Consider the following 230686-nt stretch of genomic DNA (forward strand, 5'->3'; position numbering starts at 1 on the left):
AAATTCAGCATCGGGCGGTGGTGGACTATTGTGGTGAAAATCCGAGCAGCTGCAATGGTGATATTGGTTACGCATCATTTGAGCGTTATCTGGATCGGGTTAATCGCGACGGAGAATTATTTCTAAACAGTGCCGGGATGATCTCCTATGGCAGCATGAACGGAGACGTGATTGTTACTGTACTTTCCAATGAGAAAGCCATAGCCCAAATGCGGTTGCCGCCAGTCGGTATGATCCAACACGCCTGGGCGGAACAAGATGTCGTCGGTGCTGGCTTATATAATAAGACTGCTGAGAACATGATAGATATTAACGGACATATTTTTAATATTGATCCCGCCGCGAGTGACAACCAAGACCATAACGCGCCAATGATCGTTTGCATGAAACAAAGTCAAAGCCCGACGGCATGTTGAAATGAGAAATAGCTAATCATGATGTTATTTGATCTGACCACATTGCCACCTGCCTGGCTATTATCCTTTGCCGCGTTATTAGGGGCGATCTTAACCAGCTTTGGTCGTTTGGCGGTGTACCGCTTACCGCACCAAATGGGCTGGCGCGAGCAACCGATCAGCGGACTCACCCTCTGCGCGCCAGCTTCCCACTGTGACAGTTGCGGACAACGTATTCGTTTCGCTTATTTACTGCCCATCATCGGGTGGTTCTTAGCCAAAGGGCGCTGCCCTGATTGTGGCGTTCGAGTGTCGGTTACCCACCCATTGATGGAGGCTATCGGCGCACTGGGCTGGGTGATCGCACTGAGCTGGTTTGGCCCAAATGCCGAAGGGGTAGCCGCTTGCATTCTGTGGCAGGTGCTGCTGTTTTTGGCTGAAATAGACTGGCGTGAAACCTGGCTGCCGGCGGTGGTGACCTTGCCCTTATTCTGGGCTGGCTTGTTGGTGTCCCCCTTTGAACCATCCGTGGCCGAACGGGTTTTAGGTGGCTTTGCCGGTTTCACGCTGATGTGGTTGTGCATGGCAATTGTCGGGCGTTGGCGGCGACTTGATGTGTTAGCGGGCGGTGATATTGCCTTATCGGCTGCCGCCGGAGCTTGGCTGGGGTTTGCTAAAATCCCACAATTTCTCTTTATCGCCGCCGCCATTTTTATCCTGATGGCCCTGCCCGCACGGACACGCGGCCAATTGATGGTGCCGATGGGGCCGGCCCTTGCCGCCAGTTTTCTGCTGTGTTTGGGGCTACCCGCACTGCTGTATTAAGTGATTATAAGATAGGGTTTTTGTTGCTATGTCTACATTAAGTTCCGTGCTGGCTGCCTGCGTTATTCAGGCCGCCAGTGTCCATCAGTTACCGCCCGAATTATTGGTCGCGGTCATTAAGGTTGAAGGCGGTGCCCCCGGTATTGCGGCTAAAAATCGCAACCGCACCGAAGATCTCGGCGTGATGCAGATCAACACCGGTGCTTGGCTGGATCTGGTTGCGCGCGCCCATTTTAACGGCGATCGCGATCAGGCTTACCTCAGATTGCGTGATGACGCCTGCTATAACGTTCAGGTGGGTGCTTGGATCCTCCAGCGGTCGATCAAACAATCAGAAGGCGACCTGTGGCATGGAATTGGCCGTTATCACTCAGCCACCCCAGTCCACAATCAGCGTTATCAGGCGCGGGTGCAGAAAGCCTGGGGCAGCCTGTTTTAAATCTAATTTTCCGTCATTGGCGTATAGAAAATAACTATGAATCAGAAACAAAGAATGGAACGGGGTATTACCCTGATCGAAATGGCGATCGCATTAATGCTGGTTGCCGTCGCGGTGGCGGGGATTGTCACCTGGATGTCCAGCATCAATCAACAATTACAACTGCGTGGCGATGCCAAACACTTTAGCAGCGTAGCCAAAGCCGCACAGCTCTATTTAAAAGGCGAGCGGGGTGAGCTGATTAAGGAGGCTAACACGGGTACAACCTCCAAATGGGTACCCATCGACGATCTAAAATCTAAAGGTTATCTGGCTAAAGAGATCCAAAACCTCTTGGGCAAAAAGCAGCAAGAAATGCATCTGCTGATCAAATTGGATAAGGTTGGTCATAATGTAGATATTCGCGGCTTACTAATTACAGACGGTGGCGCTGATTATACCAATGATGAACTGGGCAGTATGGTATCGATGGCGGGCATATCTGCCGGTTATATACGGGAGGACGGTGAGCCGGTTGAGGGGATCAGTGGTAGCTGGAAAGCAGATCCATCCGAATGGATTATTGCAAATATCAAACCGACACCAGCTCACTTAGTCGCATTGCTAACGGATACGTTAACCAGTGCCTTAAATAGAGTCACACCACCCTATTTACTTAATGATTTCAACTGGAACAAACCGATGGCAAATAGCACCGGAAGATATATCCAGATTAGTATGCTGATTAACTGCCCATGGAGTTTTTGGGCTGACCATTGGGGAAGAGTCACCTTTTGGGTGATTGGAAAAAATGGCGAGAGCGTTAGAGTTGCGATGGCGGGTAAACACCGCGGTAATGGCAATCAGCAGTCAGTATCTTTTATTGTACCCCCCAACTCGATTTGGAGTGGTGACTCCAACAAACATAATGGCGGGGGTTCTATGGGGTGTTATATAGTACATCCCGACGGCAGTTTTGATTCTGAGTCTGGCAATTACGTAGTAACAGAGCTCGGTTGAAAAGTTAGCCTCAAAAAATTATTACTCAATCACTGTGATTAATATTTATATTTTTTGTTCGCCATAATCTTATCATCCAACACGGGCTAACCTTCACTGCGAAGGCTAGCCTGTGCTTTAGAACTAAAAGTAATCACCCTAAAAAGTATCGATAGGGCCTGTGGTCTTAATAGATCACCACAGATATTTAGTTCCCATCCCCATCAAACACCATCTTCCATTGCGGCACTGCGTAGGGGTTATCGAGAGAAATAGAGAAATAGAAATAAGAACGGGGCCATTATTTTATGAAGATATAGCGTGATTTTCCCTTATAAAAATAAGCGGAGGAAATACATAGGTTGGCAGTATCTATCCTGTCTACTGCCAATGAGGAATTATCAGACTGCGCTGGGCGTACGCTTATTGTATCAAGGGTGCCCATCTACCTTTTACCGTCTTCTGTGGATCAACTTTCCTAAGACGATCATACTTGGAAGAATGGCTATTGTTTTTATAATCTGCAAAAAGATCAAGTTCATATTCACAATGAATATTGAACATATAGCTCTCATATACCCTACCTCTATCTAGTTGACGCTCAACCGGATTGTGATAAGGCGTAATGATATGCTTTTCTATTCTATCACGAACGACTTTTTGGCGGACATTTGGTATATTGATTAAATTTAAAGAAATATTTTCTCGCTCAGTAAAACCTATATTAGGGAAATACCAATCCTCAGTCCATCCATCCACGACCACCGCCGTTTTACCAAACGCTTTTAACGATGTGGGTATGAATGGGCCTGGATCCGAAATAATAATGTAGACATGGTCATAGCCATAATTAAACCCAGTTATTCCATCAAAAAAAAAGGACTTACAAAAATTAATTTTATGATCACTTCGCGATAACTTACCAACTTTTTGTAATTCCATTAATGCAACCAGGCAAATCTTCCCCTTTTCGTCACAGTTCCCAATTTTCGTAGCCAGAGTCCGTTGTTCAACAGTATAAAGATCTTGGGGACCACTGAGCCGAGCATCACCGAATGCTTTAGCTTTCCTCTTAGAAACATGAACAAATGGATTATTCGTACTTCTAATTTTTAAAAGACGGAGCTTATTAATAACATGTTTCGCGGCATTTTTACGCTCCAGCAGTATTTCTCTATCATAATTAGATATCATTTTATTTTTACTATCCTCGGTAAAATAAAAAATGGGGAACCAGATAAATTTAGATTGAATAAATTAATACATATAATTAAGATATTAATAAGTTATTTTTAAGCGTTAACGTTTTATTTTATTTGACGTACCACAGCGATGTTAGATTCCGTTATGTTATATAGGCATTAAAATCTTTTGATATATGAAAAGTTATATTAATCAATACACGCTTTATAATTGACATGAAATGACTAAAAAGCGAGTTTTCTTATAGTATACTTAACCTTTGCAATTAAAGTAGTTATACTTAGGTACAGTTCTATACTATGCTTTTGATGATACAGTAATGTAAGCACCCCGTGACCAGCCCTCAGGATTAGTGTCTGCGATTAACTTAAATTATCTAGATGGCAATTTTGGCATAACGGATAAAGTAATTGCATACATTAAGGCCGCATATTTTCATTCCTATATTATTTATATTCCCTCTTTCATGGTTTTTTGCTTTGCTATTTAAGGGGTATAATCCTGCTATAATCATCATCTCGCCAATAATTCCTTTGTTTAAAGTTATTTTAATTCTTGCCGTTGTTTCTATTATCTCACTCTCATATTGGTATGTAGCGACGTTAAGCGAGAAAGGGTATATAAAATGCCAAGGAATACCATCAGGCTAGATGCTCGGCATGGCAACCCAGTACGCAATCAGCGAAGAGTTGTGTTCCAAAAAGTCAGATTGAGGTGAAGCATAAATAAGAGAACAAAAGTTGATACCTCCTCGCCACTGATCTCACAAAGCAAAAACCCCGCCGAGGCGGGGTTTTTATGGAATGAGTGGAGTTGACCGGTAAGCCGGGTTCTGTCGTGGACAGTCATTCCTCTAGGCCAGCAATCGCTCACTGGCTCAAGCAGCCTACCCGGGTTCAGTACGGGCCGTACCATGTGAACCCCTATTTGGCCTTGCTCCGGGTGGAGTTTACCATGCCACGAACTGTTGCCAGTCGCGCGGTGCGCTCTTACCGCACCCTTTCACCCTTACCTGATCCCACTTACGCGGGCCATCGGCGGTTTGCTCTCTGTTGCACTTGTCGTAGGCTTGCGCCTCCCAGGCGTTACCTGGCACCCTGCCCTATGGAGCCCGGACTTTCCTCCCCTTCACCTGTCTCCCCCGAAAGGGACGGCAGCGAAGCGGCGACTGTCTAGTCAACTCCGCGGCGGATTATAATCACATTAGGATTGAATGTCATCTTCCGCTTGGTCTTGCCCCTCATTTTGCTGCTCAAGTGCATACTTATAGAGCGCGTTCTTTTTCACACTGTGAATTTCTGCGGCCAAAGCAGCGGCTTTTTTCAACGGCAGCTCTTTTTGTAGTAGCGCTAAAGTGCGCAACGCGGCAGCAGGTAATGCATCATCGGTCTGCACTTTATGCCCTTCGACAATCAGTACCATCTCACCACGACGGCGAGTCTCTTCTTCCTGAACCCAAGCCAGCAACTCGCCAACGGGTGCACCGTGGATAGACTCCCAGGTTTTGGTCAACTCTCTGGCCAGTACCACATAGCGTTGTGGGCCAAGTACGGTTACCATGTCCTGTAAACTTTCCAACAAGCGGTGTGTTGATTCGTAGAAGATCAGTGTTCGAGGTTCCTCAATCAGCGCTTGCAGAGTATCCTTACGGCCTTTGGTTTTCGCGGGCAGGAAGCCTTCGTAGCAAAAACGATCTGAGGCGAGACCAGCAGCAGAAAGTGCGGTAATCGCCGCACAAGCGCCCGGTAATGGCACCACTCTGATGCCCGCTTCACGGCAACGGCGTACTAAATGGTAGCCCGGATCGTTGATAAGTGGCGTCCCTGCATCTGAAACCAGCGCAATACTCTGGCCCTCTTGCAGTTTTGCCAGCAAATGATCGGCTTTTTGTTGTTCGTTATGGTCATGAAGTGCAAACAGACGGGCGTTGATCGCGAAATGCTGTAACAGCAACCCTGTATGACGTGTATCTTCTGCCGCAATCAAATCAACGCCTTTCAGTACCTCTAACGCCCGGTGGGTGATATCCCCTAAATTACCGATGGGGGTAGGTACCACATAAAGCGTAGATGCAGAAATCACTGCTCGATCGTGTTGATTCATTGTTTCATCCGAATTACCGATTTAATATTGAGCATCTTGAAAAAAACATCACTGGATACAGTATGCTTTCCTCAACATTCGTTCGTTCCAAAGCAGGGCTTTTCCCTGTTGTTCTCGCTGCTCTGATACTGGCAGCCTGTTCAGGCAGGGCACCACAGACACCACCACCCGCAAATATACAGGACGAAGCCAGTGCTAACGCCGATTATTATTTGCAGCAGCTGCAACAGAGCAGTGATGATAACAAGGCTGACTGGCAATTACTCGCCATTCGTGCCCTGCTACGTGAAGGGAAGATTCTTCAGGCGGCAGAACAGCTGAGTACACTACCGGCTAATCTGAGCGATACACAACGCCAAGAACAGCAACTACTGACCGCAGAGCTGCTGGTGGCACAGAAAAATAATCCTGCCGCAGCCGATATTCTTGGCAAGCTTGATACAACCCAGCTCTCTGCAAATCAGCAGGTTCGCTTCTATCAGGCCCAAATTGCCGCCAATCAAGGCAAGGCCACTCTGCCATTGATTCGGGCATTTATCGCTCAGGAACCGCTGCTGAAAGATAAAGCGCATCAGGATAATATCGATGGCACTTGGCAAGCACTGGCACAGCTAACACCACAAGAATTGAATAATATTGTGATTAATGCAGACGAAAACGTGCTGCAAGGCTGGCTGGATTTAACTCATGTCTATCAGGATAACAAACAAGATCCTGAACTGCTGAAAGCCGCGATTAAAGATTGGCAAACCCGCTACCCGCAGAACCCCGCAGCGAAAAATTTGCCAACGGCGTTGACCCAGATTAGCAACTTCAGTCAGGCATCCACGGCGAAAATTGCGCTGTTGCTGCCCTTGAGTGGCCCGGCACAAGTGTTCGCCGATGCTATCCAACAAGGTTTCACTGCCGCGCAGAATGGTTTACCGATAGCCGCCCCAGTTCCCGAAACACCGGATGCCACGGCAAGTGCCTCCACTGATGCAACAGCACCAGTAGATGTGGCAACCGCGCCGACTCCATCACCCGTCGCCGTACCGATTGCCACCAGCAATGCGCAAGTAAAAATCTACGACACCACCACACAACCGATTGCCGCATTACTGGCGCAGGCGCAGCAAGATGGCGCAACACTGGTTGTCGGCCCGCTGCTGAAACCCGAAGTCGAGCAGTTAAGTGCCACCCCAAGCACCCTAAACATTCTGGCTTTGAACCAACCGGAAGTGAACACTAACAACCCGAATATCTGCTACTTCGCCCTGTCGCCAGAAGATGAAGCGCGCGATGCCGCACATCATCTGTGGAGTCAGGAAAAAAGAGCACCGCTGCTGCTGACTCCGCGTGGTGCCTTCGGTGATCGCGTCACTAAAGCCTTCGCCGAAGAGTGGCAGAAGCTAGGTGGGCAGACAGTATTACAGCAAAACTTCGGTTCAACGGCAGAGTTGAAACAAGCTATCAACAGTGGCGCAGGCATCCGCCTGACCGGGCAGCCCGTCGCCATTTCGAGCACACCTGCTGTGGCCCCCGCCTCTGTGACTATCGCGGGTCTGACCATTCCTGCACCGCCAGTGGATGCGCCTGTCGTCTCCACCTCTGCCGGCGGCAACATTGATTCGGTGTATATCATTGCAACACCGGCTGAACTGACGCTGATTAAGCCGATGATTGATATGGCCACCAGCTCACGCAGTAAACCCGCGCTGTTTGCCAGTTCACGCAGCTATCAGGCCGGTGCTGGTCCAGATTACCGCTTAGAGATGGAAGGTATTCAGTTTAGTGATATTCCATTGATGGCAGGGGCTAATCCTGCATTAATGCAACAAGCGGCGGCTAAATATGCCAATGACTATTCACTGGTGCGTCTGTACGCCATGGGGATTGATGCGTGGACATTATCGAACCATTTTGCTGAAATGCGGCAGATTCCGGGCTTCCAGCTCAGTGGTACTACGGGTGAATTAACTGCATCCGCAGATTGTGTTATCACCCGTAAATTGCCTTGGTTACAATATCGTCAGGGCATGGTAGTTCCGGCAGCCTAACAACCCTGCAGCTTCAAGTACGAAGGGAGAGTTATGAGCCAAAGGAATACTGGCACACACTACGAAAATCAAGCCCGTTGCCATCTGGAGCGGGCGGGCTTAATTTTTCAAGCGGCCAATGTCACCTATCAAAGCGGTGAGATTGACCTTATCATGCGCGATGGGCCGACTTGGGTATTTGTTGAAGTTCGCTTTCGGCGCAATGACCTATTCGGTGGTGCCGCTGCCAGCGTCACCTACCGCAAGCAGCAACGGTTACTCCGTGCCGCCGCCGTTTGGCTGGCTCAGCGAGGCGCCAGTTTTGCCACAACACCGTGCCGTTTTGATGTTTTTGCAGTTACTGGCAGTCAGATAGAATGGCTGCCTAACGCCTTCAATGCGGATTGATGAGTTTCGCCGGTTTGTTACCGAAATCTTAAATAATAAGTGAGTTAAATCAACGTGCTGGATAGAATCAAAGGCTGCTTCACAGAAAGTATTCAAACCCAGATTGCCGCAGCTGAGGCTTTGCCTGATGCCATATCCCGTGCAGCAATGACGTTGGTTCAGTCACTGCTCAACGGCAATAAAATTCTCTGCTGCGGTAATGGGACTTCTGCGGCTAACGCACAGCACTTTGCTGCCAGCATGATAAACCGTTTTGAAACAGAACGGCCGAGCCTGCCAGCGATTGCGTTGAATGCTGATAATGTGGTGCTAACGGCAATCACCAATGACCGTTTACACGATGAGGTTTACGCTAAGCAGGTACGAGCGCTCGGCCACGCGGGTGATGTTTTACTCGCCATTTCCACTCGCGGCAATAGCCGTGATATTGTGAAAGCAGTCGAAGCTGCCGTCACCCGTGATATGACCATTGTGGCCCTGACCGGTTACGATGGTGGTGAGCTGGCTGGCCTGTTAGGTCAGCAGGATGTTGAAATCCGCATCCCTTCGCACCGTAGCGCACGCGTTCAAGAATTACACATGCTCACAGTGAATTGCTTGTGTGACTTAATTGATAACACTCTATTTCCTCATCAGGATGATTAAAGGAGCACGAATGAAGGTGGGTTATATTTTTGCCATGCTATTCAGCGCACTGCTACTGCAAGGCTGTGTCGGTGCCGTAGTGGTGGGCAGCGCAGCGGTTGCCACCAAATCCGTAACCGACCCACGCTCTGTCGGGACTCAGGTAGACGATGGCACATTGGAGGCCAGAGTCGTCAACGCGCTGAGCAAAGATCAGCAGATAAAAAGCCAGACACGTTTTGTGGTGACCGCTTATCAAGGGAAAGTATTGCTGACCGGGCAAACACCAACCGCAGAACTGTCTAGCCGCGCAAAACAGATTGCAGCGGGCGTCGATGGCGCAACGGAAGTCTATAACGAGATGCGCTTAGGTAAACCGGTCGATCTGACCACTGCGTCTATGGATACTTGGATCACCACCAAAGTCCGCTCACAATTGCTGACCGCCGACTCGGTTAAATCATCGAATGTGAAAGTAACTACCGAGAATGGCGAAGTCTTCCTCTTGGGGCTGGTCACTCAGCAGGAAGCGCAATCAGCCGCACAGATTGCCAGTCAGGTCAGTGGCGTGAAACACGTCACTACCGCGTTTACTATCGTAAAATAATCTCGCTTATTGGCGTGAAATCAAACGATTACGGGCTTAGAGAGATCTAAGCCCGTTTTTTATCTGCATAAATCCATGCCACAGCTATCGGCACCACATCAATCTAAGGCGTTTTCCTGCAAAAACGTCTTGCCACCTAACTGGCGCATTTGGCGCAAGATCCACTGCTGGCGAGAAATGACGTAGCCCGAGGGTGCATTGGCCTTAAAACGCAGCGGATTGGGCAGCACCGCAGCCAATAAAGCGGCTTCTGATGCGCTCAATTTGCTGGCGGGCTTTTTGAAGAAATGCTGTGCAGCCGCCTCGACGCCAAAAATACCCTCGCCAAATTCCGCGATATTCAGATAAACCGTCAAAATACGGCGCTTCGTCCATACCAGCTCAATACCGGCAGTCAACCCCACTTCCAGCCCTTTACGCACCCAGCTTCGCCCATCCCACAGAAACAGATTTTTTGCCGTTTGCTGCGATAAGGTGGATGCGCCGCGAATACGATTTTGATTGCGCTGATTATGGGATAACGCAGACTCAATGGCTCCGACATCAAACCCCCAATGTTCGGGGAATTTTTGATCTTCAGCGGCCATCACGGCCAGCGCCATATAAGGTGAAATCTCATCCATTGGCACCCAATCAGAGTGCGCTACATACGAAAAATCACCGGTTAACCAAGCACCTACCTGCCTTTCAATCATCACCATGGAAAAAGGAACCGGCAGGAAGGCAAAAATCAAAATACCCGCCAACCAGAGTGCAGCAATGCCGATAACGCCTCTTTTCCCCCAATACCAAAGCCAATTGACTCCACGCCTGGCTGATATCATTCGGTTAGATCCAGCACCTTTGTGACCAATTTATCAATCCCTTTTGCCGCTTCAGAAATTGATCCGGCCAACATATAAGCAGGGGTTGTCACCACTTTATTATCAATATCAATCACCACATCATCAACAGGGCAAACAACATGCTCTCCACCCATCATTTCAATTGCATCAATGGTATCGGGATCGTTACCAATCGTCAGACGGATAGGCTTACCCAGCAGCTTTGGTAGCATCACGGGCGAAATACACATAAACCCAATAGGTTTACCTGACTTATGCATTGATTGAGTTAACTTAACTAAATCGGGGTCTAGGGTGCAGTCAGAACCCTTAATCGCGAAGTCACTGAGGTTCTTGGCAGCCCCAAAACCACCGGGGACAATCAAAGCATCCAACTGCGCTGAATTAGCGAGGGAAAGTGGCGTGATATGCCCACGGGCAATGCGCGCGGACTCCAGCAAGACATTCCGTTGTTCCGCCATTTCTTTGCCGGTAATATGATTAATAACATGCAGTTGCGTCTTGTCGGGTGCGAAGAACAAAACACGCGCTCCCGCACGATCCAGTGCCAGCATTGTTAAGACAGATTCATGTATCTCCGCGCCGTCGAAAACTCCACATCCGCTGAGGACTACCCCGACTGTTTTCATCACACCTCTCCTTTTCTTACGCTGTCAATCGCTTAACCCGTTCTAGTGACAAAGACGAATCTCTATCACAAATTTTAATGAATCTTGTAACAAGAGCGCTTACATTTGCTATGTTGTTGCTTGTATGATGTATGGAAGAATCCTGACAACCTGCGAATCCATTTGAAATCGAATTAATATGCCCTGAATCATGACAGGCATCGCAGGTTAACGATTTCCCTGGTGTTGGCGCAGTATTCGCGCACCCCGGCCTCGGTCGGGGTTATTTTTTTTCAACTTCCGCCACCCACTCACGCAACACCTGCACATCATTGCGCCACTCTAATTTTAATTCATCGACCCAATCTTGCACGTTATCCCACCATGCTGGCAGTGTCGGTGTTTGAATCTGCTGTGCAAGCTGCTGGATGTGGCGCAAGCCAACTGAACCTGCCGCACCTTTAATTTTATGCGCTTCTTCGGTAATGCCCTTTTGGTCCCGCGCCGTCATGTTTGAATCCAACACCGCCAAATACCCCGGCATCATCTGTTCAAACATCTCCAGACTTTGATGAATCAATTGCGGGCCGACCAAATCGATGTATTGTTCCAACATCGCAGTATCAAGTAACGATTCATGGGTTTGCATCACTTTATGTTCCTGTTTTTTGGCTGAAGAGGGCTTATGATCCCAGAATTGCTTAATCATGGCCGTGAGCGCAGGTACCGACAACGGCTTACTCAGCACGTCATCCATCCCAGCGTCTAAATACTCTTTTTTATCTTTGAGGACATTAGCGGTCAATGCCACCAGTGGCGGCAGTGATTGCGAGTCATATTCCGCTCGAATCTGCCGGGCAATATCCAACCCGCTCATATCTGGCAGCTGAATATCCAGCAGCACCAAATCGAAGTCATCCGGTTTGAACATCGCCAAGGCATCATGACCGTTCATCGCGACCTCGACACTATTGCCCAGTTTTTCCAGCACCGAGCGTGCGACAATCACATTCAGCTCGATATCTTCCACCAGCAAGACATGCAGCGCAGGTAGCGGCATATCGTCGCCAGATGGCACACTGGCGACTTGCTGCACCGCCGGTGCTTTAATGGTCAAGGTAAAGCAGGAACCAGAACCTTGGGCACTCTTCACGGTAATATCACCGCCCATACTCTGCGCAAGACGCTTAGAGACCGCCAGACCAATACCCGTCCCCGTTGCCGGACGACCGCCATTGCTGTCTTTCACCTGATAATACATGGCAAAAATCTTATCCTGCTCATCTTCAGGGATACCCATACCTGAGTCTTCCACTTCAAACGTCAGGCGGTCATTCTCCTCACGCCGTACCCGCACCACAATCTCGCCTTGCTGGGTAAATTTCACCGCGTTACCAATAAGATTCCACAGAATCTGCCGCAACCGCGTGCCATCGGTGATGACCTTCTCGGGTAGCGGTAACTCCGGCTCCATAGTGAATTTCAGCCCTTTCGGCTGCACCAGCAAGCCAGTCAGATTCTCCAGATCCGCCATAAATCCTGTAAAATCAATTGGTTGATTATCTAACTGAACTTTGCGACGCTCAAGCTTATCCATCTCAATGATATCATTGAAAATATTCCCGAGGGTGATAGCACTGACATGAATGGTTTTCAGGTATTTCAGTTGTTCGCTGTCTAATTCAGTATCCAGCAGGATGCGGCTCAGGCCCACGATGCCATTAAGCGGTGTGCGCAGCTCGTGGCTGATAGTTGAGATAAATGTGGTCTTATCCCTACTGGCATTCTCCAGCGCGTCCTGATAGCGCTTACGCTCAGTTATATCGCGCCCGAAGCCCATCAAACCGTGGCGTTTGCCCACACGATCATAAAAAGGCACTTTTCGCAGCTCAAAACAGGCTTTTCGGCCATCAGGGTAGACCAACCACTGTTCGTAGGTGAGAGAGACGTTATGGCGGAAGACTTTTTCATCGGTTTCCATCACTTTTTCAGCAATGTCTGGCGCGTACACATCTTTTGGGGTCAGCCCGACCAATTGCTTCTCACTTTTACCCGTCAACAGCTCCATTGCGCGGTTGCAGCCGGAGAACTCATTGTCTTCGTTGCGGTAATAAACCAGATCCGGTGAAGCATCCAGAAAAGAGCGCAGTAGTGCCGACTGCTGCCCCAACTCAATCTGAGCCTGCTCACGGTGTCCCATCTCTTCTTTCAGTTTATCAACCACTTGCAGGTGCGCTTTTTCTGCTTTTTCGCGCTCGACAATTTCCTGATTGAGCTGAGCAATGTTTTCGGTCAATTGCTGATTCAGCTCTAAATCGCGGTAGCGCATCACTTCAAGCTTATCCACCAGCCGCGACAGCCGTTGGCGCGACTCCTCCAGTTGCTCCACCACCACCGACAAGAAGTACACCGCCCACGGAGTTATCAGCAAGCCAAAGAAAATCGACCGTACCAAATCGAGGGTTTCAACCGAGCCACTCAGCACAAAGGTCACCGCCATCTGCACCACCATAGCGAGCAATACCAGCACCGAGGCCAATAGCAGTGAGAAGCGAACCAGCCCCAACTTAACCATTAAATCAACGTAGTACTGGGCTAATACCCTGATTTGCTTCATAGCAACCCCTGTCAGTGTTTCCGGATATACCCCAAATAAATGGTATTACAGCGAACTTCAAGTACAAAAGGTATCCCCACAGTAATTGGAGTTGCAGGTAGGCAGCAAGCAAACGAATCCCGATGAGCTTACTCAAGTAAGTGATTCGGGTGAGTGAGTGCAGCTAACACCCCTGCAACTTCAAGTACAAAGGGGATAAATCATACCGCAAAACTGGGCTGAGATAAGATGGCTTGCTTAGAAGTGTGGAAAAGACTGCAAATCGCGGTGAGACAGGAAGAAACGAGCACTGCACAATCTCAGTATGACGACGCGCAGTCGCCGATCACAACCCAGAAGCTTGACCACCATGGATAAGCATATAGCTATTCAGTTCATTCATCGCCGTCCATCGATTCTCGCACCATAACGGCGCAAGCAGCGTGGGACGACGTGCACTGGCGGAGATCCGGTGATAGACAATCTCGGCGGGGGTATGGCGAATCATTTCACCGGCAGTCAGCACATAATCCTTCAGCGCCAGTTCCGGCAAGCGCCCTGCCCGCCAAGCTTTCGCCATAGTGCTGCCCTCGACGATATGCAGCGGATGCAGCTTCAGCCCATCAACGCCCGTTGCCACTACCTTCTCCAATGTTTCCATCCCTTGCGCTCGATCTTCGCCGGGCAGACCCACAATCAGATGGCAGCACACTTTGAGGCCACGGGCGCGAGCGCGGCGCACCGTCTGCTGATAGCAGGCGAAATCATGGCCGCGATTAATACGTTTGAGGGTTTTATCATTCGCGGTCTGTAGCCCCAGCTCGAGCCAGACCTCATAACCTTGCTGATGATAGCCGCTCAGCAAATCCAGCACGGCATCGGGTACGCAGTCGGGCCGAGTTCCTACACACAACCCCACAATGTCAGTTTCAGCCAATGCCTGCTGATACATCACGGCCAGCGCATTCACTTCTGCATAAGTACTGGTATAAGCCTGAAAGTAAGCTAGGTAACGGTTTGCTCGATTGGTTTTTTTTGCCTGTGCTGCTAACTGCTGCGCAATACTTTGTTGCTGCATTTGCTCATCGGCAAATGAGGCCACCTGACAAAAAGTGCAACCACCACGGCCGAGGGTACCATCGCGATTGGGGCAGCTAAACCCGCCATGTAGCGTGAGTTTATGCACTTTTTCACCGTAGCGACGCTGTAAATCCGCACCAAACATATTGACTAATTGCTGCAACTGCATAATCTTGGCACTGCCTGTCTGAAAAGAACCCAAGATTACCCGCCAACGATGTTGTGTGCGATGACAGAGATCAACTCCCATGCCCTTGGGTGCAACTTCGCATAACCATTCACTATAAATGCAAATAAAATCACTTGTTCGGTGATTAAATTTTCTTATTTCCATCAACCCCATAGCGCATCTATTACAATTCAGTGAAAAATAGTTTTAAGAACCAATAAATATACAGAATGCAGCACATAACTCTAACATCCCCGCCAGCACTAGCATGGTGCAGAGATTTGTCCATTGCACTATAGTGAGACAGCTCACAATTCTACATCTACTGCTCCTTGCACCCAGCGGGCAAAAAATGCCAATAAATTCCTATTTTTCATAGTGATAAAGCCATTATTTACATTAAAGATATATCTTAAGCCTATATTTGACCTGAGTATTCTTTCTCGCTAAGTTGGAGGTCCGCTGGAAGCTTTCTAGACGGGCAAACGTCTAGTCATAATTATGCAGTAATTTAAGACTCCCTCTTAAAACAAGTCTTTTACCACTTGTGAGAACCGTCACAAGAGGCCACTGGCGGAGGGCGGAAAAGTAGATTTGCCGCGAAACACGCGCCTGTCAGCCCACACCGTCTCAGTCACGATGTCCTTCTGGAGTCGGTTTGTGAGAGTCTCGCAGAGCCTGGGGAGGTTCACTGATATGTTGTACGATAAATCCCAAGAAAGGGACAACTGTGGTTTCGGCCTAATCGCCCACATAGAAGGCGAACCTAGCCATAAGGTCGTGCGTACCGCAATACACGCACTGGCCCGCATGCAACACCGTGGCGCGATCCTTGCTGATGGCAAGACCGGCGACGGCTGTGGTCTGCTTTTACAAAAACCGGATCGCTTTTTCCGGATGGTCGCTGAAGAACGCGGATGGCGTTTGGCCAAAAACTATGCCGTTGGCATGATGTTTCTCAGTCAGGACGAAGAACTCGCCAAGGCAAGCCGCCGCATTGTAGAAGAAGAATTGCAAAACGAAACGCTGTCGATTATCGGCTGGCGTGAAGTGCCGACCAACCCAGATGTTCTTGGTGAAATCGCTCTCTCCTCCCTGCCTCGGATTGAACAAATTTTTGTGAACGCCCCTGCGGGTTGGCGTCCACGTGATATGGAACGCCGTCTGTTTGTGGCCCGTCGCCGTATCGAAAAGCGTATTTCAGGTGACAAAGATTTCTACGTTTGTAGTTTCTCGAATCTGGTGACGATCTATAAAGGCTTATGTATGCCTGCGGATCTGCCGCGCTTTTACCTTGATTTGGCTGACCTGCGTATGGAGTCAGCCATCTGCCTGTTCCATCAGCGCTTCTCAACCAACACCGTGCCGCGCTGGCCGTTGGCTCAGCCGTTCCGCTATCTGGCCCATAACGGCGAAATCAACACCATCGCCGGTAACCGCCAGTGGGCGCGTGCGCGTGCTTATAAATTCAAAACGCCATTAATCCCCGATTTGCAGGATGCCGCGCCCTTCGTCAATGAGACCGGCTCGGACTCCAGTTCGCTGGATAACATGCTGGAGCTGTTCCTCAGCGGTGGGATGGACTTGATCCGCGCCATGCGTCTGCTGGTGCCACCGGCCTGGCAGAATAACCCAGATATGGATACTGACCTGCGCGCCTTCTTTGACTTCAACTCCATGCACATGGAGCCGTGGGATGGCCCTGCGGGGATCGTGATGTCAGATGGTCGTTATGCGGCCTGTAACCTCGACCGTAATGGCCTGCGCCCTGCGCGCTACGTCATCACCAAAGACAAACTGATTACCTGTGCCTCTGAAGTGGGTATCTGGGATTACCAGCCCGATGAAGTGATTGAGAAAGGCCGCGTCGGCCCCGGCGAACTGATGGTGATCGACACCCGCAGCGGTAAGATCCTGCACTCCGCCGAAACCGATAACGATCTGAAAAGCCGCCACCCGTATAAAGAGTGGATGGAGAAGAACGTTAAGCGCTTGGTGCCGTTCGAAGACTTGCCGGAAGATCAGGTGGGTAGCCGCCAGTTAGATGATTCGACACTGGAAACCTATCAGAAGCAGTTTGGTTACAGCAGCGAAGAGCTGGATCAAGTGATCCGCGTACTGGGTGAGATTGGTCAGGAAGCGACCGGTTCAATGGGCGATGACACCCCATTTGCCGTGCTTTCCAGCGGCCCGCGTATTATTTACGATTACTTCCGCCAGCAGTTCGCGCAGGTCACCAACCCGCCGATCGATCCGCTGCGTGAGGCGCACGTCATGTCACTGGCCACCAGTATCGGCCGTGAAATGAATGTGTTCTCCGAAGCAGAAGGTCAGGCGCACCGCCTGAGCTTTAAATCACCCATCTTGCTGTTCTCTGATTTCCAGCAACTTACCACGCTGGAAGGGGAGCATTACCGCGCTGATCGACTGGATTTGACCTTTGATCCGGCTGAAACTGATTTAGAGCAAGCCGTGCTCGCCCTGTGCGAAGAAGCGGAGCGCAAAGTGCGTGATGGGGCTGTGATGTTGGTGCTGTCTGATCGTGCTATTGCCCCGAATCGCCTGCCAGTTCCTGCTCCAATGGCGGTTGGCGCTATCCAGACCCGTCTGGTGGAAAAAAACCTGCGCTGCGACGCGAACATTATTGTTGAAACCGCCAGCGCCCGTGACCCGCATCACTTCGCCGTGCTGCTCGGTTTTGGTGCTACTGCGATCTACCCTTATTTAGCTTATGAATCATTGGCTAAGTTGGTTGACTCACAAGCTATAGATAAGAAGTATCGCGATGTGATGCTTAACTATCGCAACGGGATCAACAAGGGCCTGTACAAAATCATGTCCAAAATGGGCATCTCGACCGTCGCCTCCTACCGCTGCGCCAAACTGTTTGAAGCGGTTGGCCTGCATCGTGAACTGACTGATCTCTGCTTCCAAGGGGTAGTGAGCCGCATTGGCGGGGCCAGTTTCAGCGATTTCCAACAGGATTTGCAGAATCTGTCCAAACGCGCTTGGCTGAAACGCAAGCCATTGGATCAGGGCGGTTTACTGAAATTTGTCCACAATGGCGAATACCATGCGTACAACCCAGATGTGGTCAGCACCTTACAAACTGCGGTTCATAGCGGTGAATACAGTGATTATCAGGTTTACGCCAAGCTGGTGAATGAGCGCCCGGTTGCCACTTTCCGTGATCTGCTGGCAATCAAACCACAAGGCACCCCGATCCCAGTCGATCAGGTTGAGCCAGCGGAATCACTGTTTACCCGCTTTGATACCGCCGCGATGTCTATCGGCGCACTTAGCCCTGAAGCCCATGAATCATTGGCTATCGCCATGAACAGTCTCGGCGGGTTCTCTAACTCCGGCGAAGGCGGCGAAGATCCAGCGCGTTACGGCACCAATAAAGTGTCCCGTATCAAGCAGGTAGCCTCGGGTCGTTTCGGCGTCACACCGGCGTATCTGGTGAATGCAGATGTTATCCAGATCAAAGTGGCCCAAGGGGCAAAACCGGGCGAAGGGGGTCAGTTACCGGGTGATAAAGTCACGCCGTACATCGCCAAACTGCGCTACTCCGTTCCGGGCGTGACCTTGATCTCGCCACCACCGCACCATGATATTTACTCAATCGAAGATTTGGCACAGCTGATTTTCGACTTGAAACAGGTCAACCCGAAGGCACTGATTTCGGTGAAACTGGTCTCTGAGCCGGGTGTGGGCACCATTGCCACTGGTGTGGCGAAAGCCTACGCCGACCTGATTACCATTGCCGGTTACGACGGGGGTACCGGTGCCAGCCCACTGTCATCAGTGAAATATGCCGGTTGTCCGTGGGAGCTAGGGCTGGTTGAAACCCAACAAGCACTGGTTGCCAACGGGCTGCGCCATAAAATCCGCCTGCAAGTGGATGGTGGCCTGAAAACGGGTGTCGATATTGTTAAGGCCGCGATTCTGGGGGCAGAAAGCTTCGGTTTCGGCACTGGCCCTATGGTGGCGTTGGGCTGTAAATACCTGCGCATTTGTCACCTGAATAACTGCGCCACCGGTGTTGCCACTCAGGATGAGAAACTGCGTCGTGACCACTATCACGGCTTGCCTGAGCGTGTGGTGAACTACTTCCAGTTTATCGCGCGGGAAACCCGTGAAATCATGGCTGAGCTGGGTGTTCGCCAACTGGTTGATTTAATTGGCCGCACCGACATGTTGCTGGAGCTGGATGGTATCTCAGCCAAACAGAACAAGCTGGATCTGTCGCCAATGCTGAAAACCGCGACGCCACATCCGGGCAAAGCCCTGTATTGCACCGAAAGTAACCCGCCGTTCGATAAAGGCTCACTAAACAAAGAGTTGCTGTCACAGGCCGAGTCACACATTGAAGCCAAACACAGCAAAACGTTTTACTTTGATATCCGCAACACTGACCGCTCAGTGGGCGCATCACTGTCTGGCGCGATTGCCACTAAACATGGCGATCAAGGTATGGCAACGGACCCCATCAAAGCCTACTTCTCGGGGACTGCCGGTCAGAGCTTTGGCGTCTGGAATGCGGGCGGTGTTGAGCTGACCCTGACGGGCGATGCCAATGACTATGTGGGCAAAGGAATGGCCGGAGGCCGTATCGCGGTGCGCCCTCCAGTGGGGTCTAACTTCCGCAGCCACGAAGCCAGTATTGTCGGCAACACCTGTCTGTACGGTGCCACTGGCGGCAAATTATTCGCCGCAGGCCGTGCGGGTGAGCGTTTCGCGGTGCGTAACTCCGGTGCTATCACTGTGGTTGAAGGTATCGGCGATAACGGTTGTGAATATATGACGGGCGGGATTGTTTGCGTACTGGGCCGCACCGGGATTAACTTCGGTGCCGGGATGACCGGGGGGTTCGCTTATGTTCTTGATGAAGATGGTGAATTCCGTAAACGTGTTAACCCTGAGCTGGTAGAAGTCTTGGATGTCGATCAACTGGCGATCCATGAAGAGCATCTGCGTGGGCTGATCACTGAACACGTTCAGTTGACGGGTTCTAGCCGTGGCGAAGAAATTCTGGCTAACTGGCCGGAGTGGGTGACCAAGTTTGCTTTGGTTAAACCGAAATCCAGCGATGTGAAAGCACTGTTGGGCCACCGTAGCCGTTCCGCAGCTGAGCTGCGGGTTCAAGCGCAGTAAGGGGTTGAAATGAGTCAGAATGTTTATCAGTTTATCGACCTACAGCGCGTAGATCCGCCGAAAAAGCCGCTGAAGATCCGTAAAATTGAATTTGTTGAGATTTACGAGCCATTCTCGGAAACACAGGCCAAAGCACAGGCAGACCGCTGTTTGTCTTGCGGTAACCCTTACTGTGAATGGAAATGCCCGGTGCATAACTACATCCCTAACTGGCTGAAACTCGCCAATGAGGGACGGATTATGGAAGCAGCGGATCTGGCTCACCAGACCAACAGCTTGCCGGAAGTTTGTGGCCGTGTCTGTCCGCAGGATCGTCTGTGCGAAGGCTCTTGCACCCTGAACGACGAGTTCGGTGCGGTGACTATCGGCAATATTGAGCGCTATATCAGTGATAAAGCTATCGAGATGGGCTGGAAGCCAGATATGTCCCATGTTCACCCGACCGGCAAACGTGTCGCGGTGATCGGCGCTGGCCCTGCGGGGCTGGCCTGTGCTGACGTCTTAGCCCGTAACGGTGTGCAAGCCGTGGTGTTTGACCGCCACCCAGAGATTGGGGGCTTACTGACCTTTGGTATCCCAGCCTTTAAGCTGGAAAAAGAGGTGATGATTAAGCGCCGTAAAATTTTCTCTGAGATGGGTATCGAGTTCCAGCTGAATATTGAAGTCGGCAGAGATATCACGATGGATGCACTGCTGAAAGAGTATGACGCGGTGTTCCTTGGTGTGGGGACTTACCAATCTATGCGCGGCGGGCTGGAGAACGAAGATGCTTCCGGTGTTTACGATGCACTGCCGTTCCTGATTGCCAATACCAAGCAGTTGATGGGCTACGAAGCCGCTGCTCACGAGCCTTACATCAGCATGGAAGGTAAACGCGTGGTGGTGCTGGGCGGCGGTGATACCGCGATGGACTGTGTGCGTTCTTCTATTCGTCAAGGTGCAACAGATGTGGTCTGTGCTTACCGTCGTGATGAGGCCAACATGCCTGGCTCCAAACGGGAAGTGAAAAATGCCCGTGAAGAGGGGGTTGAATTTAAATTCAACCTGCAACCATTGAGCATTGAAGTGAACAGCAATGGCAAAGTGTGCGGCGTGAAAATGGTTCGCACCCAACTGGGCGCACCTGATGCTCAGGGCCGTAGCATGGCTGAGCAGATCCCAGGCTCAGAACATGTTCTGCCCGCAGACGCCGTGATAATGGCGTTTGGCTTCCGTCCGCACAGCATGGAGTGGTTGGCCGCTCATGACGTGGCGCTGGATAAGCAAGGCCGAGTCGTTGCCCCTGAAAGCACCGATAATGCCTTCCAGACCAGTAACCCAAAAATCTTCGCGGGGGGCGATATTGTCCGTGGCTCTGATTTAGTGGTCACCGCCATCGCCGAGGGTCGCAAGGCCGCAGAAGGCATCATGAATTATCTGGAAGTCTAAGATCCGGCTACTTGTACCCAAAATCTGAGGTTACTGACAAGCCTATTTTATAGCTTGGTGGCTCGCGGGGCGACTGCACAGATGGGCACTCCGACGGCTTACGCCGTTACGACCCATTCTGTACATTTCCCCGCGGGCAACTTTTTCAACGGTCTGAGGGCTGGTTATCCAGCCCTTTTTATTACTGTTTTTCCCGCACATCGCCCCCACTCAAGATTTTGTAACAATCTCAAACTCCCTTATTTGCAGCATTTTAATCATGAAGCGCTATAGTAAGGCCCGAGTTTAGATTTACTTATGCTTCTGGGCCAACTTCACTGGCCCGCATATAGGGTTACACCTTGTTTTAAAGAAAGGATCATCTGTTATGAAATCTCACTTACTTTTTATTGCTGGCGGATTGCTGGCGATGAGTGGCAGCGCGTTGGCAATGTCGCTTAATTATCAAGAAGTTGGCTACAATATCGAGGCTCGTGGTGCCCGTACCGTGGTGGCTGAACTGGCGAAAGCGGGGCAACTTCCGGCGGTAGAGAATAATATCAAGCTGGGTGATGATAACTGGATTGCTATGGCCCCTAAACTGGCCGATGGGGGTAATGCGAGCTTCACCGCAGGGGTGAAATCAGCACTCTCTTCCGCACTGATTTATAACCCCGCTGCTGTGCTAAAAGCGGTAAGCAACAGCAAAACACTCCAATTATCAGAGATTTGTACTGCCCCCATTGACACCAAAGATAGCGCCGCCAAAGCCAATTTCCAGCAGCGCGCCTCTCATACCCTATCCACAATCAGAAATAGTGACATGATGAGCCAGCGTGATAGCTGTCTGGCTGAATTGAAAAAACTGTCTTAATTTTTTGGGTTATACCCAAATAATTGAAATTGTAGGTAGGCAACAAATAATAAGGGCGACCAATGGCCGCCCTTAGAAATGCAGAATGCTTTGCTTGAAAACGAAGGGGCTACTTAACAACCCTTAATGCCGGGCGACCACCACTGCGTGGTGGTTGTGGCGGCTCATCATCAGGCAACGCATTATCGTCTTGCGAAGACGGAGTTTCGCCCGTGACTAACATCAGGTTGTCAGTTGGTGCACTATTACCCTCTTCGATGCCCTCGGAATCACCCTCAACATCAGAGTCGTAAGCTTCTTCAGGTTCAAATAGCGTGCCAGAACCATTTTCTCGCGCATAGATTGCGATTATCGCCGCCATAGGCACACTGACCTGACGCGGCACACCGCCGAAACGGGCATTGAAGCTTACGCCATCGTTGCCCAGCTCCAGATCACCCACTGCACGCGGTGCCACATTCAATACAATCTGCCCATCACGAGCAAACTCCATTGGCACCGAAACGCCCGGCCTTGTGACATCAACAACCAGATGTGGCGTCAGCTGGTTATCAATCAGCCACTCGTAAAATGCGCGTAACAAATAGGGACGGCGCGGAGACATATCCGACATCTCCATAGCAATTAACCTCGGGTTTTCAGATGCATTTCACGTTCAGCTTCCGTCAGGGAAGCTAAGAACGCATCACGCTCAAACACACGTGTCATATAGCCTTTCAGCTCTTTAGAACCCGCACCTGTTAGCTCGATGCCTAATACAGGCAAGCGCCACAACAGCGGGGCTAAATAACAATCAACCAGACTGAATTCTTCGCTCAGGAAGTAAGGCGTTTCATTGAACACCGGGGCGATAGACAGCAGAACTTCGCGTAGCTGCTTACGTGCGGCTTCTGCTTCCTGTGCATTACCCTGCTCGATTTTATGCATCAAGGAGTACCAGTCTTTCTCAATGCGGTGCATCATCAAACGACTGCTACCACGCGCAACTGGGTATACCGGCATCAATGGCGGGTGAGGAAAACGCTCATCCAGATACTCCATGATAATGCGGGATTCATACAGTGTCAGCTCGCGATCAACCAAAGTAGGGACAGTCTGGTAGGGATTGAGGTCAATCAGGTCCTGCGGCAGATTACCAGCTTCAACCTGCTCAATCTCAACACTGACACCTTTCTCCGCCAGTACGATACGTACTTGATGGCTAAAAATGTCGGTCGGGCCGGAAAACAGCGTCATTACCGAACGTTTGTTGGCAGCGACAGCCATGAAAACCTCCAAGATTATCTAGAAAACAGTGCGAATAGCCCACGGTGAGGTTGCTATCCTGAGTCGTTTTACCGCCAGTTCGCAATCTCGACAGCTGCTGCCGTAAATAAGCCTTGGTCGAGATAATAATTCAGCCAGGGAGATACACGGACGCCAACAGTTCGCCGAACAGGCACAAAAGTGAGTGATAGTTTACCAGATTTTGAATCTTTTGTGGGGATGGTGCAGCCATTTCGTAAAAAATCGTCTATCAGACAATAGGTTAGCGGCAAAAATATAATATATGGTGCGATGGGGAGGTGTTTTTCAGATATGTTTTTAAAAACTATTTTTCAAACAAATAAAAAAACCCGGTGAAACACCGGGCTTTTACCATCAATCTGATGCCATAAAGGCAAAAAATTAACGTTTGGAGAACTGTGGACGACGACGTGCTTTACGCAGACCCACTTTCTTACGCTCAACTTCACGCGCATCACGCGTTACGAAGCCAGCTTTACGCAGTTCACCACGTAGAGATTCGTCATATTCCATCAGTGCACGGGTGATACCGTGACGGATAGCGCCAGCCTGACCTGAAATACCACCACCTTTAACAGTGATGTACATGTCAAACTTGGTAACCATGTCTACCAGTTCCAACGGTTGATTAACTACCATGCGGGCAGTTTCACGACCGAAGTAAACTTCAAGGCTACGTTGGTTAATAACGATTTTACCGCTGCCCGGCTTAAGAAAAACGCGAGCTGCAGAACTTTTGCGGCGACCAGTGCCGTAGTATTGATTTTCAGCCATTGCCATAATCCCGATTAAATGTCCAGAACTTGCGGTTGCTGCGCCGCATGATTGTGCTCAGTACCTGCGTAAACTTTAAGCTTACGATACATTGCACGGCCCAGCGGACCCTTCGGCAGCATGCCTTTAACCGCGATTTCAATCACACGCTCAGGACTGCGGGCAATCATCTCTTCAAAGGTCGCTTGTTTGATACCACCGATGTGACCGGTGTGGCGGTAATAAATCTTGTCTGTACGCTTGTTGCCGGTTACAGCAATTTTTTCTGCGTTCAGAACGATGATGTAATCACCAGTATCAACGTGCGGGGTGTATTCCGCTTTATGCTTGCCGCGTAAGCGACTAGCCAGTTCAGTAGCGAGGCGACCCAAGGTCTTACCATTCGCGTCAACAACATACCAGTCGCGTTTTACAGTTTCTGGTTTAGCTGTGAAAGTTTTCATTATAAAAGCTTACCCAATTAATAAGTTACACGTTGGTGAACACCCAAACGTTCAAAAACAGTTGAGGCTCACACGACCATCAGTCCAGCAAACCTACCCCTTCGAATAGCCAATGCCGGCACTATCAAAGTTTTTGGGAAAAAAACTTTGTTGTAACGTGGGGTCGCAAGATTATAGAGAAGTCAGCGTTAAAGATCGAACTGTTTTTGACGAGAAAGGTATAAATTAAACATGTTAAGTCAGGGCGAAGGATAATCGCCCCCAATAGAATAGCATTTCCATACACAAAAAGTGAATCACCGTGATGCAGATTATGCACTTACGGCAGATGTGGCAAAGAGAGATACTCCTCACTCTGCATCTCTTGTAACCGCGACAAACAGCGCTGATATTCGAATTTTAAGCGCTCGCCGCCATAAATCTCATACATCGAGGCTTCAGCCGCAATGATCAGCTTCACTCGCCGCTCGTAAAATTCATCGACTAACGCCAGAAAACGCCGGGCGGTATTTTCATCTCGCGTCTCCATGCGGTGAACATTGTGCAGTAAAACAGTGTGATAGAGCTTCGACAGCGCAATGTAATCCAGTTGGCTGCGGGCCTCTTCGCACAAAGTATGGAAGTCCACCGCCAAAACGCCTTGTGCCGCGCAAATGGCGGGCAATGGCCGGTGATTCACTTCCAGCACAGGCGCATGCTCACCCTCTTTACCCGCTAGTTTGACAAAAATCGCGTCCATCTCCTGCTCGGTTTGCTCATTCAGCGGCGTCAGATAAAGATTCGCCTGAGTGAGTGTGCGCAAACGGTAGTCAATGCCAGCATCGACATTCATCACATCGCAATACTGCTTAATCAATGCAATTGCAGGCAGGAAGCGGGCGCGCTGTAGACCGTTATGGTACAGATTATCCGGCGGAATATTGGATGTCGCGACCAATGTAATGCCTCTGGCGAATAGCGCCTCCAGCAGGGTTGCCAACAGCATGGCGTCTGTAATATCGGTGACAAAAAACTCATCAAAGCACAGCACATCGGTCTGCGCTTTGAAATTGTCGGCGATGATTTCCAGTGGTTCTTCATGACCTTGCAGCTCGGCCAACTCTTCATGTACCCGCAGCATAAAGCGGTGAAAATGCAGTCGAAGCTTACGCTCACCCGGCAAGCTGTGGAAAAACATATCCATCAGCCAGGTTTTACCCCGCCCGACTCCCCCCCACATATATAAGCCCTGAACGGGAGGAATGGCTATTTTGGGAGCCGCGCGTCCAATCAAACGGTTCAGCCGCCCACGTAAACCCGCGCCAGCCGGTGACTCACTTTGGCGCTGTTTCAGCGCATGATAAATCTGGTCTAGTTGTGCTACAGCGCGCTGTTGCACATTGTCAGATTGATAGTCGCCAGCATCAAGTGCCTGCTGGTAAAGTGTTGTAGGTGTACTTGGTTGCATGTTTATCACCAATCCCTGATAAAATAGTTATCTACTTTTCGCGGTACTTTCTCACTGATTTATCGCGCAATCGCAGCATTTATCGACTCTATCCTTGCGGAAAAAGCCTGATAACCAAAAGCAAAGTTGCATCAGGATTCCACTCAGACAAGGTTAACGGTTATAGTGGCTATTATTAAGTGAAAAGTCCTGCTGAACAATGAAGTCACAAAAGGAGTCATCATGACCTGGGAGTATGCGCTTATTGGGTTGGTTGTTGGTATCGTGATTGGCGCGGTAGCTATGCGCTTTGGCAACCGCAAATTGCGTCAGCAGCAAGTGCTGCAAAATGAGCTGGAGAAGAGCAAAACAGATTTGGAAGAGTATCGTCAGGAACTGGTTGGGCACTTCGCCCGCAGTGCTGAGTTGCTGGATAATATGGCTCGCGACTACCGCCAGCTTTATCAGCATATGGCGAAAAGCTCCAATAACTTATTACCGGACTTGCCGTTGCAGGATAATCCATTCCGCTACCGTTTGACCGAATCTGAGGCCGATAATGATCAGGCACCGGTGAAAATGCCACCTCGGGATTACTCTGAAGGGGCATCGGGCTTACTACGCCCGGAGCATCAGACCCGCGATTAAAGACAAATGCATTGTGCTGGCTACGCCACTGTAGTCAGCACATTTACACTTCTATACTCACCTCTCCTTGAATTGCCCCACCACGAACCTTATATCAAGCGGTATCTTAGGCGACTTATTTTAAGACAGCAGTAGCCATTTGAAATAAGTGAATTTTTTAGCTAACTCAGAGTCTGAACTTACAACAGGCCTGTAACAGCCATCTACCCTATTCATTCACCGTTAGGTATTGAGAGAGTTAAAATCAATGAAGAAAAAGTCATTATTTCTTAGTGCGCTGGCAATGAGTGTCGGCTTAAGTCTCGCTTCTGTTCCTATGGCGAACGCTGCAGCACTTCCAGCGGCCGTCGCCGGGCAGGCCGTTCCTAGCCTGGCTCCGATGTTGGAAAAAGTTTTGCCCGCGGTTGTCAGCGTTCATGTCTCTGGGACACAAGCGCAACAGCAACGTTTGCCAGAAGAGTTCAAATTCTTCTTTGGCCCCAATGCCCCGACGGGTAAAGAGAGCAATCGTCCCTTCGAAGGGCTGGGATCTGGCGTCATTATTAACGCTGAAAAAGGTTATGTGCTGACCAATAACCACGTTATCAATAATGCCGATAAAATTCGTGTTCAGCTCAATGATGGCCGTGAATATGATGCCAAATTGCTGGGCCGTGATGAGCAAACTGATATCGCGTTGTTGCAGTTAACCGACGCCAAAAATCTAACATCCATTAAAATTGCCGACTCCGATAACCTGCGGGTGGGTGATTTTGCGGTCGCCGTCGGTAACCCCTTTGGCTTGGGGCAAACCGCGACCTCAGGGATCATCTCAGCCTTGGGTCGTAGTGGCCTGAATCTGGAAGGGCTGGAAAACTTTATCCAGACTGATGCCTCTATCAACCGGGGTAACTCTGGCGGTGCCTTGGTTAACCTCAACGGCGAACTGATTGGGATTAACACGGCGATTCTGGCTCCGGGCGGCGGTAACATCGGTATCGGCTTCGCGATCCCAAGCAACATGGCGCAAAACCTTAGCCAGCAGTTGATTGAGTTTGGCGAAGTGAAGCGCGGGCTATTGGGCATCCGTGGCAGCGAAATGACTGCTGACATGGCGAAAGCCTTTAATATCGATGCTCAGCGTGGCGCATTTGTCAGTGAAGTCTTGCCAAAATCAGCGGCAGCTAAAGCCGGAATCAAAGCGGGTGACGTGCTGGTTTCCGTTGATGGTAAGCCAATCAGCAGCTTTGCGGAGTTGCGCGCCAAAGTGGGCACTACCGGGCCGGGTAAAGCCATCAAAGTGGGCTTGCTGCGCGATGGGAAACCACTTGAAGTCACGGTAACGCTGGAGAACAGCAGCCCAACGTCAACCAGTGCCGATACCTTGTCGCCATCATTGCAGGGCGCATCCCTGAGCAATGGCGAGATCAAAGGTGGCAGCAAGGGCGTCAAGGTTGAGAGCGTCACTAAAGGCTCACCTGCCGCACAATCTGGCTTGCAGAAAGATGATGTGATTATTGCCGTAAACCGTGTGCGGGTTCAGGATATCACCCAATTGCGGAAAGCTATCGAAGCCAAACCGGCTGTTATCGCACTGAATATTGTGCGTGGTGATGAGAATATTTACCTGTTAATACGCTAATTTGCAGAAAAATCGGACACAGCACAATGCTGTGTCCGCCAAACTCATGCTATTCTCCTGATACTCATTCATTCAAGCCTTAAACCTCATGTTTCTTAAGCTATTGCGTTCAATTGTTTTGGGGCTCATTGTCGCCGCTATTTTGCTGGTCGCAATGCCTATGCTCCGTAATCCGGGCCACTTTTTTTCCGGAACGAGCAGTAGCTTAGATGAAGAGACCCCCGTCAGTTATAACCAAGCGGTGCGAAGAGCAGCACCTGCGGTGGTTAATGTGTATAACCGCAGCTTAAGCCCGACCCAAGATGGGCTGGCCATTCGCACACTGGGTTCTGGCGTTATCATGAGTGACAAGGGTTATATCCTGACCAATAAGCATGTGATCAATAATGCTGAACAGATCATTGTGGCATTGCAAAATGGTCGTGTATCAGAGGCGTTACTGGTCGGTTCGGATAACCTGACAGATTTAGCAGTTCTGAAAATTGACGCGGTAAATCTTCCCGTCATTCCCATCAATATCAACCGTATGCCCCATATTGGTGATGTCGTACTGGCTATCGGTAATCCCTATAATTTGGGCCAGACGGTTACGCAAGGGATTATCAGCGCAACCGGACGTATTGGTTTAAGTGATTCCGGGCGGCAAAACTTTCTCCAGACAGATGCCTCAATCAATCAGGGTAATTCCGGCGGTGCGCTGGTGAATACATTGGGTGAATTGATGGGGATTAATACCTTATCCTTCGATAAAAGCAGCAACGGCGAAACACCGGAAGGTATTGGTTTTGCTATCCCTACCGCACTGGCGACCAAGGTAATGGAGAAGCTGATTCGTGACGGGCGGGTGATTCGTGGCTATATCGGCGTGACGGGTGAGGAGTATCCTCCCTTCAATGCCAGCGGTAATGGTTCAGACCGGATACACGGCATAAAAGTGAATAAAATATCGCCAGATGGCCCAGCAGCGAAAACTGATTTGCAAGTGGGCGACATCATTCTCAGCGTGAATAACAAACCGGCGACATCCGTGATTGAAACTATGGATCAGGTCGCAGAAATCCGCCCTGGTACCACCATTCCTGTTTTACTTCTGCGTAACGGTCAGCAAATGACGACGCAAATCACCATCACGGAATTAGATCAAAATGCGGTGCTGAGCCAGCAAGCGACGCAACAGCCCTGATTTTTAGTTAAAAAAATGCCAGCCCGGAACAACAGGCTGGCATTTTTATTGGTCTGATTTAGCGGCAGTTTATTCGCCTTTCACACGCTCAATTTTGGCACCCAGTGCACGCAATTTATCTTCGATACGCTCATAGCCACGGTCGATATGATAAATACGATCAACAATAGTGACCCCATCTGCGATACAGCCCGCCAATACCAAACTGGCAGAAGCACGGAGATCGGTTGCCATCACCTGAGCACCGGAGAGCTGCTCAACGCCATAACAAATCACGGTATTGCTCTCGATTTCAGCATGTGCGCCCATGCGAATCAGCTCAGGCACGTGCATGAAACGGTTCTCGAAAATGGTTTCGGTGATAACACCCGTCCCTTCCGCCACCAAGTTCAATAAGCTGAATTGAGCCTGCATATCCGTTGGGAAACCTGGGTGTGGCGCAGTGCGGATCGTCACCGCTTTAGGCCGCTGTCCATGCATGTCGAGGCTGATCCAATCATCACCGACTTCAATATCAGCACCCGCTTCGCGTAGCTTAGCCAATACCGCATCCAGCGTATCAGGACGGGTCTGACGACAAACCACTTTACCGCCAGAGATTGCCGCAGCAACCAAGAAAGTTCCGGTTTCAATGCGGTCAGGCAGCACACGATAGACACCACCGCCCAAGCGTGCAACGCCTTCGATGGTAATACGGTCACTGCCTGCGCCGCTGATTTTAGCGCCCAGTGTATTCAGGAAATTCGCGGTATCGACAATTTCTGGCTCACGGGCTGCGTTCTCAATCACCGTGGTGCCTTCTGCCAAAGTTGCGGCACTCATAATGGTCACTGTTGCGCCAACGCTAACTTTGTCCATCACAATATGCGCGCCTTTCAGGCGACCATTGACCGAGGCTTTTACGTAGCCCTCTTCCAGCTTAATTTCAGCACCCAGTTGCTCTAAACCGGTGATATGCAAATCAACTGGACGCGCACCAATCGCGCAGCCGCCGGGCAAAGAGACCTGCCCTTTACCAAAGCGAGCCACCAGTGGCCCCAGCGCCCAGATAGAAGCACGCATGGTTTTGACTAAATCATAAGGTGCGCAAAACTCATTCACATCACGCGCGTCAACAAAAACCGAACCCGAGCTGTCGCGTTCAATTTTGGTGCCCAATTGGCCAAGCAGCTTAATCGTGGTATCAATGTCTTTTAGCTTTGGGACATTTTGCAGTTCTACCGGTTCTTCAGCCAACAACGCAGCAAACAATATTGGCAATGCGGCATTTTTCGCTCCGGAAATAGTGACTTCACCGCTTAGGCGAGTCCGCCCCTGCACACGAAATTTATCCATTGTGACCACTCTCTGTTGTCAAATTCGAATTCACTGCCCGCCTTAGCACTGTTTGCGATCGCACTAAACAGCCCACCAGCCAGCAGTATTAAAAGCCGTTTAGCTTGCGATCCCGTTGCCACTCTTGCGGCGTATAAGCCTTAATCGACAAGGCATGAATACGGTTATCAGCAATATATTCCATCAAAGGCGCGTACACAGCCTGCTGTTTTTTCACTCGGCTCATGTCAGCAAATAATTCGCCGACCGCAATCACCTGAAAGTGGCTGCCATCACCGGTAACATGTGCTTCTTGCAGTGCCAATGCTCGCATCAGCACTTCTTTAATTTCGTTAGTATCCATAAGATTCTTTCTATTTTATGAGGAGCATAATTTTAAGAGGAGCATAGCCAGCCAAACATATTAGTGGAATACGGCGAGCTCCGAAACTAAAGAAAAGCCCCTGACTAATAATTATGTTCAGGGGCTTAAAAACGTTAGTTTTTTGTTTTGGAAGTAGGCGACACAAAACTCGCCGACTGAATTCCACTTGCTACATTCTGCTAGCTAGGTGCTGGCCGTTTCTACCGGGATGATATCCCGCAGGTTGTACAGCTCAATCAGGGTCGATAACCGATCACTGACACCGATAATGGTGAGTGAGACCCCCTGCTGGCTTCGCAGTTCACGAAAGTGCACCAGTAATGCCAAACCGGATGAGTCGACGCGCTGCAATTGACTGACATCAATATGGGTTTTATCCGCCAGTAATGCCTCGCGCTGCTGCCAAAGGGGCAACAGCGTTTCACGATCCAACTCACCTTGCAGTACCAGCGTTTCCTGCTGGGATTGCCAGCTCAGTTCATTTGCCATCATTATTGCTTATCTAAAGTAATCGGCTGTTTCGCCGCCATCAGCAGCTGTTGAGTCAAACCATCAACCCCTTTCTGACGCAGGATAGAAGCCCACTCATTTTGCTTGGTGCTGATCATGCTAACCCCTTCGGCTATCATGTCATACGCCTGCCAGTTGCCGGTTTGGCTATTTTTACGCCATTGGAAATCTAAGCGCACGGGAGGGCGACCATTGGGATCAAGGATAGTCACACGGATAGCCACGATATTGGCATCACCCAGCGGTTGGTCTGGTGCAACGTCGTAAGTTTGGCCATGGTACAACGCCAGTGCCTGACCGTAAGCCTGTTCCAGATATTGACCGAATGCATTGAAGTAAGCTTCACGTTGCGCCGGAGTGGCCGCTTTATAGTAGCTACCCAGTACCAGTGCCCCGGCATATTTGATCTGAACAAATGGCAGCAGCTCTTCACGCACGATGGTGCGTAAATAGTCTGGGTTTTGTTTGATCTTAGGTTGTTCAGTTTTCAGACGCGTGAAAGTTCTTTGCGCCGCTTCATCCATCAGACGGTACGGGTTGGTTTGATCGACAGCATTCGCCAGTGGGGCAACCACCAGCAATGCGACCATAAGTAAACGTTTAAACATTCAGATTCCCTTTTATGGATGTTGAGTTGCAGGCGAGCTACCATTCGCTGTCGGTGTGGGTGCGCCAGCCGATGTTGTTGCACCAGCCGATGTTGTTGCACCAGCCGATATAGGTGCTCCAGTCGTTGGCGCTACGGAATCACTCGCTGGCGCACCAGAATTACCATCCCCGCCACTTTTGTACAAGAACTGGCCGATAAGATCTTCCAGAACCAGAGCTGATTTGGTGTCTTGAATAACACCACCATCTTTCAAAATACTGGTGCCCATATCGGGATCTTCGAAACCGACATTCAGCGCCAAGAACTGCTCACCGAGCAAGCCGGAAGTGCGGACGGCCAGTGAACTGGTGTCTGGGATATGGTTATAGCGCTGCTGAATATCTATCGCCACACGCGGGCTGTAATTTTGAGTATCTAACGTAATATAGGCCACCCGCCCCACCACTACGCCGCCAATCTTGACTGGCGAATTGGTTTTCAAGCCGCCAATATTGTCAAAATTTGCGTAAATCCGGTAAGTCGGCTGATTGCCTACGGATTTAATGTCTGCCACTTGCAAGCAGAGGAATATGACCGCCAGTATAGCAATCAGTATAAACGCGCCTACCCAGACTTCACTTCTCTTCGTTTGCATCGACTCAGTTCCCAAACATCAGTGCTGTCAGCACAAAATCTAATCCCAATACCGCCAGCGACGAGTGCACTACGGTACGGGTCGTTGCCCGGCTGATCCCTTCAGATGTTGGGATCGCATCATAACCATTGAACAGCGCAATCCAGGTCACGGTAATGGCAAATACCAGACTCTTAATCAGGCAATTCAGTAAATCTGTCCGCCACTCAACCGCATTCTGCATCGCCGACCAGAAGAAACCGCCGTCGATCCCTTTCCAGTCAACACCGACCACAGAGCCGCCCCAAATACCCACGGCAACAAAAATCGCGGTCAATAATGGCATACTGATCAGACCCGCCCAGAATCGAGGCGCGACCACCCGTCGCAGTGGATCAATCGCCATCATCTCCAGACTGGAAATCTGTTCCGTGGCTTTCATCAGGCCAATCTCAGCGGTCAAGGCAGAACCTGCGCGACCCGCGAACAGTAGCGCGGTTACCACTGGCCCCAGTTCACGGAGCAGTGACAGTGACACCATCATGCCGAGGCTAGCTTCCGCGCTGTAAGTGGTCAGGATCAAAAAGCCCTGCAACCCCAGAACCATGCCGATAAATAGGCCGGAAACCACAATAATCAGTAGCGATTGTACCCCGACGCTATACAGCTGTTTGACCAATAGTGGCCATTGTTTTCGCGGTTCAGGCCGCCCAACAAGGGCATTGAACAGCATTAAACCTGCGCGACCAAAGGAGGCGCAGACATTAATGCCTCGGCGACCTAAAGACGCTAATGCCTGTACTAACATGAATACTCCATCAACCTAATAGCTCGGTTTTATAATCCCCAGCAGGGAAACGGAAAGGCACCGGTCCGTCGGCAATACCATCGAGGAACTGGCGCACCCGCATATCGTCATTGGCTTGCAACTGTTCAGGTGTTCCTTCGGCAATAACATGCTGATCTGCAACGATATAGGCATAATCAGCAATGCTAAGCACTTCGGGCACATCATGGGAGACCACCACACAAGTGACACCCAGTGCATGATTCAGCTCATCAATCAGTTTGACCAGTACCCCCATGGTAATCGGATCCTGACCCACAAACGGCTCATCAAACATAATCAATTCAGGATCGAGAGCAATCGCCCGTGCCAATGCCGCACGGCGTGCCATACCGCCGGAAAGCTCTGCGGGCATCAAATTAGCCGCGCCGCGCAACCCCACCGCCTCTAGCTTCATCATCACCGTGCTGTGCAGCAGCTCTTCCGGCAAACGGCTATGTTCGCGCAGGGGAAAAGCCACATTTTCGAATACGGTTAAATCAGTAAATAGCGCGCCAGATTGAAATAACATGCTCATTTTTTTGCGCACATCATACAAACGCTGGCGTGAAAGCGCCGGAATATTATCACCATCAAACCAAATTTCACCGGCATCCGGTGCCAATTGCCCACCAATCAGGCGCAACAATGTGGTTTTACCAATACCAGAAGGCCCCATAATCGCCGTCACTTTGCCGCGCGGGACCGTCATATTGATATCGGCGAATATCGGACGCTCACCACGGGTAAAACTCATCCCATGGATCTCTATCAAATTCGACGCCTTTTGCTTCATTATCATTCGTCCCTTGAGCCTTTTATTACTCACCCAGCCGCCAATGCTACATCAAATGGCAGTAACGAGCGCAACTGGGAAGTAGTTTGGCAATTTATTACTGCTTTTTCGTCGCCAAAGTTGCCATAAGTTTTACTTTTCTGGCTCTCACAGTCAAAATTAGAGCCTAAGCAAAAATAAGCGTAAAAACGTATTGTCAGCCATTTTTTGCCAACGGGCTATCAGTTACCAACAGGCTATCTGTTACCAGCAGCCAATGGATCGGGATTATACCTAATAAAGGACTCTGCATGTTTCTTGCGATAACACTGTTAATCATTGGTTTGGTTTTATTAGTGTATGGCGCTGATCGATTAGTTTACGGCGCGGCCGTGTTATCCCGTTCTTTCGGTGTTCCGCCGCTCATTATCGGGATGACCATTGTAGGGATCGGCACATCGCTGCCAGAGTTGATTGTATCGGTGACGGCGGCACTTAATAACCAGACCGATATGGCGGTCGGCAATGTGCTTGGCTCCAATATTACCAATCTGTTGCTGATTGTGGGGGGCGCGGCCCTAATACGCCCATTGACCGTGCGCTCAGAGATTCTGCGCCGTGAGTTACCCTTAATGTTGGTGGTCACGGTGCTGTGTGGCTTTCTGCTGGCCGATAACCATCTCAGCCGTGGGGATGGGATTATTTTGCTGCTGGCAGCGGTGGCATTTATTGTCCTGATGCTAAAAATTGCGCGATTGGCCCATGCCGAGGGCAATGACATTCTGACTCGCGAACAGTTGGCTGAATTACCGCAGGACAGCAGCACGACCGTGGCCTTATTGTGGTTGGTACTGGCCTTCATTATTTTACCACTGTCGGCCAAAATGATTATCGATAACGCGACGGTCATTGCCCGCGTCGCTGGCGTCAGTGAACTGGTCATTGGTTTGACCGTGATTGCCATTGGCACCAGTTTGCCTGAATTGGCCACTTTCATCGCCGGCGCGCTGAAAGGGGAAGATGATATGGCGGTCGGCAATATCATCGGATCGAACATTTTTAATATTGTGATTGTCTTAGGTGTACCTGCACTGCTCTCCCCTGGTGATATTAATCCTGACGCTTTCCAGCGCGATTATTGGGTGATGCTCGGTGTCAGCGTGATATTCACGATTCTTTGTCTCGGCCGTAAACATCGAATCGGCCATCTGGCGGGCGCTCTGTTATTATGTGGGTTTATCGCTTACCTTGCGGTGCTGTTCTTCGCCCCTTTTAGTGTGGCGTGACATAAAACAGTGCTGCGCACAGGAACCAAGTATGTCTTCTTTTGATTCGCAACCAAGAATGGATTTTCAGCAGGCGGGTAAACAGGTATTGCACATTGAGCGCGAAGGACTGGCACAACTCGATCAATACATTAATGACGATTTTTCCAGCGCCTGCGAAGCGATATTTAACTGCCATGGCAAAGTGGTAGTGATGGGGATGGGTAAGTCGGGGCATATTGGCTGCAAAATTGCCGCGACCTTTGCCAGTACAGGGACGCCCGCCTTTTCTGTCCACCCTGCGGAAGCCAGTCATGGTGACCTCGGCATGGTCACGCCACAAGATATCGTTCTGGCTATCTCCAACTCAGGTGAATCCAACGAAATTCTGGCGTTGATCCCCGTGCTCAAGCGTCAGAAAATCAAGCTCATCTGCATGAGCAACAACCCTGAAAGCACCATGGGTAAAGCGGCTGATATTCATTTATGCATTAAAGTGCCGCAAGAAGCTTGCCCACTGGGGCTGGCCCCGACCACCAGTACCACTGCCACCTTGGTCATGGGCGACGCCCTCGCCGTGGCCTTGCTGAAAGCGCGTGGATTCACCCAAGAAGATTTTGCCCTCTCCCATCCGGGCGGAGCACTTGGGCGCAAGTTGCTGTTGCGGATCAGCGATATCATGCACACTGGCGCAGAGATCCCGCACGTCAGCCCTGATGCGTCATTGCGTGATGCCTTACTGGAGATTACTCGGAAGAATCTGGGTTTAACTGTAATCTGTGACGATCTCATGATGATTAAGGGTATCTTTACCGACGGTGACTTGCGCCGGGTATTTGATATGGGCATTGATTTGAATCATGCAAAAATCGCAGACGTGATGACCAGCGGCGGTATTCGGGTTCGTCCGACCATGTTGGCGGTGGATGCGCTCAACCTGATGGAGTCACGTCATATTACGGCGGTGTTAGTGGCTGACGGTGAGCAACTGCTCGGCGTGGTGCATATGCACGACATGCTAAGAGCCGGTGTCGTTTAACAAAGGATAAATTATGAACAGCACCGTCTATCTGGATACATGCTATGGCCCTGTCGCCGACAGCGTCATACAACGCGCGGCAAACATTCGTCTGCTCATTTGTGATGTGGATGGCGTGATGTCCGACGGCCTGATTTATATGGGTAATCAGGGGGAAGAGCTGAAGGCATTCAACGTGCGTGATGGCTATGGTATCCGCTGCCTGATAACCTCCGGTATTGAAGTGGCGATTATTACGGGCCGCTGCGCTAAATTACTGGAAGACCGCGCCAACACCTTGGGCATTACCCACCTTTATCAAGGGCAATCTGATAAGCTGGTGGCTTACCACGAATTGTTGCTAGCATTAAACTGCCAGCCGGAACAGGTCGCTTATATTGGTGATGACCTGATTGATTGGCCAGTGATGGCACAAGTGGGACTATCTGTCGCAGTGGCGGATGCTCATCCGATACTGCTTCCCAAAGCGCATTATGTGACGAAAATCAATGGCGGGCGCGGTGCAGTACGCGAGATATGTGATTTGATATTATTGGCCCAAGATAAACTCGACGGTGCCAAAGGATTGTCGATATGAGTAAAACAAGACTGTGGATAACCCTATCTCTGGCATTGATTGCTTTGGCATTGATTGGCTGGAATATGTCCGGTTTTAATCAGCAGGACACGCCAGTTGTGGCTGATAATAATGAGCCCTCTTCCCAAAGCCAACATACGGTGACAGTGGTTTTTAATCCGGTCGGGCAACTGAATTATAAATTGGTCGCGGAAGACGTTCAGAACTTCAGCGCTCAAGAGCTAACTTGGTTTACCAAGCCAGTCATGACCCTGTTTGGCGAGAATGCAGTGGCAACCTGGACAGTTCGGGCAGACCGCGCCAAGCTGACCAATGATAAAATGCTCTATTTGTATGGTCATGTTGAGGTCGATAGCCTGACCCCAGATGCACAGTTACAAAAAATTAAAACGGATAACGCCCAGGTTAATTTGATCACTCAGGATGTATCCTCAGACGATGAAGTTACCCTCTTTGGTGTTGGATTCACATCTAACGGCATGAAAATGCGTGGGAACTTGCGGGACAAAACCGCCGAGCTGATTGAAAAGGTTAAAACCTCTTATGAAATACAAAAATAAAATTCGCCCTCTTTTGCTTGCCAGCTCACTTTTGGCCGCAAGCCTACCTGCATTTGCATTAACGGGTGATACTGAGCAGCCCGTCAAGGTTGACTCCGCCAAACAAGCATTGGATATGGAGGCGAACACCATCACCTTTACTGATAATGTGATTATCAAACAAGGCACTATCGAGATTAAAGCGGATAAAGTGGTGGTGACCCGCCCTGGTGGCGATCAGAGCAAAATGGTTATCGAAGGCTATGGTAATCCGGTCACCTTCTACCAAATGCAAGACAGTGGTAAGCCCGTCAAAGGCCACGGTCAAAAATTGCGTTACGAAGTCGCGAATGATTTTGTGGTATTGACTGGCAATGCTTATCTAGAGCAACTTGATAGCAATATCAAAGGTGATCGCATCACTTATCTGGTGAAAAAACAGCAGATGGAAGCCTTCAGTGATAAAGGCAATCGCGTCACCACCGTATTATTACCGTCCCAATTACAAGACAAAGGGCCAGCAGCTTCAGGCCAAAAGAAGAGTAAGTAATCATTTATGGCAACATTAATCGCAGAAAAGCTGGCTAAGGCGTACAAAGGCCGTAAAGTGGTCGAAGACGTTAGCCTGAGTGTAAAGTCCGGTGAGATTGTGGGCCTGCTTGGGCCAAATGGTGCAGGTAAGACCACCACTTTTTATATGGTCGTCGGCATTGTCCAGCGTGACGCCGGGCGTATTGTGATTGATGACGAAGATATCAGCCTCTTGCCTCTCCATGAACGCGCCCGTCGCGGCATTGGTTATTTACCGCAAGAAGCCTCAATCTTCCGTCGCCTGAGTGTATTTAACAATCTGATGGCGGTACTGGAGATCCGTAAAGATCTCACCAATGAGCAGCGGCAGGAACGGGCTGAGGAGCTAATGGAAGAGTTCCATATCACCCATTTACGTGACAGTCTGGGGCAATCACTCTCTGGTGGCGAGCGCCGCCGTGTTGAGATTGCCCGTGCCTTGGCTGCAAATCCTAAGTTTATTCTGCTGGATGAGCCATTTGCTGGGGTTGACCCCATTTCTGTTATCGATATCAAAAAAATTATTGAACATCTGCGCGACAGTGGTTTGGGTGTATTGATTACCGACCACAACGTGCGTGAAACGTTAGACGTTTGTGAGCGGGCTTATATTGTAAGCCAAGGGCACTTAATCGCTCACGGCACACCACAGGAAATTTTGGCTGACGAACAAGTTAAGCGTGTTTATCTGGGTGAAGAGTTCCGTCTCTAATCTTCCTCCGATGGTGATCGCAAGGCTATTTCGTCAGTCATAAAGGAAAATTGATACCGCATTATGAAGCAAGGTTTGCAACTCAAGTTCAGCCAACAACTGGCAATGACTCCGCAGCTTCAACAGGCTATTCGTCTGTTGCAACTTTCTACACTTGAACTCCAGCAGGAGATTCAGTTAGCGCTGGAGAGCAACCCCCTGCTTGAGCAAACAGATCTTCATGAAGAGATAGACGCCAAAGAGACAGTAGACAGTGAATCGCTTGATACCCGCGAAGCGCTGGAACAAAAAGATATGCCCGAAGAGTTGCCGCTGGATGCCACTTGGGATGAGATCTACACCGCAGGCACCCCCTCAGGTATGGGCAACGATTACAGTGATGATGAGTTGCCTGTCTATCAGGGTGAAACTACCCAGACGCTGCAAGACTACCTGATGTGGCAAGTGGATCTGACCCCCTTCTCTGAGACCGATGCTGCCATTGCGACCTCTATCGTCGATGCAGTCGATGACACTGGCTATCTCACCGTTCCGCTGGAAGATATTCTAGAGAGCATGGGTGACGAGAACATCGCACTGGATGAAGTCGAAGCGGTACTCAAGCGGATACAACACTTTGATCCTATTGGTGTGGCGGCGCGCAACCTGCGTGAATGTCTGTTGGTGCAACTGTCGCAATATGCCAAAGAGACCCCTTATCTTGCCGAAGCGCGCTTAGTGGTTAGCGATTATCTGGATTTGCTAGGCAACCATGATTTCCGCACAATGATCCGTTTAAGTCGACTAAAAGAAGATACACTTAAGGAAGCGATCGCCCTGATTCAATCACTGGACCCGCGACCGGGCCAGTCGATCAATACTGGTGAGTCGGAGTATGTCATTCCCGATGTTTTGGTGCGCAAAGAGAAAGATCAATGGACGGTCGAGCTAAATGCCGATAGCATTCCACGCCTAAAAATTAATCAACACTATGCTGCAATGGGTAGCAATACCCGCAATGATAGCGACGGGCAGTTTATCCGCAGCAATCTACAAGAAGCAAAATGGTTGATAAAAAGCCTTGAAAGCCGCAATGAAACGCTGCTGAAGGTTGCGCGTTGTATTGTCGAGCAGCAGGTCGCATTTTTTGAAAATGGCCCTGAGTTTATGAAACCCATGGTGCTGGCTGATATTGCTCAGGCCGTAGATATGCACGAATCGACCATCTCCCGCGTGACGACGCAGAAGTTCCTGCACAGTCCTCGGGGGATTTTCGAGCTGAAATATTTCTTCTCCAGTCACGTCAATACCGAGAGCGGAGGCGAAGCCTCTTCCACCGCAATTCGTGCACTGGTGAAAAAATTGGTTGCGGCAGAGAACCCTGCCAAACCCCTTAGCGACAGTAAACTGACCACACTATTATGTGAACAGGGCATCATGGTGGCACGGCGAACTGTCGCGAAGTACCGAGAGTCGTTATCCATCCCGCCGTCAAATCAACGTAAACAGTTGGTTTGACCTGAACTGAGAAGGAAGACACTATGCAGCTCAATATTACCGGACATCATGTTGAAATAACCGAAGCATTACGTGAGTTTGTTAACACTAAATTTGCCAAACTTGAGCAATATTTTGATCGCATTAACCAGGTATACGTGGTTTTAAGTGTCGAAAAAGTCAAACAAATTGCAGAAGCAACGGTGCATGTGAATGGAGGCGAGTTGCACGCCAGTTCAGAGCAGGAGGATATGTACGCCGCAATTGATATTTTGGTTGATAAACTGGCCCGCCAGTTGAACAAGCATAAAGATAAATTGAAACAACATTAAGAATCCTTGTCGCTATTATCCCTAACGAAGGTTCTACACGTGCTACATCGCCTGATCCAACGGAAACCGATGGATCAGGCTTAAAACAGCACTTAAGTGAAAGATGAGATGATCAACGATCCAGCACTACAATTAAGCTCGGTACTCAATATCGAGTGCACCAAAAGCGCCGTACATTGCTCAAGTAAAAAACGGGCTTTGGAAATTATCAGCGAGTTGGCTGCCAAACAGCTTAACCTGCCCTCACAGGTCGTTTTCGATGCTGTATTAACCCGCGAACGTATGGGCAGTACTGGCATTGGCAGTGGCATCGCAATACCTCATGGCAAACTGGAGGAAGATACGCTGCGCGCCGTGGGTGTGTTTATCCGCTTGGAACAACCGATCGCTTTCGATGCTATTGATAACCAACCTGTTGATCTATTATTTGCCTTGTTGGTTCCGGCAGATCAATGTAAAACTCACTTACACACTTTGTCTTTAGTAGCTAAGCGATTGGCTGATAAAACAGTGTGTCGCCGTCTACGCGCCGCACACAGTGATGATGAGCTTTATCAGATCATTACGGAGTTACCGCCAGAAATAGCGTAAATGGGCAAAGGGTGCCTTAGCAGCGCGGGTCTAATCGCAAACCCGGCTGTTATCGCCAGCATATCGATTCGTAATAGTGGCGATGAGCGCCAAAGAGATACCAAGGGGAGTCACTCACATGGTGCTGATGATTGTCAGCGGCCGTTCCGGTTCAGGGAAGTCTGTTGCTTTGCGCGCATTGGAAGATATGGGCTTTTACTGCGTCGATAACTTGCCCGTGGTTCTGCTGCCGCAATTGGCGAGCACACTTGCCGATAGGAATATCTCTGCCGCAGTGAGCATAGACGTGCGCAATATGCCTGAATCTCCTGAGGTATTTGAACATGCCATGACCCAACTGCCAGACAGCTTTTCACCGCAGTTGCTGTTTTTGGATGCTGACCGCAATACCCTGATTCGTCGCTACAGTGATACTCGTCGCCTGCACCCGCTGTCGACCAAAAACCTGTCATTAGAAAGTGCTATCGATGAAGAGAGCGATCTGCTGGAGCCTCTGCGCTCACGGGCTGATCTGATTATTGATACCTCAGAAATGTCAGTGCATGAGTTAGCTGAGATGCTACGTACCCGCCTACTGGGTAAACGTGAGCGCGAGCTGACCATGGTGTTTGAATCATTTGGCTTTAAACACGGCATTCCGATTGATGCAGATTATGTCTTCGATGTGCGTTTTCTGCCAAACCCACACTGGGATCCGAAATTACGCCCGATGACCGGTCTGGATAAACCCGTCATCTCCTTCCTTGATCGCCATACCGAAGTGCATAACTTTGTTTACCAGACGCGCAGCTATCTGGAACTGTGGCTGCCCATGCTGGAAACCAATAATCGCAGCTATCTCACGGTTGCCATTGGTTGTACCGGCGGTAAGCACCGCTCGGTCTATGTTGCTGAACAATTGGCAGATTATTTCCGCGCACGTGGCAAAAATGTCCAGTCACGCCACCGCACTTTGGAAAAACGTAAACAATGACCGTCAAACAGACTGTTGAGATCAAGAACAAGTTGGGGATGCACGCCAGACCCGCAATGAAACTGTTCGAGCTGGTTCAAAGTTTTGATGCAGAAGTCATGTTGCGTAATGACAGTGGGACCGAAGCCGAGGCCAGCAGTGTGATTGCACTGCTGATGCTGGACTCCGCGAAAGGTCGCCAGATTGAGGTTGAAGCAACCGGCCCTGATGAGATTCAAGCTCTGGCCGCCGTCATTGAACTGTTCAATTCAGGGTTTGATGAAGATTAAGGTTCAGATCTCCTCTACTGCTTAATATTTAAGATAGCCGCGTTTATTGATTATTCCCGATAAATTCGCGGCAGTTCTATAACGATAAAGAATACATAACACCTCCTGCCATCTGTTATCTAAATGCCACCTCAGCCATTTAAATAAAATATCAATTTCTTTTATCACCTATAACGTATCAAATAGATTTCTCATAAATTAGCCTCCAAAATTAATTAGATTATTACGCTATCATCACCAGAGTCGTAATTTAATTTCGCTGCCGCCCTCTATCATTGATACCAGTAGAGCTGCTGACATCAGCAACATCAAGCGCTATCAGCGTGTCTTTGCTCAATCCGCGCGTAAACGCAATGGAAAACTAATGCGGCAGTTTCGATATTGAACACCTCTTTGCACCGTGATAACTTGGCCTCAGATCACTTTCACCCACTAAATACGCGTCAGGGGCATAAAACCACGACAACCATCATAATAAATAATACTCATTATGATGGACGTGACCTATTTAAATTAAAAAGCAATTAAATTAAAAATCATCTCGACACTTAAGGATCGTTATATATGTAACTCTAAATTGTTTAACGCTAAATTCTTATTACAGGAGTGATTAAGATGGCCGCACTCACATTCCCCGAAAAACACCAGCCAAGGTATTCCGGCTTTAACTTGGATGGGATGCTCGATGAAACATTACGGGAGGGGGCGGAGCGATGCCCCTTTTCCGTGCCAACCAGACATAAGATACCATTGGTATCGAAAATCCTTGATACGGGGATAAGAGATATCGTGTATGGATCTGGCCCCAATGACCCCACCCACTTAATTGATGTCATCTATGAGCTTCATAGCCACGGAAAACTGCCTCCTGAGACTCAATTTTCATTCATCATGCTGCTTAATTGTCATGACCCGATCATGCCTCAACTCAAGAATTACCCTGAAGAGTTGAAAAAATACCTCACCATCAGTTTTGGAATGATTTCATACCAATCAGGAAAAAAGTTGTTCGAGAGAACCGTTGAGATACTGCGTGTTTGGGGATTTGACCGTTTCCGAGTCAGCCTACTGAACAATTTCAGCGCCGGTATCGACGAGGCGTCCTATGAGAAGATCACGGCAGAGATCGCCCGCTCACTTGCTATGGAGATCGAAACCGTCCGCATTAATGACTCGCTAGGCACAATATACCCAGAAGATATGGCAATTCTCGCCGCTAACTTGCGCAATCACTATCCCAATATGAATTTTTCCCTTCATGCTCATAATGATAGGGGGTTGGGCCTGCAAAATGCCCTCTCTTCGCTCTATCACGGATTTAATATTATTGAGGGCGGGTTCGCCGGAACAGGAAATCGCTCTGGACTCCCCGCCATTGAGATCCTTGACCTCATCTTCAGAGAGAGAAATATCACCATTAATGGTGAGTTGCTCGATCAGGTTAACGTGATTGACGCCGTGAAAATGACAGAGAAAACCTTTCTTTCCTTACCCGATCTCTACCGCCCCGTCAGCGGGCACATTGTTCACCAAGAGAATATGGGAGTGGCCAATATCCCCTCTTTTCTGGGTGCCTCGAGCGGTATCCCCTATTTCCTCAACAGTACTGGCATGCATGATGCTACCGTGCAAAAAATCCTGCTAGATGAAGGGCTAGCTGATGCAGCTAATAACCCCATCATGATCCAAAACATCAAAGCAAGACTCGATGAAATACTGGCGACTGCCTACACCAAAAAGCAGGCGGCATTTGAACAAATGAGAAATGATCTGGTTCAATTCTATGGTTCAGATGTCCTTTATGCCGCCAGAGTGGGTCAGTATGTGAGAGAACTCCTGAAGTAATCAGCCAGCCTTGTGACCTTTCCAAGGCCAACAATATCATGATAAACAACATCATGATAATAGGAGCACAGCCATGTTTATGATCGTGATGCCCATCTTTATCGTCATATTATTAGGCTACTGTTTTGGGCGCATTCGGCCAGACAGTGGTCAGTCAGATAAACTGATCAACGATTATGTTTTGTATCTTGCGCTTCCCGCATTACTTTTTCTGGCGATTGCTCGCGCCGACATGAATGAATTGAAGCAGTGGGGATTTATAGGCTCAACACTGGTTGGGATCGTGGTGATTTATGTCACCGCTGGTTTTTTCGCAAAATGTACGGGGATAGGATTACCACAATCATCCCTGCTAAGTATGGGGGCATGTTACGGCACCACCGGCTATATGGGTGTTCCGATTCTAATCTCGGTTTATGGGGAACAAGCCGCACTGCCAGCAGCCATCGCGACAATTTTGCATAATATCCCTGCCATCATGGCCGTCATTATTAGCTGGGATCTATTATCAAATCGATCCGCAGGTGACAGCTTTTCACTGGCTCACTCTCTGGGTAAAGCGGTCAAAGCGACACTAACCAATCCGCTGACCCTCTCCGTTTTGGCAGGGCTACTCTTTGTTTTACTTAAAATAAATGTACCGATAGTGATTGCCTCTTTTGCCAGTTTCTTGGGCAATGCCGCCGGGCCAACCGCCCTATTTGCACTTGGATTGGGCCTTTCGCGGCTCAGTATCAAGGAGCATTTCAACCGCACATCAGCCAAAATAGTGCTGCCGATGATTGCATTGAAACTGGCATTGCAGCCAGCGATAACCTTTCTCGTTGCTCATTATATCTTTGATATGGGGTCTGGAGGGATTTGGCTGGCTACCGCGATGGTGATGTCCGCTCAGCCCATCGGAGCGGGTGTTTATGTGTTTGCTAAAAAGTATGAATTCAAGCATGAGGTCATCTCGCTGGCGATCGTTATTTCATTGCTCATCGCGCTGGTGACAATTCCCCTCATTTTGCGATGGTTCCCCATTTGAAACTAGACCCCATGAGTAATCGTTTGCTAATCATAAAAAATGCGGCTTTTGCCCCTTGCAGAGAAATGGCACGCGAGTATAATTCGCCACAATTTGCCGGGAGATATGATGAAAAGCTGCTTAGATTTCGCTCTACATCGTCATTTTGTTGAAAATGACCAGCCAGCAGGCAGCCAACTGCCGTGGTCTCTCCCGTTGCTAAACCGATCCTGTCAGGCCCCTCGTTGAGGGGCTTTTTTTTGTCTGCTGATCGGGACGAATTTAACATTACTGCATGACAACTGATTATCGCCCGCGACCACGGGCAGTCACAGAGGAGAGCGAAAAATGGCCAACCCGTTGTATCACAAGCACATCATCTCAATTAACGATTTATGTCGCGATGAACTGGAACTGGTGCTGCGTACCGCTGCCAGCTTGAAAAGTCGTCCGCAACCTGAGCTGTTAAAACATAAAGTGATCGCCAGTTGCTTTTTCGAAGCCTCAACCCGTACCCGTTTGTCGTTTGAAACCTCGATTCATCGCCTCGGCGCCTCAGTGGTCGGTTTTTCTGACAGCAGCAATACCTCGCTGGGCAAGAAAGGCGAGACACTGGCCGATACTATTTCGGTGATCAGCACTTATGTGGATGCCATCGTCATACGCCACCCACAGGAGGGCGCGGCCCGACTGGCGGCGCAGTTCTCCGGCAATATCCCCGTGGTCAATGCCGGTGACGGTGCCAACCAGCATCCGACGCAAACCCTGCTCGATCTATTCACCATTCAGGAGACCCAAGGGCGGCTGGATAACATCAATATCGCCATGGTCGGTGATCTGAAATATGGCCGCACTGTGCATTCACTGACGCAGGCGCTGGCAAAATTCGACGGCAACCGCTTCTTCTTTATCGCCCCGGATGCGCTGGCAATGCCCGCTTATATCCTGGAAATGTTGGACGAAAAAGGGATCGAGTACAGCCTGCATGAGAGCATTGAAGAGGTGGTCGCGGATCTAGATATTCTCTACATGACTCGCGTCCAAAAAGAGCGCCTTGATCCGTCAGAATACGCCAATGTCAAAGCACAGTTTGTCCTACGCGCAGCGGATTTGAGTGGTGCGCGGGATAATCTCAAAGTGCTGCACCCCCTGCCACGCATTGATGAGATCACCACAGATGTCGATAAAACGCCTTACGCCTACTATTTCCAACAGGCGGGCAATGGGATTTTTGCACGTCAGGCGCTGCTGGCACTGGTCTTAAACGCTGAATTGGCTCTTTGAGAGGGAATTGAACATGACTCAGGATTACAAACTACAGGTTGAAGCGATCAAATGCGGCACGGTGATTGACCATATTCCGGCGCAAATTGGGTTCAAATTGTTGTCGCTGTTCAAACTGACCGCGACGGATCAGCGCATTACCATCGGCTTGAATTTGCCGTCGAAGCGTTCTGGCCGTAAGGATCTGATTAAGATAGAAAATACTTTCCTGACCGAGCAGCAAGCCAACCAACTGGCGATGTATGCACCGGACGCCACCGTCAACCGCATCGATAACTACGAAGTGGTGAAGAAGCTCACCCTCAGTCTACCAGAGCAGATTGACCGCGTGCTCACCTGCCCGAACAGTAACTGCATCAGCCACAATGAGCCAGTCAACTCCAGCTTCAAAGTGAAGGCCAAACTGGGCGAGATCCACCTGAAATGCAAATATTGCGAGAAAGAGTTCGATCATCAGGTGGTGCTGCAAGCGGACTAGGGTTTGTAAGCAGATTAAGTGCTGAAAGCGAATGACGTGCTGTAAGCAAATTTACAGGGTAACCCATAGCAAACTTAGTTCGCGCGGGTTGCCGTTATTCATCCCAGCTTTATAATGGCGACACGAATCATACCGCATCACGTAACTCAGGAGTCACTATGTCACGCACCATCAGCACCGAACTCGCCCCTGCCGCCATCGGCCCTTATGTTCAGGGTGTCGATCTGGGTAGCATGATCATCACTTCCGGCCAAATTCCGGTTGATCCTAAAACCGGTCTGGTGGCGGATGATGTTTCAGCTCAGGCACGTCAATCACTGGAAAATGTTAAAGCGATCGTCGAAGCGGCGGGCCTGAAAGTTGCCGATATCGTCAAAACTACGGTATTCGTGAAAGATCTCAATGATTTCAGTACCGTTAACGCCACTTACGAAGCCTTCTTCAATGAGCACAATGCGCCATTCCCTGCACGCTCCTGTGTTGAAGTGGCCCGTCTGCCGAAAGATGTCAAAATCGAAATCGAAGCTATCGCGGTACGTCGTTAATTCTGATGTCATTGCCCATACGGCTGGTGAATGCCAGCCGTGTTTTATTGCTCCGCCGCTAAGATATTCCCCCCGATTTTCCCTGTGCGCCATGGCAGATCATCATGCTCAAATGTGGCGATTTTCTGCCCGCAAATAAAGCACCGCGCTCACTGATTGCACCCTAATAGTGCTGAAATCGTGCTAATCCCCCCTATTTTGCCTATTTGACGAGCTGGCACAGTTTATGCGTGATCCCCACTACAGCCTGTTCTGTTAGCGAGGTGATAATGCTGAACATCGACCTTTCCGCATCACGATTTTTCGATGAAATGTTACTGGCGCAGGGGCAACACCGAAGCCATTACGACGCCTACTGGCAATGGTTACAACAGGCCGATCAGTTAACAATTGCGCGTAAGCGTGAAGAGGCGGCACTGCTGTTTCACCGGGTGGGCATTACTTTTAATGTGTATGGTGACGATGATGGCGCAGAGCGCTTAATCCCGTTTGATAGCGTGCCACGGATTATTCCCGCCAGTGAATGGCAGATGTTGGACCGTGGCATTCGCCAACGTGTTCAGGCGCTGAATGCGTTTCTGCATGATATTTACCACGACCAACATATTCTGAAAGCAGGGATTATTCCGGCTGAACAAGTGTTAGCCAATGACCAATATCAGCCCTGTATGCAAGGGGTGAACCTGCATCGCAATACCTATGCACATATCATTGGCGTGGATATGGTTCGTAATAGCGATGGCCTCTATTATGTATTGGAGGATAATCTACGCACCCCATCCGGCGTCTCCTATATGCTGGAAAACCGCAAAATGATGATGCGGCTCTACCCAGAGCTGTTCGCCCAGCAACGTATCGCACCCGTTGAGCGCTACCCCTCCCATCTGCTGCAAACACTGCGCGAAAGCACACCGGTTAACGATCCTACGGTGGTAGTGCTGACCCCCGGCCGCTTTAACAGCGCCTATTTTGAGCACAGTTTTCTGGCCCAGCAGATGGGAGTCGAGCTGGTCGAAAGTGCCGATCTGTTTGTCAAAGAGGGGGCAGTCTTTATGCGCACCACCGCTGGCCCATGCAAGATAGATGTTATCTATCGGCGCGTGGATGATGCCTTCCTCGACCCGCTGGCTTTTCGCCCTGACTCCATGTTAGGTATCCCCGGGCTGCTGTCAGTCTATCGGGCAGGCGGGGTGGTATTGGCAAACGCTATTGGGACTGGCGTTGCAGATGATAAATCTATCTATCCCTATGTGCCTGACATGATTCGTTTTTACCTCGCCGAAGATCCGATTCTGGCGAATGTCCCCACTTGGCAATGCCGCCAACCCACTGATTTATCTTATGTGTTGGCGAATCTGGATCAAATGGTGGTGAAAGAGGTGCATGGTGCTGGAGGCTATGGCATGTTGATCGGCCCTGCCGCCACGCAAGCTGAAATTGCCCAATTCCGCCAGTTACTGCTGGCGCGGCCACAAAACTACATTGCACAAGAAACCCTCGCGCTCTCGACCTGCCCAACCTTTGTCAACAATGGCCTTGCCCCACGTCACATTGATTTGCGCCCCTTTGCCCTGTCCGGCGCGGAAATTCGGTTGGTGCCCGGCGGCCTCACCCGCGTGGCGCTGGCGGATGGCTCACTGGTGGTCAACTCCTCACAAGGCGGCGGCACCAAAGACACTTGGGTACTGGAGGATGATGCATGTTAAGCCGAACAGCCAGCGAGCTTTATTGGATGGCCCGTTATCTTGAGCGGGCAGAAAACATCACCCGGGTACTGGATGTCACCAACCGGCTCTCCATGATGCCCACCAGCAGCCGGGTGAATTTTGATTTACTGGTGCCCCTTAGTCTGAGCAACACGCAAGCGCTGTTTGCCGAACACTATCCGCAGGTGTCGATGACCCACCTGCTAAATTTTTTCGTGCTCGACAGCCATAACCCCAGCAGCATTTTCAGTTGCTTACAGATGGCTTGGAACAATGCCCACGCGGTGCGCGGCAGCTTGTCATCCGAGGTGTGGGAGAGCATCAACGCCACGTGGATTGAGATGAAACAGCTACGCCGACAGGGCATCAGCACTGCCGATATTGATGCCTTTTTCGACTGGGTTAAGGAGCGCTCACACCTCTTTCGGGGCGCGGTTTACGGCACCTTACTGCGCAGCGATGCACTCTATTTTATTCGTCTGGGTACCTTGATTGAACGGGCGGACAGTACCGCTCGCCTGCTGGATGTGAAAAACCAATTGCTGGATAACGACGATGATCCGGTACGCGAATACTACCGCATGGACACTCTGCTTCGGGCCGTTAGTGCACGTGAGGCCTACCACAGCTTGTACAAACAGCAACTCAGCCGCGAGGCGATTGCGGAACTGTTGATTTTACGCAATGAGATCCCGCGATCCCTGCTGGCCTGCATCAATGACATAGAGCAGCAGTTGGAATTGATTGGCGGCAACCGCAGCAATCAGCCCCGCCGACTGGTCAGTATCTTGCTGGCCGAGCTGCGTTTTAGCAGTATTAATGATGTGATGGCCGATGGTCTGCACATCTATCTGATGGATTTTTTAGGTAAGATCAATGCGATCGCTGACAGCATTCGTCAAACCTATCTGGAGGTTCAATGAGACTGAATGTGGATCACAGCACCCATTATACCTATGCACAGCAAGTGCAACACAGCACGCAATATCTGCGCCTGACGCCACAGGATTCGGCCCATCAGCGCATTTTGTCTTGGCAACTGACCTTACCGGAAGAGGCTATCTGCACCACGGATGCTTTTGGCAATGTGCTGCATGTACTGACACTGGATAAACCCCATCAGGCCATCACCATTCAAGCTCAGGGCGTGGTGGAGATTGAAGATAATAGGGAGGATGACAGCAGTGACCACCTCTCACCACTGGTGTTTCTGCGTCATAGTCCACTGACTCAACCAGATAGCGCGATCCGCCAGTTTGCTTCTGGTTATTGTCAGGGCGTGACTCATGCAGATGCGCAATTGGATTGCCTGACATTAATGATGGGCGAACTGCTGGCAAAAATGCCCTACAGCCCCGGCACCACCACGGTCCAAGACAGTGCAGCCCAAGCTTTTGCTGCCGAGCAAGGGGTATGTCAGGACCACACCCACGTCTTTCTTGCCTGCTGCCGCAGTTTAAATATTCCGGCGCGCTATGTCAGCGGCTATCTTTATACAGAATCCTCCAGTCATGTGGCGACCCATGCATGGGCAGAAGTGTGGTTGGGCGGTCATTGGCAAAGTTTTGATGTCACCAATAACACCTGCAAACCGAATCAGCATTTGAAACTGGCGGTGGGCATAGATTATCTGGATGCCTGCCCGGTGCGCGGTATTCGCCGAGGCGGTGGCTATGAGGATATGCAAACCATTGCTGCCGTGCATATGTTATCGACCCCGCGACGCGATATGTCGCAATAAAAGGACTCTTTTTTATGACCTACTGTGTGGCCATGCGGTTGTCGTCCGGGTTAGTGTTTGCTTCCGATTCCCGAACCAACGCCGGAGTGGATCATATTTCCACTTTTCGTAAATTGCATCTGTTTCAGCAAGAGGGCGAACGAACGCTGGTGGTGCAAAGTGCGGGCAATCTGGCCACCACCCAGAGTATTGTCAGCTTGCTGCAACGCCGCTGTCTGGACCCAGAACAGACCAACCTGATGAATGTGGGTTCAATGTACGAAGCCGCCACCCTGTTGGGCGAGACAGTACGCGAGGTAATTAACCGAGACAGCGGCGCACAGCAAAACAGCGGCGGCACTGATTTCAACTGTAACCTGTTATTAGGTGGGCAGATTAAGGGCGAAGGGCTGCGGCTGTTCCATATCTATCCGCAGGGTAATTTTATCGAAGCCACGCAGGACACCCCCTACTTCCAGATTGGTGAGAGTAAGTATGGCAAACCGATTATTGATCGTGTATTGAGCTACGACACCGCGCTGGATCAGGCGATGCAGTGTGCATTGATTTCGATGGACTCCACCTTGCGCAGTAATTTGTCCGTGGGGTTGCCGCTGGATGTGATGATCTATCCGCTAGACAGTTTCAGCACGAATCAGCAGTACCGAATCACCGAGGATCACCCCTATTTTATGATGATCCGTAAGGGCTGGGGTGAGGGGTTGGTGAGTATTTTTGCGCAGTTACCGGGGTTGAAGTTGGCACCATGATTGTTTGGTGATCGGTTCAGGTGATCCCCTGACCTTCAATTTAGTTCGGATCAGGTTTCGGTTGATATTCGGTTCAGGTGATCGGTTCGGTTGTTAAGACTTCAGTGTTCACTTAACTTCAGGTGCCTCAACCGCCAAAGGGTGCGGGCGCGCACCCTTGTGGAATCCCGCGCTTCGCACGTATCGCTTGCCCACTTCGTGGGTACCCTCCCTCATCGCTCCGGCTGACGGACGGCTTTATTCGCATCCCTGCTCATGACGCCTAAAACGGGCGTCCTGCCCGTTTTCCTTGCCTTCTCTCTTCACTCGGCAGCTCAAATGTGCTTTTAACTTCAACACCTAAAACAAAGAAGAGGGTTTTGAATTGGCTTTTGACGTTGAGCGCAATTAGGAAGATTGCCGACAAAGATTGCAGGCCGAATGAGCCGCATGGACGCGGCGAAAGGGGCTGTCGAGCTGGGAGCGAGTCAGCGCCGGTTCGATTAGCCAGCAAGCTGCCGGAGGGAATGGCGCAGCCACAATATTTCGCGCAAGGCGCGGGTGTTGGGCCGCCGCCCTGCGGCCCGACTCGGTTGAGGCTGGGGAGGTCAGGTGAACACTGAGCGATTATCAACCGAAACCTGATCCGATCCATTGCGGAGGCAATGTGAGCGCTGATCTCATATCAACCGAACCGATCACCTGATCCGATCCTGATCCGATCACCTCACCTAATAATAAAATTAAAATCACTGCCACCCATATCTCCTCACAAACCACCCTTTCACTAACTGTGTCGTCACCATATACCCAGTCAGAATCACCATCAGCCACGGGAAGTAAGAGAGTGGCAGCGCCTGTAATTGCAGGAAGCCCGCGAGGGGGGAGAAAGTTAGGCCGATACCGACCACCACCACCGCCAGTGTCATGACGCACAGTGGCCATGAGGCGCGGCTCTGGATAAATGGAATCTTACGGGTACGAATCATATGCACAATCAATGTCTGGGATAGCAGCCCTTCGACGAACCAACCGGATTGGAACAGCGTCTGCATTTCCGGCGTATTGGCCTTAAACACCCACCACATCAGGCTAAAAGTCAGCACGTCAAAAATAGAACTTATCGGGCCAAAGAACACCATAAAACGCCCCAGATCGCCGGCATTCCAGCGTTGTGGCTTCGCCAATTGCTCTTCATCGACATTATCGAACGGAATAGCAATCTGCGAAATATCGTACAGCAGGTTTTGGATCAGCAAATGCAGTGGCAACATCGGCAGGAAAGGTAAAAATGCACTGGCAATCAATACGCTGAAGACGTTGCCAAAGTTGGAACTGGCAGTCATTTTGATGTATTTCAGCATGTTGGCGAAGGTGCGTCGGCCTTCAATGACCCCCTGTTCCAGCACCATCAGGCTCTTTTCCAGCAAAATGATATCCGCCGCTTCTTTGGCGATATCAACCGCCGAATCCACCGAGATACCAATATCCGCCGCGCGTAGTGCGGGCGCATCATTGATGCCATCCCCCATAAAGCCCACCACATGACCCGCTTGCCGCAGGTTTTGCACAATGCGCTCTTTTTGCATCGGCGTCAGTTTGGCAAACACCGTGGTGATGCGGGTGGCTTCAGTCAACTCCGCCTCGGTCATCGACTCAATATCACTGCCGCGCAATACCCGCTCGACAGATAACCCGACGTCTTTGCAGACTTTCCGTGCCACTAACTCATTGTCACCGGTCAGAATTTTAACGTTGATGCCATTGTGTTTCAGGGCTAATAGCGCGGGTGCGGTGCTCTCTTTGGGCGGATCGAGGAAGGCGATATACCCCTCCAAAATCAGGTCATACTCATCGATAACCGCATAATCTCGCTGATACGCGGGCAGAATGCGCGTAGCAACCGCCACCACCCGCAGCCCTTGCTGGTTCTGCTCATCCGTCACCCGGCGGATACGGGTCAACAGCGCATCAGTCAAGGGGATAACCTCATCCCCTTGGCGGACATGGCGGCAAATGGAGAGCATCTCTTCCAACGCGCCCTTGCAGATCAACTCGTGATAATCCGACTTATCGCTGACCACCACCGACATGCGGCGGCGTTCAAAATCAAAGGGGATCTCATCGATTTTACGGTAACCCGCCAGTGTGTCGGCGGCCTGAGACTCAGCGGCGGCGGACTCCTCCATTGAAGAGAGCACAGCCACATCCAGCAGATTTTTCAGCCCCGTTTGGTAGTAGCTGTTGAGCCAAGCGTAGTGCAGCACCCGCTCACAGTTAGCACCAAACACATCCGTATGACTCTCCAACACGATTTTATCTTGGGTCAAGGTACCGGTTTTATCGGTACACAACACATCCATCGCGCCAAAGTTCTGGATAGCATCCAGCCGTTTGACGATCACTTTCTGTTTCGATAGCTTCACCGCCCCTTTTGCTAGTGTCGAGGTGACGATCATCGGCAACATTTCGGGGGTTAAACCGACCGCGACGGAGAGTGCAAATAGCGCGGCCTCCCACCAGTCACCTTTGGTAAAGCCATTGATCAGCAACACAATAGGCGTCATCACCAACATAAAACGGATCAGCAGCCAACTGACTTTGCTGATACCACTCTGGAAGGCATTCGGCTGCTCATCCTGATGGGTTACCCGTTCGGCCAGCAGGCCAAAGTAGGTTTGGTTACCCGTGCCGATGACGATTGCCAGTGCAGAACCACTGACCACATTGGTGCCCATAAAGCACAAAGTGTCGCGCTCCAACGGGTTCTGCTCATCACACTCACGGCACTGGGCCACTTTCTCCACCGGCAGCGATTCCCCCGTCAAGGCGGCTTGGCTGATAAACAGGTCTTTGGCGACTAAAATGCGTAAATCTGCCGGGATCATGTCGCCAGCAGAGAGCTTAATGATATCGCCGGGCACCAACTGGGCGATGGGCAGCTCGCGCTGCTCACTTTTGCCAGTATGGGCATCACTGCGGATCAAAGTCGCGGTGTTGCTGACCATCGCTTTCAAGGCATCCGCCGCGCGGTTAGAGCGCGCTTCCTGAATAAAATGCATCAGGGTGGAGATCAATACCATGGCACCAATCACCAGTGCCGCCGTGAGGTCCTCGGTGGCGTAGGAGATCAGCGCCAGAATGGTCAGCAGCAAGTTAAATGGGTTGCGGTAGCAGTGCCATAGGTGAACCCACCACGGAGTAGCCTGCTGATTTTCAATCAGATTACTGCCGTAGTTGAGGCGAATCGCCCCGGCCTCTTGCTCGGTCAGCCCTTCTGGATGGCTCTGAAAGCGCTGATAGAGTTGCTGTGGCGTTTCATTGGCGCACTGCAAACGCTGTTGAGTCAGCTCTGCGGGCAGATCTTTAGCCGTACTTGCCTGCGGCAAACCCTCTAGCATGGTTTCCCGGCGGATCAGACGACGAGGCAGGCTGCGGCTCAACACATTGAGCAACTGCCGGGTGAAATTTTTAACGTGCATGGTGCTAACCTTACTGTCACGCCATGACGCCGTTTATCGGGCGGTCGTCATGTTGCCTCCACGGCAAAGCTGCCGTGGAGAGGGCAAAAAAGATCTTCAGCAGAGAGCAACGCAGGAACAAGGCGCGATGACTGCCGACCAGATTGTTATCCGGCCAGGCAATCACCTCAAAGAGGGAGTGACCTTACCGGAAGCACCCAATGGGTGCGGTTGAGGGAACAGGGTCCACGGGTTAATTAACCTCCGGTAAAAAGATGAAGTTGCGGCTAACAAGAAGTTTAGTCATCAATCCACTTAGCAGCCAGACCACCAAATAGCTAGACAGACAGTAAACTGCACGATGAATGTTATCACGGCAAAAAATACCTCGACGGCACAGAATCCGCTAAGGTAATAACATGCCGCCAGTCATGGGGGAGATCATGCGCTGAGTCTGATTCTGTGCATGCTATGCTTCCCACGACGCCGCCAAATATAAATAATCTATTTATTATATATTTTTGAACCTAAACATTAGGTAAACCATGCAAAACCGTTTGACCATTAAGGACATTGCCCGCATGAGTGGAGTTGGAAAATCCACGGTTTCACGGGTATTGAATAACGAAGGCAGTGTCAGCCCACAGACACGCGAGCGGGTTGAGGCGGTGATTCGGCAGCAGGGGTTTACCCCATCAAAATCAGCCCGCGCCATGCGAGGGCAGAGCGATAAAGTGGTGGCGATCATAGTCTCCCGTCTGGATTCACCGTCTGAAAATCAGGCAGTACGCACCATGCTGCCCCTGTTCTATCAGCAAGGTTACGACCCGATTCTGATGGAGAGTCAGTTTGATCCCGCCTTGGTCAGCGAGCATCTGCATGTGCTGCAACAGCGCAATGTGGATGGGGTGATTCTGTTTGGCTTCACGGGGTTAAGCGCAGAGATGCTCTCGCCGTGGCAGGAAAAGATGGTGGTATTGGCGCGCGAATACGCGGGTTACTCTTCCGTCTGCTACGACGATGAAGGCGCAGTGCGCCTGTTGATGGATAAGTTGCGCCACGCTGGGCATCGTCATATCAGTTATATCGGCGTGCAGCCATCAGATGCCACTACCGGGATGCGTCGTCATCAATCCTATCTCGATTATAGCCAGCAGCACGGCCTGACCCCGACGGTCGCACTGGGAGAACTGAGCTACCAAAGTGGTTTTCAACTGGCACCGCAGGTGATAAAGCCGGACACCTCGGCGCTGGTGTGCGCCTCTGATACCATCGCCATGGGGGTGAGCAAGTACTTACAGCAGCAGGGCCAGCAACATATTCAGGTGTGTGGCATTGGCAATACGCCGCTATTGCACTTTCTGTTCCCCAATACACTGTCAGTCGAGTTGGGCTACGGCACTGCGGGCATGAAAGCGGCGCAACAACTGCTGGCTCAGCTTAATCATAGCCAGTCCATTCAGCAGATTATTATCCCCGGTCAACTGGCCTGACCCGCCTCTTCTCTCCTGTTGTGAGTGATGAGTTGCGAGCTGAGATCCCATCCTGAGTCGTGGCGTGTTTTGCAGCAACGCGCCTGTCCATTTGCTACAAAAATTGTCAAATTGTGATCTTCGACGCAGGTTGGGAACGTTCCCATTTCATAATAATTAATATCTAGCTAATCTTTAATTAGCCGAATATTTAATCGGCTATGGTTTTAGTCGTGGCGATAATCTTAATACCGACGACTGTTTTGACTCTTTTTTATTCAAGATAGCGCTTACCGATCAAAAAGCACCTTACCACTCAGCAGGCTATCCCACCTTTACGAAAGGTACGTTGAAATGAGCAAAGTAAAACAACAAGATATCGATCAATTGATCGTACTGGTGGGAGGCAGAGAAAATATTGCCACCGTCAGCCACTGCATTACCCGGCTACGTTTTGTGTTAAACGACCCATCGAAAGCCTCGCCCAAAGAGATCGAAAATCTGTCGATGGTCAAAGGCTGCTTTACTAATGCTGGGCAATTTCAAGTGGTTATCGGGCCAGAAGTGGATGACTACTACCAAGCGCTGATTGCTAAAATTGGCCTGAATGAAGTGGATAAAGAGCAAACCAAGCTGGCGGCGCGGCAGAATATGACATGGTTTGAGCGCGGCATATCTCACTTTGCCGAGATCTTCTTCCCCCTGTTACCCGCACTGATCAGCGGCGGCTTGATCCTCGGCTTCCGTAACGTGATCGGTGATATCCCGATGAGCGACGGCAAAACGCTGGCGCAGCTCTATCCGGCGTGGAAAACCATCTATGACTTCCTCTGGCTACTGGGCGAAGCCATCTTCTTCTACCTGCCAGTGGCGATCTGCTGGTCAACAGTGAAGAAAATGGGCGGCACGCCGGTATTGGGGATTGTGCTGGGTATCACGCTGGTTTCGCCGCAACTGATGAACTCCTATCTGCTGGGCCAACAAACTCCTGAGGTGTGGAATTTCGGCTGGTTCACCATTGAAAAAGTGGGTTATCAGGCGCAGGTTATTCCCTCGATTCTGGCTGGTTTAGCGCTCGGCTGGATTGAAACCAACCTGAAAAAAATCATCCCCGCTTACCTCTATCTGGTGGTGGTACCGGTGGTTTCCCTGTTGCTGGCGGTGTTCCTCGCCCATACTTTAATTGGGCCATTTGGCCGCATGATTGGTGATGGTGTGGCATGGGGCGTGAAAGCGGTGATGACCGGTAGCTTCGCGCCGATTGGGGCTGCGCTGTTTGGCTTCCTGTATGCGCCGTTGGTGATCACTGGTGTGCATCAAACCACGTTAGCCATTGATATGCAGATGATTCAGAGCATGGGCGGCACGCCAGTTTGGCCGCTGATTGCGCTGTCTAACATTGCGCAGGCTTCTGCGGTACTGGGTATCATCATTATCAGCCGTAAAATTAATGAGCGCGAAATCTCTGTTCCAGCGGCCATTTCGGCTTACCTAGGTGTCACCGAACCCGCCATGTACGGTATCAACCTGAAATACCGTTTCCCGATGCTCTGCGCCATGATTGGCTCTGCGTTGGCGGGTCTGATTTGCGGATTGACCGGGGTGATGGCGAACGGAATTGGTGTCGGCGGTCTGCCAGGCATTTTATCCATTAAGCCGCAGTTCTGGGGCATCTATGCCTTGGCAATGTTAGTGGCGATTGTGGTGCCACTGGTGCTGACGATTATGGTTTATAAGCGCAAAGAGAGTCGCGGCGAGCTGCCGGTCTGAGTCTCGACACGCCGCGAGTGGTGATTCACTGGCGGCGTCATTTTTCCCATTTTTTCTGTTTTTCTACGAATAAAGAGTCTGCTATGAATAATCCTATCCCTTGGTGGCAAAACGGCGTCATTTATCAGATTTACCCGAAGAGTTTTCAGGACAGCACCGGTAATGGCTACGGTGATCTTGCGGGGGTGACGCAACGTTTGGATTATCTGCAAAAACTGGGGGTTGATGCCATTTGGCTGACGCCAGTGTATGTCTCGCCGCAAGTGGATAATGGCTATGACGTGGCGGATTACTGCGCCATCGACCCGGCTTACGGCACCATGGACGACTTCAAACATCTGGTCGCGCAAGCCCATCAGCGCGGGATTCGCCTCGTGATGGATATGGTGTTCAACCACACCTCCACCGAGCACGCTTGGTTTAAAGCCTCGCAGGACCGCAACAGCCCTTATCGCCAGTTCTATATTTGGCGCGACGGCGAGGGTGATAACTTACCCAATAACTGGCGCTCGAAATTTGGCGGCAATGCATGGCAATGGCACGCCGCCAGTGGTCAATATTACCTGCATCTGTTCGCCACCGAGCAGGCGGACCTGAACTGGGAACATCAGCCGGTTCGTGATGAACTGAAAAAAGTGTGCGAGTTCTGGGCCGATATGGGGGTGGATGGTTTGCGGCTGGATGTGATCAATCTGGTCTCCAAACAGCAGGACTTCCCCGATGATTTTGAGGGCGATGGCCGCCGTTTCTACACCGATGGTCCCCGTATCCACGAATTTTTGCAAGAGATGAGCCGCGATGTGTTTCAACCACGCGGCCTGATGACCGTCGGCGAGATGTCCTCCACTCGCCTTGAACATTGCCAGCGCTATGCCGCATTGGGGGGCGATGAGCTGTCGATGACCTTTAATTTCCACCATCTGAAAGTGGATTATCTCAATGGCGAGAAGTGGTCGCTGATGCCCCCAAACAGGGTCGAGCTGAAGCAGATTTTTAACCAGTGGCAACAGGGTATGTATAACCGCGCATGGAATGCGCTGTTTTGGTGTAACCACGACCAGCCGCGCATTGTGTCTCGCTTTGGCGATGAAGGTGCGCTGCGCCTGCCTGCGGCCAAGATGCTGGCGATGGTGCTGCATGGTATGCAGGGCACCCCCTATATCTATCAGGGCGAAGAGATTGGCATGACCAATCCGAATTTCACCTCGATCAGCCAATATCGTGATGTCGAAAGCCTGAATATGTTTGCTGAGCTAAGTGCCAACGGGCGCGATCCTGGCGAGTTATTGACGATTCTGGCGGCGAAATCCCGTGATAATGGCCGCACGCCGATGCAGTGGGATCGCAGCCACAATGCGGGATTCAGCCAAGGCACGCCTTGGATTGAGCCGTGCAGCAACTATCCCCAGATTAACGCCGAGGCCGCGCTAGCCGATACTGACTCCGTGTTTTATGCCTATCAATATCTGATAGCGCTCCGCAAGCAGCATGATGTTTTCACCTTCGGCGATTATCAGGATCTTTGCCCGCAGCATCCCGATTTATGGTGTTATTTGCGTCGTTGGCAAGGCAAGCAGTTGTTGGTGGTCGCGAATTTGAGTGGTGAACCGCAAGCATGGCAGCCAGAGGGGGTCGCCTTGGATGGTCAGTGGCAACTGTTGATGAGCAGCTACGGTGAAAGTGCACTCCAACCGCAGGAGATGGTATTACGGGGGTATGAGGGGGTTTATTGGATCAGGGATTAGATTCAGATCGGATCTGGTTTCGGTTGATATTCGTTAGGTGATCACCTAACCCTCGTAGCCTCAACCGAGTCGGGCCGCAGGGCGGCGGCCCAACACCCGCGCCTTGCGCGAAATATTGTGGCTTCGCCATCCCCTCCGGCAGCTTGCCGGCTAATCGAACCGGAGCTGACTCGCTCCCAGCTCGACAGCCCCTTTCGCCGCGTCCATGCGGCTCATTCGGCCTGCAATCTTTGTCGGCAATATTCCTAATTGCGCTCAACATCAAAAGCCAAAAAACATGGTTTTGACCTTGAAGTTAAAAGCACATTTGAGCTGCCGAGTGAAGAGAGTAGGCAAGGAAAACGGGCAGGACGCCCGTTTTAGGCGTCACGCGGAGGGACCCGCGTAAAGCCGTCCGTCAGCCGGAACGATGAGCGAGGGAACCCACGAAGTGGGCAAGCGATACGTGCGCTAGCGCAGGGATTCCAAGGGGGTTACGCGCTTGTAACCCCTTTGGCGGTTGAGGCATCGGAGGTTAGGTGAGCACTGAACCTTTGACAACCGAACCGAGCACCTGAACGAATATCAACCGAAACTTGATCCAGTTTCAGCCCGATACCTGATCCGATCCACCATCACTGAAACTGAAATTGAAATTGAAATTGAAATTGAAATTAAAACTCAAATCCGACTCAAGCAATCAATCGCTATCGCCTTAAAACTATCAAAATGCTGGCTACTCAACAGCCGACTCATAGATCGCTCGCGCACAAAGGTGACGAACAGATCATAAATCGCCATCGCCTCTTCATAATCGGTTTTACTGATCGCCAGCAAGAAAATGACATACGCCACTTCGCCATCACCCCAGACAATACCCTTGGGGGCCAGTAATGTGACCACCACTGTTTTCTTTGCTAATAAGCCCAGTGAATGGGGCAGCGCGATCCCTTCGCCCAGCATGGTGGAGACAATGGCTTCCCGCTCCACTACTGACGGATAGAAATCAGCATCAACAATCCCCTCATCCTCCAACTGACCACAGACTTTCTCGAATAACTGCGCCTGCGTCATCGGCTGGTCGATAATCATAAAATGGTGGCGATCAAAAAACTTCTCCAGCATGTAAGGCCGAGTGCGATCCACCAATACCAACTTGCCGAGCTGCTCTAACTGATATTCGGTCGGGAATGGCGACATCACCACCACCGGTTTGTTTTTTTCAACTAACCGCGAGTTGGAGATAATGAAATCTTCGTCGATATGGTTGAGAAGTTCGTAATCACGCAGCGAAATGGTCTGTGTCATCACAATTTGTGGATACTTGCGGGAGATCTGCGCCTGAATCATGCGGGTGGTGGAGTTACCGGTATCACACACCAACATCACCTGCGGATGGCGCTGATAGCCAATATTGTAATGGCGCTCCAGCCCCACCCCGATATGCAGCACCAAATAGCCAATTTCATTCTCACTCAAGCTGTAAGGGGTATATTTTCCCCAACTGGAGACCGCCGCCAGTGTCACATCATAGGCCATGGGGTAGTGCTGTTTGATATTGGATAACAACGGGTTAGGAATGGTTATCTGGTATTTCACCCGCGTGATCATGGTTTTGATATGGGTGAGGAGATCACTGCGGAGCTGCTTATCGCCCTGCAAATTGTAGTTATAATGCGCGTTGATGTAAGAGAGGATGTAATCCACCAGCGTCTCTTCATCATCTGCATTGATCTCACTCGGCCGACTGGTGCTCGGCTGGCTGGCTTGTACCCGACGGGCGGCAATATTGACCCGCAAATAGGCCTCTTCCGCCGCTGAAATATCTTTACCAGAGAGTAATTGAAGCTCATTCGCCAAGCGGCCTGAAGCCAGTTTTACCGCCTCATCCACATCTTCTGCATCAAAATCAGATAATGGATAACCGTCAGTGATACGTTTTATCGCCACCGCGCAGTAGAAAATCAGGTACTGCTCACCTTCATCCGTCAGCCGCACCCCATATTGATCCAACAATGCATGGAGCATTTCGGTCAGATCGGGGATGGCCTGAATGCTCAGAAACTCATTTTTTAATAATGGGTTATCAGCATCTTGCAGTTGTAGCTGGAACAAAAGATCCGTCAGACAGGTGCGGATCGCCAACTCCGTGCCGAACAGTTTCATGCCATAGCGGGGCTTGGTTTCAATCGTCAGATGGTAGCGATTTAGCCTCTCTCTCACCTCAGCCATATCATTTTGCAATGTGCCACGGCTGACAAACCATTCATCGGCTAAATCTTCCAGCTTCAATGAAAAAGCGGAGGTCAGAAAACGGATTAACAGATAGTGCACTCGCTCATTAGCGGTGCGCGGGGTTAAATGTGTTTTGCGATTTTGCTGCTGTAGAGCACGAAAGCGTTCGGCATCATCAATCATTAAGCGATAACCAAAGCCACGGTTATGCACAAAGTGTGCGCCATAATGCTCAAGAATCTCATTCAACGCCGTGATATCTGCCCGCACAGTACGTGTCGAGACCGCAAAGCGTTTCGCCAGCTCATCCTGAGGCAGCGTTTCCGATTGCAGTGCATCGAACATATAGGCCAGACGTTGATAGGGAAATCTCACTGCTCCACTCCGTTATTCAGATAGGCTGTTTTTCAAGGCAGTGAGTGCCCCCCAGCCAGCAGGGGCGCAGGGGGGACGTTATCTCACATTATTTTTTCTATGCTGGCGGCACAATCCAGTATTAGGCCACAATTTTCTTCACGATATCCAATAAGGTTTTCACATCTTCCGGGCGAGTATTGCCCGTTTTGCTGTCGATAATCGAGCTGTAGATGTGCGGGATGATTTTCGTCACGCCAGCATCCAGAGCGATCTGCACGATCTGCTCGAAATTCTCTAGATCGATGCCGCCAGTCGGTTCCAGCCAGAAACCGGTCGCCGCACAAGCTTCAGCCACAAAGCGGTACTCGTCGATAGAGTCTAACCCATTCATTGGGAAGAATTTTATCGAGCTGCCGCCCATATCCCGCAGCATGGCAATGGCGGTCGTGACCGGAACGATCGCATCTTTTTGCTGCGAACTGAGTGGGCCGGTAGAGATCTTCACGTAACCGACTTTACCCGTCGGCGAAATCAGGCCGTTAACCACCGTCTCCTGCTGCCCCAGCAGAGCACGGCTCGGGCCGACGCCAGTAAATACCTGATTCACATGCTGTGGTTGCACCTGCTGCGAGATCTGGCTGACCATCGTCGATTGCTTCGGATCACCCGCGCCCAGCCCGACGGACAAGGCATTGTCGATCAGTGCCGCGTACTCGCGCATCTCTTTCACCGCGCTGTCAACATCGGGGTAATTCTTCGATAACACCCCCACCAGCACATGGCCTTCCGCCGCCTGATATATCTCGCGCGCATTCTCTTTGGAACCGGCCAGCACATTCAGGCATACCCGATCACGGTAATAATTTGGGGTCAATTTCATGGGTTAGGCTCCCTTAACCAAGTTGTTGATACAGCAATAAATTGTCTCGAGCTGCGCAGGTGTCACACTGCGCACATCCACCTCGATCTTGCCTTCGTTGGCTTTGTAGGCGCGGAAGTAGATGGCGATCTCACCATTTTTTAGCGCATCCACCAGATCCGGCGTCGATCGGCCAATTTTGGCTTCATCAAAACTGATTTCAGTGCGGGCAATATCGCGCCCCGCCGCATCCCAGACCACTCTGGCGGATACGCCGTCGATAGTATTCAGTTGAGTGATGAAAGGCGTCATCTTCGCCACCATCTGCTGGCCAGTCTCTTTTTCCAGCGTCATGTAGCTCTCAATGGCGCGAGTCAGGCCGAGGATGCCCTCTTTGCCCACTTTCATCGCCCGACCAATGCCGCTTGATTGCAATTTCACCCAATCAACATAGGTTTTCTTGCCCAAAACCAATCCGCTGGTTGGCCCTTCAATGGCTTTAGCACCGCTGTAAATCACTAAATCCGCACCCATTTGGGAGTAACACAGCAGATCTTCTTCCGCCGCCGCATCAACAATTAACGGCAGTTGATGTTTACGGGCGATCACCACCGCTTGCTCAACCGACAAAATGCTTTTTTGCACACAATGGTGCGATTTTATGTACAAGATCGCCGCCGTATTGGGTGTGATCGCTGCTTCTAGCTGCTCCGGTAAACACTCATTAGCATAGCCCGCTTCCACCACTTTACCGCCGCCCAGTGTCACCATAGTATCAACCGGTGCACCGAAGTTAACATTGTGGCCTTTCGGCAAGACAATCTCATGGGGCACGGTGCGAGGTGCGGCATGGAGATTGACCAGCAAATTGGCATCATCTTTCACGATCACCGCTGCGACGGATTGGGCAATCCCAGCAGAGGCGCAGGAGACCACCACCGCGCTCTCGACATTCAATAAATCGGCAATGTAAGCACCGGTTTTATTGACCAGATCTTTCATTTCAAAGTAGTGATTCAGGCCGAGTTCCACGGCGTCTACCACATCTTGTCGTGGTGTTGATACGCCGAGCATCGTCATGCGGCCAGATGCGTTAATTACATGTTTTAGCTGGTATTTTTCATAGACTGAAGACATCTTTTAACTTCCCTTCGTCAGTTAACACTACGTCACCGGCAACCACTGCCGCCAGTGGCACCAGAAACTGCTCACCCGTGACTGATTTGCCTTCCGAGTCGCTGAACACTTGCGGCTGCTGTTTCAGCTCAAAAATGGTCAGGTCAGCGTCATAGCCTTCAGCCAATACCCCTTTATGGCGCAGGCGTAGGGCTTGAGCGGCATTTTCAGTCACACAGTTAATGACCTGTTCAAGGCTCAGGCCAATAGTGAAAAATTTGGACATCACGGTCGCCAGACTGTGCACGGGGCCGCTAATGCGGTTGCGGCAATAGATGTCGGAGCTGATGGTGTGCGGGTGAATACCTTGCTTAATGGCAAGCTCCGCGACATCGAAGCTGAAGCTGGCACTGCCGTGGCCCACATCCAACAACACGCCGCGTTTGAGCGCACGCTGGATAGAGTCGCGTAAAGCCCCTGCGGGGGTCAGAATTCGGTTGGGCTTGCCGTTATAGCAGTGGGTAATGATGTCGCCTTGGGTCAATAAATCGGCAATTTCATCCAGATCCGGCGGGTTATTGCCAATGTGCACCATCAGCGGTAACTGGTTGTTTTCTTGCTGGATCTCTTTGGCGCGAATTAGTGGCTTAATGCCGTTTTTACCCACCACACTGCTGCTCATTCGGGCTTTAATGCCGATAATAAAACCGGGATTGCGCGCAATCGCCTGAGTGACACTCTGCTTATCAATCTGCGCCATATCGGCTAATTCGTTTTGCGTGACGATGCCGGTTTTTGCAATATTCAAAAAAGCATAAACATGAGTTTTCGCCGCGCGGGTCAGGCGGTAGAAATCATCGATATCATTGGCACCAGTACTGCCCGCGTCCACCACAGTCGTCACGCCACTGGCAACACCGACTAAATCAGCTTCGTCATGATAAATAGGTGATGCGGGGTAGCAGTGAACATGGGAATCAATCCAGCCCGCACTGAGATAATATTTCCCCGCCAGATCCAGCACTTTTTTGGCCGGATAAAGGGGGGATGCCGAGGGATTATTTTCCACTGCCGGAATAGCTGCACTGATTGCCGTTATTTTTCCGTCATTAATCGTAATATCAACCTGACGGCCATCCACCAATACTGCCCGAGTGATAATAAAGTCATGCATTAGCTTTATTCTCCGTTATACCCTGCTGACAGGGTATCGCAGCGGGATAAATATCCGGTCATTTGAATATTTACCCCGAAATTCAAGAAATCGCGACCGGGAAAATAGACCCTAAAATCATGGCACCCAAAATTGCGCCACCGGTAATAGGTTTATTCCACAGATAAAACAGTAATGCGCCGCCTAAAGAACCAATACCAATGGGAATAGATGCCGTAATCGCGGACAGAATGATCAGTGGCCCTAAGAAGCGGCCAGATGAGTTACCTGCGCCCATCATGACATCCGCACCGTAAGTCGAATTACTTTGGTTAATCGTGAATTTACGCGCCAAAATAATCAGGTAGCCGATGGCTAAGCCAATGACCAAGCCTGTCACCAGTGATGCCGCGAAATTAGCCACCGGGAATACAAATCCAGCCCCCAGTAATAATGCTGGCACACCCAAGCCCACACCGGTTTGAATCGCACCGCCGATATCCAAAATACCGACCAGCGAGCCTTCAATGATACGGGCGAATAAGAAGCTGGCACCAAATGCCGCCACTGCGCCATATACGCCGGTGTCCATGCCCGCACGCAGCATTGAAACAAAGGCCACTTCGTTAAATGCGCCGATACCATATAAGTAATACATATGAGTACCCGCAAATACGCCGGAAGATAACAGCCCTACAAAGATGGGAAAGGACCAGTCGGCATACCAGAAGTTATTCTTGGTTTGTTCATCCATCATCAAGCTCCTCTCGCTATGTTATTTTCCGCTCAATGCGTTATGAATGGTATCGAGCCAGACGGGTACACCCAGACTGAATGACTCCAGGAACTTCATGTCGAATCCGCGGAAGAAACCACTGAGCACGAACAACAGCACAATCACTGTCATCATGATCTTCGTGACCTTATTCCAGCCGCTCTCCTCGACACCTTTACCAATTAAAATACCCAGAACTAGACCCGGTACGGCGTTGCCCATAATTAACTGCGCCAAGCCGCCGAAAATAGTGGCCCAGAAACCTGAACGGCGTCCGGCATCAATAGCCGCTAACCAGAAAATAACTGGCATCACGGTATTAACCAGAATATTGGCGGCGGGCACCAAGACTTTAATTGCCGTGACCTGTAGTGCCGCCGGAACAGCAGAAGCCGTGGTATTGAGGAAGCTGACGACAATAACCCCGATAATCCCGCAGGCAATCGCCATCTTTTTCGGGTTATGCATGGTTTCCGCCACATTACGATTTTTAATCATCAATGCTGCGGCACCCCAGTTCGGGATAATGCGGTGATCGACATCCTGAGTAAAAGCCCCGGCGGCGACCGATGAGGCCCAGGCGTTGAAGAAGAAGCCTAGCCCGAAGGAGAAGTGCGATGCCGGATCGCCCTCACACGAGTTCAACTCGCCCAAGGTACGAAACGCGCCCATGCCCTGTATGGTCGGTGCATGGAACATGCGGGCGGCCCCAACACCGACCCCCACGCCGACCAATCCGCCGATAATAATCGACTTAAAAAGAATAATTAAAAGCATCACCATATCCTTTCATCTATAAGTTATACCCGTCATACTTCAAGCTGCATGTGCGTTGGCTGCCTTCGTTCACCCCAGTCACTGACTCATGTAAGCTCCTGGGGAATCGCTCAGTTGCCGCCTTCCTGCAACTCGAATTATTTAAGGTATATATCCCAGCCATTGAAATTGCAGCAAAGGGCAAATCAACGGGCAGAGGGAATACACTTTTTATTTAGAAACGAAGACAACCTTTTCTGTGTCAATAATTGTCACGTTCACAGTAATATCTAATTCAACGCTGTATGTTTTTCTTTCTCGTGGCAGAAAAAAGAGTAAAAACTTCTCTTTTTTCACTGATAATTCAGCACGTAATACTTTTACGTCTTGGGGTTCAATCCGTAATAGAATATTTTGTGTTGACTTCAACACCGTATTTTGGACATTACCTAGGGCATTAGCGAAAGCTTTACCCTTGGTATCCCCCTTACCTTTTACTTGTACCTGAGTGGTATATTGCTCTTTCATTACGGCTGACCATATTTCTTGATATAAGCTTCCACTAATCTTTGCCCTAACTCTTCTTTATCCATAAATCCGAAGCCTAATACTTTGCAGCCTTCATTTATTGCCGTCACACCCTCTTCGACTGAGCGCATGCCATATTTTGCTTTGTAGCCATATTTATTTTGTGCGGTAATTGCACCCGCGCCACCGCTACCACAAAATGAGATACCGAAGTCCGCTTTTTCGCTATTCATCACATCACCCAGTTTCATGTCTGCGGCAACACCGGGAATAACCACCACGCGGCCACCAGCCAATTCAACACCTTGCCCGACTTTCTGGCCTTTACCTAAACGGTCGCCAATCACAACGGTAATTTGACTCATAGTCTCTTCTCCAGAACACTGTTTTATGGGTTATTATCTTTCGCCACTTCAAAATGCACCGACAATAAATAAGCCTCTTCAATCGGTAAATTGGCAAACTTATCGACAACTTGCTGAGCCATTTGCATTGAGTGTGCTGAGATCTCATCAAATAATGATTTATCTACCTCAGGTAATGGCTCGCCCGTGATGGAACGTAACACCATGGCCCGAATATGTGATGTCAACATTTGCTGCTGAACATCGTTGGTAAAAATATTTTCGGCATTTAACATCGCGGTAATTTCAGCTAATACCCGCTCAGTGAGGGTAATTGCGTCTTCCATTTCAGGAGCCTCGGCTGCATTTAATGCGGCTACATCATTCACGCTGGCAATCCTCTATTTCTTGCTGTAACAACTTTCTGACTACAAAGACAAGTTCATTAATCTTCCCTCTGCGCGATGACATCACCCTACCTGCAAGCGGAATAGGTGTGTAGCGGCATTTTTTCCAGTTCAAAGTGGAAATGTCATGTCTCGGGGGGATCACATTCGCAAAATAGGCATTTACATAGCTAACTTAATCATTAACAACAAAATAACTTTTATATAGATGCCCCCTGAATACCCGTGGCGAAAAAAAGTTCGTGATCCGGATCTCTTTCTTTTCTAGTCGGAAGCGCCTAATATCAGATCAATATTAAAGTTATTTTCGAACACCCCCTCTCCTATGGCGTGGGGGTGTTGTTTTTATGTTTTGCTGAAATTGAATTGGAGAGTGGTATGACCAAGCCAACCATCACGATTAACGAGCTGGATGCTGAGCGTTTGGATGCGTTACTGGCGCAACCGGCCTTTGCCGGTACTGTGGTCGCACAAGCGCTCAATGAAGAGCTGGATCGCGCAGAGATTCTGCCACCCAATGCCATTCCGGCAGATGTGGTGACCATGAATAGCCGTGTGCGTTTTCGCGATCTCAACAATCAGGAAGAGCATATCCGCACACTGGTTTATCCCGCCTCGCTGAAAGACAGTAATGAGCAACTGTCGGTGATGGCACCGCTGGGCGCGGCATTGCTGGGGCTGCACGTCAATGACGAAATCAGTTGGAAACTGCCGGGGGGGGATGAAACTCGCATTACCGTGCTGGAGTTGTTGTATCAGCCAGAAGCGGCGGGTGAATTCCACCGCTAATCAGCGGTAATAAGGGTAATGACCCAAGGCCATGACCCTGAGATTATTGAAAAAGTGTCAGCGGCGGCGAGAACAGGCGGATCGTAAAGACGCCGTCTTCCCTTTGTAAAAATAAGCGTCCCTGATGGCTCGAGCCGCGCCATCCCTGGCGCGGACGCTTTACTCTTCCGACTGCCCTCACCGTTTAAGATCGAGTCACTGGGGTTCGCCAGCAGTCTGCTGTCTCCAGAATTAGCGGTATTTCTTATGGTAAGCATCGCGGGTCGGCTTAAAATCTTGTGCGGCTTTTTTCGCTTCATCCAGTTTGCCTTGATCCGCCAATGCCAGCGCACCATCAATCTGCCCGATAAGCAAGTCCAGACCATGGCGGAAATCTTTCACCTCTGGGCTGTCTTCAGCTTTACTCTTCAACTTGGTAGGAATGCCCTTCTGCGCATCAAGTGCCGCCACACGCATCGCCGCTAAGCCTTGCTTGATCACATCAGTAGAGTCCGCCTTCAACACTTTGCCGTAATTCTCGGCAATGGTATCCATGTTATCCGCCACACTGGCCGCCATTGCTAACGTACTGGTGCTGAGTAACACCGCCGCCATCAACGCCATCATTTTCTTACCCATTCGCACATTCCTTATAATTATTGTTCACTCAATACTTATCATTTGTACATTGCTCCTACTTAACATAGGCAATGGGAGGTCAAACTGACAATGATTTTTTATTGCCAGTTGATAAAAGCAGAAAGTGTGCGAAGGAGTCACAGGAGTGAACAGTGATAAGTCAGCAATAAGCGGAAATTTTTTCTCTATTTTCTGCGATTAAAATGACACCCCATTTCGAGGTATCGGGATGCCGGCTCCAGATTTTTTCTTCTGGAATGCTTTTGCCGTTATAAGGAATTCGGTCACCACTGTAGGGGTAAAATTCGCCCACTTCAGAATCTAAGATAAACACCGCTAGCTTATCGGACTCCCGTGCAATCTTCTGCCACAGCGCCTGACCTGCCTCATACTGCTTATTATCACTCATTAAAATCATGCCACACTTAAGCACTAAGACTTCATAGAGCAACGTAGCCAATCCTTTGCCTCGCTCATCTAAATTAATCACCATCCCTTCGACTTGAAAAAGTACCGAATCTTGCCAAAAGCGATGAACTGAAATGACGTTATCCCCTAACTCCTGCTTTGCCACCAGATCAAGAGCCGCGATAACCCTATGACGCGGTATCCCATTAAAACTTTCTGCATTCATACGGATAATGGCCGCTTTAGGAACCTTTATATCGAAAACAACTGCGTATTCCATGCCAGATAACTCAAATTCATGAACTATCTTAAATTCTCGGGCAATAGTCGCGGGACTATAAGTACTTGGCATCACAATCATATTTGAACTTCCCCGCATCAATACCGGCATCATCATTTCCTTTGACTATAAAACATCCACTTGTGCAGGGGAAGATTACCATGTCAGGAAAATGAGCAAACAAAACCGCCCGTATTGCTACAGGCGGAGATGGAACGAGAATATGACAGGAGGGTTATTATTCGCCCGCGATCTTCATCGCCGGTAATAAGACGGAGCCACACTGAATGTTACTGCGGATTTCGATATCACTGCCGACACTCACGATATTGCGCAGCATCTCTTTCAGGTTACCGGCAATGGTAATCTCACTCACCGGATACTGAATCTCACCATTTTCAACCCAGAAGCCCGCAGCACCACGGGAGTAATCCCCGGTCACTGTGCTCACCCCTTGGCCCATCAGTTCGGTCACAACCAAGCCTTTATCTAGCTGTTTTAGCATCCCGGCGAAATCCTGCCCCTGACCGGCAATGCGCCAGTTATGGATACCGCCAGCATGTCCGGTGCTTTGCAGCCCCAATTTACGGGCGGAATAACTGGTCAACAGATAGGTTTGCAGCACCCCATCCTTGACGATTTCCCGTTGTAGCGTGCGAACACCTTCACTGTCGAATGGCGTCGAGGCCAGACCGCGCAATAAGTGCGGATGCTCTTCGATGGTCAGCCACTCAGGTAAAATCTGCTTGCCGAGGTGATCGAGCAAGAAGGTGGATTTGCGATAAATATTGCCGCCGCTGATCGCCGACACCAAGTGGCCGAATAGGCCCGTCGCCACTTCGGCGGCAAATAGCACAGGTGACTGCATGGTCGGCAGTTTACGTGGAGACAAGCGGGACAAGGTGCGGCGAGCACACTCTTCACCCACCCATTCTGGGTTGGCTAAATCTTCCATTCGCCGACCAATGGTGTAGGCGTAATCCCGCTCCATATCGCCATTGTGCTCAGCGATAACACTGCTGGAGAGTGAATGGCGGCTGGAGCAGTAGCTCTGCAACATGCCGTGACTGTTGCCAAAAACCTTAATGCCATAATGGCTGTTAAAGCTGCCCCCTTCGGTATTGGTAATCCGCTTGTCCGCTTGCAATGCCGCCTGTTCTGCTCGCGCAGCCAACAAGATACCTTGCTCAGCATCCAAATCACTCGGATGGAACAGATCCAGATCCGGCGCTTCAAAAGCCAACAGCGATTTTTCTGCTGGCCCTGCGTAAGGGTCAGGCGAGGTATAGCGGGCGATATCCAGCGCAGCTTGTACAGTACGGGCAACTGCATCGGGATTTAAGTCGGTGGTGGATGCGCTGCCTTTGCGTTGCTGGTGATAAACAGTAATTCCCAGCGCACCATCACTGTTGAACTCCACGTTCTCCACTTCACCAAAGCGAGTGCTGACGCTAATTCCGGTGGTTTTGCTGACGGCAACTTCGGCCGCATCAGAACCTGCGCGGGCCAATTCCAAAGCCTGTGCAACAGCTTGTTCCAGCGTTTTACGCTGTTCTGCAACTTGAGTGACTACTTTCATCGATGTGCCATAATTAATGAGATAATCGTTCAGGAAAGTGTCGTAATACGACGACTTACACGGATAAAATAGAGAACGCCATACTTTTGAGTCTATCAGAGATCTTTGTACAATTTCGCAGAAAGCAAACAACCTGCTACGATTAGCCTCTTTTTAAGGAATTTGACCATGAACAAACAGCCCGAAGATTGGCTAGATGAAGTCCCAGAAGATAAAAATGACGATGATGATGAAATTATCTGGGTCAGTAAAAGTGAAATCAAACGAGATGCCGAAGCGCTGAAAGATCTCGGTACTGAGCTGATGGAGCTGGGTAAAAATGCGCTGGAGAAGATCCCGCTGGATGAAGATCTGCTGGCAGCCATTGAACTGGCACAAAAAATCAAGAAAGAGGGTCGCCGCCGCCAGATTCAGCTCATTGGTAAAATGTTGCGCGCCCGCGATGTAGAGCCGATTCAGACCGCTTTGGATAAGCTGAAAAACCGTCATAACCAGCAAATTTCGCTGTTCCACAAACTGGAAACGCTGCGCGATCGCTTGGTTGAAGAGGGTGATGATGCGATTCCCACGGTGTTGGATCTCTACCCAGACGCGGATCGCCAGCAGCTGCGGAGTTTGGTGCGTAATGCCCAAAAAGAGAAAGCCGCGAATAAGCCACCAAAATCATTCCGCCAGATCTTCCAGTATCTACGTGAATTGGCAGAGAAAAAGCAATAATCGGGCGGGGCCGGGTCTAACTCGGCTCCCGACTCAATAAGCTTCTCATTTAGGCGATATTGAAACGTAAACTCCCCGCCAGCTCCTCCTCTGCCTCTTCAAACAGCAAAACTATCGCCCCAAAACGACGTTTCCGGCGGTGATTGAAATGGATAAATTCAATCTCTACCGGCAATGCTATCTCGCCAGTGACCACATCCCATAGCGCATCCAGATTGGCTCCAAAACCTTCGCTCAGCGCAAATTTTTGGGCAAATTCGCGGTAAAATGCAGGAAGATCCGGTATATGGTCAAAATCGAATACCACTTTTACCATCTTTTCACTCCATCCGAATGAAATGCTTATAGTGATCCTGAGTCAGATAAATCAGGCCATCATTAGAGTACAACAGCCGATCGCTACCGCGATGACCGCAACGATAATTCACATCAGCCTCACGCCAGTTGCGGCCTTTAGCTTGCGGCAATTGACCTTCGCGGTTAGAAAAACGATCCCCGCCAATGGCACGCCCCGGCAACACCTGACACAAATTACCCTCTTTTGGGTCCCAGCCCTTCTCGCGGGCCTGCTGCTTGGTCAGGTAAAAGTCCGGCAGCCGATGGTGTGCTTGTAGGTATTTCGCCACCGGTTTAGGTTGCGTTAATTGTTCGATAGAGGCAGGAGCCGATAGCGGTGGGCGCTCCAGATCCGCTGATTGGCCGATATCACGCGCCGTGACACCGCCCATACCTTGCCATGCAGCCACCACCAGCAGCAGTGCTGCTCCCAAAATGGCGATAATTCGCTTATTCATGGTTCTCCTTCACCCTCCGCCTTCCAAATTATAAATTGCCCAGATGCAGGGTTTTGACTTCCATAAACTCATCCAACCCTAGCACGGAACCTTCGCGGCCTAGGCCCGACTCTTTCACGCCACCAAAAGGTGCCAGCTCCGTCGAAACCGAGCTTTCATTGACACCAATCATGCCGCTTTCTAAAGCATCAGAAACTCGGAACACCCGTTGCAGGTCCTGCGTGTAGAAGTAGGCTGCCAGCCCGAATGGGGTATCATTTGCCCGCTTAATCACTTCAGCTTCGGTTTTAAAGCGGAAGCACGCCGCCAGCGGGCCAAAGGTCTCTTCTGACGCTACTTTCATCTGCTCATTGGCATCGGCAATCACGGTTGGCTGAAAGAAATTACCGCCTAATTCATGGCGATGCCCCCCGACCAGTAGCCGACCGCCCTTCTCGAGCGCGTCTTTGACGTGATCTTCGACTTTCTCCAGACCGGCAATATTAATCAGCGGCCCCATATCGACCTCTTTATCCATCCCATTGCCGACTCTCAGTTTTTTAACTTCAGCGGCCAAATGGCTGACAAACGCATTGTAAATGCCATCTTGAATATAGAAGCGATTGACGCAAACACAGACTTGCCCGGCATTGCGGAATTTACAGGCGATAGCCCCCGCCACCGCCGCATCTAAATCGGCATCATCAAACACGATATAGGGTGCATTGCCCCCCAGCTCCATAGAGATCTTTTTCATGGTCTCGGCGGCATTGCGCATCAGGGTTTTACCCACTTCCGTCGAGCCAGTGAAGGAGATTTTACGCACCGCTGAACTGGCCATGATGGCATTGCTAATCGCATGGGTATCACCCGCCACGCCATTCAGCACCCCAGCGGGGACACCCGCTTGCTCTGCCAGTGCCAGCAAGGCAAAGGCGGAGAGTGGCGTGTTATTAGCCGGTTTAATCAACCCAGTGCAACCGGCGGCCAATGCTGGCCCCAATTTGCGGGTGAGCATAGCCAGCGGGAAATTCCACGGTGTGATGGCCGCCACTACGCCGATGGGTTCGCGGGTGGCAAAGATACGCGCCCCCTCTTTCGCCGGAGGAATGATTTCACCATTGGCCCGTTTGGCCTGCTCGCTAAACCATTGAATAAAGCTGGCGGCATAAGCGACCTCGCCTAATGCTTCTTTCAGTGGTTTACCTTGCTCGGAAACCATGATCTCCGCCAATGATTGCTGATGTTCCATAATCAGCAGATACCAGCGCTGGAGAATTTCTGCCCGCTGTTTGGCTGGTTTTTTGCGCCAGGCAGGAAATGCCTCACTGGCCGCGTTGATGGCAGCTTCGGTCTCTTGTTGACCGGCTTTTGCTACTTTGGCGACTAACTCGCCCGTCGCGGGATTATGGACGTCGAAAGTCTCTTGAGCCTGATACCATTTTCCGCCGACAAAATAACCAATGTGGTAAACGCCGTCGCTCTGTTGCTGGTCCTGCAAGGGGTTTTGTTGTGACATCGTGTCAACCTCCTTAGGGAAATGATGCCCCATTAATAGGGGCGAGGAAGGGTCGTTCCCTATGAAGTATATACCCAAAGTCATTGGTACCACAGGTAGGCAGCCAGCAAACGCATCCCGATGAGCCTATATAAGTAAGGCCAACGACAAGTCAGTGATTCGGGTAAGTGCGCGCAGCTAACAACCCTGTGGCGTCAAGGATAAACAGAGATACCCAAAGTCATTGGCGTCACAGGTAGGCAGCCAGCAAACGCATCCCGATGAGCTGACCCAAGTCAGTGATTCGGGTAAGTGCGCGCAGCTAACAACCCTGTGGCGTCAAGGACGAAGGGTAAGCGCACTCTGATACCGATGCAACATATCCGCTAGCCGCTTCACTGGCAGGGTAACAGAGTCAGGCAACTGATAATCCACCAGTTTCTGCTGATATTGATCCAACTCCTGCAAGAGCCGAGCGAAGTAGTAGCGCCGTTTCTGATCGTTTTTCGCATTAATGACGCGATCAGCGGTATAGCGGATCTGCTTATGGAAGGCACTCAGTTCGGCATTCACTGGAATCTCGGTGCTGTTGAGCCGCTGATGGGCAATAATCAGTGTCAATGCCAGACGATACTTATCGATATCACCGGGGAACATCATCAACAACTGATTCAGTTGCTGATACAGCATCGGTAGATGGTTTTCGTTGCGGCGCGCTTTATTGGTGGTCAGGGCGGATACTGCACTGTAAACAAAGCGATTTAGCAAAGTTCTACCGGTGCGGTCTTTGGCATTATCGCGGATCAAGAGCAGGACAATCAGCGAAACGAAGCAGCCGACAATTTGCCCCAAGGCGCTGTCGAGGAACAAGCTGACGTTAAACTCCATCGGGTTACTGAGCACCATAATATTGATGGTGCTGGCTAATGTCCCCAGTGATCCCAGCCGCCGCTTCTGCACTTCGATACCAATAATAAAGGCCAGCAGCCCCAAGCTGATGCACAGCAGCAGCAGACTTTGCTGGGTGGCGGGAATGATAAACATAAAGTAGAGCGCCCCGATGGGCAGCGCCATGATCACCCCCAGTAGGAAGTCGATCGCCACCATGCGCGGATTGGGAGTGCGCATCGCCAGTGACGTGACCACCGCGATCATCACCATGCAGCCCGCCCCAGATGTCCAGCCGGTCCACAGCCAAAATAGCCCCCCAATCGCGGTGGCAATGCCAGTGCGCAGGCCATTGATCATCGCGTGATGCCCTTCGGCTGAGACATGCTTCACCGGGAGGTCACCCGTCAGAATGCCCTCCTCTACTCGGCTGATGCTGCTGTTGGTGTGGATGCCTTTGGAGAGCAATAGATAGCGGGTCGCGGCACCGACCCAACTACTGATGGTATGGGGAATCGCTTCACTGTGGCTGGCACCAATAAACTGGCGCAGTTTCTTCATTCGCTGGCGAATCTCGGCGGGTGTTGATGCCGGTTCGCTCAGCATCGCTTTCAGCTCAGGGGTGAAAGTATCGGGGTGGTTCACCAGTACCAGATAGCTTTCACATGCTTGGGTAATCAGCGCCAGTGACTCGGTGTGCAAGACCCGCAAACGGCGGTTACAGCGCTGCCAGCGGGAGGACTCCATCATCAGATAGCTGCGCATCCCATTGAGCGCAGTGGTATTTTTGACCAAATCATTCCACGCACGATCGATTTCCGTTTTTTCCGCTGGACGAATACAGAGCTGCAACAGCTTATATTGATCCACCAAAACCTTATCCACCAGCCGATCAATATCCTGCTTAATCGATCGCGGGGAGAAGAGCAGATCCGCCATCACGGCACAGACGATCCCCAGCACAATTTCACTACAGCGCTCGACGGCAAACTGCGGCGTCAACAGGGGTGTCTCACCGGTGGTGACAATAATGATCAGCGCGGTATAACCGGCCAGACCAAACGCATAGGAGTTTTCGACCCGCACCAGTGATGAGATCCAAGTGCACACCCCCGCCCACAGGCAGCACAGCATCAGGGTTAAGACTGGCGCTCTGATGGTCAGCACGATAATAACCAAACCACCAATACAGCCGATAAATGTGCCGATAATGCGCAGCCAGCCACGGTGACGAATCGCGCCAGAGAATGGCTCACCACCCGCAGCAAAAGCAGGGCCAGCGGCGACAATCGCGGCGGTCAGCACCGACCAGCGCGGCGTTTCCAACTGCAAATGAAAGCCCAGAAACAGTGCCGCCACAATGGCGAAACTCAGCTTAAAGGCAAAGCGCAGACGGATAAAAGTCGGGCTGGTCATCTTAGCCAAACTCGCGCAGGCGATGCATCAACTTGATCATCGGCGATGCCTGATTGGGGTCACGATCACTCGCTCCCGTGATCACGACTGTCGCGGTGGTGCCTGCGGGGTAGGGATGCTGCTGATCTTCGCTGTCCAGACGAATCTTCACGGGCACGCGTTGCGCCAGACGCACCCATTCCAAATTGTTATCGATGGTCGCCAGCCCTTTGCTATCGACACTGCTACTGCTATTGGTCACCCCAGCGGAGATACTATCAACAGTGCCATGCAGAATGCGGTTGCTGCCCAGCGGGGTAATTTCCGCTCGATAGCCCGGTTTCACCCCTTCTAACTTCGTCTCTTCCAGATAGGCCAAAAGATAGAAAGTGTCTTTTTTCACCAAGGCGACCGCCGTCGCGCCTCGGTTAATAAACTCCCCCGCATGGACATTCAGATTAGTCACCCAGCCCTGTGCAGGCGCTCGCACCGTGGTGCGCTCCAGATCAAGCTTAGCTAAATCACGCACTGCAATGGCTTTTGCCAGTTGATGTTTCACGGTTTGCAGCACATTGCTGGATTGGTCGATCTCCTCTTGTGACAGCGCTTGAACCCCCAGCCGTTGCCGTCTGCCGGATTCGCGCTGCTTCTCAGCAGCCAGCGTTTGATAGTAGGCGACATCCGCTTCCGCTTCGGCCAGTGCCTGCTGATAGCGGGGTTGGTCAATCACAAATAAGATTTGGCCTTTCTGCACCAGTTGGTTGTCTTTCACCGGGACATCCGTGATCAAACCGCTGACATCTGGGGCAATTGCCACCACATCGGCGGTAAATTTAGCATCACGGGTCCACGGTGATTCAGTGTAAAAAGACCACACTTTAAAAACAGCAATAATCGCCAGTAAAACCACCAGTAAGGTGATGCCGACACGGATGATTTTTAATGAAAAAGTACTCACGGCAACCTCAAGATGAGAGACGGGAAATTAAGTAAAAAAGGCAGCAATACAGCGCAGTATTAAAGAGTGCTGGGTGCCAGACAAACTCATAAATACCCGTTGGTTGCAGCACACGACGCACGACAAAAAAAAGTGCCAGCGAGAGAAGCAGCTCAAGAAAGATCGGCGGGAAAGAGAGGCCGAAAATCACCATCACCGGAAGCAAACCCATTCTGTAAATCCTTTCTGTTATTCAATGCCGGTGAAACTAATCAATGTCAGTGAAACTATTCAATGTCGGTAAAACAGGCTGAGTTAATAATAAGACATCGCGGTAAACTCATCCAACCACGGCCAAAAGCCGCAGCCCTAAAATTAACTTATAGGGTAAACTTGGATAATCAGTATGACGGCAACTGGGGCAAGGTGAGGAAACACCGCGACTACGTAGCTTTCAAACTTTTCGTGTTCGAATATCACGTTTTTTCAAACATCAGACTATTCTCCCGACAGCAGTATATTAGCCTGCTTATTATCAACTTATCTACAATGTGTGATCTAAATCACTTTTAAGCTAGAGTTAACAATCAATGCAGAATGAACCCTTCAGACAGCATGAACAAACCAGATAGGGCAAAAAAATGGAAAGATTAAAAAGGATGTCTGTATTTGCCAGAGTCGTTGAGTGTGGATCTTTTACTGCCGCCGCACGGCAGTTGGAGATGAGTGTGTCGTCGATCAGCCAGACCGTATCAAAGCTGGAAACCGAACTGAATGTTAAGCTGCTGAACCGCAGCACCCGCCGCATTGGCCTGACCGAAGCGGGCCGAATCTATTATCAAGGCTGTCGGCGCATGTTGCAGGAGGTGCAAGAGGTGCATGAGCAGCTATACGCCTTTAACAATACGCCCACTGGCACCTTGCGAATCGGCTGCTCATCCACCATGGCACAAAATGTGCTGGCGACCATGACCGCAGATATGTTGAAAGAGTATCCCGGCCTCTCCGTGAATTTAGTCACCGGCATTCCGGCACCGGATCTGATCGCCGATGGTTTGGATGTGGTGATTCGGGTGGGGGCGTTGCAAGATTCGGGGCTATTTTCCCGCCGTCTCGGCTCAATGCCGATGGTGGTCTGTGCCGCTAAAAGCTATTTGCTGCAACATGGCACCCCCGAAAAACCGAGTGATATGATCAACTTCTCTTGGCTGGAATACAGTGTCAGGCCAGACAGTAATTTCGAGCTGATCGCACCAGAGGGCATCACCACACAAATATCGCCGCAAGGCCGCTTTGTCACCAATGACTCACAAACCATGATCCGCTGGCTTAAAGCGGGCGCAGGTATCGCCTATGCACCATTAATGTGGGTGATAGAGGAGATTAAACGCGGCGAAGTGGAAGTGCTGTTCAAGAAATACCACTCTGATCCGCGCCCGGTATACGCGCTCTATACCGAAAAAGACAAAATGCCACTCAAGGTTCAAGTCTGTATCGATTATCTCACCGAATATTTTAAACGCGTCGCTGAGGTATATCAGGGCTATCGCTAACCTATCATTAGGCTTTTATTGATCAAGAAGCCTAATAACAATCCGACGGAAATCGGTTTCCAATCAAGACAAAAACTGTCTTTAAAAAATAAGAACTTTCTCTAATATAAATCACCAATAATAAGAAAACTCCTAATTCCAACCCTACCCTTAGCAATCACCGATTTCCCACAAATTGACCAAACAAGACGCAATCATTCTAATATATGGAATAGACGACGGCGCATAGAGTCCTATATATTTCAGATTGCATATAGCGCATTTGATAACCAAAAAGTGGTGCATATGTTTATATCAAAAAACTTGCTCGTATTTATTACCACGGTTCAAGAAGGCTCGCTAACCAATGCGGCCGTTAAATTATTCTCAACTCCGCCGCCGATGAGCAGGAGTATAAAAATACTTGAGGACGAACTGGGTTTCAAACTATTTACCCGCACAACAACTGGGCTTAAATTAACAGAAAAAGGCAGTAATTTTTATAAGGATATTATCCCCACATACACACGTTTAACCGAACTGAGTACCGCCTACAAAAGAGAAAAAAGTGGCACCATTAATATCGGGACTCATCAGTTAAAATCTGAGTATGCAGGTTTTATATGTGATTACTTTTTAGCTTTGAACAATTGCAATATTGAACTACAAGAAAACATAAATGATATAAATCAACTAGATACAATCCTAAGCACCAAAGAGATAAAAGATTGTGATTTAGACGTGAAATTAGTCACTCATTGCAAAGCCATTTTGTTATATGCCTCACATTTAGATGAATTGCCCGATAAGTATGAATACTTAAAACAGCTCCCTTTTTTACAAAGTAACATGTTTTCCGCATCATGCAGCTTTAAACAATATCTAGAACATATGAAACAGCAAGGGTACAGAGAAAAAATATTACATATAGATGATCAACGTGTTCGCTATAATTTGATTGAAAAAGGGGCGGGAATCTCCATTACTTCGGATGATTTTAATTTAAGAAAAGAGTCACACCACGTATCAAACATCAGCTTCGATAAAGATATTAATCTCGACATAAATTATTACTTATATTTTAAAAGCTCAGTTATTAGTAAGAAATTATTTATTCAGCATATACAGAAAAACTCTCGCCTTTTGTGGCAGGAGGAGAGAGTGATAAGTTAATCACATGTCATGATACCCATATAGCACTCAAGTGAGTTCTATTATCAGCATCTCCATAATCTAATCATATAGAGGTATTATATGCCAAATACAAACAGTCACTCGGTGTTAATTGAGACACAATTCGAAAATGAAATTAAGGCTCTGAATATTCCAGAATTTAATACCGCTTTCGATGTGGTGGCAGAAAGCCCCGCGCTATTTACTGAGCAGGTAGTGAAAGCCAATGGCTCGGCTGAAAAAGCACACATACTTTATCAGTGGGCGAAAGATGAAGTTGACCAAAAAATGCGGAGAAACGCGCGCAGCAATTACGCCATGACCCAGTGTTGCATGGCATCGCTAAACTCAATAGGCCGGAAGAGGCCACTCCCCAGCCAAGAACGGCATCACTGACAGGGGGGGATATTCCCGCGAGAGCAAATAAGTATGTTGCTCCGTCATCAATTCAATCAATGTTTTCTCCAGGCCGCTACTTGTGTGAGTTATACAACGTAGCCCAAGAGTTACATGGTAAAGAGAGTGCACTACATATTGATAAACGCCGCCCAGACCTGCAAAAACTGGTCTTGAGTGATAAGTTGATGCGGCAAGAGGTCTCTACGCTGGATATTTTGCTGGAAACATTGCAAAGCAAAGTGGCCTTGAGTGACCTCACCCAGCACGCCGGTAACCCAGCCGATGATTCATTTATCCTGCCCTATGATGACAATCTCACCATCATTAATGCCGTGCTCGAGAGTAAATCAACTAGCTTGCGCGATATCGCGGCCCAATTAAGCACCGGCGACACTCTGCAACCCCTGAAGTTAATTCCCGCGTTGGTACAAGAACAATTGGGGTTAAATTCGGCCAGCTATGATCTGATTAAAACCGAGTCACCACTGGATGAAAATAGCGGTAAACGGTTAGCTCACGTCACTCAACTCAGTATCAGCCAGCTTAAGGCACTGGTTGATAGTATTCGCGCCAATAGTGATGCCAGCAAAGAGCAGATTCTGGCATCACTCGCGGAATATGTGCGCTTACAGCGGAAATATGCACTCTCCGCCGAGCAATTCACCGCGATTGTCAGTACGCTAAACCAAAAAAACACAGATGATGAACCCAGTTTTCATCAGCAAATTTTCAGTCGCGCAGATGGCAGTGACATGGTGCCGACAGATGCGGTACTCAACTTTACACAGTCACAACCCCTGATTAACGCTGCATTAGGTGTGACTCAGGAGGAGTTACTGCGCATTGCAGAGAATTGCTTCGGTGTAGGTAAAACCGCCAATATTCAGATGGATGAGAAAAAATTCAGCCAGATCTATCGACTGGCTACCATCCCACGCCTGTTCGGCATGAGTTTTTCGCAAGCAGAAATATTATTTAGTTTAAGTCACCAACCTGAGGCGATAAAAAACCTCGCGGGCGGGAAAGTCGCGGTTATTCTGGATACTATCAATATGCTGGAAAATATTGTGCAGTGGATGAGCGAGCAAAAATTGGATCTTGCTGCACTCAATGCCATGATAACCCCTCAATACAGTACAGCCGCCACACCCGAGTTATTTAATTTCCTGTCTAATATTCATCACTCAATGGATAACCAAACCGACCCCGTATTATTGAAGCAGAGTCTGTGCCGCAGTTTGGCTGCCGGTTTTCATTTAAAAACCGAGGTCGTTGCCGGTTTGATCAGCTGGCTAGAAAATAATAATTCGGCTTTTACACTGGAGATATTTAGTAACGCCATCACTCAAGTATTTGCCGACAAACCCACCTTGGAAAAACTGGAGCAGAATCCAAGATTAGTGAAACAGTGCCAAGAACTCAGCCAATATGTTCTGATAGCACAATGGGCCAAATTGACGCAGCAAGATATTGAATTAATTCTGCACCCAAAATTATTCAGTGGTACTGAAACACCCTTGCATCCGAGTTTATCACTTTTAATCTTGCTGGCTGATTTTAAGGCCTGGCAACAGCAAGTGAAAGTTCCGATTGCAGAAGCTTTGCGTTATTTATCTTTGCTCGGTGATAATGATGACAATACCAATATAACTACACTAGCTGAAATTCATGGATGGGATCATCAGCAAACCATACATATAATTAATTACATTGAAATACACAAATACCCAAACAATATAAATCATAAATTTAAATTCCCAAATAGCTTTATTGATGTGAATGAATATTATAAGCACATCAGTCTGATTAATCAGGTTGATATAGATATCCCGCTTAACATTTCTTTAAATTTAATAGCATTAGCGACAGAGGATCGTAATCACCAAAATGGGATTTTAATTAAAGTTGTAGCAGAAAATTTAACTCATAAATTTTAATAAATCATCTCAACCAAAATAAATTCATAGGATATAACTTATGTCTAATGCTACCGTATTGAAAAAAATCAATGAGTCACGCCGTGATGCACTGGTCAATTATGCCATTGCGAATAAATCATTTGGCAAAAGTGATATTAATACCCCCGACGAACTGTACCAATATTTATTGCTGGACACCAAAATCGGCGGTGAGGTAAAAACGGCCAAAGTTGCCGAGGCGATCAGTAGCCTGCAACTCTATATTGAACGTAGTATAGAAGGTGTCGAGCCTGATACCGCAGCCGATAAAGTGGCAAAACACTTTAGCACTGATCAATTCCTGCATAACTGGAGCACCTATAATAAGCGCTATGCCCGCTGGGCGGGTAAAGAGAAGCTGAAATACTATGCTGCAGACTATATTGATCCCACCTTACGCTATAATAAAACCGAACTCTTTACCGCGTTCGAGCAGAGTATTAATCAGGGAAAACTGACTGAGAACGCCATTACCAAGGCGCTGCAAAAATATCTCATTCAGTATGATGAACTCTGCCATCTGGAGACCATCGCCCATGTTGAGGTCAGTGAGAAAAACACCCATTACTTTATTGGCCGCAGTCAACACACCCCTTATCAATATTTTTGGCGCTCGTGCCGCAAAGCCAATCAGGTCAAGGAAGGTTACATTTGGTCAGAGTGGAAAAAGGTCAATATCAACATTGACCCATTAAAACAGAGTTTTATTCGTCTATTCTGGAACGACAATAGACTCTATATTTACTGGCCAAGTACTGAAGAGATCACCAAGTCAGGGGGGGGTAAAGAAACGCACAACTACCACAATTTCTCTTATAAAAATGATGATAACACTTGGGTGGCATTACATAAAAGAGAAGCAGGTAAATATAACAAATTAGATATGCAAAAAACACCACCAGCGCCGATAATTACTTTATCAAAAATAGATAAAATATATAACATTAAAAATCCAGACGGTTTTACTGCATCAGGAGAAATAGAAATATTTAGAAATGGTCCAGACGCTGATGTAGTTCCAATAAGTATTGAAATAATTAAAAAATTCACTATGGTCGATTGTTTTTTTGCGAAAAAAAACATTGATAAAATAGTAATTAATTATGATGATGGGAGTTCGAAAGAAATAGAAAACTCACCTTCACGCATTGAAGTAAGGAATAAAAAATTAACCTCTATTTATTACATAATACATTTTGAAACTGATGAATTCACTAAAACGTCCAATGAAATCATCACTAACATTCCGGTTAATTTAACTTCTCCTAACTCCTTACCTTTACTGGGTAAGCTACAGGAGGAGGCTAATGCGCTCTTAGATTATAAAGTCCAAGAGAGTCAGGTCGGATTGACTGCTTTTAACGAGTCCTACGGTATTTATCTGTGGGAGCTGTTTTTCCATATTCCTCTTCTGGCCTCCGCCCGCTTCCTGACTGAGCAACGTTTTGATGATGCCGAGCGCTGGTTAAAATTCCTGTTTAATAGCGCCGGTTATCGCAATGGGAGTGGTCAATTACAGCAAGATGGGGGCAACACTCGTTACTGGAATATTTTGCCGCTGCAAAAAGATAAAGATTGGGATAGCAGTACCACGCTAGCCACCACTGATCCTGATGTGATCGCCATGAATGATCCCATGCAGTATAAGCTCGCGGTATTTATGCGCACGCTGGATGTGCTCATTACCCGAGGGGATCAAGCCTATCGCCAGTTGGAGCGGGACACACTGGTGGATGCCAAAATGTATTACATTCAGGCCAGCCAATTACTGGGGGCACGGCCCGTCATCCCAATCTCACATGACTGGAAAAACCTGAGTCTAAAAGCCACAGCAGAAGCCGCAGACCGCCACTTCTTGCCGCCCTACAACGAAGTACTGCTCGCCTATTGGGATAAGCTGGATATCCGGCTGTATAACCTGCGCCACAATCTGAGTTTGGAGGGGCAACCTCTGCACTTGCCGCTATTTGCGACGCCAATCGATCCAAAAGAGTTGCAGCGCCAGCACAGTGCTGGGGCGGGTATCAGCACCTCCCTCAACAAGATTGCGGCGAGCACCAGTGTGTACCGCTTCCCTCTGTTGTTGGAACGCGCCAAAAGTGCCGTCGGCTCCGTGATGCAATTTGGCAATACGCTACAAATGGCATTGGAAAAACAAGATAGCGAGGCACTGGGCTTGCTGCTACAGCAACAGCAGCAGCAAGTGCTGAAGCAAACCCGCGATCTCCAAAATACTAATATCGCCATCCTGCAAAGCAGCCGCGCCGCCACTGAAGTGGTGAAAAAAGGGGCTGAAGCACGGCGAGATTACTATAAGCAACAGGTTAACAACGGCATTTCCAGCAATGAGCAAAAAGCGCTAGAGATGCGCATCGCGGCACAAGCTCTTGGGCTGACGGCCATTGTGCCTCTGACGGTAGGTGGGGCGTTAGATACTGCGCCGAATATCTTTGGTCTGGCCGACGGCGGTTCCCATTGGGGGGCGATAACTCAGTCCATCAGTTGGGGCATCCAGATAACGGCGGGTAGCCTTGATCAAGGGGCGGGGATACAAGAGATCAAAGGCAACTATGCCCGCCGTGCTGAAGAGTGGCAGTTGCAGAAAACACTGGCCGAGCAAGAGGTGGCGCAGTTGCAAGCGCAGCTCACCGGTCTGGTGCTGCAAATCTCGATGGCGGAAAAACAGCGCAATCTGGCGGAGATGGAGCAATCCCACGCCTTGGCGATCTACCAAATGCAGACCACCCGCTTTAGCGGCAAAGAGCTGTACAACTGGATGGTTGGCCGCCTGTCTGGCCTCTATTACCAACTGTTTGATGCCGCTCAACCGCTGTGCCTGATGGCAAAAAGTGCACTGGAGCGCGACATTGACACCAGCAAAACCCAGCAGTTGTTCTCCAATGCGGGTTGGAATGACCTGTATCAGGGTCTGCTGGCAGGTGAAGATCTGATGCTGAATCTGCAAAAAATGGAAAATATCTGGCTGACCGAAGACCAGCGCGCGCTGGAAGTGGAGCGGACAATTTCACTGGCGGAGATCTATCAAAAGTCAGCCAATTTTAACTTAAGCGAAAAAGTCGCGGATTACGTCAGCAGCACAGGGGCAGAGGAGGAGGTAGGTGATAGCGGCAATGGCGTCAGCATCAAAGATGACATCTTAAGCGCCTCCATCAAAATCAGTGAGTTGGCGCTAATGGATGACTATCCAGCCAACATGCATTTAGGCGAAAAACGTCGCATCAAACAGATCAGCGTCACCCTCCCCGCCCTGTTAGGCCCATATCAGGATGTGCAAGCGACATTGAGTTATGACGGCAGCTATAGCGGGCTGGCAAATGGCTGTACCGCGATGGCAATTTCGCGCGGCATGAATGATAGCGGCCAGTTCCAGTTGGACTTCAATGACGGCAAATATCTGCCCTTTGAAGGAATTGATATTAGCGACCAAGGCGCACTGGTACTGCGCTTCCCGAATGCAACTGCCAAGCAACAAGGGCTGCTGCAAAGCCTGAGCGACATCATTTTGCATATTCGCTACACCATTCGTTCCTGATAACACCGTCACTTAACCAAACAGGCCGCCATCAAGGTGGCCTGACAGGAGTCCATTATGGAAAACAACAAACAGCACGTGGGTGTCGCGCCATTATCGCTGCCTAAAGGGGGCGGGGCGATTGCAGGGATGGGAGAGTCGTTGGGGGCTATCGGCCCAAGTGGGCTAGCCAGTTTAACGGTACCTTTACCGATTTCGGCGGGTCGCGGCTATGCGCCGGGGCTGGCACTGAGTTACAACAGCGGCAGCGGTAACAGCGCCTTTGGCTTGGGCTGGCAACTGGGCATCCTGTCGATACGCCGCCGTACCAGCCATGGCACCCCCCATTATGATGAACGCGATGAATTTATCGGCCCAAATGGCGAGGTGCTGATCGCGGTTTCAGCCACAGATGAAACCTCAAAAGATACCCGCTACACGTCTGCCGATTTTACTGTCACCCGCTATCAGCCGCGCATTGAGGGGGGATTTGACCGCATAGAGCTATGGCACCCGCAAGACTCAACCTCCGGCCTGACCCCATTCTGGCTCATTTACACCGCCGAGGGTCAGCAGCATTGTCTGGGCAAATCCGCACAGGCGCAGATCGCCGCCCCTGAAAACCCAAGCCATATTGCCGAGTGGTTGCTGGAAGAGTCAGTCTCATCGACGGGCGAACATATCTGCTATGACTACCAGAGCGAAGATAGTCGCGGTATTGATGCGGCAGAGGAGGCAGTCCACCCACACGCCACTGTTCAGCGCTATTTGCAGCAGGTGCGCTACGGCAATCTACACGCCAGCGACACCCTGTACGCCTTCAAAAAACCCGCAGCGGCGGAGGATAAGTGGCTGTTTACACTGGTATTGGATTATGGTCAACGGCCAAATAGTTTGTCGGTGGTGCCACAGTACCCTGCCACAGCCCAATGGCCATGCCGCCAAGATCCCTTCTCTCGCTACGAATATGGCTTTGAGCTGCGCACCCGTCGCCTCTGCCAACAAGTGCTGATGTTCCATAACCTAAAACTGCTTTCTGGTGATACCAACCAAAGCGAGGCGGCGCTGGTCGCCCGTCTGCGGCTGAACTATCTGGTCAGCCCCTATGCCACCCAGCTCATCAGTTGCCAGCAAGTCGCCCATGAGGAAGACGGCACGGCGCTCACTTTGCCGCCACTGGAGTTCGACTATCAGCCCTTCCAGCCAGAGACAGGAGAGAGCTGGCAAGCCATGCCCGAATGGGACAAATTTAATGCCTATTATCAGTTGGTTGACCTTAACGGTGAAGGGTTGCCGGGCATGTTATACCAAGATAACGGCAGTTGGCGCTATCACCCGCCAGTGCGGCAAGCCGACAGCGAAAATGGCGTCAGCTATGGCCAAGGGCAAGTGCTGCCCAAAATCCCGGCCCTGCAAAAGAACGCCAGTTTGATGGATATCAATGGCGATGGGCGGCTGGATTGGGTGGTCAGTCAGCCGGGGGTGGCGGGTTACTTTAGCCGCACCCCCGATGAGAGCTGGACACAATTTACCCCGCTATCCGCCTTGCCCGCCGAATATTTCCACCCGCAGGCGCAACTGGCGGATTTGATTGGGGATGGCATCTCTGATCTGGCCTTAATCGGGCCGAAAAGTGTGCGTCTGTATACTAACCAGCGTGATGGTTTTGCTGCCGCGCAACAGGTCTACCAAGATCCCGCGATTGCTCTACCAATCCCCGGAGCCAGTGACGCCGAGTTAGTCGCGTTCAGTGATCCTCTGGGCAGCGGGCAACAACATTTACTGCGAGTGCGCCACAATAGTGTCACCTGCTGGCCGAATCTCGGTCATGGGCACTTTGGCAAACCCATTACCCTGAGCGGTTTCAGCCAGCCCGCAGAGAGTTTCAATCCACAGCAAGTGTGGCTGGCGGATATCGACGGCTCCGGCACAGTGGATTTGATCTACGCCAACCGCGATCACCTGCTGATTTATCGCAATCAGTGCGGTAATGCCTTTGCCGAACCGCTGACCTTGCCCCTGCCGCACGCGGTGCGCTATGACCATAGCTGCCAACTGACACTGGCTGATGTGCAAGGTCTGGGGGTCACCAGCTTATTGCTGAGTGTGCCGCATATGGCGACCCGCCATTGGCGCTATGATTTCGTCGCTGCCAAGCCCTATCTGTTATGCACCGTCAATAACAACATGGGGGCTGAGAGCCGATTAGCCTACCGCAGCTCCGCCCAGTTCTGGTTGGATGAAAAAGCCGCGGCGGCGAGTCAACATCAAAAAATCGCCTGCGGCCTGCCCTTCCCGCTGCATCTATTGGCCTCAACCACGCAATTTGATGAAATCACTGGCAACAGCCTGTGCCAGCAAGCCACTTACTCTCACGGTTTTTATGATGGCGTGGAGCGCGAATTCCGAGGTTTTGGCCGGGTAGACACACGGGATACCCACGCTGATGCGCAAGGTTCGGCCATTGAGCGCACACCGCCCTCCCTCAGTCGTAGCTGGTTCCATACTGGTCGCGCAGGTGATGAGAGCCGCTATCAGGCCGAATATTGGCAAGGTGATGAGCACACTTATGCATTGGGTGACACCCGTTTTACCACTTTCAATCCCTCCACTGAAAGTGATGACTTACTGCCCGCCGCCCCGCCAGTGCCGCACTATTGGTTGGCTCGAGCACTGAAAGGGAGCCTGTTGCACAGCGAGCTATATGGTTTAGATGACAGCGGACAAGATGATGTGCCTTACACCACCAACAGCAGCCGCTATCAGGTGCGGTTGGTGGTGGTCAGCGGTAACGAGCAAGCGTCACCCATCGTGATGCCATTGCCGCTAGAGCAACTCAGCTACCACTACGAACGTATCGCCCAAGATCCACAATGCAGCCAGCAGATTGTGATACGCAGCAATATCTATGGTCATCCGCTGCACACCGTGGCGATTAATTATCCACGCCGCCCACAGGAAAGTGTCACCCCCTACTCTTGGTTAGCGGCCGACCACTGGGCCAGTAGTTATGACGAGCAGCAACAGTGGCTGCGCCTCAGTGAAAGCCAGCAGGCTTACCAGAATATTGTCGAGGAGCGCGGCTTATTGCTCGGCCTGCCATGGCGGCAGCGCAGTGATGTACTGACCTATGCGGCTGAGGTAGTTCCGGTTAATGGCCTGAGCTACGAAATCGTCGCCGATAAAAAAACGGCCCTCGGCACCCCACTTGAGCAGTGCTATACGGGTCAAAACGAGCTGTTTTATCACCCAGAATATCAACTGCAAGGGCTGGTCATCGGCAGTGAAAGCGCCGAATTTGATGCTATCTCGCTCACGACGTTGGATACCTTGTTCCCCAACGATAAAGAGCGAGATGAGCAGCTCATCGCCGCCGGTTATCAGCTAGCTCCGCGCCTGTTCGCCCAAGCAGGTGAGTCGGATGTCTGGGTGGCGCGTCGTGGGTTAGCGGACTATTTTGATGCCAGCCAGTTCTATCGTCCTGAAAAACAACGCAGTTCTGCGTTGGTCGGTTATAGCCAACTGCATTGGGATGAGACCCAATGTGCGGTGATCACCCTCACCTTGGCTGATGGCAGCACCACCCACGCCGACTATGACTACCGCTTTATCACGCCGTATCTGCTGACGGATATCAATGATAACCAGCATTTCATTGCACTGGATGCTTTGGGCCGAGTGACCTCTTCGCGCTTCTGGGGAAGCGAACTCCATGGCGATGAAGTGGTGGAGAGCGGCTTCAGCCACCCCTCAGCGAAATCCTTCACCCCTCCCACGAGCATTGACGAGGCTATCGATGCGGAATCCGACACTCTGCCAGTGGCGCAATTCTCAGTTTATCAGCCCTTTAGCTGGATGAGAAAACCGCACCACGCGGTGGTAGATGAGTGGCTCGACGAGTTGAACAACAAGCAGCAAGGACAGAATAAGCTGGCCTTAACGCGGGAAATATTAATCAACAGCCAGTTCATCACCGAAGAGGGCTATCTCTGCGCACTTGGCTCGCGCCGTTGGTTGCAGCAGAGCCAATACCGATTAAGTGAATTCATGACCATGGAGATAAATTCGCCATGGCGCTCCCCGCCTCATGCCATGACGGTGGTCACTGATAGCTATGATCGCAATACCCAAACACAGCAGCATCAGCAAGTGATTGTTTACAGTGATGGTTTTGGCCGCACACTGCAAGCGGCGCAGCGAGTGGAAGCGGGCGAGGCGTATCTCCGTAATGAAGATGGCAGCTTATCTCACGATGGCAATGGGTTAATCGTCGCCGCTGCCCAGCAGCGCTGGGCCGTCTCTGGCCGCGTCGAATATGACAACAAAGGGCTGGCAGTGCGGGCTTATCAGCCCTACTTCCTCAATGACTGGCGATATATCAGTGATGATAGCGCCCGCAAAGAGGCCTATGCCGATACCCACCGCTATGACCCACTCGGGCGCGAGTCTCAGGTCATCACCGCCAAAGGCTACCTGCGCCGAACGCAATACTTCCCGTGGTTTGTGATCAGCGAGGATGAGAACGATACCGCTGCCGAACTCATTGAAAATAAGCATTAACAGGCTAAGTCACTTCCCTGCCTGCCATGGACGGCGGTCAGAGTCACTGATGCTGACAGAGAGAGGTAGACAACATGTCCTTTCTGAGTGATGGCGATAGCTTTGTCCTGACTTGGGCCATTATCGGCCTGCTTTCTGCCTGGGGCGGTCTGGTGCGGTACATCTTGGATAAAGATAACGAAGAGGACGAATGGAGTTGGGTCGCCGTCATCAGTCAAGTGATTGTTTCCGGCTTTACTGGATTGATTGGTGGCCTGTTCTCCTTCGAAAGTGGCGGCAGCCGCTATATGACATTCGCCATTGCTGGCTTGTTTGGTGCCATGGGCAGCACCGCATTGCAATATATCTGGAACCGATTTTTTGGCCATCAGGCCCCCCCTAAATAACTAAGAGAGGAAGCTATGTCCGACGACAAACCCCAATTTCGCTTTGGACAGATCAGTGAGCATAACTTGCGCAACGTACACCCAGATTTAGTGCTGATCGTCCGCCGCGCCCTGACCTTGAGCACGGTCGATTTTCGTGTCATCGAAGGTATACAAACCGCTGAGCGCCAGCGCCAACTGGTGCGCAACGGCAGCAGCAAGACCCTGAATAGCCGCCATCTGACTGGCCATGCGGTGGATTTGGCCCCGCTGATCAACAACAAAATCCCGTGGGAGGATTGGGGGGCGTTTCATCAGGTCGCCAAGGCCATGAAGCAGGCCGCACTAGAGATGGAGCTGCCGCTGCAATGGGGCGGCGACTGGAAGAGCTTTAAAGATGGCCCACATTTTGAGCTGCCGAGAGAGGTCTACCCATGAGCTATTTACGCATCTTTTCGATACTGGGCAAAACCATTCTGTCACTGGTGGTGGTCGCCATCATGATGTGGCTAGTTCAGACCGGACGAACACTGGAAAAACTCAATCAGGAGAATGTGGCGCTAAACAAGCAAATTGTGCAGTTTGGAGAGATTAATCAAAAACTTAACAATCAAATCTTACTGACAACCGCCTATCTCCAAAAAGCGCAGGAGCTGGACCGTGTCGAAGGGGAAAAAAGCAGTGAACTACAAAAGCGCCTGCGTGCGGCACAAAAAGGTCACCCCTGTGCTGATGAGCCTGTGCCTGCTGATGTTATCCGCATGCAGCAACAAGCCATCGGTAACGGTAAATGAGTGCTTACCCTTCCCGGTGGCCCTATTACCGCCCTGCCAAATGCCAGCATTTAATGTGAAGGTTTGGGGGGATTATCCGCAATATGTAGAGCAGACCCGCTTGGCGCTGACCCGCTGCAATACCAGTCGTGAGTCTGCACTGCTTTTTTTACAACAGCAAAAACAATGAATTAAGGAGTTACACCATGACTAAAATGTTACCGACCGACTTATGCGAACAGACCCCCGCTATCGCCATCAGTGATAATCGTGGGCTAGCCATTCGCGCACTGGCCTATAACCGCATTCACTCCCGTGATGTGCCTGACCAATTGATCACCCGAAACCGCTATAACGCCCTCGGGCAGTTGGTCGCCAGCCGTGATCCGCGCCTTGAGATCGATAACTTCCGCTACCACCACACGCTCAGTGGGGCAGCACTGCATACCGACGGCGTTGATAATGGCACGTCGGTGCAACTGGCTGATATTGAAGGCCGACCCTTGCTCAGTATGGATGCCAAACAGACCCGCCATTGGGTCGCCTATGAGCCAGCACTGGGCCGCCCGCTTGAGCACCAGCAGCAAACCCAAGGGGGGCTGAAAACAATTACCGACCGCTTTTTCTATGGTGAAAACAGCAAGTTAGATAAAGCCAGTAATCTCAACGGCCAGTGCATTCGCCATTACGACACGGCTGGCCTGCATCAGGTAATTAGCCTGTCAATCACCGCCACCCCGCTGCAACAGCAGTTCCGCTTACTGACGGATACCCTCGGGCCAGTGGATTGGTTTGGTGAAGAGCAGAGTTGGGCTTCCCGGCTCAGTGGTGAATCTTTTGTCACCCGCAGCACCACTGATGCCCTCGGCCAGTTAATCACCCAGACGGATGCCAAAGGCCATACTCAGCGCATGGCCTATAACCGCGCCGGGCAACTGTTCAGCAGTTGGCTAACACTGAATGGGGGCCGCGAGCAGGAGATTGTGCGCTCACTCACCTACTCCGCTGCCGGACAAAAACTGCGCGAAGAGGGTGGCAATGGGGTGGTCACTGAATATCGCTATGAAGCTGAAACCCAACGCCTGATTGGCATCAAAACCACCCGTCCGGCGCAGAGTGAGCGGCCCACCCTGTTGCAAGACTTGCGCTACGATTATGACCCGGTCGGTAACATTCTTGCCATCCATAATGATGCCGAAGCCACCCGCTTCTACCGCAATCAGAAAATCGTGCCGGAAACCACTTACCGTTATGATGCGTTGTACCAACTGATTGAGGCCACAGGGCGCGAATCGGACAGCAACAGCGCGCAAAGTGCCAATCTCCCCGCCTTAAGTTTGCTGACCGACAGCAATCAGTATGTCAATTACACCCGCCGTTACACCTATGACCGTGCCGGTAATTTACTGAAAATTCAGCACGTCGGGGCCAGCCAATACAGCACCCACATTACCCTTTCTGATAGCAGCAATCATGGTATTCAACAGCAAGATGGATTGACCGCCGCCGATATCCGCAGTCAATTCGATGCCGCTGGCAATCAGCAGCAATTACAGCCGGGCCAGCCGCTGCAATGGGATGCACGCCATCAGTTGCAGCAGGTCACTACAGTGAAACGCGGGGCGGAAAACAGCGCCAGTGATGACTATGAGAGCTATCTGTACGGCAGCGATGGCATGAGGGTGGTCAAACAAAGCATTCAGCACACCAATAACACCGTCCAAACGGCGAAAGTCACCTACCTGCCGGGGCTGGAGCTGCGCACCCGCCATCAGGGTGCCGAGCTAACCGAAGATTTTCAGGTCATTACCCTTGGCGCGGCGGGTCGGGCGCAGGTGCGAGTCTTACTGTGGCAGCAGGGGAAACCGGAGGGGATTGATAACAACCAGTTGCGCTACAGTTTTGATAATCAAATCGGCTCCAGTTTATTAGAGCTGGATACTCACGGCGATATTATCAGTCAGGAGGAGTATTACCCGTTCGGCGGCACCGCCGTCTTCGCCGCCCGTCATACCCTCGAGGCGAAATACAAAACCATCCGTTATTCCGGCAAAGAGCGCGACGCCACCGGGCTATATTATTATGGCTTCCGTTATTATATGCCGTGGCTGGGCAGATGGTTAAGTGCCGATCCGGCAGGGACAGTGGATGGGCTGAATTTATATCGGATGGTGAGGAATAATCCGGTGGGGTTGATGGATGAGGATGGGTTGTCACCTGGTGTAAAATACAATTTTATCTCTAAGGGATATGATACATTGGCAGACATTGGTAAGCGCCAGAATATAAAGCACTTCACTCAAGCGAAGAGAATTGTAACTAACTCCTATCTTGACGCTAATAGTATTATTAAATCAGCCATCGAGAAATTAAATGATAACTCGCTCGAAACAACTCAAGTTTTAGAGAGTTTCTTTGGTGTGCTTTCTCCATCAGAAAATTCCAGATTACTTATATCTTTAAATGAAATATTTAATAACATAAGTGAATCAATATTAGAACTTAAATATGTTGGTGGGAAAGCCGTACGATTCTTTGAAAATACTGGAGATAGAAAATCAGTGGCAGCCGTCACTCGTGCTGCAGGACAAAAGACTGCCCAAGCTAATATATTCATTTCTGCAGATATATTTCTCACACTTAATGCAATAAAAAGATCACATACCATTATACATGAAACATCACATTTAAATGGTTCAGAAGACTACTTTTACACACACAAGATAAGCAATAATGAATCTTATTCAATAACATCTACAGACTTACTCAATTTAGAACATCACAGTAAAAAATTATATGCTACAAATATTAAGCAGAACTATAAGGAAAACCTAAAAGAAACTTTGAGTAAGAACAGAATTGAGAATAAAGATGGATTTATTTCAATTACAGGCACATCCGATCTTGATTCGGCGATGGTGAAGTTCAAAACAAGTGATAGGAAAAGAGTTGATGTAATCTCTCACAATGCTGATTCATTAGCCGACTTATCCTTTATCCTTGGTAAAAAATACCTTTTAAGTAAAAAGAAATAACCCCTGACATTAGCAATAACCGGGTGGGAATAGGAGAATAAAGAAACTATACAGGAGCCTAAATTAAATTTACCCAAATGGCCTCTAATCATAGAGGCCATCGAAACTTATATTGAAAGTAGTAATGACCACCGAAAACTTACGCCGTGCCACCCACCGTCAGATTATCCAACTTCAATGTCGGTTGGCCGACACCCACTGGCAGGCTTTGGCCCTCTTTGCCACAGACGCCGACGCCTTTATCCAGCGCCAGATCGTTGCCGACCATCGAGATCTGCTGCATCGCTTCAATACCGGAGCCAATCAGGGTCGCGCCTTTCACCGCGCGGGTGATTTGGCCTTTCTCGATTAAATAGGCTTCCGAGGTGGAGAACACAAACTTGCCGGAAGTGATATCCACCTGACCGCCGCCAAAGTTCGGTGCGTAAAGGCCATATTCCACACTGGCGATGATCTCTTCGGGGGTCGATTTGCCCGCTAACATATAGGTGTTGGTCATACGCGGCATAGGCAAGTGCGCGTAAGATTCACGGCGGCCATTCCCCGTTGGGGCAACGCCCATGAGTCGTGCGTTCAACTTATCCTGCATATAGCCTTTCAGAATACCGTTTTCGATCAATACGTTGTATTGACCCGGCACCCCTTCATCGTCGATAGCCAATGAGCCACGGCGGCCTTGTAGGGTGCCATCATCCACCACGGTACACAGCTCGGAGGCGACCAATTTGCCCAGTTGTCCGCTGAAAACAGAGCTGCCACGGCGGTTGAAATCACCCTCTAAACCATGGCCGACCGCTTCATGTAACAGAACGCCCGGCCAACCTGCACCTAATACGACCGGCATGGCACCGGCTGGCGCGGCAATGGCAGACAGGTTAACCAGCGCCATTCTGACCGCTTCGTTGGCAAAGTTATCCGCCCGCACTTCGCCGTCAACCATCTCCAGAAAGTAGTCATAGCCGAAACGGCCACCGCCACCGCTGGCACCGCGTTCGCGCTTGCCATCATCTTCCACCAAAACGCTGACTGACAGACGTACCAGCGGGCGCACATCAGCGGCCAGTGTACCGTCAGTGGCAGCCACCAGAACCTGCTCATAGATGCCCGTTAAGCTAGCGCTCACTTCCTGCACCCGCTTATCGGCGGCGCGTGCGACTTTATCGACACGGTGCAACAGCGCGATTTTGTCCTCCCGCGACAAGCTTTGCAGTGGGTCCAGCAATGGGTAGAGCGCTTGGTAAGGAACCTCACCCAATGTATGGACTTTGCCATTGCCAGATTCACGCACAATACTGCGTGCCGCATGGGCGCTTTGCTGCAAGGCGTTCAGGGTAATTTGGTCTGCATAGGCAAAGCCGGTTTTTTCACCGCTGACTGCACGTACACCCACGCCCTGATCAATATTGTAAGAGCCATCTTTGATGATGCTGTCTTCCAACACCCATGCCTCGTGGTAGCTGGACTGGAAATACAGGTCAGCATAATCGAGGCGACGTTCGGCCAACTGCCCCAATACTGAGAACAAATCCTGATGGTTCAGCTTGTTAGCAGCGAGTAACTGCTCACTGACAAACGAGAGGCTCATAGTTTTCACTCTTTAATTAGATGATGGTTTATGCGATGACGGCACCAGCGGCGCTAAGAAGCGATTATGCTGCAATACCGGCATTTGATTACGGATGGTTTTCAAACCTGTGGTTTCAATTTTGACTTTTAAGGCAGCAACCGCATCGGGGTTCTGTCCCAATATTTTGCCCCAAGCATCGACCGCCATGGTGTGGCCCCACGTGCGGCGAGTGGCACCGTGCCGCCCAACTTGGGCTGCGGCCAAAATCACGCACTGGTTTTCAATTGCCCGCGCACGCAATAATATTTCCCAGTGCGCTTCGCCAGTCATTTTGGTAAAGGCGGCTGGGACGGTAATAATCTCAGCGCCCTGCGCCCGTAAAGCTTGGAACAAGCCGGGGAAACGCAAGTCATAGCACACCGTCATACCTAAGCGGCCCACTGGCGTGTCCACGACCGTGATCTCTTGCCCTGCCTGATAGGTATCTGATTCACGATAACGACCATGAATGTCGTTGATATCCACATCAAACATATGAATTTTATCATAACGCGCTTTGAGTTCACCTTGGTCATCAAACAGTAAGCTACTGGTGGTGATCAGATCCGGTGACTCGCGGCTTATCATCGGCATCGAGCCGATTTGAATCCAGACACCATAGCGGCGAGCCATTTCCCGCACTTCTTGTTGCAATGGCCCGTCATTGTGCTGTTCTGCATGGTGGCGATAAGAGGCAGCATTGGCAAACAACAATGCATTTTCCGGCGTCAGAACCAGCTTAATACCCGAGTTTAACTGTTTGATCTGTTGCTCAATTTGAGCCAAATTGTCACGGGTATTTTCACCACTGCATAACTGCAATAATGCAACATTGGCATTTTTCATGGCGCCTTACTCTCCTTTAACTGACGTAATACTTCATGGATGGTCGGTTGGTCCAAACTACCGGTAATTTGGTAGCGAATCAGCGAGACCTTGCTCCATAATGGCCCTAAAATCTTCGATGCGGCGAATACCGCAGCCCCCACCACCGGATTGATTGCAAAGGCGGTGGCGACACCGACGGTAGCCGAAATCTCTGGCGTGATAACTGCTTCCATGTCAATTTGGCGTTTCACCAAGTCCACATTACCGCTCATGCCAATATCGGCGGCTAAGCCATCTACCACTAAATCATTGGTGTGCATAACACCATTTTTGATATTGGCCGTGCCGCGAATAGAATCAAACGCGAAGTCACGACTAAACGTATCACTAAAGTCGAGCTGTAGCTTACGTAATAGTGCGTCGAAGCTGACCAGCCGCAGTAGCTGTCCAGCACGCCCACCGCCGAGATCCGTCAGTAGCCCTCTCCCCAATCTACTCTTTAACGTCCCGTTTAGGGTATTAATCTGTGGCTGCCACAGCACACCACGCCAATTAACCTCGGCGCTGATATCAAATGAGGCGTCTTTTATGGGGGTCGACAGGCCAAAGAATGAGATGGTCTCATCGATTTTTGGCCCTGTCAGCGCCACGTTGAGCGTGGTTTTATCACCCGCACTCCCTTGCTGCCACTGCCCGCTAATTTTCGCCCGCCCGTTACCCGCTTCAATCAGGCCATTGGTCAGCGTCAAAATATCGCCTTTGGGGGTCAGATCCGCATTAATCCGCCCGATATTCTGCCCCAAAATCCAGCAAGCTTTACAACGCAATTGCAGGGCTGGCCAATCGCGGAACGAGATTTTACTGGGGCTTTCAGGTGGCTGCAACGCCGCTTGCGCCAGCGGCTCTTTCGCCTCACTCGCTGCCCACTGCGGGTTGTAATAGAGATAATCGATATCCGCGTGCCATATCCCATGATCCTCCATCAGCAGGCTACCCGTGACCTCCTTGCCTTTTGCTGTCACTTTGGTGCCCGTGAGCAGTGGCTCGACCCACAGTGTCAGTTGATGCCAAGCCTGCCCACCGACCAACAATTGCGGCGTCTCCAATATCAGCCGCTTAGGGAGAGTGACACTGGCACTGCTGCCCTTAATTTTAGGTTGCGCAGATGAGGCTAAAGGCGCACTCACCGTTGCCAATTCCGGTGCCAGCAAGGTCAGCCAGCGCTCACCGTCCAATGGCGGCAACTTGAGTACCAGCGCTTTATCCTCCGGCAACGTGGGGACTTTTTGGGTGTCGTTTTGCCAGATAGCCCGCGCCAGCTCGACATGATCTTTTTGCAGCAACCATTGGCTATTGAAATGGTTGTTACTCCCCGCACTGCCCGACAGCATAAATGAATCCAATCCGCCGATAACCTGTACATGAAGCGGTAATGCCTGACCACCTATTGTATCTAGCGGCGGGGGTAAGTGACTGCTCACTTTCTTTAGGTCCGCCGTGACGTCAATTTTATAATCTGGCTTGCCATTCTTAGGCAATTGCACCGCAACTTTGCCTTGCCAATGGGCGCTACCAGTGAGCAGTTTCGCCACCTCATCCGGCACGCCCGGTAATTTGGCCGGTAGCCAATCCCCCTGTAGCCCGACATTCACCAAAAAGTTCTTTGGCTGCTCTTGGGTGGTGAAATCAACCGTCAGCGGCTGCCCAAACCAGTTGGCTGATAGGGTATCGCTATCGAGATTGCCATCATTGAAGCGAAACTTGCCGCTGATATTTTCCAGTTGGCTCTGCAACGGCTTTACCAGCAGGCTGTTATTATTCAGTGTTACTTCACCGCTGGCATGGGTGATGCGCCCCTCTTCCAACGGAATATCTAGGTGTAAGCGCCCACTAACCTTACCACCCACCTGTAGCTCTTCCAGCGTTTCAGCGACCGAATCATGGAGCGGCGTCGTGGTAAAGTAGTCATGGACATCGCGCCCTTCACCAATCACCTCAGCATCGACATAGAGTTTCTCTTTCAGGTAATCGGGAATGATGGCGCTGATATTACTGCCAGTGACATTACCCAACATCGCATGGGGCGCGTCCATCCATAGACCTTCATTGAGGAAATTCAGGTCGATAGCTAAATTCTCTAATGCAGGCCAATCCGGTTGGAATTGGAAGGTAGCGTGACGCAGCGGCACATAAACCTGAAACTGGCCCTCTTTATGTTTATAAGGAAAATCATGAGGATTGCCGTTATAGACCAGTGTGGCGTTGTCTACCTGCCCACCCTGTAACGCCTCGGTCAGATAATCCGCCAGCTTTTTGCCCATCAGGGGTTCTGGGAAGTAGCGCCACGCCTCGGTGGCATCATACAGGCGGATACCGGTCAGGATTTTCAGCCAAGGCTGCCCTTTATCTGGCTGCTGATAGCGGAAACTGCCGTTGCCCCACAGCGATTTTGCCCTCACATCCAACTGGTCACTCCACAACTCCCAGCCCTTATCATCCACCCGCCAGTTCACGGCTCCGCTGGCCTGACTCACTTCCAATGGTGCACGGAACATATCGCCATAAGGTAAGGTGCTGTTTTTAAGGTTAATATCTAGCTGCCCCTGCTCGGCAGAGCCGCTTAAGCTCCCGGCGAAGTTATTCACGCCCGGCAGCAGCGCCCAGTGTTGCCAGCTAATATCGTGCCATTTGGCCTGAAAACGGCTCTTTTCCGGCTGACTGATAGGAATATCTAATGCCAGCGCATCAACAATTCCTTGTGGGCGTAAGTCAGCCCAGCGATTCATTAATTCAGGGGTAAAAAGTGACAAGGTGGGGAGTAGCGGCCCCACACGTTCTAGCTGAATATTGGTGGCGCGAATGCGTAATTCTTGGGATTGGTCTGGGCCAATAAATTGGGTGTTCTCAGGTAACCACAGTGCAGAGAGCTGCCCTTGGGGCCAAGCTTGCCCATCGGTTTTAAGGCTCAACTGCGGTGCATCAATTTGCCAACCATTGCCCTGACGACGGCCTTCCAGCACAAAATTGTCAACAGCTAGCTGATGACTTTTGTCAGCAACCGTCCAATTGGCTTGTCCCTGACTCAGCAGAACATTGCCACTGTAGACTTCGCCACTTTTAATACTCAGCCAAGCCGCCAGACTGAATTCAGCACTGTCCAGCCCAGTATTGTTGTGCAACCAGCGGCTAATCCATGGTTTTAGATCGATATTATCGGCCTGCATGTAGACCGTGCCATTATTTAAAATGCCCTGATTATCATGCAGGTCCATTCTTACCATCACCACACCGTGCTGACCATTAATGGTCGAAAGGCTGATTTGCCCCTCAGCGCGATGCCGATTACGGGAATTAAGCCAAGTCAGTTGCGGGATCTCGACTTCGGCACGAGGGCCAGAGGGGGTGAGGAATGAAATACGGCTATTGCGCAGGTCGAAATGGTCCAACTGGCGCAGGAAAATATCCGTGATATTGCCGGTTTCAAGGTTACGGCTGCTGTTTTGCTGCTCATCCAGCGTGGTGTTCAGATCCATCTGCAACTGATAAAAGGTCATGTCGCGGAACTGCCAGCGCCAGTGCAGTAATGACTGCCATACATCGAGCGCCAGTGTCACCCGCTGCACCTGCCAATAGGCAGCCGGCAATTTAGCGCTGATATCACGCAATTCTAGTGTCGGGCCGAAGGTTTCCCACGTCCCCTGCATGAACCCCACCTCCAGTGGAATCCCGCTGATGGACTGAACCTTGGCCACGATTTGTGGACGATAGTCGTTGATGAGTGGCAGCATCATGCGTAGCCCACTGACCAACAGCGCTACCACAACAATGATTGTGGCACCTGTCGCAAACACTATCTTGGGCAGTCGCCTCACGCATCTCTCCTTGCCATCCGCTGCAAAGCGAGCAGCGGATCTTAATCGCACCATACCTTGTAAGGCTGGGAGGCTCTTACATCATCACCACATCAAACTGTTCTTGGTTATACAGTGGCTCAATCTGAACTTTGACCTGTTTGCCGACAAAGATCTCCACCTCGGCCAGTGCATGGGACTCTTCGCCTTTCAGCGCTTCTCCCACTGCTGGAGAAGCATAGACCAAGAAGCGATCAGAGTCATAAGCGTGGTGAACACGGACAATTTCGCGCAAGATTTCGTAGCATACCGTTTCTACTGATTTAACCGTGCCACGGCCACGGCAGGTCGGGCATTCATTGCATAATACGTGCTCAATGCTCTCCCGCGTGCGCTTGCGCGTCATTTCGACTAAGCCTAGCTGAGAGAAGCCGTTAATACTGGTTTTTACCCGATCTTTACTCAGGGCCTGTTCCAGTGAGTGCAATACGCGTCTGCGGTGCTCTTCGTTGCTCATATCAATGAAATCAATAATGATAATTCCCCCCAGATTGCGCATCCGCAGTTGGCGGGCAATAGCCTGAGTGGCCTCAATATTGGTATTGAAAATGGTTTCGTCAAGATTGCGGTGACCGACAAATGCACCGGTGTTGATATCCACGGTGGTCATGGCTTCGGTCTGGTCAATAATCAGGTAACCGCCTGATTTTAATTCAACTTTACGTTCAAGTGAGCGCTGAATTTCGTTTTCGACATCGTAGAGATCGAAAATCGGTTGTTTACCGGCGTACAGCTCCAGTTTTTCGGTCATTTCCGGAATATATTCGCTGGTAAACTCCACCAGCAAATCATAAGTCAGTTTGGAGTCGACACGGATTTTATCCAGCGCCGCCCCAGCAAAATCGCGAAGCACGCGCTGCGCCAAGGCCATCTCGCCATACAGCTTATATTTGGTGATATTGCGTTTTTTGCGCTCTTGGACCTTCGTCCACAAGCGTTTAAGAAACGCTGCATCAGCGGATAACTCCTCTTCGCCAATACCTTCAGCAGCGGTGCGGATAATAAAACCGCCTTGCTCGTCGCAATAGGCTGCTACCGTCTTTTTCAGCCGTTCACGCTCAACTTCACTTTCAATCCGCTGGGAAACGCCGACATGCGCGGCCCCGGGCATCAACACCAAATAACGCGAAGGCAAGGTGATATCGGTGGTTAAACGTGCGCCTTTAGTGCCGAGGGGGTCTTTCACCACCTGTACCATTAAATCCTGACCCTGACGAACCAGTTCAGCGATATCGCGCACATTGAAATTTTTCTGCTCATCCCCGGCCACGCATTCGGTGTGGGGCATGATATCGGAAGCATGGAGGAAGGCGGCCTTCTCCAGACCGATATCTACAAAAGCCGCTTGCATCCCCGGTAACACCCGGCTGACACGGCCTTTGTAGATATTGCCAACAATCCCTCGTTTAGCTTCGCGCTCAATATGTATTTCTTGCAGGATGCCACCATCAATGTAGGCAACCCGCGTTTCAGACGGTGTAATATTGACCAGTAATTCAGCTGTCATGTATTCCTCTCACATTACGTAGCGCAATGAAATTACTTAGTAATTCATGGGTTTCTACCAACGGCAGACCAACGACGGCATGATAACTGCCCGTGATGGATCTGACGAAACAACCACCTTTCCCCTGAATACCGTAAGCGCCCGCTTTGTCCATGGGTTCACCGGTAGCAATATAATTACTGATTTCCAACGGGGATAACACGCGAAATGTCACATCTGTCACCACCATGGCAGATAAGATATCTTGCTGATCAGCCAGTGATACCGCCGTGATCACCTGATGTTGCTGCCCAGACAATGCACTCAGTATTTGCTGGGCATCTGCTGTATCCCGTGGTTTTTCTAAAACTTGCCCATTGAGCACCACAATAGTATCTGCCCCTAATACCGGCAGATCCTGTGGCGCGACCTTCACCCCTGCACGTGCTTTATCTTGCGCGAGACGTTGAACGTACTCTTGCGCGCTCTCATCGGGCTGGCGTTGCTCTTCAACCTCTGTTTTCAGCACCTCAAACGGGACATCAAGCAGGGCTAATAATTCACGGCGACGCGGAGAACCAGAAGCAAGATACAGGGCGGTCATGAGTCTTAAGTCCTTATTGCACCGCAAATTGGCGGCGAATCTTACGCATTAACAAAAATAGCCAAGGCCAAAGAATGCCGTTGACTACACTACTCCAGAATACTTCGGGGCGGAATGAGACATTAATGACTAAAAACTCAGACCAAAACACCACAACATCCATGGTTAGCGAAAGCAGCATCACGATAAGCGCTTGCTGCCACAACGCCATATTGCGAAATAGCTGAAATTTGAACGCCACCAGATAAGCGATGATACTCAGTGCTAGCGCCCGCACCCCGAGTGTTGAACCCAAAATAAGATCCATAATCAGCCCGAGAACAAAACCGGTGCCCACATTCACTCGGTGCGGCAGTGCCATCACCCAATAAATTAAAACCAATGCCAACCAAGAGGGGCGGAACATGTAAATTTGTTCAGGCCACGGCATAATTTGCAGCACCATGGCAATCAGGAAAGAGAGCCAGATAACCCAGCGGCCATTGCTACTGTAACGGTTCATGGCGAGACTCCCGGTGCAGTGATTGCAGCTGGTGCCGCAGCAGCAGGAGGTGCGGGTGGCCCCATCGCATCAGCGGCAGGTAACACTTGCGACATCATAGGGGCAAGGCGTTCATTCGCCACGCGGCGAACTTCATCAGGCGGCAGTGGAATATCGCCATTACGATCAGCACCCCACAATAGCAACAGGTAACGTAAGCGTTGTAGATCAGCCGTCGGACGCGCCTGAATCACAGTATAAGCTCGCTGGTTGTCAACTTTGACAGAAGAGACCACCGCGACCGGATAGCCTTCAGGGAAGCGACCGCCCAAACCGGACGTCACTAACACATCGCCAACGCGAATATCTGTGTTGCTGGGGAGGTGTTCCAGTAATAAGTCATCGGTGCAACCACTCCCTGCGGCAATAACCCGAATATCATTTCGTAACACCTGAATAGGTAACGCGTGGGAAGCATCGCAAATCAATAATACGCGGCTAGTTAATTTACTCACCGCAACAACCTGCCCGACGACACCCCGGTCACTGATCACCGGCTGGCCTTCGTACACGCCATTGTTAGAACCTTTATCGATAACCACTTGGTCACTATAGGGATCTGTCCCGCTGGACATCACCTGAGTCACCATTTTTTGTTCGTCTTGACGCAGCGGAGAACCCAGCAATTCACGTAAGCGGTTATTTTCCTGCTTAAATTGCCCGAGTAGCTGTAGGTCAGTATTTTTCAGTAATAACTCTTGGCGTAATGCACGATTTTCTAGCTCAAGCTGTTCGCGAGTCGCCAGAGTTTCAGACACATTATCGAGAACTTTGCGTGGCCCATTGGCCAGAAAATAGAAAGGGCTAACTGCGGTGTCCATATAGGTGCGCACTTTAACAAACGTACCCAATCGGCTATCAGCGATAACCAAAATAATGGCGGCAAGTACGGCAAAGAACAACCGCAGTTGCAGGGATGGACCCCGGCTAAAAATCGGCTTCATAAATTATGCGTATTCCTCGACGACATGAGGAAGAAGCGCCAAATCTAAACCTATCCCCGACGGACTCTGGGCATGGGTTTATCGATCTGGCGTTTCTCCTTTTGGCTGACTATTCTTCGCTGAACAAATCGCCGCCATGCATATCGATCATTTCCAACGCTTTACCACCGCCGCGCGCGACGCAGGTCAATGGATCTTCGGCTACCACCACTGGGATACCGGTCTCTTCCATCAGTAGGCGATCCAGATTACGCAGCAATGCGCCACCACCGGTCAACACCATACCGCGCTCAGAGATGTCAGATGCCAGTTCTGGCGGACACTGTTCCAGAGCAACCATGACCGCGCTAACGATACCAGTCAGCGGCTCTTGCAGCGCTTCGAGGATCTCATTGGAGTTCAGGGTAAAGCCACGAGGTACACCTTCAGCAAGGTTACGGCCACGAACTTCAATTTCCAGAACTTCATCGCCCGGATAAGCAGAACCGATGCTGTGTTTGATGCGTTCGGCAGTCGCTTCACCAATCAGTGAACCATAGTTACGGCGCACATAATTAATGATGGCTTCATCAAAGCGGTCACCACCGATACGAACAGAAGAGGAGTAAACCACGCCGTTCAGAGAGATAACGGCTACTTCGGTGGTCCCGCCACCAATATCCACAACCATCGAACCTGTTGCTTCAGAGACCGGTAGGCCAGCACCAATTGCCGCCGCCATCGGTTCTTCAATCAGGAACACTTCACGAGCGCCTGCGCCCTGAGCAGATTCACGGATCGCACGGCGCTCAACCTGAGTGGCCCCGACCGGTACGCACACCAGTACACGCGGACTTGGGCGCATAAAGCTGTTGCTATGAACTTGCTTGATAAAGTGTTGCAGCATCTTTTCGGTCACAAAGAAATCGGCAATAACGCCATCTTTCATTGGGCGAATAGCTGCGATATTACCGGGAGTGCGCCCTAGCATCTGTTTGGCTTCATGGCCCACAGCCGCAACGCTCTTTGGTGAACCGGCACGATCCTGGCGAATAGCAACCACTGAAGGTTCATTCAGTACAATGCCTTGTCCTTTAACATAAATAAGGGTATTGGCGGTACCCAAGTCGATGGACAAGTCGTTGGAAAACATGCCACGAAATTTCTTAAACATAACGAAAGGATAATCCTGCAAGCTGGGGGCGAAAAATAAAATCCGCCTACTTTACCAACCACACGAACCAGCGACAAGGCGCAAAAACGTCCCGATTCGGTGAAAAAGTAGCTGCGTTGTTGACATGTCGTTCCATTCAGAGTCCATATCGCTTGAAAAGGTTGAATAAAACCTTGGCACAACACGGATTCTGCGCAACGACCGGCGTAACACAGCACATAAAATCTAACATTTAACCTGATTTTCGCTGGAAGTAAGCGCCCACCAACGATTTACGGAAATGACCGACACATTCTACGTTAATTTTTGCTCAACGATCAGGCTAAACATGGCCTAATACGAATATTTTTTCTTTCCGGGATTCAAAGGCGTCGGTGGAGCAAAAAAATTGCCCTGTCCACCATAAATCCCTTTCTCTTTCAGAGTTTGCCACTCTTCACGGGTAAGCACTTCCGCAGCAAAAACTTTTGCCTGTGCGCCTGCACAAGCACCGGTAAGACTTTCTACAAACAACTGATTCTCATACCGTAAATTAATATTTCTGACTAATCCCGGATGAAGCTTGATCATTTCAATCCGCAGAGACTTGATATAAGAGGTGCTGACAACCGTCAATCCGGCCTGCGACACCATCACCTTGCAGCCTATGCCGAGCAATAAACGTATCATCGGGCGGATTCGGTCGATATGTTGACACACATCTGCCTCTGCAAGTTCAAAGATAATTCGCGTTCTATCCGATTTTTTGCATTGCAGTAGCGTATCCCGCAGCCAACGCTGGAAAGGACGCTGCAATAATGAATCAACGCAGATAGAAAATGCCAGAGTTTCGTCCGGCCATAAAGATAATAAAGGAATTATCCGATCAATCTTTTGGCGGTCATAGCGTTCAGCTAAGCCAAACAATTGCACCAAGGGGGTAAACTCAGCCGCCAGCAACTCCTGTTTACCATCAAATATACGACTGATGACCTCACGGTGATGAATCTTACCGTCAACAGTAATCACCGGGCGTTGATAGAGCCGTGGGCCTCCGCTCTCCAGTGTTTGTTCCAATAAAGTACGCCATTTGACACTGCCACGCCCTCTTTCCGTCACTTGAGTATCGAAGACATACCAACCATTCCCGCCATACATCGCCGCATTTCTGGTCGCTTGTCGCGCATTATCCATTATCTGTTCGGCTGATTCGCCACCGCGGTACGCCACAATCCCAATATGCAGCAACGATTCACGGTCAATAACATGAGGTTCGGGTAACGTCCCGATCGCGTGGACCAGTTGTGCGGCCATAACATCAGCATATTTTAGAGTTTTATGTGGCAGTAAGATGGCAATCTCATGTTGATGGTAACGCGCCAGTAATGCGGAGGGATGGCGGGCAACAAAGGTAGAAAGCATGTTAATCAGCGAATGCATCAGCTCTTGTACCAGTTGATGATCGTCTGTTTCATTTAAGCGGTCAAAGTCCGGCAACTGTACCATCATGACCACGCCGTGAGCGCCGGACTCTTCCAGTTGCGTGGTCAGTTGATTATCAAAAAACTGGCGATTACTGAAGCCGGTCTTGGCATCCTGTGCCGCAAACGTGCGAATCAGTGTATCGACACGGTTACGCTCCGCCCTCACTTCTATCAGCTCAGCCAATAAATGATCAATGGCACGGCTGGCACAGGGGGGCCATTCGTGGCCTTCGCTGCGAACTGCGTGTTCACGTTCACCATTCAAAATACGTTTTGCTCGCCACTCCAGTTTCTCCTGACCCGCAGTCTGCTCTCGCAGCCAACGAAAACTCAGCCATAGTGTTAGCACGATCACCAGCGCGGCCAGCGACATAATCGCCACCGCATAAAGAGAACGAGCATAATAGAAGAAACTTGCCGTGCTACCCAGTAGCACCAAACACATGGCCAATACGACCAGCAGTGTCATAAACGCAGAAAATTTGGTTGTAAATCGCATCCCTTAGCCTTGCGAAGCGCATTAGAAGTAGAAAACTCATTCCCTTGAGGAAAACACTATATGACAAAAACAGCTCATAACACTGTTTTTTACCTCATAATGCGACAATTACCTATTAACTCTGCCCTTTTCCCTGAAGTTTTGGGGCTCCTCTTTCAAGGATAGTCATAGTCAAAATCAATGGCCCGATTTTTGTCCTTGATCAGGCTGAAAGGTTGATGTTGCCGTTATATTGGCTCACTCTTAAGTTATCCTTTTTCTGTTTTTCTGGAGTGCGATATGCGAGCGCTTGTTCTTGAGCAAACTGAAGGCCGTACCACCGCAGAAGTACGTGAAATCTCCCCCTCACAATTGCCTGCCGGTAACGTCACGGTTGATGTCAACTGGTCCAGCCTGAATTATAAAGATGCGCTAGCCATCACGGGCAAGGGGAAGATCATTCGTGAATTCCCTATGGTGCCCGGTATTGATTTCGCGGGGACGGTTCACAGCAGCGAAGATCCGCGTTTTCACGTAGGTCAATCCGTATTGCTGACCGGCTGGGGCGTGGGTGAAAACCATTGGGGCGGTTTGGCTGAGCAAGCGCGGGTGAATGGCGACTGGCTAGTGCCCATGCCTGAAGGGCTGGAACCGCGAAAAGCGATGATTATCGGCACTGCGGGCTTTACCGCCATGTTGTGCGTCATGGCGCTGGAAGAGGGGGGCGTCACACCTGAAAGCGGTGAGGTGGTGGTCACCGGTGCCAGTGGTGGCGTGGGGAGCACCGCGATCGCCTTGCTTTCTGCTCTGGGCTACCAGATTGCCGCGATTTCTGGTCGTGACAGCAACAGTGAATATCTGAAAAGTTTGGGTGCTCATCGGGTGTTATCCCGCAATGATTATCTGGATGCATCACGCCCGCTGGAAAAGCAGCTATGGGCAGGTGCCATTGATACCGTTGGCGACAAATTACTGGCTAAAGTGCTGGCGCAGATGAACTACAACAGTACCGTGGCAGCATGCGGGCTAGCGGGCGGTTACACTCTGCCAACCACTGTAATGCCCTTTATTCTGCGTAATGTGCGCTTGCAAGGGGTGGATTCAGTGATGACACCCCAACCGCGCCGCCAGCAAGCTTGGCAGCGGCTGCTGAAAATCTTACCCGAGAGCTTCTATCAGCAAGCGTCACACTCCATCACGCTAGCCGATGCGCCGACCATCGCCGCCCGTTTGTTGGCAAATGAGATCACTGGCCGAACCTTGGTTAAAGTTCGCTGAAATACTATTTTTAAATAAATACAGCCAGTTGAAAGTAAATACGACCGAGTGGAGGTCACCTCCCTCGGTCTTGCCCTCCCCCCATTGTAAGTATTTTCAAATTTGTCTCTCCCCCCTCGCACTTATCGCCATAAGCCGCCATGATGTAATATTACTACAGTCAATATGACGCCCCTGTTCGATGGAGTAATCCTATGCGCAACGTTTTATCTCACGCCAAACATAACGCTTCTCGTGCTAATGCTTCTCATGAAAACACGACACCGCGTAAACTGACGGAAGCGGACGTCACCCCTGAAAGCATCTTTTACCAGCGCCGTAAGGTATTGCAGGCGCTGGGCATTACCGCCGCCACGCTGGCATTACCCACATCAGCGCAGGCCGATTTGCTGGCATGGTTTAAAGGCAATGATCGCCCCAAAGCCCCTTCAGGCAAGCCGCTGGAATTTACCCCATCAGCCGTGTATCACCCCAATCTGGCGATGACACCGGAAGATAAAGTGACCGGCTACAATAACTTCTATGAATTTGGTCTGGATAAAGCCGATCCCGCTGCCAATGCGGGTACCCTGAAAACCGAAGGCTGGCAAGTCAAAATCGACGGGGAAGTGGCTAAGCCGATGACGCTGGATATTGATGACTTAATGAAGCGTTTCCCGCTGGAGGAGCGCATCTATCGTATGCGCTGCGTTGAAGCTTGGTCAATGGTGGTGCCGTGGATTGGTTTTGAACTGGGGAAACTGCTAAAGCTGGTTGAACCGACCAGTAATGCGCGCTACGTCGCATTCCAGACACTCTATGCACCCGACCAGATGCCGGGGCAGCAAGACCGTTTTATTGGCGGTGGACTGAAGTATCCGTATGTCGAGGGGCTGCGGCTGGATGAAGCGATGCACCCGCTGGCCTTCATGACCGTGGGTGTGTATGGCAAGGCGCTGCCGCCACAAAATGGCGCACCACTGCGACTCATCACACCGTGGAAATATGGTTTTAAAGGAATAAAATCTATCGTCCATATTCGGCTGACCAATGAAATTCCGCCCACCACGTGGAATCTCAGCGCCCCTGGTGAGTATGGATTTTATGCCAATGTAAACCCACATGTGGATCATCCTCGCTGGTCACAAGCCACTGAGCGCTTTATCGGCTCTGGTGGCATCCTTGATGTCCAGCGCCAACCGACACTGCTGTTTAATGGCTATGCCGATCAAGTCGCCTCGCTCTATCGTGGGTTGGATCTGAGGAAAAACTTCTGATGCGTCTCAGTCTGCAACACATAAAATGGCTCAAGGTGGCGATCTGGCTGGCGGCAGCGCTGCCTTTTTTCTGGCTAGTTTTATCTGTTGACCAAGGCTGGTTCAGTGCCGATCCCGCCAAAGATATTCAGCATTTTACTGGCCGTATGACCCTTAAACTGTTGTTGGCGACACTGCTGGTCACGCCATTGGCACGCTATGGCAAACAACCTCTGCTGATCCGCTGTCGTCGCCTATTGGGCTTATGGTGCTTTGCTTGGGGCACACTGCATTTAGTCAGTTATTCCGTGCTGGAACTGGGGCTGAGTAACATTAGCTTGCTGGGTCGTGAACTGGTCACCCGCCCCTACCTGACATTGGGCATCATCAGTTGGCTATTGTTGCTGTCACTGGCGGTCACATCCACCCTATGGGCACAACGAAAAATGGGAGCCAACTGGCAAAAGCTGCATAATTTGGTGTATGTTGTCGCCATTCTTGCACCGATTCATTATCTTTGGTCGGTTAAAACCGTGTCGCCAATTCCCATTATTTACGCGATAACGGCAGCCCTATTACTGGCTCTGCGTTACAAAAAATTTCGCCAATGGTTCCGTTAAAAATCGACACTTATTGGTGATGAATGCACAGTTCAGATTCTTTTTTATTGAATATCTTCGCTGATAAGACCAGTATTTAGCTGCTAATTGCTACGATATCATTATAATGCCCGACCTTAGTACCGATCGCAGTGTCAAATTCATCGTAAAAAGGTGACAAATCGGTGACAGCAGGTTATTTTTTACGATGATGTACTTATTGCCGGAGATACCAGCACAATGTCGGATAAGTTTCACATTTTGCTTCTGAATGGCCCTAACTTGAATCTGCTTGGAACGCGTGAACCGGAAAAGTACGGTTTTACCACGCTGGCTGAGATTGTCAGCCAGTTAGAGACTCAAGCTCAGGAAATGGATGTCGCACTTTCCCATTTGCAGTCAAATGCAGAACATGTGCTGATCGAGAGAATTCATCAGGCGCGGGGTAATACCGACTTTATCCTGATCAACCCAGCAGCGTTCACGCACACTAGCGTGGCACTGCGCGATGCATTACTAGGCGTGCAGATCCCGTTTATCGAGATCCACCTGTCGAATGTGCATGCCAGAGAGCCTTTCCGTCATCACTCATATCTCTCTGATATCGCGGTTGGCGTCATCTGCGGACTTGGCGCAGATGGCTACAACTTTGCTTTACAGGCAGCGGTCAATCGCTTGTCAAAATCCAACTAATGCAACACAAAAAGAGTACGGAATCACACTCATGGATATTCGTAAGATTAAGAAACTGATCGAACTGGTTGAAGAGTCCGGCATTTCAGAGCTGGAAATCTCAGAAGGCGAAGAGTCAGTACGTATCAGTCGTGCTCCCGCCGCACCAAACTACCCAATGATGCAACAGCCGTATGCTTTTGCTGCACCACAGCAGCCCGCTCTGGCCACTGCCGTCGCACCAGCACCTGCGGCTGAAGCCGCTGCACCGGCAGCTATCAGCGGCCATATCGTGCGCTCTCCAATGGTCGGGACTTTCTACCGTACCCCGAGCCCAGATGCTAAAGCCTTCATTGAAGTAGGTCAGAAAGTTTCTGCTGGTGACACTCTTTGCATCGTTGAAGCGATGAAAATGATGAACCAAATCGAAGCAGATAAATCCGGTACTGTAAAAGCCATTCTGGTTGAAAACGGTCAACCGGTTGAATTCGACGAGCCTCTTGTCGTCATCGAGTAACGAGGCGTTCCATGCTTGATAAAATCGTAATCGCTAACCGTGGTGAGATTGCGCTGCGTATCCTGCGAGCTTGTAAAGAGCTGGGGATCAAAACTGTCGCCGTTCACTCCACGGCAGATCGTGATCTGAAACACGTATTATTGGCTGACGAGACTGTCTGTATCGGTCCCGCGCCTTCTGTTAAAAGCTATCTGAACATCCCAGCAATCATCTCTGCAGCTGAGATCACCGGCGCGGTGGCTATTCACCCCGGCTATGGTTTCCTGTCTGAAAATGCTGATTTTGCCGAACAGGTAGAACGTTCAGGTTTCATCTTTATCGGGCCACGTGCCGAAACCATTCGCCTGATGGGCGATAAAGTTTCCGCTATCAGCGCGATGAAGAAAGCGGGTGTCCCTTGTGTACCCGGCTCTGACGGCCCACTGACTGACGACGTCACCAAGAACAAAGCCTTTGCCAAACGTATCGGTTATCCGGTCATCATCAAGGCATCTGGCGGCGGCGGCGGTCGTGGTATGCGTGTGGTTCGCCACGATAAAGATCTTGAGCAATCCATTAACATGACCCGTGCGGAAGCCAAAGCGGCTTTCAATAACGACATGGTTTACATGGAGAAATACCTTGAAAACCCACGCCATATCGAAATTCAGATTTTGGCTGACGGTCAGGGTAATGCTATCTATCTGGCTGAGCGTGACTGCTCTATGCAGCGCCGCCACCAGAAAGTGGTTGAAGAGGCACCCGCACCCGGTATCACGAGCGAAATGCGCCGTCATATCGGTGAACGCTGTGCAAAAGCGTGCGTAGAGATCGGCTATCGTGGTGCAGGGACCTTCGAGTTCCTGTATGAAAACGGCGAGTTCTATTTCATCGAAATGAACACCCGTATTCAGGTTGAGCACCCAGTTACCGAAATGATCACCGGTGTCGATTTGATCAAAGAACAGCTGCGTATCGCTGCTGGACAGCCTCTCTCCATCAAACAAGATGAAGTGAAAGTCCATGGTCATGCCGTTGAATGCCGTATCAACGCCGAAGATCCAAACACCTTCCTGCCAAGTCCGGGTAAAATTACCCGTTTCCATGCGCCGGGTGGTTTTGGGGTGCGTTGGGAGTCTCATATTTACGCCGGTTATACTGTGCCGCCATATTATGACTCCATGATCGGCAAGCTGATCACTTACGGTGAAAACCGTGATGTGGCGATTGCCCGCATGAAAAATGCGCTGGCAGAACTCATTATTGATGGCATAAAAACCAACGTTGAGTTGCAGCAACGCATTATGAACGACGAAAACTTCCAGCACGGTGGCACCAATATCCACTATCTGGAGAAGAAACTCGGGTTACAAGAGACCTGATTTTTCGCCATTCAACATTTCGTCTTTATATCAAGGCCGGTTAATCATCGGCCTTTTTTCTTTTTAAACTTTCTTTCGGCTTAGATACCCTAAACAATTGGCGCAGCTACCATGCAGCAAACGAACACATCCCAATGAGCTGACTCAGGTCAGTGATTCGGGTGGGTGAGAGCAGCTAACAGCGCTGAAACATCAATGACGAGGCGCATACCCAAAGTCATTAGGGTTACAGCTAGGCAGCAAACGAACACATCCCAATGAGCTGACTCAGGTCAGTAATTCGGGTGGGTGAGAGCAGCTAACAACGCTGTAGCGCCAAGAACGAAGGGTATGGGGGAAATATGGAAACAAGATTCCTACAGGCAAACAAAGAAGCACGCTGGGCCTTTGGCTTAACGCTAGCGTATCTGGTTGGCTGGATAATCACAGCTTATTTACCGGGCAACATCCCCGGAATGACGGGCTTACCCGCTTGGTTTGAAGCTGCCTGTATTGCACTTCCGCTGCTGTTTATTGGGCTGTGTTGGCTGATGGTGCGCGTGATATTCCGCGATATTTCGCTGGAGGACGACAATGCAAACTGATGTCATCCTGCCACTCGTGGGCTATTTGGCGATGGTATTTGGCTTATCCGTTTATGCTTATACCCGCCGCCAAACCGGGAATTTTCTCAATGAATACTTCATCGGCAATCGCTCGATGGGGGGATTCGTTCTGGCGATGACCCTGACCGCCACCTATATCAGCGCCAGCTCCTTTATTGGCGGGCCGGGTGCGGCCTATAAATATGGCCTCGGTTGGGTTTTGTTGGCGATGATCCAACTGCCAGCGGTCTGGTTGTCGTTAGGCGTCTTGGGTAAGAAATTTGCCATTTTGGCCCGCCGCTATAATGCCGTCACCCTCAACGACATGCTGTATGCCCGCTATCAGAGTCGTTTGCTGGTGTGGCTGGCGAGTCTCAGTCTGCTGGTGGCGTTTGTCGGGGCCATGACGGTACAATTTATCGGCGGCGCCCGCTTACTGGAAACCGCCGCCGGCATCCCCTATGACACTGGCTTATTGATCTTCGGTATCAGTATCGCGCTCTATACCTCTTTTGGCGGTTTCCGTGCCAGTGTGCTGAACGATGCCATGCAGGGGCTGGTGATGTTGATCGGCACCATCTTGCTGTTAGTGGCAGTGATCCATGCCGCTGGCGGGCTGCATAAAGCGGTCGAGACCCTGCAACATATCGATCCCGCGCTGGTCACTCCGCAAGGGGGCGATAAGATCCTCGATCTGCCGTTTATGGCCTCATTCTGGATCTTGGTGTGTTTCGGAGTCATTGGTCTACCGCATACTGCCGTGCGGTGTATTTCGTATCGTGATAGCAAAGCCGTGCATCGTGGCATTATCCTCGGCACCATTGTGGTCGCGATCCTGATGTTTGGTATGCATCTGGCGGGCGCACTTGGCCGGGCGATCCTGCCGGATCTGAAGATCCCGGATCAAGTGATCCCAACACTGATGATCACGGTTCTCCCGCCTTTTGCCGCAGGGATCTTTTTGGCAGCGCCGATGGCGGCGATTATGTCCACCATCAATGCCCAGTTGCTGCAATCCTCTGCCACCATCGTGAAAGATTTGTATCTCAATTTGTGGCCGGAAGAGTTAAAAAATGAGCGCAAATTGACGCGAATTTCCAGCTTATCGACTCTGGTTCTCGGGCTATTGCTGCTGCTGGCCGCTTGGCGTCCGCCGGAGATGATTATCTGGCTGAACCTGCTGGCCTTTGGTGGCCTAGAGGCGGTATTCCTCTGGCCATTGGTGTTAGGGCTGTACTGGGAGCGCGCCAATGCCCACGGTGCCCTTAGCTCAATGATTGTCGGTGCGGTATGCTATACGGTACTGGCCAGTTTCGACATTAAAATAGCCGGTCTGCACCCGATAGTACCATCGCTGGTGCTTAACCTGCTGGCGTTTTATATCGGTAATCAGTTTGGCGATCGGGCACGGGCACGACAGCCCGCTATCGCCAGCACGGATTAAGATCACTATTCACTATATCAACCCATTGATCTCAGGATGAATGGGTTATTGAGAGAGTTGCTATGCCTTGGATTCAATTGAAGTTAAACACCACCGGTAATCAGGCCGAATCCCTTGGAGATGCGCTGATTGAAAGTGGCGCGGTATCGGTCACCTTTCAGGATACCCACGATAATCCGGTGTTTGAACCCCTGCCGGGAGAGACCCGCCTGTGGGGCGATACCGATGTCATTGGCCTGTTTGATGCTGAAACTGATATGGCCGAAGTGGTTGCCATGTTGGAATACAATCCGCAGCTCGGTAAAGGTTTCATCCATAAAATTGAGCAGTTGGAAGATAAAGATTGGGAACGTGAATGGATGGATAACTTCCATCCGATGCGTTTTGGCGAGCGCCTGTGGATCTGCCCAAGCTGGCGTGATGTGCCCGACCCTACCGCCGTTAATGTGATGCTCGACCCCGGTCTGGCGTTTGGGACAGGGACCCACCCGACCACCGCATTGTGTCTGCAATGGCTTGATGGCCTCGATCTGGTGGGCAAAACCGTTATCGACTTCGGTTGTGGCTCTGGCATCCTGGCGATTGCGGCACTGAAGCTCGGTGCTGCGCACGCTATCGGCATTGATATCGATCCGCAGGCCATTCAGGCCAGCCGTGATAACGCGCAGCGCAACGGCGTTTCAGAGCGTTTGGCGCTCTACCTAGCAAAAGACCAACCGGCTGATTTGTCCGCTGACGTGGTAGTAGCCAATATTCTGGCTGGCCCGTTACGGGAGCTGGCCCCGCTGATTAGCGTCTTGCCGGTTGCAGGCGGCCACCTTGGCCTGTCAGGGGTGCTGGCAACGCAAGCGGCGGGTGTCGCTGAGGCTTACGAGGATAAATTCATTCTCGACCCCGTGGCCGAGAAAGAGGAGTGGTGTCGTATCACGGGTGTGCGAATGACTGGCGCATAGCTTTAATACCCATCGCACCGACCAATAGCCCCTGCTTTATTATGGAATAACAGCAAGGGCTATCTTCTTCCCTTCGCACGAGCACTTCTTGATGACTCATCACACCCGATTTTTAGCCAAAATGAGATGTCCGCCACATTTACATCTCTGCTTTATCGTTGATTTGATGAATAATTCAGCACTTTCGACCACAGTTATGTGGCCTTTTCAGTCAATAATGATGTTGTTTAGTAGAAAACACTAAAGCGCACAAATTAACCAATTCAACTTAACGCCATGTTATATATGAATAAATAATTAATTAGCCAAGATTACACCGTGATTTACTGCTCTTTTTTCATCAATTGGTCAAAGTTTGGCCTTTCATCTGGGCGCAAAAATGCGTAATATACGCGCCCTTACGGACACAGTGTGGTCATTCTTTGTCTATGCGTATTGGACACTTCCAGCTTACAAATTGCCTGATTGCCGCCCCGATGGCCGGTATAACAGACCGCCCCTTCAGAGCGCTATGTCATGGCATGGGGGCTGGGATGGCTGTATCTGAAATGCTCTCCTCAAATCCTGAGGTCTGGCGGACGGATAAGTCGCGTTTGCGCATGGTTCATAGTGATGAGCCTGGAATTCGTACCGTGCAAATTGCCGGTAGCGACCCAGATGATATGGCGGCGGCTGCCCGAATCAATGTGGCAAATGGTGCCCAAATCATCGATATCAATATGGGATGTCCGGCCAAGAAAGTGAACCGCAAGCTGGCAGGATCTGCATTGTTGCAGCATCCCGATCTGGTCAAACAGATCCTCTCCGCCGTTGTTAATGCGGTAGATGTGCCAGTGACGCTGAAGATCCGGACGGGTTGGTCGCCAGAACACCGTAACTGTATAGAAATTGCCCAATTGGCCGAAAACTGTGGTATACAGGCCCTGACGATTCATGGCCGAACCCGTTCTTGCCTGTTTAATGGTGAGGCGGAATACGACAGCATTCGGGCAGTTAAGCAGACTGTTTCCATTCCGATTATCGCGAATGGTGACATCACTGACCCGCATAAAGCCAGAGCGGTGCTCGACTACACTGGAGCTGATGCTCTGATGATAGGACGTGCCGCTCAGGGAAGACCTTGGATCTTCCGGGAAATCCAGCACTACCTGGACACTGGGGAGCTGCTGCCACCGATGCCACTTGGCGAAGTGCAGCGCTTGTTAAACGGGCATATACGGGAATTGCACGACTTTTATGGTCCAGGCAAGGGATTTCGTATTGCACGTAAGCACGTCTCTTGGTATCTGCAAGAGCACGCCCCTAACGACCAGTTTCGGCGCACATTCAACGCCATTGAGGATGCCAGCGAACAGCTGGAGGCGTTGGAGGCATATTTCGAAAATCTTGCGTAAACAGAAAAAAGAGCTGACAGAACTATGTTCGAACAACGCGTAAATTCTGACGTACTGACCGTTGCAACCGTAAATTCACAAGATCAGGTGACTCAAAAGCCTTTGCGTGACTCGGTAAAACAAGCACTGAAGAACTATTTTGCTCAACTGAATGGTCAGGATGTGAGTGACCTGTATGAGTTGGTACTGGCTGAAGTTGAACAGCCATTGTTGGACATGGTGATGCAATACACCCGTGGCAACCAAACCCGCGCTGCCCTGATGATGGGCATCAACCGTGGCACGCTACGTAAGAAATTGAAAAAATACGGCATGAACTGATACTAGTCAGTTAAGGTGTTGTTTAAAAAGGCGAACTCCACACGGAGCGCGCCTTTTTTATTGTTTGCGATAAGTGCTGTGGGTAAAGCGCGGTAAAAACCAGTCACCCTATACGTTAGCCGACCTCCACCCGATTACGTCCCCGCTGTTTGGCGCGGTATAGCGCTTCATCAGCCAGTTTCAGCGCATTTTCTGGCATACCTTCACCACTCCAATAGGCCACGCCCAGTGAAATCGTGATGGGGCGAATGTCCGCTATCTCCATCATTTCCACATTATGACGCAGTCGATTGGCGACCTGTGTCGCCACATCCAGTGTCGTGCCCGGTAATAACATCAGGAACTCTTCGCCGCCGCTACGACACAGAATATCGGTATCGCGGGAGCTATCACGGATTTGAGTCGCCAATCGTTTGATCACTTCATCGCCGACATCATGACCGTAGGTGTCATTTATCAGCTTAAAATGGTCAATATCCAACGCAATGACCGAAAATGGCTGCCCGAGTTGAGCAATAGGCTCGAGGGTGGTCGCCAATCCTCGCCGGTTATACAGACTCGTCATGGGATCGGTTTGGGCCTCAAATTTCAGTTTACCAATCTTCTTTTGCAGCAGGCTGATACCGATCAACAGCGCCCGTTTGAGTTGCATAGACTCGAAATACCATGAGGGTATCTCTTTGATACTGACAGCAATATCGGGCTTATCCATGTCGTTGGCACTGCCCGCCAGTAACCATAATGGGCGGGCAATCAGGCGCGATAACAACCAAACCCCCAGCAAAGTAAGCAACGCCAGCGGTGCGATATGCCCCAACCCTTTGATCATTAGCCCTTCCAGCGGCTTCAAGGTTGACGCCTCGGGCCGCAAGGTAATGATTTCCCAACCTGATGGCTCCACCACGGCGTAGCCCGCCAGCATCGACTCACCATCAGAACTGATCACCATCAAACTGCCATTAGTGGCACTTTTCACCGCCTCAGTGATCGGCTTGGGTGGAAGTATTTCCCCGACACGACTCGCATCTCGGTGATAAAGGATGCGCCGATCACTGTCCAGCACCACAATATAGGAGCCATCGCGATAGTAGTGCTCACCCAATAATTCATTTAATGCACTCTGCTTGCGCAGATAAATGGTCCCGCCGATATAGCCACGATAGCGCCCATCCGACGTGATAATTGGGGTTGATATATTGACGACCAGATTGTTAGCTGCCGAGATATAGGGCTTGCTGATTATCGGACGGCGCTGTTTTAATGCTTCCGTTGATCCCGGTGAGGTCAAGACATGGCCTAATAACTGGAGGCTATCGGGCGAGGTGGCGCGGATAACACCATGCGCATCCGTGATGACCACCGAGTTGAAGCTGTCGGTCTGGTATTTTAGCCGTGCGGTTTCGGCTTTCAGAATGGCAGGATCATCAAAATACTGGGCGGCAATCACGCTGCTGTAGTAGAGCTGCTTCTGTGCACTTTTCAGAAAAATCTCGGTGCTGGATGCCAGCTTGGTGGCATAAACACGGTTGGCTTCCAACGTGTTATCGATCAATAGCTGCCGCTGTACCTTGTAACTGGCATAGAAGCTGTTTGCCAGTGTCACAAAAGCACTCATCACAGCCAGAATAAGGATTAAGCGACCTAAGTCGAGGCGGAAAATCTTGGTTGAAATCATCGAGCGAGACAAGAAAGCATTCCTGAAGCGGTAAAAAGAGTCTATTTAGCAGTGACGGTAGCACGAAAAGAGAGCAAGAACTCGCCTATATCTCTGCATAGGCTCAATATTTATCTCCTCAGATCAATCGTTATCACGCTATAGTCATTATCAACAGCTATCTATACTTAAAATAGCTGGCGTTTCAGCACAGCAGCACACAAATGAACTCCGATGAACTGGTTTGAATCAGTGAGTTGCGAGGACGAGCTGCAACGTCAAATAAGCAGGGTATGGCTGACTCATACCGACAATTAGGGGTTAATTATGAAAAAGCTGGTTATTGCTGTAGCGCTCGCAACAACGGTATTAAGTGGATGTGCCAACAACAGCACGTCATCTGGCGATACTTTCACGGCCTCTCAAGCGCGACAAGTCCACACCGTCACCTACGGGACGGTCATTTCTGCACGTCCAGTCACCATTCAGGGTGGCGATAAGAACAATGTTGCTGGTGCTATTGGCGGGGCTGTCGTCGGTGGATTCTTGGGGAATACTATCGGCGGCGGTCGTGGTAATAGTCTGGCAACCGCGGGTGGTGTGGTCGCTGGGGGGATGGCAGGCCAAGGCGTCCAGAGTGCCATGAACCGCAGTGAAGGTGTGCAACTGGAAATACGCCGAGATGATGGCAGCAACATTGTCGTGGTGCAGGCGCAAGGCCCTACCCGTTTCGGTGCGGGTCAACGCGTCATGATTGCCAGCGATCGTAGCGGCACAGTGACCGTTTCTCCTCGCTAAAATCGAATGCCGGAGGCTATCCTCCGGCGTTTAACCGCCTAATGACAGAAAATTCGCTAAAATTTAGCGCTATTTTTAATCTGCGTAACAACCTGTTTAGTCACATAAAATTGATACTATCCCGCGCGATTACAGATGATAAAACCATTCATATTAGATATGGAAGTCAAATATAGTGTTGCCACAGGAAATGCATTGTGGTTAAATAGCGTCATCGGTTTGGAACACAGACCTTATGAAAGCAGTTTTAGTAAAGCAGTCCTCAGTTCAAGCGCTATCCATAGATATCCCTTCTCCGTGAGTCTCCTCCTAAGTGCCCATAAGTATCCTCTGAAAGACAGACCACGTTCGCTACAATTTGTAGCAAAAAATAATTGAAGGAAGTAACTCTATGTCTAATAAAATGACTGGTTTAGTAAAATGGTTTGACGCTGGTAAAGGTTTTGGTTTCATCACTCCTGCTGACGGCAGCAAAGATGTGTTCGTTCACTTCTCTGCTATCCAGAGCAACGATTTCAAAACCTTAGATGAAGGCCAAAAAGTTGAGTTCTCTATCGAGAATGGCGCTAAAGGCCCATCAGCAGTAAACGTAGTCGCTCTGTAATACAGTGTGATTCTGGGTGTTGGCAACCGACAGCGATGACGGTTTAACCTGAGCAGTGTTGCCAGCACTCAAGTAAGAAAGCAGTACCCGGTTGACAGTAACATTTATGCAAGCAGTTTTAGTAAAGCAGTTCCCCGTATTAGCGTTATCAGACAGATACCTCTTCTCCGCGAAATTCCTTCTAAGTGCCCCATAAGTTGTGCCCAAGCCTATTCGCTCGCCTATGGCGGCAATCAAAAATAATTGAAGGAAGTATCTCTATGTCTAATAAAATGACTGGTTTAGTAAAATGGTTTAACGCTGACAAAGGTTTTGGTTTCATCTCTCCTGCTGACGGCAGCAAAGACGTGTTCGTTCACTTCTCTGCCATCCAGAGCAATGATTTCAAAACTTTAGAAGAAGGCCAGAATGTTGAGTTCTCTATCGAGAATGGCGCTAAAGGCCCGGCAGCGGCGAATGTTGTTGCTCTGTAAGAGTGAATAACTGAACCTAATACCCAACTCATTGGAGTTACAGCTGTAACTTCAAGGACGCAGGGTATTTCAGAATGATTTACGATAGCGATGAAGGTGATAGCCCTGAGCAGTTAACTCATTCTGAATTAAAAAACCCGCCTTTGTGCGGGTTTTTTGTTGCTAATAATATGACGCTGCGCATAATAATATTAAATAACCTCCAGCTAAAAAAGATAATATTCGGCAAGCCCGTTTTATGTACTCGATATTATGTTTTACTCTTGTTCTTAACCTATACGATTTACCCGCTCCACACCCTCTCCCTTGCCTTATCCCCTCGGCTATTAATGTGAATTTACGTTGTTTTAACAGATAAAATTCTGTTGTTTATAATTAAAAAAGTAAAGTAATCGATAAACTTTGTCTGAATTACCCTCATCAGAGCAATATATTTCCCCTGAGTCTCACGGCACTCCGTACAATATAAAAATGACTTCGATCAAAATGATTAAGTTATTTTGTCTATACAGTTAATTCATATCATCAGAACCTTAATAAGGTAATGCCCACTGGCTTTGACCGGTGATCATTAGCACCGCATATATAATTGCATCAGGGTAAATAATCATGTCGATATTCAGAACACGTATAGGAAGAATGCTGCTTATTCTATTTATTGGGATAGGCATCTGGTTTAGTCCGGTACCGGAGGCCGTTGATCCACGCGCTTGGCACCTCATGGCGGTCTTTGCGGCGACGGTTATCGGCCTGATCCTCTCGCCATTCCCACTAGGGGCGATGGCTATCTTCAGCCTGACCGTGGTCGCGGCGACTGGGTTACTGAGCATCAAAGAGGTGCTCGCTGGCTTTGCCGATCCCACCATCTGGATGATCGCCTGCGCTTTCTTTATCTCACGCGGCTTTATTAAAACCGGTTTTGGTCGTCGGGTCGGCTACTTGTTTATCAGCAAATTGGGCCACAGCTCACTGGGTTTGGCTTACGGTTTAGTGCTGACTGACTTAATGTTTGCGCCCGCGATGCCCTCAACCTCTGCCCGCTGTGGGGGCATTATCACCCCACTGTTCCGCTCCATTTCTGAAGCCTATGAGTCCACCCCAGAACGCGGCACCGAGCGCAAAATAGGGGCATTTCTGGTGCAGTGTATCTTCCAGTGTAATGCCATTACCTGCGCGATGTTCCTCACATCCATGGCCGGTAACCCGATGATTAGCAAGCTCGCAGGTGAGATGGGCATTACCATCACGTGGACCAGTTGGGCGCTGGCCGCCATCGTGCCCGGCTTAATCTCACTGGCTGTCATCCCCTTGCTGCTCTACCGCTTCTACCCGCCAGAACTGAAAAAAACGCCGGAAATGCGGGCGCTGGCACGGGTAAAACTGAAAGAGATGGGGCCGATGAGCCGCAATGAGTGGACGGTTTTATCCGTCTTTGTCGGGCTGGTGACCTTATGGGTGAGTGGGGCAACACTCAATATTGATGCCACCCTGACCGCCTTTATTGGCTTAGCCATTCTGTTACTGAGCGGCGCGTTGACGTGGGATGATGTGATTGCCGAGAAAGAAGCATGGCACACGGTGATTTGGTTTGCGGTGCTGCTGACACTCGCCAGTCAACTGAATAAACTGGGCTTTATTGCTTGGTTTGGGTCATCGATTGCCGGTTCGGTGCAAGGGATGAATTGGATACCGATGATGGGTATTCTGCTGCTGGCGTACTATTACAGCCACTATATGATGGCGAGCGCCATCGCCCATATCAGTGCCATGTATGCCATTTTTGTTTCTATTGCTATCGCGGCAGGTGCACCCCCGATGCTGACGGTGTTGGTGTTTGGTATGTTCAGTAACTTGTATATGGCGACCACTCACTACTCCGGCGGCCCCGCACCTATCTTGTTCGGCTGTAATTTTATCCCGCTGGCGACCTGGTGGAAAATTGGCTTCCTGATCAGTTTGGTGGTGATCCCTATCTGGCTGATTATCGGTAGCGCATGGTGGAAGGTGCTCGGCTTCTGGTAAGAAGAATCACTTTCGCGAGATAAAAAATACTGCACTGGCACGGTATCAGACGACTGACAAGCTCCAGTGACTCGATCTTAAACGGTGAGGACAGTCGGAAGAGTAAAGCGTCCGCGCCACGGATGGCACGGCTCGAGCCATCAGGGATGATTTTACGGCGTCTTTACGATCCGCCTGTTCTCTCCGCCGCTGGCTCTGGTCAACAACCTCACCCGCGTTAGCGTGGTATTGTTGTCTAGGGCTGGCTTACCGCTTATTGCTGTTTACGCAACTCAATGCCGACATCCCCGCCGGGGTGCACCGCCAGTAGTGTCTCTTTGGTAAACCCACTGCGGGCCATCAAGCAGGCACAAATAGCATCAAACAGCGCCAGCACCAAAACGATCGAGGTGGTGGCTAACATATTGAGCGGGTCAATCTCTTGCTGCACATGGGTTTTTAGTACCAAGGTGGAAACCTGCGCGATAGCGGACTGTTCGTTCTCTGTCACACTGATGATCTTCACCTGCTTGCGTTGTAGTGTGGGCAGCAAACGGGTTAGCTCGTCAGAGTTGCCACCACGGGAGATCAAAATAATAATGTCCTGCGCGCCGAGAAAACCCAGATCACCGTGGGCGGCATCCGTCGCGTTCAGGTAGATGGCGGGTTGCTCCACGCAGGCCAGCATGTGCGCCACTTTTCGTGCCGCGATACCGGATGTTCCCACCCCGGTCACCGCGATTTTGCCACGGCACCCCGCCAACATGTCCAATACCTGCAACCACACCTGCTGATCGACATTCTCCCTCAATGCCGCCAGCTCGCGGCTGTAGATCATCCATGCCTCACTGGCGGTTTGCCATTCATCACTCTGGCTCATGCCTCCTCCCGCATCAATTCCTGATAGCGCAGATGATCGTGATACATCTGGTGGAACACGCGGTATTTACGATCATAATAGGCTTTGATTTTATTGGTTTGCGGTGTGACGGTTTTACCGATGCGGCTCATGGCGGCCATCGCCTCCGGCAGTGACTCAAACACCCCAGCGGCGACCGTGCCCATCATGGCGCTGCCCAGCAACATCGCTTCACTCTCTTCCGGCAATAACATGGCGCAACCGGTGGCATTGGCGTGCTCCTGCACAAAAATCGGGTTTTTCGTGCCGCCGCCGCTAGCCATCATGGTGTCAATCTTGTAGCCATTCTGATTCATGGTTTCGATGATATGCCGCGTCCCCAAGGCCAGCGCCTGAATGGTGGCGAGATAGCGCAGCGCCATATCCTCCGGCGTGGTGGAGAGTTTTAAGCCAGTAATGATGCCGGTCAGATTCGGGTTGGCACGCGGTGAGCGGTTACCGTGGAAATAGGGCAGCATATGAATATCATTGGTCAGGAAGGCGATATTCTCCGGCTCCCCCGCCAGTTGGCGCAGAATATGATTCAGCGCCTCATAGATGGTCTCCCCTTTACTTTTGGCTTGTGCCAGCAGTTCTGGGTAACACGGATGTGACTGAATAATATGATCAATCAACGCGCCAGTGGCTGACTGCCCGCCCTCATTGAGCCAGTATTCCGGCAGAATGGCCGAGTAGTATGGCCCCCAGATGCCACCAATAAAATGCGCAGAACGTGACATCGCCATATGGGCTGTCGAGGTGCCGCCAATCAGTGCAATGCGCCGATCAAAGTTCGCATTCTCGCCCGTCACCCCACTGGCTCCGAGGATCCCAATGGTGCCCGCGTGGGCATCAATAATCGAAACGCTGACCGCCGTGCCGGGGATCAGGCCCATTTCTGATGCGGCTCGCTGACTTAATCCCCGCCCTAGCGGTTCACCCATCGGCTTCACCGTCGCGCCAATTTTCGCCGCATTGTTATCCAGCAGATCGCCTAGCCCCACCAATTTGAAATAGGAGGGGTCCCAGCGATCTTCGTGGCCCAGATAGGTCCATTTGCAGACGGTAGAACAGAGCGAGCGGGTTTCATCTTTGGTCGCACGCCACGTTAAGAAGTCCGGCAGATCAAACAGATGGCCGACATTGCTCCAGGTGGTGGGCATATGCTGCTTCAACCACAACAGTTTTGGCGTCTGCATCTCCGGTGAAATCACCCCGCCGACAAACTCCAGCACCGGGTGCTTGGTGGCATTAATTCGCTCCGCCTGAATAATGGCGCGGTGATCCATCCAGACAATCACGTTTTGCTCACTGCGCCCTGATGGGCTGACGGTGAGCGGGTTGCCCTCTTTATCTAGCACTACCAGTGAACAGGTGGCATCAAACCCCAGCCCTTTGACCTGAATCGGGTTGATATCGGCCTGACTCACTGCATCGCGCACCGCATTACACACCGCCTGCCAGATGTTATCGGAAGACTGCTCAACAAAATCGGCCTTGGGCTTAAACATGGTGATTTCACGGCTGGCCTGCCCGACCATACGGCCCTGCAAATCGAATACTCCGGCTCTTGCGCTGCCGGTCCCTACGTCTACGCCGATAAAGTAACTTGCCATTGTTTTATCCCTCAATTCTTAAGCTTTACGATTCTGTAATGCGATAAAGAGGATCAGTACCCCACCCCATAACGCCATGGTCAGGTAGCTACTCACCCCCAGCAAATTCAGGCCACTTTCCAGTAATTGCAGTACTACCAGCGCCAAAATCAGGCCGATGATGCGACCAAAGCCGCCATCAGGGTTAATCCCCCCCAGCACCGAGGCCAGAATGGTCACCAACAGATAGGACTCGCCATATCCGGCCTTGGCTGAGTTAAATTTCGCCATCATCAAAATGGCCGCCCCCCAACCCAATAGGGCTGACAGGATATAGACTGCGATCTGCACCCGATGGGTGTTCACGCCACTGAAGCGGGTCGCCTGCTCATTGGAGCCGACCAGATAGATACTGCGCCCCAGTGTGGTGTGTTCCAGCAACACCCACAGCCCCGCCGACACCAGTAAAAACAGGATCATCGCCACCGGAATTCCGGCAATATCGCCACTGCCAATATATTGAATCACCGACGGGAAACCTGAGATCACATCGCCGTTGGATAATAAAATATTCAGGCCCGTGATCAGGGTCATGGTGCCCAAGGTTGCCAGAATCGGTGACACACCGACGACAGAGATTAGCAGCCCATTCAGGGTGCCAATTGCCACCGCCACCAGCAATCCCGCCCCTAACGCCAGCAGCAAAAACAGCGGCTGATCAGGGTGGCTGACAATAATGGCGGCCATCACCAGCGAACAAGCATTGGCTCCGGCAATAATGGATAAGTTAATGCCGCCCGTCAGCATGGTCAGCCCCATTCCCAGCGCCAGCATGCCTAAAATCGGCAGTTGTGACGAAATCGACTGGAAGTTGCCCAAGCTGAAAAAGCGCTGCCCCAAGGTCAATGAGAAGGCCAGCATCACCGCCACCAGAATCAGCAGTTGCAGCCGGATAATGCGGTCATCGGGGATAATTCGGTTTAACCACGTCATATCAGTGCTCCCTCAACAACTTGCGTTTTTCATTCCATGCGGTGGTACTGATACTCACCAAAATGATCACGCCGCTGAAAACCGTGTGCCAGTAAGAAGAGACGCTCAGCAGCGTCAGGCCGTTTTGCAAAAATGCCAGCAACATCACGCCCAGCACGGTGCCAGTCAAGGTTCCCCGACCCCCGCTCATACTGGTGCCGCCCAGTACCACTGCCGCCAGCACGGTTAATTCAAATCCCATCAATGAGTTAGGTGCGACCGATTGGGATATCTGCGCCTGAACCACGGCGGCGACGCCTGCCAACATGCCCATGTAGCCATAGACATAGAGATGCAGCCGCAGAATGTTAATCCCCAAACGCGAGGCGGCATCTTTGTTGCTGCCCATGGCGAAAATCTGCCGCCCGAGGCGGGTGTAGTTCATCAACACGCCAGTGACAATAATGGTGGCGGCCAGACAGAACAGCGGGAGGGTCAGGCCATAGTCGTAGCCGTCACTGCCGGTAAATGAGAACCAGTTAATCCCGGTCATAAACCAGTCAGGGAAGCCATACAGCCAAGTGCCGTTGGTGACATAAACCAGCAGACCGTAGAACAGATTCAGTGTGGCAATGGTGATAATAATGGCCGGGACTTTCAGCCAATAGACCAGTAATCCATTTATCAGCCCCAGCACTAAACCGACGGCCATAGCCAAGATGAATGCCAGCGCGAAGCTGCCACCATGAGTAATCACCCATGAAGCCATCACATACTGCGCAATCGCCGTCACTGCTGGGAAAGAGATATCGATGCCACCGGCAATCAGCACCACAAATAAGCCGCAGGCGAGAATACCCAAAATGGCATAACTGGTGGCGACATCGGTTAAGTTCCCCAACGTCAGGAACTCGGCGCTTCTTACACTCAATCCGATCGCCAACAGCAACACCAGCAGACCCAGATAGAACTCATGGCGACCCGTGAGCTGTCGCAGTTTTAGCTTATCCATTGACCACCTCGGCGATCTGTTGTTCGGTGCACTGATGGGGATAGAACTCAGCCACCAGCTCACCCTTTCGCATCACCAACACCCGATGGCTGTTGTAGTACGCCTCCGGGATCTCGTCACAAATCATTAATACCGCCATCCCCTGCGCCGCCAGTGCCTTGGCGATGTGGTAGATCCCCTCTTTGTTGGCGATATCCACTCCTACCGTCGGCGAGTCCAGAATCAGAATACGCGGTTGAGTCGCCACCCATTTGGCAATGGCGATGCGCTGCGCATTACCACCGGATAGGGTTTTTACCGGCAGCGCGGTATCGGAAACTTTAATATTCAGATCCTGCACCAGTTGCTTCACCAGCGCGGCGGCTTTGGGGTGATCCAGCAAACCGCTGCGGGTATGCAATTTGTCGAAAACCGACACAATGGTGTTGTCATAGATCGACTGCTCCATGATCAAACCTTGAGTCAGGCGATCTTCGGAGACATAGCCGATCCCTTGGCGGATCGCGTCGCGGTTATGGCGAAAATGGACCGGCTCGCCAGCAACACGAATTTCGCCACTCTCCGGCTGAGTCATGCCAAACAGACTCAGACACAACTCAGTACGACCCGCTCCCAGCAGACCGGTAATCGAGACAATTTCGCCCTCATGCAGGGTCAGATCGATATTGCGGAACTGCTCGCCACGGCTCAGTTTTTTGACCTCTAGCAGTGGCGCGGCTTGGGCGGCCAAAGGCGGCAGTTGGCTGTAAGTGAAGCGCTGTCCGGTCATGCGGAACGCCAACTCATGGCTATCTAACTCACTGGCAGGCCAAGTGCCAATCAGTTGCCCGTCGCGCATCACGCTGATTCTGTCAGCGACTTCCATCACTTCATCCAGACGGTGGCTAACAAACACCACACAGATGCCTTGCGATTTCAGGTCGCGCACCACATTCAGCAAACCTTTCACTTCCTGACTGGTCAGCGAAGCGGTCGGCTCATCCATAATCACCAAGCGGGCATCGGCGGCGATCGCCCGGCAGATCGCCACTAACTGGCGGTCCGCAATGGAGAGCTGCTCCACTTTTTTATCGGGATCGAGAGTAACGCCGACCCGCTGCATGGCAGCCAGCGCCCGATCGCGCATACTTTTACGTTTCACCCAGAAGTCGCCGCCGGGCAGATAGCGGTGGACGGCAATGTTTTCTGAGACCGTTAAATTAGGGAACAGCGACAGGTCTTGGTAGATAACCTGTATGCCATAGAAGAAGGAGAGTTGCGGCGTCAACTGATGGAACAGCTTGCCGTCAATCAGGATGCTTGCGCCTTTCTCTGGCTGATAAACCCCTGAAATCACTTTAATAATGGTGCTCTTGCCGCAACCGTTCTGGCCTGCCAGACAGTGCACTTCGCCTTTGTTCAGGGTGAGATTCACCTGATCCAGCGCCAGTACGCCGGGGAATCGCTTACTGATATTTTCAAGCGTGATGAATGCGTTGGCCTGAGTCATGACAATACCTTCCCTAACGCCATCAGCATGGCGCTATTTTTGCTGCTATTTGGTGAGGGTGGTGAGGGCAGTGAGGCTGCTTTCCCACTGCCTGTTTTACTGCTGAACCCCGCCCGGAAGCGGGTTATTCCCTAGTGTGGCGTCTGAAGATCAGAAACCTAATTTTTAGATTAGAAACCTAATGTTTTCGCATTATCTTTGGTGACTTCAAGAATCTTGTTAAAGCGGATCACGCCTTTTTCGCTGTCAACATCCGCTTTACCCAAGCCGTCGATGGTCAAGTCTGGCGTCACTTTCTGCCCTTTCAGCAGTTGATTGGCAATCTCTACCACCGCAAAACCGGCATCTTTCGGGTCCCACAACAGCGCTTTTTTGATATCACCGCGCATCAAGTAAGGGGCCGCTTGAGCTGGCATCGCAATACCGACTACCGCGATTTGATCTTTAGCGCGTTTCTTGGCAACGGCTTGACCCGCACCAATCGGCCCCAGTGAACCAAAACCAATGATCCCTTTCATTTGCGGATAGGTTTTCATCAGATCCAGTGTGGTGGAGTAAGACTTATCAATGTTCTCAGCCACTGGCAGGCGCGGGGTGACTTCGAACATGTCAGGGTATTTTTCTTTCTGATATTTGATGGCGTAATCTGCCCAAGCATTATGCAGTGGCACTGTCAGAGAGCCGACATAGATGGCATAGCCCCCTTTGCCGCCCATGGCTTTTGCCAGCTCATCCATATTGGCCTGCGCATATTTTTCGCTGTCGATGGTTTCCACATCCCACTGCCCAATACGCTGATCCGGTGATTCATGGGTCAGCACCACAATGCCCTTCTCTTGGGCCTTTTTCAGTACTGGTTCCAGCACTTTGGCGTCATTTGGCACCACAATGATGGCATCCACGTTTTTGGCAATCAGATCTTCAATCACTTTAACTTGTTGCGCTGGATCGGGTGTCGCTGGCCCCACTTGGTAAGCATTCACATCCAATTTTTTCGCGGCTTCATTGACGCCCACTTCCATGCGGGTAAACCAAGGAATGCCAGTCACTTTCGCCACGACGGCAATTTCAGGTTTTTTCTCTGCCATCGTTTGCGTGGTGAACAGCATGCATGCCGAAACAACACATGCATTCAGTAATGCGAGATTAAATTTCATAGCAATACCTTCTTGTTTTCTTTCAGATAACGGGTGGGTTGCAGGGTGAAGAGTCAGTGGTGTTGCAAAAAAATGAGTTGTATTGCAAAGTGCGCGTTTTATTTTCATGTGACTGCTTTTCACACACAGAAGATTAACAAAGGAACACAAGAGGCTGCGCGACGAGGCAGAGCAAACTGTGATGCAAGCCCAGAAAAGTAAAATCTAATGAGTTATTAAGTTAAAATAGGGTTAATAGAATAATGAAAAGAATAAATCTGATCAAAACAAGAGTGAATAACAACACATAAACATCAATAAATTAACATTATTATTACAATGCACTTTTTACGGCTCACATGTAGCACGCCAATAACCCCATTTTATTCGCCGCCAGAACCCTCATTGTTCGAAACTGAGAGTGTGATCCCATTTCGCGATCACCGGATAAACACGGCACCCTTTTCTGAGTCCCATTTTCTGCTTATTGCGGGGCAGTGGCGCGGTTTGTGTCGCGATCACTCACGCTATAGCTCTCGCGTTGATCTTTTTCTTTCATTTACTGCGGATATGATACAATTCACTGAAAGCTACACTCGCTTATCGATAGCCTGCCTTTATGACCATTCACTACGCGATCCCTGCTTTTAATGTAAAAATTGCGTCAATTGTCGTCTTCCCAAAAACAATAATTGATCACCAGTGTCTGACAAGATGTATCGCTATCGAGTTATGTCCTTATGCGCTACACACTCGCACTTAATGCATAACGATAGAGCTGACATGATAAAACCGCAGAAATTCCATATTTCCCTGCTCCACCCGCGCTATTGGCTCACTTGGTTTGGCCTGGGTTTGCTGTTTCTGTTAGTCCAACTGCCCTACCCAGTGCTTAACAAACTGGGGATTTGGCTGGGGCGCACCTCCATGCGCTTCCTCAAGCGGCGGGTCTCCATCGCTCGACGCAATCTGGAACTCTGTTTCCCTGATATGGACAAGCAGACCCTCGAACGCACGATTGTCGGCAATTTTGAATCCTTGGGCATGGGGTTGATGGAGACGGGTATGGCGTGGTTCTGGCCCGACTCTCGTATTAAACGTTGGTTTACTGTCTCCGGCCTGAATAACCTGAAAAAAGCGCAGGAGGGCAACCGTGGCGTCTTGGTGATTGGCGTGCACTTTATGTCACTGGAACTGGGTGGCCGCGTGATGGGGCAGTGTCAGCCGATGATGGCGATGTACCGCCCACACAACAATAAGGTGATGGAGCTGGTACAGACTTGGGGCCGGATGCGCTCCAATAAGGCGATGCTCGACCGCAAAGATCTCCGTGGCATGGTGCAAGCACTGAAAAAAGGTGAAGCGGTCTGGTTTGCGCCGGATCAAGACTACGGCCCACGTGGCAGCGTGTTTGCGCCGCTGTTTGCCGTCGATAAAGCGGCGACCACTAGCGGCACCTTTATGCTGGCCCGTCTGGCAAAACCAGCACTGCTGCCGTTAGTTTTACTGCGCAAAGCCGATGGCAGTGGCTATGAGCTGCTGATACAACCGGCGCTGGAAGATTATCCCATCGACGATGAAGTGGCCGCCGCCAGTTATATGAATAAGGTGATTGAGCAAGAGATCTTGCGCGCGCCAGAGCAATATCTCTGGTTGCACCGCCGCTTTAAAACCCGCCCCGCCGGTGAGCCATCACTCTACTAAATGCCACATGACGTAAAATCCACTAACAGAATAAACCCGCGCTAAAATGCGGGTTTTTTTATTGCCTCAACCAGCCCTCCCTTTTGCATAACTGTACCCCTATCCCCCACCACCTCTGCACTAAAAAGCATCAACCTGCCGATAAATGCGTCATTTAAGTGCGCCCAGCCCAGTCTCGACCCACCTATTAAGGGTTAACCCCTAGTAATTACTCAGATGATCAATGAAATGCAACTCTGGCATCCCATTTGCTAATACCAAACTGGCTACACGCCAACAGACAGCGACGGTGCATCACGGGTGCGCCACAAAATTAAAATAGGTTCGACTTTGCCTCACAGGACGCTTTCATGAAAAAAATGATGTTTTCAACGCTGGTTGCTGCCGCCTCATTAGTGGCATTAGCGGGTCAGGCCCACGCGGGTACTACTTTGGATGCGGTGAAGAAAAAAGGTTTTGTGCAGTGCGGTATCAGTGATGGATTACCCGGCTTCTCTTACGCCGATGCCAGCGGCAAATTCTCCGGCCTTGATGTCGATGTCTGCCGTGGTGTGGCTGCCGCCATCTTTGGTGATGCAGAAAAAGTGAAATATACCCCGCTGACGGCAAAAGAGCGCTTTACCGCCCTGCAATCTGGCGAAGTGGATATTTTGTCCCGTAACACCACTTGGACCTCATCCCGCGATGCGGGTATGGGGATGCTGTTTACGGGCGTGAACTATTACGACGGCATCGGCTTCCTGACCCACAATAAAGCCGGGCTGAAGAGCGCCAAAGAGCTGGATGGTGCCACGGTCTGTATTCAGGCGGGCACAGATACTGAGTTGAATGTCGCTGACTACTTTAAAGCCAACAAAATGCAATACACCCCGGTCACTTTCGATCGCTCTGATGAGAGTGCCAAGGCACTGGACTCTGGTCGTTGCGACACACTGGCCTCTGACCAATCCCAGCTCTATGCACTGCGTATCAAGTTAGGGAAGCCAGATGAATTTATCGTTTTGCCAGAAGTGATCTCAAAAGAGCCGCTGGGGCCAGTAGTGCGCCGGGGTGACGAAGATTGGTTCGCCGTCGTACGCTGGACACTGTTTGCCATGCTGAATGCGGAAGAGATGGGTGTGACCTCGAAAAACGTCGAAGCACTGGCGGCGAAACCCACCACTCCAGATATGGCCCACCTGTTAGGTCAGGAAGGCAACTACGGCAAAGATTTGAAAGTGCCGAATGATTGGGTGGTAAAAATCGTCAAGCAAGTGGGTAACTATGGCGAAAGTTTTGACCGTAATGTCGGTATGGGCAGTGAGCTGAAAATCAAACGCGGCCAAAATGCGCTGTGGAACAATGGTGGCCTCCAATACGCACCACCGGTTCGCTGATAACAGATGTGCTCTCCGGCAGGTTCGCCTGCCGGATGTATGACCCAGACCGAGGCCCACACTATGTCACAACGCCCAACCGTCAAAGGTGCCTTTTCGCTGACCAACCCAGCGGTGCGCGCCTGGTTGTATCAAATCATTGCACTATTGATACTGATCGGATGCGGTGCGTACCTGATTCATAACACCATTACCAATCTATCCACCCGGGGCATCACCTCCGGCTTTGCTTTTCTGAACAACAGCGCTGGTTTTGGCATCGTTCAGCACCTTATCGACTATAAGCAGGGCGATACCTACGGGCGCGTGTTCTTCGTCGGGCTATTCAACACCCTGCTGGTTTCAGTACTGTGCATCTTCTTTGCGTCGATACTGGGCTTCTTTATCGGGCTAGCGCGTCTGTCTGACAACTGGCTATTACGCAAACTATCGACTATCTACATCGAAATCTTCCGTAATATCCCGCCGCTGTTGCAAATCTTCTTCTGGTATTTCGCGGTGTTGCGCAATTTGCCGGGGCCACGGCAAAGTATGGATGCTTTTGGCGTCGCCTTTCTGAGTAACCGTGGCCTCTATTTACCGTCACCGGAATGGGCTGCCGGTTTTATGCCTGCGTTGATTGCCGTGCTACTGGCGGTGGCCGCCATGTTCGCCCTCTATCGCTATAATCATTTTCGCCAGTTACATACCGGCCAGTTCCACCGCACTTGGCCAATAGGTTTATTGCTATTGATTGCCCTGCCCGCCTTGTCCCATTTTATGTTTGGCCCGGCGCTGCACTGGGATATCCCCGAACTGCGCGGTTTTAATTTTAAAGGCGGGTTGGTGCTCATCCCTGAATTGGCCGCCTTAACACTCGCGCTGTCGGTTTACACCTCCACCTTTATTGCGGAAGTGATTCGCTCCGGCATTCAGTCCGTGCCCTACGGCCAGCATGAAGCGGCCCGATCGCTGGCGCTGCCGAATACCGTCACCTTACGTCAGGTGATTTTGCCGCAGGCACTGCGGGTCATCATTCCGCCACTGACCAGCCAATATCTGAATATCGTCAAAAACTCCTCACTGGCAGCCGCCATCGGTTACCCCGATATGGTGTCGTTGTTCGCCGGTACCGTGCTGAACCAAACCGGTCAGGCGATAGAAACCATCGCCATCACCATGTCGGTCTATCTGGTTATCAGCCTATCCATTTCATTTTTAATGAATATCTACAATCGGCGCATTGCGCTGGTCGAGCGCTAAGGGGAGCGAATGACGATGACATTAACCCGCGAACCACCCCGTACTGTGCGGCCGGGTAACCCGCTGAGTCGGATGGTCTTTTGGGCCAGAAAGAATCTCTTCTCCAGTTGGAGCAATAGCCTGCTAACCCTGTTCTGTTTGTGGCTGATGTGGCAGTTGATCCCACCGCTGCTGAATTGGACAATTTTTAACGCCAACTGGCTAGGCACATCACGTACCGACTGTACCCGCGAAGGGGCCTGTTGGGTCTTTATTCATGCACGCTTTGGCCAATTTATGTATGGCCTCTACCCCATTGAGCAGCGCTGGCGCATCAATACCACACTCATCATTGGATTACTCACACTGATCCCGCTGTTTTGGCGTGGGATGCCTCGTCGTGGCCGCTATCTGGCGGTCTGGATGGTGGCCTACCCGCTGCTGGTTTGGGTGATGCTCTATGGCGGTTTTCTAGGGCTGAGCCGCGTGGAAACTCACCAATGGGGTGGACTGACACTGACACTCATCATCGCCGCCGTTGGCATTGCTGGTGCACTGCCACTAGGTATCTTGCTGGCGCTGGCTCGCCGCTCCAGTATGCCGGTGGTACGCATTCTGTCGGTGGCCTTTATCGAGTTCTGGCGCGGGGTGCCGTTAATCACCGTGCTATTTATGTCTTCGGTGATGCTGCCACTGTTTATGACCGAAGGCACCAGCATCGATAAGCTGATCCGCGCCTTAGTGGGAGTGGTGCTGTTCCAGTCTGCCTATGTGGCGGAAGTGGTGCGCGGCGGGTTGCAAGCCCTGCCCAAAGGCCAGACTGAAGCCGCAGAGTCACTGGGGCTGGGCTACTGGAAAACCCAAGGGCTGGTTATCTTGCCGCAAGCTCTGAAAATGGTGATTCCGGGGCTGGTGAACACCATTATTGCCCTGTTTAAAGATACCAGTTTGGTGATCATCATTGGCCTGTTTGATCTGTTCAGCAGTGTGCAACAAGCCACCGTTGACCCCGCTTGGTTGGGGATGTCAACCGAGGGCTATGTCTTCGCCGCTGCGGTTTACTGGATTTTCTGTTTCAGCATGTCGCGCTACAGCCAGCATCTGGAGAAGCGCTTTCACACCGGACGTTCCCCCCATTGAGGCATAATATGAGCGACAATCAGCCAAACTTCGGCGATAAGATGATGATTACGCTGGAAAACGTCAATAAGTGGTACGGGCAGTTCCACGTATTGAAAGATATCAATCTACATGTGCGCCCCGGCGAACGCATTGTGCTGTGCGGCCCTTCCGGCTCCGGCAAATCGACGACTATCCGCTGCATCAACCATCTGGAAGAGCATCAGCAGGGGAAGATCATGGTGGATGGCATTGAGCTGAATGATGATTTGCGAAATATCGAGCGGGTGCGTACCGAGGTCGGCATGGTGTTTCAACACTTCAATCTGTTCCCACACTTAACCGTGATGCAGAACTGTACACTGGCCCCGAGCTGGGTGCGCAAAATGCCGAAGAAGGAGGCCGATGAACTGGCGATGCACTATCTGGAGCGGGTGCGGATTGCCGAGCACGCCCATAAGTTCCCCGGTCAGCTCTCCGGCGGGCAGCAGCAGCGCGTGGCGATTGCCCGCTCACTCTGCATGAAACCGAAAATCATGCTGTTCGACGAACCCACTTCGGCGCTCGACCCGGAGATGGTCAAGGAGGTGCTGGATACCATGATCAGTCTGGCGCACGAAGGCATGACCATGCTGTGTGTGACCCACGAAATGGGGTTCGCCCGCACTGTCGCCGACCGGGTTATTTTTATGGATCGCGGCGAAATCGTCGAGCAAGCACCGCCTGCCGAGTTCTTCTCGAACCCGAAATCCGAGCGCACGCAGGCATTTTTGGCACAAGTTATTCACTAGTAATGATGTATCCCCAAAGTCATTGATTTTGCAGGGAGGCAGCCAGTTAACGAATCCCGATGAGCTTACTCAAGTAAGTGATTCGGGTGAGTAAACGCAGCTAACACTCCTGCAACTTCAAGGACGACGGGGATTTTTTTATTCCCCTACTCCACCAGATCGTCAAACAAAATGCGGTCATGGGTGATATGTGACTCCGGGCACAAGAAGATGAATTCAACTTCTGTTTTGGTAATAAGTTGATGGGCGGTATTCGGGTAAATACAGAATACCGAACCCCTGGCAAAGCTATCTACGCGCTTATTTTTTAGCTCGCCCGCAATAACATCTGCCGTCCAAATAGTGCCCTCACCCGAGATGATGATGTACCACTCGTCATCTTCAGTATGGCTGTGGCACCCCACACATCTCCCCCGCGCCAACTGGGTTCCATAGGCCCGTAAGCCCTCCTTTTTAATCATGTTGGTAATGGAAATACCCACCGTATTATCGGCTATTGCATTATTACAGTTAAAATCTGAGAAACTAATCATAAAAACCTCCTTGTTGAAAATTGAGAAATAATAGACTTGCAGGTAAAAGATAATCGCTATTTAATAACTTCACAATCGCAAAAATAAAAAATACCACCAACCATTTGCCTATTAATTAATTCAACAAATTAACAGGAGATAAATAAGATGGATAAACATATATTACAAGCACTGAGTGTTTCAATACGATTTTGGGAGCACAGCTCCGAGCCTTGGGGTGTTAAAGATAATGAATCGCGGTTTGTTTATGCAAATAATAAATATAATAAATTACTGGCTTTACCTGATAACTTTTGTGTCGAGGGGCGATTAGACGGCGAACTCCCCGCACCAACCTCAGATTTTCAGGCCGAATTTCAAGCACATGACCGAAAAGTGGAGTTAGAGAAAGATCGCGTAACTTCACTTGAAATACATGAGTTTGGGGGGGAGTCCTATGTTCAACCTTGGTTTTTTGATAAGTACCCCTTAATCGATGGCAATGGTGTCTCTGTTGGAACTGTATTTCATGGTCGACCAGTGGAAAATACAACATTAATACGTTTAACAAAAATAAAAACGCCCACATCGCTTATCTTTACGCCACCCTCTACTCTATTTTCAAAAAGAGAGTGGGAAGTCCTATTTTATCTTCTACACGAATACGCTAGTGCGGAGATCGCTAATAAACTTTTCCTGTCAAATAGAACAGTCTGCAATATTATCCAAAATATTTATCGCAAGGCGGGGGTCTCCAGCAAACGGCAAATTATTGAGTATTGTGATGCAAAAAATATTAATAATTATATTCCTCAAAGTTTCTTTGACCGCACAGGCTCTTTCCTCTTTATGCCGAAAGAAGCCAATGGCGATTAGCAGAGCTACTGTTTTACCGAGGATCTCTTTTGCCGGAGAGCTTTTTTACCACAATAAATGCCCCATCAGCGGGGCAGCAATCACCGTAATGATACCAGCCAGCATCATCACCAAACTGGAGACAACGCCCTCCTGCTGCCCCATCTCATAAGCTTTCGCCGTGCCCGCGCCGTGGGAGGAGGCGCCCAAGCCCGCGCCTTTTGCCAACCCACTGCGCACAGATAAGCGCAGAAACAGCAAGTCCCCAACCGCCATCCCAAATACCCCTGTTATCACCACAAACAGTGCCACCAAATCAGGTTGCCCGCCCAGTTGTTTAGCCGCTTCCAGCGCAAAAGGCGTGGTGATGGAGCGCACCGCCAAACTGCGTTGCACCTCTTCCGACAGAGTGAGTAGCCTCGCCAACCACACCGAGCTGACCACTGCCACAGTGACGGCAGTTATCACCCCTGCAGTGAGTGATAACCAGTGGCGGCGAATAATCGACAAATTCTCATACACCGGTACAGCAAAAGCGATGGTTGCTGGCCCCAGTAACCACAGCAACCAATGCGTCTCACCAATATAATCCTGATAAGAGATATGGGTGACCACCAGCAGCAGCACTAACACCATGGGCGTCAGCACCAAGGGCATTAGCAGCAAGGAGCGGCGGCGGCGATAGAGTTTTTTGTTGGCAAAATAGAGTGCCAGTGTCGCCAGAAAACAGGCGATGCTGATAATAAAATCATTCATGGCGATTAGACTTGCGGCGTTGTAGCCACACCTCAAAGCGGTAAACGCGATCAACCACTAATCCGGTAGCCGCGAGAGTCAGTGTAGTGCTGACGGCAATCACGGCGAAAATTTTCCAGCCATCGACCATGATCATCTGGGCATAATTCACCACCGCCACCACCGCAGGAACAAAGAACAGCAGCATTTCGGCCAGCAGCCAGCGCGACCCGGCCTGTACCCAGCGCACGGGCAGAATCCGCAGCATAATCATGGCGAGCAGTAATAACATGCCGACAATATTGGCGGGCAAGGGCAGATGAAAGAGGCTAACCAACTGATCAGCAATGATAAATAAGCCCGCATACAGCGCCACTTGAACCGGTACCTGTAAGCGCGTGAGAAGCGACGGCGCAAAACTGCGTAACGCCAACAACATGATGAGAAACCCCAGTGGGAAATTGTGTCAGTGCTCAGTATAGGCCGCAGACAACCTTGCAAAAAATGAATTAAAATCATCGCAATCATGCCTAAATGGCATACTTTATATTTAGGCAATGGTTCCGCTGACTGACAGGAAAAACCGATGGATATCCGAACGCTACGCTATTTCGTCGAAGTGGTACGCCAGCAGAGTTTCACCCGTGCGGCGGAGAAGCTTTTTGTCACCCAACCCACCATCAGCAAAATGCTGCGCAATCTGGAAAATGAGTTGGAGTGCAGCTTGTTGATTCGTGAGGGTCGCCGCCTGCATCTGACCGACAGCGGGCAAGCGGTGTATCAGCGCGGGCTGGCGATCCTCGACCAATTCCAACAGTTGGAAGCGGAGCTGGAAGATATTGCCTCATTGAAGAAGGGCAAATTGCGTCTAGGGATTCCGCCGATGGTCGGCACCCAAATGGCGGTGCTGATCAGTGAATTTCGCCAAAGTTACCCCGGTGTAGAGCTGCAAATTGCCGAGTTTGGCGGCTTAACCGTACAACAGGCGGTGCTCTCCGGCGAACTAGATTTGGCCCTCACCGCCCTTCCCGCTGATGCTGGTCTACCACTGACTGCACTGCCGCTATTCAGCCATCCACTCTGTGTGGTAGTGCCACGTACCGCGTTCTGGCTGAACCGCACCACCATCACTATTCCCGAGTTGGCCGACCAATCAATCCTGATTTATAACGAGGACTTCGCCCTCTACCGCCAGTTAATGGAGGCTTTCACTGCTGCGGGTTTTATTCCCAAAATCGCCGTTCGCAGTGGTCAATGGGACTTTTTAGCCGCCATGGTGCAAGCCCATGTCGGGATCGCCATTTTGCCGGAACCGATTTGCCAGCGGTTGGATAAAAAAGCGCTGTTATGGCTGCAGTTAGCACCAGAAATGCCGTGGCAGTTGGGGTTGATTTGGCGACAGGGAAGTTATCTTTCTCACAGTGCGCAGGCGTGGATTAGCCGCTGCCGTGAATTTTGGCCCAATGGTTCATTGGTTGAGATCAATCCGGCCGCCAAACAGCAGCCGGATTAGGGAGAAACTACCCCTCTTTTTCGATCAGCAGTGCTTCCAGTAGATCCAGATCATGCAACAGTTTTTGCAGGGTTTCGTTACTGATTTTCTGGGTGGCGCGCAGGTGATACAGCTCGCCACGTTCGGCCCGCAGCGCGGTTAAACGGAAACGCCGCTCTAGATTTTCGATCAATAAGGTGTTCTCGACTTCATCCTTACTGCCGGTGCGCCGTCGCAAAGTGCCGATGACCCGTGAGCTGACCTCTTTAAGCAGCTCAGGATCGATATTCTCCTCACTGCTGGCCGCCAGCCGCTCTTCCATCTTGTTCAGACTGACAATCGCCACTTCCGCCGCTGCCGCCCGGGCTAAGCGAATCTCTTCACGGCTGGCACTCTTGTCTGCCATGACCACACCGCGCAGTAACGGCGGCAGGGCAATGACCCCGACGATGACCGACAGCAGGATGACTCCCGTGGCGATAAACACCAATTGATAACGAGAGGGGAAAGCTGAGCCATCGCTCAGGAATAACGGAATCGACAGCACACCTGCCAGCGTAATCGCCCCACGCACCCCCGCGAACGACGCCACCCATAGCTCGCGCGTGGTGTAGTTGCTAAACTCCAGTGGCCGCTTCTTCAGTAAACGCTTACTGAATCTTTTCATCATCCACAGCCAGCTAAAGCGCAGCACCAGCAATGCGCCATAAATGATGGCAACATCCGCAAACAGATTCCAAGTTTGGATGGTCGGGTCCAGCTCCGCCTGCACGATCGAGGTTTCCAGTATCCCCGGCAGTTGCAGGCCCAACAGGATAAACACCATGCCGTTAAACACGAACTCCAGCATCGACCAGACACTGTCAGCACGTAACCGCATTGTCAGTGGGGCATTACGAATCACGCCAGATTGGCTGATGGTCATACCCGCCGCCACGGCGGCCAAGATACCGGAGACGCCAATATGTTCGGCAATCAGGTAAGAGGCAAAAGGTAACAGCAGCAGCAAGACGATTTGTGTCGCCGGGTCATCGCCACTCCAGCGGCTCATCAAGCGCAGCGATTTACTGTAGAGCCAAGTGACCGCAACCCCGGCCAGCAGGCCGCCGATGGCGACTTTCAGGAACTCCAATGTGGCACCGGACACAGTGAATATCATGGTGCCCATTGCCACCGCAATGGCAAACTTCAGCGCCACCAGACCGGAAGCATCGTTCATCAACGCCTCCCCTTCCAGCACGCCCATAATTGATTTCGGTATGCGCCCTTTCCCCACGATACCGGATAGCGCCACGGCATCCGTTGGCGATAATACCGCCGCCAGTGCAAAGGCCGCCACCAGCGGAATACCCGGCACCATCCAGTAGATCAGATAGCCGATACCCACCACGGTGACCAGCACCAAGGCCAGTGCCAGACCCAATATCTCCCGCCCGTGATGAATAAACTCCCGCGTCGGTGTTTTCCAACCATCAGCAAAGAGCAGCGGCGGGATAAACAGCACCAAGAAGAGTTCCGGGTCAAAATCGACATGCAAACCAAAGTGGGGCCAAGCTAACAAGGCACCACAGACAATCTGCATCAATGGGAGGGGGATTTGAAACGGCAACATTCGGGTGACCACGCCGGAGAGCGACACCACCAGAATCAAAATGAGGATTGTAAAAAAGATTTCCATGCTTTCCTTAGACTCAACTCAACACTACCTAACAATCAAACTCGCCCGTCGTCAGGGCCAACGCGTAGCTTTTGATAGTAGATCACTTTTTTATTAAACGGGGAAAAAAACGGTAACAGAGTGCAGGAAAAAACAGAGAAGTGCGGTTATCGCCGCATTGGCACTATTGGGGACAGGGCGTCCCCAATAGTCGTGAGCTTAAATCGCCCAACCGCCTGCATAGAATGCCACCAGCGCAACCGCAATAACCACGGTGCCGATGTTCAGTCTACGCCATTCGCCGGAACAGATACGGCCAATCACCAGTGAGCTGAAGCCCAGCATGATACCGGTCACGATATTACAGGTCAGCACGATAAACACGGCGCAAAGCAGGCCGGACATCGCATCAACAAAATCGTCGAAATCCAGTTTGGACACATTGCTCAACATCAGCAAGCCCACGTACATCAGGGCCGGAGCCGTGGCGTAAGCAGGAACCAAATAGGAGAGCGGCGAGAGGAACAGCATGAACAGGAACAGCACACCGACCACGGTTGCGGTCATACCGGTTTTACCGCCTGCCGCCGTACCCGCCGCAGATTCGATATACACCGCAGCAGGGGCCGCGCCCACTAAACCGGCAAAGATGCTGCTGACGGAGTCAGAGGTCAGCGCTTTGCCGCCGCTGATAATCTGGCCATCTTTATCCAGCAAGTTGGCCTGACCCGCCACCGCGCGGATGGTGCCTGTGGCATCAAACACCGCAGTCATCACCAACGCCAGCACACTTGGCAGCACCACAGGTTTCAGTGCACCCATGATATCGAGGCTGAAAATCAACGAGTCGCCGTTAGCATCCGCCAGACTTGGCATAGCAAACAGCCCTTGATAGGTCACACTAGGGTCAAAAATCAGACCAATCACTGAGATGCCGATAATCACGAGCAGAATGCCACCCGGCACCCGCAGTTTTTCCAAACCGAAAATCACCGCCAGACCCAATAACGTCATAATCACCGGGAAAGAGGTAAATGCGCCCAGCGCCACTGGCAAACCTTCAATCGGGTTTTTGATTACCAAGCCGACACCGTTTGCCGCAATCAGCAGCAGGAACAGGCCGATACCAATGCCGGTGCCGTGCGCCACGCCCATCGGCAAGTTACGCAATATCCATGAGCGGATACCGGTGACGGAGATAATGGTAAACAGTACCCCCATCAGGAATACGGCACCCAGCGCCACAGGAATACTGATGTGTTGGCCCAATACCAAACTGAATGCAGTAAACGCGGTCAATGAGATAGCGCAACCAATCGCCATCGGCAAATTCGCCCACAAGCCCATCAACAGAGAACCTAAGCCCGCCACCAGACAGGTCGCGACAAACACCGCTGTTGGCGGGAAGCCCGCTTTGCCCAACATGCTTGGCACCACGATGACCGAGTAGACCATCGCCAAAAAGGTCGTCAGACCGGCCAGCACTTCTTGGCGTACATTACTGCCACGTTCACTGATCTTGAAAAATGCATCAAGCGAACTTTTTGGCTTTGCTGCCGAGTTCGTTTGAGGATTGGTGCTAGACATGGTTATGTCCCCTGTGTGTGTCATTATAAAGTCGTCAGCAAGCCAAGCGCCCTTTCCCTACGTAATCGTTTCCGTCCCTGCCGATTAACTCATCAATCCCCCCAACGCCAAGATGACGGAGGAAATAGCAATCGATTAGCTGGAAGTGCGCATGACTGAAAAAAAATCGAGATTTAGGGCAGATGTAATTTAAGGCAAACGATTATCTAGCCAACAGCAGTGACTAATCAACACCAGAACGCGACATTTAATGCATTTTTTAACATTAATTTGTCCGTGAGCATCAAATCAATGCCAAACGAAAGTGTGAGCTGACTCACACCCGTTGGCCCTGAGTGAACTTGGATACTAAATAGCCGATAGTCAGCTCTCCAATTTGTAGGCACCGCCCTTCTCAATCGCCTGTTGATAGGCGGGGCGCTGATGAATCCGCACTAAGAAATCTTGCAGTTTCGGGAAGCCCTCAAGGCCGCCACGGCTATTGATCGCTTCGATAGGGAAGCTCATTTGGATATCTGCCGCACTGAAATCACTGCCAGCAAACCACCGATGCTGAGTGAGATGCTGCTCCAGATAGTCGCGGTGCGTGGTAATTTGCTTATTCAGATAATTTTTCTGCACCCCTTCGCCCAATGCCTTGGCAACCGGACGGATTATCCACGGCACTGGCGGCCCACCCAATCGGCTGAAGATCAGCTTCATCACCAGCAGTGGCATCAGTGAACCCTCCGCATAGTGCATCCAGTAGCGAAACTGCTGGCGATCATAATGGCCGGTTGGCTTAAACAGCCCTTGAGCATCATAGGCTTCCTGCAAATATTCGATGATCGCACCGGACTCCGCCAGAGTCAGATCGCCGTCAGTAATGACCGGAGATTTACCCAGCGGATGAATTTTTTTCAGTTCAGGGGGAGCCAACAAGCTACCCGAGTCGCGCTGATAGCGCTTCAACTCATAGGGGACTTGCAACTCTTCGAGCATCCACAAAATACGCTGTGAACGTGAATTATTTAGATGGTGAACAATGACCATAACCAAGCTCCATATGATAGGTAACAGAAAGAGTTACAACGGCAGAGAGATGATTATAGTCGAGTAGGCGTTAACACTTTATTATTCTGCATTATCGTCAAATTACAGTCGTTAGGTTGTATTGGTGAATTACAGCCTATGAGTTGTATTTTGCATTTACAGCTTATTGATAACCCCATACAAAAAACCCAGCTATTACACTGGGTTTTATTGATTTCTCTGTTTTTAAAAACAGGGATCAGAAAGGAATATCGTCGTCGAAATCCATTGGTGGCTCATTGCCGCCTTGCGGCTGTGCTGCTGGCGCAGATTGCGCTGGGCGTGAAGTCTGGCCGCCGCTGAACTGGTTGCCACCTTGTGGCTGCTGAGGTTGACCCCAACCGCCTTGCGCGCCGCCCTCTTGTGAGGCGCCACCCCCTGCCGGAGCACCGCCGCCTTGACGACCACCTAGCATTTGCATGGTGCCGCCAACGTTAACCACAACTTCAGTGGTGTATTTCTCAACACCCGCCTGATCTGTCCACTTACGGGTTTGTAGAGCGCCTTCGATATAGACTTGAGAGCCTTTACGCAGATATTCACCCGCAACTTCAGCCAGTTTGCCGAACAACACCACACGGTGCCATTCCGTCTTCTCTTTCTGCTCGCCGGTTGCTTTATCACGCCAGCTTTCGGAAGTCGCCAGGGTGATATTGGCAACAGCGCCGCCGTTAGGCATGTAGCGGACTTCCGGGTCTTGGCCCAAATTCCCGACCAAAATCACTTTGTTTACGCCTCTGCTGGCCATGTGAACTCTCCTGATGAAGTAAATTTTGTACAGTATAAACGAGTAAGTTTAACACGCTAACCACCAAACGGCACAACAGATCATAACTGCGTAATGCGTTACAGATTTATCGCGTAATCTGTCTTAATTGCACTCAGATACTGGATATCCATTCAGGTTTTTTTGTGTCATAATTATCCGTTTCGTACTGGCTGCGTCCTGTTTTTGGCGTTGTATAGCACACTTTTTTGCTTTTTCTGAAGTGTGCTTTCATAGCAAACGGACGCAGTGAGAGGCTCAGCAAATCCGGGAAATGTTTGAATGGATAATATCGAAGTTCGGGGCGCTCGCACCCATAATCTTAAGAATATCAACCTGATTATCCCACGCGACAAACTGATTGTTGTCACCGGTCTATCGGGTTCAGGCAAGTCCTCACTGGCTTTTGATACCCTGTATGCCGAGGGGCAGCGCCGTTATGTTGAGTCTCTCTCCGCCTATGCGCGCCAATTTCTATCGCTGATGGAAAAACCGGATGTTGACCATATTGAAGGTCTCTCGCCGGCCATCTCCATTGAGCAAAAATCGACCTCCCATAACCCGCGTTCCACTGTGGGGACAATCACTGAAATCCATGATTATCTGCGTTTGCTGTTCGCCCGCGTCGGTGAACCGCGCTGCCCTGATCATGATGTCCCGCTAGCAGCCCAAACCGTCAGCCAGATGGTCGATAACGTCATCAGCCTGCCGGAAGGACGCCGCCTAATGTTACTCGCGCCGGTGGTAAAAGATCGCAAAGGCGAACATACCAAAACGCTGGAAAATCTGGCGATGCAGGGCTACATCCGGGCGCGGATCGACGGTGAGGTTTGTGATCTCTCTGATCCACCGAAATTAGAGCTGCAAAAGAAACACACCATTGAAGTGGTGGTTGATCGCTTCAAAGTGCGTGAAGATCTGGCGCAACGTCTGGCCGAGTCATTTGAAACCGCATTGGAGTTATCCGGCGGGACTGCCGTCGTGGCGGATATGGACGATCCTCACGCCGAAGAGTTGTTATTCTCCGCCAACTTTGCCTGCCCGATTTGTGGCTATAGTATGAGTGAGCTGGAGCCGCGCCTGTTCTCCTTTAACAATCCGGCGGGTGCCTGCCCGACCTGTGATGGCCTTGGCGTGCAGCAATTTTTTGATCCCGACCGTGTGCTGCAAAATCCAGAATTATCTCTGGCGGGTGGCGCTATCCGTGGCTGGGATCGTCGCAACTTCTATTACTTCCAGATGCTACGTTCACTGGCGGATCACTATAAGTTTGATATTGAAGCGCCCTTTAACTCGCTGGATGCCGCAACACAAAAAGCGGTGTTGTACGGTTCCGGCAAAGAGACCATTGAGTTCAAATACATTAACGATCGCGGTGATACCACCGTGCGTCGTCACCCCTTCGAAGGGGTGCTGCACAATATGGAACGCCGCTATAAAGAGACGGAATCCAGTGCGGTGCGCGAAGAGCTGGCGAAATTTATCAGCAATCGCTCCTGTGCCTCGTGTAGCGGCACACGTCTGCGCCGAGAAGCCCGTTATGTCTTTGTCCAAAACACCACATTGCCAGAGATTTCCGAACTGAGCATTGGCCATGCACTGACCTTCTTCCAGAATATGAAATTGAGTGGTCAGCGGGCGCAAATTGCCGAGAAGATACTGAAAGAGATTGGTGATCGGCTGAAGTTTCTGGTGAATGTCGGGCTGAATTATCTGTCATTGTCACGCTCAGCCGAAACCCTCTCCGGTGGCGAGGCACAGCGTATCCGACTCGCCAGCCAGATTGGGGCGGGGTTGGTTGGTGTGATGTATGTGCTGGATGAACCTTCTATTGGCTTACATCAGCGTGATAATGAGCGTTTGCTGGAAACATTGATTCACCTGCGCAATCTGGGTAACACCGTGATTGTGGTGGAGCACGATGAAGATGCGATCCGCGCCGCAGACCATGTGATTGATATCGGCCCCGGTGCCGGTGTGCATGGGGGTGAAGTGGTGGCAGAGGGCACGGTAGATGACATTATGGCCGCGCCAAATTCATTGACCGGCCAGTTCCTCAGCGGCAAGCGAGAAATTGCGATTCCAGCGCAACGGGTCGCGGGTGACCCGAGCAAAGTGTTAAAACTGATTGGTGCCAGCGGCAATAACCTGAAAGATGTCACACTAACACTGCCTGTCGGGCTATTTAGCTGCATTACTGGGGTTTCTGGCTCCGGTAAATCGACGCTGATCAACGATACCTTATACTCCCTTGCCCAAAGCCAGTTGAATGGCGCAACCACCAATGAACCTGCGCCCTACCGCGATATTCAGGGGTTGGAGCATTTCGATAAAGTGATCGATATCGACCAAAGCCCGATTGGCCGGACACCGCGTTCAAACCCAGCGACCTATACCGGCATCTTTACGCCAATTCGTGAACTCTTCGCGGGTGTCCCTGAGTCACGCGCCCGTGGTTATACGCCGGGCCGCTTCAGCTTTAACGTGAAGGGGGGGCGCTGCGAAGCCTGTCAGGGCGATGGGGTGATTAAAGTTGAGATGCACTTCCTGCCGGATATCTATGTGCCCTGTGACCAGTGTAAAGGTAAGCGTTATAACCGTGAAACACTGGAAGTGAAGTACAAAGGTAAGAGTATCCACGAAGTGTTGGCGATGACCATCGAAGAAGCGCGTGAGTTCTTTGATGCTGTGCCCGCGTTGGCTCGCAAGCTACAAACATTGATGGATGTCGGCCTCTCCTATATTTGTCTGGGGCAATCGGCGACCACCTTATCAGGTGGCGAAGCGCAGCGGGTTAAACTGTCGCGTGAACTGTCGAAGCGCGGCACCGGACAGACGCTCTATATTCTGGACGAACCGACCACCGGCCTGCATTTTGCTGATATTCAGCAGTTGCTGGCGGTGTTGCATCAATTGCGGGATCAGGGCAATACCATCGTGGTGATTGAGCATAATCTGGATGTCATTAAAACAGCGGATTGGATTGTCGATCTGGGGCCAGAAGGCGGCAGTGGCGGTGGCGAGATATTAGTCTCCGGCACACCAGAAACCGTCGCAGAGTGCGCTGCATCACATACGGCCCGCTTCCTGAAACCGCTGCTGCAACGTAAATAGCGCATCAAGCTGCACTCGCCTCTGGGGTAACCATCGGGTTGCTCCAGAGGCTATTTCTTGTCATTACATCACTAATTCCTGCCGCCGCTGCTCCGGCAACCCCTGCAAAACCAACTGATAAGAGCGATCAATTAACGAATAAAACTGTGAATTCGGTAATTCGCCATCCAGAAACACCGTGTTCCAGTGCGCTTTATTCAAGTGTTCACTCGGCACGATCTCCGGATGTTGCTCCCGTAAGCGCTCCGCCAATTCAGGGCTGGTTTTCAATGAAATAGAGGGGCGGCCCTTGGTCTCACCCACCATGGCAAACATCACGTCTGCGACTTTAATCTGATTAACCTGCCACGCCTCATGATCACTCTGCTCAGCTCCTGGCTTGGACATGCAGTATTCCAATAATGCGGAATTATTCATTGGGTCATCTCCTGTCATGGGCCGATACCGTCTCGCGAAAGGGCCTCATAAGTTATGTATTCCATAAAAGCATTCAATCCATCGAAACAGCGATAGGCTGAAAAGCCAGCTTGCACCTATAACTCAAGATTTACTGTGAGCGATGAATGATCATTTGGCCTATACCAGCCACATTATTAGTATATTCTTTAATCGATTTACAGCCATTCGCTGGCGGATAAATAGAGAGGAGATGAGGATAAGTCGCGGAAAGTGGGCAGAAAAAATAAAAGAAAAAGGCGCAATGAATGCGCCTTCAGACTGATGCCAAAATCAAATGAAGGGGAATCGTGCCGTTGGGGTCGTAGTGGCGTGAGCCACCGGAGCGCCCCTAGGTGCGGTAAACCCTTCACTCACTGAGCTATCAGCAATACCTCAAGGCGCAATTACTGTACGGCAGCAAAAGCCGCAGCTACGCGCTGGACATTACTGTGATTGACGCCCGCCATGCACATCCTACCGCTGGCAATCAGATACACACCAAACTCTTCACGTAGGCGATCCACTTGCTCTGCGCTAAAACCGGTATAGCTGAACATACCGCGCTGTTGCAGCAAATAGTCAAAATTACGATTAGGTAGCGATGCTTTTAAGGCTTGTACCAATGTGCTGCGCATTTCAATAATTCGCAGGCGCATCTGCTCCACTTCGGCCTGCCATTTCGCTCGCAATTCACTGTCATGCAGCACTTTCGAAACCACCTGCGCACCAAAGTTTGGCGGACTAGAGTAGTTACGGCGCACCGTGGCTTTCAGTTGCCCCAATACGCGACCCGCCGCTTCTTCACTTTCGCACACCACGGACAGACCACCGACCCGCTCGTTATACAGAGAGAAAATTTTGGAGAAGGAGTTACTCACCAGACACGGCAACTCTGCTGCCGCCATGGCACGAATGGCGTAAGCATCTTCATTCAGCCCAGCACCAAAACCTTGATACGCGATATCCAGAAACGGGATCAGATCCCGCGCTTTAGCCACTTCAATCACCTGATCCCACTGTGCATTGGTCAGATCTGAACCCGTCGGGTTATGGCAGCATGGATGCAACAATACGATGCTTCTGGCGGGTAACTGCTGCAATGTTGCCAGCATTTGATCGAATTTTACGCCCAGTTTTTCATCATCAAAATAGGGGTAAGTATTCACCGTAAACCCTGCACCACCGAAAATAGCGACATGGTTTTCCCACGTGGGATCACTGACCCAAACCTGTGAATCAGGGAAATAGTGATGAAGGAAATCAGCGCCCACTTTCAGTGCGCCAGAGCCTCCCACGGTTTGGATCGTCGCGACGCGTTGTTGAGCCAGCATCGGATGATCATGACCAAAGAGTAACTGCTGAATCGCCGTGCGGTAGGATTGCAAACCTTCCATCGGCAAATAAACCGGAGTTCCGTGCGGCTGAGCGTTCAATTGTGCTTCAGCGATGTCCACCGCCTGCATCTGCGGGATTTCACCTTGCTCGTTGTAATAAAGCCCGATACTCAAATTGACTTTATGTACTCGGTCGTCGGCTTTAAAACTTTCCATCAGTGAAAGGATGGGGTCACCTGCATAGGCGTCAACATTCTGGAACACGGCGCTGCTCTCCTTTATCAATCATCATTTTTATCAATAATAATTTTATCTATACCCTTATACCTTATTCACCCAGATATTCCATCGCGACGCGGGAGGTCAGCTTAGTGATCAATTCATAGGCGCTGATACCGGTACAAGCCGCGACTCTCTCGACGGGTAATTCAGCCCCCCAGAGCAGCACTTCATCACCCACTTTGTCGCTGGCATCCGGCCCAAGATCGACTGAAATCATATCCATCGAAACCCGGCCGACGATACCCACCTCACGGCCATTGAGCCACATCGGCGTACCTGATGGAGCGCTGCGCGGATAACCGTCGCCATAGCCAATCGCCACCACACCCAAGCGCGTATCTCGCTCACTGACCCAAGTGCCACCATAGCCTACAGGCTCGCCAGCTTTATGTTCACGTACTGCAATCAGGCTAGATTTCAATGCCATAGCAGGCAATAGATCAAAATGGCTGGCGTAAGGTTCATCCAGCGGCGAAACGCCGTACAGTATGATCCCGGGGCGAACCCAATCACGGTGCGCTTCTGGCCACAGCAAAATACCGCCGGATGCTGCAATAGATTGCTTACCGGGTTTACCGGTGGCAAAGGCATCAAAACAGGCCAGTTGCTGACGCGTGGTCTCCACTTGCGGCTCATCCGCGCGACTAAAGTGGCTCATGATATTGACTGGCTGAATAACATTAGGGCATGTGCTTAAACGCTGATAAAAAGCTTCCGCATGTTCTGGGCGGATACCTAAGCGGTGCATCCCAGTATCCAGTTTCATCCAGACATTAATCGGTGCGGGGAGATCGGCAGCTTCCAGCGCTTCCAGTTGCTCAATACTGTGAATCGCTGTCTCAATGCGGTTCGCGGCCAAAATCGGCAGATCTTCTGCAGAAAAGAAGCCTTCCAGCAGCAAAATCGGTTTGACAATCCCGCCGGAACGCAGCATCAGCGCTTCACCGATCCGCGCGACGCCGTAGCAATCGGCATCCTGCAAAGTATGTGCTATTTCTAATAACCCATGGCCATAAGCGTTTGCTTTCACAACAGCAATCAGGCGGCTTTGTGGCGCCATGCGCCGCACCTGTTGCAAGTTATGTCGCAGAGCGCGGCGGTCAATGACTGCGGTTGCCGCTTTCATTTCTTATCCTTAGTTATTGATATTTTACCCAAAGAAATTGGCGTTGCTGGTCAACAGCAAGTGGACGCATCTCAATGAATTGACTCAAGTCAGTGATTCAGATGAGTAAACGACGCTAGCCCCCTGATGCTGCAAAACTCAGGGGATATTCACTATTCGTCGTCGTATTGCGGGCCAGCATAGTTATCGAAACGCGACCATTGACCATTAAATTTCAGTCGAACAGAGCCGATCGGGCCGTTACGCTGTTTACCCAAAATAATTTGTGCGATCCCTTTCTCATCACTGTTCTCGTGATAAACCTCATCACGGTAGATAAACATGATTAAGTCCGCATCCTGCTCAATCGAGCCGGACTCACGTAAGTCGGAGTTAACGGGCCGTTTATCGGCGCGCTGCTCCAAGCTACGGTTAAGCTGCGACAGCGCCACTACTGGCACTTGCAGCTCTTTAGCTAAGGCTTTCAGGGAGCGCGAAATTTCGGCGATTTCCAAGGTGCGGTTATCCGACAGCGACGGCACCCGCATCAATTGCAGGTAGTCGATCATGATCAGGCTTAAACCGCCATGTTCGCGGAAAATTCGTCGGGCGCGGGAGCGCACTTCAGTGGGGGTCAGGCCAGAGGAGTCATCAATGTACATATTGCGCTTTTCCATCAATATCCCCATGGTGCTGGAGATACGCGCCCAATCCTCATCATCAAGCTGTCCGGTACGAATGCGGGTCTGATCGACATGTGACAGTGACGCCAACATACGCATCATGATCTGGTCGCCGGGCATCTCCAAACTGAAGATCAATACCGGTTTTTCCTGCATCATCGCGGCATTTTCGCATAAGTTCATCGCAAAGGTGGTTTTCCCCATGGATGGACGCGCCGCGACAATAATCAAATCTGACTTCTGCAACCCCGCCGTTTTTTTATCTAAATCAGTAAAACCAGTTGAAACACCGGTGACGCCATCATGGGGACGCTGATAGAGCTGTTCAATTCGCGCGACAGTGGCTTCGAGGATTTGATCGACACTTTTCGGCCCTTCATCTTTGCTGGCGCGACTTTCGGCTATCTGGAAAACTTTGGATTCAGCTAGATCCAGCAGGTCTTCACTGCTACGCCCTTGAGGGTCATAACCCGCATCGGCGATCTCATTCGCCACCGAGATCATCTCACGGACGACAGCACGTTCGCGCACGATATCCGCATAGGCACCGATATTCGCCGCACTTGGCGTGTTTTTTGACAGTTCTGCCAGATAGGCAAACCCGCCCACTGAATCTAAGTCGCCCTTTTGCTCCAGTGACTCAGACAAGGTAATCAAGTCGATCGGCTTGCTGTTTTCTAGCAAGCGCTGCATTTCAGTAAAGATTCGGCGATGCGGACGGCTGAAAAAGTCATTACTGGCGACGCGCTCTGACACGTTATCCCAGCGCTCGTTATCCAGCATCAAACCGCCCAACACGGACTGCTCCGCCTCCAGCGAATGAGGCGGGAGCTTCAGCCCTTCCATCTGGCGGTCTCGTGGCTCTGTCATCTTGTTGGTTGGTTTTTTTGCGACCATGAAGAGTGTTCTTTACCTTTATTGCGAATAGAAAATATAACGGCCTAGTATACGCGATGATATCCGAAGGGGTAATTATGAATTGCCTATCACTTATCGATCTTAGCCAGATCTTGGCTACCCACGCAGAACCCTGTAGGGTGAAAACACACCCACATCGAGGAGCTAACATGGCAAAGCATATTCAATTTACCACCACTGGCGGGCCTGAAGTGCTGCAATACCTTGATTTTACACCGACAGATCCCGCAGCAGATGAAGTTCAGGTCGAAAACAAAGCAATCGGCATTAACTATATTGATACTTATGTCCGTAGCGGGCTATATCCGCCAGCCCATTTCCCAAGCGGCTTGGGGACAGAGGCTGCTGGCGTTGTCGTGAAAGTGGGTTCCTCGGTGAGTAGCTTAAAAGTGGGGGATCGGGTGGTCTACGCTCAGTCAGCCCTTGGCGCTTACAGCGAAGTGCATAATGTCGCGGCTGAGAAAATAGCCTTGCTCCCTGAGCAGATCTCTTTCGAGCAAGCGGCGGCATCATTCCTTAAGGGGCTGACAGTCCAATATTTATTGCGTCAGACCCATGAAATCAAACCCGGCGAAATATTCTTATTCCATGCGGCGGCAGGTGGTGTCGGATTAATTGCCTGCCAATGGGCAAAAGCACTAGGTGCAAAATTGATTGGCAGTGTCGGCTCGGATGAAAAAGCGGCGTTGGCAAAAGCCGCCGGAGCTTGGGCGACGATTAACTATCGCACAGAAAATATTGCCGAGCGGGTTGCTGAACTGACTCATGGCGAAAAAGTGGGTGTCGTCTATGACTCGGTGGGGAAAAGCACTTGGCTGGACTCACTCGACAGCCTCAAGCGCCGAGGTCTGATGGTCAGCTTCGGTAATGCCTCCGGCCCGGTGACCGGTATTGACCTTGCCACGCTGAACCAAAAAGGCGCGCTGTATGTGACCCGCCCGTCGCTCAATGCGTATGTCACTAATCGGCAAGAGCTGGAAACTGCCAGCCATGAGCTATTTACACTGATAGCCAGCGGCGCGATTAATGTTGATGTGGCTAAAAACCAGCAATTCCCGCTACGAGATGCACGTCGTGCCCATGAAATATTAGAGAACCGCCAGACGACAGGATCCAGCTTGTTGATTCCTTAAATTTGCTGTTTCTTTGAATGAGTTCGCCAATATTGGATAGCAAATATCGCTATCCAATATTTAAATTAGAACTTATTAAAAAAATTATTTCTTATTATTTTCAAGCCCTAGTTAAATAAACCCTGATTGCCTCCACACCATTAACTATATATTCTCAAACGGTAACACCCAAACAATATAAATTAACTTTACTTTATGAGGATTAACCATGAGTCATTCTGAACATAATAGAGATATAAATGTATTACTAAATAACATTTACCGTGATAATAAAATAAACAATATAGAATTCCAAATGTTACGCGATTTTGCTGATGAGAAGTTTGACCTTCTATTAGAAGCTTACGGCGAAAATAATAACTTATCCGCATTTCAAAAGTCGATGGATGTTTCTGTTCAATTAATGCAACAGAGCTATTTTGATATCAAAAATAGATGTAAAGATGAAACAGAGAAGCAAATGGCCAAAGAGGCTTTTGATGCGCAAATAGCGTATATCATAGCTAACTATGAGAGATTCTTTTCTAATCTTTGATATGGGTATTAAGTCCTAGCGAGCACAGTACTTTGCTCGCTAAGTATGACATTAAAAGTAATAACCAGAGCCTCTACGACAGAGGCTCTGGTTACACTATTTTCTTTGATGCACATGTAGGGGTACAGCAGAGTATTCCACCAGAACTAACTGCCGTTTATACGGCTATTTTTACCTCTGGCAGGGATGAAAATGTGATACCAAATCGTATTGCGTAGCATCCTAACAAGCACGTTGGAGAAAAAATACGTTTTCCCTCAGATTCATCCTACTAAACTTTCAGGCTGTGATCGCTGCCGCAAGAAAGTAAAATTTTAGTAACGTCTGACGGCTGGTTTCTGCATCGAACGCCAGAGCCAGACGGCGACGATCGCCAGAATCAGCCATGGCAACAGCTTAATCATCATGACAAATAACCCGCCGACCATCATAAAAGCCGCCGCAGCCAGTAAAGCCGCAAATATCCCTAATAAGGAAATACCGGTCACCATCAACATGATGAAAAAACCGATAACAAAAAGAATTTCGAACATGGCTAGCTCCTCACTCACTGTTTATTTCCCTCGTACCGCACCATCAAATATCACGGCACAAATAGGGATTTTATCAAGGCTATTACAAGAAACGTGCCAAATTAGAGATCCAATCTAATCGATTGATTTTATTAGTGATTTAATCAACATAGCCTACCCAAAAAACAGGTAGGCATTGGTCAATTTGACTAACTTATAGTGAACTTTGCTGTGGACGAGTGACCAGCGCCAACGCCTGCTCGACGACGGAGACATCTGCACCGGGCTTATGTGCATTTTCACTGAGGTGACGACGCCACTGACGTGCACCGGGGATGCCTTGGAAAATACCCAAAATATGGCGGGTGATGTGGCCGAGATAGGCACCCCGTGACAGCTCTTGCTCGATATAGGGATAAAGCGCTTCAATGGCCTTAACGCTATCAACCACTGGGGCATTCGAGTCAAACAGCTCGCGATCCACTTGCGTCAAAATACTTGGATTTTGATAGGCCTCGCGTCCCATCATCACCCCATCAAGGTGCTTGAGATGCTCTTTGGCTTCAGCCAGCGTTTTCACCCCGCCGTTAATGGCGATGGTCAGTGCTGGGAAATCACGTTTGAGCTGATAAACCCGCTCATAATCCAGCGGCGGCACTTCGCGGTTCTCTTTCGGGCTAAGCCCAGAGAGCCAAGCTTTTCGGGCGTGGATGGTGAAAATATCACATTCCCCCTGCTCAGCGACAGTTTGCACGAATTCGCATAAAAACTCATAGCTATCCAACTGGTCAATCCCAATACGGGTTTTTACCGTGACCGGAATAGAAACCACGTCACGCATGGCTTTAATGCAATCAGCAACCAGATTGGCCTCAGCCATTAAACAGGCACCAAAACGACCATTTTGCACCCGATCAGAGGGGCAACCCACATTCAGATTTATTTCATTGTAGCCGCGAAACTCAGCCTGCTTGGCACACTGCGCTAATGCCTGCGGGTCGCTACCACCAAGTTGTAGCGCCACAGGATGATCCTGTTCGCTATAAGCCAGATAGTCGCCTTTACCATGAATAATGGCACCGGTGGTGACCATCTCGGTATAGAGCAATGTTTGTTTGGTCAACAACCGATGAAAATAGCGGCAATGGCGATCTGTCCAATCGAGCATCGGCGCGACGGAGAAACGCTGTAGGGGGTATGGCGGCTTAGTGGCCTGAGTGCTGGAAAATGTCTGAGCTTCGTGCATTTACTGTGATTTCATCTGTGATTACTGCATCTATTATCCATTGATTTGCTCACTAAGTGAACAAGGCAAAGGGATGGAACTGGCGATTATACCATAGAACCTTGTTATGGCTGCCCGTGTGATAGTGGAGCCATAAATTGATATTGAGGCTGGCGGTGACTTACTAGAATTGTGATACCCGCCTTCCTCCCACTTTTTCATCTATCGGCGATTAACAGTAAATATGGTAAAATCAGTTCAATTCGAATGCTGCGGGATGTAAATGATGAACCCTATCAATCAGGAAAAACTGCTGGCTCAGGCTGAAAGCTTGTGCCAACAACGGAACGTCCGGCTGACACCGCAACGTCTTGAAGTATTACGTTTAATGGCTCAACAGCCGGGTGCAATCAGCGCATATGATTTGTTGGATCTGCTGCGCATTTCGGAACCTCAGGCGAAGCCACCCACCGTTTATCGCGCATTGGATTTCTTACTAGAACAAGGTTTTATTCACCGTGTAGAATCAGCGAACAGCTATGTGCTGTGCCATCATTTTGAAGAGCCAACCCATACTTCAGCACTGTTTATCTGTGATCGCTGCAAGATAGTGACAGAACGTACTACTGTGGGTATCGAAGAAGCGCTAGCGCAATTAGCAAAACAGTCTGGTTTTACACTGCGCCATAGTGTGGTTGAAGCTCACGGTTTATGTGCTGAATGCGGGGTTGTTGAAGCCTGTGAAAGTCATGATCACTGCGATCACGACCACTCGATTGTGAGCAAAAAGAGGTAACTCAGTGGTGATAGCGAATAGACTGTCGCCCACAAGGCGTCAGTATTGAATGGCGTTGAGTAATAAATACCTGAATACCTAAGCCTAATATAATAAACATAGGCGCGGATATATAATTAGATTATGAAGCCTGAGTCTTCTAATATTACACATCCTTGTGCTTATGGTGGTATACATCGAATATCAATAGAGTGGCTTAATTAAAACAGAGTCACTGACTTCACTGCCATTTACATAAATAACGTGCTAACAGGAAGTTGTCAGTTTAAATTAAAGCATTCATTGGGTGAAATCAGATCCGATCAATTGATACCAACATCAGTTTACATCCCTTTAACGCTGTTACCAGCGATGCTTGCTGTGGTCTTCCCAAGCTTTGACTTCTTTTTCGGCCTGCTCTTTTTGATAGCCGTATTTCTCCTGAATTTTACCCACCAGTTGGTCACGCTTGCCTTCAATCACCTTCAGGTCATCGTCAGTCAGCTTGCCCCATTTCTCTTTCACTTTACCTTTAATCTGCTTCCAGTTACCGTCGGCTTGATCTTTATTCATAATATCTCCGTTACCTTGGGATTAGTCAGTTTAGTGAGTTCAATACGATAAATATTCGCTACGAATAAATAACAATCTAATTTATATTATTACTCAGCTTCATAATTTAAATTAGGCTTCATTGTTTTGCTTACCGTAGAAATAACTATAGCAGAGGAAGCTAATATTAGAAGTTTTGAATATATTAAACGCTGAGATCACAGCCAATATATAGAAATAAGCGCTAATAAAGCGCAGTAAAAACAGCAGGTAATAGCTTATTTGTCGGAATCATCTCAATCTAAATATATCGTCGTGTTTGAAGCGTGTTTGAAGTAGAAAAGTCATTAGTTAGGCTCACTGAGCATAAACAATAAAAAGCCGCTCCTGAGCAGGAACGGCTTATTAACTAAACATAAAACACTAAAGTCAGATCCAGTCGCCATTACGGATGACACCAACGGCCAATCCTTCAATGGTGAAGTTTTGCTCGCGCAGATCGACAACAATCGGCTGAAATTCGCTGTTTTCTGGCAGAAGCTGTACGATATTACCTTGTTTTTTCAAGCGTTTTACCGTGACTTCATCATCAATGCGTGCAACCACGACTTGCCCGTTCCGCACATCCTGCGTTTTGTGTACCGCCAGCAGGTCACCATCCAGAATACCGATATCTCTCATCGACATCCCATTGACCCGCAACAGAAAATCTGCGCTTGGTTTAAACATTGAGGGATCGACTTTATAGTGCCCTTCGATATGTTGCTGTGCCAGCAGAGGCTCACCTGCGGCAACCCGCCCAATCAGTGGCAGGCCATCTTCTTCTTCCATCAGCAAACGAATGCCACGGGAAGCGCCAGAGACAATCTCGATCACGCCTTTACGGGCCAGTGCTTTTAAATGCTCTTCAGCGGCGTTAGGAGAGCGAAACCCCAGACGCTGCGCAATTTCGGCACGGGTCGGTGGCATGCCGGTTTGCGCTAAGTGATCGCGAACCAGGTCATAAACCTCTTGCTGTCTGGTAGTAAGTGCTTTCATTCCGCCCCCTGTTTGTTTATACAGTCTTGCTGTGAGTATATACAGGTAAGCGGGTGTTGGAAACCAAAGAGTGAACAAAAACAGGGATTAATCACAGCTTATTTGTTTCCTGTTATTAACTCACCCCCCTGTGAGTCGCGATAACATTAACCCAAATGGTGCCAAAGTGCGGTTATCCAGACAAAAATGGCTAACAAAATAGCTAAAAATACAGCGGCGGACCCCATATCTTTCGCTCGTCCGGAAAGCTCATGGAACTCGCTGCCGATCCGGTCTACCACGGCTTCAATGGCACTGTTGATCACTTCAACAATGATCACTAATACGACACTGCCAATTAATAAAATACGCGTTATCGCCCCTATATCCAGCCAAAACGCCAGTATGATCGCCATAATGGCCACGGCCGCTTCTTGACGAAAAGCCGCTTCATTCTTCCATGCAGCACTTAAGCCTTTCGCAGAATAACCCGCTGCTTTATAGATTCGAGTTAGCCCTGTTGATTGGTTCGCCATGTTTTATTGCCTTTATCTTAAGTAGATGATGATTTTTACCGCTTTCTGTTGTCTCATCACCACAGATCTAAAAACCAGTTTCTGGTATCCTTGCGATGAATTGCTAACAAGAGGCTTCATGTAGTTATGTCAGGTTGGCGTAAAATATATTATAAGTTATTGAATTTACCACTTAAATTGTTGGTAAAAAGCAAGGTTATTCCGGCAGATCCTGTGACTGAGTTAGGGTTAGACCCGTCTCGTCCTATTCTGTACGTTTTGCCTTACAATTCTAAGGCTGATTTGCTGACTTTGCGAGCGCAGTGTCAGGCGCTGGATCTGCCCGACCCATTGATTCCATTGGAGATCGATGGCGTGCTACTTCCCAGCCACGTGTTTATCGATAATGGCCCAAGGGTCTTTCGCTACTACGCGCCGAAACAGGAGTCGGTAAAACTCTTCCACGATTATCTGGACCTGCACCGCAATAACCCAGCACTGGATATCCAGATGCTGCCGGTTTCTGTGATGTTTGGCCGCTCGCCAGGCCGTGAAGGTCATGGTACGCCGCATCTGCGCGTACTCAACGGCATACAAAAATTCTTTGCCGTCTTGTGGCTGGGGCGCGATAGTTTTGTGCGTTTCTCAACCACGGTTTCACTGCGCCGCATGGCCAGCGAACACGGCACGGATAAAACCATTGCCCACAAACTGGCACGGGTGGCACGGATGCACTTCTCCCGCCAACGCTTGGCGGCAGTAGGCCCAAGCCTGCCAGCCCGTCAGGATCTGTTCCAGAAACTGCTCGCCTCTAAGGCGATTGAAAAAGCCGTGGCTGATGAAGCACGGACCAAGAAAATCTCCCATGAGAAAGCACAGCAGAATGCCATTACGCTGATGGAAGAGATTGCAGCAAACTTCTCTTATGAAGCCGTGCGCCTGTCTGACCGGGTGTTGAGCTGGACGTGGAACCGCTTGTATCAGGGCATTAATGTCCATAATGCTGAGCGCGTACGGCAGTTGGCGCAAGATGGTCATGAAATCGTCTATGTGCCTTGCCATCGCAGCCATATGGATTATCTGCTGCTCTCCTACGTGCTCTATCATCAAGGGCTGGTACCGCCACATATTGCGGCTGGTATTAACCTTAACTTCTGGCCTGCTGGTCCGATTTTCCGCCGTCTAGGGGCTTTCTTTATTCGCCGCACCTTTAAGGGCAATAAACTCTACTCGACGGTGTTCCGTGAATATCTGGGCGAGCTGTTTACCCGTGGTTATTCCGTGGAATACTTTGTGGAAGGGGGCCGTTCGCGGACGGGTCGCCTGCTGGAACCAAAAACCGGCACGCTGTCGATGACCATTCAGGCCATGTTACGTGGCGGTTCGCGTCCTATCACCTTGGTGCCGATTTATATCGGCTACGAGCATGTGATGGAAGTGGGCACTTACGCCAAAGAGCTACGCGGTGCGACCAAAGAGAAAGAGAGTCTGTTGCAGATGCTGCGTGGTTTGCGCAAGCTGCGGAATCTCGGTCAGGGCTACGTTAACTTTGGTGAGCCGATCCCGTTAACCACCTATCTGAATACCAATGTGCCGCAATGGCGGGAAGCAATTGATCCGATTGAAGCACAGCGCCCAAGCTGGCTGACGCCAGCGGTGAATGATTTAGCTGGTCAGATTATGGTCAGAATCAACAATGCGGCCGCCGCCAATGCCATGAATCTCTGCTCTACAGCATTGTTAGCTTCGCGTCAGCGTTCACTGACCCGCGAGCAACTGCTTGAGCAACTCGATTGCTATCTGCAACTGATGCGCAATGTGCCTTACGCGAAAGATGTCACCGTGCCGGATAAAACACCGGAAGAGTTACTCAATCACGCCTTGAATATGAATAAGTTTGAGGTGGAGAAAGACAATATCGGTGACATTATCATTCTGCCACGGGAACAAGCCGTGCTGATGACCTACTATCGCAATAATATCCAGCACTTGCTGATGTTGCCATCGCTGATTGCCAGCATGGTGATGTACCACCGTCGCATTACCCGCGCCGAGTTGTTGCGCCAAATCAGCATAATTTATCCGATGTTGAAAGCGGAACTGTTCCTGCACTACAGCAAAGAGCAGTTACCGCAGACACTGGATACCCTGATTGATGAGCTGGCTCGCCAGCAGCTAATTTGCGATAAAGGTAACGAATTGGTGCTGAATCCAGCCCGTATTCGTCCGCTGCAATTATTGGCCGCTGGGGTGCGGGAGACACTGCAACGCTATGCGATTACACTGTCGCTGCTCAGTGCCAACCCTAGCATCAACCGTGGGGCGCTGGAGAAAGAGAGCCGCATCATGGCACAGCGTTTGTCTGTTCTGCATGGGATTAATGCACCGGAATTCTTTGATAAAGCGGTATTTTCAACGCTGGTCGGGACTCTACGTGAAGAGGGTTATATCAGTGATAGCGGTGATGCTGTTCAGGCACATACGCTGGAAGTGTATAACATGCTGAGCGCCTTGATGACACCAGAAGTGAAGCTGACGATTGAGAGTGTCAGTATGCCAGCCGAAACCAGCAATCAATTGCCGGAACCTGAAGCAGAGGATAAATCGGCAGATTGATCCTTCAGCGAAAGAATGAGAGTGGCCAGACTGATCATCTGGCCATTTTTTTACAGGTAACTCGCCAGAATGCCTAAAAACAGCACCAGCCCGACATAATTATTGTTCAGAAATGCACGGAAACAGGCATCACGCTCGCGCTTGGCAATCATCTTCTGTTGATGAACAAACAGCGCCCCCGCCAGTAAGATTGACCAGTAGAATGCCACGCCTAGATTCATCATCCAGCCGATAGCCACCATCAGCAACAGTGTCGCCAGTTGCAGCAAGCCGATGATCAGTTTGTCATGCTGACCAAATAAAATGGCGGTGGATTTAACGCCGATTTTTAGGTCGTCATCACGATCAACCATGGCATATTGCGTGTCGTAAGCCACCGTCCAGCAGATATTCGCCAGTAATAGCAGCCAGCACACCAGAGGTAAACTTTCACTGACCGCCGCAAAGCCCATCGGGATTGACCAGCCAAAGGCCGCGCCTAAGACCACCTGCGGCAGATGGGTGACCCGCTTCATAAACGGGTAGACCCAAGCCAGTGCCAATGCCGCCAGCGATAGCCCTATGGTCATGCGATTGAGGGTTAAAACCAAGCCAAACGAGAGTAACACCAAAACCACAAACAGGATTTTGCTCTCTTTTTCACTGATGATTCCGCTGGGCAGTGGACGGGAGGCGGTGCGTTTCACAAAGCCATCAATATGGCGGTCAGCATAATCATTGACGACACAACCGGCGGCACGCATGAAAAAGACCCCCAAGACAAAAACGATCAGTATTCGAGTTTCAGGGATACCTTGCCCCGCCAACCATAATGCCCACAAAGTCGGCCACAGCAGCAGTAAAGAGCCAATCGGTTTATCAATGCGCATCAAACGGCAATAGGCCAGCCATTTGCTCTGAACAATACTTCCCTTCAATTTATCCATCTCCTAAATCTCACCGCCACATCAACCGGCTGGAACCGAATAAAGCGGCGAGGCCGGTAAAAAAACTTCAGTCAGTAACAAGGGCTTGCCAGAGAGGCGCAGCAATGAGCGGCGCGCCCAAAGAGCCTCCTGACGCCCTACTTGAATATAATCTCGGGTTAAATTATCGCCGCCGAATAAGTAGCGCCCAAGGGGTAAGGTGCCGAGATCCACCAGTGCGCGGTCAGGGCCAGAGAGCGTCTCCTCGGGGATCAGGGTGCGGCCCAGTAGCCAAGGTTCATTATCACCACATAAAATGATTTCCCGCAGCCAATAGCGCTCACTTACCGGTAAATACTCAGCATCTTCACCTAACTCACTGCGTGTAATAAAGCACTCCCGTTGAGGTTCGACGTGTACCCGCTGGCAATGTTGCTCAAAACGCCGAGTCATCGACCCCAACTCCATCAGCCAGTCAGCGATGTCAGTGGGAATATTTGGCTGCTCAATGGCACACCATTGGATAGGTTTCAAAATTGATGCATCGCCGGTAAACATGCGACTCGCTCCCTGCTGGGGACAAAACAGTGACCAAATAGAGCCCCATTGTAGCGCAGAATGTGGCAGTGGCGGCATCTGATTATCATTACCACAACAAGCAATTAACTCAGATATATTCAGTGGAAAGAGAAAGACAGAATAGAAGATTGGTGCACGTCACAGAGAGAACAGGCAGATCGTAAAGACGCCGTTAATCCCTCCTTGGAGGCTCGAGCCGCGCCATCCCTGGCGCGGACGCTTTACTCTTCTGCCTATCCTCTCCGCTCGATATTGAGTGAAGCATTTAGCGGAACAAAGCGCAGTAGCCGCCTATTGGGAAATACCACAGCAAAATAAGGCGTAGCGAGCTAAGTCAGACTGAGTGCGTACAGCGCGCAGAACCCGGAGCGTACACGTAGTACGTGAGGAGTTTATTCGCTACGCTCCCCCTACGGGCCGCCCTAAAGGGCGTTCAAAATGCAGGTATTTTGTGAGCACTGCACAAGCTCAGTATGACGACGCGCAGTAGCCGCTTATAAACCCCAATAAAAAAGGTGCGCCAAAGCGCACCAACCATCCAGCCATATTCGGCAGTGCCGGGAATTAACCCTTGCCTTTTACACTACCAATAAAGGTTTTTCGGGCTGAAGTTGAGCCCAAATGTTCCGCTTCGTTCAACAATTTCAGCGCCTTATCGACATCACCGGCTTTCACCGCGTCTTTAATCGCTTGGTTGAAGTAGTTTTCAGTCTCGCCCAGCATCGGTTCCGCTGGTTTTGCTGGCGTTGGGGCCGCTACCGCTGCGGGTTGAGCTGTGCTGCCCACCACCACAGGGGCCGAAGCCGGTGCTGACTGAATCAAGCCAATCATGACATTACCCATGCCTTGCTCGGCAGTGGCTTTGATTTTCAGGTTGCCTGTGGGGGTATGTTTGGCAATAGGATCGGGAATATCGGGCACTGCGTTACCGACACCCATGGCGTAAGCCTTGGCTGGATCAAGCAGTTTGGTGGTTTTTGCCAAATCTTCACGCGTGGTGTACACCAGCAGATAAATTTGTTTCTGGCCCAGCGCTGGCGTCAGTTTCATCACCCCTTGTAGGCGATCATTGGTCATGATGCCCGCTTTTTCATAAGTGAAATAGCTGGAGGGATAGTAAGCCGCTGGGCGCATTTGCTCGTCCAGCACCAATACGCTGGGGGAGAACAGTTGGTTATCGGTCACTAAGCTGCTGAGCGTGATCTCCATCGATCCACGGTCGGCGGGCAGTGCAAAGGCCGCAACCGCCCCGTCAATGTTCCCTTGCGAGATTTGCGGGCTGGCGGTTGTCAGTTTGATATCTTGCGTCGCGGGCGGCACTAATGGCTGCCACGGCAACTGCTGTAAGGTGGCGGTACTGATCGTCGGCGCGATTGATACATTCGCCGGAGAAATAGTTGAGTCTGCGGCTGCCAGAGGTGCAGTCACCCCAAGAGCCAATGCCAGACAGAGTGTCAGCAGATTCTTTTTCATTGTTATACCCTCATACATTGAGCGTCGGCGCTAACTGTGCACAGGCAAGGTTGGCAGAGTTAACCAATTTACCCGTCATACTTCGAGCTACATGTGCGTTGGCTGCAACTCGAGGTATGACGGGTACATCGCTTTATCTTGTTAAAAACGGGAATCAAAATAGAACAGCCGCCCCAAAGGACGGCTGCGCCACGTCTGTTACCACCAAGCTTCGAATTGTGCACCGAAGGTGACTTCGTTGCTCTTACCACGGCTGTTGGTATCAATGGTGCCATCTTGCGCCACACCAGTGGTGTCGTTGTAGCCCCACTTCTCATCCCAGTTGGCATAAGTGGCGAAGACGCGGATAGCCGGACGTGACCAGATGCTGTCGCCTGCTTGCCATTGTTGCGCCAAAGTCAGTTTGTACTGGCCGTTACGCTCGCCGGTATGTTGTGACTTCACATTGTCGTAGCCCGCTTCCAGCAAGGTACTCATGATTGGGGTCCATTTGTACATTGGACGCACACCCACGCTGTACCAAGTGTTGCCGTTGTTGTTGTCCAAATCAGTATCTTGGTACAACGCGACATACATCATGTCCCACTTCTCGGCCAGATTGATGGCACCGTGGTCGATGACACGCAGCATATGACCGTTGTTATTCACCGATGTCCCTTGTGAATGGCCGCTGTTGTAGGAGGTCATAGAGTCAGTGGCATACTGAATAACAAATTTGTTAAAGCCACCCATCATGCTTTGGGTATGTTCCGTGGTCAGCATCACGCCATCTTTCGAGGCATCTTGTGCTAACGAGTAACCTTCTTGGGTATTGGCGCGACCGTAATCCACACCAAACTCCAGTGTGCCGCCGGGGTTCGTTTCTAAACCGGCTAAACGCACGTCGTACACATCGTTAATCGTGTGTTCGGCAAATTTTTGTTGATTGTTGATCCAAGCACTTGAACCCCCCGCTTCGGAGTTACGGGTTGCTGCCACAGATAATTTACCGAAGCCCAGATCAATTGACTCTAAACCTGCACCAGGACCAGAAATATCCCAGTAGTAGAAGTCAATCATATGGACATCATGACGTTGGTAGAAACGTTTACCAGCCCACATGTTGGCACCCGGCAACGATTCGATCAGATTCTTGCCCTGCACGTTGGCTTCGCGGAATGCGGGGGTAGTCGATTCCCAGTCATCGCGTTGTGAAACGGAATATGCCACGTTGGAATCGAAGTAGAAGCTCTTATCGCCCTCTTTCCACAACTCCTGACCTAATTTAAGTTCCGCATAAGTTTCACACTCGTTACCCAGACGATATTTACTTTGGGCACCTGTCGTTTTGAAACATTGTTGTTCGCCACCGCTTCCGGTCCAACCGATACCAGAACGAGCATACCCGTGGAAATCAACCGCCATGGCTTGAGTGGAAAGGACACCAGCGGCAACAGCCAGTGCTATCGGTAACTTGCGCAGAGTCGTCATCAGAAATCTCCTGTTATATTTGCCTGTCGGCATGCGTGCTTAACATTTGCCGTCATCGGGCGCTGCTATCATCAGACGCCCAGTTCTTGGTACAGCCGTTTACATGCGGTGCCATCTTCACGGAAAAGGTGGCAACGATGTGGCGGCAGACCGATGGAGAATGTTGCACCTTCTTCTACCAGCACCACGTCGTTCTGGCGGTAGACCAGGTTTTGACGTATTGCCGGGATTTGGATATGAATCTGAGTCTCGTTACCCAACTGCTCGACCACCTGAATCTCGCCTTCTAGCGTGACTTCAGAAGCATTACTTGGCAGCAGATGTTCCGGGCGGATACCCAAAGACATATTCGCGCCGACTTGAACCCGAGTGCCTTCTACCGGTAGCCACACTAACTGGCCATTAGGATTTGGCAGTTCGATCTGCACCTGATGAGGTTCAACGGCGGTCACTTTAACCGGTAAAAAATTCATTTTTGGCGAGCCGATAAAGCCCGCGACAAAGCGATTGGCTGGGTAGTGGTAGAGTTCAAGTGGCTTACCCACCTGCGCTACATTGCCCGCATCCAGCACCACAATTTTGTCGGCCAGCGTCATGGCTTCGACCTGATCATGGGTGACGTAAATCATGGTGCGTTGCAGGCGCTTGTGGAGCCGCGAGATCTCAATGCGCATCTGCACCCGCAGGGCGGCATCCAGATTGGATAGCGGTTCATCGAGCAAGAAAACATCCGGCTCAGCCACCAAGGTGCGACCAATCGCCACCCGCTGACGCTGGCCGCCTGATAGCGCCTTTGGCCGCCGGTCCAACAGGTGAGCCAGTTGCAGCACTTCTGCTACCTGATTCACCCGCTGGTTAATTTCCGCTTTCTTTGCACCCGCCAGTTTCAAACCGAACGACATGTTCTCTGCCACAGAGAGGTGGGGATAAAGCGCATAGGACTGAAACACCATGCCGATGCCGCGTTCTGAAGGCGGCACTTCGTTCATCCGTTTACCACCAATCAACAACTCACCCGAGGTAATGTCCTCAAGACCGGCAATCATCCGCAGCAGCGTTGACTTTCCACACCCGGATGGGCCAACAAACACCACAAACTCACCGTCATCGATCTCCAGATTGATATCTCGGGAAATCACAGCCTCACCAAAGGCTTTATAAACGCCGCTCAGCGTGACATTAGCCATCTGTTACTCCTTTGCTTGCGCAAACAACTTTTCATAAAAACCTGAATGAAGAAAAATGGCGGAAGCAAATCCCGGCATAACCCATCGATAACTCCCAGCCCTGATGACTCTCTTGCTACGCGTCGTTCCGCCAAGCTTTGAGCCGGTTGCCCCGGACGACGTCGCGGCCTGAGTATAGGGCTACGCGTTTATTAACGCTTCAACGTCTTGATCTGGCTGGGTAATAATTAACCGAACCACCGCATTCTGTTGGTAACGATGTTTCTATGCTGCTGGCGCAGTTTCAGTGGCGGTGCCGTTTTTCAATGTTGGCGATAATGCGGGAGTGACACCATTAGGTAATCATCCGTAACAAAGTTTTTCATGGGGGAGGAGATAGGAGGATGAGAGAACGACTGGGGTAGGCAGAAGTTCCACTGTAAATACAAATACGTGATCTGCCTTGCAAATTTCGACCTGCATTATTGTGCCTGACACCACAGAATAGGCAGCAATGTTAAGTGGGTCACAATAACTCATCGGGGGGCGTAGAGGGGGGGAGGATGATGCTGTGTCCGGTTGTGACTCAATATGTCAGCGTAATGTTTTGGTCAGTGCAATAACTGGCTTGCAGCTCAACATTTTTTGCAGCGCTGCCACACCTCCTCACTGAGTCATTCACGGCGATATGGCCTGAAGGTAGGCTAAAGCAATAACAGCTAATGATTCTCAAGAAAGTGAGTACCCACAAAATTGGATAAAAGGATTGGATTATGACTCGCAGCTTCACAAAATCCGGCATTGGTAAGACCGCACGCGTTTTGGCTCTTTCAGCGTTAACCACGCTGGTGCTCTCCTCCTCTGCTTTTGCCAAGATTGAAGAAGGTAAACTGGTTATCTGGATCAATGGCGATAAAGGCTACAACGGGTTGGCAGAAGTCGGTAAGAAATTCGAGAAAGATACCGGCATCAAAGTGACCATCGAGCACCCAGATAAACTGGAAGAGAAATTCCCACAAGTGGCAGCAACCGGCGATGGCCCGGACATTATCTTCTGGGCGCATGACCGTTTTGGCGGCTACGCACAATCTGGCCTGCTGGCAGAGCTGCACCCATCAAAAGCCTTCCAAGACAAACTGTTCCCATTCACTTGGGACGCGGTTCGCTTTAATGGCAAGCTGATTGGCTACCCAGTGGCGGTTGAAGCACTGTCGCTGATTTACAACAAAGACTTGGTAAAAGAAGCACCGAAAACATGGGAAGAGATCCCAGCGCTGGATAAAACACTGCGGGCCAATGGCAAGAGCGCCATCATGTGGAACCTGCAAGAACCCTACTTCACGTGGCCACTTATCGCCGCTGACGGCGGTTATGCCTTCAAATCTGAAAACGGGGTTTACGACGTGAAAAACGTCGGCGTGAACAATGCCGGTGCTAAAGCGGGCTTGCAATTTATCGTCGATCTAGTGAAAAACAAGCACATCAATGCAGACACAGATTACTCCATCGCCGAAGCCGCCTTTAACAAAGGTGAGACCGCGATGACCATCAATGGCCCTTGGGCTTGGTCTAACATTGATAAGAGCAAAATCAACTACGGCGTGACCTTGCTACCCACCTTCCATGGTCAACCGTCTAAACCGTTCGTCGGTGTGCTGACTGCCGGTATCAACGCCGCCAGCCCGAACAAAGAGCTGGCGACTGAATTCTTGGAAAACTACCTGATAACCGACCAAGGTCTGGCTGAAGTTAACAAAGACAAACCTCTGGGCGCGGTGGCACTGAAATCATTCCAAGAACAACTGGCAAAAGATCCGCGTATTGCCGCCACCATGGATAACGCCACCAAAGGCGAAATCATGCCGAACATTCCACAAATGGCCGCCTTCTGGTATGCCACCCGCAGTGCGGTGTTAAACGCCATCACTGGGCGTCAGACTGTGGAAGCCGCACTGAACGACGCGGCAGCCCGTATCGTTAAATAACGTTTTCACCTGCCAAGGGGCACGGTTCGCCGTGCCCTAATACAGATTTAACCATACTTAACGTCATTGACGTTGCAGGTAAAGAGCCAACACCGCTGCAACGTCAAGTCCGAAGAGTGCGAAAGGGAACATTATGCAGTTATCCCAAAGCCGTAAAAAGAAAGCCGCCTGGTGGCAGAGTGATGCACTTAAATGGCTGGTTATCAGCGTATTAAGTCTGTTCACCTGCTATTTGATCCTGTTGATGTATGCTCAAGGTGAATATCTTTTTGCCATAGTGACGCTGATTCTGGTGAGTCTGGGGTTGTATGTTTTCGCTAATCGCCGCGCTTATGCCTGGCGCTATGTTTATCCCGGCGTGGCAGGAATGGGGCTGTTTGTGCTGTTCCCCTTGATCTGCACCATCGCCATCGCTTTTACCAACTACAGTAGCACCAACCAATTAACCTTCGAGCGCGCCCAATCCGTCTTGATGGACCGGCAGTTCCAAACCGGTAAAACCTATACCTTTGGTCTCTATCCCAGTGATAACCAGTGGCGCTTGCAACTGACCAATCCCGATAACAATACCGTGCTGATCTCCGAGCCGTTTAGCTTTAATGCCGCCGGCGAGCAGCAAGTGAAAGTCACCCCCGCCAGCGCGGAACAAACCAGTGAACCCGCCTCGCTGCGGATCATTACCCAGAATCGTCAGGCACTCGGTGGGCTAGTAGCTATCCTGCCCAATGGCGGTGAGCTGCGCATGAGTTCGCTGCGCCAATTCGCCGAAACCAGCCCGCTCTACACCTTAGCCGCTGACGGCAAAGAGCTGAAAAATCAGCAGACAGGCGTGACATACCGGCCCAATCTGGAGACCGGCTTCTATCAAGCCATCAATGCGGATGGAAAATGGGAAAATGAAAAGCTCAGCCCCGGATTTACCATCACCATCGGCTGGAAAAACTTCCTGCGGGTACTGCAAGATGAGGGTATCCAAAAGCCCTTTATCTCGATCTTTATCTGGACCATCCTCTTCTCGGTCCTGAGTGTCATCCTGACCGTTGCCGTCGGCATGGTGCTGGCCTGTGTGGTGCAATGGGATGCTCTGAAAGGGAAAGCCATCTATCGGGTGATGCTGATACTGCCCTACGCGGTTCCCTCATTTATCTCTATTTTGATCTTCAAAGGGTTATTTAACCAAAGCTTCGGGGAGATTAACCTGATGCTGAATCAGCTATTTGGCATCAAACCCGAATGGTTCAGTGACCCTCTCACCGCCAAGAGCATGATTTTGATTGTGAATACTTGGCTCGGTTACCCCTACATGATGATCCTCTGCATGGGGCTGTTAAAAGCGATTCCTGATGACTTGTATGAAGCCTCGGCGATGGATGGGGCTGGGCCTTTCCAGAACTTTTTCAAGATCACCTTCCCGCTACTGATTAAGCCGCTGACACCGCTGATGATTGCCAGCTTCGCCTTTAACTTTAATAACTTCGTGCTGATTCAGTTATTAACCCGAGGCGGCCCGGATATGATTGGCACCAGTACCCCGGCGGGGTATACCGACCTGCTGGTCAACTACACCTATCGTGTCGCTTTTGAAGGGGGCGGCGGGCAGGACTTCGGGCTGGCGGCCGCGATTGCAACGCTGATTTTCATTCTGGTCGCCGCACTCGCGATACTGAATTTGAAAGCCAGCAAAATGAATTTTGACTAAGGAGGAGAGGCAGATGGCTATGGTTCAACCTAAATCCCAGCGTTTGCGTCTATTGGGCGCGCACTCTCTGATGCTGTGCTTTATCGCGCTAATTATGTTCCCGCTGCTGATGGTCATTGCCATTTCGCTGCGGCCCGGTAACTTTGCCACTGGCAGCTTGATCCCTGATCAAATTTCGTGGGAACACTGGCAATTGGCCCTCGGCATGAGTGTAACCCATGCTGATGGCAGCATCACCCCACCGCCCTTCCCGGTGATGCTGTGGTTATGGAACTCCATCAAGATTGCGGTGATCACCGCGATAGGTATTGTGACACTCTCCACCACCTGTGCTTACGCCTTTGCCCGTATGCGTTTTCGCGGTAAAAGCACCTTACTGAAAGGCATGTTGATCTTCCAGATGTTCCCTGCGGTGCTGTCACTGGTGGCACTGTATGCCCTGTTTGACCGCCTCGGGCAATATATGCCATTTATTGGGTTGAATACCCATGGCGGGGTGATCTTTGCTTATATGGGCGGTATCGCACTGCATGTTTGGACCATCAAAGGCTACTTCGAAACCATTGATAACTCACTGGAAGAAGCCGCCGCCTTGGACGGTGCGACCCCATGGCAAGCCTTCCGACTGGTGCTGTTACCGCTGTCGGTGCCGATTTTAGCCGTGGTATTTATTCTGTCGTTTATTGCCGCCATCACCGAGGTTCCGGTCGCCTCCTTGCTACTGCGGGATGTCGATAGCTACACCCTGGCGGTGGGAATGCAGCAATATCTGAATCCACAAAACTACCTGTGGGGCGACTTTGCCGCTGCCGCCGTGCTCTCCGCCATTCCAATCACCACCGTCTTCCTGCTGGCACAGCGCTGGCTGGTGGGAGGCTTAACCGCCGGTGGTGTGAAAGGTTAAAGATTCAAAATTTCATCACCCAATACCCAAAGTAATTGGAATTGTAGCTAGGCAACAAACGAGTGAATCCCGATGAGCTGACTCAAGTCAGTGATTCGGGTGAGAGAGTGCAGTAAACAACGCTACAATTTCAAGTAAGAAGGGTATTTTTTTCCCTCTGGTACTGTGTCTTTGGCGGCCTCAATGGCCGCCATTTTTATGATTAAAAAACTACTCTCTTTTCAATCTTTCGGTATTGGCTAAATATAACGTCACCACCAGCAACAGTATTGAAGCGGAATAAATCAGTGTATCAATCGGGTTTTCATGATCGACAATAATCAGCCGGATAATCGCGGTGATGCCGATATAGATAAAATAGCGCAGCGGGAAGTGATAACCCGACTCAAAATACTTCACAATCAAGGCAATAAACTCGAAATAGAGGAAATAGATCACAATCCCCTCAATCAGCATATAAGAGGACGTATCCTGATTATTCACGAATAACACTTTGCCCAGATGGAAGGTTTCTTTGATCAGGAAAACCACCAAAATCGCGGCCAAAACAATCAACCCCACATTCAACAACCGTTGTAGATTTTTAGCTATCCACTGCGAACGCGAATTTTTGGCCATAAATACCCCTACTTTAAGTCAGTAAAATAACCCGGGCCGAAAAAAAGCCCCTTACTGAGTAAGAGGCTAATAAGCACGGATCAAAGAGCTTAAGCCTGTAGCTTAACGCCAGTTCTTGAAACGGTTAATCAACGCATTAGTGGAACTGTCATGGCTGGTCACCGCTTTATCATCCGCCAACTCAGGCAAAATGCGGTTAGCCAGTTGTTTACCCAGCTCAACACCCCATTGGTCGAAGGTGTAAATGTTCAGGATAATCCCTTGGGTGAAGATCTTGTGCTCATACAGCGCAATCAACGCCCCCAAGCTGAACGGCGTGATTTCGCGCAGCAGGATGGAGTTAGTTGGGCGGTTACCTTCAAACACTTTGAACGGCGCAACATGGGCCACTTGTTCCGGCGTTTTACCGGCAGCGGCGAATTCAGCTTCAACCTCAGCCAGTGATTTACCAAACGCCAGTGCTTCCGTTTGCGCGAAGAAGTTGGACAACAGTTTGGCGTGATGGTCACTCAGCGGGTTATGACTGATAGCCGGAGCGATAAAGTCACAAGGAACCAATTTAGTGCCCTGATGGATCAACTGATAAAACGCATGTTGACCGTTGGTGCCCGGCTCACCCCAGATAATAGGGCCAGTCTGGTAATCAACCGGATTGCCGTTACGATCCACATACTTACCGTTGGACTCCATATTGCCCTGCTGGAAGTAAGCCGGGAAACGGTGCATATATTGGTCATAAGGCAGGATAGCTTCGGTCTCTGCGCCGAAGAAGTTGTTGTACCAGATACCGATCAGTGCCAGCAGGATAGGCAGGTTCTGCTCGGCTGGGGTTTCCGCAAAGTGTTTATCCATGGCATGTGCGCCACTGAGCAGCGCTTCGAAGTGCTCAAAGCCCACTGACAGCGCGATAGACAAGCCGATCGCGGACCACAGGGAGTAGCGGCCACCGACCCAATCCCAGAACTCAAACATATTGTTGGTATCAATACCAAACTCGCCGACCGCTTTAGCATTGGTAGACAGTGCCGCAAAGTGTTTAGCCACATGCTGCACATCACTGGCGGTAGAGAGGAACCAGTCGCGCGCACTGTGGGCGTTGGTCATGGTCTCTTGGGTGGTAAAGGTTTTCGAGGCGACCAAGAACAGGGTGGTTTCTGGGTTCAGCGGTTTCAACGTTTCGGCAATATGGGTGCCATCCACGTTAGAAACGAAATGCATATTCAGATGATTTTTGTAAGGGCGCAGCGCTTCGGTCACCATGTAAGGGCCGAGGTCTGAGCCGCCGATGCCGATATTCACCACATCGGTAATCGCTTTGCCGGTATAGCCTTTCCAGTCGCCGCTGATCACACGATCACAGAACTGCTTCATCTTAGCCAGCACCGCATTCACTTCTGGCATCACATCCTTGCCATCCACGACAATCGGCGTGTTACTGCGGTTACGCAGCGCCACATGCAACACGGCACGGTCTTCCGTGCGGTTGATTTTCTCACCGGAGAACATGGACTTAATCGCGCCAGCTAAATCAGTTTCTTTCGCCAGAGCTTGCAGCTTTTCCATGGTTTCACGGGTAATGCGGTTCTTAGAGAAATCCACCAGCATTTGATCGTCAAAAGTAGCTGAAAACTGGCTGAAACGCTGGTCGTCCTTGGCAAACAGATCACGGATGGTGACGTCCTTCATCTGTTCAAAGTGTTGCTGTAACGCTTTCCAGGCAGCGGTTTGACTAGGATTAATATTTTTCATAGCGGCGCTCTTCTAGGCTTAAGGATAATGAAACGAATGGACTAATTGTATCCTGTTCGGGTGTGATTGAGATCTCTTTTCTTGCGATAGGTGTTATCTCTCGAAACAACACTTGATCTCATCCCTGTTTTCTTGCCACGCCAATTCGGCTTAAGCGTTTCAATCTTAGCAGTCGCCCACATCTCAACCAGTCTTCAGTTAATTTAGTGATATGGCGGCGCTAATTATTAAAGATGAAAATACCTCATAGCCATATCATTGACAGAAAGTGGATAACCCGTTATTTCCTTGTACAGAGAAAAATATAGATGACCACCCAAGATGGCATCCCTGACACGAGGCTTTAGATGATTTCCGCTATGCAACAACAGACTAACCGCACGCCCTCTGCGACCGTGGTGGCCAAATTTGGTGGTACCAGTGTGGCTGATTTTGATGCCATGAGCCGCAGCGCTGATGTGGTTTTGTCGAACCCGGATGTTCGCTTGGTGATCTTGTCGGCCTCTGCCGGGATCACCAATCTGTTGGTCGCCCTTGCTGATGGCTGCGAGCCAGAACAGCGCGAGCAGCATGTGGATGAAATCCGCCGGATTCAGGATACCATTCTCGCTAAACTGGCTGATCCAGTGGTGATTCGCGAAGAGATTGGTCGCCTATTGGAAAATATCGCCATGCTGTCTGAAGCGGCCAGTCTGGCGACCTCGGCGGCGCTGACGGATGAGTTGGTCAGCCACGGCGAGTTGATGTCAACACTGCTGTTTGTCGAACTGCTGCGCCAGCGTCAAGTGGCGGTAGAGTGGTTTGATGTGCGTAAAATCATGCGCACCAATGACCGTTTTGGCCGCGCAGAGCCGGATACCACGGTGTTGGCTGAGTTGGCTCAGGCCCAATTGGCCCCGCGTATCCAACACGCCATTGTCGTCACTCAAGGGTTTATCGGCAGCGAAAGCAAAGGCCGTACCACCACTCTGGGCCGTGGTGGCAGTGATTATACCGCCGCACTGCTGGGCGAAGCGCTTAATGTCAGCCGCATTGATATCTGGACAGATGTGCCGGGGATCTACACCACTGACCCACGAGTCGTGCCATCAGCAAAACGCATCGATAAAATCGCCTTTGAAGAGGCGGCCGAAATGGCGACCTTTGGGGCCAAAGTGCTGCATCCGGCCACCTTGTTACCGGCCGTGCGCAGCGACATCCCGGTGTTTGTCGGCTCAAGCAAAGATCCCGCCGCGGGTGGCACCTTGGTGTGCAACGAAACCGAAAACCCACCGCTATTCCGTGCCTTGGCGCTGCGTCGCAATCAGACGCTGGTGACCCTGCATAGCCTGAACATGCTCCATGCGCGCGGTTTTCTGGCCGAAGTGTTTAACATTCTGGCGCGCCACAATATCTCGGTGGATTTGATCACCACCTCAGAAGTGAGTGTGGCGCTGACACTGGATACGACTGGCTCGACATCAACGGCAGGTAGCCTGCTGACCACCTCGCTGCTGACTGAGCTATCTTCTCTGTGCCGGGTGGAAGTAGAGGAGGGTCTGGCGCTGGTGGCGATTATCGGCAATAACCTGTCACAATCTTGCGGTGTGGGCAAAGAGGTATTTGGCGTACTCGACCCATTCAATATTCGCATGATTTGCTACGGGGCCAGCAGCCATAACCTCTGTTTCCTGATTCCGGGCAGTGATGCCGAAAAAGTGGTGCAAACACTGCATCACAACTTGTTTGAGTGATGGGCTGTTTGAGATTGAAAAAAACCGACACTGCCCGTGGGAAGTGTCGGTTTTTTACTGCCATAAATCGGAGACAATGCGCGTTGGTCGTGCCGAATTGTCAATCCGCGTCATAACCCAGATTTGGGGCTAACCAGCGCTCCACTTCTGCCACTGGCATCCCTTTGCGGGCGGCGTAATCCTCCACCTGATCCCGTTGAATCTGCGCCACGGCAAAGTATTTACTCTCTGGATGGCTGAAATACCAACCCGACACTGACGCCCCCGGCCACATGGCGAAAGACTCCGTCAGCTTCATGCCGGTGTGGGTTTCCACCTCCAGCAACTGCCAGATTTGGCCTTTTTCCGTGTGCTCTGGGCAGGCCGGATAGCCCGGTGCTGGGCGGATGCCCTGATAGTTTTCGCGCACCAGCTCCTCATTGCTCAGATTTTCATTCGGCGAGAAGCCCCAATAGACTTTGCGCACCCGCTCATGCAGATACTCGGCAAAGGCTTCCGCCAGACGATCCGACAGCGCCTTAATCATGATTTTGTTGTAGTCATCATGTTGGGCATCATAGGCGTCAGCCAGCGCGTCTTCCTCCAACCCGCCGGTGACCGCAAAAGCGCCGAAGTAATCGGCTTTGCCACTGGATTTAGGGGCGACATAATCGGCCAGACAATAGTTCGGGAAATCCGTTTTTTCAGTTTGCTGGCGCAGATGATGGCTCACCACCAGCACCTCGTCGCGCCGCTCATCACGGTAAATCTCAATATCATCGCCAACACTGTTCGCTGGGAACAAGCCCACCACCCCTTTCGGGTGCAGCAAATCTTCCGCTGACAGCTTATCCAGCAACTCATTGGCATCGGCGAAGACCCGCTTGGCCTCTTCACCCACCACTTCATCTTCCAGAATCCGTGGATACTTACCCGCCAGCGACCAGGTCATAAAGAAAGGCGTCCAGTCGATATAATTACGCAAGGTTTCAATGCTGGCTTCCACCGCCTGTACACCCAATTTGTGTGCCACCGGCGGCGTGTAGTTTTCCCAATCAATCACCGTGTGGTTAGCCCGCGCGGTTGGCAAGCTGACAGGCGGAGTACGCGGTTTTTTACGCGCATGTTGGATGCGGACGGTTTCATACTCTTTGCGCGTTTTCGCGACAAAATCATCACGTTGGGTATCAGACAGCAATGCGGACACCACACCCACACTGCGCGAGGCATTAGAGACATAAGTGGTCGAGCCGCTGTAGTTCTGCTCGATTTTGACGGCGGTATGGGCTTTGGAGGTGGTCGCACCGCCAATCAGCAGCGGCAGGGTAAAACCTTGGCGCTCCATCTCTTTCGCCACATTAACCATCTCATCCAGCGACGGCGTGATCAGGCCGGATAAACCGATGATATCCACCTTCTCCTCCCGCGCCGTGCGCAGAATTTTTTCGGTCGGCACCATCACGCCCAAATCGATAATTTGGTAGTTATTACACTGCAACACCACGCCAACAATGTTTTTACCGATGTCATGCACATCGCCTTTCACTGTCGCCAGCAGGATCTTGCCCGCCGTGGTCCCTTTCTGCTTGCTGGCCTCGATATAAGGCTCGAGATAGGCCACCGCCTGTTTCATCACCCTAGCGGATTTCACCACCTGCGGCAGGAACATTTTCCCCTCGCCAAACAGGTCACCGACCACATTCATCCCCGCCATCAGTGGCCCTTCGATCACCTCAATGGGCCGATCTGCCTGCTGACGGGCCTCTTCGGTATCCAGCTCAATAAACTCAGTAATCCCTTTCACCAGCGAGTACTCGAGGCGCTTCACCACTGGCCAGCCGCGCCATTCCGCTTGCTGAATCGCCACTTCACCACTTTTACTGCTGCGGTATTTTTCCGCCAGATCCAGCAGGCGCTCGGTGCTGTCACTGCGGCGGTTGAGGATCACATCCTCGACGGCATCCCGCAGCTCATCAGACAGATCATCATAAATCGCCAACTGCCCGGCATTCACGATCCCCATGTCCATCCCGTTACGAATGGCGTAGTAGAGGAACACGGCGTGAATCGCTTCACGTACCGGATCATTGCCACGGAAGGAGAAGGAGACGTTGGAGACGCCACCGGAGATCATGGCGTGGGGCAGTTCGGCTTTGATATCGGCGCAGGCTTCAATAAAATCAACGGCATAGTTGTTATGCTCTTCAATCCCGGTCGCCACAGCGAAGATATTCGGGTCGAAGATAATATCTTCCGGCGGGAAGCCCACGGTTTCGGTCAAAATTTGATAGGCGCGGCGGCAAATTTCGATTTTACGGGCGCGGGTATCCGCCTGCCCGGTTTCATCAAACGCCATCACCACCATAGCGGCACCATAACGGCGAACCAGTTTGGCATGATGAATAAAGGCGGCTTCGCCCTCTTTCATCGAGATGGAGTTGACGATGCCTTTGCCCTGAATGCATTTCAGCCCTTTCTCGATCACCTCCCACTTCGAGGAGTCGATCATGATCGGCACTCGCGCGATATCTGGCTCACCGGCGATCAAATTGAGGAAGCGCACCATAGCTGCTTCGGCGTCCAACATGCCCTCATCCATATTGATATCGATGATTTGTGCGCCGCTTTCCACTTGCTGGAGGGCCACTTCCAGCGCTTCATCATATTTCTCTTCTTTTATCAGCCGCTTGAAACGAGCAGAACCGGTGACGTTGGTGCGCTCGCCGACGTTAACAAACAGCGTATTGGCATCGATGGTCAGCGGCTCTAGCCCCGCCAAACGGCAGGCGACAGGGATATCGGGCAACTGGCGCGGCGGTACACCCGCCACCGCTTTGACCATCGCCGCAATGTGCCGTGGTGTGGTCCCACAGCAACCGCCGACAATATTCAGGAATCCGGCACGCGCCCACTCGCCAATCTGCTCCGCCATCTCTTTGGCTTCGAGGTCATATTCACCAAAGGCATTCGGCAAACCAGCGTTCGGGTGCGCACTGACATAATATTCAGAGATGCGCGATAATTCCGCGACATATTGGCGCAACTCATCAGGCCCCAAAGCACAGTTCAGACCAAAGGAGAGCGGCTTCACGTGGCGCAGCGAGTTATAAAAGGCTTCGGTGGTTTGACCCGAGAGTGTGCGGCCCGAGGCGTCGGTTATGGTGCCCGAAATCATCACGGGCAACAGCACACCCATGGCTTCAAATTCGGTTTCGACGGCAAAGGTGGCGGCTTTGGCATTCAGGGTGTCGAAGACGGTTTCAATCATAATCAGATCAGCACCGCCCTCAATCAGGGCGCGGGTTGACTCCCGATAGGCTTCCACCAATTGATCGAAACTGACATTACGAAACGCCGGATCATTCACTTTCGGGGAGATAGACGCGGTGCGGTTGGTCGGGCCAAGCACTCCAGCAACATAGCGTGGTTTATCAGGCGTGCGGGCAGTCCATTCATCCGCGCAGAGGCGGGCCAGACGGGCGGCTTCATAGTTAATTTCCGCCGACAGTGACTCCATCTGATAATCCGCCATCGCGATGGTGGTGGAGTTAAAGGTATTGGTTTCGAGAATATCAGCGCCCGCTTCCAAGTAGGCGTTATGAATGGCGGTAATCACTTCCGGCTTAGAGAGCACCAGTAAGTCATTGTTACCTTTCAGATCACTGGGCCAATCGGCAAAGCGCGCACCACGGTAATCCGCCTCTTCCAGCTTGTAGCTCTGGATCATGGTGCCCATGCCGCCGTCCAGCACCAAAATCCGTTGTGCTAGCTGCTGATGTAACTCCTTAACCTTATTTTTTGTCACTGTATCCACCACTGCCGCCTCTTTACCCTGTTGCAAAAATAATCCATTCGACATACCCGGCTGACATCCTAGCACAAGTTACTCGGGTAATGAGTCCACTCGCAGTTGAGACTTTTTCAGGTAGAAAACCCGACTCATCGGATGAGCATTTTTGAGGGTTTGCATGCATAATTGAAAAACGAAAATGAATTCCATAAGAAGAGAGAAGAGGCTGATTTATGGCGTTACCGATTCCAATCAAACGGGGGAAAAAACCCAAGGCAGCCGCACAAACTACGCCTGCGGTAACTGGTCAGGTTCAATCACTGACACGCGGACTTAAATTACTGGAATATATTTCCGAAGCGCAGGGAAGTGTGGCGCTAACAGATTTGGCACAACAGGCGGGTTTACCAAACTCTACCACTCATCGGCTGCTGACCACCATGCAGCAGCAAGGTTTTGTCCGTCAGGTGGGGGATTTAGGGCTGTGGACGATGGGGGCTCATGCTTTTATTGTCGGCAGTAGTTTTTTGCAGAGCCGTAATTTGCTGGCGATGGTTCACCCGATGTTGCGCCGTTTGATGGATGAATCTGGCGAGACGGTGAATCTGGCGGTGCTGGATCACAGCGATTATCAGGCGATTATTATCGATCAGGTGCAGTGTACCGCGCTGATGCGGATGTCTGCGCCCATCGGCGGTAAGCTGCCGATGCATGCCTCTGGGGCAGGTAAGGCTTTTCTCTCCACCTTGAGCGACGATCAGTTGGTGCAGTTGTTACATAAGAAAGGGTTGCACGCCTACACTCAGCATACCCGCACCAGCCCCGCCAGTTTGAAGGAGAATTTGGCGCTGATTCGCAAGCAAGGCTATTCGTTTGATGACGAAGAGCACGCCCTCGGCCTGCGGTGTATCGCCGCCTGTTTGTTCGATGAGCATCACGAAGCCTTCGCTGCGATCTCCATCTCCGGCCCGGTATCGCGTATCACCGACGATCGCGTCACCGAACTTGGCGCACTGGTCATCCACGCGGCGAAAGAGATTACCCAATCTTACGGCGGGGGGAGTCGGGGTTAGGTCATGGAATGAAAAATAGAGGATAAACTTGTCGTTCGGCGAGAACAGGCCGATCGTAAAGACGCCGTAAATACATCCTTGTAGGCTCGAGCCGCGCCGTCCTGGCGCGGACGCTTTACTCTTCTGCCTATCCTCACCTCTCTGGATCAGATGATTCATAACAGCACTTATTTTCACCATCAATCAAGGCGTAGCGAGCGAAAGGAGTTTGGGTGCGCCCTGCGCGCAGAACCCGGAGCGTACACGTAGTACGTGAGGAGTTCGAGCACAGCGCAAGCCCTAAATCCGCACGCGCAGTAGCCGTCAAGAGATCACCCGCTGGGAGAAGCGCTGCTTCCGCCGATAGGCAAAAACATCCTCCACATGCCCATCCCGGATTCGCGCCTGCAACCCACGCCAATAACTGGCATGGAACAGGTCGCTGTGCACTTCCTCAAAAAAGTGTCTAATTTTCAAGTCAGTGCATAGGAAGTGGCGGAACTCTTCTGGGAACACATCATTGGGTGACACGCTGTACCAAGGTTCACTCGCCATCTCATCTTCTGGATAGCGCGGCGGAGGAATGTCGCGAAAATTCACCTCGGTCATATAGCAAATTTCATCATAATCGTAGAACACCACACGCCCATGGCGGGTCACGCCGAAGTTCTTAAATAGCATGTCGCCGGGGAAGATATTGGCGGCAGCCAACTGCTTGATAGCATTACCATACTCTTCGATAGCATCTTTCAGTTGCTGATCATTCGCCTGCTCCATATAGAGATTCAGCGGTGTCATTCGCCGCTCCATGTACAGGTGCTTTATGAGGATTTGATCACCTAAATCTTCCAATTTTTCAGGCACTTCACGCTGTAACTCAGCCAACAATTCTGGGCTGATACGCTGCTTATCAATCACAAAATTTTCATACTCTTGGGTGTCTGCCATGCGCCCGACACGATCGTGCTCTTTAACCAACTGGTAGCACTCTAAAACCCGTGCTTGAGTGACCTCTTTTTGCGGCGCAAACTGATCTTTAATCACCTTAAACACCCGATCAAATGAGGGTAAGGTAAAGACCAGCATCACCATGCCCTTGACCCCCGGCGCAATAATAAATTGTTCGCTGGATTGATGGACGAAAGTGAGATATTCACGATAGCTTTCGGTTTTGCCGTGCTTTTGGCAGCCAATCGCCATATACAGCTCAGCCGTCGATTTACCCGGTAAGATTTCCCGTAGCCATTCGACCATGGCGGCGGGCAGTGGCGCATACACCATAAAATAAGAGCGGGCAAAGCCGAACACGATGCTGGCCTCAGCCTTGCTGGTCAGACAGGTATCGATAAATAACGCGCCTGATTCATTGTGATGAATAGGCAGCAGGAATGGGAAGACCCCCTCCGGTAGTCGCAGTTTGCCCACCAACCATGCCGCTTTATTGCGATAAAATAGCTCATTGGCAATGTGAAAACGGGCATCGCTAAGTTGCTCATCCGTAAAGGTCTGTCGCAGGGCGGCCACAATATAATCGATATCCCGTGGCAGGTTTTCCCAAGGTAACCGCAGCGGTAAGTCATTGAGTACCATCTGCAACATACCGCTCAGATCCCCTTTGGGGGCAAAGTCGCGGGCTAAAGGACGTGGGATCTCACGAAAGCGGCGCTCCGGTTGTGAGCTGAAAACAAACAACTTATCCGGCGTTAAATCGCGGTGTTTGAACAAGCGGCAGTAAACTGAATTAAAAAAGCTTTCCGCGATTTCGAAGCGCGGATAATCCGGTAACAGCTCGGTATAAATCTCTTTGACCCGCGCCAAAAACGCGGCATCAAAATGGCGTTGGTCGGTGATGTGTTTGAGCTGTTCAACCACTAAGCCCACGTGATGGTCATAGAGGTGAATACGCTTTTTCATCGCCTGCTGCACCGCATGCCAATCTGCCTGCTCAAAACGATGCTGGGCGCTGGCGGTGACCTCCAAAAAACGGCCATATTGTGCATCGAATCCCTGCAAAATTGTCTGAGCGATTAATTGTTCTAATTTTACCGCCATGCTCACCCCCCGCCATACGGAACAGAGCCTGCATCAGCAGGCTCCAGATAAAACATAAACTCATTAATCAGTGGCTTAGAACTGCTGCTCTTCCGTCGAGCCAGTCAGTGCAGTGACTGATGACTCGCCGCCCTGAATGATATTGGTGACTTTATCAAAATAGCCCGTGCCCACTTCTTGTTGATGGGAAGCAAAGGTGTAGCCGCGTTCAACGGAGGCAAATTCTGGCTGCTGCACTTTCTCAACATAGTGCTTCATGCCCTCGCCTTGCGCGTAAGCATGGGCCAAGTCGAACATGTTGAACCACATACTGTGGATGCCCGCCAAGGTAATAAATTGATATTTGTAGCCCATCGCGGAGAGGTCATCTTGGAAGCTGGCGATCTGCTGGTCAGTCAGGTTCTTTTTCCAGTTAAATGATGGCGAACAGTTATAAGCCAATAATTTACCGGGGAATTTAGCGTGAACCGCATCTGCAAAGCGTTTAGCCAGCGCCAGATCTGGCGTCGAGGTTTCACACCACACCAAGTCGGCGTAAGGGGCATAGGCCAGACCACGGCTGATGGCTTGCTCAATGCCCGCGTGAGTGCGGAAGAAGCCCTCAGCAGTACGATCACCAGCAATAAATTCGCTGTCATAAGGGTCGCAATCAGAGGTCAGCAAATCCGCAGCATCAGCATCAGTGCGCGCAATCAGCAGTGTTGGCACGCCAAGAACGTCAGCGGCTAAGCGGGCAGCAACCAGCTTCTGAATCGCTTCTTGTGTTGGCACCAAAACTTTGCCGCCCATATGGCCGCATTTCTTCACCGCCGCCAATTGATCTTCAAAGTGAACGCCCGCAGCACCGGCTTCAATCATGGCTTTCATCAATTCAAACGCATTCAATACGCCGCCAAAACCCGCTTCGGCATCCGCCACAATCGGCAGGAAATAGTCGGTATAGCCTTTGCTGCCCGGCTCAATATTATTCGACCACTGAATCTGATCTGCACGGCGGAAGCTGTTATTAATACGCTTAACCACGGCCGGAACAGAGTCGACCGGGTAAAGAGATTGATCGGGATACATGCTGGAGGCGGTATTGGCATCGGCGGCGACCTGCCAACCCGACAGATAAATCGCTTCAACACCGGCCTTTGCCTGTTGCAATGCCTGACCGCCTGTTAGCGCCCCCAGACAGTTGATGTAGCCTTTACGCGATTCGCCGTGCAGCAACTCCCACAATCTTTTCGCGCCGTGCTGTGCCAGCGTACATTCTGGGTTAACGGAACCGCGCAGTTTGATCACTTCTTCGGCGCTATAGGGGCGGGTGATGCCCTTCCAGCGCGGTGATTTCCATTCCTGTTCCAACTGCTGAATTTGTTGAGTACGAGAGGTTGTCATGGCGATATTCCTTATTACTTATTTTTGTAGGGTTAAATAACTGGCCTAGGCGAGTAATGCGTAGCCCGGCAACGTCAGAAAGTCGATAAGCTCGTCTTGTGTTGTAATCCGCTCCATCAGACGTGCGGCTTCTTCAAACCGCCCGCCATCAAAACGCTCTGCGCCAAGTTCAAGTTTCACGACCTGCATTTCTTCACTCAACATGTTACGGAACAGCTCTTTGGTCACCGTCTGACCATTGCTCAGGCTTTTCTGGTGATGTATCCATTGCCAGATAGAAGTACGGGAAATCTCAGCCGTCGCGGCATCTTCCATCAGGCCATAAATCGGTACACAGCCATTGCCCGATATCCATGCTTCGATGTATTGCACTGCGACCCGGATATTGGCCCGCATCCCCTCTTCGGTGCGCTCACCCGTGCAAGGCTCTAGCAACTCAGCGGCAGTGATTGGTTTATCTTGCGCGCGACTCACCTCTAATTGGTTTGGACGATCGCCCAGTACTTTGTTGAAAACGTCCATCACGGTATCGGCCAGACCGGGGTGTGCGACCCATGTACCATCGTGGCCGTTGCTGGCTTCCAGCTCTTTGTCAGCGCGAACTTTATCTAAGACCAGCGCATTTTTTTCTGGATCTTTGTTCGGGATAAAGGCCGCCATGCCGCCCATCGCCAAGGCACCGCGCTTATGGCAGGTTTTGATCAGTAAACGAGAGTAGGCACTCAGGAAGGGTTTCGTCATCGTGACCGACTGGCGATCGGGCAGCACGCGATCGCTGTGATTTTTCAGCGTTTTGATATAGCTGAAAATGTAGTCCCAACGGCCACAATTCAGGGCAACAATGTGATGGCGCAGATGGTAGAGGATCTCATCCATCTGGAATACCGCAGGCAATGTCTCGATTAATACTGTGGCCTTAATGGTGCCTTGCGGCAGATCGAAACGCTGCTCGGTAAAGCTGAAAACATCACTCCACCAAGCCGCTTCCTGATAAGACTGCATCTTGGGTAGATAGAAATAGGGGCCGCTGCCATTGGCAAGCAGTAACTTATAGTTATGGTAGAAATACAACGCGAAATCGAATAAGCCACCGGGGATATCCTCCCCCTGCCACTTCACGTGTTTTTCTGGCAAGTGCAGACCACGCACCCGAGCAATCAACACCGCTGGATTGGGTTTTAGCTGATAAATCTTACCGGATTCATTCGCGTAAGAGATTGTGCCTTTGACCGCATCGTGCAAATTAATCTGACCTTCGATAACCTTATCCCAACTGGGTGCCAGCGAATCCTCAAAGTCAGCCATAAAGACTTTCACATTCGCATTGAGGGCATTAATCACCATTTTGCGCTCAACCGGCCCGGTGATCTCGACGCGACGATCACGTAAATCCGCAGGAATACTTTGAATTTTCCAGTCACCATTACGAATGGAATTGGTTTCCGAAATGAAATCAGGCAATGCGCCTTGGTCAATGGCCTGTTGCCAAGCGGCCCGTGCAGCAAGGAGTTTGCTACGCGGCTCTGCAAATTTCGCCACCAATTCTGCCAAAAATTCGATGGCCTCATCGGGCAAAACCTGCCGCTCAGCAGCATTAAAATGCTGGGTGAAAACTAACTCCGTGCCGACTATCTGTTGTGTCATTCCCCTTCCCCTTCCCCATCTCTCGACGATCACATCAACGCTAACGCAGCGTCACTCTTGGACTCTTATCGGGTAATGCGCTTCGGCTATAAATTGAAGGCGGAATTTCATGGTCATTTTTCATCCCGACAGGACTAAGAATAATCAATTAATTATGAAAATCAAAAACGATTTCCATTTTTATTTAAAATAATTTTTTAATCTTTATTTATCATATTGTTAACATAACAGCGTGATGTGAATGGATAGGAATCAGATTCCATTACATCAATTTAGGCGAGATAACGTATTGTTTATCAAAGAGATCAGACCAGTTATCCGTGAGATGAATGGCATTTATTAGGGGAAAAACAGATAGGCGGCTTCGATTCAGCCGCCATTATTCACATTTGAGAGGGGAGAAAACTAGTCGAGGGTAGGATTCATGCGACGTAAATCAAACGGGGTGATTTGGTAAACGTAGTAGTTGAGCCAATTAGCAAACAGCAGATGTCCGTGACTCCGCCATGAGGCTTTGGGTGGCAAAGTCGCATCGTCGTGAGGGAAATAATTCAGTGGCACTTGCGGGTTAAGACCTGCGGCCACGTCACGCTGATACTCTCCTGCCAGTGTATCGACATCATACTCAGGATGGCCTGTCACGAAAGCCACCCGCTTATCTTTGCTGGCAAACAGGTAAGCCCCCGCCTCTTCAGATGAGACGAGTATATCCAAATCGGTATATTGCTGAAGCACCTCAAGCGGGAAATCAGCATAGCGAGAATGGGGAGCCAAGAAGGTCTCATCAAAGCCGCGCGTCAGTAGCGCCAGAGGTTCCCGTGTTTGGTGCTGATAAATACCGGAGAGTTTAACCTCGCGGGTCATCTTGGGAATACCGTACAAAATATTGAGCGCAGCCTGTACCGCCCAGCAGACAAATAGGGTTGAGGTGACATGATCCTTTGCCCAGGCAATAATACGTTCGATCTGGGGCCAGTATGCGACATCGCAAAAATCGACCAAGCCCAACGGCGCACCAGTGACGATCAGTCCATCAAAGTTTTGATCCTGAATATCCTCAAAGTCACAATAGAAGTTGTTCAGGTGTTCTGCCGGCGTATTTTTTGACTCGCGGCTATCAACCCGCAGCAATTGAATATCGATCTGTAAAGGCGAGTTAGAGAGTAAACGCAGGAATTGATTTTCCGTCTCAATTTTTTTAGGCATCAGATTCAAAACCAACACCTTCAGGGGACGAATTTCCTGAGTTTTCGCACGCGATGAGGTCATGACAAAGACATTCTCATTGCGTAAGAAACTCACCGCAGGTAATTCATCAGGAACCCGAATTGGCATGCCTATATCCTCAATATATCCGTTTATACGTTTAGACTTCCAGATGCCCGAAGATAGCGAATTTTAGATGAGAAGTCGAGCGTTCTGCTACAACCTGAAAATGTTTCACTGCTGAAGTGATAATATCTGCTGTTTATAAAACAGTTAGCTTCATTTTATCAGTGGCTAAAATGCAAAAAAAACGATGAATTTACAGCGAGTTGATACTTTTGGCAGAGTTACAGTGGAGGGAGGATACTGACAGAATAGATCAAGTTATCAGTGTTTGTCAGCAATCTGAGTTATGTTGCTGCCTTTATACCTTCTGTTGATATCTATTTTCTAGATAGCAGAAAAGCAAAAACCCCACGCTTTTGGCATGGGGTCTTTACTTGATTTGATACCTGGCAGTGTCCTACTCTCGCATGGGGAGACCCCACACTACCATCGGCGCTACGGCGTTTCACTTCTGAGTTCGGCATGGGGTCAGGTGGGACCACCGCGCTATTGCCGCCAGGTAAATTCTTTTCTACAACTACCGAACTTTAACCCATGTAACTGGTGCTGATACCCAGAGTCGAACTGGGGACCTCACCCTTACCAAGGGTGCGCTCTACCAACTGAGCCATATCAGCACGCTAAATTTGATGCCTGGCAGTGTCCTACTCTCGCATGGGGAGACCCCACACTACCATCGGCGCTACGGCGTTTCACTTCTGAGTTCGGCATGGGATCAGGTGGGACCACCGCGCTATGGCCGCCAGGCAAATTCTGTTTCAATCAACTCGCTCACGATAAACTCTCGTCAGCCAGCCAATCCAATCTCGGAACATTCGCTGAAAATCTACTCTCAAATCACCAAAACACCTTTGGTGTTGTAAGGTTAAGCCTCACGGATCATTAGTACTGGTTAGCTCAATGCATCGCTGCACTTACACACCCAGCCTATCAACGTCATAGTCTTTAACGTTCCTTCAGGGGGCTTAAAGCCCCAGGGAAGACTCATCTCGAGGCAAGTTTCCCGCTTAGATGCTTTCAGCGGTTATCTCTTCCGAATTTAGCTACCGGGCAATGCCATTGGCATGACAACCCGAACACCAGTGATTCGTCCACTCCGGTCCTCTCGTACTAGGAGCAGCCCCTCTCAATCTTCCAACGCCCACGGCAGATAGGGACCGAACTGTCTCACGACGTTCTAAACCCAGCTCGCGTACCACTTTAAATGGCGAACAGCCATACCCTTGGGACCTACTTCAGCCCCAGGATGTGATGAGCCGACATCGAGGTGCCAAACACCGCCGTCGATATGAACTCTTGGGCGGTATCAGCCTGTTATCCCCGGAGTACCTTTTATCCGTTGAGCGATGGCCCTTCCATTCAGAACCACCGGATCACTAAGACCTACTTTCGTACCTGCTCGAGCCGTCACTCTCGCAGTCAAGCTAGCTTATGCCTTTGCACTAACCTCACGATGTCCGACCGTGATTAGCTAACCTTCGTGCTCCTCCGTTACTCTTTGGGAGGAGACCGCCCCAGTCAAACTACCCACCAGACACTGTCCTCACCCCGGATTACGGGGCCGAGTTAGAACATCAAACATTAAAGGGTGGTATTTCAAGGTTGGCTCCATGCAGACTGGCGTCCACACTTCAATGCCTCCCACCTATCCTACACATCAAGGCTCAATGTTCAGTGTCAAGCTATAGTAAAGGTTCACGGGGTCTTTCCGTCTTGCCGCGGGTACACTGCATCTTCACAGCGAGTTCAATTTCACTGAGTCTCGGGTGGAGACAGCCTGGCCATCATTACGCCATTCGTGCAGGTCGGAACTTACCCGACAAGGAATTTCGCTACCTTAGGACCGTTATAGTTACGGCCGCCGTTTACTGGGGCTTCGATCAAGAGCTTCGCCTTGCGGCTGACCCCATCAATTAACCTTCCAGCACCGGGCAGGCGTCACACCGTATACGTCCACTTTCGTGTTTGCACAGTGCTGTGTTTTTATTAAACAGTTGCAGCCAGCTGGTATCTGCGACTGGCTTCGGCGCCGAGAGCAAGTCTCTTTACCTAATGCCAGCGTGCCTTCTCCCGAAGTTACGGCACCATTTTGCCTAGTTCCTTCACCCGAGTTCTCTCAAGCGCCTGAGTATTCTCTACCTGACCACCTGTGTCGGTTTGGGGTACGATTCAATGTTACCTGATGCTTAGAGGCTTTTCCTGGAAGCTTGGCATCAACTACTTCTGCACCGTAGTGCATCGTCATCACACCTCAGCGTTGATAAGCAACCGGATTTACCAAGTCACTCCGCCTACATGCTTAAACCGGGACAACCGTCGCCCGGCTAGCCTAGCCTTCTCCGTCCCCCCTTCGCAGTAACACCAAGTACAGGAATATTAACCTGTTTCCCATCGACTACGCTTTTCAGCCTCGCCTTAGGGGTCGACTCACCCTGCCCCGATTAACGTTGGACAGGAACCCTTGGTCTTCCGGCGTGCGGGTTTTTCACCCGCATTATCGTTACTTATGTCAGCATTCGCACTTCTGATACCTCCAGCAGCCCTCACAGGCCACCTTCAACGGCTTACAGAACGCTCCCCTACCCAACAACGCCTAAGCGTCGCTGCCGCAGCTTCGGTGCATGGTTTAGCCCCGTTACATCTTCCGCGCAGGCCGACTCGACCAGTGAGCTATTACGCTTTCTTTAAATGATGGCTGCTTCTAAGCCAACATCCTGGCTGTCTATGCCTTCCCACATCGTTTCCCACTTAACCATGACTTTGGGACCTTAGCTGGCGGTCTGGGTTGTTTCCCTCTTCACGACGGACGTTAGCACCCGCCGTGTGTCTCCCGTGATAACATTCTTCGGTATTCGGAGTTTGCATCGGTTTGGTAAGTCGGGATGACCCCCTAGCCGAAACAGTGCTCTACCCCCGAAGATGAGTTCACGAGGCGCTACCTAAATAGCTTTCGGGGAGAACCAGCTATCTCCCGGTTTGATTGGCCTTTCACCCCCAGCCACAAGTCATCCGCTAATTTTTCAACATTAGTCGGTTCGGTCCTCCAGTTAGTGTTACCCAACCTTCAACCTGCCCATGGCTAGATCACCGGGTTTCGGGTCTATACCTTGCAACTAGACGCCCAGTTAAGACTCGGTTTCCCTACGGCTCCCCTATTCGGTTAACCTTGCTACAAAATATAAGTCGCTGACCCATTATACAAAAGGTACGCAGTCACACCACGAAGGTGCTCCCACTGCTTGTACGTACACGGTTTCAGGTTCTATTTCACTCCCCTCGCCGGGGTTCTTTTCGCCTTTCCCTCACGGTACTGGTTCACTATCGGTCAGTCAGGAGTATTTAGCCTTGGAGGATGGTCCCCCCATATTCAGACAGGATGTCACGTGTCCCGCCCTACTCATCGAGTTCACAGAAGGTGTGTTTTTGTGTACGGGACTATCACCCTGTACCGTGCGACTTTCCAGACGCTTCCACTAACACACAAACTGATTCAGACTCTGGGCTCTTCCCCGTTCGCTCGCCGCTACTGGGGGAATCTCGGTTGATTTCTTTTCCTCGGGGTACTTAGATGTTTCAGTTCCCCCGGTTCGCCTTGCATGGCTATGTATTCACCATGCAATAGTGCAACGAATTGCACTGGGTTTCCCCATTCGGGTATCGTCGGTTGTAACGGTTCATATCACCTTACCGACGCTTATCGCAGATTAGCACGCCCTTCATCGCCTCTGACTGCCTAGGCATCCACCGTGTACGCTTAGTCGCTTAACCTCACAACCCGAAGGTGTCTTTATGAATAAACACATTCGCATTGCGATTATTTGAGAGACTCTAATACCGATTACTCCTTATCTCAGTACTGCTACGGAGAGATAAGTTTCAGCTGTATTGTTTCAATTTTCAGCTTGTTCCAGATTGTTAAAGAGCAATATTTCACAACCCACTGTGTCTTGCGACCGCAGTACGTTTTGAAATAGTTTTTTATATGGTGGAGCTAAGCGGGATCGAACCGCTGACCTCCTGCGTGCAAGGCAGGCGCTCTCCCAGCTGAGCTATAGCCCCATATAAAAAGCAAATCACCTTATTGCTGCAACTCAACAGGGAATGGTGAGTTGGTGGGTCTGAGTGGACTTGAACCACCGACCTCACCCTTATCAGGGGTGCGCTCTAACCACCTGAGCTACAGACCCAACAAGGTACTAAAGCCCGACTAATTTCTCAGTCCGGCCTTATTTGCTCGTTACTTTCTATCAGACAATCTGTGTGGACACTACGCAATGCGTATCGTTAGGTAAGGAGGTGATCCAACCGCAGGTTCCCCTACGGTTACCTTGTTACGACTTCACCCCAGTCATGAATCACAAAGTGGTAAGCGCCCTCCCGAAGGTTAAGCTACCTACTTCTTTTGCAACCCACTCCCATGGTGTGACGGGCGGTGTGTACAAGGCCCGGGAACGTATTCACCGTAGCATTCTGATCTACGATTACTAGCGATTCCGACTTCATGGAGTCGAGTTGCAGACTCCAATCCGGACTACGACAGACTTTATGTGGTCCGCTGGCTCTCGCGAGTTCGCTTCACTTTGTATCTGCCATTGTAGCACGTGTGTAGCCCTACTCGTAAGGGCCATGATGACTTGACGTCATCCCCACCTTCCTCCGGTTTGTCACCGGCAGTCTCCCTTGAGTTCCCACCATTACGTGCTGGCAACAAAGGATAAGGGTTGCGCTCGTTGCGGGACTTAACCCAACATTTCACAACACGAGCTGACGACAGCCATGCAGCACCTGTCTCACAGTTCCCGAAGGCACCGAAGCATCTCTGCTAAGTTCTGTGGATGTCAAGAGTAGGTAAGGTTCTTCGCGTTGCATCGAATTAAACCACATGCTCCACCGCTTGTGCGGGCCCCCGTCAATTCATTTGAGTTTTAACCTTGCGGCCGTACTCCCCAGGCGGTCGACTTAACGCGTTAGCTCCGGAAGCCACGCCTCAAGGGCACAACCTCCAAGTCGACATCGTTTACAGCGTGGACTACCAGGGTATCTAATCCTGTTTGCTCCCCACGCTTTCGCACCTGAGCGTCAGTCTTTGTCCAGGGGGCCGCCTTCGCCACCGGTATTCCTCCAGATCTCTACGCATTTCACCGCTACACCTGGAATTCTACCCCCCTCTACAAGACTCTAGCTTGCCAGTTTCAAATGCAGTTCCCACGTTAAGCGCGGGGATTTCACATCTGACTTAACAAACCGCCTGCGTGCGCTTTACGCCCAGTAATTCCGATTAACGCTTGCACCCTCCGTATTACCGCGGCTGCTGGCACGGAGTTAGCCGGTGCTTCTTCTGCGAGTAACGTCAATCAATCGTGCTATTAACACGACTGCCTTCCTCCTCGCTGAAAGTGCTTTACAACCCGAAGGCCTTCTTCACACACGCGGCATGGCTGCATCAGGCTTGCGCCCATTGTGCAATATTCCCCACTGCTGCCTCCCGTAGGAGTCTGGACCGTGTCTCAGTTCCAGTGTGGCTGGTCATCCTCTCAGACCAGCTAGGGATCGTCGCCTAGGTGAGCCATTACCTCACCTACTAGCTAATCCCATCTGGGCACATCCGATGGCGTGAGGCCCGAAGGTCCCCCACTTTGCTCTTGCGAGGTCATGCGGTATTAGCTACCGTTTCCAGTAGTTATCCCCCTCCATCAGGCAGTTTCCCAGACATTACTCACCCGTCCGCCGCTCGCCGGCAAAGTAGCAAGCTACTTTCCGCTGCCGCTCGACTTGCATGTGTTAGGCCTGCCGCCAGCGTTCAATCTGAGCCATGATCAAACTCTTCAATTTAAGATTTGTTTGATTTGCTACTAATGAAAGTAGCGATGCTCAAAGATTACTTTCTGCAAATATGCATTCGAACCGAAGTTCAAATGTGTACTGCTTTGGTCACTCTTCAAGACTTTGATATTGCTTCTGCCTGCCGAAACAGGCTTCGATATCGTCTTGCGAGTGCCCACACAGATTGTCTGATAAATTGTTAAAGAGCAGTGAGTTAGCAACCTTCCGGTCAGTAACTCGAGGTGCGCATATTACGCTTTCCTCACTCAGAGTCAACTACTTATTTCGTTGAATTTCTCTGTTCTCTTTGCCGGTCACTTAACTACTTGATTCGTTGTGTGCCGTCTCGATGGATGCGCATTATAGGGAGTTCCGCGCAGGCCGCAACTGCTAATTTCAATAAAAAGGATCGTTTGCTGCATTCCACAGCAAAACCCCGCTTTATACCCTGTTGTGCACAAACTTATCCACAGATGTAATCTGAACTGAAAATTGACGAGCATCACGCAATCGTTTTCGCTACAATTCCCCGCGTCGAAAATGCATGGCGGTATTGAGCAAATACAGCCTCCGCAGATCGATTTTTATCAAAATAGGGGTAGTCAGGCCAAAACTAAGTGCGTTTTTCCGTTTATCCTAACCATCAGCGCACTGACGGCAGGCTAGCAGTCCCCTTTTCGGGACGTTATCTGAATCTGTTCCTCTACACTCTCTTCCTCATATATATAGAGAGAGAAGTTAGGTAGAGATTCACGTAACGCTCTATTTATAGCGAATGAAAAACTGCGATTCCAAAGCCAAGGGATAAAACCATGCAACAACGCCGTCCAATCCGCCGTGCTCTGCTTAGTGTGTCTGATAAAGCAGGTATCATTGAATTCGCCGAAGCGCTTTCTCAGCGTGGCATCGAGTTACTCTCCACTGGTGGCACTGCCCGCCTGTTGGCCGATGCCGGTCTGCCGGTCACCGAAGTTTCTGATTACACCGGTTTCCCGGAAATGATGGATGGCCGCGTAAAGACTCTGCATCCAAAAATTCATGGCGGTATTTTGGGTCGCCGTGGTCAAGACGATGCCATCATGACTGAACATAATATTCAGCCGATCGATATGGTGGTCGTTAATCTCTATCCGTTTGCCGAAACCGTGGCGCGTCCAGATTGTTCGCTGGAAGATGCCGTTGAGAATATTGATATCGGTGGCCCGACGATGGTGCGCTCTGCGGCGAAGAATCATAAAGACGTCGCTATCGTGGTGAAGAGCAGTGACTATGCCGCCATCATTACCGAGCTGGATAATAATGACGGTTCCCTGACTTACCCAACCCGCTTCAATCTGGCGATTAAGGCATTCGAGCATACCGCCGCCTACGACAGCATGATTGCTAACTACTTCGGCACTATGGTTCCGGCTTACCACGGCGAGACCGAGCAGCCCGCAGGTCACTTCCCGCGTACCCTGAATCTTAACTACATTAAGAAGCAGGATATGCGTTACGGTGAAAACAGCCACCAGCAAGCCGCCTTCTATATAGAAGAAAATCTGAAAGAAGCCTCCGTTGCCACTGCGGAACAACTGCAAGGTAAGGCGCTCTCTTACAACAACATCGCGGATACCGATGCCGCACTGGAGTGCGTGAAGGAGTTCAGCGAACCCGCTTGTGTGATCGTTAAGCACGCCAACCCTTGCGGCGTGGCGATCGGTGACTCCATTCTTGCCGCTTACGAAAGCGCATACAAAACGGACCCTACCTCTGCTTTCGGCGGCATTATTGCTTTTAACCGTGAGTTAGATGCCACAACTGCTCAGGCGATTATCAGCCGCCAGTTTGTGGAAGTGATTATCGCGCCAAGTGTCAGCGCGGATGCCCTAAGTGTACTGGCAGCCAAACAAAATGTGCGCGTGCTAACCTGCGGTCAGTGGCAAGCTCGTGCTGCCGGTCTGGATTTCAAACGCGTCAATGGCGGTTTGCTGGTACAAGATCGCGATTTAGGCATGGTGACAGAAGCGGATCTGCGTGTGGTGTCCCAACGCCAGCCCACTGCGCAAGAGCTGCGTGATGCACTGTTCTGCTGGAAAGTGGCTAAGTTCGTTAAATCCAACGCCATTGTTTATGCCCGCGATAATATGACCATTGGGATAGGTGCAGGCCAGATGAGCCGCGTTTACTCTGCCAAAATTGCGGGGATCAAAGCCGCCGACGAAGGTTTGCAGGTCGCCGGTTCCGCGATGGCATCTGATGCTTTCTTCCCGTTCCGCGACGGTATTGATGCCGCCGCTGCCGTTGGCATCACTTGCGTGATCCAGCCGGGCGGGTCTATCCGTGATGACGAAGTGATTGCTGCCGCTGATGAGCACAATATCGCGATGATCTTTACCGACATGCGTCATTTCCGTCATTAATTAAACCGCTTAACGGAGTCACCCGATGAATATTTTGATTATTGGTAACGGTGGACGCGAGCACGCACTAGGCTGGAAAGCCGCGCAATCGCCTTTAGCGGATAAAATTTATGTCGCGCCGGGCAATGCCGGTACAGCGCTGGAACCTCGATTAGAAAATGTGGCTATTGCCGCCACGGATATTGCAGGTTTACTGGCCTTTGCTCAGAGCCACGATATTGGCCTGACCATTGTTGGCCCAGAAGCACCGTTAGTGATTGGGGTGGTGGATGCATTCCGTGACGCTGGCCTGACGATTTTTGGCCCGACGCAAGCGGCGGCTCAGTTGGAAGGCTCCAAGGCGTTCACCAAAGATTTTCTGGCTCGCCACCATATTCCTACTGCGTTCTACCAGAATTTCACGGAGGTAGAGCCAGCTCTGGCCTATGTTCGCAAAATTGGTGCGCCGATCGTGATTAAGGCTGACGGGCTGGCGGCGGGTAAAGGCGTGATTGTCGCTATGACGTTGGAAGAGGCGGAAACCGCAGTGACCGATATGCTGGCGGGCAATGCCTTTGGTGATGCCGGCCACCGGATCGTGGTGGAAGAGTTCCTCGACGGCGAAGAAGCCAGCTTTATCGTGATGGTGGATGGCGAAAATGTGTTACCCATGGCCACCAGCCAAGATCATAAGCGGGTTGGCGATGGCGATACCGGCCCAAATACTGGCGGGATGGGGGCTTACTCGCCAGCCCCCGTGGTGACGGATGAGATCCACCAGCGCGTGATGGATCAGATTATCTGGCCCACGGTGCGCGGCATGGCAGCAGAAGGGAATGTGTATACCGGTTTCTTATACGCTGGCTTGATGATTTCAGCGGATGGGCAACCGAAAGTTATCGAATTCAACTGTCGCTTTGGTGACCCTGAAACCCAGCCCATCATGTTGCGGATGCGATCGGATCTGGTCGAGCTGTGTTTGGCTGGTGCGCAAGGTAAGCTAAACGAAAAAACCTCTGACTGGGATGAGCGCCCTTCATTGGGTGTGGTGTTGGCGGCGGGCGGTTATCCAGCAGATTATCGCCAAGGCGATGTGATTCATGGATTACCGCAGCAAGAAGTGGTCGACGGGAAAGTATTCCATGCGGGTACGCAGTTGAATGCCAGCAATCAGGTGGTCACCAGCGGCGGGCGCGTATTGTGCGTAACCGCACTGGGGGCGACCGTCGCCGAGGCGCAGCAGCGCGCTTATCAATTAGCGGCGGATATTCACTGGGAAGGTTGTTTCTGTCGTCACGATATTGGCTACCGAGCCATTGCCCGCGATAAGTAAATCAGTACGTACTCTCTTGCTATGGGCACGGTTCGCTGTGCCCTTTTCTTTTATTTTCTTTTATTTTCTTTTATTTTCTTCTATCTTATCGCGAAACTATAAACTGCCTGAGGTCGGTTCCCAGTGGCAGAAATCCTGATTAGCAACCAACAGTAACTGTTGGCCTTCCGGTGAGTCCAGCCACGCGACACCTAAGGGTTGCGCACTCTTCCCGCCCCGCCGACTCAGCCATGTCTGCGAGCTATCATCGAGACTCAGCCGTAATGTTTTTCCCGCACAGGTAGTGACGATGCCCTCCTGCCAACGCCCCTGAATTAATCTGACGTTTCCGGCACGCAGTGCACTGCTCAGGTCCAGAATGCGCTTGGCTTCCAACTGATAAACCGCAATCTCATCGTTTGAGAGCTGTTCACGCCGCTCGGCCAGTTGGCGCTGCATAAAGCTCACCTGCCCCTGCTCGTCGAAACGCAAATCGACGCTTTGTGGCTGATGGCCTAAATCGTTGCGACGAATCTCCCGCAAAATACCATTTTGGTACTCATAGAAAGTGACACGGGTATTGTCCCCGGAGTAGGGGCTATAGACGCTCATCAACACCAGTGGTTGTTGCTGCGCATTATCCTGACGCCATAAGCGCACCACGCCGCTATCGGCGATGTATCCGCTGGCACTGAATTGGGGGGAACCTGACTGACTGCTACAAGCGCTGAGACCAAAGGCTAGGCCGAGGGTCATCAGCACCCGCTGCATAAACAAAAGGGGCTTTGCCACCCCCCTGCTTATTATTTTCACTGACACACTATTAAGATTTAACAGAATCTTTCAGTGCTTTACCAGAAACAAACGCTGGCACATTAGCTGCAGCAATTTTGATTTCTTTACCAGTTTGTGGGTTGCGGCCAGTGCGCTCATTGCGATGGTTTACTTTAAAAGTACCGAAACCAACCAATTGTACTGGATCACCGTCTTTCAGAGATTCGGTAATTGCAGCCAGTGTGGACTCCAAAGCAGCTTTAGCTTGAGCTTTAGAAAGGTCCGCTTTGTCCGCGATTACGTCAATCAGTTGAGTCTTATTCATAAGTTATCCTTACAGTGTGTTTATCGTTTGCAAAGCATCAAGTGCGACGGATATGCCGATGAACAGCACTCTCCTGCATACACGCACCGATAGCCACTTTTTTTCGCCCCCCAAATGTAGAACAGACAGGGGGCAGATGTGAAGCCTTAAGACGTGACAAATCAGGCGTTAAATCACGTTTTCTTGCCTTATTGCGTTAAATTTATGCCAATGTTGCTCACAGCCGCTTCCCGCAGGTCAGATCGTAACCCTTTTATCAAATCTAGGTCACGCTCTTCACAGTCAGCCAAAAGGCGGAAAATCTCCCATTGGATGTCCCACTCTTCTTCCACTGCGGGCAAAACTTTTAGCTCTTCATCGGTCATTTCTTTGCCAGCCAGTGTCATTTCCAACATGGCAACGGTGCGAATTGATGCTTCGCTGATCGCGATAGCATGTTCTAGTGTTTCGCCACTCAAACGCGAATGGATAGCCTCACTCAATGCAATACATGCATCGATAGCGGGATAAACACCGTAGATAGCATAGTCATCAGCTGAAGGAATTGCCTCTTCCAACTTCTCCAACTGACTATCAAAATTAACTTTAGCGTCTTTTACGACCAACGTTTCCCAGATAAGGTCCAGAATGCGCCGGTAAACTGCCGGATCGCCAAATTCAGTTTCCAAACAAAACTGCTGATAGTTGGGATACATCCGTTCGCACAAACAAGCCATGAAAGTCAGGTGTTGCCAGCTCTCCAGCTTTTCGAGACGTAGATGAATCGGATTACGTATCATGATGAGTTCTCATTATTCATTATCTGCGCGGCAGTGTACCCGAAATTAAATCATATCCCTATTGTTGCCAAGCAAATCAGGAGTTTTCCGCACCCAACGTTGAAATTGCGGGCGGTTTGAGGCAATCGCATCGGCCCAACGGGTCGGTTCCGGCAGGCGGTAACCCGCCATACAGCGCTGAACCCACGTCAATGCGCTGGCCACACTCACGCGATGTCCCGGCGAAATAAACAACGGATTACAGCGGGCTTTACTGCGCCATACCCAGCCAAGCTGCTCATCGCCATCGATCAGGGGTTGTACTGCCAGAGATTGCACTGCGCCGTTATTGTTCTCTAGCGGCTGAAAATGCCCACATAGGCGACTCTTGGCGACACCAATCGTCGGCACATCCACTAACAGACCAAAATGGCTAGCAACCCCTAAACGGCGTGGATGCGCGATGCCCTGCCCATCCACAAAAACCAGATCAGGCCGTTGCTGGAGCTGCGCCCAAGCGGCTAATAATGCAGGATATTCACGAAAAGAGAGTAAACCGGGGATATACGGCAGTGAAGTTTCTACCCGCGCAATCTGATATTCCACCAGCTCGAGCGAGGGATAGCGCAAAATCGCGATAGCAGCACGGGTCACCTCCCCCTGCTGCTCGAAGCCGACATCAGCGCCAGCAATAAAGCGCACTTGCTCATCAATACAGCCATCTTCGAGGATAACCTCAGATGCCCGCTGTTGCTGCTCTGCCCGTAGCGCTTTGGTATCCATCCTCTGGCGACCTATTCAGATAATTTATTGGTGATAAGGCTGCGATAACGTATGCACCGCCTTAACAAACGCGCCGGCATGTTCTGGCGGGACATCCTGATGAATGCCGTGGCCCAGATTAAAGACATGCCCTTCGCCTTGCCCAAAACTGGCTAAAATGGTGCTGACTTCTTGTTCAATACGCGCAGGGGGAGCATACAGGATGGAAGGGTCCATATTGCCTTGCAGCGCAACTTTGTCACCCACGCGGCGGCGCGCGTCGGCAAGATCGGTGGTCCAATCCAGCCCCAGCGCATCACAACCGGTAGCGGCCATCGCTTCCAACCACTGCCCGCCGCCTTTGGTGAACAAGGTGACTGGGACGCGGCGACCGTCGTTTTCACGGATCAGGCCGTTGACGATTTTATGCATGTAATTCAATGAGAAATCGAGATAATCGCGGCCAGTCAGCACACCGCCCCACGTATCAAAGACCATGACGGACTGCGCGCCCGCCTTGATTTGCGCATTGAGATACAAAATGACGCTATCGGCCAGTTTATCCAGCAACAGATGCAGCGTTTGTGGTTCGGCGTACATCATTTTTTTCAGTTTGGTGAAAGCCTTGCTACTACCGCCCTCGACCATATAGGTTGCCAGCGTCCATGGGCTGCCGGAGAAGCCAATCAGTGGCACTTGCCCTGCCAGCTCACGGCGAATCGTCCGCACCGCATTCATGACGTAACCCAACTCCTGTTCAGGATCGGGGATCGGCAACTTTTCAACATCGGCACGGCAGGTAATCGGCGACTGGAAACGGGGGCCTTCGCCGGTTTCAAAGTAAAGCCCCAGCCCCATTGCATCCGGGATAGTCAGAATGTCTGAAAATAGAATCGCCGCATCCAACGGGTAACGACGCAATGGCTGCATCGTCACTTCACAGGCTAACTCGGCATTTTTGCACAGTGACATAAAATCCCCGGCAATGGCGCGGGTGGCTTTATATTCTGGCAAATAGCGGCCCGCCTGACGCATCATCCATACTGGCGTGACATCGACCGGTTGACGCAATAAAGCCCGCAGATAGCGATCGTTTTTCAATTCATTCATGGTGAAGCTCCCTTAATTACCTAGCGACCATCTTTTATTGGGCTGCATTGTAGCATGTCAGATTCAGCTTTCCTGCTCATGGCGACACAAGACCACCGTATCTTCAATCAGCCTGCGTGCCACGGTGCCCGGCGGCGGCAGTAAGGGTAATTGGTCGTAGCGATACCAACCGGCATTCAGCAGCTCTTTCGGATCGTGCCGCAGTTCACCGCTGTCATACTCCGCCATATACGCCACCATGAGCGAGTGCGGAAAGGGCCAAGGCTGCGAGGTGACATAGCGCAGATTTTTGATGTGGATATTGCTCTCTTCCAACACTTCGCGGGAGACCGCCTGCTCTAAGGTTTCGCCCACTTCGACAAAACCGGCCAACACGGTATTGATGCCGCCGCGATGCCGCACATGTTGTGCCAATAAAATTTCATCACCACGGCGAATAGCGACAATCACGCAAGGGGCGATTTGCGGATAATAGCGCTCGCGGCAGTGGTTACACAGGCAAGCCCATTCGGTGCGGCTGGCATGCATTTGATGACCACAGTATCCACAGAAACGATGGGAGCGATAAAACTCTGCTAGCTGCACACCGCGCCCGGCCAGTTGGAACAAACCACGATCAACATCCAGTAATTGACGCACAGAGCCCATGTCGGTCGGCATTAGCTGACGAATCAACCAAACCGCCTGCCCCTGCCACTCCCCTATCTGTCTGGCGGTTGCGCCCTGTAGCGACCAATTGGCGGCATTGCCTTGCGGCAGCTCCCCTTTCGGTAGCCATAACTTGTTTTCATGGCTGACGATCCACCAGCCACTCTCTTTACCTGTAAGCTGTAGTTCCATATCGTTGTTGCACAACCTCGACTTCACTGGCAATCTAGAAACTGGCTTGTTACTTTTTTGTAACTCATTATTACTTCACGGAGTCGTTCATGCTCAATCGACTGGAAAGCTTGACTCAACGCGTTGGCGGCAGTAATGAATTAATTGATCAATGGCTTCATGCACGTAAAGAACTTTTAGTTTCGTATTGCACCGTGATCGGTATTAAGCCGCGAAAAGAAAAGCATACCCCGCTTAATGAAAAAGCGCTGGAGAACTTTTGTCATAATCTGGTGGATTATCTCTCTTCTGGTCATTTTCACATCTACGACCGAATTATCAAGCAGGTAGAAGGCGAGTCCAGCCCAAGAATGGCGCTGACCACCAAAGTTTACCCCGCGTTGAAAAATAACACCCAAACTATCATGTCATTCCATGATCGCTATACCAACATCGAAATCGATGATGATAGCTGCGCCGAGTTCCAGCAGGCGCTCTCCGATATTGGCGAAGCTCTCGACGCCCGTTTCCAGTTAGAAGACCAGTTAATTAAGTGGGCAGCAGAGTCTTGGCAAGCCGCTCAGCCAGAAAATAAAAAGAGTCAGGCCAATTAACCGAATACCGTAATAGTCAGCGCCATTGTCGCAGGCCATTTGGATTTGGAGCACCGCCCAAATTCAAAGTGGCAGGTAAAACAGCTTACGGCCCGCTATTGCAGTTTTAATACAACCTCATATACTGAGGATTCTTGTCGGAGTGCCTAGCGTCGGCTTTTAACAGCAAACGCAGGCTGAGACCGTTAATTCGGGATCCGCGGAACCTGATCGGGTTAGTACCCGCGAAGGGAACAAGAGTAATTTATCGCTACAGGCCCGGTCTCCCCTTCACAGGTGGCTTCCGGTCACTGGCCAACATCGTTACTCCCGCCAAGCTCCAGACAAGCAATTTTCCCTATACACCACACACTGGTAGGAATTTGCTATGTCTAATAATACAACGTCAGTCACCGCTAAAAGCTCATCACACTCGCGTAAAGCCACTCCTCGCAAACTCATTCCTCGCAAACAACAGCGCGAAGAGGCTCAACAGTTTATTGATACTTTGCAGGGCGTCACTTTCCCCAACTCCCAACGTATTTATCTGCAAGGCTCGCGGTCTGATATTCAAGTGCCGATGCGCGAGATTCAGCTTAGCCCGACCCTGATCAGCGGCAGTAAGGACTCACCTCGCTACGAAGATAATGAAGCCATTCCGGTTTACGACACCTCCGGCCCTTATGGCGACCCCCTCGCTAAACTGGATGTGCATGTGGGGTTGCCCAAACTGCGCGCCAGTTGGATAGCCGATCGTCAGGATACCGAAGCCCTCACCTCCGTCAGTTCAGGCTTTACCCAGCAGCGTTTAGCGGACGAAGGTTTAGATCATCTGCGCTTTGAGCACTTACCCAAGCCGAAAAAAGCCATTGAAGGCAAGTGCGTCACCCAACTGCACTACGCTCGCGCGGGGATTGCCACGCCAGAGATGGAATTTATCGCCATTCGTGAAAACATGGGGCGAGAAAGAATTCGCGGTGAAGTCTTACGCCACCAGCACCCTGGGCAGAATTTCGGCGCTAATTTGCCGGAGAACATCACGGCAGAATTCGTGCGCCAAGAGGTCGCTGCGGGCCGCGCCATCATCCCCGCCAATATTAACCACCCTGAAGCTGAGCCGATGATTATTGGTCGCAATTTCTTGGTCAAAGTGAACGCGAACATCGGTAATTCGGCGGTGACCTCCTCCATCGAAGAGGAGGTGGAAAAACTGGTGTGGTCAACGCGCTGGGGGGCCGACACCGTAATGGACTTATCGACTGGGCGCTATATTCATGAAACCCGTGAATGGATTTTGCGTAACAGTCCAGTGCCAATCGGGACAGTCCCTATTTATCAGGCGCTGGAAAAAGTGAATGGTGTGGCCGAAAACCTGACATGGGAGATGTTCCGCGATACCTTGCTGGAGCAGGCGGAGCAAGGGGTGGATTACTTTACTATCCACGCTGGCGTGTTGCTGCGCTATGTACCAATGACCGCCAAACGTCTGACTGGCATTGTCTCTCGCGGCGGTTCCATCATGGCTAAGTGGTGTCTATCTCATCATCAGGAAAATTTCCTGTATCAGCATTTCCGCGAAATCTGCCAAATTTGCGCTGCTTACGACGTTTCACTCTCACTGGGTGATGGCTTACGCCCCGGTTCTATTCAGGATGCCAATGACGAGGCCCAATTTGCTGAATTACATACACTGGGTGAATTAACCAAAATCGCGTGGGAGTATGACGTTCAGGTGATGATCGAAGGCCCCGGCCACGTGCCGATGCAGATGATCCGCCGCAATATGACCGAAGAGCTGGAGCACTGCCATGAAGCGCCGTTTTACACCTTGGGGCCGCTAACAACCGATATCGCGCCGGGTTACGATCACTTCACCTCAGGCATTGGCGCGGCGATGATCGGCTGGTTTGGTTGCGCCATGCTCTGTTACGTGACACCGAAAGAGCATCTGGGCTTGCCGAATAAAGACGATGTGAAGCAGGGGCTGATCACTTATAAGATTGCTGCTCACGCCGCCGATCTCGCCAAAGGCCACCCCGGCGCGCAGATCCGCGATAACGCCATGTCCAAAGCCCGCTTTGAATTTCGCTGGGAAGATCAGTTCAATCTGGCCCTCGATCCTGAAACCGCGCGCGCCTATCACGATGAAACTCTGCCGCAAGAGTCCGGCAAAGTGGCCCACTTCTGCTCGATGTGTGGGCCGAAATTCTGCTCAATGAAAATCTCGCAAGAAGTGCGCGACTATGCCGCTACGCAAGAACTGGCCGCGGCACAAGAGTTGGCAGCCGCGCAAGAGCTGGGCGCCACACAAAACGAGGCCATCACGGCACAACCCATCCAGATTCAACAAGCGGGCATGGCGCAGATGTCGGCTGAATTCCGCTCTCGTGGCAGCGAGTTGTACCACAGCGCCACTCTCCGGCAGATCGAGGTTAACGATGAACAAGCCTAATGCCCCCTTTGCCGCCACGGAACACCGATTGGGTTTGTACCCGGTGGTGGATTCACTGCTCTGGATCACTCGGCTATTGGCCAGCGGTGTGACCACTATCCAATTGCGGATCAAAACATTAGATGAAATTCAGGGGGAGCAGGATATTGCTGCTGCCATTGCATTGGGAAAACGCTATAACGCCCGCTTATTTATCAATGACTACTGGCGGCTGGCGATAAAACACGGCGCTTACGGCGTTCATCTGGGGCAAGAGGATCTGGAAGTGGCGGATTTGGTGGCGATTCAGCAGGCCGGATTACGGCTGGGCGTGTCGACCCACGATGAGCAGGAGTTGGCGCGCGCGCGTGAGTTGCGCCCTTCCTATATCGCCCTCGGCCATATTTTTCCGACGCAAACCAAACAGATGCCTTCATCGCCACAGGGGCTAGCGGCCTTAACCCGCCAAGTGATTAATACACCTGATTACCCCACCGTGGCCATTGGCGGCATCAATCTGGAGCGTGTTCCTCAGGTGGTCGCCAGCGGTGTAGGCAGCGTTGCGGTGGTGAGCGCCATTACGCAAGCTGCCGACTGGCAGCACGCAACCGCGCAGTTACTGCGACTGGTGGAAGGTAAGGAGTCAACTTATGCACGATAACGCGTTGAGTGATCAGGACTTTCTGCGCTATAGCCGCCAGTTGCTATTGGAAGATCTCGGCCCTGAGGGGCAGCAAAAACTCAAACAGGCTAGCGTACTGATTGTCGGTCTGGGCGGCCTTGGCTCACCCGCCGCACTCTATCTCGCCGCCGCGGGCGTCGGTAAATTGTGGCTGGCCGATGATGACGCCTTGGAGATAAGTAACTTACAGCGGCAGGTGCTCTATCGCACGGCGGATATGGGTCAAAACAAGGCCAAATTAGCGCAGCGCCACTTACAAAGTCTGAACCCGCAGATAGAGGCGATCACCCTCGATCAACGGCTGGCGGGCAGCCCCTTGACCGAGGCGGTGGCGGCGGTGGATTTAGTACTCGATTGCTGCGACAACATGGAAACTCGCCATCAAGTGAATGCCGCCTGTGTGCACGCGGGCAAGCCCCTGATCAGCGGCAGTGCCGTCGGGTTCAGCGGCCAATTGCTGATTATCGACCCCCCTTATGCCCACGGCTGCTACGCCTGCCTGTATCCCAGCAAAGAGACGCAGCAGCGTAACTGCCGCACCGCCGGAGTCTTGGGGCCAGTGGTCGGGGTGATTGGCACTTTGCAGGCATTGGAGGCGATCAAAATGCTGGCAGGGTTGCCCTCGGCGCTCAGTGGAAAATTACGTCTTTTCGATGGAAAACAGCAAAGCTGGAGCACGCTACAACTCAGCAAAGCCAGTCACTGTCCGGTCTGCGGAGGCAAAGCGTGAGAATTTCACTCAATGATGAAGGGATCGAGCTGGAAAATGCGCTGACGGTGAAGGCGCTATTAGCGCAACGGGGTTATCTCCAGCCGGGCTGCGCACTGGCGATCAATCAAACCATTATTCCCCGTGATAGTTGGGACAACCACCTATTGCAGGACGGGGATGACATTTTGCTGTTTCAAGCGATTGCTGGAGGCTGATATGTTGAAAATTGCCGATACCACTTTTACCTCAAGACTCTTTACCGGAACCGGAAAATTTTCGACGCCAGCGCTGATGTTGTCGGCGCTACAGGCATCCGGTTCGCAGTTAATCACCATGGCGATGAAGCGGGTTGACCTGAAATCAGGCAACGATGCCATTCTCGCGCCATTGCGCCAGTTAGGTGTGCGCTTGCTGCCCAATACCTCGGGGGCGAAAACCGCCGAAGAAGCGGTGTTTGCGGCACGTCTGGCCCGTGAGGCGCTTGGCACTCATTGGGTAAAATTGGAGATTCACCCCGATGTGAAGTATCTGCTGCCCGACCCGATAGAGACTCTGAAAGCCGCTGAAATATTGGTGAAGGAGGGTTTCGTGGTGCTGCCTTACTGCGGCGCTGACCCAGTATTGTGTAAGCGCTTGGAGGAAGCTGGCTGTGCCGCCGTGATGCCACTGGGTGCGCCTATCGGCTCAAACTTGGGATTACGCACCCGCGATTTTCTGCAAATTATTATCGAACAAGCCCAAGTTCCGGTGGTGGTCGATGCCGGTATTGGCGCACCCAGTCATGCGCTTGAGGCGATAGAGCTGGGTGCTGATGCTGTATTGGTGAATACCGCAATTGCTGTCGCCCGTTCGCCCGTGCAAATGGCCCACGCTTTTCGGCTGGCAGTGGAGTCCGGCGAGTTAGCGCGTCAGGCGGGGCTGGGACATTCACAACGTCAGGCGGCGGCCACCAGCCCACTGACTGGATTTCTCAGCCAACTGGAGGAGAATCATCATGTCTGAAGGGTTTAGCCATCACTGGCAGCAATTGGATTGGGATGATATTTCGCTGCGCATCAATGCCAAAACGGCCCGTGATGTCGAACGGGCCATCAATAGCAGCAAACCCGATCGCGAAGATCTGATGGCGCTGATTTCACCCGCAGCACTGGCCTATCTGGAGCCAATGGCGCAAAAAGCGCAGCAGCTCACTCGCCAACGTTTCGGCAATACCGTGGGTTTTTATGTGCCGCTCTATCTCTCCAACCTCTGTGCCAATGATTGCACTTATTGCGGCTTCTCAATGAGTAATCGCATCAAACGTAAGACATTGAATGAAGAGGAGATCATCCGCGAATGTGAGGCCATCAAAGCACTGGGCTTTGAACACTTGCTACTGGTCACCGGAGAGCATCAAGCTAAGGTGGGCATGGATTATTTTCGTCGCCACCTGCCCGCGATTCGCCAACGTTTTAGTTCGCTGATGATGGAGGTGCAACCGCTGGCAGAAGCGGAGTATGCGGAATTAAAAAACTTGGGATTGGATGGCGTGATGGTTTATCAGGAGACCTATCACCCAGCGACCTATCAGCAGCATCACTTGCGCGGCCATAAGCAGGATTTTCATTGGCGATTGGCGACCCCTGATCGACTAGGGCGGGCCGGGATCGATAAGATCGGATTGGGTGCCTTGATCGGGCTATCCCATAGCTGGCGAACAGACTGCTATATGTTGGCGGAACACCTATTCTACCTGCAACGAACCTATTGGCAGAGCCGCTATTCAATCTCCTTCCCGCGTCTACGGCCCTGTGCAGGCGGCATTGAACCCGCATCACTGATGAGCGAGCCGCAACTGCTGCAACTGATTTGCGCTTTTCGCCTGTTCGCGCCGGATGTGGAGTTGTCATTATCCACCCGCGAATCGCCGTTCTTTCGCGACAACGTGATTCCGGTGGCGATCAATAATGTCAGTGCGGGCTCTAAAACTCAGCCGGGTGGTTATGCTGACGATCACCCTGAGCTGGAGCAATTCGCTCCCCACGATAATCGTTCGCCGCAACAAGTGGCCCACGCCTTAACGCAAGCAGGACTGCAACCGGTTTGGAAAGACTGGGATCGCCATTTAGGGCGATCTCTCTAATCCGTCAGCGCTACGCCCGCAGGTTAAGTGTAGCAAGCGTGTTGAATTAGATTTTTGGAGGGTAAAGCAGTTTCAGTGATGGCGGCACTGAGACTGACTTTAGCTTCAGTTAGAAAAGTCGCTGCCACTTAGAAGTTTGCATTAATAACGGTATCTATAATTTCACCTTCTTGCACGTCAACACAGTCAGAAACTATAATTCCCAAATAACTTTTGGTTCTATGTTTATATTCATTGGAAAACCACTTATTAATACCGTCATATTCTGTAAATCCGTTAGCACCGATAAAAGGAGTCACCAGATATCCGCCTATATTGGTGTAATTAATATAAATTTCATCATCTCTTTTATTTTTAGCCAACGCGATTAAGTCACTAATGGGTTTTCTTTTATTTGTTATTGATAACACAGTATAATCAGAATGCTCGTCCTGCACATGTACTTTATAATGACCATTGTCTATAACAAAAGTCTTATTATCTTCCCACGGCATGACATTAATGCCCACATTCCTACCTGGATAGCGGCATAACAGAATTATCTTGCCTCGCATTTCTTCAATGGATGGTATTTTATTGGTGATAAAAAAATAATCAATATATACAGTTAGATAACTCTTTAACAAAACATCATGAAATTCCTCATCATCCCCCACCTGTTTTATCGAAAGTATAATAAACTCGGTCGGGTTGTTTTTTATAAACACTAAACAACTCGTTAACACATCACTGAGATTCTGATTCAGATATACGTCACTATGATAGAGTGCCAATACATCTTTAATTAGGCGACATGTTATATCTAGGAATCGAATGCCGTTATTCAATTGAACATCTATATCCCATAATTGTGTCTGAATCTGCCCAGTGGGTATCATGAAAGGGAAGATAGCTGCCGAGTTATGTGTACCAGGAATAGATATATTACTCAGTAGCATTGAATCATTTAATTTCCCCATCCAATTTTTTCTATTCATAAATTATCTTCCTTACATGAAGATTTAAATATTATTTAGATAATCTAGTCAATGTCGTGCTTTTAATAAAAATCAGTATTTGACTTCAAAATAACATTTATCATGGCTGCATTATTGGTATCGACAAAATCAGAAACTACTATCCCTAATTGGCATGTTGTGCATGTCTTGTATTCATCAGTGAACCATTCATTAAGGCCATCCCTAAAAATATTACCCACCGCACCTAATAGAGGAGTAACAGTAATGTCACTTACGTTGATAAAGTTAATATACAATTCATTTTTTTTCCCATTCCTGACACGTTTTATTAATTTAGCTACATGCTCTCTTTTTTTATCAAAGTCTAAAAGATTATAGCCAGAATATTTATCTTGAATATGTATGTTGTAATTTCTATTTTTAATCGTAAAGGTATTATTGTCTCGCCATTGTGCCGCATTAATGCCTAAATCACCTCCGTGGTAGCGACGGAAAAGGACAATTTTCCCAATTATCTCCTTAATGGTCGGTATTTTATTTTCTGTGAAAAATAAATTATTGTGATTTTTTATATACCGTTCAGACATTACCTTGTGAAATGGCATGGTACTATCTTTTTCGGTATGCTCTTTTTTAACGGAAAGTATAATAAACTCTGTTGGATTATCTAATAAAAACTTAATGCAACTCGCTAATACATCGCCGAAATTTAAGCCTAAATAAACGCTACCATGGTGTAGAGTGAATACATTCTCAATAAGGCGACACCTTATATCAAGAAACCTTATACCACTATCTAATTGCTCTCTTATATTCCAGCGTTGCGTCTGAACATACCCAAATGAAATAGGATGGTGAGTGTATGCAGCAGAATCGTGAGTTCCAGGAATAGAGAGTTCACTCAGAAACTTTGATTCATCTACTAACCCTACCCAATTATTAGTTGTACGTATCATAAATTCATATCCTTATAAAACAATACTCCTGCGATACAAAAAAACTCCATTAACTTTTGCATAAACCATGGAGGAATTCTATCGAGAATAAATGCAAATAAGTTATGTTTATTATTATAGAAATAATAAAATTTAAAGTAGAAGATATTGAATATTTAAGGAGTATTCAGTCGGGATACTGAGAAGTCAGGAAGATGACGAGTCGCATTGTAGCGAGAGATGGGGTCAAGGACGTGAGAGGTTTGCATAAAAAAAAATCCGAGAATGAAAACATTCTCGGATTTTCACACAGTATAAGGATCGCTCAACTGATCCTTACCTGATAGCTACCGCTCCCGAAGGAGTGGTTTTTAGCTTGGTGACAAACAAAGATCTTAGTCTTTGCTGTTACCAAAACCGGCGTTGAGCAATTCAGCCAGGTTAGCCGTTGCTTCATCCGCGCTAACTTGCGGAACAACAGGGGCTTCACCTTGTGCTTTACGGCGCGCACGATCCTGATGATAAGCGTAACCGGTACCGGCTGGAATCAGACGGCCCACGATAACGTTCTCTTTCAGGCCACGCAGTTCATCACGTTTACCGGCAACTGCCGCTTCAGTAAGAACGCGCGTGGTTTCTTGGAACGAAGCCGCAGAGATGAAGGACTCGGTCGCCAAGGATGCCTTGGTGATACCCAGCAGGTCACGTGTAAACGTAGCCTCGATTTTGCCTTCAGCTGCCAGCTTACGGTTAGCGATTTTAACGCGAGACATTTCTGCCTGCTCGCCTTCCAAGAAGTCGGTGCTACCTGCATCAACGATGGTGCCTTTACGCAGCATCTGACGAACGATAACTTCAATGTGTTTATCGTTAATCTTAACGCCTTGCAGACGGTAAACTTCCTGCACTTCGTTGGTGATGTAACGGGTAACCGCATGAACGCCACGCAGACGCAGAATGTCGTGTGGAGATTCTGGGCCGTCAGAGACCACGTCGCCGCGTTCTACAATTTCACCTTCGAACACGTTGAGCTGACGCCATTTCGGAATCATCTCTTCGTATGCATCGCTACCATCCAACGGTGAGATCACCAGACGACGCTTGCCTTTGGTCTCTTTACCGAACGAGATGATCCCGCTGATTTCAGCCAGGATTGCAGGCTCTTTCGGACGACGTGCTTCGAACAAGTCAGCAACACGTGGCAGACCACCGGTAATATCCTTGGTACCGCTTGATTCTTGCGGAATACGCGCCAAGGTGTCACCCGCGCCGATCTGAATGCCGTCTTCCAACTGTACAATCGCTTTACCCGGCAGGAAGTATTGAGCAGGCATATCTGTACCTGGGATCAATACGTCGTTGCCTTTAGCATCAACGATTTTCAGTGCTGGACGCAGGTCTTTACCGCTACCGGTACGCTCTGCTGAATCCAGAACCACCAGAGAAGACAAGCCCGTCAGTTCGTCGGTCTGGCGAGTAATGGTCTGGCCGTCAACCATGTCCGCGAAGCGAATGAAACCGCTCACTTCGGTCACAACTGGCATGATGTGCGGATCCCAGTTAGCAACGGTTTCGCCGCCAACCACTTCTGCGCCATCGCCTTTGCCCATTACGGCACCGTAAGGCACTTTGTAGCTCTCTTTAGTACGACCGAATTCGTCGATCAGCTTCAGCTCGGTATTACGCGAAGTAATAACCAGCTTGCCCGCTGCATTGGTGACGAACTTGACGTTGCTCAGTTTCAGCGTGCCTTTGTTCTTAACCTGAATGCTCGATTCTGCTGCCGCACGAGATGCCGCACCACCGATGTGGAACGTACGCATCGTAAGCTGAGTACCCGGCTCACCGATGGACTGTGCTGCAATAACACCTACCGCTTCACCTTTGTTGATGATGTGACCACGTGCTAGGTCGCGACCGTAGCAGTTAGCACACACACCGAAATCGGTTTCACAGCTTACAACTGAACGAACTTTAACGCTGTCGACGGAGTTATCTTCTAACAGATCACACCATTTTTCGTCCAACAGGGTGTTACGCGGAACCAGAATATCAGCCGTACCCGGCTTGATAACTTCTTCAGCGGTCACACGACCCAGAACGCGATCGCGCAGTGGCTCTTTAACATCACCACCTTCGATAACCGGCGTCATCACGATACCGTTATGGGTACCGCAGTCATCTTCGGTGACAACCAGATCCTGTGCCACGTCAACCAAACGACGAGTCAGGTAACCGGAGTTCGCCGTTTTCAATGCGGTATCTGCCAAACCTTTACGCGCACCATGCGTTGAGATGAAGTACTGAAGTACGTTCAAACCTTCGCGGAAGTTCGCGGTGATTGGCGTTTCAATGATCGAGCCATCTGGCTTAGCCATCAGGCCACGCATCCCTGCTAGCTGACGAATCTGTGCAGCAGAACCACGCGCACCGGAGTCGGCCATCATAAAGATGCTGTTGAAGGAGACCTGCTGTTCGATTTCGCCTTTGCTGTTAACGACGTCTTCTACAGATAAGTTATCCATCATCGCCTTAGCAACACGTTCGTTGGCTGCGGCCCAGATATCGATCACTTTGTTATAACGTTCGCCTGCGGTTACCAGACCAGATTGGAACTGTTCCTGGATCTCGGCAACTTCAGTTTCAGCTTCTTCGATGATCCCGGCTTTCGCTTCTGGGATAACCATGTCATCGATACCTACAGAAGCGCCTGAACGGGCTGCGTAAGCAAAACCGGTGTACATGATCTGGTCAGCAAAGATAACTGTTGGTTTCAAGCCTAAGATGCGGTAACAGGTGTTCAGCATCTTGGAGATAGCTTTTTTGCCCAACGGCTGATTAACGATAGAGTAAGGCAGGCCTTTCGGGACAATCATCCACAAAATGGCACGGCCGACAGTCGTATCGATAATGCTGGTACGCGTAATGCTTTCGCCTTCGATATTACGAATTTCTTCAGTAATACGGACTTTTACCCGTGCATGCAGAGATGCCAAGCCAGCGCGGTAAATACGCTCGGCTTCTTTCGGGCCAGTCAGAACCATGCCTTCGCCTTTGGCGTTAACACAGTCACGAGTCATGTAGTACAGACCCAATACAACGTCCTGAGAAGGAACGATGATTGGCTCGCCGTTCGCAGGTGACAGGATGTTGTTGGTAGACATCATCAACGCACGCGCTTCTAACTGAGCTTCCAGTGTCAGCGGTACGTGAACAGCCATTTGGTCACCATCGAAGTCGGCGTTGTATGCCGCACAAACCAGTGGGTGCAACTGGATTGCCTTACCTTCGATCAGAACCGGTTCAAACGCTTGGATACCCAAACGGTGAAGTGTTGGTGCACGGTTCAGCAGCACTGGGTGTTCGCGGATAACTTCATCCAAGATATCCCAAACAACCGCTTCTTCACGCTCAACCATCTTCTTGGCTGCTTTGATGGTGGTCGCAAGACCACGCAGTTCCAGCTTGCCGTAGATGAACGGTTTGAACAGCTCAAGTGCCATTTTCTTCGGCAGACCGCACTGATGCAGACGCAGGTATGGACCCACGGTGATAACCGAACGGCCTGAGTAGTCAACACGTTTACCCAGCAAGTTCTGACGGAAACGACCTTGCTTACCTTTGATCATGTCAGCCAGTGACTTCAACGGACGCTTGTTAGAGCCGGTAATTGCACGACCGCGACGGCCGTTATCCAGCAATGCATCTACTGCTTCTTGCAGCATACGCTTTTCGTTACGTACGATGATGTCAGGAGCAGCCAAGTCCAGCAGGCGCTTCAGACGGTTGTTACGGTTGATCACGCGACGATACAAATCGTTCAGATCAGAAGTCGCAAAGCGACCGCCATCCAATGGAACCAATGGACGCAGATCTGGCGGCAATACAGGCAGCACGGTCAGGATCATCCACTCTGGCTTGTTGCCAGACTGTACGAACGCTTCCAGCAGCTTGATACGCTTGGTCAGCTTCTTACGCTTGGTTTCAGAATTTGTTTCGTTCAATTCTTCACGCAGGATCTCGCACTCAGCTTCCAGATCCATGTTTTTCAACAGGGCTTGGATCGCCTCAGCGCCCATTTTCGCGTCGAACTCATCACCAAACTCTTCCAACGCGTCCAGATACTGCTCTTCAGTCAGGATCTGACGACGTTCTAAGTTGGTCATGCCGCCTTCGATAACCACATAGGATTCGAAGTACAGTACACGTTCGATGTCACGTAATGGCATGTCCAGCAACAAACCGATGCGCGAAGGCAAAGATTTCAGGAACCAGATGTGCGCAGTCGGAGAAGCCAGCTCGATGTGACCCATACGCTCACGGCGTACTTTAGTTTGAGTCACTTCAACGCCGCATTTCTCACAAATAACACCACGGTGTTTCAAACGCTTGTACTTACCGCACAGGCATTCGTAATCTTTTACTGGGCCAAAGATACGGGCGCAGAAAAGGCCGTCACGTTCTGGTTTGAACGTACGGTAGTTAATGGTTTCCGGCTTTTTCACTTCGCCGAACGACCATGAACGGATCATGTCTGGCGATGCCAGAGCAATTTTGATCGCATCAAACTCTTCGGTCTTAGTTTGCGCTTTCAGAAACTTTAATAAGTCTTTCACGGATTGGCTCCTGTCGGAGTTAGACCTGATAGGCGCCCAAACTTAAGAATATAAAAACCTAAGTTTGAGCGCCCCTGTGACCAGTGCGAACCACCAGCAAGCTCCCGGCTATGAGAGCTTGCCGTCTGGGGAAGAGTTACTCTTCTTCCAGCTCGATATTGATGCCCAGCGAGCGGATTTCTTTCAACAATACGTTGAAGGACTCCGGCATACCTGGTTCCATACGGTGATCGCCATCCACGATGTTTTTGTACATCTTGGTACGGCCGTTTACATCGTCGGACTTGACGGTAAGCATTTCCTGCAATGTGTACGCGGCGCCATAAGCCTCCAACGCCCACACTTCCATCTCACCGAAGCGCTGACCACCGAACTGAGCCTTACCACCCAGCGGCTGCTGAGTAACCAGACTGTAAGAACCGGTAGAACGCGCATGCATTTTGTCATCAACCAAGTGGTTCAGTTTCAGCATATACATGTAGCCGACAGTAACCTGGCGCTCGAACTGCTCACCGGTACGGCCGTCAAACAGAGTAATCTGACCAGAAGTTGGCAGGCCACCCAGCTGTAACAGTTCCTTGATCTCTTTCTCTGTCGCACCATCGAAGACTGGCGTTGCGATTGGCATACCTTTTTTCAGGTTCTCAGCCAGACGCAGTACTTCGTCATCGGTAAAGGTGCTCAGATCCACTTTCTGACAAACGTTGTCGCCCAGATCGTAGGCTTTCTGGATGAACTCACGCAGTTTGGCAACTTCTTCCTGCTTCTTCAGCATGGCGTTGATTTTCTCGCCGATGCCTTTCGCTGCCATCCCTAAGTGGGTTTCCAAAATCTGACCGATGTTCATACGCGATGGTACGCCCAGCGGGTTCAGAACGATGTCTACCGGCGTACCGTTTTCATCGTAAGGCATATCTTCGATCGGGTTAATCTTGGAGATAACACCTTTGTTACCGTGACGACCCGCCATCTTGTCACCCGGTTGAATCTGACGTTTAACGGCCAGATACACCTTGACGATCTTCAGCACGCCCGGTGCCAAATCATCACCTTGGGTGATCTTACGACGCTTGGCATCCATCTTCTTCTCGAATTCGGATTTCATTTCGTCGTACTGCTCTGCCAACTGTTCCAGCTGGTTTTGCTTGTCTTCGTCGGTCAGGCCCAGTTCCAGCCAGCGATCACGTGGTAACTTGCTCAGCTTGTCAGCTTCGATGCCACCAGAAACCAGTACTGCGTGGATACGTGCAAACAGGCCCGCTTCCAGAATCTGCAACTCTTCAGTCAGGTCTTTCTTAGCCTGCTTCAGTTGCATCTCTTCGATTTCCAACGCACGTTTGTCTTTTTCTACGCCATCGCGAGTAAAGACCTGCACGTCGATAACCGTACCGGAAACACCGTTTGGTACACGCAGAGAAGAGTCTTTAACGTCAGACGCTTTCTCACCGAAGATCGCACGTAACAGCTTCTCTTCTGGCGTCAGTTGAGTTTCACCTTTAGGTGTCACCTTACCGACCAGAATGTCGCCGCCAGTCACTTCAGCACCGATATAGACGATACCGGACTCATCCAGTTTGGAGAGCGCAGCTTCACCCACGTTAGGGATGTCGGCAGTGATCTCTTCAGGCCCTAACTTGGTGTCGCGAGACACACATGCCAATTCCTGAATGTGGATGGTCGTGAAGCGATCTTCTTGCACCACGCGCTCGGAGACCAAGATGGAGTCTTCGAAGTTGTAACCGTTCCAAGGCATGAAGGCTACGCGCATGTTCTGACCCAATGCCAGTTCGCCCAAGTCTGTTGATGGGCCATCTGCCAGCACGTCGCCGCGCTCGATTGGCTCACCCAGATTCACACACGGCATCTGGTTGATACAGGTGTTCTGGTTAGAACGGGTGTATTTGGTCAGGTTATAAATATCAATGCCTGCTTCGCCCGGATACATTTCGTCTTCGTTAACTTTAATAACGATACGGGATGCATCTACGTACTGAACAGTACCGCCACGTTTGGCTACAGAGGTTACCCCTGAGTCAACCGCTACCGCACGTTCCATACCCGTACCTACCAGCGGCTTATCAGCACGCAGAGTAGGAACGGCCTGACGTTGCATGTTCGCACCCATCAAGGCACGGTTGGCGTCATCGTGTTCCAAGAATGGAATCAGAGAAGCACCAACGGACACCACCTGTTGAGTGGAAACGTCCATGTAGTCAACTTGATCGCGGCTGAACAGGCTTGATTCGCCTTTGCTACGACAAGTGACTAAGTCTTCAATGAAGCGGCCGTCTTCGTCCAAGTTGGAGTTCGCCTGAGCGATAACGAAGTTGCCCTCTTCAATAGCAGACAGGTAGTTGATTTCATCAGTCACCACACCGTCACGCACGCGACGATACGGAGTTTCCAGGAAACCATACTCATTGGTCTGTGCGTACACGGACAAGGAGTTGATCAGACCGATGTTTGGACCTTCTGGCGTTTCGATTGGACATACACGACCGTAGTGAGTCGGATGAACGTCTCGAACTTCAAAGCCAGCACGTTCACGGGTCAAACCGCCCGGGCCCAATGCAGAAATACGACGCTTATGCGTGATTTCAGACAGCGGGTTGTTCTGGTCCATAAATTGTGACAACTGGCTGGAACCAAAGAACTCTTTCACCGCAGCCGAAATTGGCTTGGCGTTGATCATGTCCTGAGGCATCAGAGTGTCGAGGTCGCCCAGAGACAAACGCTCTTTAACTGCACGCTCAACACGAACCAGACCAACACGGAACTGGTTTTCAGCCATTTCACCAACGGAACGAATACGACGGTTGCCTAAGTGGTCGATATCATCCACTTCGCCTTTACCGTTACGGATATCGATGAGCTTTTTCATCACTTCTGTGATGTCTTCTTTGCTCAGGATACCGGAACCTTCGATCTCGTCACGCAGCAGTGAACGGTTGAACTTCATCCGGCCAACCGCAGACAAATCGTAGCGGTCTTCAGAGAAGAACAAGTTCTCAAACAGATTTTCAGCTGCTTCACGTGTTGGTGGCTCACCAGGACGCATCATGCGGTAGATCTCAACCAGAGCGCTCAGACGATCGCTGGTTGGGTCAACACGCAGGGTCTCGGAGATATAAGCACCGTGATCCAGGTCGTTGGTGAACAGTGTTTCGATATGCTTGTGGCCAGACTGGCTCAGCTTAGCCAGTAGATCCAGTGACAGCTCCATGTTGGCTGCACAGATCAGTTCGCCCGTGTTCTCATCGATATAGTCTTTTGCGACCACTTTGCCGGCAATGTATTCAACCGGAACTTCGATGCGATCAATGCCGTCTTTTTCAAGCTGGCGAATATGGCGAGCAGTAATACGACGCGCTTTCTCGACGTAAACTTTGCCATTCGCTTCAATATCAAAGGATGCCGTTTCACCGCGCAGACGCTCTGGAACCAATTCCATCTGCAGCTTGTTGTCACGAATCTCAAAGACCACTTTGTCAAAGAACAGATCCAAGATCTGTGTAGTGGTGAAATTCAATGCACGCAGAATGATGGTTGCAGGCAATTTACGACGACGGTCAATACGGACAAACAGGTTGTCTTTCGGGTCAAACTCGAAATCTAACCATGAACCGCGATAAGGGATGATACGTGCGTTATATAGCACTTTACCCGATGAATGGGTTTTACCCTTATCACTGTCAAAGAAGACGCCTGGGCTACGATGCAGCTGAGATACGATAACCCTCTCAGTACCGTTAATGACAAAGGTACCGTTCTCGGTCATGAGTGGAATTTCACCCATGTAGACTTCTTGTTCTTTGATGTCTTTAACCGTACCTTCCGGAGCTTCACGCTCATAGATAACCAGACGCAGCTTAACGCGCAGCGGTGCGGAATAAGTCACACCACGGATCTGGCACTCTTTGACGTCAAATACTGGCTCACCAAGACGGTAGCTAACGTATTGCAGCTCCGAATTGCCGCTGTAGCTCTGGATTGGAAAAACAGAACGGAATGCTGCTTCTAGGCCGTGCTGCCCTTCGGGATCTTGCTCGATAAATTTCTGGAACGAGTCAAGTTGGATAGAAAGGAGATAAGGTATGTCCAAGACTTGTGGACGTTTACCAAAATCCTTACGAATACGTTTTTTCTCGGTATAGGAGTAAACCATAGGGTTCCTCAGCTCGCTGATCAGTGACCCACTCTGTCCGCCCTAACACTAGGACAGGTCATGCAACACTATTATTTTGATTGAGAAGTCGAAACACCTCTCGGAATACTCTTTCCTATCACTCTTAAACCATTTCATCGCGTTACTTTGACTACCGAGCTACCCGAGTGGGTCGTAGCTGAGAACGCAGTATATTAAGTCGTCAATAGAAAGGAATATTAGGGGTGAGTCAGTCGCTAAACAGTGTGAAATGCAACTGACGCCCTACAGCGCAAAAAGGCTGATGACTAAAAAGTCACCAGCCATCAGCCTATAAGTTAGGCTGCGAACTCAAAGCTTAACTTACTTGATCTCAACAGAAGCACCAGCTTCTTCCAGAGATTTTTTCAGAGACTCAGCTTCGTCTTTGTTCACGCCTTCTTTCAGAACTGCTGGTGCAGATTCAACCAGATCTTTAGCTTCTTTCAAGCCCAGACCAGTTGCGCCGCGAACAGCTTTGATTACTGCAACTTTGTTGTCGCCGAATGAAGCCAGAACAACGTTGAATTCAGTTTGTTCTTCAACAGCTTCAGCAGCAGCAGCAGGACCTGCAGCAACAGCAGCAGCAGAAACGCCGAATTTCTCTTCCATAGCAGAGATCAGTTCAACGATTTCCATTACAGACAGAGCTGCAACGCCTTCCAGAATTTGGTCTTTAGTGATAGTTGACATAACAAGTGTTCCTAAAATACAGAAATAGTTAATACGTTAAAAAGCAATGACTAAAAAAGTGAGGGCGATTAAGCCGCTTCAGCTTCTTTCTGGTCACGCAGCGCAGCCAAAGTACGAACCAATTTGCCAGCAGCGGCTTCTTTCATGGTTCCCATCAGACGTGCGATTGCTTCTTCGTAGGTCGGCAGAGTTGCCAGGCGGTCGATCTGAGCCGCAGGGATTAACTCGCCTTCAAAGGCTGCTGCTTTAACCTCAAATTTTGCATTATCTTTAGCAAATGCTTTGAACAGACGAGCAGCTGCGCCCGGGTGCTCAGTAGAGAATGCAATCAAGGTTGGACCAACAAACGTGTCTTTCAGGCATTCGAATGGAGTGCCTTCAACGATGCGACGCAGCAAGGTGTTACGAACAACTTGCATATGAACGCCAGCTTCACGACCTGCTTTACGCAGTTCAGTCATTTTATCAACGGTAACGCCACGAGAATCCGCAACAACCGCAGACAGCGCACCTTTGGCTACTTCTTTAACTTCAGCAACAATCGCTTGTTTGCCTTGAAGATTTAGTGCCATTAGTTCTTGCTCCTGGATTAACCGGGGAGTAATTCCCCGGAACTCACGTCACCCAACACACTACAAAATGCAGTGAACGGGCGTTGAAACACGGTGAGCAGAATCCAGCAAAGACTATTCTTTTCAATTCTTTATAAAAAAGAGAAAAAATTTCTTTAGGTTCTGTCACCGTCTACGCAGGAGATTAAGTTCTTTGCAGAACACCTGCGGTCTTGGACGGAGGCTTGGATAAGGCCAAGCTCCAACCGAAAAATTCTGTTTTCTGTTGAGAGAAAAAACACCTTCAACAGAAGCATGGGCGTAAGATTCTAGACAAACCTTACGCCCACGTAAAGCGATAAAAGCAAATAGTGATTAGTTCACTACTGCAGTCAGGCCGCTTTGATCAATAGCAACGCCGGCGCCCATGGTGGTGGACAGGCTGATTTTCTTGATATAAACGCCTTTCGCTGTAGCTGGTTTAGCACGCTTCAGCGCAACAATCAGTGATTCTAAGTTTTCTCTCAACTTCTCTGAGTCGAAATCAACTTTACCAATTGTTGTGTGGATAATACCGTTTTTGTCGTTGCGATAACGAACCTGACCTGCTTTAGCATTCTTAACTGCTTCAGCAACGTTAGGAGTCACAGTACCCACTTTAGGGTTAGGCATCAGGCCACGTGGACCCAAGATTTGGCCCAATTGACCCACAACGCGCATTGCATCCGGAGAAGCAATAACAACGTCGAAGTTCATTTCGCCTTTCTTGATTTGGTCAGCCAGATCTTCCATACCTACCAATTCAGCGCCTGCTTCTTTCGCAGCTTCAGCGTTTGCACCCTGAGCGAAAACAGCAACGCGTACTGAACGGCCAGTACCATGTGGCAACACAGTTGCACCACGAACGTTCTGGTCAGATTTACGTGCGTCGATACCGAGGTTAACGGCAACGTCCACGCTTTCTACGAATTTAGCAGTAGCCAGCTCTTTCAGCAGGGCAACAGCTTCGTTGATATCATATTGCTTAGTAACATCAACTTTGTCACGGATCACGCGCATGCGCTTGGTCAGCTTAGCCATTTATTAACCCTCCACTACCAGGCCCATGGAACGAGCAGTACCTTCAATTGAACGCATCATGTCGTCAATTGAAGCACCAGTCATATCCGCAGCTTTGGTTTCTGCGATTTCACGAACCTGAGCACTGGTCACGGTCCCTACTTTGTCTTTGTTCGGCTTACCGGAACCAGACTTAATACCAGCCGCTTTTTTCAGCAGAACTGCTGCTGGCGGGGTTTTAGTAACGAAAGTGAAAGAGCGATCAGAATAAACAGTAATAACAACAGGGATCGGCAGGCCTTTTTCAATGCTTTCAGTCTTAGCATTGAACGCTTTACAGAATTCCATGATGTTAACACCCTGCTGACCCAAAGCTGGACCAACTGGTGGACTTGGGTTCGCCATACCAGCTGCAACTTGCAGCTTGACATAGGCTTGTACTTTCTTAGCCATTTACGATTTCCTCGATTTGGGTAATATCGCCTCGTTTGAGGCTCCCCGTGTTTTGTCTCGCTTAGGGTTGCCACGGATGACAAAAGCAAAACATCTAAAAACAAAAGGCGCGAAATTATATTGTAATTTCGCGCCTAAGACAAGACTCAAATTCCAACCATTGTCGAAAAATGAATCAGCCTTTTTCTACCTGGCTGAAGTCCAACTCGACCGGTGTTGCACGGCCAAAGATGGAAACAGACACTTTCAAGCGGCTCTTTTCGTAATCCACTTCTTCAACGGTACCGTTAAAGTCTGCAAATGGACCATCGCTAACACGTACCAGCTCACCGGGTTCAAACAGTGTTTTAGGACGTGGCTTGTCACCCACTTGTTGAAGGCGATTCATAATCGCATCAACTTCCTTATCACTGATAGGTGCCGGGCGATCGGATGTACCACCGATAAAGCCCATGACACGTGGCACGCTACGCACTAAGTGCCAGCTAGCATCGTTCATCACCATCTGGACCAGTACATAACCTGGGAAGAATTTGCGTTCACTTTTACGGCGTTGACCACCGCGAATCTCGACGACTTCTTCCGTTGGAACCATGACTTCGCCAAACAGCTCTTCCATGTCATGTAACTTGATGTGCTCGCGCAGCGATTGAGCTACACGGCCTTCAAAACCGGAAAACGCCTGAACGACGTACCAACGCTTTTTTGGTGCTTCAGACATCTTAGAACCTCAGGCCAGTAATAAATGATACCAAGCGGACTAGGATACCATCTAGCCCCCATAGAATCAGTGACATTACAGCAGTTACCGCAGCAACGATTAACGTTGTGTGCAGCGTTTCCTGACGGGTAGGCCAAATCACTTTACGCACTTCCGTGCGAGCTTCACGAGCAAACGCTACAGTGGCTTTACCTTTTGCCGTCATCAGCGCAACAGCACCGGCAACAGCGATAATTACTACAACTGCCAACGCGCGCAGCGGCAAGCTGAAATCACGGTAATAATAATTGCCAACGATAGCTGCAACTAATAATACAGCAACGATTAGCCATTTAGCCGTTTCCAGGCCGCGTCCGCTCCCTGGAGCCTCGGTATTCGCACTCATAAACCAACCTGTCACTATGATTCAGAACAAACAACTTTGCTTCGCATCGCAAAGCAAACCAAGCCGAAGGATGCTCTAGAGACTCTCTAATCGGCACCATTCAGCACTATTCGCCGTACTTCCAGAGCCCATCTCACCGGTAATTATGATAAAAAAACTACTGATGAGATAGGTTCTAGTATGACAACGTAGAAAAAGGGCATCAAATGATGCCCTTTTATCGCATGTCGCGTCAAATCTTATTCAATGACTTTTGCAACAACGCCCGCACCAACTGTGCGACCGCCTTCACGAATAGCGAAACGCAGGCCATCATCCATTGCGATAGGGGCTATCAGGTTAACAACCATTTGAATGTTATCACCTGGCATCACCATCTCAACACCGTCTGGTAGCTCTATAGTACCGGTTACGTCAGTTGTACGGAAGTAGAACTGAGGACGGTACCCTTTGAAGAATGGCGTATGACGGCCACCTTCATCTTTACTCAGAATATAAACTTCTGATTCAAATTTGGTGTGCGGTTTGATCGAACCCGGTTTGGCCAATACCTGACCACGCTGTACATCATCGCGCTTAGTACCACGCAGTAGCACACCGACGTTCTCACCAGCACGACCTTCGTCCAGCAGTTTGCGGAACATTTCAACGCCAGTACAAGTGGTTCTAATGGTATCGATGATACCCACAATCTCGACTTCTTCACCGACTTTGACAATACCGCGCTCTACACGCCCCGTGACGACAGTACCACGGCCGGAGATAGAGAATACGTCTTCGATCGGTAGCAGGAACGGCTTATCGATAGCACGTTGGGGTTCTGGGATATAAGAGTCCAGATAGCCAGCCAGTTCGATAATTTTTGCTTCCCACTCAGGTTCGCCTTCCAATGCTTTCAGTGCTGAACCACGGACAATCGGTGTATCGTCGCCAGGGAAATCATAGGTAGACAGAAGATCACGCACTTCCATTTCTACAAGTTCCAGTAACTCTTCATCGTCAACCATGTCGCATTTGTTCATGAATACGATGATGTAAGGCACACCAACTTGGCGACCCAGCAGGATATGCTCACGCGTCTGTGGCATCGGGCCATCGGTTGCAGCAACAACCAAAATAGCGCCGTCCATCTGCGCAGCACCGGTGATCATGTTTTTAACGTAGTCAGCATGGCCTGGGCAGTCGACATGCGCATAGTGGCGCGCCGGCGTGTCATATTCAACATGCGAAGTGTTGATGGTGATACCACGGGCCTTCTCTTCCGGAGCGTTGTCGATCTGGTCGAATGCACGAGCACTACCGCCGTAGGTTTTAGCCAATACGGTAGTAATTGCAGCAGTTAGGGTAGTTTTACCATGGTCAACGTGGCCAATAGTACCCACATTAACGTGCGGTTTTGTACGTTCAAACTTTTCTTTAGACATCGATTGTCCCTCTAAGACACGGAATCGGTGGTTTCACCACATCAACCAAGCGCATGCTTGATGAATCCATAACACAGAAAGAAAAATCAGGGGGACGAGAGAATGAGAAATGGTGCTGATAGGCAGATTCGAACTGCCGACCTCACCCTTACCAAGGGTGCGCTCTACCAACTGAGCCATATCAGCGCATCTTGGAGCGGGCAGTGGGAATCGAACCCACATCATCAGCTTGGAAGGCTGAGGTAATAGCCATTATACGATGCCCGCGTCTTAGAACTCGGCTACCTGACTTAATCTGTAGAAACTTGAAAGGAAGGGCTCGGCCGCTTCACTCTTCATCGAGAGCGTTGCTCTCGCCTTGAGTGTGCATTGGGGTTCGATCTTCTGAATCACCCTGAGACTCAAGGTTAAATAGGGTGGTGGGGGAAGGATTATTCGTCACTTCGTTCCTCACCCTTCGGGCCGACGCTTTGCGTCGTTGTCTCGCTACGCTCGGCTCGAACCTTATCGAAGGTTTTCACCTTCCCCTTAAGTGCTCATTTGAATTCCTGATGTGGAATCAGCTTGAGACTCAAGGTTAAATATGGTGGTGGGGGAAGGATTCGAACCTTCGAAGTCGATGACGGCAGATTTACAGTCTGCTCCCTTTGGCCGCTCGGGAACCCCACCTAATTGTTAGTACTTGAATGGTGCCGGCACCAAGAGTCGAACTCGGGACCTACTGATTACAAGTCAGTTGCTCTACCAACTGAGCTATGCCGGCATCAAGTGCTGCGCATTCTAGGTAGAGCTGGCCTATGATGCAACAAAAAAATTGCATAAGTCACCCTTTTGCTCACAAAATGGCCATTTTTTTAAATCACAGCCGCATTATTGATCTAAATTAGCTTAATTAGCATCCAGTTCATTAACGATAGTAATCAACCCCCTCCGCAGGTGATATCACCCCAAAATAGGGCAATTCGCCCCAATACAGTGCTTACCTACCTAAAATTTTTGCGCCACCGAGGGTAATTGTACTGTCACTAACTTGGCTTGTTTATTGCTTAAACATCTTATTGCTTAAACATAAGTCGATGTACAGCTTAGGGGTTTCCGAGGAGTTTTATCATGAAGATAGTGTTACTTAACGCGGCGACATTGCCGGTCTACCAAAGCGAGCTGGCAAAATTACTGATGGATGCTGTCTCTCATGGAGCTTCTATTGGCTATAACACGCGTTCCCTTTCACAGGCAGAAGCTGAGAACTATTTTAGTGGCCTGCGGCCCGCTATCGCGAAAGGATCGCTCCTATTGTGGATAGCGCGCGATGAAACGGGAATCACAGGAACTATCCAATTAGATCTTTGCCAAAAGTCGAATGGCTTAAATCGGGCTGAAGTACAGAAATTATTAGTGCACAGTGGTAGCCGCCGTACGGGTGTTGGGCATAAATTGATTATAGAAATGGAGAAAGTTGCCGTTCAATTACGCCGGGGATTGCTCTATCTCGATACTCAAGCGGGTTCTCCGGCCGAATCATTTTACCGTGCACAAGGCTATTTCTGCATGGGGGAGATTCCTGATTATGCCTGTACGCCAGATGGCGATTATCATCCGACAGCGATTTACTTTAAGCGTTTATTCACGATAAATCAGTCGCATACCCTGATAGCCATGTAGTCGCGATCTTTACTATCAGTAAAAAATTTAGGGCTTACAATGTGCCTTCCAGATTGACTGGAATCACAACACACTTCAAAGAAATCACTCGCTAAGCACAAAAATGTCTACGCCAAAGAGCAAGCTGCCTATAATATGCAGCTTGTTTCTTATCTGGAGTTGGCGTCCAGCGCCTTGTCCACCTGCGTTAACAGGCAGAATTTGGCTTATGACAAAAAGAGATCAATCTTTAGCGACGCCTTATCTACAGTTCGATCGTACTCAGTGGGCAGCTCTACGCGACTCAGTACCATTGACACTAACAGAAGAAGAGATCGTTAAACTCAAAGGGATTAACGAAGATCTTTCATTAGATGAAGTGGCACAGATTTATCTACCACTCTCGCGCCTGCTTAATTTTTATATCAGTTCTAACTTGCGCCGCCAGGCTGTTCTGGAACAATTCCTTGGAACCGATGGCCAACGCATTCCTTATGTGATTGGTATTGCGGGCAGTGTCGCTGTCGGTAAAAGTACAACAGCTCGCTTATTGCAAGCGCTGCTGAGCCGCTGGCCGGAGCATCGCAGTGTAGAGTTAATTACTACTGATGGTTTTCTTTATCCAAATAAGGTGCTTAATGAGCGCGGTTTGATGAAGAAAAAAGGATTCCCGCAATCCTATGATATGCATAATTTGGTAAAATTCGTCTCTGAGGTAAAATCAGGTGCTGACTATGTTACCGCCCCTGTCTATTCTCATTTAATATATGATATCGTGCCTGATGGTAATAAGATCATTAAGCAACCAGATATTCTGATATTAGAGGGATTGAATGTACTTCAGAGTGGCATGGATTACCCTCATGACCCCCATCATGTATTTGTTTCTGATTTCGTAGATTTCTCTATATATGTGGATGCACCTGAGGATTTACTTCAGAGCTGGTATATTAATCGCTTCCTTAAGTTTCGACAGGGTGCATTTTCTAATCCTGACTCGTATTTTCATAGCTATGCGAAACTGCCTGAAACCGAGGCCGTTAAGATCGCAACTCAGTTATGGAAAGAGATTAATGGATTGAATTTAAAACAGAATATATTACCAACGCGTGAGCGGGCAAGTCTGATAATGACTAAGAGTGCTGATCATGCCGTTGAGAGTGTACGCTTAAGAAAATAATGAATTGCGGGCAATCATCGCTGCCCGCATAATTTATCTATTAAACACCGCGAAGAGATATCTCGCCACCAATATAAGGTTTTATAACACCATCCTGCTCCAGTAATAATGCACCTTGCTGATCAATGCCTCGAGCTACCCCATATATTTCTTGATTTCCAATAATCAGTCTTACAGGCCGATCAAGATAGTTATCCATTTCTCGCCAGCGAGAAATAAAGGCTGATAAACCTTCATTTTCAAATTTGACCACGGCCAGACGTAATTCGGATAACAGCTCAGCCGTCAGCTTATTACGATCGATAATAACGCCCGCTTCCTGTAAATTAATCCAGTCTTGATTAATGACATTGGTTGTCGATTCTCGCATAGTCAAGTTGATACCGGCACCAATGACCAACTGAGCAGCATCACCGGTTTTACCCGTAAGCTCGACTAATATACCTGCTAATTTTTTATCATTTAAATACAAGTCATTCGGCCACTTGACCCGAACCTTTTCAGCGCCTAACTTGTGCAGCACCTCAGCCATAACTATCCCAACAACAAGACTTAGCCCCATTGCTGCCGCTGGACCTTGCTCCAAACGCCAGAACATTGAGAGGTAAAGGTTGGCGCCAAAAGGCGATACCCACTGACGCCCACGCCTCCCGCGTCCTGCCTGTTGATATTCAGCCACACAGGCATCGCCAGATTTAAGTTCGCCTATGCGGTCTAATAAGTATTGGTTAGTCGAGTCAACAACGGGTAATACAGCCACCTGCCCAGCAGGCAAATAACTTAATATCTTTTGTTCATCAAGCAACTGGATCGGTGCGGGTAGACTATAGCCCTTGCCGGGAACAGTGAAGACATCTAATCCCCACTCTCTGACAGTTTGTATATGTTTGTTAATCGCAGCACGGCTCATGCCAAACATTTCACCCAACTGCTCGCCAGAGTGAAAAGCACCATCTGCTAATATACCGATTAACCGTAAAGGGATTTTAAAATCTTTCACGACAAACGCTCCACAGCATTAACCTCACCATTACTGGCGATAAAGCGTACCTCTGGTTCTAGCCAGATTGAAAATTTCTTTGCGACTTGCTGACGGATATAACTGGCAAGGCCAAGTACATCCTGACCCGTTGCCTCTGCAAGGTTAATCAGAACCAGAGCTTGCTGTTGATGTACCGCTGCCCCACCAATCTGGAACCCTTTAAGTGCACATTGATCAATAAGCCAACCAGCTGCCAGTTTTACTGAACCATCAGGTTGTAGATAATGAGGGGCATTAGGGTAACGTCTTACAATATCTTCGGCGACAGCAGCATCCACTACTGGATTTTTAAAAAAACTACCTGCATTGCCGGTAACGGTTGGATCTGGCAGCTTACTACGGCGCATTGCGCAGACAGAGTTGAAGATATCTTGCGCTGTAACATTTGATGGGTCCATGCGCGTTAAATCACCATAGCCCAATGTCGGCGTCCATGATTTCATTAATTTGATACCCACAGCGACGATGGCAAATCCATCTCCATACT

At 50.4% G+C, this 230686-nt stretch carries 195 protein-coding genes, 7 tRNA genes, 4 rRNA genes, 2 other RNA genes, 1 pseudogene and 1 riboswitch (2 of these 210 cut by a window edge); of the genes and pseudogenes, 94 read left to right on the forward strand and 115 right to left on the reverse strand.

Annotation, left to right across the window (positions count from 1 at the left end):
* The 4 genes in view from HRD69_RS02760 to HRD69_RS02775 are tightly spaced (at most 36 nt apart) and all read left to right on the forward strand, a layout consistent with a single transcriptional unit that may run on beyond the window.
* On the forward strand, nucleotides 1–416 hold the 3' portion of the coding sequence (locus tag HRD69_RS02760) for a hypothetical protein (protein ID WP_152412078.1). Its footprint begins 100 nt before the window's first position; only the last 416 of its 516 coding nucleotides appear in the window; its start codon lies off the left edge, out of view; it ends in the stop codon at nucleotides 414–416.
* Between the two features lie 18 nt (nucleotides 417–434).
* Complete coding sequence (locus HRD69_RS02765; protein WP_050413176.1) at nucleotides 435–1220, forward strand: prepilin peptidase; 786 nt, start codon at nucleotides 435–437, stop codon at nucleotides 1218–1220.
* A 28-nt stretch (nucleotides 1221–1248) separates the two neighbouring features.
* Entirely contained in the window at nucleotides 1249–1659 is a 411-nt protein-coding gene (locus tag HRD69_RS02770; protein WP_032813405.1) for a lytic transglycosylase domain-containing protein, read from the forward strand.
* A gap of 36 nt (nucleotides 1660–1695) precedes the next feature.
* Nucleotides 1696–2658: a hypothetical protein gene (locus HRD69_RS02775; protein ID WP_032813404.1), complete on the forward strand. Its 963-nt coding sequence runs from the start codon at nucleotides 1696–1698 to the stop codon at nucleotides 2656–2658.
* 402 nt (nucleotides 2659–3060) lie between these two features.
* On the opposite strand, the gene HRD69_RS02780 is transcribed toward HRD69_RS02775, so the two are convergent.
* From HRD69_RS02780 to rsmI, 3 genes are all read right to left on the reverse strand, one after another.
* The gene (locus HRD69_RS02780; protein WP_004874104.1) at nucleotides 3061–3831 is read right to left on the reverse strand and encodes a hypothetical protein; all 771 of its coding nucleotides are present in this window, start codon (nucleotides 3829–3831) and stop codon (nucleotides 3061–3063) included.
* A gap of 814 nt (nucleotides 3832–4645) precedes the next feature.
* Nucleotides 4646–5024, reverse strand: an RNA gene (rnpB, locus tag HRD69_RS02785) — RNase P RNA component class A.
* Nucleotides 5025–5043: 19 nt separating this feature from the next.
* On the reverse strand, nucleotides 5044–5943 hold the full coding sequence (rsmI, locus tag HRD69_RS02790) for a 16S rRNA (cytidine(1402)-2'-O)-methyltransferase (RefSeq protein ID WP_032813403.1): 900 nt from the start codon (nucleotides 5941–5943) through the stop codon (nucleotides 5044–5046).
* 62 nt (nucleotides 5944–6005) lie between these two features.
* Between rsmI and HRD69_RS02795 the strand changes: the two genes are divergently transcribed.
* The 4 genes from HRD69_RS02795 to dolP are packed head-to-tail and all read left to right on the forward strand — an operon-like array spanning nucleotide 6006 to nucleotide 9600.
* Entirely contained in the window at nucleotides 6006–7982 is a 1977-nt protein-coding gene (locus HRD69_RS02795) for a penicillin-binding protein activator (RefSeq protein ID WP_032813402.1), read from the forward strand.
* Between the two features lie 33 nt (nucleotides 7983–8015).
* Nucleotides 8016–8369 (forward strand): YraN family protein, encoded by a 354-nt coding sequence (locus HRD69_RS02800; protein ID WP_004874099.1) that lies wholly within the window; start codon nucleotides 8016–8018, stop codon nucleotides 8367–8369.
* 54 nt (nucleotides 8370–8423) lie between these two features.
* Nucleotides 8424–9014, forward strand: a complete 591-nt coding sequence (gene diaA, locus HRD69_RS02805; RefSeq protein WP_004391999.1) for a DnaA initiator-associating protein DiaA — start codon at nucleotides 8424–8426, stop codon at nucleotides 9012–9014.
* Nucleotides 9015–9024: 10 nt separating this feature from the next.
* Nucleotides 9025–9600 carry a division/outer membrane stress-associated lipid-binding lipoprotein gene (gene dolP, locus HRD69_RS02810; RefSeq protein ID WP_004874098.1) on the forward strand — a complete coding sequence of 192 codons (576 nt, stop codon included), beginning with the start codon at nucleotides 9025–9027 and terminating at the stop codon, nucleotides 9598–9600.
* Nucleotides 9601–9698: 98 nt separating this feature from the next.
* Here the strand turns inward: dolP and mtgA are convergent, their stop codons facing one another.
* From mtgA to mnmL, 4 genes are all read right to left on the reverse strand, one after another.
* Nucleotides 9699–10424: a monofunctional biosynthetic peptidoglycan transglycosylase gene (gene mtgA / locus HRD69_RS02815; protein ID WP_032813399.1), complete on the reverse strand. Its 726-nt coding sequence runs from the start codon at nucleotides 10422–10424 to the stop codon at nucleotides 9699–9701.
* Complete coding sequence (elbB, locus tag HRD69_RS02820; RefSeq protein ID WP_032813396.1) at nucleotides 10421–11074, reverse strand: isoprenoid biosynthesis glyoxalase ElbB; 654 nt, start codon at nucleotides 11072–11074, stop codon at nucleotides 10421–10423. The genes mtgA and elbB overlap by 4 nt, the downstream gene beginning before the upstream one ends.
* Nucleotides 11075–11336: 262 nt before the next feature.
* On the reverse strand, nucleotides 11337–13670 hold the full coding sequence (gene arcB / locus HRD69_RS02825; RefSeq protein WP_004874095.1) for an aerobic respiration two-component sensor histidine kinase ArcB: 2334 nt from the start codon (nucleotides 13668–13670) through the stop codon (nucleotides 11337–11339).
* A 325-nt stretch (nucleotides 13671–13995) separates the two neighbouring features.
* Entirely contained in the window at nucleotides 13996–14898 is a 903-nt protein-coding gene (mnmL, locus tag HRD69_RS02830) for a tRNA modification radical SAM protein MnmL/YtqA (RefSeq protein ID WP_004874094.1), read from the reverse strand.
* 696 nt (nucleotides 14899–15594) lie between these two features.
* Here mnmL and gltB point away from each other — a divergent pair.
* The 3 genes from gltB to HRD69_RS02845 all read left to right on the forward strand — a co-directional run bounded on the left by gltB (nucleotide 15595) and on the right by HRD69_RS02845 (nucleotide 22336).
* Nucleotides 15595–20055 carry a glutamate synthase large subunit gene (gene gltB / locus HRD69_RS02835; protein ID WP_032813394.1) on the forward strand — a complete coding sequence of 1487 codons (4461 nt, stop codon included), beginning with the start codon at nucleotides 15595–15597 and terminating at the stop codon, nucleotides 20053–20055.
* A gap of 9 nt (nucleotides 20056–20064) precedes the next feature.
* The gene (locus HRD69_RS02840; protein WP_004874092.1) at nucleotides 20065–21483 is read left to right on the forward strand and encodes a glutamate synthase small subunit; all 1419 of its coding nucleotides are present in this window, start codon (nucleotides 20065–20067) and stop codon (nucleotides 21481–21483) included.
* Nucleotides 21484–21850: 367 nt separating this feature from the next.
* The gene (locus tag HRD69_RS02845; protein ID WP_004874091.1) at nucleotides 21851–22336 is read left to right on the forward strand and encodes a hypothetical protein; all 486 of its coding nucleotides are present in this window, start codon (nucleotides 21851–21853) and stop codon (nucleotides 22334–22336) included.
* Between the two features lie 109 nt (nucleotides 22337–22445).
* Here the strand turns inward: HRD69_RS02845 and sspB are convergent, their stop codons facing one another.
* From sspB to zapE, 5 genes are all read right to left on the reverse strand, one after another.
* On the reverse strand, nucleotides 22446–22955 hold the full coding sequence (gene sspB, locus HRD69_RS02850) for a ClpXP protease specificity-enhancing factor (protein WP_004874090.1): 510 nt from the start codon (nucleotides 22953–22955) through the stop codon (nucleotides 22446–22448).
* Between the two features lie 5 nt (nucleotides 22956–22960).
* Nucleotides 22961–23602, reverse strand: coding sequence for a stringent starvation protein SspA (gene sspA / locus HRD69_RS02855; RefSeq protein WP_004874089.1), 642 nt, complete (start codon nucleotides 23600–23602; stop codon nucleotides 22961–22963).
* Between the two features lie 402 nt (nucleotides 23603–24004).
* Nucleotides 24005–24397, reverse strand: a complete 393-nt coding sequence (gene rpsI / locus HRD69_RS02860) for a 30S ribosomal protein S9 (protein WP_005162424.1) — start codon at nucleotides 24395–24397, stop codon at nucleotides 24005–24007.
* A gap of 14 nt (nucleotides 24398–24411) precedes the next feature.
* The gene (gene rplM / locus HRD69_RS02865) at nucleotides 24412–24840 is read right to left on the reverse strand and encodes a 50S ribosomal protein L13 (RefSeq protein ID WP_004874088.1); all 429 of its coding nucleotides are present in this window, start codon (nucleotides 24838–24840) and stop codon (nucleotides 24412–24414) included.
* A 319-nt stretch (nucleotides 24841–25159) separates the two neighbouring features.
* On the reverse strand, nucleotides 25160–26287 hold the full coding sequence (gene zapE / locus HRD69_RS02870) for a cell division protein ZapE (RefSeq protein WP_172984593.1): 1128 nt from the start codon (nucleotides 26285–26287) through the stop codon (nucleotides 25160–25162).
* Between the two features lie 222 nt (nucleotides 26288–26509).
* On the opposite strand from zapE, the gene zapG reads away from it, so the two are divergent.
* The 3 genes from zapG to degS all read left to right on the forward strand — a co-directional run bounded on the left by zapG (nucleotide 26510) and on the right by degS (nucleotide 29718).
* The gene (gene zapG, locus HRD69_RS02875; RefSeq protein ID WP_004714934.1) at nucleotides 26510–26914 is read left to right on the forward strand and encodes a Z-ring associated protein ZapG; all 405 of its coding nucleotides are present in this window, start codon (nucleotides 26510–26512) and stop codon (nucleotides 26912–26914) included.
* A gap of 247 nt (nucleotides 26915–27161) precedes the next feature.
* Entirely contained in the window at nucleotides 27162–28535 is a 1374-nt protein-coding gene (gene degQ, locus HRD69_RS02880; protein ID WP_032813391.1) for a serine endoprotease DegQ, read from the forward strand.
* Nucleotides 28536–28623: 88 nt separating this feature from the next.
* Nucleotides 28624–29718 (forward strand): outer membrane-stress sensor serine endopeptidase DegS, encoded by a 1095-nt coding sequence (gene degS, locus HRD69_RS02885; protein ID WP_004874085.1) that lies wholly within the window; start codon nucleotides 28624–28626, stop codon nucleotides 29716–29718.
* Between the two features lie 69 nt (nucleotides 29719–29787).
* Here degS and murA read toward each other — a convergent pair whose 3' ends face one another.
* The 7 genes from murA to mlaF form a co-directional block, all read right to left on the reverse strand.
* Nucleotides 29788–31053 carry a UDP-N-acetylglucosamine 1-carboxyvinyltransferase gene (murA, locus tag HRD69_RS02890; protein WP_004874084.1) on the reverse strand — a complete coding sequence of 422 codons (1266 nt, stop codon included), beginning with the start codon at nucleotides 31051–31053 and terminating at the stop codon, nucleotides 29788–29790.
* 88 nt (nucleotides 31054–31141) lie between these two features.
* Nucleotides 31142–31396, reverse strand: coding sequence for a BolA family iron metabolism protein IbaG (gene ibaG / locus HRD69_RS02895; protein ID WP_004874083.1), 255 nt, complete (start codon nucleotides 31394–31396; stop codon nucleotides 31142–31144).
* Nucleotides 31397–31600: 204 nt separating this feature from the next.
* On the reverse strand, nucleotides 31601–31906 hold the full coding sequence (gene mlaB, locus HRD69_RS02900) for a lipid asymmetry maintenance protein MlaB (protein WP_032813447.1): 306 nt from the start codon (nucleotides 31904–31906) through the stop codon (nucleotides 31601–31603).
* 2 nt (nucleotides 31907–31908) lie between these two features.
* Nucleotides 31909–32535 carry a phospholipid-binding protein MlaC gene (mlaC, locus tag HRD69_RS02905; RefSeq protein ID WP_004874082.1) on the reverse strand — a complete coding sequence of 209 codons (627 nt, stop codon included), beginning with the start codon at nucleotides 32533–32535 and terminating at the stop codon, nucleotides 31909–31911.
* A gap of 12 nt (nucleotides 32536–32547) precedes the next feature.
* Nucleotides 32548–33171, reverse strand: a complete 624-nt coding sequence (mlaD, locus tag HRD69_RS02910; RefSeq protein WP_004874081.1) for an outer membrane lipid asymmetry maintenance protein MlaD — start codon at nucleotides 33169–33171, stop codon at nucleotides 32548–32550.
* A 4-nt stretch (nucleotides 33172–33175) separates the two neighbouring features.
* A complete protein-coding gene (gene mlaE / locus HRD69_RS02915) occupies nucleotides 33176–33958 on the reverse strand; it encodes a lipid asymmetry maintenance ABC transporter permease subunit MlaE (protein ID WP_004874080.1) in 783 nt (260 codons plus the stop codon).
* A 10-nt stretch (nucleotides 33959–33968) separates the two neighbouring features.
* Entirely contained in the window at nucleotides 33969–34772 is an 804-nt protein-coding gene (gene mlaF, locus HRD69_RS02920) for a phospholipid ABC transporter ATP-binding protein MlaF (protein WP_032813389.1), read from the reverse strand.
* Nucleotides 34773–35062: 290 nt separating this feature from the next.
* Between mlaF and HRD69_RS02925 the strand changes: the two genes are divergently transcribed.
* From HRD69_RS02925 to HRD69_RS03020, 20 genes are all read left to right on the forward strand, one after another.
* Entirely contained in the window at nucleotides 35063–36037 is a 975-nt protein-coding gene (locus tag HRD69_RS02925) for a calcium/sodium antiporter (RefSeq protein WP_004874078.1), read from the forward strand.
* 31 nt (nucleotides 36038–36068) lie between these two features.
* The gene (kdsD, locus tag HRD69_RS02930) at nucleotides 36069–37055 is read left to right on the forward strand and encodes an arabinose-5-phosphate isomerase KdsD (protein ID WP_032813388.1); all 987 of its coding nucleotides are present in this window, start codon (nucleotides 36069–36071) and stop codon (nucleotides 37053–37055) included.
* 13 nt (nucleotides 37056–37068) lie between these two features.
* Entirely contained in the window at nucleotides 37069–37632 is a 564-nt protein-coding gene (gene kdsC, locus HRD69_RS02935) for a 3-deoxy-manno-octulosonate-8-phosphatase KdsC (protein WP_004874076.1), read from the forward strand.
* A complete protein-coding gene (lptC, locus tag HRD69_RS02940) occupies nucleotides 37629–38192 on the forward strand; it encodes an LPS export ABC transporter periplasmic protein LptC (RefSeq protein ID WP_032813387.1) in 564 nt (187 codons plus the stop codon). The genes kdsC and lptC overlap by 4 nt, the downstream gene beginning before the upstream one ends.
* Nucleotides 38176–38721: a lipopolysaccharide ABC transporter substrate-binding protein LptA gene (gene lptA / locus HRD69_RS02945; protein ID WP_032813386.1), complete on the forward strand. Its 546-nt coding sequence runs from the start codon at nucleotides 38176–38178 to the stop codon at nucleotides 38719–38721. Before lptC ends, lptA begins: the two co-directional genes overlap by 17 nt.
* A gap of 6 nt (nucleotides 38722–38727) precedes the next feature.
* Nucleotides 38728–39453: an LPS export ABC transporter ATP-binding protein gene (gene lptB, locus HRD69_RS02950; RefSeq protein ID WP_004874073.1), complete on the forward strand. Its 726-nt coding sequence runs from the start codon at nucleotides 38728–38730 to the stop codon at nucleotides 39451–39453.
* 63 nt (nucleotides 39454–39516) lie between these two features.
* Nucleotides 39517–40950, forward strand: coding sequence for an RNA polymerase factor sigma-54 (gene rpoN / locus HRD69_RS02955; RefSeq protein WP_004874072.1), 1434 nt, complete (start codon nucleotides 39517–39519; stop codon nucleotides 40948–40950).
* Between the two features lie 23 nt (nucleotides 40951–40973).
* The gene (hpf, locus tag HRD69_RS02960) at nucleotides 40974–41261 is read left to right on the forward strand and encodes a ribosome hibernation promoting factor (protein ID WP_004874071.1); all 288 of its coding nucleotides are present in this window, start codon (nucleotides 40974–40976) and stop codon (nucleotides 41259–41261) included.
* 108 nt (nucleotides 41262–41369) lie between these two features.
* A complete protein-coding gene (gene ptsN, locus HRD69_RS02965) occupies nucleotides 41370–41852 on the forward strand; it encodes a PTS IIA-like nitrogen regulatory protein PtsN (protein WP_032813445.1) in 483 nt (160 codons plus the stop codon).
* Between the two features lie 118 nt (nucleotides 41853–41970).
* Entirely contained in the window at nucleotides 41971–42825 is an 855-nt protein-coding gene (rapZ, locus tag HRD69_RS02970) for an RNase adapter RapZ (RefSeq protein ID WP_032813384.1), read from the forward strand.
* Nucleotides 42822–43094, forward strand: coding sequence for a PTS phosphocarrier protein NPr (gene npr / locus HRD69_RS02975; RefSeq protein ID WP_005162489.1), 273 nt, complete (start codon nucleotides 42822–42824; stop codon nucleotides 43092–43094). Before rapZ ends, npr begins: the two co-directional genes overlap by 4 nt.
* Before the next feature lie 615 nt (nucleotides 43095–43709).
* Nucleotides 43710–44939: a beta/alpha barrel domain-containing protein gene (locus HRD69_RS02980; protein ID WP_004874066.1), complete on the forward strand. Its 1230-nt coding sequence runs from the start codon at nucleotides 43710–43712 to the stop codon at nucleotides 44937–44939.
* 73 nt (nucleotides 44940–45012) lie between these two features.
* Nucleotides 45013–45969 (forward strand): AEC family transporter, encoded by a 957-nt coding sequence (locus tag HRD69_RS02985; protein ID WP_004874065.1) that lies wholly within the window; start codon nucleotides 45013–45015, stop codon nucleotides 45967–45969.
* A gap of 327 nt (nucleotides 45970–46296) precedes the next feature.
* Entirely contained in the window at nucleotides 46297–47232 is a 936-nt protein-coding gene (gene pyrB / locus HRD69_RS02990) for an aspartate carbamoyltransferase (protein WP_004874064.1), read from the forward strand.
* A gap of 13 nt (nucleotides 47233–47245) precedes the next feature.
* Nucleotides 47246–47710 (forward strand): aspartate carbamoyltransferase regulatory subunit, encoded by a 465-nt coding sequence (pyrI, locus tag HRD69_RS02995; RefSeq protein ID WP_004874063.1) that lies wholly within the window; start codon nucleotides 47246–47248, stop codon nucleotides 47708–47710.
* Between the two features lie 158 nt (nucleotides 47711–47868).
* Nucleotides 47869–48255, forward strand: a complete 387-nt coding sequence (ridA, locus tag HRD69_RS03000; protein WP_004874062.1) for a 2-iminobutanoate/2-iminopropanoate deaminase — start codon at nucleotides 47869–47871, stop codon at nucleotides 48253–48255.
* Nucleotides 48256–48524: 269 nt separating this feature from the next.
* On the forward strand, nucleotides 48525–49961 hold the full coding sequence (locus HRD69_RS03005; RefSeq protein ID WP_004874061.1) for a circularly permuted type 2 ATP-grasp protein: 1437 nt from the start codon (nucleotides 48525–48527) through the stop codon (nucleotides 49959–49961).
* On the forward strand, nucleotides 49955–50884 hold the full coding sequence (locus tag HRD69_RS03010) for an alpha-E domain-containing protein (protein ID WP_032813382.1): 930 nt from the start codon (nucleotides 49955–49957) through the stop codon (nucleotides 50882–50884). Before HRD69_RS03005 ends, HRD69_RS03010 begins: the two co-directional genes overlap by 7 nt.
* Nucleotides 50881–51702, forward strand: a complete 822-nt coding sequence (locus tag HRD69_RS03015; protein ID WP_032813380.1) for a transglutaminase family protein — start codon at nucleotides 50881–50883, stop codon at nucleotides 51700–51702. Before HRD69_RS03010 ends, HRD69_RS03015 begins: the two co-directional genes overlap by 4 nt.
* Before the next feature lie 14 nt (nucleotides 51703–51716).
* Nucleotides 51717–52451, forward strand: coding sequence for a proteasome-type protease (locus HRD69_RS03020; protein WP_032813378.1), 735 nt, complete (start codon nucleotides 51717–51719; stop codon nucleotides 52449–52451).
* A gap of 262 nt (nucleotides 52452–52713) precedes the next feature.
* On the opposite strand, the gene HRD69_RS03025 is transcribed toward HRD69_RS03020, so the two are convergent.
* On the reverse strand, nucleotides 52714–53064 hold the full coding sequence (locus HRD69_RS03025) for a hypothetical protein (protein ID WP_172984594.1): 351 nt from the start codon (nucleotides 53062–53064) through the stop codon (nucleotides 52714–52716).
* 115 nt (nucleotides 53065–53179) lie between these two features.
* Nucleotides 53180–55912 carry a magnesium-translocating P-type ATPase gene (mgtA, locus tag HRD69_RS03030; RefSeq protein ID WP_172984595.1) on the reverse strand — a complete coding sequence of 911 codons (2733 nt, stop codon included), beginning with the start codon at nucleotides 55910–55912 and terminating at the stop codon, nucleotides 53180–53182.
* Here mgtA and HRD69_RS03035 point away from each other — a divergent pair.
* The 4 genes from HRD69_RS03035 to treC all read left to right on the forward strand — a co-directional run bounded on the left by HRD69_RS03035 (nucleotide 55893) and on the right by treC (nucleotide 60878).
* The gene (locus tag HRD69_RS03035; RefSeq protein WP_153802293.1) at nucleotides 55893–56126 is read left to right on the forward strand and encodes a hypothetical protein; all 234 of its coding nucleotides are present in this window, start codon (nucleotides 55893–55895) and stop codon (nucleotides 56124–56126) included. The two genes, mgtA and HRD69_RS03035, sit on opposite strands and share 20 nt — an antisense overlap.
* Nucleotides 56127–56436: 310 nt before the next feature.
* Complete coding sequence (gene treR / locus HRD69_RS03040; RefSeq protein ID WP_004878117.1) at nucleotides 56437–57384, forward strand: trehalose operon repressor TreR; 948 nt, start codon at nucleotides 56437–56439, stop codon at nucleotides 57382–57384.
* A 333-nt stretch (nucleotides 57385–57717) separates the two neighbouring features.
* Nucleotides 57718–59133: a PTS trehalose transporter subunit IIBC gene (gene treB / locus HRD69_RS03045; protein WP_004878119.1), complete on the forward strand. Its 1416-nt coding sequence runs from the start codon at nucleotides 57718–57720 to the stop codon at nucleotides 59131–59133.
* An 83-nt stretch (nucleotides 59134–59216) separates the two neighbouring features.
* Nucleotides 59217–60878 (forward strand): alpha,alpha-phosphotrehalase, encoded by a 1662-nt coding sequence (treC, locus tag HRD69_RS03050; RefSeq protein WP_032815621.1) that lies wholly within the window; start codon nucleotides 59217–59219, stop codon nucleotides 60876–60878.
* Between the two features lie 660 nt (nucleotides 60879–61538).
* Here the strand turns inward: treC and HRD69_RS03055 are convergent.
* The 9 genes from HRD69_RS03055 to HRD69_RS03095 form a co-directional block, all read right to left on the reverse strand.
* Complete coding sequence (locus tag HRD69_RS03055; protein WP_004878051.1) at nucleotides 61539–63467, reverse strand: BglG family transcription antiterminator; 1929 nt, start codon at nucleotides 63465–63467, stop codon at nucleotides 61539–61541.
* A 121-nt stretch (nucleotides 63468–63588) separates the two neighbouring features.
* Nucleotides 63589–64329 carry a 2-dehydro-3-deoxy-phosphogluconate aldolase gene (gene dagF / locus HRD69_RS03060; protein ID WP_004878053.1) on the reverse strand — a complete coding sequence of 247 codons (741 nt, stop codon included), beginning with the start codon at nucleotides 64327–64329 and terminating at the stop codon, nucleotides 63589–63591.
* 3 nt (nucleotides 64330–64332) lie between these two features.
* Nucleotides 64333–65445, reverse strand: a complete 1113-nt coding sequence (locus HRD69_RS03065) for a DgaE family pyridoxal phosphate-dependent ammonia lyase (protein ID WP_032815599.1) — start codon at nucleotides 65443–65445, stop codon at nucleotides 64333–64335.
* Nucleotides 65429–66598, reverse strand: coding sequence for an amidohydrolase/deacetylase family metallohydrolase (locus HRD69_RS03070; protein ID WP_004878057.1), 1170 nt, complete (start codon nucleotides 66596–66598; stop codon nucleotides 65429–65431). The genes HRD69_RS03065 and HRD69_RS03070 overlap by 17 nt, the downstream gene beginning before the upstream one ends.
* An 82-nt stretch (nucleotides 66599–66680) precedes the next feature.
* Nucleotides 66681–67331 (reverse strand): DUF4310 family protein, encoded by a 651-nt coding sequence (locus tag HRD69_RS03075; RefSeq protein WP_032815601.1) that lies wholly within the window; start codon nucleotides 67329–67331, stop codon nucleotides 66681–66683.
* 21 nt (nucleotides 67332–67352) lie between these two features.
* Entirely contained in the window at nucleotides 67353–68129 is a 777-nt protein-coding gene (locus tag HRD69_RS03080) for a DUF4311 domain-containing protein (protein ID WP_032815602.1), read from the reverse strand.
* A gap of 210 nt (nucleotides 68130–68339) precedes the next feature.
* Nucleotides 68340–68636 carry a DUF4312 family protein gene (locus tag HRD69_RS03085; RefSeq protein WP_032815603.1) on the reverse strand — a complete coding sequence of 99 codons (297 nt, stop codon included), beginning with the start codon at nucleotides 68634–68636 and terminating at the stop codon, nucleotides 68340–68342.
* The gene (locus HRD69_RS03090) at nucleotides 68636–69001 is read right to left on the reverse strand and encodes a glycine-rich SFCGS family protein (protein WP_004878063.1); all 366 of its coding nucleotides are present in this window, start codon (nucleotides 68999–69001) and stop codon (nucleotides 68636–68638) included. Before HRD69_RS03090 ends, HRD69_RS03085 begins: the two co-directional genes overlap by 1 nt.
* A 23-nt stretch (nucleotides 69002–69024) precedes the next feature.
* Nucleotides 69025–69369, reverse strand: coding sequence for a PRD domain-containing protein (locus HRD69_RS03095; RefSeq protein WP_004878064.1), 345 nt, complete (start codon nucleotides 69367–69369; stop codon nucleotides 69025–69027).
* A 396-nt stretch (nucleotides 69370–69765) separates the two neighbouring features.
* On the opposite strand from HRD69_RS03095, the gene rnk reads away from it, so the two are divergent.
* Nucleotides 69766–70176: a nucleoside diphosphate kinase regulator gene (gene rnk / locus HRD69_RS03100; protein WP_032815605.1), complete on the forward strand. Its 411-nt coding sequence runs from the start codon at nucleotides 69766–69768 to the stop codon at nucleotides 70174–70176.
* A gap of 231 nt (nucleotides 70177–70407) precedes the next feature.
* Here rnk and cybC read toward each other — a convergent pair whose 3' ends face one another.
* From cybC to pmbA, 3 genes are all read right to left on the reverse strand, one after another.
* Entirely contained in the window at nucleotides 70408–70794 is a 387-nt protein-coding gene (gene cybC / locus HRD69_RS03105) for a cytochrome b562 (RefSeq protein WP_004875790.1), read from the reverse strand.
* Nucleotides 70795–70954: 160 nt separating this feature from the next.
* The gene (locus HRD69_RS03110; RefSeq protein ID WP_004875789.1) at nucleotides 70955–71599 is read right to left on the reverse strand and encodes a hypothetical protein; all 645 of its coding nucleotides are present in this window, start codon (nucleotides 71597–71599) and stop codon (nucleotides 70955–70957) included.
* A 121-nt stretch (nucleotides 71600–71720) separates the two neighbouring features.
* Nucleotides 71721–73061, reverse strand: coding sequence for a metalloprotease PmbA (pmbA, locus tag HRD69_RS03115; protein ID WP_004875788.1), 1341 nt, complete (start codon nucleotides 73059–73061; stop codon nucleotides 71721–71723).
* 168 nt (nucleotides 73062–73229) lie between these two features.
* On the opposite strand from pmbA, the gene yjgA reads away from it, so the two are divergent.
* Entirely contained in the window at nucleotides 73230–73778 is a 549-nt protein-coding gene (yjgA, locus tag HRD69_RS03120; RefSeq protein WP_004875787.1) for a ribosome biogenesis factor YjgA, read from the forward strand.
* 49 nt (nucleotides 73779–73827) lie between these two features.
* Here yjgA and HRD69_RS03125 read toward each other — a convergent pair whose 3' ends face one another.
* The 6 genes from HRD69_RS03125 to aaeX form a co-directional block, all read right to left on the reverse strand.
* A complete protein-coding gene (locus HRD69_RS03125; protein WP_004875786.1) occupies nucleotides 73828–74094 on the reverse strand; it encodes a barstar family protein in 267 nt (88 codons plus the stop codon).
* Between the two features lie 4 nt (nucleotides 74095–74098).
* Entirely contained in the window at nucleotides 74099–74572 is a 474-nt protein-coding gene (locus HRD69_RS03130) for a ribonuclease (protein WP_004875785.1), read from the reverse strand.
* A gap of 28 nt (nucleotides 74573–74600) precedes the next feature.
* Complete coding sequence (locus HRD69_RS03135) at nucleotides 74601–76070, reverse strand: NAD-dependent succinate-semialdehyde dehydrogenase (protein ID WP_004875784.1); 1470 nt, start codon at nucleotides 76068–76070, stop codon at nucleotides 74601–74603.
* 318 nt (nucleotides 76071–76388) lie between these two features.
* The gene (gene aaeB / locus HRD69_RS03140) at nucleotides 76389–78353 is read right to left on the reverse strand and encodes a p-hydroxybenzoic acid efflux pump subunit AaeB (RefSeq protein WP_004875783.1); all 1965 of its coding nucleotides are present in this window, start codon (nucleotides 78351–78353) and stop codon (nucleotides 76389–76391) included.
* A 1-nt stretch (nucleotide 78354) separates the two neighbouring features.
* Nucleotides 78355–79290, reverse strand: a complete 936-nt coding sequence (gene aaeA, locus HRD69_RS03145; RefSeq protein ID WP_004875782.1) for a p-hydroxybenzoic acid efflux pump subunit AaeA — start codon at nucleotides 79288–79290, stop codon at nucleotides 78355–78357.
* A 7-nt stretch (nucleotides 79291–79297) separates the two neighbouring features.
* Nucleotides 79298–79501, reverse strand: coding sequence for a p-hydroxybenzoic acid efflux pump operon protein AaeX (aaeX, locus tag HRD69_RS03150; RefSeq protein ID WP_004875781.1), 204 nt, complete (start codon nucleotides 79499–79501; stop codon nucleotides 79298–79300).
* Between the two features lie 409 nt (nucleotides 79502–79910).
* Between aaeX and aaeR the strand changes: the two genes are divergently transcribed.
* From aaeR to HRD69_RS03195, 11 genes are all read left to right on the forward strand, one after another.
* A complete protein-coding gene (aaeR, locus tag HRD69_RS03155) occupies nucleotides 79911–80822 on the forward strand; it encodes an HTH-type transcriptional activator AaeR (RefSeq protein WP_004875780.1) in 912 nt (303 codons plus the stop codon).
* A 285-nt stretch (nucleotides 80823–81107) separates the two neighbouring features.
* Nucleotides 81108–81974 (forward strand): LysR family transcriptional regulator, encoded by an 867-nt coding sequence (locus HRD69_RS03160; protein ID WP_004875779.1) that lies wholly within the window; start codon nucleotides 81108–81110, stop codon nucleotides 81972–81974.
* 81 nt (nucleotides 81975–82055) lie between these two features.
* Nucleotides 82056–82370: a hypothetical protein gene (locus HRD69_RS20550; protein ID WP_050413208.1), complete on the forward strand. Its 315-nt coding sequence runs from the start codon at nucleotides 82056–82058 to the stop codon at nucleotides 82368–82370.
* 59 nt (nucleotides 82371–82429) lie between these two features.
* On the forward strand, nucleotides 82430–84310 hold the full coding sequence (locus HRD69_RS03165) for a Tc toxin subunit A (RefSeq protein WP_004875777.1): 1881 nt from the start codon (nucleotides 82430–82432) through the stop codon (nucleotides 84308–84310).
* 40 nt (nucleotides 84311–84350) lie between these two features.
* Nucleotides 84351–87884: a Tc toxin subunit A-related protein gene (locus HRD69_RS03170; RefSeq protein WP_004875776.1), complete on the forward strand. Its 3534-nt coding sequence runs from the start codon at nucleotides 84351–84353 to the stop codon at nucleotides 87882–87884.
* Nucleotides 87885–87941: 57 nt separating this feature from the next.
* Nucleotides 87942–92423 carry a SpvB/TcaC N-terminal domain-containing protein gene (locus HRD69_RS03175; RefSeq protein ID WP_004875775.1) on the forward strand — a complete coding sequence of 1494 codons (4482 nt, stop codon included), beginning with the start codon at nucleotides 87942–87944 and terminating at the stop codon, nucleotides 92421–92423.
* A gap of 74 nt (nucleotides 92424–92497) precedes the next feature.
* Nucleotides 92498–92809 carry a phage holin family protein gene (locus HRD69_RS03180; RefSeq protein WP_004875774.1) on the forward strand — a complete coding sequence of 104 codons (312 nt, stop codon included), beginning with the start codon at nucleotides 92498–92500 and terminating at the stop codon, nucleotides 92807–92809.
* A 15-nt stretch (nucleotides 92810–92824) separates the two neighbouring features.
* Nucleotides 92825–93226: a M15 family metallopeptidase gene (locus HRD69_RS03185; RefSeq protein ID WP_032814845.1), complete on the forward strand. Its 402-nt coding sequence runs from the start codon at nucleotides 92825–92827 to the stop codon at nucleotides 93224–93226.
* Complete coding sequence (locus HRD69_RS03190; RefSeq protein WP_032814844.1) at nucleotides 93223–93582, forward strand: DUF2570 domain-containing protein; 360 nt, start codon at nucleotides 93223–93225, stop codon at nucleotides 93580–93582. Before HRD69_RS03185 ends, HRD69_RS03190 begins: the two co-directional genes overlap by 4 nt.
* A complete protein-coding gene (gene lysC, locus HRD69_RS20495) occupies nucleotides 93539–93751 on the forward strand; it encodes an Rz1-like lysis system protein LysC (RefSeq protein ID WP_152412098.1) in 213 nt (70 codons plus the stop codon). Before HRD69_RS03190 ends, lysC (HRD69_RS20495) begins: the two co-directional genes overlap by 44 nt.
* Before the next feature lie 16 nt (nucleotides 93752–93767).
* Nucleotides 93768–96596 (forward strand): RHS repeat domain-containing protein, encoded by a 2829-nt coding sequence (locus HRD69_RS03195; RefSeq protein ID WP_080545045.1) that lies wholly within the window; start codon nucleotides 93768–93770, stop codon nucleotides 96594–96596.
* A 139-nt stretch (nucleotides 96597–96735) separates the two neighbouring features.
* Here the strand turns inward: HRD69_RS03195 and tldD are convergent, their stop codons facing one another.
* From tldD to csrD, 9 genes are all read right to left on the reverse strand, one after another.
* Nucleotides 96736–98181, reverse strand: coding sequence for a metalloprotease TldD (gene tldD, locus HRD69_RS03200; protein ID WP_004875769.1), 1446 nt, complete (start codon nucleotides 98179–98181; stop codon nucleotides 96736–96738).
* 12 nt (nucleotides 98182–98193) lie between these two features.
* Complete coding sequence (gene nit1 / locus HRD69_RS03205) at nucleotides 98194–99048, reverse strand: deaminated glutathione amidase (protein ID WP_032814843.1); 855 nt, start codon at nucleotides 99046–99048, stop codon at nucleotides 98194–98196.
* Complete coding sequence (gene yhdP, locus HRD69_RS03210) at nucleotides 99045–102902, reverse strand: AsmA2 domain-containing protein YhdP (RefSeq protein ID WP_032814842.1); 3858 nt, start codon at nucleotides 102900–102902, stop codon at nucleotides 99045–99047. The genes nit1 and yhdP overlap by 4 nt, the downstream gene beginning before the upstream one ends.
* A 76-nt stretch (nucleotides 102903–102978) precedes the next feature.
* Nucleotides 102979–104448 carry a ribonuclease G gene (gene rng, locus HRD69_RS03215; RefSeq protein ID WP_032814841.1) on the reverse strand — a complete coding sequence of 490 codons (1470 nt, stop codon included), beginning with the start codon at nucleotides 104446–104448 and terminating at the stop codon, nucleotides 102979–102981.
* Entirely contained in the window at nucleotides 104438–105031 is a 594-nt protein-coding gene (locus tag HRD69_RS03220) for a Maf family protein (RefSeq protein WP_004875765.1), read from the reverse strand. The genes rng and HRD69_RS03220 overlap by 11 nt, the downstream gene beginning before the upstream one ends.
* A gap of 13 nt (nucleotides 105032–105044) precedes the next feature.
* Nucleotides 105045–105533 carry a rod shape-determining protein MreD gene (gene mreD / locus HRD69_RS03225; RefSeq protein ID WP_032814839.1) on the reverse strand — a complete coding sequence of 163 codons (489 nt, stop codon included), beginning with the start codon at nucleotides 105531–105533 and terminating at the stop codon, nucleotides 105045–105047.
* Entirely contained in the window at nucleotides 105530–106516 is a 987-nt protein-coding gene (gene mreC, locus HRD69_RS03230; protein ID WP_004875763.1) for a rod shape-determining protein MreC, read from the reverse strand. Before mreC ends, mreD begins: the two co-directional genes overlap by 4 nt.
* Nucleotides 106517–106625: 109 nt before the next feature.
* The gene (gene mreB / locus HRD69_RS03235) at nucleotides 106626–107669 is read right to left on the reverse strand and encodes a rod shape-determining protein MreB (protein WP_004875762.1); all 1044 of its coding nucleotides are present in this window, start codon (nucleotides 107667–107669) and stop codon (nucleotides 106626–106628) included.
* A 333-nt stretch (nucleotides 107670–108002) separates the two neighbouring features.
* On the reverse strand, nucleotides 108003–109631 hold the full coding sequence (gene csrD, locus HRD69_RS03240) for an RNase E specificity factor CsrD (protein WP_032814836.1): 1629 nt from the start codon (nucleotides 109629–109631) through the stop codon (nucleotides 108003–108005).
* A 279-nt stretch (nucleotides 109632–109910) separates the two neighbouring features.
* On the opposite strand from csrD, the gene acuI reads away from it, so the two are divergent.
* The 11 genes from acuI to fis all read left to right on the forward strand — a co-directional run bounded on the left by acuI (nucleotide 109911) and on the right by fis (nucleotide 119968).
* The gene (gene acuI, locus HRD69_RS03245; protein WP_004875760.1) at nucleotides 109911–110888 is read left to right on the forward strand and encodes an acrylyl-CoA reductase (NADPH); all 978 of its coding nucleotides are present in this window, start codon (nucleotides 109911–109913) and stop codon (nucleotides 110886–110888) included.
* 194 nt (nucleotides 110889–111082) lie between these two features.
* The gene (gene msrP / locus HRD69_RS03250; RefSeq protein ID WP_004875759.1) at nucleotides 111083–112144 is read left to right on the forward strand and encodes a protein-methionine-sulfoxide reductase catalytic subunit MsrP; all 1062 of its coding nucleotides are present in this window, start codon (nucleotides 111083–111085) and stop codon (nucleotides 112142–112144) included.
* Nucleotides 112144–112743, forward strand: coding sequence for a protein-methionine-sulfoxide reductase heme-binding subunit MsrQ (gene msrQ, locus HRD69_RS03255; protein ID WP_032814834.1), 600 nt, complete (start codon nucleotides 112144–112146; stop codon nucleotides 112741–112743). The genes msrP and msrQ overlap by 1 nt, the downstream gene beginning before the upstream one ends.
* 219 nt (nucleotides 112744–112962) lie before the next feature.
* Nucleotides 112963–113415, forward strand: a complete 453-nt coding sequence (gene aroQ, locus HRD69_RS03260) for a type II 3-dehydroquinate dehydratase (RefSeq protein ID WP_032814832.1) — start codon at nucleotides 112963–112965, stop codon at nucleotides 113413–113415.
* A gap of 31 nt (nucleotides 113416–113446) precedes the next feature.
* Entirely contained in the window at nucleotides 113447–113911 is a 465-nt protein-coding gene (gene accB / locus HRD69_RS03265; RefSeq protein WP_004875757.1) for an acetyl-CoA carboxylase biotin carboxyl carrier protein, read from the forward strand.
* A gap of 11 nt (nucleotides 113912–113922) precedes the next feature.
* Nucleotides 113923–115272 (forward strand): acetyl-CoA carboxylase biotin carboxylase subunit, encoded by a 1350-nt coding sequence (gene accC / locus HRD69_RS03270; protein WP_004875756.1) that lies wholly within the window; start codon nucleotides 113923–113925, stop codon nucleotides 115270–115272.
* Between the two features lie 341 nt (nucleotides 115273–115613).
* Nucleotides 115614–115856 carry a YhdT family protein gene (locus HRD69_RS03275; protein WP_004875755.1) on the forward strand — a complete coding sequence of 81 codons (243 nt, stop codon included), beginning with the start codon at nucleotides 115614–115616 and terminating at the stop codon, nucleotides 115854–115856.
* Nucleotides 115846–117300, forward strand: coding sequence for a sodium/pantothenate symporter (panF, locus tag HRD69_RS03280; protein WP_032814831.1), 1455 nt, complete (start codon nucleotides 115846–115848; stop codon nucleotides 117298–117300). The genes HRD69_RS03275 and panF overlap by 11 nt, the downstream gene beginning before the upstream one ends.
* A gap of 62 nt (nucleotides 117301–117362) precedes the next feature.
* The gene (gene prmA / locus HRD69_RS03285; protein WP_004875753.1) at nucleotides 117363–118253 is read left to right on the forward strand and encodes a 50S ribosomal protein L11 methyltransferase; all 891 of its coding nucleotides are present in this window, start codon (nucleotides 117363–117365) and stop codon (nucleotides 118251–118253) included.
* A gap of 428 nt (nucleotides 118254–118681) precedes the next feature.
* Nucleotides 118682–119647, forward strand: a complete 966-nt coding sequence (dusB, locus tag HRD69_RS03290; RefSeq protein ID WP_004875752.1) for a tRNA dihydrouridine synthase DusB — start codon at nucleotides 118682–118684, stop codon at nucleotides 119645–119647.
* A 24-nt stretch (nucleotides 119648–119671) separates the two neighbouring features.
* The gene (fis, locus tag HRD69_RS03295) at nucleotides 119672–119968 is read left to right on the forward strand and encodes a DNA-binding transcriptional regulator Fis (RefSeq protein WP_002210061.1); all 297 of its coding nucleotides are present in this window, start codon (nucleotides 119672–119674) and stop codon (nucleotides 119966–119968) included.
* A gap of 115 nt (nucleotides 119969–120083) precedes the next feature.
* Here the strand turns inward: fis and HRD69_RS03300 are convergent, their stop codons facing one another.
* Nucleotides 120084–121643 (reverse strand): sensor domain-containing diguanylate cyclase, encoded by a 1560-nt coding sequence (locus HRD69_RS03300; RefSeq protein WP_004875751.1) that lies wholly within the window; start codon nucleotides 121641–121643, stop codon nucleotides 120084–120086.
* 306 nt (nucleotides 121644–121949) lie between these two features.
* Between HRD69_RS03300 and HRD69_RS03305 the strand changes: the two genes are divergently transcribed.
* The 4 genes from HRD69_RS03305 (at nucleotide 121950) to HRD69_RS03320 (ending at nucleotide 125519) form a co-directional block, all read left to right on the forward strand.
* Nucleotides 121950–122420 carry an outer membrane lipoprotein gene (locus HRD69_RS03305; RefSeq protein WP_004875750.1) on the forward strand — a complete coding sequence of 157 codons (471 nt, stop codon included), beginning with the start codon at nucleotides 121950–121952 and terminating at the stop codon, nucleotides 122418–122420.
* A gap of 391 nt (nucleotides 122421–122811) precedes the next feature.
* On the forward strand, nucleotides 122812–123024 hold the full coding sequence (gene cspE / locus HRD69_RS03310) for a transcription antiterminator/RNA stability regulator CspE (protein WP_005163090.1): 213 nt from the start codon (nucleotides 122812–122814) through the stop codon (nucleotides 123022–123024).
* 260 nt (nucleotides 123025–123284) lie between these two features.
* Nucleotides 123285–123497, forward strand: coding sequence for a cold shock protein CspG (gene cspG, locus HRD69_RS03315; protein ID WP_005271336.1), 213 nt, complete (start codon nucleotides 123285–123287; stop codon nucleotides 123495–123497).
* A 609-nt stretch (nucleotides 123498–124106) separates the two neighbouring features.
* Nucleotides 124107–125519, forward strand: coding sequence for an anion permease (locus tag HRD69_RS03320; RefSeq protein ID WP_032814826.1), 1413 nt, complete (start codon nucleotides 124107–124109; stop codon nucleotides 125517–125519).
* A gap of 253 nt (nucleotides 125520–125772) precedes the next feature.
* Here HRD69_RS03320 and HRD69_RS03325 read toward each other — a convergent pair whose 3' ends face one another.
* From HRD69_RS03325 to HRD69_RS03350, 6 genes are all read right to left on the reverse strand, one after another.
* Nucleotides 125773–126378 carry a KpsF/GutQ family sugar-phosphate isomerase gene (locus tag HRD69_RS03325; protein ID WP_032814824.1) on the reverse strand — a complete coding sequence of 202 codons (606 nt, stop codon included), beginning with the start codon at nucleotides 126376–126378 and terminating at the stop codon, nucleotides 125773–125775.
* Nucleotides 126375–128012, reverse strand: a complete 1638-nt coding sequence (locus HRD69_RS03330; protein WP_032814823.1) for an FGGY-family carbohydrate kinase — start codon at nucleotides 128010–128012, stop codon at nucleotides 126375–126377. Before HRD69_RS03330 ends, HRD69_RS03325 begins: the two co-directional genes overlap by 4 nt.
* Nucleotides 128013–128030: 18 nt before the next feature.
* The gene (locus tag HRD69_RS03335) at nucleotides 128031–128984 is read right to left on the reverse strand and encodes an ABC transporter permease (RefSeq protein ID WP_004875743.1); all 954 of its coding nucleotides are present in this window, start codon (nucleotides 128982–128984) and stop codon (nucleotides 128031–128033) included.
* A 1-nt stretch (nucleotide 128985) separates the two neighbouring features.
* Nucleotides 128986–129975, reverse strand: coding sequence for an ABC transporter permease (locus HRD69_RS03340; protein WP_032814822.1), 990 nt, complete (start codon nucleotides 129973–129975; stop codon nucleotides 128986–128988).
* Nucleotides 129968–131464: a sugar ABC transporter ATP-binding protein gene (locus tag HRD69_RS03345; RefSeq protein ID WP_004875741.1), complete on the reverse strand. Its 1497-nt coding sequence runs from the start codon at nucleotides 131462–131464 to the stop codon at nucleotides 129968–129970. Before HRD69_RS03345 ends, HRD69_RS03340 begins: the two co-directional genes overlap by 8 nt.
* Before the next feature lie 170 nt (nucleotides 131465–131634).
* The gene (locus HRD69_RS03350) at nucleotides 131635–132621 is read right to left on the reverse strand and encodes an autoinducer 2 ABC transporter substrate-binding protein (RefSeq protein ID WP_032814821.1); all 987 of its coding nucleotides are present in this window, start codon (nucleotides 132619–132621) and stop codon (nucleotides 131635–131637) included.
* Nucleotides 132622–133383: 762 nt separating this feature from the next.
* Between HRD69_RS03350 and lpxP the strand changes: the two genes are divergently transcribed.
* From lpxP to HRD69_RS03375, 5 genes are all read left to right on the forward strand, one after another.
* On the forward strand, nucleotides 133384–134304 hold the full coding sequence (lpxP, locus tag HRD69_RS03355) for a kdo(2)-lipid IV(A) palmitoleoyltransferase (RefSeq protein ID WP_049611806.1): 921 nt from the start codon (nucleotides 133384–133386) through the stop codon (nucleotides 134302–134304).
* Nucleotides 134305–134654: 350 nt separating this feature from the next.
* Complete coding sequence (locus tag HRD69_RS03360) at nucleotides 134655–135680, forward strand: amino acid ABC transporter substrate-binding protein (protein ID WP_004876439.1); 1026 nt, start codon at nucleotides 134655–134657, stop codon at nucleotides 135678–135680.
* Nucleotides 135681–135743: 63 nt separating this feature from the next.
* Nucleotides 135744–136922, forward strand: coding sequence for an amino acid ABC transporter permease (locus HRD69_RS03365; protein ID WP_032815133.1), 1179 nt, complete (start codon nucleotides 135744–135746; stop codon nucleotides 136920–136922).
* Nucleotides 136923–136937: 15 nt separating this feature from the next.
* Entirely contained in the window at nucleotides 136938–138041 is a 1104-nt protein-coding gene (locus HRD69_RS03370) for an amino acid ABC transporter permease (protein WP_004876435.1), read from the forward strand.
* A gap of 8 nt (nucleotides 138042–138049) precedes the next feature.
* Nucleotides 138050–138811 carry an amino acid ABC transporter ATP-binding protein gene (locus HRD69_RS03375; protein ID WP_004876433.1) on the forward strand — a complete coding sequence of 254 codons (762 nt, stop codon included), beginning with the start codon at nucleotides 138050–138052 and terminating at the stop codon, nucleotides 138809–138811.
* Nucleotides 138812–138957: 146 nt separating this feature from the next.
* On the opposite strand, the gene HRD69_RS03380 is transcribed toward HRD69_RS03375, so the two are convergent.
* Complete coding sequence (locus HRD69_RS03380; protein ID WP_004876431.1) at nucleotides 138958–139344, reverse strand: hypothetical protein; 387 nt, start codon at nucleotides 139342–139344, stop codon at nucleotides 138958–138960.
* Between the two features lie 147 nt (nucleotides 139345–139491).
* Between HRD69_RS03380 and HRD69_RS03385 the strand changes: the two genes are divergently transcribed.
* Nucleotides 139492–140199: a helix-turn-helix transcriptional regulator gene (locus tag HRD69_RS03385; RefSeq protein ID WP_004876428.1), complete on the forward strand. Its 708-nt coding sequence runs from the start codon at nucleotides 139492–139494 to the stop codon at nucleotides 140197–140199.
* Between the two features lie 45 nt (nucleotides 140200–140244).
* On the opposite strand, the gene HRD69_RS03390 is transcribed toward HRD69_RS03385, so the two are convergent.
* Together HRD69_RS03390 and HRD69_RS03395 are read right to left on the reverse strand one after the other, a co-directional pair.
* Nucleotides 140245–140934 carry an LrgB family protein gene (locus tag HRD69_RS03390; protein ID WP_032815130.1) on the reverse strand — a complete coding sequence of 230 codons (690 nt, stop codon included), beginning with the start codon at nucleotides 140932–140934 and terminating at the stop codon, nucleotides 140245–140247.
* Nucleotides 140927–141352: a CidA/LrgA family protein gene (locus HRD69_RS03395; protein ID WP_032815129.1), complete on the reverse strand. Its 426-nt coding sequence runs from the start codon at nucleotides 141350–141352 to the stop codon at nucleotides 140927–140929. The genes HRD69_RS03390 and HRD69_RS03395 overlap by 8 nt, the downstream gene beginning before the upstream one ends.
* Nucleotides 141353–141499: 147 nt before the next feature.
* Between HRD69_RS03395 and HRD69_RS03400 the strand changes: the two genes are divergently transcribed.
* Nucleotides 141500–142426, forward strand: a complete 927-nt coding sequence (locus HRD69_RS03400; RefSeq protein ID WP_004876419.1) for a LysR family transcriptional regulator — start codon at nucleotides 141500–141502, stop codon at nucleotides 142424–142426.
* A 7-nt stretch (nucleotides 142427–142433) separates the two neighbouring features.
* Here the strand turns inward: HRD69_RS03400 and HRD69_RS03405 are convergent, their stop codons facing one another.
* From HRD69_RS03405 to ssb1, 4 genes are all read right to left on the reverse strand, one after another.
* Entirely contained in the window at nucleotides 142434–144083 is a 1650-nt protein-coding gene (locus HRD69_RS03405; protein ID WP_032815128.1) for a Na+/H+ antiporter, read from the reverse strand.
* 198 nt (nucleotides 144084–144281) lie between these two features.
* Nucleotides 144282–145649: an NCS2 family permease gene (locus tag HRD69_RS03410; protein ID WP_004876414.1), complete on the reverse strand. Its 1368-nt coding sequence runs from the start codon at nucleotides 145647–145649 to the stop codon at nucleotides 144282–144284.
* A gap of 363 nt (nucleotides 145650–146012) precedes the next feature.
* Entirely contained in the window at nucleotides 146013–146681 is a 669-nt protein-coding gene (locus HRD69_RS03415; RefSeq protein ID WP_004876412.1) for a glutathione S-transferase family protein, read from the reverse strand.
* Nucleotides 146682–146919: 238 nt separating this feature from the next.
* On the reverse strand, nucleotides 146920–147468 hold the full coding sequence (ssb1, locus tag HRD69_RS03420; RefSeq protein ID WP_004876410.1) for a single-stranded DNA-binding protein SSB1: 549 nt from the start codon (nucleotides 147466–147468) through the stop codon (nucleotides 146920–146922).
* Nucleotides 147469–147768: 300 nt separating this feature from the next.
* Between ssb1 and uvrA the strand changes: the two genes are divergently transcribed.
* Nucleotides 147769–150600: an excinuclease ABC subunit UvrA gene (gene uvrA, locus HRD69_RS03425; protein WP_004876409.1), complete on the forward strand. Its 2832-nt coding sequence runs from the start codon at nucleotides 147769–147771 to the stop codon at nucleotides 150598–150600.
* 63 nt (nucleotides 150601–150663) lie between these two features.
* On the opposite strand, the gene HRD69_RS03430 is transcribed toward uvrA, so the two are convergent.
* The 4 genes from HRD69_RS03430 to dnaB all read right to left on the reverse strand — a co-directional run bounded on the left by HRD69_RS03430 (nucleotide 150664) and on the right by dnaB (nucleotide 155339).
* On the reverse strand, nucleotides 150664–151017 hold the full coding sequence (locus tag HRD69_RS03430) for an MmcQ/YjbR family DNA-binding protein (RefSeq protein WP_004876407.1): 354 nt from the start codon (nucleotides 151015–151017) through the stop codon (nucleotides 150664–150666).
* Nucleotides 151018–151442: 425 nt separating this feature from the next.
* Nucleotides 151443–152636, reverse strand: coding sequence for an amino acid aminotransferase (locus tag HRD69_RS03435; protein ID WP_004876403.1), 1194 nt, complete (start codon nucleotides 152634–152636; stop codon nucleotides 151443–151445).
* Between the two features lie 64 nt (nucleotides 152637–152700).
* Nucleotides 152701–153780 (reverse strand): alanine racemase, encoded by a 1080-nt coding sequence (alr, locus tag HRD69_RS03440; RefSeq protein ID WP_004876399.1) that lies wholly within the window; start codon nucleotides 153778–153780, stop codon nucleotides 152701–152703.
* A gap of 152 nt (nucleotides 153781–153932) precedes the next feature.
* A complete protein-coding gene (gene dnaB / locus HRD69_RS03445) occupies nucleotides 153933–155339 on the reverse strand; it encodes a replicative DNA helicase (protein ID WP_004876397.1) in 1407 nt (468 codons plus the stop codon).
* Between the two features lie 170 nt (nucleotides 155340–155509).
* On the opposite strand from dnaB, the gene HRD69_RS03450 reads away from it, so the two are divergent.
* Together HRD69_RS03450 and HRD69_RS03455 are read left to right on the forward strand one after the other, a co-directional pair.
* Nucleotides 155510–156493: a quinone oxidoreductase gene (locus tag HRD69_RS03450; protein ID WP_004876394.1), complete on the forward strand. Its 984-nt coding sequence runs from the start codon at nucleotides 155510–155512 to the stop codon at nucleotides 156491–156493.
* A gap of 208 nt (nucleotides 156494–156701) precedes the next feature.
* A complete protein-coding gene (locus HRD69_RS03455) occupies nucleotides 156702–157028 on the forward strand; it encodes a hypothetical protein (RefSeq protein WP_032815127.1) in 327 nt (108 codons plus the stop codon).
* 314 nt (nucleotides 157029–157342) lie between these two features.
* Here the strand turns inward: HRD69_RS03455 and pspG are convergent, their stop codons facing one another.
* Both pspG and dusA read right to left on the reverse strand, forming a co-directional pair.
* Nucleotides 157343–157561 carry an envelope stress response protein PspG gene (gene pspG / locus HRD69_RS03460; RefSeq protein ID WP_032815126.1) on the reverse strand — a complete coding sequence of 73 codons (219 nt, stop codon included), beginning with the start codon at nucleotides 157559–157561 and terminating at the stop codon, nucleotides 157343–157345.
* Between the two features lie 193 nt (nucleotides 157562–157754).
* Nucleotides 157755–158786: a tRNA dihydrouridine(20/20a) synthase DusA gene (gene dusA / locus HRD69_RS03465; protein ID WP_004876387.1), complete on the reverse strand. Its 1032-nt coding sequence runs from the start codon at nucleotides 158784–158786 to the stop codon at nucleotides 157755–157757.
* Nucleotides 158787–159051: 265 nt separating this feature from the next.
* Between dusA and zur the strand changes: the two genes are divergently transcribed.
* Complete coding sequence (gene zur / locus HRD69_RS03470) at nucleotides 159052–159561, forward strand: zinc uptake transcriptional repressor Zur (RefSeq protein WP_032815125.1); 510 nt, start codon at nucleotides 159052–159054, stop codon at nucleotides 159559–159561.
* Between the two features lie 342 nt (nucleotides 159562–159903).
* On the opposite strand, the gene HRD69_RS03475 is transcribed toward zur, so the two are convergent.
* From HRD69_RS03475 to HRD69_RS03485, 3 genes are all read right to left on the reverse strand, one after another.
* Complete coding sequence (locus HRD69_RS03475) at nucleotides 159904–160113, reverse strand: CsbD family protein (RefSeq protein ID WP_004876383.1); 210 nt, start codon at nucleotides 160111–160113, stop codon at nucleotides 159904–159906.
* A 408-nt stretch (nucleotides 160114–160521) separates the two neighbouring features.
* Complete coding sequence (lexA, locus tag HRD69_RS03480; RefSeq protein ID WP_004391854.1) at nucleotides 160522–161130, reverse strand: transcriptional repressor LexA; 609 nt, start codon at nucleotides 161128–161130, stop codon at nucleotides 160522–160524.
* A 146-nt stretch (nucleotides 161131–161276) separates the two neighbouring features.
* Nucleotides 161277–161645: a diacylglycerol kinase gene (locus tag HRD69_RS03485; protein ID WP_004876378.1), complete on the reverse strand. Its 369-nt coding sequence runs from the start codon at nucleotides 161643–161645 to the stop codon at nucleotides 161277–161279.
* A gap of 126 nt (nucleotides 161646–161771) precedes the next feature.
* On the opposite strand from HRD69_RS03485, the gene plsB reads away from it, so the two are divergent.
* Entirely contained in the window at nucleotides 161772–164240 is a 2469-nt protein-coding gene (gene plsB / locus HRD69_RS03490) for a glycerol-3-phosphate 1-O-acyltransferase PlsB (protein WP_004876376.1), read from the forward strand.
* A 50-nt stretch (nucleotides 164241–164290) separates the two neighbouring features.
* On the opposite strand, the gene ubiA is transcribed toward plsB, so the two are convergent.
* The 6 genes and pseudogenes from ubiA to HRD69_RS20555 all read right to left on the reverse strand — a co-directional run bounded on the left by ubiA (nucleotide 164291) and on the right by HRD69_RS20555 (nucleotide 170094).
* Nucleotides 164291–165157: a 4-hydroxybenzoate octaprenyltransferase gene (ubiA, locus tag HRD69_RS03495; RefSeq protein ID WP_032815132.1), complete on the reverse strand. Its 867-nt coding sequence runs from the start codon at nucleotides 165155–165157 to the stop codon at nucleotides 164291–164293.
* 30 nt (nucleotides 165158–165187) lie between these two features.
* A complete protein-coding gene (ubiC, locus tag HRD69_RS03500) occupies nucleotides 165188–165703 on the reverse strand; it encodes a chorismate lyase (RefSeq protein ID WP_004876373.1) in 516 nt (171 codons plus the stop codon).
* A gap of 585 nt (nucleotides 165704–166288) precedes the next feature.
* Nucleotides 166289–167197 carry a maltose operon protein MalM gene (gene malM, locus HRD69_RS03505; RefSeq protein ID WP_004876372.1) on the reverse strand — a complete coding sequence of 303 codons (909 nt, stop codon included), beginning with the start codon at nucleotides 167195–167197 and terminating at the stop codon, nucleotides 166289–166291.
* A 198-nt stretch (nucleotides 167198–167395) separates the two neighbouring features.
* Nucleotides 167396–168667: a maltoporin gene (locus HRD69_RS03510; protein ID WP_004876371.1), complete on the reverse strand. Its 1272-nt coding sequence runs from the start codon at nucleotides 168665–168667 to the stop codon at nucleotides 167396–167398.
* Between the two features lie 71 nt (nucleotides 168668–168738).
* Nucleotides 168739–169854 carry a maltose/maltodextrin ABC transporter ATP-binding protein MalK gene (malK, locus tag HRD69_RS03515; RefSeq protein WP_004876368.1) on the reverse strand — a complete coding sequence of 372 codons (1116 nt, stop codon included), beginning with the start codon at nucleotides 169852–169854 and terminating at the stop codon, nucleotides 168739–168741.
* Between the two features lie 3 nt (nucleotides 169855–169857).
* Nucleotides 169858–170094 (reverse strand): annotated as a pseudogene (locus tag HRD69_RS20555) (hypothetical protein).
* A 512-nt stretch (nucleotides 170095–170606) separates the two neighbouring features.
* Here HRD69_RS20555 and malE point away from each other — a divergent pair.
* From malE to malG, 3 genes are all read left to right on the forward strand, one after another.
* Nucleotides 170607–171818: a maltose/maltodextrin ABC transporter substrate-binding protein MalE gene (malE, locus tag HRD69_RS03520; RefSeq protein WP_004876367.1), complete on the forward strand. Its 1212-nt coding sequence runs from the start codon at nucleotides 170607–170609 to the stop codon at nucleotides 171816–171818.
* A 133-nt stretch (nucleotides 171819–171951) separates the two neighbouring features.
* The gene (gene malF, locus HRD69_RS03525; RefSeq protein ID WP_004876365.1) at nucleotides 171952–173517 is read left to right on the forward strand and encodes a maltose ABC transporter permease MalF; all 1566 of its coding nucleotides are present in this window, start codon (nucleotides 171952–171954) and stop codon (nucleotides 173515–173517) included.
* A 13-nt stretch (nucleotides 173518–173530) separates the two neighbouring features.
* A complete protein-coding gene (malG, locus tag HRD69_RS03530; RefSeq protein WP_004876363.1) occupies nucleotides 173531–174421 on the forward strand; it encodes a maltose ABC transporter permease MalG in 891 nt (296 codons plus the stop codon).
* A gap of 210 nt (nucleotides 174422–174631) precedes the next feature.
* On the opposite strand, the gene psiE is transcribed toward malG, so the two are convergent.
* Both psiE and pgi read right to left on the reverse strand, forming a co-directional pair.
* On the reverse strand, nucleotides 174632–175039 hold the full coding sequence (gene psiE, locus HRD69_RS03535; RefSeq protein ID WP_004877665.1) for a phosphate-starvation-inducible protein PsiE: 408 nt from the start codon (nucleotides 175037–175039) through the stop codon (nucleotides 174632–174634).
* A 102-nt stretch (nucleotides 175040–175141) separates the two neighbouring features.
* A complete protein-coding gene (pgi, locus tag HRD69_RS03540) occupies nucleotides 175142–176788 on the reverse strand; it encodes a glucose-6-phosphate isomerase (RefSeq protein WP_004877667.1) in 1647 nt (548 codons plus the stop codon).
* A gap of 347 nt (nucleotides 176789–177135) precedes the next feature.
* Here pgi and lysC (HRD69_RS03545) point away from each other — a divergent pair, with 347 nt between their 5' ends.
* Complete coding sequence (gene lysC, locus HRD69_RS03545; RefSeq protein WP_032815504.1) at nucleotides 177136–178521, forward strand: lysine-sensitive aspartokinase 3; 1386 nt, start codon at nucleotides 177136–177138, stop codon at nucleotides 178519–178521.
* Nucleotides 178522–178621: 100 nt separating this feature from the next.
* Here lysC (HRD69_RS03545) and metH read toward each other — a convergent pair whose 3' ends face one another.
* Nucleotides 178622–182317: a methionine synthase gene (gene metH / locus HRD69_RS03550; protein ID WP_032815506.1), complete on the reverse strand. Its 3696-nt coding sequence runs from the start codon at nucleotides 182315–182317 to the stop codon at nucleotides 178622–178624.
* Nucleotides 182318–182523: 206 nt separating this feature from the next.
* Here metH and iclR point away from each other — a divergent pair, with 206 nt between their 5' ends.
* The gene (iclR, locus tag HRD69_RS03555; RefSeq protein WP_004877678.1) at nucleotides 182524–183363 is read left to right on the forward strand and encodes a glyoxylate bypass operon transcriptional repressor IclR; all 840 of its coding nucleotides are present in this window, start codon (nucleotides 182524–182526) and stop codon (nucleotides 183361–183363) included.
* A 303-nt stretch (nucleotides 183364–183666) separates the two neighbouring features.
* Here the strand turns inward: iclR and aceK are convergent, their stop codons facing one another.
* From aceK to HRD69_RS03610, 11 genes are all read right to left on the reverse strand, one after another.
* Nucleotides 183667–185394 carry a bifunctional isocitrate dehydrogenase kinase/phosphatase gene (aceK, locus tag HRD69_RS03560; protein ID WP_004877680.1) on the reverse strand — a complete coding sequence of 576 codons (1728 nt, stop codon included), beginning with the start codon at nucleotides 185392–185394 and terminating at the stop codon, nucleotides 183667–183669.
* Nucleotides 185395–185469: 75 nt separating this feature from the next.
* The gene (gene aceA / locus HRD69_RS03565; protein ID WP_004877681.1) at nucleotides 185470–186777 is read right to left on the reverse strand and encodes an isocitrate lyase; all 1308 of its coding nucleotides are present in this window, start codon (nucleotides 186775–186777) and stop codon (nucleotides 185470–185472) included.
* Nucleotides 186778–186822: 45 nt separating this feature from the next.
* Nucleotides 186823–188421, reverse strand: a complete 1599-nt coding sequence (aceB, locus tag HRD69_RS03570) for a malate synthase A (RefSeq protein ID WP_004877684.1) — start codon at nucleotides 188419–188421, stop codon at nucleotides 186823–186825.
* A gap of 405 nt (nucleotides 188422–188826) precedes the next feature.
* Entirely contained in the window at nucleotides 188827–189756 is a 930-nt protein-coding gene (gene metA, locus HRD69_RS03575) for a homoserine O-acetyltransferase MetA (protein ID WP_004877686.1), read from the reverse strand.
* A 381-nt stretch (nucleotides 189757–190137) separates the two neighbouring features.
* Nucleotides 190138–190253: ribosomal RNA gene (gene rrf, locus HRD69_RS03580) — 5S ribosomal RNA — on the reverse strand.
* A 41-nt stretch (nucleotides 190254–190294) separates the two neighbouring features.
* A tRNA-Thr gene (locus HRD69_RS03585) sits at nucleotides 190295–190370 on the reverse strand.
* A 14-nt stretch (nucleotides 190371–190384) separates the two neighbouring features.
* A 5S ribosomal RNA gene (rrf, locus tag HRD69_RS03590) occupies nucleotides 190385–190500 on the reverse strand.
* A 114-nt stretch (nucleotides 190501–190614) separates the two neighbouring features.
* Nucleotides 190615–193521 (reverse strand): 23S ribosomal RNA (locus tag HRD69_RS03595).
* A gap of 215 nt (nucleotides 193522–193736) precedes the next feature.
* Nucleotides 193737–193812: transfer RNA gene (locus HRD69_RS03600), tRNA-Ala, on the reverse strand.
* Between the two features lie 51 nt (nucleotides 193813–193863).
* Nucleotides 193864–193940: transfer RNA gene (locus HRD69_RS03605), tRNA-Ile, on the reverse strand.
* A 102-nt stretch (nucleotides 193941–194042) separates the two neighbouring features.
* Nucleotides 194043–195585, reverse strand: a 16S ribosomal RNA gene (locus HRD69_RS03610).
* Together the 16S, 23S and 5S rRNA genes with 3 tRNA genes alongside form the textbook arrangement of a ribosomal RNA operon.
* Nucleotides 195586–196388: 803 nt before the next feature.
* Here HRD69_RS03610 and purH point away from each other — a divergent pair.
* Both purH and purD read left to right on the forward strand, forming a co-directional pair.
* Entirely contained in the window at nucleotides 196389–197978 is a 1590-nt protein-coding gene (gene purH / locus HRD69_RS03615; RefSeq protein ID WP_004876785.1) for a bifunctional phosphoribosylaminoimidazolecarboxamide formyltransferase/IMP cyclohydrolase, read from the forward strand.
* Between the two features lie 25 nt (nucleotides 197979–198003).
* A complete protein-coding gene (gene purD, locus HRD69_RS03620; RefSeq protein ID WP_004876784.1) occupies nucleotides 198004–199290 on the forward strand; it encodes a phosphoribosylamine--glycine ligase in 1287 nt (428 codons plus the stop codon).
* Between the two features lie 96 nt (nucleotides 199291–199386).
* Here purD and HRD69_RS03625 read toward each other — a convergent pair whose 3' ends face one another.
* The 6 genes from HRD69_RS03625 to nudC form a co-directional block, all read right to left on the reverse strand.
* Nucleotides 199387–200040, reverse strand: coding sequence for a DUF1481 domain-containing protein (locus tag HRD69_RS03625; RefSeq protein ID WP_004876783.1), 654 nt, complete (start codon nucleotides 200038–200040; stop codon nucleotides 199387–199389).
* A 52-nt stretch (nucleotides 200041–200092) separates the two neighbouring features.
* Nucleotides 200093–200368 (reverse strand): nucleoid-associated protein HU-alpha, encoded by a 276-nt coding sequence (hupA, locus tag HRD69_RS03630; RefSeq protein ID WP_004876782.1) that lies wholly within the window; start codon nucleotides 200366–200368, stop codon nucleotides 200093–200095.
* A gap of 188 nt (nucleotides 200369–200556) precedes the next feature.
* A complete protein-coding gene (locus HRD69_RS03635; protein ID WP_032815233.1) occupies nucleotides 200557–201147 on the reverse strand; it encodes a YjaG family protein in 591 nt (196 codons plus the stop codon).
* 45 nt (nucleotides 201148–201192) lie between these two features.
* Nucleotides 201193–201909 (reverse strand): deoxyribonuclease V, encoded by a 717-nt coding sequence (gene nfi, locus HRD69_RS03640; RefSeq protein ID WP_004876780.1) that lies wholly within the window; start codon nucleotides 201907–201909, stop codon nucleotides 201193–201195.
* Nucleotides 201910–201933: 24 nt separating this feature from the next.
* Nucleotides 201934–202998, reverse strand: coding sequence for a uroporphyrinogen decarboxylase (gene hemE, locus HRD69_RS03645; protein WP_004876779.1), 1065 nt, complete (start codon nucleotides 202996–202998; stop codon nucleotides 201934–201936).
* A gap of 63 nt (nucleotides 202999–203061) precedes the next feature.
* Entirely contained in the window at nucleotides 203062–203838 is a 777-nt protein-coding gene (nudC, locus tag HRD69_RS03650) for an NAD(+) diphosphatase (protein WP_004876778.1), read from the reverse strand.
* Between the two features lie 89 nt (nucleotides 203839–203927).
* Here nudC and HRD69_RS03655 point away from each other — a divergent pair, with 89 nt between their 5' ends.
* From HRD69_RS03655 to thiH, 7 genes are all read left to right on the forward strand, one after another.
* Entirely contained in the window at nucleotides 203928–204431 is a 504-nt protein-coding gene (locus tag HRD69_RS03655; protein WP_004876777.1) for an Rsd/AlgQ family anti-sigma factor, read from the forward strand.
* Nucleotides 204432–204559: 128 nt separating this feature from the next.
* Nucleotides 204560–204681, forward strand: a riboswitch (TPP riboswitch).
* 117 nt (nucleotides 204682–204798) lie between these two features.
* On the forward strand, nucleotides 204799–206862 hold the full coding sequence (gene thiC, locus HRD69_RS03660) for a phosphomethylpyrimidine synthase ThiC (RefSeq protein ID WP_004876776.1): 2064 nt from the start codon (nucleotides 204799–204801) through the stop codon (nucleotides 206860–206862).
* A complete protein-coding gene (gene thiE, locus HRD69_RS03665; protein WP_032815232.1) occupies nucleotides 206849–207502 on the forward strand; it encodes a thiamine phosphate synthase in 654 nt (217 codons plus the stop codon). The genes thiC and thiE overlap by 14 nt, the downstream gene beginning before the upstream one ends.
* Nucleotides 207492–208253, forward strand: a complete 762-nt coding sequence (locus HRD69_RS03670) for a HesA/MoeB/ThiF family protein (protein ID WP_032815231.1) — start codon at nucleotides 207492–207494, stop codon at nucleotides 208251–208253. The genes thiE and HRD69_RS03670 overlap by 11 nt, the downstream gene beginning before the upstream one ends.
* On the forward strand, nucleotides 208250–208450 hold the full coding sequence (gene thiS / locus HRD69_RS03675) for a sulfur carrier protein ThiS (protein ID WP_032815230.1): 201 nt from the start codon (nucleotides 208250–208252) through the stop codon (nucleotides 208448–208450). Before HRD69_RS03670 ends, thiS begins: the two co-directional genes overlap by 4 nt.
* Before the next feature lies 1 nt (nucleotide 208451).
* A complete protein-coding gene (locus HRD69_RS03680; protein ID WP_004876772.1) occupies nucleotides 208452–209237 on the forward strand; it encodes a thiazole synthase in 786 nt (261 codons plus the stop codon).
* Entirely contained in the window at nucleotides 209230–210357 is a 1128-nt protein-coding gene (gene thiH / locus HRD69_RS03685) for a 2-iminoacetate synthase ThiH (protein ID WP_032815229.1), read from the forward strand. Before HRD69_RS03680 ends, thiH begins: the two co-directional genes overlap by 8 nt.
* 128 nt (nucleotides 210358–210485) lie before the next feature.
* Here thiH and HRD69_RS03690 read toward each other — a convergent pair whose 3' ends face one another.
* From HRD69_RS03690 to HRD69_RS03765, 16 genes are all read right to left on the reverse strand, one after another.
* Entirely contained in the window at nucleotides 210486–211334 is an 849-nt protein-coding gene (locus HRD69_RS03690) for a phosphatidylinositol-specific phospholipase C (RefSeq protein ID WP_172984596.1), read from the reverse strand.
* A 62-nt stretch (nucleotides 211335–211396) separates the two neighbouring features.
* Nucleotides 211397–212272 carry a phosphatidylinositol-specific phospholipase C gene (locus HRD69_RS03695; protein ID WP_004876767.1) on the reverse strand — a complete coding sequence of 292 codons (876 nt, stop codon included), beginning with the start codon at nucleotides 212270–212272 and terminating at the stop codon, nucleotides 211397–211399.
* Between the two features lie 374 nt (nucleotides 212273–212646).
* Nucleotides 212647–216867, reverse strand: coding sequence for a DNA-directed RNA polymerase subunit beta' (gene rpoC / locus HRD69_RS03700; RefSeq protein WP_004876765.1), 4221 nt, complete (start codon nucleotides 216865–216867; stop codon nucleotides 212647–212649).
* A gap of 136 nt (nucleotides 216868–217003) precedes the next feature.
* The gene (gene rpoB, locus HRD69_RS03705) at nucleotides 217004–221032 is read right to left on the reverse strand and encodes a DNA-directed RNA polymerase subunit beta (RefSeq protein ID WP_004876764.1); all 4029 of its coding nucleotides are present in this window, start codon (nucleotides 221030–221032) and stop codon (nucleotides 217004–217006) included.
* 342 nt (nucleotides 221033–221374) lie between these two features.
* The gene (gene rplL, locus HRD69_RS03710; RefSeq protein WP_004876762.1) at nucleotides 221375–221743 is read right to left on the reverse strand and encodes a 50S ribosomal protein L7/L12; all 369 of its coding nucleotides are present in this window, start codon (nucleotides 221741–221743) and stop codon (nucleotides 221375–221377) included.
* 68 nt (nucleotides 221744–221811) lie between these two features.
* Nucleotides 221812–222315 carry a 50S ribosomal protein L10 gene (gene rplJ / locus HRD69_RS03715; RefSeq protein WP_004876760.1) on the reverse strand — a complete coding sequence of 168 codons (504 nt, stop codon included), beginning with the start codon at nucleotides 222313–222315 and terminating at the stop codon, nucleotides 221812–221814.
* Nucleotides 222316–222669: 354 nt separating this feature from the next.
* Entirely contained in the window at nucleotides 222670–223374 is a 705-nt protein-coding gene (gene rplA, locus HRD69_RS03720) for a 50S ribosomal protein L1 (RefSeq protein ID WP_004876758.1), read from the reverse strand.
* 3 nt (nucleotides 223375–223377) lie between these two features.
* On the reverse strand, nucleotides 223378–223806 hold the full coding sequence (gene rplK, locus HRD69_RS03725) for a 50S ribosomal protein L11 (protein ID WP_004393384.1): 429 nt from the start codon (nucleotides 223804–223806) through the stop codon (nucleotides 223378–223380).
* 175 nt (nucleotides 223807–223981) lie between these two features.
* Nucleotides 223982–224527, reverse strand: a complete 546-nt coding sequence (gene nusG, locus HRD69_RS03730) for a transcription termination/antitermination protein NusG (RefSeq protein ID WP_004876755.1) — start codon at nucleotides 224525–224527, stop codon at nucleotides 223982–223984.
* A gap of 1 nt (nucleotide 224528) precedes the next feature.
* On the reverse strand, nucleotides 224529–224912 hold the full coding sequence (secE, locus tag HRD69_RS03735; RefSeq protein ID WP_004704671.1) for a preprotein translocase subunit SecE: 384 nt from the start codon (nucleotides 224910–224912) through the stop codon (nucleotides 224529–224531).
* Nucleotides 224913–225151: 239 nt separating this feature from the next.
* Entirely contained in the window at nucleotides 225152–226336 is a 1185-nt protein-coding gene (tuf, locus tag HRD69_RS03740) for an elongation factor Tu (protein ID WP_004876753.1), read from the reverse strand.
* 110 nt (nucleotides 226337–226446) lie between these two features.
* Nucleotides 226447–226522, reverse strand: a tRNA-Thr gene (locus HRD69_RS03745).
* A gap of 6 nt (nucleotides 226523–226528) precedes the next feature.
* Nucleotides 226529–226603: transfer RNA gene (locus HRD69_RS03750), tRNA-Gly, on the reverse strand.
* 147 nt (nucleotides 226604–226750) lie between these two features.
* A non-coding RNA gene (locus tag HRD69_RS03755) (RtT sRNA) lies at nucleotides 226751–226877 on the reverse strand.
* A 43-nt stretch (nucleotides 226878–226920) separates the two neighbouring features.
* Nucleotides 226921–227005, reverse strand: a tRNA-Tyr gene (locus HRD69_RS03760).
* Between the two features lie 18 nt (nucleotides 227006–227023).
* Nucleotides 227024–227099: transfer RNA gene (locus HRD69_RS03765), tRNA-Thr, on the reverse strand.
* A 347-nt stretch (nucleotides 227100–227446) separates the two neighbouring features.
* On the opposite strand from HRD69_RS03765, the gene HRD69_RS03770 reads away from it, so the two are divergent.
* Entirely contained in the window at nucleotides 227447–227998 is a 552-nt protein-coding gene (locus HRD69_RS03770) for a GNAT family N-acetyltransferase (RefSeq protein WP_004876751.1), read from the forward strand.
* Nucleotides 227999–228206: 208 nt separating this feature from the next.
* Nucleotides 228207–229157 carry a type I pantothenate kinase gene (gene coaA / locus HRD69_RS03775; RefSeq protein WP_004876750.1) on the forward strand — a complete coding sequence of 317 codons (951 nt, stop codon included), beginning with the start codon at nucleotides 228207–228209 and terminating at the stop codon, nucleotides 229155–229157.
* A gap of 40 nt (nucleotides 229158–229197) precedes the next feature.
* Here coaA and birA read toward each other — a convergent pair whose 3' ends face one another.
* The gene (gene birA / locus HRD69_RS03780) at nucleotides 229198–230157 is read right to left on the reverse strand and encodes a bifunctional biotin--[acetyl-CoA-carboxylase] ligase/biotin operon repressor BirA (RefSeq protein WP_032815228.1); all 960 of its coding nucleotides are present in this window, start codon (nucleotides 230155–230157) and stop codon (nucleotides 229198–229200) included.
* Nucleotides 230154–230686: the 3' portion of a UDP-N-acetylmuramate dehydrogenase gene (gene murB, locus HRD69_RS03785; protein ID WP_004876746.1), read on the reverse strand. It continues 505 nt past the right edge of the window; only the last 533 of its 1038 coding nucleotides appear in the window; its start codon lies beyond the right edge, outside the window — the gene reads right to left on this strand; it ends in the stop codon at nucleotides 230154–230156. The genes birA and murB overlap by 4 nt, the downstream gene beginning before the upstream one ends.

It is taken from the genome of Yersinia mollaretii ATCC 43969 (assembly GCF_013282725.1).
Lineage (GTDB): Bacteria > Pseudomonadota > Gammaproteobacteria > Enterobacterales > Enterobacteriaceae > Yersinia > Yersinia mollaretii.

Bases quoted from the DNA above. Each gene is read 5' to 3' on its own strand.
- mreB (WP_004875762.1), bottom strand. From the start codon at position 107,669: ATGTTTAAGAAATTTCGTGGCATGTTTTCCAACGACTTGTCCATCGAC.
- HRD69_RS03165 (WP_004875777.1), top strand. From the start codon at position 82,430: ATGTTTTCTCCAGGCCGCTACTTGTGTGAGTTATACAACGTAGCCCAA.
- HRD69_RS03320 (WP_032814826.1), top strand. From the start codon at position 124,107: ATGTCGATATTCAGAACACGTATAGGAAGAATGCTGCTTATTCTATTT.
- lysC (WP_152412098.1), top strand. From the start codon at position 93,539: ATGTTATCCGCATGCAGCAACAAGCCATCGGTAACGGTAAATGAGTGC.
- HRD69_RS03655 (WP_004876777.1), top strand. From the start codon at position 203,928: ATGCTCAATCGACTGGAAAGCTTGACTCAACGCGTTGGCGGCAGTAAT.
- secE (WP_004704671.1), bottom strand. From the start codon at position 224,912: ATGAGTGCGAATACCGAGGCTCCAGGGAGCGGACGCGGCCTGGAAACG.
- HRD69_RS03170 (WP_004875776.1), top strand. From the start codon at position 84,351: ATGTCTAATGCTACCGTATTGAAAAAAATCAATGAGTCACGCCGTGAT.
- zapE (WP_172984593.1), bottom strand. From the start codon at position 26,287: ATGCAACCAAGTACACCTACAACACTTTACCAGCAGGCACTTGATGCT.
- zur (WP_032815125.1), top strand. From the start codon at position 159,052: ATGAACCCTATCAATCAGGAAAAACTGCTGGCTCAGGCTGAAAGCTTG.
- HRD69_RS03080 (WP_032815602.1), bottom strand. From the start codon at position 68,129: ATGCTTTTAATTATTCTTTTTAAGTCGATTATTATCGGCGGATTGGTC.
- treB (WP_004878119.1), top strand. From the start codon at position 57,718: ATGAGCAAAGTAAAACAACAAGATATCGATCAATTGATCGTACTGGTG.
- arcB (WP_004874095.1), bottom strand. From the start codon at position 13,670: ATGAAGCAAATCAGGGTATTAGCCCAGTACTACGTTGATTTAATGGTT.
- degQ (WP_032813391.1), top strand. From the start codon at position 27,162: ATGAAGAAAAAGTCATTATTTCTTAGTGCGCTGGCAATGAGTGTCGGC.
- aaeR (WP_004875780.1), top strand. From the start codon at position 79,911: ATGGAAAGATTAAAAAGGATGTCTGTATTTGCCAGAGTCGTTGAGTGT.
- HRD69_RS03065 (WP_032815599.1), bottom strand. From the start codon at position 65,445: ATGTCTTCAGTCTATGAAAAATACCAGCTAAAACATGTAATTAACGCA.
- mlaF (WP_032813389.1), bottom strand. From the start codon at position 34,772: ATGAAGCAAAAGGCGTCGAATTTGATAGAGATCCATGGGATGAGTTTT.
- rsmI (WP_032813403.1), bottom strand. From the start codon at position 5,943: ATGAATCAACACGATCGAGCAGTGATTTCTGCATCTACGCTTTATGTG.
- HRD69_RS03635 (WP_032815233.1), bottom strand. From the start codon at position 201,147: ATGATACGTAATCCGATTCATCTACGTCTCGAAAAGCTGGAGAGCTGG.
- kdsD (WP_032813388.1), top strand. From the start codon at position 36,069: ATGTCTTCTTTTGATTCGCAACCAAGAATGGATTTTCAGCAGGCGGGT.
- HRD69_RS03085 (WP_032815603.1), bottom strand. From the start codon at position 68,636: ATGAAAGAGCAATATACCACTCAGGTACAAGTAAAAGGTAAGGGGGAT.
- mlaD (WP_004874081.1), bottom strand. From the start codon at position 33,171: ATGCAAACGAAGAGAAGTGAAGTCTGGGTAGGCGCGTTTATACTGATT.
- rplA (WP_004876758.1), bottom strand. From the start codon at position 223,374: ATGGCTAAGCTGACCAAGCGCATGCGCGTGATCCGTGACAAAGTTGAT.
- HRD69_RS03325 (WP_032814824.1), bottom strand. From the start codon at position 126,378: ATGAGCCAGAGTGATGAATGGCAAACCGCCAGTGAGGCATGGATGATC.
- HRD69_RS03510 (WP_004876371.1), bottom strand. From the start codon at position 168,667: ATGACGACTCTGCGCAAGTTACCGATAGCACTGGCTGTTGCCGCTGGT.
- malE (WP_004876367.1), top strand. From the start codon at position 170,607: ATGACTCGCAGCTTCACAAAATCCGGCATTGGTAAGACCGCACGCGTT.
- HRD69_RS03770 (WP_004876751.1), top strand. From the start codon at position 227,447: ATGAAGATAGTGTTACTTAACGCGGCGACATTGCCGGTCTACCAAAGC.
- accC (WP_004875756.1), top strand. From the start codon at position 113,923: ATGCTTGATAAAATCGTAATCGCTAACCGTGGTGAGATTGCGCTGCGT.
- HRD69_RS02840 (WP_004874092.1), top strand. From the start codon at position 20,065: ATGAGTCAGAATGTTTATCAGTTTATCGACCTACAGCGCGTAGATCCG.
- pyrB (WP_004874064.1), top strand. From the start codon at position 46,297: ATGGCCAACCCGTTGTATCACAAGCACATCATCTCAATTAACGATTTA.
- HRD69_RS03335 (WP_004875743.1), bottom strand. From the start codon at position 128,984: ATGACGTGGTTAAACCGAATTATCCCCGATGACCGCATTATCCGGCTG.
- cspG (WP_005271336.1), top strand. From the start codon at position 123,285: ATGTCTAATAAAATGACTGGTTTAGTAAAATGGTTTAACGCTGACAAA.
- HRD69_RS03300 (WP_004875751.1), bottom strand. From the start codon at position 121,643: ATGATTTCAACCAAGATTTTCCGCCTCGACTTAGGTCGCTTAATCCTT.
- HRD69_RS03430 (WP_004876407.1), bottom strand. From the start codon at position 151,017: ATGAATAATTCCGCATTATTGGAATACTGCATGTCCAAGCCAGGAGCT.
- HRD69_RS03625 (WP_004876783.1), bottom strand. From the start codon at position 200,040: ATGCAGCGGGTGCTGATGACCCTCGGCCTAGCCTTTGGTCTCAGCGCT.
- lpxP (WP_049611806.1), top strand. From the start codon at position 133,384: ATGATAAAACCGCAGAAATTCCATATTTCCCTGCTCCACCCGCGCTAT.
- HRD69_RS03160 (WP_004875779.1), top strand. From the start codon at position 81,108: ATGTTTATATCAAAAAACTTGCTCGTATTTATTACCACGGTTCAAGAA.
- tuf (WP_004876753.1), bottom strand. From the start codon at position 226,336: ATGTCTAAAGAAAAGTTTGAACGTACAAAACCGCACGTTAATGTGGGT.
- lptA (WP_032813386.1), top strand. From the start codon at position 38,176: ATGAAATACAAAAATAAAATTCGCCCTCTTTTGCTTGCCAGCTCACTT.
- HRD69_RS02780 (WP_004874104.1), bottom strand. From the start codon at position 3,831: ATGATATCTAATTATGATAGAGAAATACTGCTGGAGCGTAAAAATGCC.
- HRD69_RS03455 (WP_032815127.1), top strand. From the start codon at position 156,702: ATGAGTCATTCTGAACATAATAGAGATATAAATGTATTACTAAATAAC.
- HRD69_RS03400 (WP_004876419.1), top strand. From the start codon at position 141,500: ATGGATATCCGAACGCTACGCTATTTCGTCGAAGTGGTACGCCAGCAG.
- HRD69_RS03450 (WP_004876394.1), top strand. From the start codon at position 155,510: ATGGCAAAGCATATTCAATTTACCACCACTGGCGGGCCTGAAGTGCTG.
- HRD69_RS03220 (WP_004875765.1), bottom strand. From the start codon at position 105,031: ATGACCGCCCTGTATCTTGCTTCTGGTTCTCCGCGTCGCCGTGAATTA.
- lexA (WP_004391854.1), bottom strand. From the start codon at position 161,130: ATGAAAGCACTTACTACCAGACAGCAAGAGGTTTATGACCTGGTTCGC.
- coaA (WP_004876750.1), top strand. From the start codon at position 228,207: ATGACAAAAAGAGATCAATCTTTAGCGACGCCTTATCTACAGTTCGAT.
- HRD69_RS02845 (WP_004874091.1), top strand. From the start codon at position 21,851: ATGAAATCTCACTTACTTTTTATTGCTGGCGGATTGCTGGCGATGAGT.
- rpoN (WP_004874072.1), top strand. From the start codon at position 39,517: ATGAAGCAAGGTTTGCAACTCAAGTTCAGCCAACAACTGGCAATGACT.
- pgi (WP_004877667.1), bottom strand. From the start codon at position 176,788: ATGAAAAATATTAATCCTAGTCAAACCGCTGCCTGGAAAGCGTTACAG.
- HRD69_RS02770 (WP_032813405.1), top strand. From the start codon at position 1,249: ATGTCTACATTAAGTTCCGTGCTGGCTGCCTGCGTTATTCAGGCCGCC.
- malK (WP_004876368.1), bottom strand. From the start codon at position 169,854: ATGGCTAATGTCACGCTGAGCGGCGTTTATAAAGCCTTTGGTGAGGCT.
- ridA (WP_004874062.1), top strand. From the start codon at position 47,869: ATGTCACGCACCATCAGCACCGAACTCGCCCCTGCCGCCATCGGCCCT.
- HRD69_RS03680 (WP_004876772.1), top strand. From the start codon at position 208,452: ATGTTGAAAATTGCCGATACCACTTTTACCTCAAGACTCTTTACCGGA.
- HRD69_RS03195 (WP_080545045.1), top strand. From the start codon at position 93,768: ATGACTAAAATGTTACCGACCGACTTATGCGAACAGACCCCCGCTATC.
- HRD69_RS03415 (WP_004876412.1), bottom strand. From the start codon at position 146,681: ATGGTCATTGTTCACCATCTAAATAATTCACGTTCACAGCGTATTTTG.
- iclR (WP_004877678.1), top strand. From the start codon at position 182,524: ATGGCGTTACCGATTCCAATCAAACGGGGGAAAAAACCCAAGGCAGCC.
- HRD69_RS03395 (WP_032815129.1), bottom strand. From the start codon at position 141,352: ATGTTGTTGGCGTTACGCAGTTTTGCGCCGTCGCTTCTCACGCGCTTA.
- msrQ (WP_032814834.1), top strand. From the start codon at position 112,144: ATGCGTCTCAGTCTGCAACACATAAAATGGCTCAAGGTGGCGATCTGG.
- aceA (WP_004877681.1), bottom strand. From the start codon at position 186,777: ATGACAACCTCTCGTACTCAACAAATTCAGCAGTTGGAACAGGAATGG.
- npr (WP_005162489.1), top strand. From the start codon at position 42,822: ATGACCGTCAAACAGACTGTTGAGATCAAGAACAAGTTGGGGATGCAC.
- panF (WP_032814831.1), top strand. From the start codon at position 115,846: ATGCAAACTGATGTCATCCTGCCACTCGTGGGCTATTTGGCGATGGTA.
- aceB (WP_004877684.1), bottom strand. From the start codon at position 188,421: ATGACACAACAGATAGTCGGCACGGAGTTAGTTTTCACCCAGCATTTT.
- HRD69_RS03345 (WP_004875741.1), bottom strand. From the start codon at position 131,464: ATGACTCAGGCCAACGCATTCATCACGCTTGAAAATATCAGTAAGCGA.
- thiE (WP_032815232.1), top strand. From the start codon at position 206,849: ATGAACAAGCCTAATGCCCCCTTTGCCGCCACGGAACACCGATTGGGT.
- HRD69_RS03190 (WP_032814844.1), top strand. From the start codon at position 93,223: ATGAGCTATTTACGCATCTTTTCGATACTGGGCAAAACCATTCTGTCA.
- hupA (WP_004876782.1), bottom strand. From the start codon at position 200,368: ATGAATAAGACTCAACTGATTGACGTAATCGCGGACAAAGCGGACCTT.
- HRD69_RS03015 (WP_032813380.1), top strand. From the start codon at position 50,881: ATGAGACTGAATGTGGATCACAGCACCCATTATACCTATGCACAGCAA.
- fis (WP_002210061.1), top strand. From the start codon at position 119,672: ATGTTCGAACAACGCGTAAATTCTGACGTACTGACCGTTGCAACCGTA.
- aceK (WP_004877680.1), bottom strand. From the start codon at position 185,394: ATGGCGGTAAAATTAGAACAATTAATCGCTCAGACAATTTTGCAGGGA.
- HRD69_RS03340 (WP_032814822.1), bottom strand. From the start codon at position 129,975: ATGGATAAGCTAAAACTGCGACAGCTCACGGGTCGCCATGAGTTCTAT.
- HRD69_RS03405 (WP_032815128.1), bottom strand. From the start codon at position 144,083: ATGGAAATCTTTTTTACAATCCTCATTTTGATTCTGGTGGTGTCGCTC.
- mlaE (WP_004874080.1), bottom strand. From the start codon at position 33,958: ATGTTAGTACAGGCATTAGCGTCTTTAGGTCGCCGAGGCATTAATGTC.
- purD (WP_004876784.1), top strand. From the start codon at position 198,004: ATGAATATTTTGATTATTGGTAACGGTGGACGCGAGCACGCACTAGGC.
- uvrA (WP_004876409.1), top strand. From the start codon at position 147,769: ATGGATAATATCGAAGTTCGGGGCGCTCGCACCCATAATCTTAAGAAT.
- treR (WP_004878117.1), top strand. From the start codon at position 56,437: ATGCAAAACCGTTTGACCATTAAGGACATTGCCCGCATGAGTGGAGTT.
- murA (WP_004874084.1), bottom strand. From the start codon at position 31,053: ATGGATAAATTTCGTGTGCAGGGGCGGACTCGCCTAAGCGGTGAAGTC.
- HRD69_RS03275 (WP_004875755.1), top strand. From the start codon at position 115,614: ATGGAAACAAGATTCCTACAGGCAAACAAAGAAGCACGCTGGGCCTTT.
- aaeB (WP_004875783.1), bottom strand. From the start codon at position 78,353: ATGACCAGCCCGACTTTTATCCGTCTGCGCTTTGCCTTTAAGCTGAGT.
- rplJ (WP_004876760.1), bottom strand. From the start codon at position 222,315: ATGGCACTAAATCTTCAAGGCAAACAAGCGATTGTTGCTGAAGTTAAA.
- HRD69_RS03670 (WP_032815231.1), top strand. From the start codon at position 207,492: ATGCACGATAACGCGTTGAGTGATCAGGACTTTCTGCGCTATAGCCGC.
- hemE (WP_004876779.1), bottom strand. From the start codon at position 202,998: ATGAATGAATTGAAAAACGATCGCTATCTGCGGGCTTTATTGCGTCAA.
- cspE (WP_005163090.1), top strand. From the start codon at position 122,812: ATGTCTAATAAAATGACTGGTTTAGTAAAATGGTTTGACGCTGGTAAA.
- HRD69_RS03370 (WP_004876435.1), top strand. From the start codon at position 136,938: ATGACATTAACCCGCGAACCACCCCGTACTGTGCGGCCGGGTAACCCG.
- hpf (WP_004874071.1), top strand. From the start codon at position 40,974: ATGCAGCTCAATATTACCGGACATCATGTTGAAATAACCGAAGCATTA.
- lptB (WP_004874073.1), top strand. From the start codon at position 38,728: ATGGCAACATTAATCGCAGAAAAGCTGGCTAAGGCGTACAAAGGCCGT.
- HRD69_RS03075 (WP_032815601.1), bottom strand. From the start codon at position 67,331: ATGGATGAACAAACCAAGAATAACTTCTGGTATGCCGACTGGTCCTTT.
- HRD69_RS03005 (WP_004874061.1), top strand. From the start codon at position 48,525: ATGCTGAACATCGACCTTTCCGCATCACGATTTTTCGATGAAATGTTA.
- HRD69_RS03350 (WP_032814821.1), bottom strand. From the start codon at position 132,621: ATGAAATTTAATCTCGCATTACTGAATGCATGTGTTGTTTCGGCATGC.
- nit1 (WP_032814843.1), bottom strand. From the start codon at position 99,048: ATGAAAAATGCCAATGTTGCATTATTGCAGTTATGCAGTGGTGAAAAT.
- zapG (WP_004714934.1), top strand. From the start codon at position 26,510: ATGACCTGGGAGTATGCGCTTATTGGGTTGGTTGTTGGTATCGTGATT.
- HRD69_RS03185 (WP_032814845.1), top strand. From the start codon at position 92,825: ATGTCCGACGACAAACCCCAATTTCGCTTTGGACAGATCAGTGAGCAT.
- pspG (WP_032815126.1), bottom strand. From the start codon at position 157,561: ATGTTCGAAATTCTTTTTGTTATCGGTTTTTTCATCATGTTGATGGTG.
- dagF (WP_004878053.1), bottom strand. From the start codon at position 64,329: ATGAAATTGACCCCAAATTATTACCGTGATCGGGTATGCCTGAATGTG.
- HRD69_RS03125 (WP_004875786.1), bottom strand. From the start codon at position 74,094: ATGGTAAAAGTGGTATTCGATTTTGACCATATACCGGATCTTCCTGCA.
- HRD69_RS03485 (WP_004876378.1), bottom strand. From the start codon at position 161,645: ATGGCGAACCAATCAACAGGGCTAACTCGAATCTATAAAGCAGCGGGT.
- thiC (WP_004876776.1), top strand. From the start codon at position 204,799: ATGTCTAATAATACAACGTCAGTCACCGCTAAAAGCTCATCACACTCG.
- purH (WP_004876785.1), top strand. From the start codon at position 196,389: ATGCAACAACGCCGTCCAATCCGCCGTGCTCTGCTTAGTGTGTCTGAT.
- HRD69_RS03110 (WP_004875789.1), bottom strand. From the start codon at position 71,599: ATGATGATGCCGGTATTGATGCGGGGAAGTTCAAATATGATTGTGATG.
- ibaG (WP_004874083.1), bottom strand. From the start codon at position 31,396: ATGGATACTAACGAAATTAAAGAAGTGCTGATGCGAGCATTGGCACTG.
- HRD69_RS03475 (WP_004876383.1), bottom strand. From the start codon at position 160,113: ATGAATAAAGATCAAGCCGACGGTAACTGGAAGCAGATTAAAGGTAAA.
- HRD69_RS03070 (WP_004878057.1), bottom strand. From the start codon at position 66,598: ATGCATGACTTTATTATCACTCGGGCAGTATTGGTGGATGGCCGTCAG.
- HRD69_RS03375 (WP_004876433.1), top strand. From the start codon at position 138,050: ATGAGCGACAATCAGCCAAACTTCGGCGATAAGATGATGATTACGCTG.
- nfi (WP_004876780.1), bottom strand. From the start codon at position 201,909: ATGGATACCAAAGCGCTACGGGCAGAGCAGCAACAGCGGGCATCTGAG.
- nudC (WP_004876778.1), bottom strand. From the start codon at position 203,838: ATGGAACTACAGCTTACAGGTAAAGAGAGTGGCTGGTGGATCGTCAGC.
- rpsI (WP_005162424.1), bottom strand. From the start codon at position 24,397: ATGGCTGAAAATCAATACTACGGCACTGGTCGCCGCAAAAGTTCTGCA.
- pmbA (WP_004875788.1), bottom strand. From the start codon at position 73,061: ATGAAAGTAGTCACTCAAGTTGCAGAACAGCGTAAAACGCTGGAACAA.
- plsB (WP_004876376.1), top strand. From the start codon at position 161,772: ATGTCAGGTTGGCGTAAAATATATTATAAGTTATTGAATTTACCACTT.
- tldD (WP_004875769.1), bottom strand. From the start codon at position 98,181: ATGAGCCTCTCGTTTGTCAGTGAGCAGTTACTCGCTGCTAACAAGCTG.
- treC (WP_032815621.1), top strand. From the start codon at position 59,217: ATGAATAATCCTATCCCTTGGTGGCAAAACGGCGTCATTTATCAGATT.
- pyrI (WP_004874063.1), top strand. From the start codon at position 47,246: ATGACTCAGGATTACAAACTACAGGTTGAAGCGATCAAATGCGGCACG.
- HRD69_RS03175 (WP_004875775.1), top strand. From the start codon at position 87,942: ATGGAAAACAACAAACAGCACGTGGGTGTCGCGCCATTATCGCTGCCT.
- HRD69_RS03695 (WP_004876767.1), bottom strand. From the start codon at position 212,272: ATGATACGTACAACTAATAATTGGGTAGGGTTAGTAGATGAATCAAAG.
- dusA (WP_004876387.1), bottom strand. From the start codon at position 158,786: ATGCACGAAGCTCAGACATTTTCCAGCACTCAGGCCACTAAGCCGCCA.
- dnaB (WP_004876397.1), bottom strand. From the start codon at position 155,339: ATGGTCGCAAAAAAACCAACCAACAAGATGACAGAGCCACGAGACCGC.
- ubiC (WP_004876373.1), bottom strand. From the start codon at position 165,703: ATGTTTACCGGCGATGCATCAATTTTGAAACCTATCCAATGGTGTGCC.
- csrD (WP_032814836.1), bottom strand. From the start codon at position 109,631: ATGCGATTTACAACCAAATTTTCTGCGTTTATGACACTGCTGGTCGTA.
- HRD69_RS02765 (WP_050413176.1), top strand. From the start codon at position 435: ATGATGTTATTTGATCTGACCACATTGCCACCTGCCTGGCTATTATCC.
- HRD69_RS03365 (WP_032815133.1), top strand. From the start codon at position 135,744: ATGTCACAACGCCCAACCGTCAAAGGTGCCTTTTCGCTGACCAACCCA.
- HRD69_RS03010 (WP_032813382.1), top strand. From the start codon at position 49,955: ATGTTAAGCCGAACAGCCAGCGAGCTTTATTGGATGGCCCGTTATCTT.
- mgtA (WP_172984595.1), bottom strand. From the start codon at position 55,912: ATGCACGTTAAAAATTTCACCCGGCAGTTGCTCAATGTGTTGAGCCGC.
- HRD69_RS03305 (WP_004875750.1), top strand. From the start codon at position 121,950: ATGAAAAAGCTGGTTATTGCTGTAGCGCTCGCAACAACGGTATTAAGT.
- dolP (WP_004874098.1), top strand. From the start codon at position 9,025: ATGAAGGTGGGTTATATTTTTGCCATGCTATTCAGCGCACTGCTACTG.
- HRD69_RS03390 (WP_032815130.1), bottom strand. From the start codon at position 140,934: ATGAATGATTTTATTATCAGCATCGCCTGTTTTCTGGCGACACTGGCA.
- alr (WP_004876399.1), bottom strand. From the start codon at position 153,780: ATGAAAGCGGCAACCGCAGTCATTGACCGCCGCGCTCTGCGACATAAC.
- aroQ (WP_032814832.1), top strand. From the start codon at position 112,963: ATGTCGGATAAGTTTCACATTTTGCTTCTGAATGGCCCTAACTTGAAT.
- yjgA (WP_004875787.1), top strand. From the start codon at position 73,230: ATGAACAAACAGCCCGAAGATTGGCTAGATGAAGTCCCAGAAGATAAA.
- thiH (WP_032815229.1), top strand. From the start codon at position 209,230: ATGTCTGAAGGGTTTAGCCATCACTGGCAGCAATTGGATTGGGATGAT.
- HRD69_RS02980 (WP_004874066.1), top strand. From the start codon at position 43,710: ATGGCCGCACTCACATTCCCCGAAAAACACCAGCCAAGGTATTCCGGC.
- HRD69_RS03380 (WP_004876431.1), bottom strand. From the start codon at position 139,344: ATGATTAGTTTCTCAGATTTTAACTGTAATAATGCAATAGCCGATAAT.
- HRD69_RS03130 (WP_004875785.1), bottom strand. From the start codon at position 74,572: ATGAATAAGCGAATTATCGCCATTTTGGGAGCAGCACTGCTGCTGGTG.
- HRD69_RS03180 (WP_004875774.1), top strand. From the start codon at position 92,498: ATGTCCTTTCTGAGTGATGGCGATAGCTTTGTCCTGACTTGGGCCATT.
- HRD69_RS02795 (WP_032813402.1), top strand. From the start codon at position 6,006: ATGCTTTCCTCAACATTCGTTCGTTCCAAAGCAGGGCTTTTCCCTGTT.
- HRD69_RS03690 (WP_172984596.1), bottom strand. From the start codon at position 211,334: ATGAATAGAAAAAATTGGATGGGGAAATTAAATGATTCAATGCTACTG.
- aaeX (WP_004875781.1), bottom strand. From the start codon at position 79,501: ATGGGTTTGCTTCCGGTGATGGTGATTTTCGGCCTCTCTTTCCCGCCG.
- rapZ (WP_032813384.1), top strand. From the start codon at position 41,971: ATGGTGCTGATGATTGTCAGCGGCCGTTCCGGTTCAGGGAAGTCTGTT.
- mtgA (WP_032813399.1), bottom strand. From the start codon at position 10,424: ATGATATCAGCCAGGCGTGGAGTCAATTGGCTTTGGTATTGGGGGAAA.
- mnmL (WP_004874094.1), bottom strand. From the start codon at position 14,898: ATGCAGTTGCAGCAATTAGTCAATATGTTTGGTGCGGATTTACAGCGT.
- malM (WP_004876372.1), bottom strand. From the start codon at position 167,197: ATGAAAAAGAATCTGCTGACACTCTGTCTGGCATTGGCTCTTGGGGTG.
- HRD69_RS03360 (WP_004876439.1), top strand. From the start codon at position 134,655: ATGAAAAAAATGATGTTTTCAACGCTGGTTGCTGCCGCCTCATTAGTG.
- HRD69_RS03090 (WP_004878063.1), bottom strand. From the start codon at position 69,001: ATGAGTCAAATTACCGTTGTGATTGGCGACCGTTTAGGTAAAGGCCAG.
- ptsN (WP_032813445.1), top strand. From the start codon at position 41,370: ATGATCAACGATCCAGCACTACAATTAAGCTCGGTACTCAATATCGAG.
- dusB (WP_004875752.1), top strand. From the start codon at position 118,682: ATGCGTATTGGACACTTCCAGCTTACAAATTGCCTGATTGCCGCCCCG.
- HRD69_RS03020 (WP_032813378.1), top strand. From the start codon at position 51,717: ATGACCTACTGTGTGGCCATGCGGTTGTCGTCCGGGTTAGTGTTTGCT.
- mlaB (WP_032813447.1), bottom strand. From the start codon at position 31,906: ATGGCAAATGAACTGAGCTGGCAATCCCAGCAGGAAACGCTGGTACTG.
- lptC (WP_032813387.1), top strand. From the start codon at position 37,629: ATGAGTAAAACAAGACTGTGGATAACCCTATCTCTGGCATTGATTGCT.
- elbB (WP_032813396.1), bottom strand. From the start codon at position 11,074: ATGAAAACAGTCGGGGTAGTCCTCAGCGGATGTGGAGTTTTCGACGGC.
- HRD69_RS03330 (WP_032814823.1), bottom strand. From the start codon at position 128,012: ATGGCAAGTTACTTTATCGGCGTAGACGTAGGGACCGGCAGCGCAAGA.
- lysC (WP_032815504.1), top strand. From the start codon at position 177,136: ATGATTTCCGCTATGCAACAACAGACTAACCGCACGCCCTCTGCGACC.
- HRD69_RS02985 (WP_004874065.1), top strand. From the start codon at position 45,013: ATGTTTATGATCGTGATGCCCATCTTTATCGTCATATTATTAGGCTAC.
- rng (WP_032814841.1), bottom strand. From the start codon at position 104,448: ATGACAGCTGAATTACTGGTCAATATTACACCGTCTGAAACGCGGGTT.
- HRD69_RS03385 (WP_004876428.1), top strand. From the start codon at position 139,492: ATGGATAAACATATATTACAAGCACTGAGTGTTTCAATACGATTTTGG.
- rnk (WP_032815605.1), top strand. From the start codon at position 69,766: ATGACCAAGCCAACCATCACGATTAACGAGCTGGATGCTGAGCGTTTG.
- HRD69_RS02775 (WP_032813404.1), top strand. From the start codon at position 1,696: ATGAATCAGAAACAAAGAATGGAACGGGGTATTACCCTGATCGAAATG.
- msrP (WP_004875759.1), top strand. From the start codon at position 111,083: ATGCGCAACGTTTTATCTCACGCCAAACATAACGCTTCTCGTGCTAAT.
- acuI (WP_004875760.1), top strand. From the start codon at position 109,911: ATGCGAGCGCTTGTTCTTGAGCAAACTGAAGGCCGTACCACCGCAGAA.
- malG (WP_004876363.1), top strand. From the start codon at position 173,531: ATGGCTATGGTTCAACCTAAATCCCAGCGTTTGCGTCTATTGGGCGCG.
- rplM (WP_004874088.1), bottom strand. From the start codon at position 24,840: ATGAAAACTTTCACAGCTAAACCAGAAACTGTAAAACGCGACTGGTAT.
- kdsC (WP_004874076.1), top strand. From the start codon at position 37,069: ATGAACAGCACCGTCTATCTGGATACATGCTATGGCCCTGTCGCCGAC.
- HRD69_RS03410 (WP_004876414.1), bottom strand. From the start codon at position 145,649: ATGTCTAGCACCAATCCTCAAACGAACTCGGCAGCAAAGCCAAAAAGT.
- cybC (WP_004875790.1), bottom strand. From the start codon at position 70,794: ATGGGTAAGAAAATGATGGCGTTGATGGCGGCGGTGTTACTCAGCACC.
- malF (WP_004876365.1), top strand. From the start codon at position 171,952: ATGCAGTTATCCCAAAGCCGTAAAAAGAAAGCCGCCTGGTGGCAGAGT.
- sspB (WP_004874090.1), bottom strand. From the start codon at position 22,955: ATGGAGATGTCGGATATGTCTCCGCGCCGTCCCTATTTGTTACGCGCA.
- HRD69_RS02925 (WP_004874078.1), top strand. From the start codon at position 35,063: ATGTTTCTTGCGATAACACTGTTAATCATTGGTTTGGTTTTATTAGTG.
- mreD (WP_032814839.1), bottom strand. From the start codon at position 105,533: ATGAACCGTTACAGTAGCAATGGCCGCTGGGTTATCTGGCTCTCTTTC.
- HRD69_RS02800 (WP_004874099.1), top strand. From the start codon at position 8,016: ATGAGCCAAAGGAATACTGGCACACACTACGAAAATCAAGCCCGTTGC.
- nusG (WP_004876755.1), bottom strand. From the start codon at position 224,527: ATGTCTGAAGCACCAAAAAAGCGTTGGTACGTCGTTCAGGCGTTTTCC.
- mlaC (WP_004874082.1), bottom strand. From the start codon at position 32,535: ATGTTTAAACGTTTACTTATGGTCGCATTGCTGGTGGTTGCCCCACTG.
- prmA (WP_004875753.1), top strand. From the start codon at position 117,363: ATGCCTTGGATTCAATTGAAGTTAAACACCACCGGTAATCAGGCCGAA.
- ssb1 (WP_004876410.1), bottom strand. From the start codon at position 147,468: ATGGCCAGCAGAGGCGTAAACAAAGTGATTTTGGTCGGGAATTTGGGC.
- sspA (WP_004874089.1), bottom strand. From the start codon at position 23,602: ATGGCTGTCGCTGCCAACAAACGTTCGGTAATGACGCTGTTTTCCGGC.
- psiE (WP_004877665.1), bottom strand. From the start codon at position 175,039: ATGGCCAAAAATTCGCGTTCGCAGTGGATAGCTAAAAATCTACAACGG.
- degS (WP_004874085.1), top strand. From the start codon at position 28,624: ATGTTTCTTAAGCTATTGCGTTCAATTGTTTTGGGGCTCATTGTCGCC.
- mreC (WP_004875763.1), bottom strand. From the start codon at position 106,516: ATGAAGCCGATTTTTAGCCGGGGTCCATCCCTGCAACTGCGGTTGTTC.
- rplL (WP_004876762.1), bottom strand. From the start codon at position 221,743: ATGTCAACTATCACTAAAGACCAAATTCTGGAAGGCGTTGCAGCTCTG.
- HRD69_RS03135 (WP_004875784.1), bottom strand. From the start codon at position 76,070: ATGTCACAACAAAACCCCTTGCAGGACCAGCAACAGAGCGACGGCGTT.
- metA (WP_004877686.1), bottom strand. From the start codon at position 189,756: ATGCCAATTCGGGTTCCTGATGAATTACCTGCGGTGAGTTTCTTACGC.
- HRD69_RS20550 (WP_050413208.1), top strand. From the start codon at position 82,056: ATGCCAAATACAAACAGTCACTCGGTGTTAATTGAGACACAATTCGAA.
- gltB (WP_032813394.1), top strand. From the start codon at position 15,595: ATGTTGTACGATAAATCCCAAGAAAGGGACAACTGTGGTTTCGGCCTA.
- accB (WP_004875757.1), top strand. From the start codon at position 113,447: ATGGATATTCGTAAGATTAAGAAACTGATCGAACTGGTTGAAGAGTCC.
- rpoB (WP_004876764.1), bottom strand. From the start codon at position 221,032: ATGGTTTACTCCTATACCGAGAAAAAACGTATTCGTAAGGATTTTGGT.
- rplK (WP_004393384.1), bottom strand. From the start codon at position 223,806: ATGGCTAAGAAAGTACAAGCCTATGTCAAGCTGCAAGTTGCAGCTGGT.